Source organism: Cellulomonas taurus, assembly GCF_012931845.1.
GTDB classification, from domain to species: Bacteria; Actinomycetota; Actinomycetes; order Actinomycetales; family Cellulomonadaceae; genus Cellulomonas; species Cellulomonas taurus.
Genome location: NZ_CP051884.1, coordinates 1,422,560 through 1,653,245 on the forward strand (window position 1 = coordinate 1,422,560; position 230,686 = coordinate 1,653,245).

The 230,686-nt window shown below is 72.1% G+C and carries 212 protein-coding genes, 6 tRNA genes and 1 riboswitch (2 of these 219 cut by a window edge); of the genes, 153 read left to right on the forward strand and 65 right to left on the reverse strand.

Annotation, left to right across the window (positions count from 1 at the left end; all coding sequences use genetic code 11):
* Both HGK68_RS06595 and HGK68_RS06600 read right to left on the reverse strand, forming a co-directional pair.
* Positions 1–148, reverse strand: the 5' portion of a protein-coding gene (locus HGK68_RS06595) for a DEDD exonuclease domain-containing protein (protein WP_169165252.1). It extends 1,640 nt beyond the left edge of the window; the window shows 148 of its 1,788 coding nt (coding positions 1–148); it begins with the start codon at positions 146–148; its stop codon lies beyond the left edge, outside the window.
* Positions 149–379: 231 nt separating this feature from the next.
* A complete protein-coding gene (locus HGK68_RS06600) occupies positions 380–2,188 on the reverse strand; it encodes an AMP-dependent synthetase/ligase (protein WP_169165253.1) in 1,809 nt (602 codons plus the stop codon).
* Positions 2,189–2,427: 239 nt separating this feature from the next.
* Between HGK68_RS06600 and HGK68_RS06605 the strand changes: the two genes are divergently transcribed.
* On the forward strand, positions 2,428–3,372 hold the full coding sequence (locus tag HGK68_RS06605) for an ROK family glucokinase (protein ID WP_169165254.1): 945 nt from the start codon (positions 2,428–2,430) through the stop codon (positions 3,370–3,372).
* Between the two features lie 52 nt (positions 3,373–3,424).
* On the opposite strand, the gene HGK68_RS06610 is transcribed toward HGK68_RS06605, so the two are convergent.
* Together HGK68_RS06610 and HGK68_RS06615 are read right to left on the reverse strand one after the other, a co-directional pair.
* Entirely contained in the window at positions 3,425–4,234 is an 810-nt protein-coding gene (locus tag HGK68_RS06610) for a MerR family transcriptional regulator (RefSeq protein WP_169165255.1), read from the reverse strand.
* Positions 4,235–4,267: 33 nt separating this feature from the next.
* Positions 4,268–4,801, reverse strand: a complete 534-nt coding sequence (locus tag HGK68_RS06615) for a hypothetical protein (RefSeq protein WP_169165256.1) — start codon at positions 4,799–4,801, stop codon at positions 4,268–4,270.
* Positions 4,802–4,879: 78 nt separating this feature from the next.
* On the opposite strand from HGK68_RS06615, the gene HGK68_RS06620 reads away from it, so the two are divergent.
* The 3 genes from HGK68_RS06620 (at position 4,880) to HGK68_RS06630 (ending at position 8,327) form a co-directional block, all read left to right on the forward strand.
* Entirely contained in the window at positions 4,880–5,653 is a 774-nt protein-coding gene (locus HGK68_RS06620; protein ID WP_169165257.1) for a lysophospholipid acyltransferase family protein, read from the forward strand.
* 104 nt (positions 5,654–5,757) lie between these two features.
* Positions 5,758–6,978, forward strand: coding sequence for a pyrophosphate--fructose-6-phosphate 1-phosphotransferase (locus HGK68_RS06625; RefSeq protein WP_169165258.1), 1,221 nt, complete (start codon positions 5,758–5,760; stop codon positions 6,976–6,978).
* Entirely contained in the window at positions 6,975–8,327 is a 1,353-nt protein-coding gene (locus tag HGK68_RS06630; RefSeq protein ID WP_169165259.1) for a class II 3-deoxy-7-phosphoheptulonate synthase, read from the forward strand. The genes HGK68_RS06625 and HGK68_RS06630 overlap by 4 nt, the downstream gene beginning before the upstream one ends.
* A 437-nt stretch (positions 8,328–8,764) precedes the next feature.
* Here the strand turns inward: HGK68_RS06630 and HGK68_RS06635 are convergent, their stop codons facing one another.
* The 3 genes from HGK68_RS06635 to HGK68_RS06645 all read right to left on the reverse strand — a co-directional run bounded on the left by HGK68_RS06635 (position 8,765) and on the right by HGK68_RS06645 (position 11,991).
* On the reverse strand, positions 8,765–9,013 hold the full coding sequence (locus HGK68_RS06635; protein WP_169165260.1) for a PTS transporter subunit EIIB: 249 nt from the start codon (positions 9,011–9,013) through the stop codon (positions 8,765–8,767).
* Between the two features lie 19 nt (positions 9,014–9,032).
* Positions 9,033–9,872, reverse strand: coding sequence for a PRD domain-containing protein (locus HGK68_RS06640; RefSeq protein ID WP_169165261.1), 840 nt, complete (start codon positions 9,870–9,872; stop codon positions 9,033–9,035).
* 130 nt (positions 9,873–10,002) lie between these two features.
* On the reverse strand, positions 10,003–11,991 hold the full coding sequence (locus tag HGK68_RS06645) for a beta-glucoside-specific PTS transporter subunit IIABC (RefSeq protein ID WP_206155817.1): 1,989 nt from the start codon (positions 11,989–11,991) through the stop codon (positions 10,003–10,005).
* A 275-nt stretch (positions 11,992–12,266) separates the two neighbouring features.
* Here HGK68_RS06645 and HGK68_RS06650 point away from each other — a divergent pair, with 275 nt between their 5' ends.
* The 4 genes from HGK68_RS06650 to HGK68_RS06665 all read left to right on the forward strand — a co-directional run bounded on the left by HGK68_RS06650 (position 12,267) and on the right by HGK68_RS06665 (position 16,523).
* Positions 12,267–12,896, forward strand: a complete 630-nt coding sequence (locus HGK68_RS06650) for a histidine phosphatase family protein (protein WP_169165262.1) — start codon at positions 12,267–12,269, stop codon at positions 12,894–12,896.
* Positions 12,897–13,109: 213 nt separating this feature from the next.
* Entirely contained in the window at positions 13,110–13,385 is a 276-nt protein-coding gene (locus HGK68_RS06655; protein ID WP_169165263.1) for an HPr family phosphocarrier protein, read from the forward strand.
* A gap of 5 nt (positions 13,386–13,390) precedes the next feature.
* On the forward strand, positions 13,391–15,067 hold the full coding sequence (gene ptsP / locus HGK68_RS06660) for a phosphoenolpyruvate--protein phosphotransferase (protein ID WP_169165264.1): 1,677 nt from the start codon (positions 13,391–13,393) through the stop codon (positions 15,065–15,067).
* 34 nt (positions 15,068–15,101) lie between these two features.
* On the forward strand, positions 15,102–16,523 hold the full coding sequence (locus tag HGK68_RS06665) for a glycoside hydrolase family 1 protein (protein ID WP_206155818.1): 1,422 nt from the start codon (positions 15,102–15,104) through the stop codon (positions 16,521–16,523).
* Between the two features lie 98 nt (positions 16,524–16,621).
* Here HGK68_RS06665 and pknB read toward each other — a convergent pair whose 3' ends face one another.
* The gene (gene pknB, locus HGK68_RS06670; RefSeq protein WP_169165266.1) at positions 16,622–18,607 is read right to left on the reverse strand and encodes a Stk1 family PASTA domain-containing Ser/Thr kinase; all 1,986 of its coding nucleotides are present in this window, start codon (positions 18,605–18,607) and stop codon (positions 16,622–16,624) included.
* Positions 18,608–18,654: 47 nt separating this feature from the next.
* Positions 18,655–19,836, reverse strand: a complete 1,182-nt coding sequence (locus tag HGK68_RS06675) for a LysM peptidoglycan-binding domain-containing protein (protein ID WP_169165267.1) — start codon at positions 19,834–19,836, stop codon at positions 18,655–18,657.
* 145 nt (positions 19,837–19,981) lie between these two features.
* Here HGK68_RS06675 and HGK68_RS06680 point away from each other — a divergent pair, with 145 nt between their 5' ends.
* Positions 19,982–20,389, forward strand: coding sequence for an Rv2175c family DNA-binding protein (locus tag HGK68_RS06680; protein ID WP_246260639.1), 408 nt, complete (start codon positions 19,982–19,984; stop codon positions 20,387–20,389).
* Between the two features lie 56 nt (positions 20,390–20,445).
* Here HGK68_RS06680 and HGK68_RS06685 read toward each other — a convergent pair whose 3' ends face one another.
* Together HGK68_RS06685 and HGK68_RS06690 are read right to left on the reverse strand one after the other, a co-directional pair.
* Entirely contained in the window at positions 20,446–21,564 is a 1,119-nt protein-coding gene (locus tag HGK68_RS06685; RefSeq protein WP_246260641.1) for a polyprenyl synthetase family protein, read from the reverse strand.
* Positions 21,565–21,593: 29 nt separating this feature from the next.
* Entirely contained in the window at positions 21,594–22,085 is a 492-nt protein-coding gene (locus tag HGK68_RS06690) for a hypothetical protein (protein WP_169165268.1), read from the reverse strand.
* Positions 22,086–22,213: 128 nt separating this feature from the next.
* On the opposite strand from HGK68_RS06690, the gene HGK68_RS15940 reads away from it, so the two are divergent.
* From HGK68_RS15940 to HGK68_RS06705, 3 genes are all read left to right on the forward strand, one after another.
* Entirely contained in the window at positions 22,214–23,746 is a 1,533-nt protein-coding gene (locus HGK68_RS15940; RefSeq protein WP_206155819.1) for a DUF4192 family protein, read from the forward strand.
* A 132-nt stretch (positions 23,747–23,878) separates the two neighbouring features.
* Positions 23,879–24,277: a universal stress protein gene (locus HGK68_RS06700; protein WP_169165269.1), complete on the forward strand. Its 399-nt coding sequence runs from the start codon at positions 23,879–23,881 to the stop codon at positions 24,275–24,277.
* A 428-nt stretch (positions 24,278–24,705) separates the two neighbouring features.
* Positions 24,706–26,292, forward strand: coding sequence for an RNA polymerase sigma factor (locus HGK68_RS06705; RefSeq protein WP_169165270.1), 1,587 nt, complete (start codon positions 24,706–24,708; stop codon positions 26,290–26,292).
* A 159-nt stretch (positions 26,293–26,451) separates the two neighbouring features.
* Here HGK68_RS06705 and HGK68_RS06710 read toward each other — a convergent pair whose 3' ends face one another.
* Positions 26,452–26,679, reverse strand: coding sequence for a DUF7455 domain-containing protein (locus tag HGK68_RS06710; RefSeq protein ID WP_246260708.1), 228 nt, complete (start codon positions 26,677–26,679; stop codon positions 26,452–26,454).
* 138 nt (positions 26,680–26,817) lie between these two features.
* Between HGK68_RS06710 and HGK68_RS06715 the strand changes: the two genes are divergently transcribed.
* Genes HGK68_RS06715 through HGK68_RS06725 form a run of 3 tightly spaced genes read left to right on the forward strand, consistent with a single transcriptional unit; the run spans position 26,818 to position 30,503 of the window.
* Positions 26,818–28,956 carry a DNA gyrase/topoisomerase IV subunit B gene (locus HGK68_RS06715; protein WP_169165271.1) on the forward strand — a complete coding sequence of 713 codons (2,139 nt, stop codon included), beginning with the start codon at positions 26,818–26,820 and terminating at the stop codon, positions 28,954–28,956.
* Between the two features lie 45 nt (positions 28,957–29,001).
* The gene (locus tag HGK68_RS06720; protein ID WP_169165272.1) at positions 29,002–30,015 is read left to right on the forward strand and encodes a GNAT family N-acetyltransferase; all 1,014 of its coding nucleotides are present in this window, start codon (positions 29,002–29,004) and stop codon (positions 30,013–30,015) included.
* Positions 30,016–30,035: 20 nt separating this feature from the next.
* Complete coding sequence (locus HGK68_RS06725; protein WP_169165273.1) at positions 30,036–30,503, forward strand: MarR family winged helix-turn-helix transcriptional regulator; 468 nt, start codon at positions 30,036–30,038, stop codon at positions 30,501–30,503.
* 86 nt (positions 30,504–30,589) lie between these two features.
* Here the strand turns inward: HGK68_RS06725 and HGK68_RS06730 are convergent, their stop codons facing one another.
* Together HGK68_RS06730 and HGK68_RS06735 are read right to left on the reverse strand one after the other, a co-directional pair.
* Positions 30,590–30,979 (reverse strand): hypothetical protein, encoded by a 390-nt coding sequence (locus HGK68_RS06730; protein WP_169165274.1) that lies wholly within the window; start codon positions 30,977–30,979, stop codon positions 30,590–30,592.
* A 39-nt stretch (positions 30,980–31,018) separates the two neighbouring features.
* Positions 31,019–33,502, reverse strand: a complete 2,484-nt coding sequence (locus HGK68_RS06735; protein WP_169165275.1) for a DNA gyrase/topoisomerase IV subunit A — start codon at positions 33,500–33,502, stop codon at positions 31,019–31,021.
* 103 nt (positions 33,503–33,605) lie between these two features.
* Between HGK68_RS06735 and HGK68_RS06740 the strand changes: the two genes are divergently transcribed.
* From HGK68_RS06740 to HGK68_RS06755, 4 genes are all read left to right on the forward strand, one after another.
* The gene (locus HGK68_RS06740) at positions 33,606–36,353 is read left to right on the forward strand and encodes a bifunctional acetate--CoA ligase family protein/GNAT family N-acetyltransferase (RefSeq protein ID WP_169165276.1); all 2,748 of its coding nucleotides are present in this window, start codon (positions 33,606–33,608) and stop codon (positions 36,351–36,353) included.
* A gap of 66 nt (positions 36,354–36,419) precedes the next feature.
* Positions 36,420–36,992: a DUF5998 family protein gene (locus HGK68_RS06745; protein WP_169165277.1), complete on the forward strand. Its 573-nt coding sequence runs from the start codon at positions 36,420–36,422 to the stop codon at positions 36,990–36,992.
* Entirely contained in the window at positions 36,989–38,164 is a 1,176-nt protein-coding gene (locus tag HGK68_RS06750; RefSeq protein WP_169165278.1) for an alkaline phosphatase family protein, read from the forward strand. The genes HGK68_RS06745 and HGK68_RS06750 overlap by 4 nt, the downstream gene beginning before the upstream one ends.
* Positions 38,165–38,167: 3 nt before the next feature.
* A complete protein-coding gene (locus HGK68_RS06755) occupies positions 38,168–38,833 on the forward strand; it encodes a thymidine kinase (RefSeq protein ID WP_169165279.1) in 666 nt (221 codons plus the stop codon).
* 30 nt (positions 38,834–38,863) lie between these two features.
* Here HGK68_RS06755 and sepH read toward each other — a convergent pair whose 3' ends face one another.
* Positions 38,864–39,964, reverse strand: a complete 1,101-nt coding sequence (sepH, locus tag HGK68_RS06760) for a septation protein SepH (RefSeq protein WP_169165280.1) — start codon at positions 39,962–39,964, stop codon at positions 38,864–38,866.
* Between the two features lie 74 nt (positions 39,965–40,038).
* Here sepH and HGK68_RS06765 point away from each other — a divergent pair, with 74 nt between their 5' ends.
* The 3 genes from HGK68_RS06765 to HGK68_RS06775 all read left to right on the forward strand — a co-directional run bounded on the left by HGK68_RS06765 (position 40,039) and on the right by HGK68_RS06775 (position 42,172).
* Entirely contained in the window at positions 40,039–40,896 is an 858-nt protein-coding gene (locus tag HGK68_RS06765) for a trimeric intracellular cation channel family protein (RefSeq protein WP_169165281.1), read from the forward strand.
* Positions 40,893–41,723, forward strand: coding sequence for an inositol monophosphatase family protein (locus tag HGK68_RS06770; RefSeq protein ID WP_169165282.1), 831 nt, complete (start codon positions 40,893–40,895; stop codon positions 41,721–41,723). Before HGK68_RS06765 ends, HGK68_RS06770 begins: the two co-directional genes overlap by 4 nt.
* A gap of 149 nt (positions 41,724–41,872) precedes the next feature.
* A complete protein-coding gene (locus HGK68_RS06775; protein ID WP_168630442.1) occupies positions 41,873–42,172 on the forward strand; it encodes a DUF4193 domain-containing protein in 300 nt (99 codons plus the stop codon).
* A gap of 3 nt (positions 42,173–42,175) precedes the next feature.
* Here the strand turns inward: HGK68_RS06775 and HGK68_RS16065 are convergent, their stop codons facing one another.
* Entirely contained in the window at positions 42,176–42,652 is a 477-nt protein-coding gene (locus tag HGK68_RS16065) for a DUF3093 domain-containing protein (protein WP_246260643.1), read from the reverse strand.
* Between the two features lie 24 nt (positions 42,653–42,676).
* On the opposite strand from HGK68_RS16065, the gene dut reads away from it, so the two are divergent.
* From dut to HGK68_RS06795, 4 genes are all read left to right on the forward strand, one after another.
* Positions 42,677–43,207, forward strand: coding sequence for a dUTP diphosphatase (gene dut, locus HGK68_RS16070; protein ID WP_246260644.1), 531 nt, complete (start codon positions 42,677–42,679; stop codon positions 43,205–43,207).
* A gap of 111 nt (positions 43,208–43,318) precedes the next feature.
* On the forward strand, positions 43,319–44,110 hold the full coding sequence (locus tag HGK68_RS06785) for a DUF3710 domain-containing protein (protein ID WP_169165284.1): 792 nt from the start codon (positions 43,319–43,321) through the stop codon (positions 44,108–44,110).
* Between the two features lies 1 nt (position 44,111).
* Positions 44,112–44,480, forward strand: coding sequence for an OB-fold nucleic acid binding domain-containing protein (locus tag HGK68_RS06790; RefSeq protein ID WP_169165285.1), 369 nt, complete (start codon positions 44,112–44,114; stop codon positions 44,478–44,480).
* Entirely contained in the window at positions 44,477–45,169 is a 693-nt protein-coding gene (locus HGK68_RS06795; protein ID WP_246260646.1) for a DUF3159 domain-containing protein, read from the forward strand. Before HGK68_RS06790 ends, HGK68_RS06795 begins: the two co-directional genes overlap by 4 nt.
* Here HGK68_RS06795 and HGK68_RS06800 read toward each other — a convergent pair.
* Together HGK68_RS06800 and HGK68_RS06805 are read right to left on the reverse strand one after the other, a co-directional pair.
* On the reverse strand, positions 45,099–45,776 hold the full coding sequence (locus HGK68_RS06800; protein WP_169165286.1) for a potassium channel family protein: 678 nt from the start codon (positions 45,774–45,776) through the stop codon (positions 45,099–45,101). The two genes, HGK68_RS06795 and HGK68_RS06800, sit on opposite strands and share 71 nt — an antisense overlap.
* The gene (locus HGK68_RS06805; protein ID WP_169166984.1) at positions 45,773–46,423 is read right to left on the reverse strand and encodes a potassium channel family protein; all 651 of its coding nucleotides are present in this window, start codon (positions 46,421–46,423) and stop codon (positions 45,773–45,775) included. Before HGK68_RS06805 ends, HGK68_RS06800 begins: the two co-directional genes overlap by 4 nt.
* Before the next feature lie 86 nt (positions 46,424–46,509).
* Here HGK68_RS06805 and HGK68_RS06810 point away from each other — a divergent pair, with 86 nt between their 5' ends.
* From HGK68_RS06810 to HGK68_RS06825, 4 genes are all read left to right on the forward strand, one after another.
* Positions 46,510–48,513 carry an APC family permease gene (locus tag HGK68_RS06810; RefSeq protein ID WP_169165287.1) on the forward strand — a complete coding sequence of 668 codons (2,004 nt, stop codon included), beginning with the start codon at positions 46,510–46,512 and terminating at the stop codon, positions 48,511–48,513.
* The gene (locus HGK68_RS06815) at positions 48,482–49,753 is read left to right on the forward strand and encodes a class I SAM-dependent RNA methyltransferase (RefSeq protein WP_169165288.1); all 1,272 of its coding nucleotides are present in this window, start codon (positions 48,482–48,484) and stop codon (positions 49,751–49,753) included. The genes HGK68_RS06810 and HGK68_RS06815 overlap by 32 nt, the downstream gene beginning before the upstream one ends.
* Before the next feature lie 71 nt (positions 49,754–49,824).
* Positions 49,825–50,010: a translation initiation factor 2 gene (locus tag HGK68_RS06820; protein WP_169165289.1), complete on the forward strand. Its 186-nt coding sequence runs from the start codon at positions 49,825–49,827 to the stop codon at positions 50,008–50,010.
* A gap of 222 nt (positions 50,011–50,232) precedes the next feature.
* Entirely contained in the window at positions 50,233–53,049 is a 2,817-nt protein-coding gene (locus HGK68_RS06825; RefSeq protein WP_169165290.1) for an aconitate hydratase, read from the forward strand.
* Between the two features lie 50 nt (positions 53,050–53,099).
* Here HGK68_RS06825 and HGK68_RS06830 read toward each other — a convergent pair whose 3' ends face one another.
* The gene (locus HGK68_RS06830) at positions 53,100–54,023 is read right to left on the reverse strand and encodes an NAD-dependent epimerase/dehydratase family protein (protein WP_169165291.1); all 924 of its coding nucleotides are present in this window, start codon (positions 54,021–54,023) and stop codon (positions 53,100–53,102) included.
* A 72-nt stretch (positions 54,024–54,095) separates the two neighbouring features.
* Between HGK68_RS06830 and HGK68_RS06835 the strand changes: the two genes are divergently transcribed.
* Positions 54,096–54,659, forward strand: coding sequence for a TetR/AcrR family transcriptional regulator (locus tag HGK68_RS06835; protein WP_169165292.1), 564 nt, complete (start codon positions 54,096–54,098; stop codon positions 54,657–54,659).
* A 30-nt stretch (positions 54,660–54,689) separates the two neighbouring features.
* Here the strand turns inward: HGK68_RS06835 and HGK68_RS06840 are convergent, their stop codons facing one another.
* From HGK68_RS06840 to HGK68_RS06855, 4 genes are all read right to left on the reverse strand, one after another.
* The gene (locus HGK68_RS06840) at positions 54,690–55,562 is read right to left on the reverse strand and encodes an aminoglycoside phosphotransferase family protein (protein WP_169165293.1); all 873 of its coding nucleotides are present in this window, start codon (positions 55,560–55,562) and stop codon (positions 54,690–54,692) included.
* Positions 55,563–55,647: 85 nt separating this feature from the next.
* Positions 55,648–56,325 (reverse strand): NUDIX hydrolase, encoded by a 678-nt coding sequence (locus HGK68_RS06845; protein WP_343037057.1) that lies wholly within the window; start codon positions 56,323–56,325, stop codon positions 55,648–55,650.
* Positions 56,322–57,053 carry a type 1 glutamine amidotransferase gene (locus HGK68_RS16245; protein WP_169165294.1) on the reverse strand — a complete coding sequence of 244 codons (732 nt, stop codon included), beginning with the start codon at positions 57,051–57,053 and terminating at the stop codon, positions 56,322–56,324. Before HGK68_RS16245 ends, HGK68_RS06845 begins: the two co-directional genes overlap by 4 nt.
* Positions 57,054–57,075: 22 nt before the next feature.
* Complete coding sequence (locus HGK68_RS06855) at positions 57,076–58,521, reverse strand: GuaB1 family IMP dehydrogenase-related protein (RefSeq protein WP_169165295.1); 1,446 nt, start codon at positions 58,519–58,521, stop codon at positions 57,076–57,078.
* A gap of 85 nt (positions 58,522–58,606) precedes the next feature.
* On the opposite strand from HGK68_RS06855, the gene HGK68_RS06860 reads away from it, so the two are divergent.
* From HGK68_RS06860 to pflA, 3 genes are all read left to right on the forward strand, one after another.
* Positions 58,607–60,304 (forward strand): 1-deoxy-D-xylulose-5-phosphate synthase, encoded by a 1,698-nt coding sequence (locus HGK68_RS06860; protein WP_169165296.1) that lies wholly within the window; start codon positions 58,607–58,609, stop codon positions 60,302–60,304.
* 450 nt (positions 60,305–60,754) lie between these two features.
* Positions 60,755–63,022 carry a formate C-acetyltransferase gene (gene pflB / locus HGK68_RS06865; RefSeq protein ID WP_169165297.1) on the forward strand — a complete coding sequence of 756 codons (2,268 nt, stop codon included), beginning with the start codon at positions 60,755–60,757 and terminating at the stop codon, positions 63,020–63,022.
* 81 nt (positions 63,023–63,103) lie between these two features.
* Positions 63,104–63,976, forward strand: a complete 873-nt coding sequence (pflA, locus tag HGK68_RS06870; RefSeq protein WP_169165298.1) for a pyruvate formate-lyase-activating protein — start codon at positions 63,104–63,106, stop codon at positions 63,974–63,976.
* Between the two features lie 115 nt (positions 63,977–64,091).
* Here the strand turns inward: pflA and HGK68_RS06875 are convergent, their stop codons facing one another.
* The 5 genes from HGK68_RS06875 to HGK68_RS06895 all read right to left on the reverse strand — a co-directional run bounded on the left by HGK68_RS06875 (position 64,092) and on the right by HGK68_RS06895 (position 69,433).
* The gene (locus HGK68_RS06875) at positions 64,092–66,215 is read right to left on the reverse strand and encodes a 3-hydroxyacyl-CoA dehydrogenase NAD-binding domain-containing protein (protein ID WP_169165299.1); all 2,124 of its coding nucleotides are present in this window, start codon (positions 66,213–66,215) and stop codon (positions 64,092–64,094) included.
* A gap of 61 nt (positions 66,216–66,276) precedes the next feature.
* Positions 66,277–67,554 carry an HRDC domain-containing protein gene (locus tag HGK68_RS06880; RefSeq protein WP_169165300.1) on the reverse strand — a complete coding sequence of 426 codons (1,278 nt, stop codon included), beginning with the start codon at positions 67,552–67,554 and terminating at the stop codon, positions 66,277–66,279.
* A 33-nt stretch (positions 67,555–67,587) separates the two neighbouring features.
* Positions 67,588–68,208 (reverse strand): DUF998 domain-containing protein, encoded by a 621-nt coding sequence (locus HGK68_RS06885; RefSeq protein WP_169165301.1) that lies wholly within the window; start codon positions 68,206–68,208, stop codon positions 67,588–67,590.
* A gap of 10 nt (positions 68,209–68,218) precedes the next feature.
* Positions 68,219–68,662 (reverse strand): helix-turn-helix transcriptional regulator, encoded by a 444-nt coding sequence (locus HGK68_RS16345; RefSeq protein WP_206155821.1) that lies wholly within the window; start codon positions 68,660–68,662, stop codon positions 68,219–68,221.
* A 189-nt stretch (positions 68,663–68,851) separates the two neighbouring features.
* The gene (locus HGK68_RS06895; RefSeq protein ID WP_169165302.1) at positions 68,852–69,433 is read right to left on the reverse strand and encodes a DUF3000 domain-containing protein; all 582 of its coding nucleotides are present in this window, start codon (positions 69,431–69,433) and stop codon (positions 68,852–68,854) included.
* A gap of 145 nt (positions 69,434–69,578) precedes the next feature.
* Here HGK68_RS06895 and gndA point away from each other — a divergent pair, with 145 nt between their 5' ends.
* Together gndA and HGK68_RS06905 are read left to right on the forward strand one after the other, a co-directional pair.
* Positions 69,579–71,012 (forward strand): NADP-dependent phosphogluconate dehydrogenase, encoded by a 1,434-nt coding sequence (gene gndA, locus HGK68_RS06900; protein WP_169165303.1) that lies wholly within the window; start codon positions 69,579–69,581, stop codon positions 71,010–71,012.
* A complete protein-coding gene (locus HGK68_RS06905) occupies positions 71,009–72,262 on the forward strand; it encodes a carboxylate--amine ligase (RefSeq protein ID WP_246260648.1) in 1,254 nt (417 codons plus the stop codon). The genes gndA and HGK68_RS06905 overlap by 4 nt, the downstream gene beginning before the upstream one ends.
* Before the next feature lie 358 nt (positions 72,263–72,620).
* Here the strand turns inward: HGK68_RS06905 and HGK68_RS06910 are convergent, their stop codons facing one another.
* The gene (locus HGK68_RS06910) at positions 72,621–73,106 is read right to left on the reverse strand and encodes a hypothetical protein (protein ID WP_169165305.1); all 486 of its coding nucleotides are present in this window, start codon (positions 73,104–73,106) and stop codon (positions 72,621–72,623) included.
* A gap of 10 nt (positions 73,107–73,116) precedes the next feature.
* The gene (locus tag HGK68_RS06915) at positions 73,117–73,905 is read right to left on the reverse strand and encodes a dihydrofolate reductase family protein (protein WP_169165306.1); all 789 of its coding nucleotides are present in this window, start codon (positions 73,903–73,905) and stop codon (positions 73,117–73,119) included.
* 98 nt (positions 73,906–74,003) lie between these two features.
* Between HGK68_RS06915 and zapE the strand changes: the two genes are divergently transcribed.
* On the forward strand, positions 74,004–75,026 hold the full coding sequence (gene zapE / locus HGK68_RS06920) for a cell division protein ZapE (protein ID WP_169165307.1): 1,023 nt from the start codon (positions 74,004–74,006) through the stop codon (positions 75,024–75,026).
* 84 nt (positions 75,027–75,110) lie between these two features.
* Here zapE and treZ read toward each other — a convergent pair whose 3' ends face one another.
* From treZ to glgX, 3 genes are read right to left on the reverse strand one after another with little or no spacing between them, the layout of a single operon-like run.
* Positions 75,111–76,973, reverse strand: coding sequence for a malto-oligosyltrehalose trehalohydrolase (treZ, locus tag HGK68_RS06925; protein WP_169165308.1), 1,863 nt, complete (start codon positions 76,971–76,973; stop codon positions 75,111–75,113).
* A gap of 2 nt (positions 76,974–76,975) precedes the next feature.
* A complete protein-coding gene (gene treY / locus HGK68_RS06930; RefSeq protein WP_169165309.1) occupies positions 76,976–79,468 on the reverse strand; it encodes a malto-oligosyltrehalose synthase in 2,493 nt (830 codons plus the stop codon).
* On the reverse strand, positions 79,465–81,594 hold the full coding sequence (gene glgX, locus HGK68_RS06935; protein ID WP_169165310.1) for a glycogen debranching protein GlgX: 2,130 nt from the start codon (positions 81,592–81,594) through the stop codon (positions 79,465–79,467). Before glgX ends, treY begins: the two co-directional genes overlap by 4 nt.
* Before the next feature lie 121 nt (positions 81,595–81,715).
* On the opposite strand from glgX, the gene HGK68_RS06940 reads away from it, so the two are divergent.
* Positions 81,716–81,919, forward strand: a complete 204-nt coding sequence (locus HGK68_RS06940; RefSeq protein ID WP_169165311.1) for a hypothetical protein — start codon at positions 81,716–81,718, stop codon at positions 81,917–81,919.
* 47 nt (positions 81,920–81,966) lie between these two features.
* On the opposite strand, the gene HGK68_RS06945 is transcribed toward HGK68_RS06940, so the two are convergent.
* Together HGK68_RS06945 and HGK68_RS06950 are read right to left on the reverse strand one after the other, a co-directional pair.
* Entirely contained in the window at positions 81,967–82,554 is a 588-nt protein-coding gene (locus tag HGK68_RS06945) for an isochorismatase family protein (protein WP_169165312.1), read from the reverse strand.
* 131 nt (positions 82,555–82,685) lie between these two features.
* Complete coding sequence (locus tag HGK68_RS06950; RefSeq protein WP_246260651.1) at positions 82,686–83,498, reverse strand: putative protein N(5)-glutamine methyltransferase; 813 nt, start codon at positions 83,496–83,498, stop codon at positions 82,686–82,688.
* A 40-nt stretch (positions 83,499–83,538) separates the two neighbouring features.
* Between HGK68_RS06950 and HGK68_RS06955 the strand changes: the two genes are divergently transcribed.
* The 5 genes from HGK68_RS06955 to HGK68_RS06975 all read left to right on the forward strand — a co-directional run bounded on the left by HGK68_RS06955 (position 83,539) and on the right by HGK68_RS06975 (position 88,551).
* Positions 83,539–83,612, forward strand: a tRNA-Leu gene (locus HGK68_RS06955).
* Positions 83,613–83,901: 289 nt separating this feature from the next.
* On the forward strand, positions 83,902–84,969 hold the full coding sequence (locus tag HGK68_RS06960; protein ID WP_169165313.1) for a hypothetical protein: 1,068 nt from the start codon (positions 83,902–83,904) through the stop codon (positions 84,967–84,969).
* The gene (locus HGK68_RS06965; RefSeq protein WP_246260653.1) at positions 84,966–86,609 is read left to right on the forward strand and encodes a permuted SH3 domain-containing protein; all 1,644 of its coding nucleotides are present in this window, start codon (positions 84,966–84,968) and stop codon (positions 86,607–86,609) included. Before HGK68_RS06960 ends, HGK68_RS06965 begins: the two co-directional genes overlap by 4 nt.
* A complete protein-coding gene (locus tag HGK68_RS06970; protein WP_246260654.1) occupies positions 86,606–87,331 on the forward strand; it encodes an ABC transporter ATP-binding protein in 726 nt (241 codons plus the stop codon). The genes HGK68_RS06965 and HGK68_RS06970 overlap by 4 nt, the downstream gene beginning before the upstream one ends.
* Complete coding sequence (locus HGK68_RS06975) at positions 87,331–88,551, forward strand: ABC transporter permease (RefSeq protein WP_169165314.1); 1,221 nt, start codon at positions 87,331–87,333, stop codon at positions 88,549–88,551. The genes HGK68_RS06970 and HGK68_RS06975 overlap by 1 nt, the downstream gene beginning before the upstream one ends.
* 32 nt (positions 88,552–88,583) lie before the next feature.
* Here HGK68_RS06975 and HGK68_RS06980 read toward each other — a convergent pair whose 3' ends face one another.
* From HGK68_RS06980 to HGK68_RS07015, 8 genes are read right to left on the reverse strand one after another with little or no spacing between them, the layout of a single operon-like run.
* Positions 88,584–89,828, reverse strand: a complete 1,245-nt coding sequence (locus tag HGK68_RS06980; protein ID WP_169165315.1) for an MFS transporter — start codon at positions 89,826–89,828, stop codon at positions 88,584–88,586.
* Between the two features lie 36 nt (positions 89,829–89,864).
* The gene (locus HGK68_RS06985) at positions 89,865–90,473 is read right to left on the reverse strand and encodes an urea amidolyase associated protein UAAP2 (RefSeq protein WP_169165316.1); all 609 of its coding nucleotides are present in this window, start codon (positions 90,471–90,473) and stop codon (positions 89,865–89,867) included.
* 2 nt (positions 90,474–90,475) lie between these two features.
* Positions 90,476–91,300 (reverse strand): urea amidolyase associated protein UAAP1, encoded by an 825-nt coding sequence (locus HGK68_RS06990; protein WP_246260655.1) that lies wholly within the window; start codon positions 91,298–91,300, stop codon positions 90,476–90,478.
* A complete protein-coding gene (locus tag HGK68_RS06995; protein ID WP_169165317.1) occupies positions 91,297–91,950 on the reverse strand; it encodes a cysteine hydrolase family protein in 654 nt (217 codons plus the stop codon). Before HGK68_RS06995 ends, HGK68_RS06990 begins: the two co-directional genes overlap by 4 nt.
* A gap of 21 nt (positions 91,951–91,971) precedes the next feature.
* The gene (locus HGK68_RS07000) at positions 91,972–92,970 is read right to left on the reverse strand and encodes an ABC transporter permease (RefSeq protein WP_169165318.1); all 999 of its coding nucleotides are present in this window, start codon (positions 92,968–92,970) and stop codon (positions 91,972–91,974) included.
* A gap of 28 nt (positions 92,971–92,998) precedes the next feature.
* Complete coding sequence (locus HGK68_RS07005; protein WP_169165319.1) at positions 92,999–93,868, reverse strand: ABC transporter permease; 870 nt, start codon at positions 93,866–93,868, stop codon at positions 92,999–93,001.
* Positions 93,865–95,544, reverse strand: a complete 1,680-nt coding sequence (locus tag HGK68_RS07010) for an ATP-binding cassette domain-containing protein (RefSeq protein WP_169165320.1) — start codon at positions 95,542–95,544, stop codon at positions 93,865–93,867. Before HGK68_RS07010 ends, HGK68_RS07005 begins: the two co-directional genes overlap by 4 nt.
* Positions 95,545–95,548: 4 nt before the next feature.
* Positions 95,549–97,135 (reverse strand): ABC transporter substrate-binding protein, encoded by a 1,587-nt coding sequence (locus HGK68_RS07015; protein WP_169165321.1) that lies wholly within the window; start codon positions 97,133–97,135, stop codon positions 95,549–95,551.
* 169 nt (positions 97,136–97,304) lie between these two features.
* Between HGK68_RS07015 and HGK68_RS07020 the strand changes: the two genes are divergently transcribed.
* The 6 genes from HGK68_RS07020 to HGK68_RS07045 all read left to right on the forward strand — a co-directional run bounded on the left by HGK68_RS07020 (position 97,305) and on the right by HGK68_RS07045 (position 102,531).
* Positions 97,305–98,522, forward strand: a complete 1,218-nt coding sequence (locus HGK68_RS07020) for a metal-dependent hydrolase family protein (RefSeq protein WP_169165322.1) — start codon at positions 97,305–97,307, stop codon at positions 98,520–98,522.
* Positions 98,519–99,226: a TetR/AcrR family transcriptional regulator gene (locus HGK68_RS07025; RefSeq protein ID WP_169165323.1), complete on the forward strand. Its 708-nt coding sequence runs from the start codon at positions 98,519–98,521 to the stop codon at positions 99,224–99,226. Before HGK68_RS07020 ends, HGK68_RS07025 begins: the two co-directional genes overlap by 4 nt.
* 33 nt (positions 99,227–99,259) lie before the next feature.
* On the forward strand, positions 99,260–99,817 hold the full coding sequence (locus tag HGK68_RS07030; protein WP_169165324.1) for a YdeI/OmpD-associated family protein: 558 nt from the start codon (positions 99,260–99,262) through the stop codon (positions 99,815–99,817).
* A 69-nt stretch (positions 99,818–99,886) separates the two neighbouring features.
* On the forward strand, positions 99,887–100,579 hold the full coding sequence (locus HGK68_RS07035) for an ANTAR domain-containing response regulator (RefSeq protein WP_425483668.1): 693 nt from the start codon (positions 99,887–99,889) through the stop codon (positions 100,577–100,579).
* 190 nt (positions 100,580–100,769) lie between these two features.
* Positions 100,770–102,041: an ABC transporter substrate-binding protein gene (locus HGK68_RS07040; RefSeq protein ID WP_169165325.1), complete on the forward strand. Its 1,272-nt coding sequence runs from the start codon at positions 100,770–100,772 to the stop codon at positions 102,039–102,041.
* A gap of 118 nt (positions 102,042–102,159) precedes the next feature.
* Complete coding sequence (locus HGK68_RS07045) at positions 102,160–102,531, forward strand: DUF2277 domain-containing protein (protein WP_169165326.1); 372 nt, start codon at positions 102,160–102,162, stop codon at positions 102,529–102,531.
* A gap of 98 nt (positions 102,532–102,629) precedes the next feature.
* Here HGK68_RS07045 and HGK68_RS07050 read toward each other — a convergent pair whose 3' ends face one another.
* From HGK68_RS07050 to HGK68_RS07065, 4 genes are read right to left on the reverse strand one after another with little or no spacing between them, the layout of a single operon-like run.
* On the reverse strand, positions 102,630–103,418 hold the full coding sequence (locus HGK68_RS07050) for an ABC transporter ATP-binding protein (RefSeq protein WP_169165327.1): 789 nt from the start codon (positions 103,416–103,418) through the stop codon (positions 102,630–102,632).
* The gene (locus HGK68_RS07055) at positions 103,418–104,287 is read right to left on the reverse strand and encodes an ABC transporter ATP-binding protein (protein WP_169165328.1); all 870 of its coding nucleotides are present in this window, start codon (positions 104,285–104,287) and stop codon (positions 103,418–103,420) included. The genes HGK68_RS07050 and HGK68_RS07055 overlap by 1 nt, the downstream gene beginning before the upstream one ends.
* Entirely contained in the window at positions 104,277–105,263 is a 987-nt protein-coding gene (locus HGK68_RS07060; protein ID WP_169165329.1) for a branched-chain amino acid ABC transporter permease, read from the reverse strand. The genes HGK68_RS07055 and HGK68_RS07060 overlap by 11 nt, the downstream gene beginning before the upstream one ends.
* A gap of 7 nt (positions 105,264–105,270) precedes the next feature.
* Positions 105,271–106,605 (reverse strand): branched-chain amino acid ABC transporter permease, encoded by a 1,335-nt coding sequence (locus HGK68_RS07065; protein ID WP_169165330.1) that lies wholly within the window; start codon positions 106,603–106,605, stop codon positions 105,271–105,273.
* Positions 106,606–106,799: 194 nt separating this feature from the next.
* Here HGK68_RS07065 and HGK68_RS07070 point away from each other — a divergent pair, with 194 nt between their 5' ends.
* Positions 106,800–107,456, forward strand: coding sequence for a GNAT family N-acetyltransferase (locus HGK68_RS07070; protein WP_169165331.1), 657 nt, complete (start codon positions 106,800–106,802; stop codon positions 107,454–107,456).
* Here the strand turns inward: HGK68_RS07070 and HGK68_RS07075 are convergent.
* Positions 107,366–107,767, reverse strand: a complete 402-nt coding sequence (locus HGK68_RS07075; RefSeq protein ID WP_169165332.1) for a PaaI family thioesterase — start codon at positions 107,765–107,767, stop codon at positions 107,366–107,368. The two genes, HGK68_RS07070 and HGK68_RS07075, sit on opposite strands and share 91 nt — an antisense overlap.
* Between HGK68_RS07075 and polA the strand changes: the two genes are divergently transcribed.
* Complete coding sequence (gene polA, locus HGK68_RS07080; protein ID WP_169165333.1) at positions 107,766–110,486, forward strand: DNA polymerase I; 2,721 nt, start codon at positions 107,766–107,768, stop codon at positions 110,484–110,486. The two genes, HGK68_RS07075 and polA, sit on opposite strands and share 2 nt — an antisense overlap.
* A gap of 79 nt (positions 110,487–110,565) precedes the next feature.
* On the opposite strand, the gene HGK68_RS07085 is transcribed toward polA, so the two are convergent.
* The gene (locus HGK68_RS07085; RefSeq protein WP_169165334.1) at positions 110,566–111,369 is read right to left on the reverse strand and encodes a class I SAM-dependent methyltransferase; all 804 of its coding nucleotides are present in this window, start codon (positions 111,367–111,369) and stop codon (positions 110,566–110,568) included.
* 199 nt (positions 111,370–111,568) lie between these two features.
* On the opposite strand from HGK68_RS07085, the gene HGK68_RS07090 reads away from it, so the two are divergent.
* The 20 genes from HGK68_RS07090 to HGK68_RS07185 all read left to right on the forward strand — a co-directional run bounded on the left by HGK68_RS07090 (position 111,569) and on the right by HGK68_RS07185 (position 136,097).
* Positions 111,569–112,594, forward strand: a complete 1,026-nt coding sequence (locus HGK68_RS07090) for a 6-phosphofructokinase (protein ID WP_169165335.1) — start codon at positions 111,569–111,571, stop codon at positions 112,592–112,594.
* A gap of 188 nt (positions 112,595–112,782) precedes the next feature.
* Positions 112,783–114,285: a 30S ribosomal protein S1 gene (rpsA, locus tag HGK68_RS07095; RefSeq protein WP_169165336.1), complete on the forward strand. Its 1,503-nt coding sequence runs from the start codon at positions 112,783–112,785 to the stop codon at positions 114,283–114,285.
* 117 nt (positions 114,286–114,402) lie between these two features.
* Complete coding sequence (locus HGK68_RS07100; protein ID WP_169165337.1) at positions 114,403–116,286, forward strand: ABC transporter ATP-binding protein; 1,884 nt, start codon at positions 114,403–114,405, stop codon at positions 116,284–116,286.
* A complete protein-coding gene (locus HGK68_RS07105) occupies positions 116,283–118,085 on the forward strand; it encodes an ABC transporter ATP-binding protein (protein WP_169165338.1) in 1,803 nt (600 codons plus the stop codon). Before HGK68_RS07100 ends, HGK68_RS07105 begins: the two co-directional genes overlap by 4 nt.
* Before the next feature lie 23 nt (positions 118,086–118,108).
* Positions 118,109–118,474 (forward strand): phosphoribosyl-AMP cyclohydrolase, encoded by a 366-nt coding sequence (gene hisI, locus HGK68_RS07110; RefSeq protein WP_169165339.1) that lies wholly within the window; start codon positions 118,109–118,111, stop codon positions 118,472–118,474.
* The gene (locus HGK68_RS07115; RefSeq protein WP_169165340.1) at positions 118,471–120,030 is read left to right on the forward strand and encodes an anthranilate synthase component I; all 1,560 of its coding nucleotides are present in this window, start codon (positions 118,471–118,473) and stop codon (positions 120,028–120,030) included. The genes hisI and HGK68_RS07115 overlap by 4 nt, the downstream gene beginning before the upstream one ends.
* Positions 120,027–120,605 (forward strand): Trp biosynthesis-associated membrane protein, encoded by a 579-nt coding sequence (locus tag HGK68_RS07120; protein ID WP_169165341.1) that lies wholly within the window; start codon positions 120,027–120,029, stop codon positions 120,603–120,605. The genes HGK68_RS07115 and HGK68_RS07120 overlap by 4 nt, the downstream gene beginning before the upstream one ends.
* A gap of 93 nt (positions 120,606–120,698) precedes the next feature.
* Positions 120,699–121,133: a DUF4190 domain-containing protein gene (locus HGK68_RS07125; RefSeq protein ID WP_169165342.1), complete on the forward strand. Its 435-nt coding sequence runs from the start codon at positions 120,699–120,701 to the stop codon at positions 121,131–121,133.
* A gap of 119 nt (positions 121,134–121,252) precedes the next feature.
* Positions 121,253–121,588 carry a DUF2752 domain-containing protein gene (locus HGK68_RS07130; RefSeq protein ID WP_246260657.1) on the forward strand — a complete coding sequence of 112 codons (336 nt, stop codon included), beginning with the start codon at positions 121,253–121,255 and terminating at the stop codon, positions 121,586–121,588.
* A 69-nt stretch (positions 121,589–121,657) separates the two neighbouring features.
* Complete coding sequence (locus HGK68_RS07135; protein WP_169165343.1) at positions 121,658–122,380, forward strand: DUF4190 domain-containing protein; 723 nt, start codon at positions 121,658–121,660, stop codon at positions 122,378–122,380.
* Between the two features lie 74 nt (positions 122,381–122,454).
* Complete coding sequence (locus tag HGK68_RS07140; RefSeq protein ID WP_246260660.1) at positions 122,455–122,769, forward strand: HGxxPAAW family protein; 315 nt, start codon at positions 122,455–122,457, stop codon at positions 122,767–122,769.
* An 83-nt stretch (positions 122,770–122,852) separates the two neighbouring features.
* Positions 122,853–123,668: an indole-3-glycerol phosphate synthase TrpC gene (gene trpC, locus HGK68_RS07145; protein WP_169165345.1), complete on the forward strand. Its 816-nt coding sequence runs from the start codon at positions 122,853–122,855 to the stop codon at positions 123,666–123,668.
* A gap of 2 nt (positions 123,669–123,670) precedes the next feature.
* The gene (gene trpB / locus HGK68_RS07150; RefSeq protein WP_169165346.1) at positions 123,671–125,002 is read left to right on the forward strand and encodes a tryptophan synthase subunit beta; all 1,332 of its coding nucleotides are present in this window, start codon (positions 123,671–123,673) and stop codon (positions 125,000–125,002) included.
* A complete protein-coding gene (trpA, locus tag HGK68_RS07155; protein ID WP_425483669.1) occupies positions 124,999–125,811 on the forward strand; it encodes a tryptophan synthase subunit alpha in 813 nt (270 codons plus the stop codon). The genes trpB and trpA overlap by 4 nt, the downstream gene beginning before the upstream one ends.
* A 57-nt stretch (positions 125,812–125,868) precedes the next feature.
* Positions 125,869–126,765: a prolipoprotein diacylglyceryl transferase gene (gene lgt / locus HGK68_RS07160; protein WP_169165347.1), complete on the forward strand. Its 897-nt coding sequence runs from the start codon at positions 125,869–125,871 to the stop codon at positions 126,763–126,765.
* Positions 126,766–126,894: 129 nt separating this feature from the next.
* A complete protein-coding gene (gltB, locus tag HGK68_RS07165) occupies positions 126,895–131,460 on the forward strand; it encodes a glutamate synthase large subunit (protein WP_169165348.1) in 4,566 nt (1,521 codons plus the stop codon).
* Complete coding sequence (locus HGK68_RS07170; protein WP_169165349.1) at positions 131,453–132,931, forward strand: glutamate synthase subunit beta; 1,479 nt, start codon at positions 131,453–131,455, stop codon at positions 132,929–132,931. The genes gltB and HGK68_RS07170 overlap by 8 nt, the downstream gene beginning before the upstream one ends.
* 383 nt (positions 132,932–133,314) lie before the next feature.
* A complete protein-coding gene (pyk, locus tag HGK68_RS07175; protein WP_169165350.1) occupies positions 133,315–134,745 on the forward strand; it encodes a pyruvate kinase in 1,431 nt (476 codons plus the stop codon).
* Between the two features lie 116 nt (positions 134,746–134,861).
* Positions 134,862–135,494: an SRPBCC family protein gene (locus HGK68_RS07180; protein ID WP_169165351.1), complete on the forward strand. Its 633-nt coding sequence runs from the start codon at positions 134,862–134,864 to the stop codon at positions 135,492–135,494.
* 96 nt (positions 135,495–135,590) lie between these two features.
* Positions 135,591–136,097 carry a mycothiol transferase gene (locus HGK68_RS07185; RefSeq protein ID WP_169165352.1) on the forward strand — a complete coding sequence of 169 codons (507 nt, stop codon included), beginning with the start codon at positions 135,591–135,593 and terminating at the stop codon, positions 136,095–136,097.
* Here the strand turns inward: HGK68_RS07185 and HGK68_RS07190 are convergent.
* The 4 genes from HGK68_RS07190 to fepB are packed head-to-tail and all read right to left on the reverse strand — an operon-like array spanning position 136,087 to position 139,982.
* Positions 136,087–136,929, reverse strand: coding sequence for an ABC transporter ATP-binding protein (locus HGK68_RS07190; protein WP_169165353.1), 843 nt, complete (start codon positions 136,927–136,929; stop codon positions 136,087–136,089). The two genes, HGK68_RS07185 and HGK68_RS07190, sit on opposite strands and share 11 nt — an antisense overlap.
* A complete protein-coding gene (locus HGK68_RS07195) occupies positions 136,926–137,951 on the reverse strand; it encodes a FecCD family ABC transporter permease (protein WP_206155822.1) in 1,026 nt (341 codons plus the stop codon). Before HGK68_RS07195 ends, HGK68_RS07190 begins: the two co-directional genes overlap by 4 nt.
* The gene (locus HGK68_RS07200; RefSeq protein ID WP_246260662.1) at positions 137,948–138,964 is read right to left on the reverse strand and encodes a FecCD family ABC transporter permease; all 1,017 of its coding nucleotides are present in this window, start codon (positions 138,962–138,964) and stop codon (positions 137,948–137,950) included. Before HGK68_RS07200 ends, HGK68_RS07195 begins: the two co-directional genes overlap by 4 nt.
* Positions 138,965–138,971: 7 nt before the next feature.
* On the reverse strand, positions 138,972–139,982 hold the full coding sequence (gene fepB / locus HGK68_RS07205) for a Fe2+-enterobactin ABC transporter substrate-binding protein (RefSeq protein ID WP_169165354.1): 1,011 nt from the start codon (positions 139,980–139,982) through the stop codon (positions 138,972–138,974).
* 63 nt (positions 139,983–140,045) lie between these two features.
* On the opposite strand from fepB, the gene fes reads away from it, so the two are divergent.
* Complete coding sequence (gene fes, locus HGK68_RS07210) at positions 140,046–141,290, forward strand: enterochelin esterase (protein ID WP_169165355.1); 1,245 nt, start codon at positions 140,046–140,048, stop codon at positions 141,288–141,290.
* A gap of 21 nt (positions 141,291–141,311) precedes the next feature.
* A complete protein-coding gene (locus HGK68_RS07215) occupies positions 141,312–141,929 on the forward strand; it encodes a nucleoside/nucleotide kinase family protein (protein ID WP_169165356.1) in 618 nt (205 codons plus the stop codon).
* A gap of 58 nt (positions 141,930–141,987) precedes the next feature.
* On the opposite strand, the gene HGK68_RS07220 is transcribed toward HGK68_RS07215, so the two are convergent.
* The 5 genes from HGK68_RS07220 to HGK68_RS07240 form a co-directional block, all read right to left on the reverse strand.
* On the reverse strand, positions 141,988–142,548 hold the full coding sequence (locus HGK68_RS07220; protein WP_169165357.1) for an SMI1/KNR4 family protein: 561 nt from the start codon (positions 142,546–142,548) through the stop codon (positions 141,988–141,990).
* A gap of 104 nt (positions 142,549–142,652) precedes the next feature.
* Positions 142,653–142,727: transfer RNA gene (locus HGK68_RS07225), tRNA-Gly, on the reverse strand.
* A gap of 46 nt (positions 142,728–142,773) precedes the next feature.
* Positions 142,774–142,848 (reverse strand) — tRNA-Val (locus tag HGK68_RS07230).
* Between the two features lie 22 nt (positions 142,849–142,870).
* Positions 142,871–142,941: transfer RNA gene (locus HGK68_RS07235), tRNA-Cys, on the reverse strand.
* A 55-nt stretch (positions 142,942–142,996) separates the two neighbouring features.
* Positions 142,997–143,068, reverse strand: a tRNA-Gly gene (locus HGK68_RS07240).
* Between the two features lie 178 nt (positions 143,069–143,246).
* On the opposite strand from HGK68_RS07240, the gene HGK68_RS07245 reads away from it, so the two are divergent.
* Positions 143,247–144,221 carry a chorismate-binding protein gene (locus HGK68_RS07245; RefSeq protein WP_169166996.1) on the forward strand — a complete coding sequence of 325 codons (975 nt, stop codon included), beginning with the start codon at positions 143,247–143,249 and terminating at the stop codon, positions 144,219–144,221.
* Positions 144,218–144,982, forward strand: coding sequence for an aminotransferase class IV (locus tag HGK68_RS07250; protein WP_169165358.1), 765 nt, complete (start codon positions 144,218–144,220; stop codon positions 144,980–144,982). Before HGK68_RS07245 ends, HGK68_RS07250 begins: the two co-directional genes overlap by 4 nt.
* Here HGK68_RS07250 and HGK68_RS07255 read toward each other — a convergent pair.
* A complete protein-coding gene (locus tag HGK68_RS07255; RefSeq protein ID WP_169165359.1) occupies positions 144,972–145,400 on the reverse strand; it encodes an SsgA family sporulation/cell division regulator in 429 nt (142 codons plus the stop codon). The two genes, HGK68_RS07250 and HGK68_RS07255, sit on opposite strands and share 11 nt — an antisense overlap.
* Before the next feature lie 167 nt (positions 145,401–145,567).
* Between HGK68_RS07255 and HGK68_RS07260 the strand changes: the two genes are divergently transcribed.
* The 20 genes from HGK68_RS07260 to HGK68_RS07355 all read left to right on the forward strand — a co-directional run bounded on the left by HGK68_RS07260 (position 145,568) and on the right by HGK68_RS07355 (position 165,267).
* Positions 145,568–145,639 (forward strand) — tRNA-Val (locus HGK68_RS07260).
* A 140-nt stretch (positions 145,640–145,779) separates the two neighbouring features.
* Positions 145,780–147,795 carry a threonine--tRNA ligase gene (thrS, locus tag HGK68_RS07265; RefSeq protein ID WP_169165360.1) on the forward strand — a complete coding sequence of 672 codons (2,016 nt, stop codon included), beginning with the start codon at positions 145,780–145,782 and terminating at the stop codon, positions 147,793–147,795.
* Between the two features lie 3 nt (positions 147,796–147,798).
* Positions 147,799–148,326: an HIT family protein gene (locus HGK68_RS07270; protein WP_169165361.1), complete on the forward strand. Its 528-nt coding sequence runs from the start codon at positions 147,799–147,801 to the stop codon at positions 148,324–148,326.
* Positions 148,323–148,934 carry a phosphatidylinositol phosphate synthase gene (pgsA, locus tag HGK68_RS07275; RefSeq protein WP_169166997.1) on the forward strand — a complete coding sequence of 204 codons (612 nt, stop codon included), beginning with the start codon at positions 148,323–148,325 and terminating at the stop codon, positions 148,932–148,934. The genes HGK68_RS07270 and pgsA overlap by 4 nt, the downstream gene beginning before the upstream one ends.
* A complete protein-coding gene (locus HGK68_RS07280; protein ID WP_169165362.1) occupies positions 148,931–149,893 on the forward strand; it encodes a phosphatidylinositol mannoside acyltransferase in 963 nt (320 codons plus the stop codon). Before pgsA ends, HGK68_RS07280 begins: the two co-directional genes overlap by 4 nt.
* Positions 149,894–149,931: 38 nt before the next feature.
* Positions 149,932–151,116, forward strand: a complete 1,185-nt coding sequence (locus HGK68_RS07285) for a glycosyltransferase family 4 protein (protein ID WP_169166998.1) — start codon at positions 149,932–149,934, stop codon at positions 151,114–151,116.
* Positions 151,113–151,739, forward strand: a complete 627-nt coding sequence (locus HGK68_RS07290; protein WP_169165363.1) for a hypothetical protein — start codon at positions 151,113–151,115, stop codon at positions 151,737–151,739. Before HGK68_RS07285 ends, HGK68_RS07290 begins: the two co-directional genes overlap by 4 nt.
* Positions 151,740–151,867: 128 nt before the next feature.
* On the forward strand, positions 151,868–152,716 hold the full coding sequence (pdxS, locus tag HGK68_RS07295; protein ID WP_246260711.1) for a pyridoxal 5'-phosphate synthase lyase subunit PdxS: 849 nt from the start codon (positions 151,868–151,870) through the stop codon (positions 152,714–152,716).
* A complete protein-coding gene (locus HGK68_RS07300) occupies positions 152,710–153,318 on the forward strand; it encodes an NUDIX hydrolase (RefSeq protein ID WP_343037064.1) in 609 nt (202 codons plus the stop codon). Before pdxS ends, HGK68_RS07300 begins: the two co-directional genes overlap by 7 nt.
* A gap of 40 nt (positions 153,319–153,358) precedes the next feature.
* A complete protein-coding gene (locus tag HGK68_RS07305; RefSeq protein ID WP_246260664.1) occupies positions 153,359–154,549 on the forward strand; it encodes a pyridoxal phosphate-dependent aminotransferase in 1,191 nt (396 codons plus the stop codon).
* A gap of 204 nt (positions 154,550–154,753) precedes the next feature.
* Positions 154,754–155,380, forward strand: a complete 627-nt coding sequence (gene pdxT / locus HGK68_RS07310) for a pyridoxal 5'-phosphate synthase glutaminase subunit PdxT (RefSeq protein ID WP_169165365.1) — start codon at positions 154,754–154,756, stop codon at positions 155,378–155,380.
* A 7-nt stretch (positions 155,381–155,387) separates the two neighbouring features.
* Positions 155,388–156,143 (forward strand): YebC/PmpR family DNA-binding transcriptional regulator, encoded by a 756-nt coding sequence (locus HGK68_RS07315; RefSeq protein ID WP_169165366.1) that lies wholly within the window; start codon positions 155,388–155,390, stop codon positions 156,141–156,143.
* Positions 156,144–156,235: 92 nt separating this feature from the next.
* Positions 156,236–156,805, forward strand: a complete 570-nt coding sequence (gene ruvC / locus HGK68_RS07320; RefSeq protein ID WP_169165367.1) for a crossover junction endodeoxyribonuclease RuvC — start codon at positions 156,236–156,238, stop codon at positions 156,803–156,805.
* A 97-nt stretch (positions 156,806–156,902) separates the two neighbouring features.
* Positions 156,903–157,520, forward strand: a complete 618-nt coding sequence (gene ruvA, locus HGK68_RS07325; protein WP_169165368.1) for a Holliday junction branch migration protein RuvA — start codon at positions 156,903–156,905, stop codon at positions 157,518–157,520.
* Positions 157,513–158,565 (forward strand): Holliday junction branch migration DNA helicase RuvB, encoded by a 1,053-nt coding sequence (gene ruvB, locus HGK68_RS07330; protein ID WP_169165369.1) that lies wholly within the window; start codon positions 157,513–157,515, stop codon positions 158,563–158,565. Before ruvA ends, ruvB begins: the two co-directional genes overlap by 8 nt.
* Before the next feature lie 113 nt (positions 158,566–158,678).
* Positions 158,679–159,101 carry a preprotein translocase subunit YajC gene (yajC, locus tag HGK68_RS07335; protein WP_169165370.1) on the forward strand — a complete coding sequence of 141 codons (423 nt, stop codon included), beginning with the start codon at positions 158,679–158,681 and terminating at the stop codon, positions 159,099–159,101.
* A 126-nt stretch (positions 159,102–159,227) separates the two neighbouring features.
* Positions 159,228–161,222, forward strand: coding sequence for a protein translocase subunit SecD (gene secD / locus HGK68_RS07340; RefSeq protein ID WP_246260665.1), 1,995 nt, complete (start codon positions 159,228–159,230; stop codon positions 161,220–161,222).
* Positions 161,222–162,310 carry a protein translocase subunit SecF gene (secF, locus tag HGK68_RS07345; protein WP_169165372.1) on the forward strand — a complete coding sequence of 363 codons (1,089 nt, stop codon included), beginning with the start codon at positions 161,222–161,224 and terminating at the stop codon, positions 162,308–162,310. The genes secD and secF overlap by 1 nt, the downstream gene beginning before the upstream one ends.
* Positions 162,311–162,312: 2 nt before the next feature.
* Positions 162,313–162,864, forward strand: a complete 552-nt coding sequence (locus tag HGK68_RS07350) for an adenine phosphoribosyltransferase (RefSeq protein WP_169165373.1) — start codon at positions 162,313–162,315, stop codon at positions 162,862–162,864.
* Positions 162,865–162,948: 84 nt separating this feature from the next.
* On the forward strand, positions 162,949–165,267 hold the full coding sequence (locus HGK68_RS07355) for a RelA/SpoT family protein (protein WP_169165374.1): 2,319 nt from the start codon (positions 162,949–162,951) through the stop codon (positions 165,265–165,267).
* A 56-nt stretch (positions 165,268–165,323) separates the two neighbouring features.
* On the opposite strand, the gene HGK68_RS07360 is transcribed toward HGK68_RS07355, so the two are convergent.
* From HGK68_RS07360 to HGK68_RS07370, 3 genes are all read right to left on the reverse strand, one after another.
* The gene (locus HGK68_RS07360) at positions 165,324–165,932 is read right to left on the reverse strand and encodes a hypothetical protein (RefSeq protein ID WP_169165375.1); all 609 of its coding nucleotides are present in this window, start codon (positions 165,930–165,932) and stop codon (positions 165,324–165,326) included.
* Between the two features lie 140 nt (positions 165,933–166,072).
* Complete coding sequence (locus tag HGK68_RS07365; protein WP_169165376.1) at positions 166,073–167,758, reverse strand: DUF349 domain-containing protein; 1,686 nt, start codon at positions 167,756–167,758, stop codon at positions 166,073–166,075.
* The gene (locus tag HGK68_RS07370) at positions 167,755–168,540 is read right to left on the reverse strand and encodes a peptidylprolyl isomerase (RefSeq protein ID WP_169165377.1); all 786 of its coding nucleotides are present in this window, start codon (positions 168,538–168,540) and stop codon (positions 167,755–167,757) included. The genes HGK68_RS07365 and HGK68_RS07370 overlap by 4 nt, the downstream gene beginning before the upstream one ends.
* Before the next feature lie 106 nt (positions 168,541–168,646).
* Here HGK68_RS07370 and HGK68_RS07375 point away from each other — a divergent pair, with 106 nt between their 5' ends.
* Together HGK68_RS07375 and hisS are read left to right on the forward strand one after the other, a co-directional pair.
* Positions 168,647–169,318 (forward strand): MBL fold metallo-hydrolase, encoded by a 672-nt coding sequence (locus tag HGK68_RS07375; protein ID WP_169165378.1) that lies wholly within the window; start codon positions 168,647–168,649, stop codon positions 169,316–169,318.
* Positions 169,319–169,323: 5 nt separating this feature from the next.
* Positions 169,324–170,676: a histidine--tRNA ligase gene (gene hisS / locus HGK68_RS07380; protein ID WP_169165379.1), complete on the forward strand. Its 1,353-nt coding sequence runs from the start codon at positions 169,324–169,326 to the stop codon at positions 170,674–170,676.
* Between the two features lie 52 nt (positions 170,677–170,728).
* Here hisS and HGK68_RS07385 read toward each other — a convergent pair whose 3' ends face one another.
* A complete protein-coding gene (locus HGK68_RS07385; protein ID WP_169165380.1) occupies positions 170,729–171,241 on the reverse strand; it encodes a TspO/MBR family protein in 513 nt (170 codons plus the stop codon).
* Positions 171,242–171,353: 112 nt separating this feature from the next.
* Here HGK68_RS07385 and HGK68_RS07390 point away from each other — a divergent pair, with 112 nt between their 5' ends.
* The 3 genes from HGK68_RS07390 (at position 171,354) to HGK68_RS07400 (ending at position 175,306) form a co-directional block, all read left to right on the forward strand.
* A complete protein-coding gene (locus HGK68_RS07390; RefSeq protein ID WP_169165381.1) occupies positions 171,354–172,421 on the forward strand; it encodes an Rv2578c family radical SAM protein in 1,068 nt (355 codons plus the stop codon).
* An 81-nt stretch (positions 172,422–172,502) separates the two neighbouring features.
* Positions 172,503–174,344, forward strand: coding sequence for an aspartate--tRNA ligase (gene aspS, locus HGK68_RS07395; RefSeq protein WP_206155823.1), 1,842 nt, complete (start codon positions 172,503–172,505; stop codon positions 174,342–174,344).
* An 80-nt stretch (positions 174,345–174,424) separates the two neighbouring features.
* Positions 174,425–175,306: a GNAT family N-acetyltransferase gene (locus tag HGK68_RS07400; RefSeq protein WP_169165383.1), complete on the forward strand. Its 882-nt coding sequence runs from the start codon at positions 174,425–174,427 to the stop codon at positions 175,304–175,306.
* A gap of 30 nt (positions 175,307–175,336) precedes the next feature.
* Here the strand turns inward: HGK68_RS07400 and HGK68_RS07405 are convergent, their stop codons facing one another.
* A complete protein-coding gene (locus tag HGK68_RS07405; protein WP_343037066.1) occupies positions 175,337–177,565 on the reverse strand; it encodes an MMPL family transporter in 2,229 nt (742 codons plus the stop codon).
* Positions 177,566–177,636: 71 nt separating this feature from the next.
* Here HGK68_RS07405 and HGK68_RS07410 point away from each other — a divergent pair, with 71 nt between their 5' ends.
* The 53 genes from HGK68_RS07410 to HGK68_RS07670 all read left to right on the forward strand — a co-directional run bounded on the left by HGK68_RS07410 (position 177,637) and on the right by HGK68_RS07670 (position 229,919).
* Positions 177,637–179,019 (forward strand): replication-associated recombination protein A, encoded by a 1,383-nt coding sequence (locus tag HGK68_RS07410; protein WP_169165385.1) that lies wholly within the window; start codon positions 177,637–177,639, stop codon positions 179,017–179,019.
* A gap of 149 nt (positions 179,020–179,168) precedes the next feature.
* On the forward strand, positions 179,169–179,795 hold the full coding sequence (rpsD, locus tag HGK68_RS07415) for a 30S ribosomal protein S4 (protein WP_169165386.1): 627 nt from the start codon (positions 179,169–179,171) through the stop codon (positions 179,793–179,795).
* Between the two features lie 117 nt (positions 179,796–179,912).
* A complete protein-coding gene (locus HGK68_RS07420; protein ID WP_169165387.1) occupies positions 179,913–180,281 on the forward strand; it encodes a DUF948 domain-containing protein in 369 nt (122 codons plus the stop codon).
* Positions 180,278–180,733 (forward strand): hypothetical protein, encoded by a 456-nt coding sequence (locus tag HGK68_RS07425; protein WP_169165388.1) that lies wholly within the window; start codon positions 180,278–180,280, stop codon positions 180,731–180,733. The genes HGK68_RS07420 and HGK68_RS07425 overlap by 4 nt, the downstream gene beginning before the upstream one ends.
* A 40-nt stretch (positions 180,734–180,773) precedes the next feature.
* Positions 180,774–183,464, forward strand: a complete 2,691-nt coding sequence (alaS, locus tag HGK68_RS07430) for an alanine--tRNA ligase (protein WP_169165389.1) — start codon at positions 180,774–180,776, stop codon at positions 183,462–183,464.
* A 62-nt stretch (positions 183,465–183,526) separates the two neighbouring features.
* Entirely contained in the window at positions 183,527–184,054 is a 528-nt protein-coding gene (gene ruvX / locus HGK68_RS07435; protein ID WP_246260667.1) for a Holliday junction resolvase RuvX, read from the forward strand.
* Entirely contained in the window at positions 184,051–185,220 is a 1,170-nt protein-coding gene (gene mltG / locus HGK68_RS07440) for an endolytic transglycosylase MltG (RefSeq protein WP_169165391.1), read from the forward strand. The genes ruvX and mltG (HGK68_RS07440) overlap by 4 nt, the downstream gene beginning before the upstream one ends.
* Positions 185,221–185,371: 151 nt before the next feature.
* Entirely contained in the window at positions 185,372–185,758 is a 387-nt protein-coding gene (locus HGK68_RS07445; protein ID WP_169165392.1) for a peptidoglycan-binding domain-containing protein, read from the forward strand.
* A 73-nt stretch (positions 185,759–185,831) separates the two neighbouring features.
* Positions 185,832–186,695, forward strand: coding sequence for a shikimate dehydrogenase (locus tag HGK68_RS07450; RefSeq protein WP_169165393.1), 864 nt, complete (start codon positions 185,832–185,834; stop codon positions 186,693–186,695).
* 87 nt (positions 186,696–186,782) lie between these two features.
* On the forward strand, positions 186,783–187,922 hold the full coding sequence (gene mltG / locus HGK68_RS07455; RefSeq protein WP_169165394.1) for an endolytic transglycosylase MltG: 1,140 nt from the start codon (positions 186,783–186,785) through the stop codon (positions 187,920–187,922).
* A gap of 109 nt (positions 187,923–188,031) precedes the next feature.
* Positions 188,032–189,705, forward strand: a complete 1,674-nt coding sequence (locus HGK68_RS07460) for a GspE/PulE family protein (RefSeq protein ID WP_169165395.1) — start codon at positions 188,032–188,034, stop codon at positions 189,703–189,705.
* A 418-nt stretch (positions 189,706–190,123) separates the two neighbouring features.
* Positions 190,124–191,512: a PilT/PilU family type 4a pilus ATPase gene (locus tag HGK68_RS07465; RefSeq protein ID WP_246260669.1), complete on the forward strand. Its 1,389-nt coding sequence runs from the start codon at positions 190,124–190,126 to the stop codon at positions 191,510–191,512.
* The gene (locus HGK68_RS07470) at positions 191,512–192,738 is read left to right on the forward strand and encodes a type II secretion system F family protein (protein ID WP_169165396.1); all 1,227 of its coding nucleotides are present in this window, start codon (positions 191,512–191,514) and stop codon (positions 192,736–192,738) included. Before HGK68_RS07465 ends, HGK68_RS07470 begins: the two co-directional genes overlap by 1 nt.
* Before the next feature lie 141 nt (positions 192,739–192,879).
* On the forward strand, positions 192,880–193,323 hold the full coding sequence (locus tag HGK68_RS15945) for a type IV pilin protein (protein WP_206155824.1): 444 nt from the start codon (positions 192,880–192,882) through the stop codon (positions 193,321–193,323).
* 88 nt (positions 193,324–193,411) lie between these two features.
* A complete protein-coding gene (locus HGK68_RS07480) occupies positions 193,412–193,834 on the forward strand; it encodes a type II secretion system protein (protein ID WP_169165397.1) in 423 nt (140 codons plus the stop codon).
* Positions 193,831–194,448 (forward strand): PulJ/GspJ family protein, encoded by a 618-nt coding sequence (locus HGK68_RS07485; protein ID WP_169165398.1) that lies wholly within the window; start codon positions 193,831–193,833, stop codon positions 194,446–194,448. The genes HGK68_RS07480 and HGK68_RS07485 overlap by 4 nt, the downstream gene beginning before the upstream one ends.
* On the forward strand, positions 194,445–196,061 hold the full coding sequence (locus HGK68_RS07490) for a hypothetical protein (RefSeq protein WP_169165399.1): 1,617 nt from the start codon (positions 194,445–194,447) through the stop codon (positions 196,059–196,061). Before HGK68_RS07485 ends, HGK68_RS07490 begins: the two co-directional genes overlap by 4 nt.
* 6 nt (positions 196,062–196,067) lie before the next feature.
* The gene (locus HGK68_RS07495; protein ID WP_169165400.1) at positions 196,068–196,856 is read left to right on the forward strand and encodes a prepilin peptidase; all 789 of its coding nucleotides are present in this window, start codon (positions 196,068–196,070) and stop codon (positions 196,854–196,856) included.
* 88 nt (positions 196,857–196,944) lie between these two features.
* Positions 196,945–197,994: a type IV pilus assembly protein PilM gene (pilM, locus tag HGK68_RS07500; RefSeq protein ID WP_169165401.1), complete on the forward strand. Its 1,050-nt coding sequence runs from the start codon at positions 196,945–196,947 to the stop codon at positions 197,992–197,994.
* Positions 197,991–198,686 carry a hypothetical protein gene (locus tag HGK68_RS07505; protein ID WP_169165402.1) on the forward strand — a complete coding sequence of 232 codons (696 nt, stop codon included), beginning with the start codon at positions 197,991–197,993 and terminating at the stop codon, positions 198,684–198,686. Before pilM ends, HGK68_RS07505 begins: the two co-directional genes overlap by 4 nt.
* Complete coding sequence (locus HGK68_RS07510) at positions 198,686–199,519, forward strand: hypothetical protein (RefSeq protein ID WP_169165403.1); 834 nt, start codon at positions 198,686–198,688, stop codon at positions 199,517–199,519. The genes HGK68_RS07505 and HGK68_RS07510 overlap by 1 nt, the downstream gene beginning before the upstream one ends.
* Before the next feature lie 85 nt (positions 199,520–199,604).
* Positions 199,605–200,801, forward strand: coding sequence for a chorismate synthase (gene aroC / locus HGK68_RS07515; RefSeq protein ID WP_169165404.1), 1,197 nt, complete (start codon positions 199,605–199,607; stop codon positions 200,799–200,801).
* Positions 200,798–201,325, forward strand: coding sequence for a shikimate kinase (locus HGK68_RS07520; RefSeq protein ID WP_169165405.1), 528 nt, complete (start codon positions 200,798–200,800; stop codon positions 201,323–201,325). The genes aroC and HGK68_RS07520 overlap by 4 nt, the downstream gene beginning before the upstream one ends.
* Positions 201,316–202,440 carry a 3-dehydroquinate synthase gene (gene aroB / locus HGK68_RS07525; RefSeq protein WP_169167002.1) on the forward strand — a complete coding sequence of 375 codons (1,125 nt, stop codon included), beginning with the start codon at positions 201,316–201,318 and terminating at the stop codon, positions 202,438–202,440. Before HGK68_RS07520 ends, aroB begins: the two co-directional genes overlap by 10 nt.
* 79 nt (positions 202,441–202,519) lie before the next feature.
* Positions 202,520–203,185, forward strand: a complete 666-nt coding sequence (locus tag HGK68_RS07530) for a hypothetical protein (RefSeq protein WP_169165406.1) — start codon at positions 202,520–202,522, stop codon at positions 203,183–203,185.
* Positions 203,182–203,556 (forward strand): hypothetical protein, encoded by a 375-nt coding sequence (locus tag HGK68_RS07535; protein ID WP_169165407.1) that lies wholly within the window; start codon positions 203,182–203,184, stop codon positions 203,554–203,556. The genes HGK68_RS07530 and HGK68_RS07535 overlap by 4 nt, the downstream gene beginning before the upstream one ends.
* 90 nt (positions 203,557–203,646) lie before the next feature.
* On the forward strand, positions 203,647–204,210 hold the full coding sequence (gene efp, locus HGK68_RS07540; protein ID WP_169165408.1) for an elongation factor P: 564 nt from the start codon (positions 203,647–203,649) through the stop codon (positions 204,208–204,210).
* 1 nt (position 204,211) lies between these two features.
* The gene (nusB, locus tag HGK68_RS07545) at positions 204,212–204,628 is read left to right on the forward strand and encodes a transcription antitermination factor NusB (protein ID WP_169165409.1); all 417 of its coding nucleotides are present in this window, start codon (positions 204,212–204,214) and stop codon (positions 204,626–204,628) included.
* A gap of 295 nt (positions 204,629–204,923) precedes the next feature.
* On the forward strand, positions 204,924–205,502 hold the full coding sequence (gene pyrR / locus HGK68_RS07550; RefSeq protein ID WP_169165410.1) for a bifunctional pyr operon transcriptional regulator/uracil phosphoribosyltransferase PyrR: 579 nt from the start codon (positions 204,924–204,926) through the stop codon (positions 205,500–205,502).
* The gene (locus HGK68_RS07555) at positions 205,502–206,530 is read left to right on the forward strand and encodes an aspartate carbamoyltransferase catalytic subunit (protein WP_169165411.1); all 1,029 of its coding nucleotides are present in this window, start codon (positions 205,502–205,504) and stop codon (positions 206,528–206,530) included. The genes pyrR and HGK68_RS07555 overlap by 1 nt, the downstream gene beginning before the upstream one ends.
* Positions 206,527–207,861: a dihydroorotase gene (locus tag HGK68_RS07560; protein WP_169165412.1), complete on the forward strand. Its 1,335-nt coding sequence runs from the start codon at positions 206,527–206,529 to the stop codon at positions 207,859–207,861. The genes HGK68_RS07555 and HGK68_RS07560 overlap by 4 nt, the downstream gene beginning before the upstream one ends.
* Entirely contained in the window at positions 207,861–208,367 is a 507-nt protein-coding gene (locus tag HGK68_RS07565) for a PH-like domain-containing protein (RefSeq protein WP_169165413.1), read from the forward strand. The genes HGK68_RS07560 and HGK68_RS07565 overlap by 1 nt, the downstream gene beginning before the upstream one ends.
* Positions 208,364–209,533 (forward strand): glutamine-hydrolyzing carbamoyl-phosphate synthase small subunit, encoded by a 1,170-nt coding sequence (carA, locus tag HGK68_RS07570; protein ID WP_169165414.1) that lies wholly within the window; start codon positions 208,364–208,366, stop codon positions 209,531–209,533. Before HGK68_RS07565 ends, carA begins: the two co-directional genes overlap by 4 nt.
* Positions 209,533–212,838: a carbamoyl-phosphate synthase large subunit gene (carB, locus tag HGK68_RS07575; protein ID WP_169165415.1), complete on the forward strand. Its 3,306-nt coding sequence runs from the start codon at positions 209,533–209,535 to the stop codon at positions 212,836–212,838. Before carA ends, carB begins: the two co-directional genes overlap by 1 nt.
* Before the next feature lie 29 nt (positions 212,839–212,867).
* Entirely contained in the window at positions 212,868–213,692 is an 825-nt protein-coding gene (pyrF, locus tag HGK68_RS07580) for an orotidine-5'-phosphate decarboxylase (RefSeq protein ID WP_246260713.1), read from the forward strand.
* A gap of 210 nt (positions 213,693–213,902) precedes the next feature.
* The gene (mihF, locus tag HGK68_RS07585) at positions 213,903–214,214 is read left to right on the forward strand and encodes an integration host factor, actinobacterial type (protein ID WP_169165417.1); all 312 of its coding nucleotides are present in this window, start codon (positions 213,903–213,905) and stop codon (positions 214,212–214,214) included.
* Positions 214,215–214,266: 52 nt separating this feature from the next.
* Positions 214,267–214,845 (forward strand): guanylate kinase, encoded by a 579-nt coding sequence (gene gmk / locus HGK68_RS07590; RefSeq protein WP_206155826.1) that lies wholly within the window; start codon positions 214,267–214,269, stop codon positions 214,843–214,845.
* Between the two features lie 38 nt (positions 214,846–214,883).
* Positions 214,884–215,147 carry a DNA-directed RNA polymerase subunit omega gene (rpoZ, locus tag HGK68_RS07595; RefSeq protein WP_168629020.1) on the forward strand — a complete coding sequence of 88 codons (264 nt, stop codon included), beginning with the start codon at positions 214,884–214,886 and terminating at the stop codon, positions 215,145–215,147.
* A gap of 11 nt (positions 215,148–215,158) precedes the next feature.
* On the forward strand, positions 215,159–216,364 hold the full coding sequence (gene coaBC, locus HGK68_RS07600; protein WP_169165419.1) for a bifunctional phosphopantothenoylcysteine decarboxylase/phosphopantothenate--cysteine ligase CoaBC: 1,206 nt from the start codon (positions 215,159–215,161) through the stop codon (positions 216,362–216,364).
* Between the two features lie 38 nt (positions 216,365–216,402).
* Positions 216,403–217,611, forward strand: coding sequence for a methionine adenosyltransferase (metK, locus tag HGK68_RS07605; RefSeq protein ID WP_169165420.1), 1,209 nt, complete (start codon positions 216,403–216,405; stop codon positions 217,609–217,611).
* Between the two features lie 22 nt (positions 217,612–217,633).
* A complete protein-coding gene (locus HGK68_RS07610) occupies positions 217,634–219,784 on the forward strand; it encodes a primosomal protein N' (RefSeq protein ID WP_169165421.1) in 2,151 nt (716 codons plus the stop codon).
* Positions 219,781–220,380 carry an HAD family hydrolase gene (locus tag HGK68_RS07615; protein ID WP_169165422.1) on the forward strand — a complete coding sequence of 200 codons (600 nt, stop codon included), beginning with the start codon at positions 219,781–219,783 and terminating at the stop codon, positions 220,378–220,380. Before HGK68_RS07610 ends, HGK68_RS07615 begins: the two co-directional genes overlap by 4 nt.
* Before the next feature lie 157 nt (positions 220,381–220,537).
* Entirely contained in the window at positions 220,538–221,521 is a 984-nt protein-coding gene (gene fmt / locus HGK68_RS07620) for a methionyl-tRNA formyltransferase (RefSeq protein WP_169165423.1), read from the forward strand.
* Positions 221,518–223,020, forward strand: a complete 1,503-nt coding sequence (locus HGK68_RS07625; RefSeq protein ID WP_169165424.1) for an RsmB/NOP family class I SAM-dependent RNA methyltransferase — start codon at positions 221,518–221,520, stop codon at positions 223,018–223,020. Before fmt ends, HGK68_RS07625 begins: the two co-directional genes overlap by 4 nt.
* Positions 223,021–223,080: 60 nt before the next feature.
* Positions 223,081–223,749, forward strand: a complete 669-nt coding sequence (gene rpe, locus HGK68_RS07630) for a ribulose-phosphate 3-epimerase (protein ID WP_169165425.1) — start codon at positions 223,081–223,083, stop codon at positions 223,747–223,749.
* Positions 223,750–223,801: 52 nt separating this feature from the next.
* A riboswitch (FMN riboswitch) is annotated at positions 223,802–223,943 on the forward strand.
* Positions 223,944–224,060: 117 nt separating this feature from the next.
* The gene (gene ribD / locus HGK68_RS07635) at positions 224,061–225,089 is read left to right on the forward strand and encodes a bifunctional diaminohydroxyphosphoribosylaminopyrimidine deaminase/5-amino-6-(5-phosphoribosylamino)uracil reductase RibD (RefSeq protein ID WP_169167004.1); all 1,029 of its coding nucleotides are present in this window, start codon (positions 224,061–224,063) and stop codon (positions 225,087–225,089) included.
* The gene (locus HGK68_RS07640) at positions 225,089–225,715 is read left to right on the forward strand and encodes a riboflavin synthase (RefSeq protein WP_169165426.1); all 627 of its coding nucleotides are present in this window, start codon (positions 225,089–225,091) and stop codon (positions 225,713–225,715) included. The genes ribD and HGK68_RS07640 overlap by 1 nt, the downstream gene beginning before the upstream one ends.
* Positions 225,715–226,983: a 3,4-dihydroxy-2-butanone-4-phosphate synthase gene (gene ribB / locus HGK68_RS07645; RefSeq protein ID WP_169165427.1), complete on the forward strand. Its 1,269-nt coding sequence runs from the start codon at positions 225,715–225,717 to the stop codon at positions 226,981–226,983. Before HGK68_RS07640 ends, ribB begins: the two co-directional genes overlap by 1 nt.
* Positions 226,983–227,450, forward strand: coding sequence for a 6,7-dimethyl-8-ribityllumazine synthase (gene ribH / locus HGK68_RS07650; protein ID WP_169165428.1), 468 nt, complete (start codon positions 226,983–226,985; stop codon positions 227,448–227,450). Before ribB ends, ribH begins: the two co-directional genes overlap by 1 nt.
* Positions 227,447–228,136 carry a nicotinamide riboside transporter PnuC gene (gene pnuC / locus HGK68_RS07655; RefSeq protein WP_206155827.1) on the forward strand — a complete coding sequence of 230 codons (690 nt, stop codon included), beginning with the start codon at positions 227,447–227,449 and terminating at the stop codon, positions 228,134–228,136. The genes ribH and pnuC overlap by 4 nt, the downstream gene beginning before the upstream one ends.
* 26 nt (positions 228,137–228,162) lie before the next feature.
* A complete protein-coding gene (locus HGK68_RS07660; protein ID WP_169165429.1) occupies positions 228,163–228,426 on the forward strand; it encodes a phosphoribosyl-ATP diphosphatase in 264 nt (87 codons plus the stop codon).
* Positions 228,427–228,463: 37 nt separating this feature from the next.
* Positions 228,464–229,312 (forward strand): ATP phosphoribosyltransferase, encoded by an 849-nt coding sequence (gene hisG, locus HGK68_RS07665; protein WP_169165430.1) that lies wholly within the window; start codon positions 228,464–228,466, stop codon positions 229,310–229,312.
* 10 nt (positions 229,313–229,322) lie between these two features.
* Entirely contained in the window at positions 229,323–229,919 is a 597-nt protein-coding gene (locus tag HGK68_RS07670) for a PH domain-containing protein (RefSeq protein ID WP_343037077.1), read from the forward strand.
* A gap of 583 nt (positions 229,920–230,502) precedes the next feature.
* Here HGK68_RS07670 and HGK68_RS07675 read toward each other — a convergent pair.
* A protein-coding gene (locus HGK68_RS07675; RefSeq protein ID WP_169165431.1) for a DUF3866 family protein crosses the window boundary here: on the reverse strand, positions 230,503–230,686 show its end. Its footprint extends 959 nt past the window's final position; only the last 184 of its 1,143 coding nucleotides appear in the window; its start codon lies beyond the right edge, outside the window; its stop codon occupies positions 230,503–230,505.

Here is a 230,686-nt window from a genome sequence, read left to right on the forward strand (position 1 = left end):
CGCCGCGGACCTTGACGGCGCCGAACTCGGTGATCGCCGCGCCCGCCGACAACCCGCCGGTGGTCTCCAGGTCGACCACCACGAAGGTCACCTGCTGCAGCGGTGTGCCGATGTCCTCCAGGGTCACCTGCACCGGCTTCTCGTCCATGCCGCGGACGCTAACCGCGCCCTCTGACACGCCCGGACGCGCCCGCACGCGCTCGCACGCGCCTGGACCCGCCCGCACGCGCCTGGACCTGCCCGGACGCGCCGAGACTGCACAAACCGACGCTGCGAGGCCCGATCAGCGTCGATTCGTGCAGTCTCGGCGGGGCAAGGGACGGAAAAGGGCGGGCGGGTGAAGGGGCGGGTTGCGGCGGGGGGAAGGGACGCGGGGAAGTCAGTGGTCGGGGAGGGGGCCGGCGTAGATGGCTTCGATGTCGGTGGCGAAGTCCTTCAGGACGTGGGTGCGGCGGACGCTCAGCTTCGGGGTGAGGTAGCCGTCCTGGATCGTGAGGTCGCGGTCCAGGATCCGGTACGAGCGGATGGACTCCGCCCGGGAGACCGCCCGGTTCGCCCGTTCCACCGCCTGGTCCAGGGACTCGATCACCTGGGGATCGGTGCGGGCCTGCTCCACGGTGAGCGGCGGGCGGCCCTGGGCCGTGCACCAGCCGGGCAGCCCCTCCGCGTCCAGGGTGACCAGGGCGCCGATGAACGGCCGTCCGTCGCCGACGACCACCACCTGCGACACCAGTGGGTGCGCCCGCAGCCGGTCCTCCAGCACCGCGGGGGCGACGTTCTTGCCCCCGGCGGTCACGATGATCTCCTTCTTGCGCCCGGTGATCCGCAGGTACCCGTCCTGATCCAGCGAGCCCAGGTCGCCGGTGCGGAACCAGCCGTCGGTGAGGGACTCGTCGGTGGCGGTCGGGTTGTGGTGGTAGCGCCGGAACACCTGGGGACCGCGGATCTCGACCTCGCCGTCGGCGGCGATCCTGATCGAGGTGCCGGGCAGCGGGGGGCCGACGGTGCCGATCCGGGTGGCGTCGGGCAGGTTCACCACGGCGGGGGCGGTGGTCTCGGTCAGGCCGTAGCCCTCCAGGATCCGCACACCGATGCCGCGGAAGAAGTGGCCCAGGCGTTCGCCGAGCGGTGCGCCGCCGGAAATCGCCCATTCGATCCGGCCGCCCATCGCCTCGCGCAACTTGTGGAACACCAGCTTGTCCGCGACGGCGTGCTGGACCCGCAGTCCGAGCGACGGGCCACCCTCGTCCAGCGCCCGGGAGTAGGCGATGGCCGTCCTGGCCGCCCACTGGAAGATCTTCAGCTTGCCGCCGGCGGCTGCCTTCTGCTCGGCGGAGTTGTAGACCTTCTCGAACACGCGGGGCACCGACAGGATGAAGGTCGGCTTGAAGGTCGCCAGGTCGGCGAGCAGCGTCTTGGTGTCCGGGGTGTGGCCCAGCACGGCCCCGGCCGGCATGCACAGCACCTCGACGAACCGGGCGAAGACGTGCGCCAGCGGCATGAACAGCAGGGTGCGGGCGCCGGGCGTGGAGACCACGACCCGCAGGCCCTCGACCGCGTTCCGGGTCAGGATCGAGAAGTTGCCGTGGGTCAGCTCCACGCCCTTCGGGCGGCCGGTGGTGCCGGAGGTGTAGATGATCGTGGCCAGGTCGTCGCGTCCGGCGGACCGGCGTCGGGCCGCGAGGTCGTCGACCGGCACCTGCTGCCCCGCCGATACCAGGGTGTCCAGCGCCCCCTCGTCCAGGACCAGGACCTCGCGCAGGTGCGGCGTCTCCGGCCGGACCTCTGCCACCAGGTCGGCGTGTTCGCGGGTCTCGACCACGAGCAGCGTCACATCGGCGTCGGTGAGGATCCAGTGCACCTGTTCGGCCGAGGACGTCTCGTACACCGGCACCGGGATCGCGCCGACCGTCCAGAGCGCCCAGTCCAGCAGGGTCCATTCGTAGCGGGTGCGGGACATGATCCCGACCCGGTCGCCGGCCGCGACACCGTGGGCCAGGAAGCCGCGGGCGGTGTCGTTGACCTGGGCGGCGAACTGGCGTGCGGTGATCGTCGACCAGCTGCCGTCGTCGCCACGCCGTTCGATCAGGGGGCCGTCACCGGTGGCGGCCACGCGCGCGTCGAGCAGGTCGAGCAGATTCTCCTCCGGTGCCGCGTCGAGCAGCAGGGGTGTGCTGAATTCCGCCATGGGTTCTCACTCCGTTGTCAGAAGCCGAGGGGTTCGGCGCAGCATATGGGACTTTGGTCCCGCTCGCTGACATGTCGTGGATCGGCGATTTCGGCACCGGGCGTGGGAGCGTGTGCAAGGTCCCGGTCCAGGCACGCTAGCGTGGTCCCCGCGTATGCGCGTGGAACCGGTGTCACCGGCCACGAGGTCCATCGGAGGGCCCGGCATGCGAACGATCTCAGGCGCGGAAGCGGGGAAGTATGCACGCCATCGGTGTGGACATCGGCGGAACCAAGATCGCAGCCGGTGTGGTGGACGAGGACGGCCGGATCATCGCGAAGGTCCGTCGCGACACCGACCCCCGCGACTCCGACAGCGTGGACCGCGGTGTCATCGACGCCTGCCGTGAGCTGATCGACAGCCACCAGGTCGGCGCCATCGGTCTGGCGGCACCCGGCTTCATCGGCTCGGACCAGGCCACCGTGCGCTTCACCCCGAACCTGCCCTGGCGCGACCACGCCCTGCGGGACATCGTCGCCGCCGAGCTCGGCTCGGACATCTCGATCGTGGTCGAGAACGACGCGAACGCCGCCGGCTGGGCCGAGTTCCGGTTCGGTGCCGGGCGCGAGGTCGACGACATGCTGATGCTGACCATCGGCACCGGGCTGGGCGGCGCGGTCGTGGTCGGCGGCAACCTGGTCCGCGGTGCCTTCGGTGGCGCCGCCGAGGTCGGGCACATGCGGGTCGTCCCCGGTGGGCACTACTGCGGCTGCGGGCACGAGGGGTGCTGGGAGCAGTACGCCTCCGGCTCCGCGCTGGTCCGCGACGCCCAGTCGGCGCTGATCACCGAGCCCGCCCGCGGCACCCGACTGCTGGAGCTGGCCGGTGGTGACGTGGAGGACCTCACCGGTCCGCAGGTCACGCAGGCCGCTCAGGACGGCGACCCGCTGGCGGTGGAGCTGCTGGCCGAGCTGGGCCGCTGGATCGGTGAGGGCTCGGCCTCGGTCGGGGCCCTGCTGGACCCGGCGATCGTGGTGATCGGTGGCGGCGTGAGCGCGGCCGGCGACCTGCTGCTGGACCCGGCCCGTCGCGGCTACATGGAGCAGCTCTTCGCCCGCGGCCACCGCCCGGAGGCGCAGTTCGCGCTGGCGGCCATGGGCAACGACGCGGGCATCGTCGGCGCGGCCGACCTCGCGCGACTCTGATCCGACGACGAGGCCCGGTCCCCGCTCACGGGGGCCGGGCCTCGTCGTGTGCTCAGTCGACGATCGGGAAGCACACCTCGGTCACCCAGTGCTCGGGATCGGGGTCCTGGGTCGGGCCGACCCGGTAGATGTTGAACATCGGTCCGGCATGCAGGTCGTGCTCGGCCAGATAGCCCCCGATCACGGCGGTCGCCTCGGACATCCGCTCGTAGGAGCCGCGCAGGGTGGTGGTGACGATCCGGCGCTCCGGCACGGCGACCGCTCCGGGGGTGTCGGCGGGCACCTGCACCCACACCTCCACGTCGGCGTTCTCCGGCTGGTAGTCGGGATCGTGGAAAGTGGCACCGAACCGCGCGTCCGGGCGCAGGTATGGGCCCGCCTGCGCCATCAACCGCTGCCACAGCGACCCCTCGTCGGAGTAATGCGGGATGGTGTCGCGCAGGGACAGCACGGTGATCGCGGGCAGGGTCGTCTCGGTGACCGTCAGGGTGGGCTGGGTGGGCTGGCTGGGCATAACTTCCTCGATCCTCAGTCGGTCGAGTGCCGCGAGCCGGTGGTCCAGCTCGCTCCGCTCCGTCAGCAGCCGTCTGCGCTGCTCGGACACCAGGGCGGCGACACTCGCCGGATCACGCCGCACCGCCAGCACCCGGGCGATGTCCGCCACGCCGAAGCCCGCGTCGCGCAGCCCGGTCACCAGGCGCGCGTCGGCGAGCTGCTCGGGCCGGTAGAACCGGTACCCCGTCCACTCGTCGACCTCGGCCGGCACCAGGACGTCGTGCTCCGCGTAGTGCCGGAGCATCCGCACGCTGATGAAGCTCAGACGGGAGAACAACCCGATCCGCAGCAGTCCGTCGTGATCCATGCCCGCAGGTCACACCCTCACATCGTGGCAGGGTCAAACGACCGCGCCGTCACCCTCGTCCCGGTCGGGGTCGCGCCGGTGCGGCATCCGCCAGAACAGGATCGCCAGCCCGGCCAGGAACACCAGCCCGGACGCCTGCATCAGCGCCGCCGGTGCGCTCTTCCAGCCGATCACGACCACCAGCCAGAAGATCGGCATCCCGCCGACCGCCAGCCAGGCCACGGTCAGCAGCGGGTCGCCGCCGAACACCGGGGGAGCGGGCGGCGGGACGAAGTGCTCGGCCTCGTCCACCTCGCGCTCGGCCGCGTCGAACTGCTCGGTCGCGTCCCACGCCCGGCCATCGCTCTGCGCAGGTCGCACGACGCGTCGGTCGGAGACCCAGGGCGCGACGGGGTAGGTTACGGCGGGACCGGGTGCGGCATCGCCGTCGTCGGTCGTGGTTCCGGACGGCTCGGTGGTGTCCTGCAGATCGGCGACGATCGCGGCCCACTGCTCGTCCGTGACCGGTGCGTCGGAACGGCCCTCGTCGTCGCGGGGGGCGTCGTCGGCGGAGCGGTCGGGTGCCATGTGTCCCACTCTAGGTGGGGGCTGGTCGCCACTGTCCCGCAGTCCAGGTCGAGAGGTGTCAGGTTGTTCTACTGGTTGATGAAGCGGGTGCTCATCGGCCCGCTGCTGCACCTGCTGTTCCGCCCCTGGGTGCGCGGAGCGGAGCACGTCCCGAGCAGCGGTGGCGCGATCCTGGCCAGCAATCACCTCGCGGTGGTCGACTCCTTCTTCCTGCCGCTGGTGCTGGACCGGGAGATCGTGTTCATCGGCAAGAACGAGTACTTCACCGGTCGGGGACTCAAGGGCCGCCTGACCGCGGGCTTCATGCGCGGCGTGGGCACCATCCCCGTCGACCGTTCCGGCGGCAAGGCATCCGAGGCGGCGCTGCGCACCGGTCTGAAGCGACTGGAGCACGGCGACCTGTTCGGGATCTACCCCGAGGGCACCCGCAGCCCCGACGGCCGGCTCTACCGCGGCAAGACCGGGGTGGCCCGCCTCGCCCTGGAGTCCGGCGCGCCGGTGATCCCGGTGGCGATGATCGACACCGACAAGGCGCAGCCGCTGGGCCAGCGCCTGCCCCGCCCGCGCCGGATCGGTGTGGTGATCGGCGAGCCGCTCGACTTCAGCCGCTACAAGGGCATGGAGAACGACCGCTTCATCCTGCGCTCGGTCACCGACGAGATCATGTACGCGCTGATGAGCATCTCCGGCCAGGAGTACGTGGACATCTACGCCGCGACCCAGAAGGCCCGGATCGCCACCGGTCACCCGCAGGCGGAGGCCCCCACCGGTGCCACGCTCGCCCCGGGTGGTCGCGAGGTGCCCGATGTCCAGGTACCGGTCCCGCCGGAAGAGGACCAGCCCGCTCAGTAGGATGAGCGCCGGGGACCTCGGTCCCGGATTCGATCCCGCCCGATGCCCTTCAGTGGCCCCGGGCAGAACGCCCAGCTGTGCAGTTCCAACGAGAGGTGTGTCTCATGTCGGTTCGTCGCGTCGCGCTCCTGACCGCGGGTGGCTTCGCTCCGTGCCTGTCCTCGGCGGTCGGTGGCTTGATCGAGCGGTACACCGAGATCGCTCCCGAGATCGAGATCATCGCCTACGAGCACGGCTACTACGGGCTGCTCAAGGGTCAGAAGATCGTGGTGACCGACGCCGTCCGGGAGAAGGCCGGCCTGCTGCACCGCTTCGGTGGCTCGCCGATCGGCAACTCGCGCGTGAAGCTCACCAACCAGGCCGACTGCGTCAAGCGCGGTCTGGTCGCCGAGGGTGAGGACCCGCTGCAGGTGGCCGCCGAGCAGCTGAAGGCGGACGGCGTGGACGTCCTGCACACCATCGGTGGCGACGACACCAACACCACCGCCGCCGACCTGGCCGCCTACCTGGCCGAGAACGACTACGACCTGACCGTCGTCGGTCTGCCGAAGACCATCGACAACGACGTCATCCCGATCAAGCAGTCGCTGGGTGCCTGGACCGCCGCCGAGGAGGCCGCCGGTTTCGCGGCGAACATCATCGGCGAGCACCGCTCCGGCCCGCGCATGCTGATCGTGCACGAGGTCATGGGCCGGCACTGCGGGTGGCTCACCGCCGCCGCCGCGGTCGAGTACCGCAAGTGGCTGGACCAGCAGGAGTGGCTGCCGGAGATCGGCCTGTCCCGTGAGCGCTGGGACATCCACGCCGTGTTCGTGCCCGAGGCGAAGATCGACATCGATGCCGAGGCCGCGCGCCTGCGCACCATCATGGACGAGCAGGGCAACGTCAACATCTTCCTCTCCGAGGGTGCCGGCATGCACGAGATCGTCGAGCAGCTCGAGGCCTCCGGCCAGGAGGTCGGCCGTGACGCCTTCGGTCACGTCAAGCTGGACACGATCAACCCGGGTCAGTGGTTCGCGAAGCAGTTCGCGGAGAAGCTGGGTGCCGAGAAGGTCATGGTCCAGAAGTCGGGCTACTACTCCCGAGCGGCCGCGGCCAACGCCGAGGACCTGCGCCTGATCAAGTCGATGACCGACCTCGCCGTCGAGTGCGCCCTCAAGGGTGAGCCCGGCGTGATCGGCCACGACGAGGAGGACGGCGACCGGCTCAAGGCGATCGCCTTCCCGCGGATCGCCGGTGGCAAGCCCTTCGACATCAGCCAGCCGTGGTTCGGCGCGATGCTGTCGGAGATCGGCCAGCCGCTGGTGCCCGCGAGCCACTCGTGAGCGTGGAGCCGGACCCGCAGGTGCTCTCGGGTCTGGACGCCTGGCGTTCGCTGGACGCCGCGCAGCAGCCCGCCTGGCCGGACGCGCAGGCCCTGAACCGGGTCACCGACCGGCTGGCGGCGCTGCCGCCCCTGGTGTTCGCGGGCGAGGCCGACGCGCTGCGTGCCCAGCTCGCGGCCGCCGGTCGGGGCGAGGCGTTCCTGCTCCAGGGCGGGGACTGCGCGGAGACCTTCGCGGAGGCCACCGCCGACAACATCCGCGGCAAGATCATGACCATCCTCCAGATGGCCGTGATCCTGACCTACGGCGCCAGCCTGCCGGTGATCAAGATGGGCCGGATGGCGGGCCAGTACGCCAAGCCGCGCTCGTCCAACGAGCAGACCCGCGACGGTGTCACGCTCCCGGCGTTCCGGGGCGACATCATCAACGGCTTCGAGTTCACCGAGGAGTCCCGCACCCCGGACCCGCAGCGGCTGCTCGAGGCGTACCACACGTCCTCGGCGACGTTGAACCTGATCCGCGCGTTCACCACCGGCGGCTTCGCGTCGCTGCTGCGGGTACACGAGTGGAACCGGGGCTTCATGGCGAACCCGGCCTACTCCCGGTACGAGGAGATCGCGGGGGAGATCGACCGCGCGATCCGGTTCATGGCCGCGTGCGGCGCCGACTTCGACGCCCTGCGCACCGTGGACTTCTACTCCTCGCACGAGGGGCTGCTGCTGGACTATGAGCGGCCGCTGACCCGGATCGACTCCCGGACCGGGCTGCCCTACGACTGCTCGGCCCACTTCCTGTGGATCGGGGAGCGCACCCGGCAGCTGTCCGGTGCGCACGTGGACTACTTCGCCCGGGTGCAGAACCCGCTCGGCGTGAAGCTGGGCCCGACCACGACGGCGGATGACGCGCTGGCGCTGATCGACCGGCTGAACCCGAGCGGCGAACCCGGCCGGATCACCTTCATCACCCGGATGGGGGCCGCGCGGATCCGCGACGTGCTGCCCGGCCTGGTGGAGAAGGTCACCGCCGACGGCCGCCCGGTCACCTGGGTGTGCGACCCGATGCACGGCAACACCATCACGGCGTCCAGCGGATACAAGACCCGCCGGTTCTCCGACGTGATGGACGAGGTGACCGGCTTCTTCGACGTGCACCACGGCCTGGGCACCGTCCCGGGCGGACTGCACATGGAGCTGACCGGCGACGACGTCACCGAGGTGCTGGGTGGCGCGGAGGAGATCGACGACGAGGGTCTGGCGCGACGCTACGAGACCCTGGTCGACCCGCGGCTGAACCACCAGCAGTCGCTGGAGCTGGCGTTCCAGGTCGCGGAGCTGCTGCGGCGGCACTGAGCCCGGACACGAAGGGGCCGGATCCGCTTGGATCCGGCCCCTTCGTGCGCGTCGCGGCCCGAACGTCGGCCCCCGAGTCGGCCGTTGGCGTCCCCGTGCCCGGCCGGCGCACCCTGCGGTCGGCATCGTGCGCTCCAGGGCGGGCGCTCCGGCTCGCGATCGGCTCTTCATTCCCCGGGCGGTCGGTCCTCGCCGAGGTCGGCGCTTCGCGCCCGAGGTCGGCACTTCGCGCCCGAGGTCGGCACTTCGCGCCCCAGGTCGGCACTTCGCGCCCCAGGTCGGCACTTCGCGCCCCAGGTCGACACTTCGCGCCCCAGGTCGACACTTCGCCGCGCCTGCGGCGGCGTCAACTGCCGACCTCGGCTCCGGCAGGCGGGGCGGCACAGAGGCGGCACGGGGGCGGCACGGGGCGTGGCCGCGGGGCCGCGGGGCGGGGGTCAGGCGTCGAGCAACTCTCGGACCGCGCGGCTGACCGGCATCGCGCGAGCACCCAGCGCCACCTGGAACTGTCCGCCCTGCACGAGCACCACGGCGACCTCGTCCAGCGCCGTCAGCGCCTCGTCGTCGCGGGCGTCCCAGTCGCGCAGCACCAGCCGCAGTCGGCTCCAGCACGCCGTCACGTCGGTGACGTTCTCCGGGCCGCCGACCAGGGCCAGCACCGTCGCTGCCAGGGCGTGATCGTCCATCAGGGGACTCCGTGGGGGATCAGGACATCGCGCCGGTGAGCCGGGCGATGTGCAGGGTGAGGTAGAGCATCTCATCCCCGCTGATCTGCCAGCCGAACCGCTCGGTCAGCAGGTCGCGGACCGCCTCGGCGCTGGCGTAGGCCTTCGGGTGCTGGCGGCGGACGGTGTCGGTCAGCACGCCCTGCTGGTCCTCCAGCATGACGCCGCGCTGCTGGCGCACCACCAGGTAGCGCAGGTGGGTGATGAACCGGGCGACGTCCAGCGACTCCTCGTCCAGCGCCAGGCCCAGCTGTTCGCGCAGGATGCCGAGCACGGCGCCGAAGACCTCGGTCATCTCCACCGTGCGACTCAGGTCGTTCGCGCCGAACTGTGCGTTTACGAAGTGCAGCGCGAGCGGGACCGCCTCCAGCGCCGGCAGCTCGACCCCGGTGCGGTCCTTGATCAGCGCCAGCGCCTCCCGGGCGAAGGCGACCTCGCGCGGGTAGAGGTGGGTCACCTCCCACTGCAGGGGGTAGCTGATCGTCAGCCCCTCCTCGGCGCGCTGCAGGGCGAAGACGATGTGGTCGGCCAGCGGGATGATGACGTGGGAGTCGATCTGGGTGCCGAGCTGTCGGCGGGCCAGGTCGACGATCTCCTGGGTGAGGTCGATCCGCTCGGCGGGGATCTCCTCCACCAGGGCGGCGATCCGTTCCGGTGTGGTCGAACCACCGGGCACGAAGGTGCGCTCCACCGCGTCCGGACGCACGTCGTCGCCCGGTTTGGCCTGGAAGCCGAGGCCCTTGCCCATCAGCACGAACTCCTGGCCGTGATCGTCCGCGGCCAGCAGCACGTTGTTGTTGAAGACCTTGGTGACCTGCACCTGCGCTCCGATTCATGGTGAGACGCCGGTGCCCCGCGCACATGGCGCGGGACACCGGCGTTCGGTGTGCGGAGTCCGGATCGTATCCGGCCCTGCTGTCGGTCCTATCAGACCGCGGGTCGGAAGGGAATCAGGCGACCACTGTCAGCAGCGGGGTGCCGGTGGTGGTCTCACCCGCGGGGGCGGCGACCACGTCGGCGTAGGTGTCGGTGTTGGTCACCAGCACGATGGTGGTGGTGTCCAGCCCGGCGGCCCGGATCGCGTCCAGGTCCACGGTCACCAGCGGGGTGCCGGGCAGCACCTGGGCGCCCTGCTGCACGGCGGGGGCGAAGCCCTTGCCGTCCAGCTCGACGGTGTTGATCCCGACGTGCACCAGGACCTCGACGCCGTTGTCAGCGAGCAGGCCGTAGGCGTGCGGCAGGACGCTGACCACGGTGCCGGAGACCGGGGAGACGATCGTGCCGTCCGCCGGGACCACACCGGCACCCTTGCCCAGGGCACCCGAGGCGAAGACCTTGTCGCTCACCTCGGCCAGCGGCACCACGGTGCCGTTCACCGGGGAGGCGACCTCGATCACCTGGGTCTCGGTCAGCGTCGCGGTGCTGCCGGAACCGGCGGCGGGGGCGACGGACTCGGGGGCCTTGGTCTCCGGCGCTGCCGGGGCGGCGGCGTCCTTCACCGGGAGGTCCTTGAAGCCCAGCACCAGGGTGAGCACGAAGGCCAGCACCACGGCGACCGCGGTGCCGATCACCACGGAGGTGAAGCCGTGGTTCAGCGTGGCCGTGATCGTGATCAGACCCGGCAGGGCGAAGACGTCGGTCGCACCGCCACCGACGGCGACGATCGCGCCACCGACGGCACCGGAGATCGCGGCGTAGATGAACGGCTTCTTCAGGCGCAGGGTGACACCGTAGATCGCGGGCTCGGTGATACCGGCCAGGAAGCCGGAGACGGCGGCCGGACCGGCCACGGCGCGCAGGTCCTTGTTCTTGGTGCGGATCATCACGGCGACCACGGCTCCGGCCTGGGCCAGCACGGCCGGGAACAGCGCGGCGGTGAGGTAGGAGAAGCCCTGGTCGGTGAGCTCGTTGGTCATGATCGGCACGAAGCCCCAGTGCACGCCGAAGATCACGAACACCTGCCACAGACCGGCCATCAGGGCGCCACCGAGCCACGGCACGGTGTCCCAGATCGCGTTGATGCCGCTGGAGATCCCGGAGGAGACGACGTTGGCCAGCGGGGCGATCAGGATGTAGGTCAGCGGGACCAGCACGGCCAGCACGATCATCGGGGTGACGAAGTTGCGCAGGAAGTCCGGCAGTACCTTGGCGACCAGCGGCTCGAACTTGGACTGGGCGTAGACCGCGATGATGACCGGGATCACCGCGGAGAGCGCGCTCGGCAGGGCGACGGTCAGACCGAAGGCCTGCGGGATGCCGAGCAGCAGCGGGATGCCGAGGAAGGTCACGTCCCCGCCACCGGCGGAGAACGTCTGCAGGTTCACGACCGAACCGTCGGCCAGCGCCATCTGCGCGAACAGGTCGCCGTAGAGCAGACCGGCGGCGATCGCCACAGCGGTGTAGACGTTCGCCTTGAACTTCCGCGCCGCGGTGATCGCGATGAAGATCGGCAGCAGCTGGAACGCGGCGTCACCGGCGGCGTACCACATGGCGTAGGTGGTGGTGCCGGCGAACTCGGGGGAGATCTTCGCGACCAGCGCCAGCAGGGCCTTGATCAGACCGGTGGCGGCCAGGATCCACAGGAACGGCGTGAAGATGCTGGTGATCATGTCGATGAACCGGGCCATCAGGTTGCCCTTGTCGCCGACCTCGGCCTCGTCGGTCGGGGCGTCCCCGCCGATGTTGACCCCGATCTGACCCAGCGCCTCGTAGACCTTGGGGACGGTGTTGCCGATCACGACCTGGAACTGGCCGCCGGACTCCATCACGGTGATGACACCGGCGGTGCCCTCGACGGCGGCCTTGTCGGCCTGCTCGCGGTCCTTCAGGCGGAACCGCAGCCGGGTCGCACAGTGCACCACCGATGCGACGTTGTCCTTGCCGCCGACGCCGCGAAGGACGTCCTCGGCGATCGTCTGATACTTGCTGGCGGAAGCCACGATTCCTCCTCGAATCCGTGTCGCGCCGCCCCCGGGAGCCTGAGGGCAACAAAAAAACCCGAGCCGTCACGAACGACACTCCACAACGGAGTCCGCTCGCTCAGCTCGGGTTTTGCCTGCTGTCAGCAGTAACAATCCCAGTTCTGCGCGGTCGCCAGGGGGGGCGACGGACGCACAGCGTGCCGCACCCGTTCCTGCCTTGTCAACGAGCCAGGTCAGAGCGGGTGCCCGTACGGTGGTCGGCGTCCCGATCCCGACGTTCAGGAGGTCAGCCCGTGGCGGCGACGCTTCATCTGGTCCGGCACGGCCGCACCGTCTACAACACCGACAACCTGGTGCAGGGCTGGTCGGATTCGCCGCTCACCGACGAGGGCGTCATCGGGGTCCGGCGCACGGCGCAGGCGCTGGCCGAGGTCCCGTTCGTCGCGGCCTACGCCAGCCCGTTCGGTCGCACGATGGCGACAGCCCGCGAGATCCTCGTCCACCACCCGGACGTCCCACTGACCCAGGACGACGGGTTGCGCGAGTTCCACTTCGGGGAGTGGGAGACCCTCCCGGAGGCGGAGCTGTGGGCCGAGTACGACCCGATCGCGATGTTCGCCGGGGTGTTCGACGGCAGCTTCCCCGGGCTGCCCGGCGGCGAGTCCTCGGCTGCCTACCGTCGTCGGGTGGCCGACAGCTTCGCCCGGATCGAGCGCGCTCACACCGGCGACGTTCTGGTGGTCAGCCACGGGGTCACGCTGTTCGCCTACCTGGCAGCCCTGGGCGAGGTGTCACTGGCGCCGCTGCCCAACGCCAGCGTCAGCACGGTGCGGGTCAACGACGACGGCAGCCGCGAGGTGATGGATGTCGGCCGGGACCTGGGCGGGCACGGACTCACGCCCGAGCTGGCCCCGAACTCCTGACCGAGGAGCCACGGGAGGCCGGGCCCCGGGTTGACCGGGGCTCGGCCCGACGGGTATAACGATCAGGCCATCGCGAGGATTGTTACTGACTCGATCAGGCAAGACCTGTCGCGGACCGCACCAGCGGTCCGTACAGGTCTTTTTTTGTTTGCCCGGCCGGCGGAGAAGCCGGCGGGTGTATCGCACGTTTGACTGCAATGGGGAGTCCGACCAGTGCCGCAGCGCAATGTCACCATCGCCTCGTCCGTGGGCCTGCACGCCCGTCCCGCCGGGATCTTCACCAAGGCGGCCGCCGCCTCCGGTGCCCAGGTCACGATCGGCCGGCCCGGTGCGCCCGCCGTGAACGCCGCCAGCCTGCTCATGGTCATGGGCCTGGGCCTCAAGCACGGCGAGACCGCCGAGCTGACCGTCGAGGGTGACGGCGCCGACGCCGCCCTGGACCAGCTCGCCGAGCTCCTGTCGACCGACCTCGACGCCGCCGGGGAGTGAGTCCGATGGCCGGGAACACCCTCACCGGGGTCGGGGTCGGCCGGGGCATCGTCCTCGGACCGATCGCCGTCGCCCGCCCCGCGATCACCCTGCCCGCTGACGAGGCACCCGCCGTCGACGGCGATCTGGCACGGGTGAAGGCGGCATTCTCCGCCGTCGCCGCCGATCTGCAGGCGCGCGCCGACTCCGCCGAGGGGACCCTGGCCGAGGTGCTGGGCGCCACCGCCCAGATGGCCGAGGACCCGGCGCTGATCGGCGACGTCGAGCAGCGCCTCGCCTCCGGCACCGGCCCGGCCCACGCCGTGAGCGAGGCGGTGGAGCAGGTCTGCGAGATGTTCGCCGCCGTGGGCGGCTACATGGCCGAGCGGGTCACCGACCTGCGCAGCGTCAAGGACCGGGTGATCGCCCGGGTGCTCGACGCCCCGGAGCCGGGTCTCGGTGAGCTGACCGAGCCCTCCGTCGTGGTCGCCGAGGACCTGTCCCCGGCCGACACCTCCGCGCTCGACCTGAGCAAGGTGCTCGGCATCGTGACCGAGCAGGGTGGCCCCACCGGCCACACCGCGATCATCGCCGGGCAGCTCGGTCTGCCCTGCATCGTCCGGGTGCCCGGTGTCACCGAGCTGGCCGCCGGCACCGTGGTGGTGGTGGACGCCGCCGCGAGCACCGTGACGGTCGACCCGGACCAGGCGCTGATCCAGGAGGTCGCCGACCGTCGTGCGGCCGCCGAGCGCCTGACCGAGGACACCGAGCCGGGTGCGACCTCCGACGGCCACCGGGTGCAGCTGCTCGCCAACATCGGCACCGCCGCGGACGCCGAGCGCGCGGCCGCGACCGCGGTCGAGGGCGTCGGGCTGTTCCGTACCGAGGTGCTCTTCCTCGAGCAGCAGACAGCGCCCACCGTCGAGGAGCAGGTCGCGACCTACACCGCCGTGCTGCGGTCCTTCGCCGGGCGCAAGGTGGTCGTGCGCACCATCGACGCCGGTGCCGACAAGCCCCTGGCCTTCGCCCAGCAGTCGGTGGAGGAGAACCCGGCGCTGGGTGTGCGCGGCTACCGCCTGGTCCGCACCCTGCCGCAGCTGCTGGCCGACCAGCTGACCGCCCTCGGGCGCGCCCAGCAGGAGACCGGTGCCGAGCTGTGGGTGATGGCGCCGATGATCGCGACGCCGACCGAGGCGGCCGACTTCGCCGCCGCCGCCCGGGAGGCCGGTCTCAGCACCGTCGGGGTGATGGTCGAGGTGCCCGCCGTGGCCCTGCGCTGCGCCGACGTGCTGGCCGACGTCGACTTCGTCTCCCTGGGGACGAACGACCTCGCCCAGTACACGATGGCCACCGACCGGCTGCGCGGCGAGCTGTCCGACCTGCTCGACCCGTGGCAGCCCGCGGTGCTCGACCTGGTCGCCGCGACCGCCGAGGGCGGCAAGGCCACCGGCAAGCCGGTCGGGGTGTGCGGCGAGTCCGCCTCCGACCCGCTGATGGCGCTGGTGCTGACCGGTCTGGGCGTGACCAGCCTGTCGATGTCGCCCTCCGCCGTGCCCGCCGTCCGCGCCGCCGTGCGCGGCCACTCCCTGGCCCGGTGCCAGGAGATCGCCGCGGCCGCCCGTGCCGCGCGCACAGCTCCCGAGGCCCGAGCAGCCGCACTCGAGCTCACGGACCCGCAGGTCAAGCAGCTGCTCGGCCTGTGATCAACGCAGTCGACGACGACAAGAGGTGCATGTAGTGACTTCCACGACCCCGTTCCCCGACGGCTTCCTGTGGGGCGGCGCCACCGCCGCCAACCAGCTCGAGGGTGCGTACAACGAGGGCGGCAAGGGGCTGTCCATCCAGGACATCATGCCCCGCGGTATCTCCGGCGCTCCGAGCGAGCAGCCCACCGACGACAACCTGAAGCTGGTCGGCATCGACCACTACCACCGCTACGCCGAGGACATCGCGCTGTTCGCGGAGATGGGCTTCAGGACCTACCGGTTCTCCATCGCCTGGTCCCGGATCTTCCCGAACGGTGACGACGCGGAGCCGAACGAGGAGGGCCTGGCCTTCTACGACCGGCTGCTGGACGAGCTGGAGAAGCACGGCATCGAGCCGCTGGTCACCATCTCCCACTACGAGACGCCGCTGAACCTGGCCAAGCAGTACGACGGCTGGGTCTCCCGCGACCTGATCGGCTTCTTCGAGAACTACGTGCGGACCATCTTCACCCGCTACGGCTCCCGGGTGAAGTACTGGCTGACCTTCAACGAGATCAACTCGGTGCTGCACGCCCCGCTGATGAGCGGCGGCATCCTCACACCCAAGGAGCAGCTCACCAAGCAGGACCTCTACCAGGCCGTGCACCACGAGCTGGTCGCCTCCGCGCTGGCCACCAAGATCGCCCGCGAACTCATGCCGCAGGCCCAGATCGGCTGCATGGTCATCGCGGTGCCGTTCTACCCGCTGACCCCGGACCCGCAGGACGTGCTCAAGGCCCAGCACTCCGACCACGAGAACCTGGCCTTCGGTGACGTGCACGTGCGCGGCGAGTACCCGGGCTACCTGCTGCGGCAGCTCCGGGAGCTGGGTGTCGAGCTGAACATCACCGACGAGGACCGGGCGCTGCTCAAGGAGCACACGGTCGACTTCGTGTCGTTCAGCTACTACATGAGCTCGGCGCAGACCGCCGACCCGAGCAAGCAGCCGGCGGTCGGGAACCTGATCGGTGGGGTCCCGAACCCGACGCTCGCGTCCTCCGAGTGGGGCTGGCAGATCGACCCGGTCGGTCTGCGCGTGGTGATGAACCAGTTCTGGGATCGGTGGCAGAAGCCGCTGTTCATCGTGGAGAACGGTCTGGGCGCCAAGGACCAGCTGGTCGAGGTCGACGGGGTCAAGACCGTGATCGACGACTACCGGATCGCCTACCTGAACGACCACCTGTACCAGGTCGGCGAGGCGATCCAGGACGGCGTGCAGGTGCTCGGGTACACCACCTGGGGCTGCATCGACCTGGTTTCGGCCTCCACCGCGCAGCTGAGCAAGCGGTACGGCTTCATCTACGTCGACCGCAACGACGACGGCTCCGGCACCCTGGACCGCTACAAGAAGAAGTCCTTCGACTGGTACGCGGACGTCATCCGCACCAACGGGGGCAGCCTCACCGCACCGTGATGCGGTGACACCGGGCAACGGCCCGGCCGGGATTCGTGGTGGGTCCCGGCCGGGCCGTTCTCATGTCCGCGGTCGCGCCACGGTGTACCGCTGTCGACTCAGACGACGGTGAGGGTGATCTTGCTGCCCTTGGCGACCTGGGTGTCGGCGGCCACGCTCTGGTCGCGCACGGTGCCGAAGATGCCGCCGAGCACGTTCTGTCGTTCGGCGACCAGTCCGAGCTGATCCAGGATCTGCTTGGCCTCGTCGTACTGCTTGCCCCGCAGGTTCGGCACGGTCACCAGCTCCGGCCCCTTCGACACCTCGACGTTCACGGTGTCGGTGCGGTGCCCGGCGGTGCCCGGCGCCGGGTCCTGGCTGACGATGCTGCCGGCCGGGACGGTGTCCGAGAACACCTCGGTGGCGGCGATCTTCAGCCCGGCGTCCTCCAGCTGCGAGGTGGCGTTGTCCAGGGTCGCACCGACCACGGAGAACACGGTGACCGGTTCCGGTCCCTGCGAGACGGTGAGGATCACCGTGGTGCCGCGCTTGAGGCTGGTGGCGGCGGCGAGATCCGCGCCGTCCTGGCCCGCGACCTTCAGCACCAGACCGTTCGCCACGTCGTCGGAGTAGGCGGGGTCGTCGTAGTCGACGGTCAGTCCCGCGCCGGTAAGCGCGGCTTCGGCATCCGCCTGCAACGCGCCGAGCAGTCCGTCCGGCACGGTGACGACGTCCGGGCCCTTGGACAGGGTGAGCGCGACGGTGCCGTCCTTGCGCACCCGGTCCCCGGACGCCGGATCGGATTCGATCACCGTGCCGACTGCGGCGGTGTCGTCGAATGCCTCGGCCACGGTGACGTCGAGTCCGGCGTCGCCCAGGGTCTCCCGGGCCTGCTGCTCGGTCAGGGTGTCGACGGTCGGCACCGTGGTGTAGGCACCCGGCCCGATGTTCTGGAACCACCAGGTGCCGCCACCTGCCAGTGCGGCGACCAGCAGCACCACGCCACCGATCACCAGCCAGCGACGACGACGGTTCGCAGCGGCGACCGGCGAGGCGGGGGCGGGGGAGTCGGCCGGGTCGGCCGCGCCCAGCCCGATCGGCAGCGCGACCGTGCCGCCGCGGGACAGCGCCTCGATCTTGGAGGTGGCGGCGTCGCCGGCTGCGGCTGCCTCCTGCTCGGCGGTGTCCTGCGGTTCGGGCTCGGGCAGCGCCGTCGGCTCGACCTCGACCCGGCGGTCCAGGGTGGCCTGGTCCAGTTCACCCCGGGTGCGGCGCAGCAGGGCCAGTGCGGCCGCGGCGTCGGCGGGGCGGTCGTCCGGGTCACGGGCGGTCAGGGCGGCGACCAGCACGTCGACCTCGGTCGGCAGCCAGTCGGCGACCTCGGAAGGTGCCGGCACGTCGTCGTTCACGTGCTGGAAGGCGATCTGGATCGGCGTCTCGCCGGTGAAGGGCTGCCGGCCGGTGATCGCCTCGTAGAGCAGGACTCCGGTGGCGTAGACGTCGGTGCGGGCGTCGCTGGCGCCACGGGTGACGAGCTCCGGGGCGAGGTAGGCGACGGTGCCCAGCACGGTGCCGGTGGTGGCGGAGGTGACCTCGGTGACGGCCCGGGCCAGCCCGAAGTCGCCGACCTTGATCCTGCCCTCGGCGGTGAGCAGCACGTTCTCCGGCTTGATGTCCCGGTGGACCAGGCCCGCACGGTGCGCGGTCGAGAGGGCGTCGAGCACCTGCTCGGCCATCGACAGCGCGTCGCCGACGCTCAGCGATCCGCGGCGGGCCAACTGGTGGCGCAGGTTGCCGCCCGGGACGTACTCCATCGTCAGATAGGAGGTCTCACCGTCCAGGCCCTGATCGAAGACCGACACCAGGCCCGGGTGGGTCAGCCGCGCGGCCGACCGGGCCTCCCGCCGGAACCGGGCGACGAAGTCCGCGCCGCCGGAGGACTCGGCCAGGTGCGGGTGCATCACCTTGAGCGCGACCTCGCGGTCGAGCCGACGGTCCACCGCGAGGTAGACGGTCGCCATGCCGCCGCGCGCGATGCGCGAGACGACGTGGTACCGGCCGTCGACCAGATGGCCGACGAGCGGATCGGTGAGAGTGGTTGCCACGGCCGAAGTCTACGGGCGACCCCCGGTGAACCCCGGGAGGCCGTGCGTCAGAAGCGTGCCGTCAGGGTGTGGACGTTGGCGACATAGCGGCGGGTGTCCGCGAACATCCCGTTGCTGCGCACCGAGCCGAGGCCCTGGTAGTAGCTCGCGATCGCGGTGGAGGTGTCGCCGCCGGTCGACTTGAGCAGCTGGCGCAGGATCGCGACACCGGCCACGACGTTGTCGTCCGGGTCCAGCAGGTTGAGCTCGCGCCCGACCAGCTCGCTGGCCCAGTCGCCGGAGGTCGGGATGACCTGCATGGTGCCGATCGCGTTCGCGGGGGAGACCGAGGTGTGGTCGAAGCCGGACTCCTGGAAGGCGATCGCCTGCGCCAGGGACGGGTCGACGCCCATCTGCCGGGCCGTGCTGGCGACCTTGGCCTGCATCTCGGAGGTGGACGGGACGCCGATGGAGAGCAGGGTGGCCTTGTTCTCGTTCGCGGAGGCGACCGTGGCGGCCGGGTAGGTGCGGCCGAGGAAGGTGCTGCCGACCAGCTGCTGGGAGGTGCTCACCGTCGTGCTCGCAGCGGTGGTCGTGGCACCCGGGATGGTGAGGGTCTGACCGGCGCGGATGAACGCCCGGGCGTCCAGGCCATTGGCGGACACCACGGCGTTCACGGTGGTGCCGTAGCGCGCGGCGATCGCCGAGACCGTCTCGCCCTGGGCGACGGTGTGGGTGCCGGTGGCCGCCGAGGTCGTCGCGGTCGTCACGGTCGTGGCCGTGGTCGAGCCGGGGATGGTCAGCGTCTGACCGGCGCGGATGAAGGCGCGTGCGTCCAGGCCGTTCGCGCCGACGATGGCGTCGACGGTGCTGCCGTAGCGCGCGGCGATGGCCGAGACCGTCTCGCCCTGGGCCACGGTGTGGGTCCCGGCGGTCGCAACCGGGGCCGCCGCGGGGGCTGACTGCCCGGTCGGGATGGTGAGCGTCTGGCCCTCGCGGATGAAGCCGGCGGCGTTCAGGCCGTTGGCGTCGCGCACGGCGCTGACCGTGGTGCCGAACTGCTTGGCGATGTGGCTGACGGTGTCGCCCGATCGGACGGTGTAGTGCTCGTCGGCGTGGGCGGCAGCACTGGAGGTGCCGACGGCCAGCGCCGCCAGGGCCAGCGTCGCGCCGGTGTTGGTCGCGAGGCGACGGGCGCGGGGTCGGGAGCTACGGGCGTCGTCGGCGAGTGCGAGTGCGGACTGCGTCATGAGAAATCCCTGAGGCTGGACTGCGGCGGCTGGTGTCACGCTGATGCTGTTGGGGCACCTGTGACTCATGTGACTGGTGTGACGGTAGTGCACCAGTGGGGAGCTGGGAAGTCGAGCCACCGACACGGGACTAGGCTTGAGCGCCGTGACCGCCTTGAACCAGCCGGACGACCTCGTCGACTCCTGGCTCACCATTCCCGACGTCGCCGATGCACTCGGAGTCGACGCCGGACGGGTGCGCCGCCTGCTCAAGGAGGGGCGGATCGCCGGTGTGCGCCGCGGTGATCCGCCGGTGCTGAGCATCCCCGCGGACTTCCTGGTCCCGGTGGACGCGGCGAACCCGACCGCCGACGAGCGGGACGAGGGCGGCGACCACACCGTGCTCGCGTCCCTGCAGGGCACACTCACCGTGCTGGGCGATGCGGGCTTCGACTACGGGGAGATGATCGCCTGGCTGTTCACCGCCAACGAGGCGCTGCCGGGTCGCCCGATCGATGTGCTGCGCTCGGGGAGCAAGACCGCCGTTCGACGGCTGGCCCAGGCAGAGCTCTGAGCCCCGCCGGGCTGATCGACTGAGCGGGCGGTGCCGGGGCGCCGGACCGCGGAGCGTCAGGCCTGGCGCTGCACGGCCGCCCGGCCGAGGCGCAGCAGCATGTCGCGGCCCGGATCGACCAGTGCTGCCGCCGACCAGGCGCGTTCGGCCTCGTCGAGCAGCAGGTCGATCAGCTGCTCGACCTCGTCCACGGCACCGGTCGACCGGATCACCTCGGCGAGTGCCAGGCAGGCGTCCTCGTCCAGCTGGGGGTCGCCGAGCTCGGTACGCAGCCGCTCCATCACCGGCAGCTCGCCGGCCCGGCCCGCTGCCGCCATCGCGCGGGCGACCAGCACCGTCCGCTTGCCCTCGCGCAGATCGTCGCCGGCCGGCTTCCCGGTGGTCGCCGGGTCGCCGAAGACGCCCAGCAGGTCGTCCCGGAGCTGGAATGCCTCGCCCAGCGGCAGCCCGAACGCGCTGGCCGCCAGCAGTGCGGCGTCGTCGGCTCCGGCCAGCGCGGCGCCCATCAGGATCGGGTGCTCCACGCTGTACCGCGCGGTCTTGGCCCGGATCACCTCGCGGGCGCGCTGCTCGTCGCCGACCGGGTCCGTGCCCCAGGGCAGCACCTGGGCCTGCAGGTCGAGGTACTGGCCGACAGTGACCTCGGTGCGCATCCGGTCGAAGACGGCGCGTGCGCGGAGCGCCAGCACGGGGTCGATCCCGGTCATGGCGGCCGCGAACTCCCGCTCCGACGCGATCAGCGCCAGGTCGCCGAGCAGGATCGCCGCCGACTCGCCGTACCGCCGGTCGTCGCCGGACCACCGCGCGGTGCGGTGGGTGTGCGCGAAGCTGCGGTGCGCCGCGGGCAGGCCGCGCCGGGTGTCGGAGTCGTCCATCACATCGTCGTGGAACAGGGCCGCGGCCTGGAACAGCTCCAGCGCCGCGCCGACTCGTAGCGCTGCCGTCGCGCCGTCGCCCGACCGGTCCCCACCATGCGCCCGCCACGACCAGTAGCAGAACGCCGCCCGCAGCCGCTTGCCGCCGGAGAGCATCAGCCGCAGTGCCTCGATCAGCGGCCCGGTGCCCGAGCCCATCCGGGCCAGTTCCGGCTCCAGGGCATCCAGGTGGGCGGTGAGCAGTGCGTCCACCTGGGCGCGCACGCCCTCCAGGTCGACCAGGGGGGTGGCGTCGTTCACCCTGCGAGCGTACGGCCTGGTCGCGATGCCTACAGCTTGACCGTGCCGCCGATGGTCACCGTGCGCAGCCCGTCTCGATCCAGTACGCCGAGGGTGATGACCTCGCTGCCGTCCCCGCGCACGAAGGTCGAACTCGCGGCCAGGCCCGCACCGGGATCGGTCGCGGTCTCCGTGAAGCCCGCGGCGACCAGCGGGGCCCGGAACGCCGCCAGCAACTGGTCGGTGCTCAGGGGGTTGCGCAGGTTCAGGCTGACCGTGGTCAGCCCGGTCGCTTCGTCCAGTTCGCTCGCCGACATCAGGATCTCGCTGCCCTCCGGCACCGGGAGCAGGTCAGCCGGGAAGCCCTCCGCCAGCCCGCCGACCGTGGACACGGTCGCCGTCGGTGACGGCAGGAGGGTCTCGGTCGGCGTGGGGGCCTCGACGCCGCCGGTGACCGAGGGGGTCGGCAGCGGTGTGCTGCCGGTGCAGGCGGTCAACCCGCCGAGCAGCAGCAGACAGAGCAGAGCAGTTCCGGCGCGCACCGGCTCAGGGTAGCCAGCTCCGGCTGTCCACAGGACAGGTGCGTCCCGGTCGTCCCCAGGTCCTCGCGGCGGTGCTCGCGGTGCGTGGCCGGTCCGCGGTGAGCTGGCGGCGACGACAGGAGGACGTGATGACGGGTGCGACAGGGTCCGGGACCGACGCCGGCGAGGAGGACCGGCGTCAGGAAGATCCGCTGGCCGACGACGCGGCGGCACCGTCGGGTGTCGAGGACGGGGACGACGGATCGTGGTTCGCCGCACGCTGCCGGATGCTCGCCCTGGTCCCGTTCCGACTCGGACACCATCCCGGCGACGGGAGCGTGGTGGTGGTCGGGCTCGCCGGACCCGATGACGCCCCGCCGCGGCTGGTCGCGCGGACCGACCGCGAGGTGCTGGACTCGGCGGCCGGTCGCGTTGTGGCCCGGTCGATCGCGGCGCACCTGGTGGCGATGCGCTGCGAACGCCTGCTGGTCGTGCACTACCGCGGGCAGGCGGACCCCGTGCCACGACCGCCCGCCGCGTCCAGCCGCGACCATCCGTGGCCGGGTCCCGCCATCGCCCGGGTCAGAGCTGCGTGCACGCGGGTCGGGGTCGGGTGGGACAGCGCGTGGACGGTCGATGCCAGCGAGGTGCGCCAGACTCCCGACGCAGCACTCACAGCGAGCACCGTGCCCAGAGCGAGCACCGAGCCCAGAGCGAGCACCGTGCCCACAGCGACCGCGGTCCCGGATTCGGCCCCACGGGAAAGGCTGGACGCCCTGGTGGCCGCCATCGCCCGCACCGCTGGCTGGACGCCCGCCGCCCGCCGCGCGGACCTCGGGCGGATCGCGCCGGCAGCCCCAGGTGACCGCCGAGCCGCGGCCGAAGCGCGCTCGCGGTGGCTGCACCGGCGCCCGGCGACCGCCACCGGCGCGCAGGCCTGGGGCGATTGGCAGCGCCGCACGCTGGCCAGATGGCAGGACGTGCGCACCCGACCCGACAGCGTCGCCCGCACCACGGTCGGCCGGGTGGAGGCGGGGTTGACCGATCCCCTGGTCGTGGAGGCGTCTGCGCTCGCGATGATCGGTCACCACGCCGACCCGGATCGGGCGGAGCGGCTCTGGCTGGCGGGACTGGCGGCTCCGGACATTCCGGTGCCTGTGGTGGTGCCCGTGGCGGCGGCGTGCCGGGAGCCGGATGCGGGCTCCAACGGCGACCCGGACGCGGGCCCGGACCTCGACCGTGACCCGGACGTGGACCCGGACTTGGACCCGGCCCCGGACCCGGACCGCGGATCTGTCGCAGACGCGGAGCCGCTGCCCGAGTCGCGCTCCGGGAGCTGGCCCGTGTCCGCCATCGGACCGGACCGGCCCTGGGGGATCCGCCCGTGGCTCGCCCACCAGCTGGCAGCCGGGGTCCGACCACCGCCCGTCGGGCAGATCGACGCCGCGCGTCTGCTCCTGGAGCGCGTGGTCGCACACGGCCGGGACGGTCGGCAGTCGGGGGCGCTCACCCTGCTCGCGCTGTTCGCCTGGTGGGTCGGCGACGGCGTCCGGGGCTCGGTGCTGGTCGAACGCGCTCTGGCACAGCAGCCGGTGGATCCGCTGGCGGTGCAGTTGAACTGGGTGCTGGCCTCCGGTGCGCTGCCGGGCTGGGCGCGGGAGGGCGAGCTGGAACCGGGGTGATCGATGCCGGTGGTGTGCGTTCGTGCTGGCCCGGCGTGTCCGGTACGGTCGGGGCACGGTTCGGCGGTGTGGCGCGAAGGCGTTCTGCCGCGGTCCCGGACGGACGCAGCGGCACTCGTGCGAGGAGCACCGATGAGCATCGTGGTCGGCTATCTGGCGACGGTCGAGGGGCGCGCAGCCCTGGAGACCGCCGGCCTCGAGGCGGAGCGGCGGGGGGAGTCCCTCGTCGTCGTCGTCAACGAGCGCCTGGACGAGACGCCGGAGCAGCGCCAGGACACCGAGCAGGCGCTGGAGCAGGTGCGCGCCGGACTGTCCGACCGCGGGATCGAGCACGAGGTCAGGGTGATCGCCGCAGGCCGCGATGTCGCCGAGGAGCTGATCGGCGCTGCCGAGGACACCGGCGCGTCCATGATCGTGATCGGGCTGCGGCGGCGCAGTCCGGTGGGCAAGCTCATCCTCGGTGCGAACGCGCAGCGCATCCTGCTCGACGCCCCCTGCCCGGTGCTCGCGGTCAAGCCCGACCCGAGCTGACATCCGGCCGGAGGAACCCTGGCGGCGGTAGCCCGAGGCCGCGCCGAGAAGCTCCGTCGCGCGCTCGCGACGGATGGGACGTCGGTGAGCGGTGCCGGTCCGGTGGGTGCTGACCTGACCGAGGCGCATCGTCCTGCCCCGATGGATCGTGCGGCTGCGCGTTCCGGCGGCGTGGAGTGCCGGCCCGGTGTCGTCACCGCCCGGCACAACGCCTGATCGCGGGCGGCGACGGCGCTGCTCAGTCGCCGAGTGTGGCGCTCCCGGGAATCCTCCGGGCCGCTCGCTCGTTGAGACCGTCGACAGAATCGCCGCACCCGCCCGGACTGGTCGGCGTCCCCCGAGTGGACGCGCCCGGGCCTGGATGTGGCCGGTACAATATACGTGTCCCGTCTCGCCGAACCGGGTCCCTCGCTGCCGAAAGGTCATTCGTGACGTCCCAGAATTCCCCCACGCTGCCGCGCGAGTTCGAGCACCCGGCCCTGCAGGACCTGGTCCGCCGCGGTGCCACCACCGGGAGCGTCGACGCTGCCGCCCTGCGGGCCGCCTGCGAGGCCGCCCAGGTGGAGGACGCGCGTCGCCTGAAGGCCGTCGTGCGCGGCCTGGCGAACGCCGGCATCGTCGTCGCCGAGCCGACGCCGGCTGCCGCCGCGCCGAAGAAGCGTGCCGCTGCGCCCCGCAAGGTGGCCGCGGCGACCACCACCAAGACCCGGACGTCCGCCAAGGCCGTCGTCGCCGACGAGGACAGCGAGACCTCCGAGACGACCCCCGCCGCGAAGACGACCGCCAAGAAGTCCACCGCCACCGCCGCGAAGAAGGCCACCGCGAGCAAGGCGGCCGCCAAGCCGACCAAGGCGAAGGCCACCAAGGCCAAGGCGAAGTCGGACGACGACGAGCCGACCGACGACGAGGACATCGAACTCGACGAGGCAGAGCTGCAGGACACCGACCTGGAGACCGCGGACGACGCCGAGACCCCCGAGGGTGACGAGGCGAAGGCTGCGGCCCCGGCCGCTGGCAAGTCCGACGAGACCGAGGACACCGGGTTCGTGGTGTCCGACGCCGATGACGACGACGCCCCCGCGCAGCAGGTCGTGACCGCCGGCGCCACCGCCGACCCGGTCAAGGACTACCTGAAGCAGATCGGTAAGGTCGCCCTGCTGAACGCCGAGCAGGAGGTCGAGCTCGCGAAGCGGATCGAGGCCGGTCTGTTCGCGGAGGAGCGCCTGAGCCAGCTCGGCGACGACGTGGAGCCCAAGGCCCGTCGCGAGCTGCAGTGGATCGCCCAGGACGGCCGCCGGGCCAAGAACCACCTGCTGGAGGCCAACCTCCGCCTGGTCGTCTCGCTGGCCAAGCGCTACACCGGGCGCGGCATGCTGTTCCTGGACCTGATCCAGGAGGGCAACCTCGGTCTGATCCGTGCGGTCGAGAAGTTCGACTACACCAAGGGCTACAAGTTCTCGACCTACGCGACCTGGTGGATCCGCCAGGCGATCACCCGCGCGATGGCCGACCAGGCGCGCACCATCCGTATCCCGGTGCACATGGTCGAGGTCATCAACAAGCTGGCCCGTGTCCAGCGTCAGATGCTCCAGGACCTCGGCCGCGAGCCGACCCCGGAGGAGCTGGCCAAGGAACTGGACATGACGCCGGAGAAGGTCGTCGAGGTCCAGAAGTACGGTCGCGAGCCGATCTCGCTGCACACCCCCCTGGGTGAGGACGGCGACTCGGAGTTCGGTGACCTGATCGAGGACTCCGAGGCGGTCGTCCCGGCCGACGCGGTGAGCTTCACCCTGCTCCAGGAGCAGCTGCACCAGGTCCTCGACACCCTGTCGGAGCGCGAGGCGGGTGTGGTCTCGATGCGGTTCGGCCTCACCGATGGCCAGCCGAAGACCCTGGACGAGATCGGCAAGGTCTACGGCGTGACCCGCGAGCGGATCCGCCAGATCGAGTCGAAGACGATGTCCAAGCTGCGGCACCCCTCGCGTTCGCAGGTGTTGCGCGACTACCTGGACTGACAGCGATCGCACGAAGGGCCCCGTTCTCCCGGCAGGGAGTGCGGGGCCCTTCGGCGTCCGCGGAGCCGCGTGCGTGCGAGCGTGCACGACCCCGGGTACGCGAACGGCCCACCCGGGCGGTGGTGCCGGGTGGGCCGTTCGGTCGTCTGTCGGGGTCGGTCAGCGGGCTGCGCCGGCTCCCGCGCCGTGTTCGGCGAGCAACTTGTCCGTCTCGTCCTGGACGTGGGTTGCGACCGCCTGGTACTTCGGCGCGTGCTCACGGGCGTGGTGCGCACAGAACAGCAGTTCGCCGACCGGGAGCAGCACGCGGACGTAGGCCTGGGCGCCGCAGCGGTCGCAACGGTCTGCCGCTGTCAGCGGGGCCGGTGCGTTCTCGGTTTCCATCATCTCCGTCACGCTGACATACAACCATCCGCAGCCGTGGATCTTCCCGTCGAGAGGGGGTGGTTCGCTGTCCGCGTACCCCGGTTTCACCCTCCGGCGGGGCTGCACGGGATTGTCGGCGGTGGCGACTACCCTCATGCCGTGTCCACCGACTCCGCCTACAACGCCCGCCATCTCTCGGTCCTCGAGGGCCTGGAAGCCGTGCGCAAGCGCCCCGGCATGTACATCGGCACCACCGACAGCCGCGGACTGATGCACTGCCTGTGGGAGATCATCGACAACTCCGTCGACGAGGCGCTGGGCGGACACGGGGACCGGATCGAGGTCGTGCTGCACGCCGACTCCTCGGTGGAGGTGCGCGACCAGGGCCGCGGCATCCCGGTCGATGTCGAGCCGCGGACCGGGCTGACCGGTGTCGAGGTCGTGCTGACCAAGCTGCACGCGGGCGGCAAGTTCGGTGGCGGGTCCTACGCGGCGTCCGGTGGTCTGCACGGTGTCGGCGCGTCGGTGGTGAACGCCCTGTCGTCGCGGCTGGACGTCGAGGTCGACCGCGGGGGCAAGACGCACCGGATGACCTTCCGTCGTGGTGAGCCCGGCGTGTTCGACGACCGCGGTGGCGTGTCGCCCGAGTCGCCGTTCGAGCCGTTCACCTCCGGCTCGGAGCTGGCAGTCGTCGGCAAGGTCGCCAAGGCCCGCACCGGCACCCGGACCCGCTACTGGGCCGATCGCAGCATCTTCCCCAGCACGGCGGTGTTCAGCTACGACGAGCTGGTCACCCGTGCCCGGCAGACCAGCTTCCTGGTGCCGGGTCTGACCATCGTGGTGCGGGACGAGCGCGGACTGCCCGGCACCCCCGGCGCCGACGGCCCGCACGAGGAGGTCTTCCGGCACGACGGCGGGACGGTGGACTTCGCGGACTTCCTGGCGCCCGACGCGCCGGTCACCGACACCTGGCAGCTCACCGGCTCCGGGACCTTCACCGAGACGGTTCCGGTGCTGGACAACCGTGGGCACATGACCTCGCAGGAGGTGCAGCGCGAGTGCGAGGTGGACGTGGCGCTGCGCTGGGGCACCGGCTACGACACCGAGCTGCGCAGCTTCGTGAACATCATCGCCACTCCCAAGGGCGGCACCCATCTGGCGGGATTCGAGGCGTCGTTGCTCAAGACGCTGCGCAAGCAGATCGAGCTGAACGCCCGCAAGCTGAAGATCTCGGCCAAGGACGGCAGCGACAAGATCGAGAAGGACGACGCGCTGGCCGGGCTGACGGCCGTGGTCACCGTCCGTCTGGCCGAGCCGCAGTTCGAGGGCCAGACCAAGGAGGTGCTCGGCACCGGACCGGTGCGCGGCATCGTGGCCAAGGTGGTCGAGCAGCGCCTGACCGAGCTGCTCACCTCCGCCAAGCGCGAGCACAAGGCACAGGCGGCGGCGCTGCTGGAGAAGGTGGTCGGGGAGATGCGCGCGCGGGTCTCGGCGCGCAAGCAGAAGGAGATCTCCCGGCGCAAGACGGCGCTGGAGAGCTCCTCGCTGCCGGCCAAGCTCGCCGACTGCCGCAGCAACGAGGTCGGCCGCACCGAGCTGTTCATCGTCGAGGGCGACTCCGCGCTCGGCACCGCCAAGCTGGCCCGGTCCAGCGACTTCCAGGCGCTGCTGCCGATCCGGGGGAAGATCCTCAACGTGCAGAAGGCGTCGGTGGCGGACATGCTGCGCAACGCCGAGTGCGCGGCGATCATCCAGGTGCTCGGCGCCGGATCCGGGCGGACCTTCGACCTGGACGCCGCCCGGTACGGGAAGATCGTGCTGATGACCGACGCCGACGTGGACGGCGCGCACATCCGCACCCTGCTGCTGACCCTGTTCTTCCGGTACATGCGGCCGATGGTCGAGGCGGGCCGGGTGTTCGCCGCGGTGCCGCCGCTGCACCGGATCGAGGTGATCGGTGCCGGGTCCAAGAAGAACGAGTACCTGTACACCTACTCCGAGGCCGAGCTCGCCGCCACGCTGAAGAAGCTGGACAGGGCGGGCAAGCGCTACAAGGAGGACATCCAGCGCTACAAGGGGCTGGGGGAGATGGACGCCGACCAGCTGTCCGAGACCACGATGGACCCCCGGCACCGCACCCTGCGCCGGGTGACCCTGCCGGCCGCTGCCGCCGCCGACGAGCAGATGCGCCGGGTCGAGGAGGTCTTCGAGCTGCTGATGGGCTCGGAGGTCGCCCCGCGCAAGGACTTCATCATCGACAACGCCTCGACCCTGGACGCCTCCAAGATCGACGCGTGAGATTGCAGGTGACAACCGCGGTGTCGGCCCGGCACGGTGGTCGGCATGAGCACCCTCGCCGAGCGCGCCGCCGCACCCGCTGACCTGCCCCCGCTGCCCGACATCGGGCTGACCTGGCGACCGGTCGACCCGGCGGATGCCGCGGCACTGGTCGGCGTGGCCGCCCGGATCGAGGAGGCGGACGGCTCCCCGGTGCGCACCGTGGAGTCGGAGATCGTCGAGCGCTTCGAGGGCAGCTGGTGGGATCTGGCGCGGGACACCCGGGTGGGCTGGGACGCCGACGGGGTGCCGCGCGCCTGGGTGGAGTCGCAGTGCAATCCCGCCGACGCCCGGGTGCTGCGCGCGCACGTGCACGGCGGGGTCGATCCGCAGTGGCGCGGACGGGGGATCGGCACCGCACTGGCGGCGTGGGGCACCGCCCGTGGCCGCCAGCAGTTGGCCGCCGATCCGCGGGAGATCCCGGGGCGGCTCGGGGTGTGGTTGCTGGAGAACCAGAACGGCGCGGCCGATCTGTTCACCCGGATCGGTTACCGCCCGCTGCGCTACTTCCGTGACATGCGGCGACCGCTGGACCAGCCGCTGCCCACCCCGCCGACGATCCCGGGGGTGCGGATCGAGCAGTGGTCGCCGCAGCGGGACGAGCAGGTGCGTCTGGCCCACAACGAGGCATTCCTCGATCACTGGGGGAGCGAGCCGCGCAGCGCCGAGCAGTGGCAGGGCAGCCGGTCGATGTTCGCCCCGGAGTGGAGCTTCGTCGCGGTGGAGGAGACCACCGGCGAGGTCGCCGGCTACGCGATGTCCGGTCGCTACGAGCAGGACTGGCCGGTGAAGGGTTACCGCTCGGGTTACACCGATGTGCTCGGTGTGCGGCGGGCCTGGCGTGGCCGCGGTGTGGCGGTGGCGTTGCTGACCGCCGCGATGACCGCGTACCGGGCCGACGGGATGGACTACGCGGAGCTCGATGTGGACAGCGCGAACCCCTCGGGGGCGCACGGCCTGTACTCCTCGCTCGGGTACGAAGTGACCCACGGATCGGTGATCGTGGGCATCGAGCTCTGAGCGGTCGTACCCTGTGCCCCATGACGGCGGTGCAGGGGCGGACGGTCGCGGACGAGGACGCCGCGTGGCGGGTGTTCCTCGGCATGTCGCGGGACTGGTTCATCGTGATGGAACGAGCTCTGGGTCAGGACGCCGATGCGTCGGTGGCCGACCTGGAGCTGCTCGAACCGTTGTTGGACGCCGGTGACTTCGGGCTGCGGGCCAAGGACCTGGCCGCGGCGGCCGAGTGGCAGGACTCTCGGGTCTCGCACCAGCTGCGCCGGATGGAGCAGCGCGGCCTGGTCGCCCGGGCGCGGGACCGGGAGGACGCGCGCGGCACGGTGGTCCGCCTCACCGAGGCCGGGATCCGCAGCGCCGAGCTGGCCCGCGCCACCCGTCGTCGGGTGGTGCGACAGATCATCCTGGACGTGCTGGCACCCGAGCAGCTCGACGCCCTGATCGGCTCTGCCGCGCTGATCCGCACCGCGGTCGCCGACGCCCAGCACTGAGCAGGTCACGCGCGCGTCGACGGGTCACGGCGGGTGAGCTGCCAGGCGGGTGCGGCAGGCGGGCGGCGCATCGGCGCCGCGGGGCCTCAGGGCACGAGCGCGGCGGGGTCGGTGGTCGGGATCCGGACGGCCTCGGCGGCCGCGAGCACGGCAGGATCGGCGGTGACCAGCACGTCCGCCTGTAGCCGGGCGACCGCGAGATATTCGGCGGGGCGGGGATCAGACCAGCCGAGTTCCCGGGCCAGGCGCCACGCGGTCGCCCGGGATACCCGGTCACCCAGCAGCCGGATCCGCAACGCCGCGAGGGGGTCCAGCAGGGCGCGGCCCTGGTCCTCGGGCAGCGCGTACAGCGCCGCGAGGACGTCGGAGCGCAGCACCGCCGGGCCGACGAGGGTGTCGTCCGCGGACGACGGCGCGCGGAGTCCGGCGCGGATCAGCCGCACGGCTACCTGCGCGTCGATGGCGTAACGGGTCACCGCCCCAGTGTGCGCCCGACTGGGCCGCCCGCGACCGATTCAGCCGATGGCGACCGGCGGCGCGCTGAGCGGTGCCCCCGACCCGTCCCGGCGCTCGTCGATCTCCGGCAGCTCCACCGGCTGCCCGGCGGAGCCGGTGGCCCGTGCCGGCGCGCGGCCCACCCAGGCGAGGAACAGGCCGTCCTCGCCCTTGAGGAACCGGTGCGACCGGACGCCACCGGTGGCGCGGCCCTTGCCCGGGTACTGGGCGAACGGGGTCACCTTGGCGGAGCCGTTCTGGGTGCCGGGCAGGGCGTCGGAGGAGCCGGAGACGGTCACCACCAGCGCGTCGTCGGTGTCGGCGGGCAGCGCACCGAAGAAGACCACGCTCGCCCCGGTACCGAGCTTGATCCCGGCCATGCCACCGGCGGGACGACCCTGGGGCCGCACCGCGCTGGCGGGGTAGTGCAGCAGGTTCGAGTCGGAGGACACGAACACCAGCTCGTCGTCGTCGGTGACCGGGGCGACGCCGACCACCCGGTCGCCGTCGCGCAGGCCGATGATCTCCCAGGAGTCCCGGTTGGCGGGCGGCTCACCGGAGACGACCCGCTTGACCACGCCCTGGGCGGTGCCGATCGCCAGGGTGGGGGCGTCGGGCGTGATCGCACACAGGCCGACCACCTGCTCGCCCTTGTCCAGCTCGATCAGCTCACCCAGCGGCAGGCCACCGCCGAGCGAGGGCACGCCGTCCGTGGGCGGCAGGCCGGGCAGGTCCAGCACCGAGATCTTGCGGACCAGACCGCTGCTGGTGACCACGCCGATGTCGCCGCGTGCGGTGGTGGCCACGGCTCCGGCCAGCACGTCGTGCTTGGCCCGGGGGGTGTCGTCGGTGGGGTGCAGCTGGACGTCGATCCCGGCGGTGCGGGCGACCAGGCCGGTGGCGGAGAGCAGCGCCACGCAGGGGGTGTCCTCGATCTCGAGCGAGAGGGTCTGCACGGTGCGCTTGGCCACCGGCGCGCCGGGGGCGGCGGTCGCGACCCCGCCCGCGGACTCCAGCAGGATCGTGCGGCGGGGGGTGCCGTAGGTGGCGGCGACCTCGGCCATCTCGTCCGAGACGGCGCCGCGGAGCAACAGCTCGTCGCCGAGCAACGCCTCCAGTTCGGCGATGTCCTCGCGCAGCTCGTCGCGCTCCTTCTCCAGCTCGATCCGGCTGAACTTGGTCAGGCGGCGCAGGCGGAGTTCCAGGATGTACTCGGCCTGCGGCTCGGACAGGTCGAAGACGGTGCGCAGTCTGGCGCGGGCCGCCTCGGAGTCGTCGGAGCTGCGGATGACCTGGATGACCTCGTCGATGTCCAGGATCGCGATCAGCAGCCCCTCGACCAGGTGCAGGCGCTCACGCTTGCGGTCCAGCCGGAACTGGCTGCGGCGGCGGACCACGCTGAGCCGGTGGTCGACCCAGACCTGCAGCAGCTCCCGCAGGCCGAGGGTGCGTGGCTGACCGTCGACCAGCGCGACGTTGTTGATCGAGAACGAGTCCTCGAGCGGGGTGTAGCGGAACAGCTGTTCCAGCACCGCATCCGGGTTGAAGCCGGTCTTGACCTCGATGATGAGACGCAGGCCGTGCTCGCGGTCGGTGAGGTCGAGGACGTCGGCGATGCCGGAGAGCTTCTTGTTCTGCACGCCCTCCTTGATCTTCTCGATCACCTTCTCCGGGCCGACGCCGTAGGGCAGCTCGGTGACGACGATGCCCTTGCGGCGCGGGGTGACGTTCTCGATCCGGGTGGTGGCACGGGTCCTGAACGCGCCCCGGCCGGTGCGGTAGGCGTCGCGGACGCCGTCCAGGCCGACGATCTTGCCGCCGGAGGGCAGGTCGGGGCCGGGCACGAACCGCATCAGCTCGTCCAGGTCGGCCGTCGGGTGGGCGACCAGGTGCCGGGCGGCGGCGATCACCTCGACCAGGTTGTGCGGGGCCATGTTGGTCGCCATGCCGACCGCGATGCCGGCCGCGCCGTTGACCAGCAGGTTCGGGATCGCGGCTGGCAGCACCGAGGGCTGGGTGAGCTTGTTGTCGTAGTTCGGGACGAAGTCGACGGTGTCCTCGTCCAGCCCGGCGTTCATCGCCATCGCCGCCGGCGCCATCCGGGCCTCGGTGTACCGCGAGGCGGCCGGGCCGTCGTCCAGCGAGCCGAAGTTGCCGTGCCCGTCGACCAGCGGCAGCCGCAGGGAGAAGGGCTGCGCGAGGCGGACCATCGCGTCGTAGATGGCGCTGTCGCCGTGCGGGTGCAGCTTGCCCATCACGTCGCCGACCACGCGGGCCGACTTCACGTACGGCCGGTCGGGCCGCAGGCCCATCTGGGACATCTGGAACACGATCCGGCGCTGCACCGGCTTGAGCCCGTCCCGGGCGTCGGGGAGTGCCCGCGAGTAGATGACCGAGTACGCGTACTCGAGGAAGGAGCCCTCCATCTCGGAGGCGACGTCGATGTCGACGATCCGCTCGACGAAGTCCTCGGGCGGCGTGCTGGGGGCGGTGCGGCGCGCCATGTGCGGTGCTGGCTCCTGAACTCGGGGCGGACGAACGACAGGTCATTGTCCTCCCTGGCGCTGACACGACCTACCGCGACGCGCCACCAGTACCCTGCTGGGTATGGCGGGGACGGAGTATCCGGAGGCGTGGGAGGCGGATGTCGTCCTGCGGGACGGCAGCACCACGCACATCCGGCCGATCCGACCCGAGGACGCCGACGCGCTGCAGGCCTTCCACGTCGCGCAGTCCGAGCGCTCGATCTTCCTGCGGTTCTTCGCCGCGCTGGAGCGGCTGCCGGACCGTGATCTGGCCCGGTTCACGCAGGTGGACCACCGCGACCGGGTGGCGTTGGTGGCGGTCACCCAGGACGACGCGATCATCGGCGTGGCCCGCTACGACAAGGTCGGCCCGGACGAGGCCGAGGTGGCCTTCAACATCGCCGACGCCCACCACGGTCGCGGCCTCGGCTCGGTGCTGCTGGAACATCTGGCCGCCGCTGCCCGGGAGCGCGGGATCCGCCGGTTCGTCGCCGAGGTGCTGCCGCAGAATGGCCGGATGATCGCGGTGTTCCGGGAGGCCGGGTTCACCCTGCGGCAACAGCTCGAGGACGGCGTCGTCCAGGTCGGCTTCGACATCGACCCCACCGAGCGCTCCCAGGCGGTGATGCTCGGCCGGGAGCGGTCGGCGGAGGCGCGCAGCGTGCAGGGTCTGCTGACCGCGCGCCGGGTGCTGCTGGTCGCCGCCGCGGATGCCGACCCGGAGTCGCTGGACGCGCGCCGGGTGGGCCGGGTGCTGCGTTCGCTGCTGGACGGCGAGCGCCGACCGCCGATCGGGGCGCTGACCGGTGCCGTCCAGGCGCCGATCCTGGGCGAGTCGGTGGAGTTGCACGTCGTGGGTGCCGTGCCGGGGGCCGACGACCCGGCGGTGCGCCGCTGGGACCGGTTGGAGGACGTGCCGAACGAGGTCGACCTCGCGGTGGTGGCGCTGCCCGCCGAGTACACCGTGCTCGGGGTGCGGGCGCTGGGCCGGATCGGGGTGCGCGCGGTGGTGGTGCTCTCCGGCGGCTACGCCGAGGAGGGCGAGGCCGGACTGGCCCTGCACCGGGCTTTGCTGCGCACCGCGCACGCGGCCGGGATGCGGGTGATCGGCCCGGTGTCCTACGGGCTGATCAGCCACACCCCGGCGGGTCTGGTGAATGCCTCCCTGGCCGAGGAGCCGCCGCCGCCCGGTCGGATCGGGCTGTTCTGCCAGTCGGCCGCCACCGCGGTGTCCATCCTGGCGTCGGTGCGGCGTCGCGGGCTGGGTCTGGCGCACCTGGTGTCCGCGGGCAATCGGGCGGATGTCTCCGGCAACGACCTGATGCAGTTCTGGCAGGAGGACGAGTCCACCGACGTGGTGGCGCTGTACCTGGAGTCGATCGGCAACCCGCGCAAGTTCGCCCGGGTGGCGCGCCGGCTCGCCCGTCGCAAGCCGGTGGTGGTGGTCACCGCCGGCAGCACCGGTCACGTGGTCCCGCCCGGCCACGCGGTGCGGACCACGGTCGCCTCCCGGCGCACGTTGGAGGAGGTCGTCCAGCGCTCCGGGGTGGTGCTGGTCGAGAACACCCATCAGATGCTGGAGGCCGCGCAGCTGTTCGCCATGCAGCCGCTGCCGCCGGGTGACCGGGCCGCCGTGATCGCGTCCTCGGGGTCGATGGCCGCCCTGGTCGCCGAGGCCGCCACCTCGCAGGGGCTGCGGGTGGAGACCGCGCCGGTGATCGTGCCGGAGGAGGCGCCGCAGGAGGCCATCGACGCCGCGTTCGCCCGGGTCTACGCCGACCCGCAGGTCGACGTGGTGGTGACGGTGCACGTCCCGACGGTCGGCCCGCGCGACGACCGGGTGGCGACGGCGATGGCCCGGGCGGCGGCGGGCAGCGGCCGCACCTCGGTCGCCTGCCTGCCCGGCCTGCACGGGGCTGCCGAGGTGCTCACCGCGCCGGATGCGGAGGGCGTGCTGCGCACCGTCCCGGCGTACACCACCCCGGAGGACGCGGTGCTGGCGCTGGGGCAGGCCACCCGGTATGCCGACTGGCGGTCGGGGGAGCGCGGCACCGTGGTGCACCCCGAACCGATGCGCACACGCCAGGCTCGACGGCTGGTGCAGCAGTGGATCGTCGAGGCGGGCCGACCCGAACGGCTGGAGTTGGACCGGGAGCAGATCGGCGAGCTGCTGTCCTGCGCCGGGATCGCGCTGATCCCGGCGATGCCGGTGCGCACCGCGGAGGAGGCGGTGGCGGCCGCCGAGCGGATGGGCTTCCCGGTGGCGCTGAAGACCACGGTGCCCTCGCTGCGCCACCGTGCCGAGCTGGGCGGCGTGCGGCTGGACATCCACGACGCCGCCGAACTGCGGGCCGACGTCCAGCAGGTGCTCGAGCTCGCCGCCGGGCACCCCTCGGTCGGTGACCGCGCCCCGCTGGAGGTGCAGCCGATGGCACCGCACGGAGTGGCCTGCGTCATCCGCACCGCCGAGGACCCGCTGTACGGCCCGGTGGTCGGCTTCGGCCTGGCCGGGGACACCACCGACCTGCTGGGCGACTACTCCTTCGCAGTGCCGCCGCTGACCGATGTGGACGTGGCGGCCGTGGTCCGGGCACCCCGGTCGGCGCCCCGGCTGTTCGGCTACCGCGGCCTGCCGCTGCTGGACGTGGCGGCGGTGGAGGACGTGCTGGCCCGGATCGGCGTGCTTGCCGACGACCTGCCCGAACTGCTGTCGGTGGAGCTGAACCCGGTGGTGGTGGCCGAACGCGGGGCGTACGTCCTGGGCGCGGCGGTGACCGTCGGACCGGCGGCCGCCCGCACCGACGGGGTGCGCCGTGCCCTCACGAGCTGACCAGCCGACCACCTGACCGGCCGAGCCGGTGTGACGCCGGGCGGCTCGCAGTGGGAGGATGCGCGGGTGCCTGCCCTCTCCACCGATCTCCGCCGGGACCTGGACCGAGCGGGGTACTACCCGGAACTGGTCGCCGACGTCCTGGACGTGGCGCTCGCCGATGAGCCCGCCGTCGCCCACCTGGTGCACCCCGAGACCACGTTCGACGCCGCCGAGGTCCGTCGGCACGTCACCGTGCTGGTGCTCACCGCTACCCGGTTGATCGTGGCCCATGTCGACGACCACCCGGCCGACTCCGAGCACCCCTCGGCCAGCGCCGCCGCGACCACCGAGTCGGTGCCACTGGCCGAGCTGCGCTCGGTGGCCCTCACCCACGTGATCGGCACCCCGGAGCAGCACAAGGGGGGCGACGGCCCGGCTGAGCTGACCCTGGCCATCGGCTGGGGTGCGGTCTCCCGGGTGGACCTGGAACCCGCGCACTGCGCCGACCCGAACTGCGAGGCCGATCACGGCATGACCGGCTCGATCACCCCGGACGACGTGGTGGTCCGGGTCAGCGCGGTCGCCGAGGGCGCCGACGCGGTCCGGGAGGCGGTCGCCTTCGCCCGTGCGCTGTCGGCCGCCTCCGCCCACCGATGAGCGACCTGCGCGCGGAGGTCAGGTCCCGCCTGGAACGCTCCGGCCTGATGCTGCCGGACTACCGGGGGCGCTCGCTGTCCGGGGTGCTGCCCGCCGCCGCGGCGGCGCTCGGGGTGGACGTGCCGGATGGTGCGCGACGTCGGGACCAGCTGGGTCTGCCCCGCGCCGAGCGGGTGTGCGTGGTGCTGGTGGACGGGCTGGGGCAGGAGAACCTGGCCGAGCGTTCCGGGCACGCGCCCTTCCTGCGCTCGCTGCTCGCCGGGAGCAAGGCACTGCACGCCGGTTACCCCTCCACCACGGCCGCGTCGATGGGGTCCTTCGGCACCGGCACCTCACCCGGCCGCACCGGGATGCTCGGCTACACCGTGCGCAACCCGGAGACCGGCGCGCTGGGGAACCTGGTCTCCTGGACCGGTCTGCCCGCCTCCGAGCGGTGGCAGCGCGAGCCCACCGTGTTGCAGGCGCTGGTCGATGCCGGGGTGACGGTGACCTCCGTCGGGCCGCAGAAGTTCCACGGCTCGGGACTGACCGAGGCGGCGCTGCGCGGTGGCGACCACCACACCGCCGAGCTGCTCCCGGAGCGGGTGGACGCGGCCGTGCGGCTGCTGCGCCGCCCGGGGTTGGTCTACCTGTACTGGGGCGATGTGGACAAGACCGGTCACCACCACGGCTGGGGGTCGTGGCAGTGGGGTGACGCGCTGTCCGCCGTGGACGGTGAGCTGGCGCGGCTGAGCCGTCTGCTGCCGCCGGGCACCACCCTGGTCGTCACGGCCGATCACGGCATGGTGGATGTGGACCGGGACCTGCGCTGGGACGTGGCCGCCGACCCGGCGCTGTGCACCGACGTCCCGCTCACCTCCGGCGAGCCCCGCGCGCTGCACCTGCACCTGGCCGAGGGCGCCGACCCCACCGCGGTCCGCGATCGCTGGCAGGAGACCCTGGGCCGACACGCGGTGGTGCTCACCCGGGACGAGGCGGTCGGTGCGGGGCTGTTCGGCCCGGTGGCCGAGCACGTCCTGCCGGTGATCGGCGACCTGGTGGTGGCGACCGCCGGTCGGGCCACCGTGGTCGACTCGCGCAGTCAGACCCCGGCGTCGCTGGACCTGGTCGGCGTGCACGGCTCGTTGACCCCGACCGAGCTGCGGGTGCCGCTGCTGGTCTGGCAGGGCTGAGCGATGGCCGAACTCGTCTTCTTCTGCGGCACGATGGACTGCGGCAAGTCCACCCTGGCCCTGCAGATGCACCACAACCACGAGGCCCGCGGTCGGGACGGCGTGCTCTGGGTGCGCAACGACCGCGCGGGGGAAGCACGTCTGTCCTCCCGGCTCGGTCTGTCGGTCCCGGCGAACGAGGTCCGGGACGACACCGACTTCTGGGCCGAGGTGATCGACCGCCGGACCCGGGGTCGGCAGGTCGACTTCCTGATCTGCGACGAGGCCCAGTTCTACTCCGCGGCCCAGGTCGACCAGCTCGCCGAGGTGGTGGACGAACTGCACGTGGACGTCTACGCCTTCGGGATCACCACCGACTTCCGAGCGCAGCTGTTCCCCGGGTCCGCCCGGATGCTGGAGCTGGCCGACCGGGTGGAGTCGTTGCAGGTCCAGGCGCTGTGCTGGTGCGGTGCCCGGGCCACGCACAACGCGCGGACCGTGCACGGGGTGATGGTGGTCGAGGGGGAGCAGGTGGTGATCGGTGACATCACCGACGCACAGGCCCCCGACCCGGACGCTGTCAGCTACGAGGTGCTGTGCCGTCGCCACCACCGTTCGCGGACCACCGCCGCCGTCTCCGGTGCCGGGTCGGTCTCACCCCAGACGCTGGGCGTGCTGAACGAGGACTGAGGACTGCTCGGGCGCGGTGCCGGAGGCGCGTTACTCGGGCTTCGCGCCGAAGACGATCTCGTCCCAGCTCGGCACCTTGGCCCGACCCCGACGGGGCTTGGCCTTCGCCTCCTCCTTCGCCGACGGCTCCGGGGTCGACTTCTCCGGCGCGGTGTCATCGGCGGGGACCACGGTCGGCCGGTACGACGGCACCGGGTACACCCGGGCCTGAGCCAGCGGGTCGGCGTCCACCGGGTGCGCACCGGGGGCGTCGTCGTCGCTGTCGGCCGGTTCCGGGGCGGGGGTGTCCAGCAGGCCGAAGTCGAAGGCGCTCTGCGGGCCGAAGCCGTCGAAGCCCTCGAAGTCGTCCTCGTCCTCCTGCTCCACGTCCAGGGTCTGGCGCTGGCCCCGGCGGGCGCGCAGGTCGTCCAGCAGGTCCTGGGTCGGGTCGGTGGGCTCCGGCTCCGGCTCGGGCTGCGGGGTCTCGCGGTCCACCGATGCCAGCACCGGGCGCAGCGACTCGTCCACCGCGAACTCGACGTCGCGCACCGCCGACAGGTGGCGGCGACGGCTCAGCGGCCCGTCGGCGATCTCGGTCTCGGACAGCCAGCGGGCCTCGTCCTCCTCGGCGTGCACCGAGCGGGCCGACGGGTCGAAGCTCCACCGGGCCTCGCGCTGCTCCTCCTCGACGGTGAACCGGACCAGCACCGTCCAGTCCTGCCCCGGCAGCCGGTAGGCGTCCCAGACGATGCTCTCCGCGTCGACCCCCCGGGATGCCAGGCGGTCCACGACCAGGTCACCGAGTTCGGGGGCGCCGACGTCGCGGCCGACCCGGGTGGCCCGGGCCTGCTGCGCCAGGTACTCGCGCTCGGCGACCACCGGCCCCTCGAACCGCCGCACGTGCTCCACCGACAGGCCCGCGTCCTCGGCGATCTGCTCCGCCGACTGTCCGGCCCGCACCCGGGCCTGGATCTCCCGGGGGCTGGGCGCCCCCGACCGCTCGGCCCGCAGCTGCTCCAACTGCGGACGATCCCGGCGCACCGCGGCGCGCAGCGGGTCGTCGATGGGCAGGAGGTAGCGCTGTCCGTCGGCGGCCGCCAGGACCAGGTGCTCCCCGTCCTCGTGCAGCCCGACCAGCTCCAGCTCAGCCATCACATCTCCCATCCTCGCCGACGAGGGTGCCACCGTCGCGGGGCAAACCGGCGCAGACACGCCCGGGTGGAAGGATGGGTGTCGTGGACCTCGAACTGCCCGGCCAGTTGCCGTTGGAACTGCTGGGCGTGTTCCTGTGTGGCCTGTCCGGGGGCCTGGCGGCGGTGCGCAAGGGATTCGACATCTTCGGGATCATCGTGCTGGCCTGGGTCGCCGGGCTCGGCGGCGGGCTGATCCGTGACGTGCTGATCGGTGCGATCCCGCCGGTGGGCATCTCCTCCTGGCCGTTCGTCGCGACGGCGTGCGGGGCCGGGGTGGTGACCTGGGCGCTGCACTTCGGCCTGGGCCGGGTGCGTCGACTGATCCTGGTGCTGGACGCCGCCGCGCTGGGCCTGTTCACCGCCGTCGGTGCCGTCAAGGCGCTGGAGTACGGCGTGGGGCCGATGGCGTCGGTCTTCGCCGGGGTGATCACCGGGGTGGGCGGCGGGATCCTGCGCGACCTGTTCTCCGGCGAGGTGCCGATCGTGTTCAGTCACCGCGAGCTGTACGCCGTCCCCTCGGTGGCGGGTGCGGTGGCGCTGACCCTGGCGTCGGTGAACGGGGTGCTGAGCGTGCCGGTGGAGATCGCCGTCGCGGTGGCGATCGCCGTGCTGCGGCTGGTGTCGCTGCGGCTGCGGTTGGAGGCGCCGACGGCGCTGGCGGGTCCGGCCCGGGACAACACGCCGGGGTCGAGCCGGCAGCCCTCGCTGTTCCGGTCCCGGTCGTTGCGGCAGCAGCGGGGGGAGGGGACGCCGCGGCGGCGGATCGCCGGTCAGCGCCGTCCTGAGTCCCCCTCGGCGGAGTCGGCGGAGTCGACAGAGGACAGCGTTTCCGGTCCGTTCCGTCGCTGGCTGCTCGCCGTGCGGGGCCGCTCGGGCAGGATGAACCCATGACCGAGCCGAGCCCCGACCAGATCCGTGAGCTGCGCGCCCTCGCCGAGCACCTGGCCCGCTCCGCCGGGTCACTGGTGCGCGAAGGCCGACCGGACCGGGTGGACGTCGCGGCGACCAAGACCAGCGACGTGGACCCGGTCACCGCGATGGACCTGGCGGCGGAGGCCCACCTGCGCGCCCTGCTGGCCGAGCACCGCCCGCAGGACGGCGTGCTGGGCGAGGAGGAGGGCCTCGTGCCGGGCAGCACCGGGATCACCTGGGTGCTCGACCCGATCGACGGCACGGTGAACTACCTCTACGGCCTGCCCGCCTACGCGATCTCGGTGGGTGTGGTGGTCGGCGATCCCGACCCGGCGACCTGGACGCCGGTGGCCGGTGCGGTGCACGCGGTGCCGCTGGACATCACCTACACGGCGGGCCGGGGTCAGGGTGCGACCAAGGACGGGCTGCCGCTGCGGGTGAACGACCCCCGGCCGTTGGCGACCAGTCTGGTCGGCACCGGCTTCGGCTACACCGTCGAGCGCCGGGTCGTGCAGGCCCGGGTGCTGGCCGAGCTGCTGCCCCGGGTGCGGGACATCCGACGGATCGGATCCGCGGCGCTGGACCTGTGCCGGATCGCCGAGGGGTCGTTGGACGTGTACTTCGAGCGCGGGCTGAACCCGTGGGACATCGCGGCAGGTCAGCTGATCGTGCGGGAGGCCGGTGGTGTGGTCACCGGGCTGCGCGGCGCCCCGGCCGGGGTGGAGATGACCGTCGCCGGCCCGGCGGACTCGGTGAGCGCGCTGGCCGAGTTGCTGCGACAGTGGGGCGCCGACCGGGACGCGTGACTCCGCTGAGAGCGGACACCCGATCGGGTGGCGTGCACCGCTTCGCCAAATGAGGCACAATCCGGGGCCGTCGGGAACAAACGGAACCCTCGGTTGCTTGATCCCGCATCACCCCAGACACCTCGACCACACGGAGCGTGACTCACCCCATGGCAACCGACTACGACGCCCCGCGCAAGACCGAGGAGGACCTCAGCGAGGACTCGCTGCAGGAGCTCCAGGCCCGGCGCACCGACAAGAACTCGGGCGTGGTGGACGAGGACGAGACCGAAGCGGCGGAGGGATTCGAACTTCCCGGCGCCGACCTGTCCGGCGAGGAGCTCTCGGTGCGGGTGCTCCCGCGTCAGGCCGACGAGTTCACCTGCTCGAAGTGCTTCCTGGTCCACCACCGCAGCCAGCTGGCCTACGAGAAGGACGGTCAGCCGGTCTGCACCGAGTGCGCCGCCTGATCCTCAGCTCGCGCGATGCCGGTCGTTCCCCTCGGGGGCGGCCGGCATCGTCGTGTCCAGGGCCGTAACCAGTGCCGCCGGCCGCCGGGTGCTGACCACCCAGTACGGCGTCGGGTCCGCGGGGTCGTCGACCCGCACCCGGATCGCGGTCTTCACCCAGCCGCGCTGACACAGGTGGGCGCGGGCGTCCAGCTCCGGGCCGAGCGCCCGCCGGGTGGCGTCGGCGTCCAGCGCCTCCGCGTCGCGCAACAGGGTCAGCGGGATGTGCGCCGATCCCGCGTGCAGCTCACCGTTGACCACCGCGACGCGGCTCGCCGAGGCGGCCAGCATCGCCAGCGCCGCGACCAGCACCACGCCGAAGGCGATCAGTCCCACCAGCGGGGACACCGGCCAGAACGCGACCGCGAACATCGCGGCGATCCCGACGGTGACCAGCCAGCCGACGGGGCCGGGCCAGAGTCGTTCGGTGAAGGTCGTCATGCCCCCAGGGTAGGGTCGCTCGCCGTGACTGAAGCCACCGTGGACATCCTGCTGCGTCGACTGGACGAGGACGTGCCGCTGCCGTCCTACGCGAAGCCGGGTGACGCCGGCGCCGATCTGGTCACCCGGGTGGACCTGATCCTGGAGCCGGGGGAGCGGGCGACGGTGCCGACCGGTATCGCGATCGCCCTGCCCGAGGGGTACGCCGCCTTCGTGCACCCCCGGTCCGGGATGGCCGCCAAGCACGGGCTGACCATCGTGAACGCGCCGGGCACCGTGGACGCCGGGTACCGGGGCGAGATCCAGGTGACCCTGCTCAACACCGACAGCCGCACCTCGATCGTGCTGCACCGCGGCGATCGGATCGCCCAGCTGGTGATCCAGCGGGTGGAGCTGGCGGCGTTCCACGAGGTGGACGAGCTGCCGGAGTCGGTGCGCGGCACCGGGGGCTTCGGTTCCTCCGGCGGGCACCGGGCGAGCGAGATCGCCGGAGCCGAGGCACCCGCGGACGCGGCCGCCGGAACGATCGGTTCCGACGACCCGGTGACGGACTAGGCCCCGAGGTCCGACCGGACTACTGTGGGTCGTGACCGTGCCGTGATCGACGGCGTGGTCGACGGACATGGCGGACAGCCCCCAGGGCGCCGCCGGGAAAGGTACGCACAGGTGGCGCTATTCCGGCGCGGTGCGAAGGATCGCACCGCCGAGCAGGAGACCGAGTCGACCGAGGTCGAGGACGTGGTGGAGGAACTGCCCTCCGCCGACGTGGCCGAGAACCCCGAGGTGCCCGAGAACCCTGCGGCATCCGACGACGGGGCCAGCGTCCCGGTGGACCGTTCGGCAGGGCCCTGGGACTCGACCGAGGACATCCCGGCCGGACCGCGGATCGACCTGGGCGCGCTGAAGCTGCCCGGCATCCCCGGGATGCAGCTGCGGATGGAGATCGACAAGAAGTCGGGCACCGTCACCGGTGTCGCCGTCACCCTGGGCGAGTCCACCCTGCAGATGCAGGCGTTCGCCGCACCGCGCACCGAGGGCATCTGGGACGAGATCCGGGAGGAGATCGGCGCGTCGGTCACCAAGCAGGGCGGCGCCGTCGACGACCTGCCCGGCCCGTTCGGCCGTGAGCTGCTGGCCCGGCTGCCCGTGCGCACCCCGGAGGGCCGTACCGGCCACCGTCCGGCCCGGTTCGTCGGGGTGGACGGCCCGCGCTGGTTCCTGCGTGGTGTCATCACCGGCCGCGCCGCGGTGGACCCCGAGGCCGCGACCGCGATCGAGGACCTGTACCGGCACACCGTGGTGGTCCGGGACGGCCAGGCGCGCCCGCCGCGCGACCTGCTCGCCCTCACCCTGCCGAACGCCGACGCCAACGTGAAGAAGGCCGAGGCCGCACCCGAGGACAACACCCCGTCGTTCGACCCGCTCACCCGGGGTCCGGAGATCACGGAGATCCGCTGACATGACGCTGCGGGACACCCTGCGCAAGGCCGTCGCCTCGCAGGAGGAGATCGAAGCCGACGAGGAACGCGCCGACGCGGTCCGCGCCGCCGGGTGCACCCCGGTCGGTGCCGCCCCCGAGCGCACCCGGGTCAAGATGGCCGGTGTGCTGCGCTCGGTGGTGCTGCGGCCCCGGGAGGGCGTCCCGGCGCTGGAGGCCGAGCTCTACGACGGCTCCGGCACCGTCCAGCTGGTCTGGCTGGGCCGCCGGGAGATCGCCGGCGTCGAGCCGGGTCGTCGGCTCAAGGTCGAGGGCCTGGTCTGCACCCGCGAGGGGCGCCGGTCGATGTTCAACCCCCGGTACGAGCTGCGACCCCGGCCGGGCGAGTGAGCGGCGGCGCAGGGATCCGCTCGATCTCCGGCGAGACCTTCTCCTGGCAGGAGGCGGTCGGCGGGTGGCGCGGGGCGGTCGAATCGGTGCTGCCCGGGCTGCTGTTCGTGGTGGTGTTCGTCGCCACCGGCCAGCAGCTGCAGCCCGCGCTGATCGCCGCCGCTGCCTGCGCCCTGGTCGCGGTGCTGCTCCGGCTGATCCAGCGCAGCCCGCTCACCCAGGCGTTCTCCGGGGTGCTGGGCGTCGGGATCGGCGTGTTCTGGGCCTGGCGGACCGGCGACGCGGGCGACTACTTCGCCTGGGGTCTGCTGGTGAACGCCGGGTACCTGCTGGCCTTCGTGGTGTCCGCGCTGATCGGCTGGCCGCTGGTCGGGCTGGTGTTGGGCATGTTCCGCCCCGAGGGCCCGCTCAGCGAGGGCGGGTCGTGGGCCGGGGCGATGGCCTGGCGGCGGGACCGGATGCTTCGGCGTCGGTTCGCCGCGGTCACGTGGCTGTGGGCCGGGATGTTCGGGCTGCGCCTGGCGGTGCAGGGTCCGCTCTACCTCGCCGATCAGGTCGGCTGGCTCGGCACGGCGAAGCTGGTGATGGGCCTGCCGCTGACCGCCCTGGTGCTCTGGCTCAGTTGGATCCTGGTGCGCGGGACGACAGCAGCGACGCCAGCTCCTGTTCCGAGCCGTCAGGACCCGTGACGAACAGCAGCTCGTCCCGTCCCTCCAGGGTGTCGTCGGCGGTCGGCGTGAACGGCCGCGCGTCCCGGACGATGCAGGACAGCACGGTGTCGGTCGGCCAGTCGATCTGACCGACCAGCGACCCGACCAGCGGGGAGTCCTCCGGCAGGGTCAGCTCCAGGATGTCGGCACCCGACTGGTGGAAGGTGAAGATCCGCACCAGATCGCCGACCGAGACGGCCTCCTCGATCATCGCCGTCATGATCCGCGGGGTGGAGACGGCCACGTCCACACCCCAGGCCTCGTCGAACATCCACTCGTTCTTCGGGTTGTTCACCCGGGCGACGGTGCGCGGCACGCCGTACTCGGTCTTGGCCAGCAGCGAGATCACCAGGTTGGCCTTGTCGTCACCGGTGGCGGCCACCACCACGTCGCACTCGTCCAGCCGCGCCTCGGTCAGCGTCGGCAGCTCGCAGGCGTCGGCCAGGATCCAGTCGGCGTCCGCGACCTGGGCCACCCGCATCGCGGCGGGCTGCCGGTCGATCAGGGTGACCTCGTTGCCGTTGGCGAGCAGTTCCTTGGCGATCGACCGGCCCACCGAGCCGGCACCCGCGATCACGACCCTCACGCCGACACCTCCGGCGCCGCGGTGATGGTCCGCTCCACGGCGGCCTGGTCGTCGGTCCGCATCAGCAGATGCACGATGTCGTTCTCCTGGAGCACGGTCTGGGCGTCCGGCAGCAGGCCGTCGCCGTAGCGGGTCAGATAGGCCACCCGGGCGCCGGTGGCGTCCTCCAGCGACCGCAGCGGCTTGCCCTGCCAGTCGGGGTGCACGTCGACCTCGGCCAGCACGATCCGGCCGGAGGCGTCGGCGAACTGATTGGTCGCGCCCATCGGCAGCAGGCGGCGCAGCACCTGGTCGGCGGTCCAGCGCACGGTGGCCACGGTCGGGATGCCGAGCCGCTGGTAGATCTCCGCGCGATGCGGGTCGTAGATCCGCGCCACCACGTTGTCGACCCCGAAGGTCTCCCGGGCGACCCGGGCCGCCAGGATGTTCGAGTTGTCCCCGTCGGCGACGGCCGCGAAGCCGAAGGCGTCGTCGATCCCCGCCTGCCGGAGCACGTCCCGGTCGAAGCCCAGCCCGGTCACCTTCGACCCGGCGAAGTCGGCGTCCAGACGGCGGAACGAATCCGGGTTCTGGTCGATCACCGCGACGGAGTGCCCCTGGCTCTCCAACGACTGCGCGAGGGTGGCGCCGGCGCGGCCACAGCCCATGATGACGAAGTGCACGAGGCAGGACGCTATACCGTCCGGAACCGTCCTGTATCGCACCCCTCGGCGCGGGCCTATCATCGACCCTCGTGCCGGACCTCGCGGATGCCGCCAAACGTTTGTTGCTGGGCCGACCGGTCCGCAGCGAGCAATTGGGGCACACCCTTTTGCCCAAGCGGATCGCGCTGCCGATCTTCGCCTCGGACGCGCTCTCCTCGGTGGCCTACGCCCCGGACGAGGTGCTGCTGACCCTGGCGCTGGCCGGGCTGACCGCCACGGTGATCTCGCCGTGGGTCGGTCTGGCGGTGGTCGTGGTCATGGTGACCGTGATCGCGTCCTACCGACAGAACGTGCACGCCTACCCCAGCGGCGGCGGCGACTACGAGGTCGCCACGGTGAACCTCGGGCCGAAGGCGGGGGTCACGGTGGCCAGCGCGCTGCTGGTGGACTACGTGCTGACGGTCGCGGTGTCGGTGTCCTCCGGCACGCAGTACGCGGCGGCGGCGATCCCGGCGCTGCGCGGACACGAGGCGATGTTCGCGGTCGGGCTCGTGGTGCTGCTGACCATCGCGAACCTGCGCGGCGTGCGCGAGTCGGGCCGGGCGTTCGCGATCCCGGTGTATCTCTACATGGTCGCGGTCGGCGGCACGGCGATCTTCGGCTTCGTCCAGTACCTGACCGGCAACCTGCAGCAGGCGGTGAGCTCCGAGCTGAGCATCGTGCCGGCGCACGGGATGGAGCAGGGGCTGGTCGGGGTGGCCGGGGCGTTCCTGGTGCTGCGCGCCTTCGCGTCCGGGTCGGCGGCGTTGACCGGTGTCGAGGCGATCAGCAACGGCGTGCCCTCGTTCCGCAAGCCGAAGTCGAAGAACGCGGCGACCACGCTGCTACTGCTCGGTGGCTTGTCGGTCTTCCTGATCATGTCGATCCTGACCCTGGCCCGGGTGACCGGCGTGCACTACGTCGAGGACCCGGCGACCCAGCTGATGCGCCCGGACGGCCAGCTGGTGGGCGAGGGCTACGTGCAGGACCCGGTGATCGGGCAGCTCGCGCAGACGATCTTCCACAGCTTCCCGCCGGCGTTCTACCTGGTCGCCATCGTCACCGGCCTGATCCTGGTGCTGGCCGCGAACACCGCCTTCAACGGCTTCCCGGTGCTCGGCTCGATCCTGGCCAAGGACGGCTTCCTGCCCCGCCAGCTGCACACCCGTGGCGACCGGCTGGCGTTCAGCAACGGCATCATCACGCTGGCTGCGGGCGCGATCGCGCTGATCATCGCCTTCGACGCGCAGGTGACCCGGCTGATCCAGCTGTACATCGTCGGGGTGTTCGTCTCCTTCACGCTGTCCCAGCTCGGCATGGTCAAGCACTGGACCCGCGAGCTGCGCACCGAGCCGGACCCGAAGAAGCGTTCCCAGATGACCCGCTCGCGGGTGATCAACGCGATCGGCTTCGGGATGACCGCGACCGTGCTGCTGATCGTGCTGCTGACCAAGTTCACCCACGGCGCGTGGATCGCCATCCTGGCGATGATCATCGTGTTCATCGTGATGCGGGCGATCCGCAAGCACTACGACACGGTGCGCGACGAGCTGGCCCTGGACGACGAGGCGGCGGCCAAGGCGCTGCCCAGCCGGGTGCACGCGATCGTCCTGGTCTCGCACCTGCACCGCCCGACGATGCGCGCCATCGCCTACGCCCGGGCTTCGCGGCCGCAGGTGCTGGAGGCGGTCACCGTGGCGGTCGACGGCGACGACGCGAACGACCTGCGCGCGGCGTGGGAGAAGATGGACCTGCCGGTGCCGCTTCGGGTGCTGGACTCGCCGTTCCGGGAGATCACCCGGCCGGTGATCACCTATGTGCGATCGGTGCGCCGGGAGAGCCCGCGCGACCTGGTCGTCGTGTACATCCCCGAGTACGTGGTCGGGCACTGGTGGGAGCAGATCCTGCACAACCAGAGCGCGCTGCGGCTGAAGGGTCGCCTGCTGTTCACCCCCGGTGTGGTGGTGGCGTCGGTGCCCTGGCAGCTGTCGTCCACGCAGGGGCAGACCGGGATGGAGGAGCATGTCCGCAGGACGACGAGCCGAGGGCTCTGATCGACGACGCAAGGTGGCCACCGAGCCGGTGCCCCGCGAGCTGATCGAGCTGGAGGTCGGCCCGGTCGCGCACGGCGGGCACTGCGTCGCGCGGATGGCGGACGGCCGGGTGGTCTTCGTCCGGCACGCGCTGCCCGGCGAGCGGGTCATGGTCCGGGTGACCGAGACCGGCCCGAAGTTCTGGCGCGCCGACGCCGTCGAGGTGCTGGACGCCTCCGCCGACCGGGTGGAGTCGGTCTGGCCCGAGGCGGGTCCCGGCGGCGTGGGCGGCGGCGAGCTGGCGCACGTGCGACTGGACGCGCAGCGCGCCTGGAAGTCGTCGGTGCTGACCGAGCAGCTGTCCCGGCTGGCCAGGATCGACCGCGAGGTGCCGGTGGCGGGGGTGCCCGAAGACAACGGTCTGGGCTGGCGCACCCGGGTGTCCTTCGTCGCCGATGCCGAGGGTCGACTGGGGATGCGGAAGTTCCGCTCACACGACCTGGTGCCGCTGACCTCGATGCCGCTGATGAGCGACGCCCTCGCCGACCTGGGCCTGCTGGACCGGCGCTGGACCGCGGGGGTGACCGTGGACGCGGTGGCCCCGGCCGGTGGCGATCAGCCGATCGTGCTGGTGGACGGTCAGCCCTTCGACCTGCGGCGGGGCAAGGTCGATCCGCGTCCGCACGCCCGGTCGACCGTCCGCGAGGTGGTGGGGGACTGGCAGTACCGGGTCGCCGCCGCCGGGTTCTGGCAGGTGCACCGGCAGGCGCCGAGCACGCTGGTGGACGCGGTGCTGGCCGGGATCGGGGACACGGGCGCGGGTGCCGTGGTGCTGGACCTGTTCGCGGGCGCCGGGCTGTTCACCCTGCCGTTGGCGGACCGGGTCGGGGACAGCGGCCGGGTGGTCGCCGTCGAGGGGGATGCCCGCGCGGTGAAGGACGCCCGCCGCAACGCCCACGACCGGCCGCAGATCGAGCTGCACCAGGGCGACGTGTCGGCGGTGCTCGGGACGCTGGGTGAGTGGGACGCGGTGGACGCCATCGTGCTGGACCCGCCGCGGGTGGGCGCCGGACGCGAGGTGGTGCGGTCGATGGCCGCCCTGGACCCGGCGCGGATCGTCTACGTCGCCTGCGACCCGGCCGCGCTGGCCCGGGATGTGGCCTACCTGGTCGAGGAGGGCTACGAGCTGCGCGACGTGCAGGGCTTCGATCTGTTCCCGATGACCCATCACGTGGAGGCGGTGGCGGTTCTCGAGCGGTGAGTCGGACCGCGGGCTAGCGTGGGCGGACCGGGTCAGGGTCGATCCTGGCCGTTCGTGAGAGGAGTGTCGCCATGACGTCGTCGCAGGAATCCCACGAGTCGCGCGAGTCCGCTGCCGAGGCCGCCCGCCGCGTCGCGGAGGCCAGTCGCCGCGCCACCGAGGAACTCCACAAGCAGGGCACCCCGGAGTACGACCCCCGCCAGCACGCCAAGTCCGTCGAACGCGCCCACCGCGCCGCCGACGCGCGCGACGCGTAGCCCCCGTCGAGAGCCCCCGTCGAGGTGACAGGAACTGACGCTCTGAGCCGGCGGATGCGTCGGTTTCTGTCACCTCGGCGCGGTGTGCCGGCAGTCGGGTGGGGTGTCCCGGGGACTCGGGGCGGTGTCCCGGGGTAGGATGTATCTTGACGTCAAGATACTTTGCTGCAATGTGCAGCACGGGTCGCCCCCAACGGCCCACTCGCCATGTGAGGAGTCACAGTGACCAGCGTTGACAGTTTCGGGTCGAAGGCGCAGCTTCGGGTCGCCGACACCGAGTACGAGATCTTCCGGCTCGACGCCGTCGAGGGGGTCGAGCGGCTGCCGTACAGCCTGAAGATCCTTGCCGAGAACCTGCTGCGCACCGAGGACGGTGCGAACATCACCGCGGACCACATCCGCGCGATCGCCGCCTGGGACCCGCAGGCCGACCCGGACACCGAGATCCAGTTCACCCCGGCGCGGGTGATCATGCAGGACTTCACCGGCGTGCCGTGTGTCGTCGACCTGGCCACCATGCGTGAGGCGATGGCCGACCTCGGCGGCGACCCGACCCGGATCAACCCGCTGGCCCCCGCCGAGCTGGTGATCGACCACTCGGTGCAGATCGACGTCTTCGGTCGGCAGGACGCCTTCCAGCGCAACGTCGAGATCGAGTACCAGCGCAACCACGAGCGCTACCAGTTCCTCCGCTGGGGCCAGACCGCCTTCGACGACTTCAAGGTCGTCCCGCCCGGCACCGGCATCGTGCACCAGGTCAACATCGAGTACCTCGCGCGCGGCATCATGACCCGCGAGTTCGATGGTGTGCTCCGCGCCTACCCGGACACCTGCGTCGGCACCGACTCGCACACCACGATGGTCAACGGCCTGGGCGTGCTCGGCTGGGGCGTCGGCGGCATCGAGGCCGAGGCGGCGATGCTCGGCCAGCCGGTGTCGATGCTGATCCCGCGGGTGGTCGGCTTCAAGCTGACCGGCCAGATCCCCTCCGGCGTGACCGCCACCGACGTGGTGCTCACCATCACCGAGCAGCTGCGGGCGCACGGGGTGGTCGGCAAGTTCGTCGAGTTCTACGGCGACGGGGTGGCGGCGGTGCCGCTGGCCAACCGCGCCACCATCGGCAACATGTCCCCGGAGTTCGGCTCCACTTGCGCGATCTTCCCGATCGACGACGTCACGATCGACTACCTGCGCCTGACCGGCCGCTCCGAGCAGCAGCTCGCCCTGGTCGAGTCCTACGCCAAGGAGCAGGGCCTGTGGCACGACCCCTCCCGTGAGCCGGTGTACTCCGAGTACCTGGAGCTGGACCTGTCCACCGTCGTCCCGTCCATCGCCGGGCCGAAGCGCCCGCAGGACCGGATCGAGCTGTCGGAGGCCAAGGAGTCCTTCGCCGGGACGATCCTGGACTACGTGTCGGACTCGGAGGCGGCGCCGTTCAAGCAGCTGACCGGGCTGGACGAGTCGGTGGACGAGACCTTCCCGGCCTCCGACCCGATCGCCGCCGGTGAGCACCACGACGCGTCGGACGCCCCGGTGCACGTGCACGGCGACTCCGCCAGCCGCCCGCACAAGCGCGTCCCGGTCACCCTGGAGTCGGGGACCCAGACCGAGCTGGATCACGGTGCCGTCGTGATCGCCTCGATCACCTCCTGCACCAACACCTCGAACCCGTCGGTGATGCTGGCCGCCGCGCTGCTGGCCAAGAAGGCCGTCGAGCGGGGGCTGTCGTCCCAGCCGTGGGTCAAGACCTCGATGGCCCCCGGGTCGCAGGTCGTCACCAACTACTACGAGAAGGCCGGGCTCTGGCCGTACCTGGAGAAGCTCGGCTTCCACCTGGTCGGCTACGGCTGCGCCACCTGCATCGGCAACTCCGGTCCGCTGCCGCAGGAGGTCTCCGACGTCGTCAACGAGCACGACCTGTCGGTGGTCTCGGTGCTGTCCGGCAACCGGAACTTCGAGGGCCGGATCAACCCGGACGTGAAGATGAACTACCTCGCCTCGCCGCCGCTGGTGATCGCCTACGCGCTGGCCGGGACGATGGACTTCGACTTCGAGAACCAGCCGCTGGGCACCGACGACGCCGGCACCGAGGTCTACCTGCGCGACATCTGGCCGACGCCGGAGGAGGTGCAGGCCACCATCGACGCCAGCATCGACCGCTCGATGTTCGAGGCCGACTACGCCGACGTCTTCGCCGGTGACGACCGCTGGCGTGCCCTGGACACCCCGGAGGGCGACACCTTCGCGTGGGACGGCGAGTCGACCTACGTCCGCAAGCCGCCGTACTTCGACGGCATGTCCGCCGAGCCGGCACCGGTGTCCGACGTGACCGGTGCCCGGGTGCTGGCCAAGCTCGGCGACTCGGTCACCACCGACCACATCAGCCCCGCCGGGTCGATCAAGGCCGACAGCCCCGCCGGTGTCTACCTGGCCGAGCACGGGGTCGAGCGCCGGGACTTCAACTCCTACGGTTCCCGTCGTGGCAACCACGAGGTGATGATCCGCGGCACCTTCGCCAACATCCGGCTGCGCAACCAGCTGGTGCCGGGCGTCGAGGGCGGCTACACCGTCAACCACCTGACCGGCGAGCAGACGTCGATCTACGACGCCGCGCAGTCCTACGCCGAGGCCGGGGTCCCGCTGGTGATCCTCGGTGGCAAGGAGTACGGCTCCGGCTCGTCCCGCGACTGGGCGGCCAAGGGCACCGCGCTGCTGGGCGTGAAGGCGGTGATCACCGAGTCCTTCGAGCGGATCCACCGGTCCAACCTGATCGGCATGGGGGTGCTCCCGCTGCAGTTCCCGGCCGGGGAGTCCGCCGACTCGCTCGGCCTGGACGGCACCGAGACCTTCGACATCACCGGCATCGAGGCGCTGAACGGCGGGGACACCCCGCGCACGGTGCGCGTCACGGCCGTGAAGGCGGACGGCTCGGCGGTCGAGTTCGACGCGGTGGTCCGGATCGACACCCCGGGTGAGGCCGACTACTACCGCAACGGCGGCATCCTGCAGTACGTGCTGCGGTCGCTGGTCGCTGCCTGACCTCACCGACGCCCCGGTCCCCGCAGGTGGGGGCCGGGGCGTCGTGCCGTCTAGTGCCAGACGGTGCGGTGCGGCACGTCGAGGGCGGTCAGGGTGGTCACCTCGGGCAGGTGGTGCACGCCCGGGTCCAGGTCGGTGACCAGCTCGACCGCGCGGGCCGCGACATCCGCCGTCGCCGCCGACTGTCCGTTGCCGGTCATCGTCACCCGGGGTCCGGTCTGGTCCCGGACCTGGAGCAGCCAGCCGTCACCGCCGGGGAACCGCGGATTGCCGGGCATCAGCCGGGTGAGTCCCGGGGCCCGCGCGAGCAGTGCCAGCGCGGTCGTGGCCCAGGCGGTGTCCATCCCGAACCAGCTGCGCACCGGGCGCCCGAGCAGCCGGGTCGTGGTGTGCTGGTCGGAGAAGTCGGCGCGATAGAGCGTCCGTCGGTCGCCGTCCAGGTCGAACCGGTCGCCGACCGTCAGATTGCGCACGGTGCTGCCGTCCGGGTCGGTGAACTCGCGGCCGAGCAGACCGTAGGTCCACGCCGACGCCGCGGCGCCGTGTGCCTCGCCGGTGCCGAGCACGATCGCGATGTCGAGCGGGCCGTCGCCGGGGTGCCGGGCGTCGATCGCATGGGCCAGGAGGTTGGTCAGTCCCGGTGCGATGCCGACGCTGAGCAGCACCGGGGCGGCGGGGGAGAGGTGTTCGAGGGCGGCGAGATACCCGGTGTCGGCGCTGACATCGAGCACCGGGGTCCCGGTCGCGGCGATGGTGGCGATCAGGTCGGGATCCTCCCGCCCGGTGCCGTTGACCACCACGTCGACCTGGTCGGCCGCGGCGCGCAGTGCCGTGCTGTCGTTGATGTCCAGCGGGACATCCGCCCGGTTGCTGTCGCGCCCGGCTGTGAGGGCGCGGTGGCCTCGGGTGCGCAGGGCCGCGGTCAGATGCGCGCCGACCGCGCCGTATCCGCCGAGAACCAGGACGGTGCTCATGATTGCCTCCGATAAGTCGAACATGAGTGTTCAAGATAACCTGAACACTGTTGTTCGAGATAGCATCGGCGGGTGACGACCACCACGCCTCGGGCCGACGCTCGCCGCAACCGTCAAGCAGTGCTCGACGCGGCACTGCGGCTGTTCCGCAGCGACCCCGCGGCCACGGTCACCCAGATCGCCGCCGCCGCCGGGGTCGGCCGGGTCACTTTGCACGGACACTTCCCGACCCGGACCGATCTGGTGCTGGCAGTGGTCGACGACGCCCTGGCTCGGGCCGACCTGGCGGTGCAGGCGGTGGACCTGGACGCGGCACCAGCGCAGGCCCTGGATCGGCTGGTCGCGGCGACCTGGGCGGTGCTCGCCGACGGCCACGCGGCCGTCGAGGCGGCGTGCCGGGTCCTCCCGGCCGAACGGGTCGAGGCCTTGCATCAGCCGGTCACCGAACGGTTGGCGGCGGCGGTGCACCGCTGTGTGGCCGGGCAGGTCGGCGGCGGCGACGAGGCGTGGCTGGTGGTCGCGGTGTCGGCGCTGATGCACGCGGCGGCGGCGGAGGTCGCGGCGGGACGGGCCGACTCGGCGGCGGCGGAGGAGCGGTTGCGAGCGAGTGTGGCGGCGGTGGTCGGCGGGCGCTGACCGGACCGCTCTCGGCCGTGCCCGCCCTGCTCAGCGGATGAGCTCCTCGAGCGCGTGCCGTCCGATCCCGCCGATCACCGGGTCGTCGGCGGAGTGCACCAGCATCGCGGTGGTCATCACCAGCGCCCACCCCGCGGCCCGGGTCCAGAGCGCCGGGTCGCCGTGGTCACCGACCCGTTCCTGGAACGCACCCCGCCCCGCCGCGTCGAAGGTCAGCCAGGCGGTCGCGAGGTCGCAGGCCGGGTCACCGGCGGACATGTCGCCGAAGTCCAGCAGGGCGGACAGTCGCCCGTCGGTGACCAGGAGGTTCGCCGGGTGCGGGTCCCCGTGCAGCCAGCGGGGAGCGTGCGGCCAGGGCGACGCGGTGACAGCCCGCTGCCAGAGCGCGTGCGCCACGTCACCCAGGTCCAGGACGGCGAGCCGCTCGACCAGCACCGACTCCCGGGTGCTCAACGGTCCGCCCCGCACCGGATTGCGGGGTGCGTCGGCCGGGGCGTCGGTGCTGTGCAGCCCGGTCAGGGCGTCGGCCAGGACGGTGGCCCACACGGCGCGGTCGGCCACCGGTTGTGCGGCGGCGGTCGATCCGTCGAACCAGGGCACGACGCTCCACGCCCAGGGGTAGTCGACGGTGGGGATCCCGGTGCGCACGGGGACGGGTACCGGGAGGGGGCAGTGCGCCGCCAGGATGGGCAGCCAGCGCTGTTCGTTGCGCACCAGGTCGGCGCCCATCGCCCGGCGGGGGAGTCGGACGGCGAGGGTGTCGCCCAGGCGGATGCTCACGTTGTCCCAGCCCTCGACCGTTGCCCCGAGGGGCAGGTCCGCCAGGTCGGGGTGCTGGGCGGACAGCAGGTCGTGGACCAGTGCGGGGGTGATCGGCACCTCGGCCTCGGGCCTGACAGCCACTACGGGTCTCCTCGTCGTCTTCACGGGTCGGGTCGTCGGGTCGTCGGGGCACCGATCGGTCCCGGGGCGCTGAGCGCTCGGCGTCTCAGCGCGGCGCCGGGATCGTCCGGTCGTGGTCCCACGGGACCGCCCAGCCCGCCGCGTCCAGGATCCGGTCGAGCACGAATGCGGTGAAACCCCAGACCACGATCCCGCGTTCCACCTGGAACGCCGGACCACGGTACTCGTGCCCGCCGTGGTGCAGGACAGCGGTGACCCGGTGCGCCGGGTCGATCAGGTCGGCGACCGGTGCGCGGAACACCTCGACGGTCTCGGCCGGATCGCTGGCCGCGACCCGGTGCGGACGGTCCCACCAGCCGAGCACCGGGGTGACCAGGTTGTGCGAGGCGGTGACGGGCAGATCGGGCAGCGTGCCGAGCACCCGAACCCCGGTCGGGTCGACGCCGGCCTCCTCGCAGCTCTCCCGCAGAGCGGCTGCCTCGGGCCCGGCGTCCTCCGGGTCGATGCCGCCGCCGGGGAACGCGACCTGACCGGGATGGTGGCTGACGGTGCGCGATCGTCGGGTGAGCAGCACGTCCAGGTCGGCGGCGACTGCGGGGGCGGCGGTGTCGGCGAGGCGGGCATCGAGGACGCCGAACAGCACCAGCACGGCGGAGCGCCGGATCGAGGTCCCAGCGGCGAAGGCACCGGTCGGATCGGCGGACCAGATCGGTCGGCGGGAGCAGAGCGCGAGCAGATCGTCCAGCGCGGCGCTGCCCGTCACGCCCGCTCCCGTGCCCGGTCGGCGAACGCGCCCAGAGCGACATCCCTCGCGAACGCGGCGAAGCCCAGGTCGGCGGCCGGACGCAGCGCTGCCAGGTGCTGGCGCGACCCGAGCCGGACCGCCGCCACCTCCTCCGGCTCCAGGTCGGCGACCATCACCGGAGTCTCCAACCACAGGTCCAGCAGCGTGGGCTCGACCTCCAGGTGGAACTGCAGGCCCACCGCCGACCCGGCCCGGAACGCCTGCACCGGCGTCACCTCGTCCCGGGCCAGCAGGGTGGCGCCCTCCGGCAGGTCGACGGCATCGGTGTGCCAGTGCAGCACCGTGGGTCGCGGCCCGGCGGCGGCCAGCACCGGGTCGGCGCCGACCACCTCGATCTCCCCGAAGCCGATCTGGGTGCCGTGCCGCCGGTGCAGCGGCGCACCCAGCGCCATCGCGAGCAGCTGCATGCCCAGGCACACCCCGAGCACCGGGACATCCGCGTCCACCGCCTCGGCCAGCAGGCGTCGTTCAGTGGCGAGCCCGGGATGGCCGAGGTCGTCGTCGGCGTCCTGTGGACCGCCCATCACGACCAGTCCGGCCAGGTCGGCGACCCGGGGCAGACTGGGCGACGGGTCGTCCACCACGGTGCGGGTGGTCAACACCAGACCGTCGAGGGCCCGGGCGATCAGACCCGGACCCTCGTGCGCGGCGTGCGTGAGGACGAGGACAGGGCGCGGCTGAGACACACCGTGACCCTAGCCCGGTCCCTCACCACCCGTCGGGCAGCGGCCGTCCCTCGTCGTACCCGGCGGCGGACTGGATGCCGACCACCGCGCGGTCGTGGAATTCCTCCAGGGAGGTCGCCCCGACGTAGGTGCAGGAGGACCGCACCCCGGAGGTGATCCGGTCCAGCAGGTCCTCCACACCGGGCAGCTTCGGGTCCAGGTACATCCGGGAGGAGCTGATGCCCTCCTCGTACAGGGACTTGCGCGCCCGGTCGAAGGCGGAACCACCGCGGGTGCGGGCGGCGACCGCGCGGGCCGACGCCATGCCGAACGACTCCTTGTAGAGCCGCCCCGACCCGTCCTCGTGCAGGTCGCCCGGCGATTCGTGGGTCCCGGCGAACCAGGAGCCGACCATCACCTGCGAGGCACCGGCCGCCAGTGCCAGCGCCACGTCGCGGGGGTGTCGCACCCCGCCGTCGGCCCAGACGTGCTTGCCCAGGCGACGGGCCTCGGCGGCGCACTCCAGCACGGCGGAGAACTGCGGTCGGCCCACGGCGGTCATCATCCGGGTGGTGCACATCGCGCCCGGTCCGACACCGACCTTGACGATGTCGGCACCGGCCTCGATCAGGTCCCGGGTGCCCTCGGCGGTGACCACGTTCCCGGCGACGATCGGCACCTGCGGGTCCAGCGACTTCACCGCGGCCAGGGCGTCCAGCATCTTGCGCTGGTGACCGTGGGCGGTGTCGACCACCAGCACGTCCACCCCGGCGTCCAGCAGCGCGGCGGCCTTGGCCCGCACGTCACCGTTGATCCCGACCGCGGCAGCCACCCGCAGGCGGCCCTGGTCGTCGAGGGCGGGGCGGTAGATCGACGACCGCAGGGCACCGACCTGGGTGAGCACGCCGACCAGCTCGCCGTCGCTCACCACCGGGGAGAACTTGCGGCGGGCGGCGTGCAGCCGCTCGAAAGCGCCCTGCAGGTCACCGGACTCGATCACCGACAGCTCGACGGTGGTCGGGTCCGGGGTCATCACCTCGGCGACCTGGGTGAACTGGTCCACGTTCTGGCAGTCGGCGGGGGTGACCACACCGACCGGGCGGTTGCCGTCCACGACGACCGCCGCCCCGTGCGACCGCTTGCCGATCAGCGTCAGCGCGGTGTGCACGGTGTCCTGCGGGGAGACCGTCACCGGCGACTCGATCACCGTGTGCTTGGCCTTCACCGAGGCGATCACATCCGCGACCACCTCCACCGGGACGTCCTGCGGGATGACGGCGATGCCACCCCGCCGGGCCACGGTCTCGGCCATCCGGCGTCCGGCGACGGCGGTCATGTTCGCGACCACGATCGGGATGGTGGTGCCGGTGCCGTCGGCGGCCGACAGGTCCACGTCGAAGCGGGAGGCGACCTCGGACCGGGACGGGACCATGAAGACGTCGCCGTAGGTGAGGTCGGAGCTGGGCTGGTGCCCGGGCAGGAAGCGCATAGGTGTGTTCCCCTTTCCGCCGAAGTCTACCCGGGGTGCTGCGCGTCGGCAGGCGATGCCGGGGTCGGACGCCTACCGTGCAGCCATGACTCTGCTGGACGGGATCGACGGCCCCGCCGACCTGCGCGCGCTGCGCGGGGCGGAGCTCGACGTCCTGGCCGGTGAGATCCGGGAGTTCCTGGTCGACCGGGTCTCCCGCACCGGCGGCCACCTGGGGCCGAACCTCGGGGTGGTCGAGCTGACCCTCGCCCTGCACCGGGTGTTCGACTCGCCCCGGGACACCCTGGTCTTCGACACCGGGCATCAGGCCTACGTGCACAAGCTGCTCACCGGACGGCGGGACTTCGACCGGCTGCGCCAGCGCGACGGACTGTCCGGCTACCCGTCCCGTGCCGAGTCCCCGCACGACGTGGTGGAGAACTCGCACGCCTCGACCGCACTGTCCTGGGCGGACGGGATCGCGCACGCCCGTGCGCTTGCGGGGGAGGGCGACCGCACGGTGGTCGCGGTGATCGGCGACGGCGCGCTGACCGGCGGGATGGCCTGGGAGGCGCTGAACAACATCGCCGACGGCACCCCGCGACGCCTGGTCGTGGTGGTCAACGACAACGGCCGCTCGTACGCACCCACGGTCGGCGGGATGATGCGCCGCGGCGTCGAGGGGATCATCAAGGAACTCGGTCTGAGCTACATCGGACCGGTGGACGGACACGACCTCGCCGAGCTGGAGGTCGCGTTCCGCGGCGCCCGGGCGGCCGGGGGCCCGGTGGTGGTGCACGCCCTGACGGAGAAGGGTCGCGGCTACGCGCCCGCCGAACAGGACGCGGCCGACCGATTCCACGCCGTCGGCCGGATCCACCCGGAGACCGGACTGCCGGTGGTGCCGTCCCGATTCGGCTGGACCGGGGTGTTCGCCGAGGAGATCGTCGCCCTGGGTCACCGGCGACCGGACCTGGTCGCCATCACCGCCGCGATGCGGCAACCCGTCGGCCTGGCGCCGTTCGGCGACGCGTTCCCCGACCGGATCGTCGACGTCGGGATCGCCGAGCAGCACGCACTCACCACCGCGGCCGGGATGGCCTTCGCCGGACTCCACCCGGTGGTCGCCCTCTACGCCACCTTCCTCAACCGGGCCTTCGACCAACTGTTGATGGACGCCGCCCTGCACCGGGCGGGGGTCACGATCGTGCTGGACCGCGCGGGCGTCACCGGCGACGACGGAGCCACTCACCACGGCATGTGGGACCTGGCGATGCTGAGCCTGGTCCCCGGACTGCGACTGGCAGCGCCCCGGGACGGGGACACCCTGCGCCGCGCCCTGCGCGAAGCGGTCGAGGTCGCCGACGCGCCCACGGTGCTGCGCTACCCCAAGGGCGCGCTGCCCGAGCCGCTGCCCGCCGTGACGGTCCGTGACGGTCTGGACATCCTGCTGCACCGCGACGGCCCGGACCCGGTGCTGATCGTCGCGGTCGGGGCGATGGCACCGATGGCCCTGGAGGTCGCGGCGTCGCTGGACCGGGGCGTCACGGTGGTGGACCCCCGCTGGGTGCTGCCGGTCCCGGACGCCCTGGCGCGGCTGGCGGGGGAGTACGCCGAGGTCGCGGTGATCGAGGACGGGCTGCGTGCGGGTGGGATCGGCGCGGGCGTGGCGCTCGCGGTCGACGGGGTGCCGGTGCGCAGCTTCGGGCTGCCCCGCGAGTTCCTGGCCCACGGCACCCGGGCCCAGGTGCTCGACGCCGCCGGCCTGACCGCATCACGGATCGCGGCGACCCTGCGCCGCTGACCCGGACGCGACCGCCCGGTCGCGCCCCCGCGCCCCCAGCCACCCCGGCCCCCGCGCCATCCGCCTCCCGGCCCCACGCGCCATCCGCCTCCCTCTGCCCCCGGCCCTGCCCCTGCTCCTGCTCCCGCCCCTGGTTCGAGGTCGTGCGTTTCGACCATGACGGACCCGGCGAACTGCCGACCTCGGCGCGGACTGCCGACCTCGGGCGCGGACTGCCGACCTCGTGGCGGTGGCCGACCGCGGGCGCGAACTGCCGACCTCGTGGCGGCGGCCGACCGGGGAGGTGGAGGTCCGAGCGGGGTGTGGGGCGGCCTCGGGGAGGGGGCGCGACGGGTGCGCCGTGAGCGCCCTCACAGTCCGATCCAGGCGGTTCGGGACAGAGGTCCCAAGACATCCCATGACCTCGTGAATAGCGTCACTAATACCCAGAACCAAGCGAGGGAGCTCCTCATGGCCACCACCGCAGTACCCCAGACCGGCGCCGACGCCACCGCGGGCGCCTGGGACGGGTTCGTCACCGGCCCCTGGTGCGACGGCATCGACGTCCGTGACTTCATCCAGCGCAACTACACCCCGTACAACGGTGACTCCTCGTTCCTCGCCGGACCGACCGAGCGCACCACCGAGGTGTGGCAGACGCTGACCGCGATGTTCCCCGAGGAGCGCGCGAAGGGTGTCTACGACATCGACAACCACGTCCCCGGCACGATCACGTCGCACGGCCCCGGCTACATCGCCGAGGGCAAGGACCTGATCGTCGGCCTGCAGACCGATGCCCCGCTCAAGCGCGCCATGATCCCCAACGGCGGCTGGCGGATGGTCGTCAAGTCGCTGCAGACCTACGGCTACGACGTGGACCCGCAGGTCGACAAGATCTTCAGCGAGTACCGCAAGACGCACAACGACGGCGTCTTCGACGTGTACCCCCCGAACGTCCGCGCCGCCCGCTCGTCGCACATCATCACCGGCCTGCCGGACGCCTACGGCCGTGGCCGGATCATCGGTGACTACCGCCGGGTCGCCCTGTACGGGGTGGACGCCCTGATCGAGGGCAAGCGGATGGAGCGCCACGAGCTGGACATGGAGCGCTCGGTCGAGGACGTCATCCGCGACCGCGAGGAGAACTCCGAGCAGATCAAGGCGCTCAACGAGCTGAAGCAGATGGCGGCCTCCTACGGCTACGACATCTCCGGCCCGGCGACCACCGCCCGCGAGGCGATCCAGTGGCTGTACTTCGGTTACCTGGCAGCGGTGAAGGAGCAGAACGGCGCGGCGATGTCGCTGGGCCGGACCTCGACCTTCCTGGACATCTACCTGCAGCGCGACCTCGACAACGGCACCATCACCGAGGAGTTCGCCCAGGAGCTGATCGACGACTTCGTCATCAAGCTGCGCATCGTGCGCTTCCTGCGGACCCCGGAGTACGACGAGCTGTTCTCCGGCGACCCGACCTGGGTCACCGAGTCGATCGCCGGTATCGGTGAGGACGGTCGGCCGCTGGTCACCAAGTCCTCGTTCCGCTTCCTGCAGACCCTCTACAACATCGGCCCGGCCCCGGAGCCGAACCTGACCGTGCTGTGGAGCAACCGGCTGCCGGACGGCTTCAAGCGGTTCTGCGCCCAGGTGTCGATCGACACCTCGGCGATCCAGTACGAGTCCGACGAGCTGATCCGCACCTCCTGGGGCGACGACGCGGCGATCGCCTGCTGCGTGTCCCCGATGCGGGTGGGCAAGCAGATGCAGTTCTTCGGTGCCCGGGTGAACATCGCCAAGGCCCTGCTCTACGCGATCAACGGCGGCCGCGACGAGGTCTCCGGCAAGCAGGTCGCCCCGGTCTCCGCACCGGTCACCGGTGACGTGCTGGACTTCGACGACGTGTCGGCCAAGTACGACAAGCTGCTCGACTGGCTGGCCGAGACCTACGTCGACGCGCTGAACTGCGTGCACTACATGCACGACAAGTACGCCTACGAGCGCATCGAGATGGCCCTGCACGACAAGGAGATCCTGCGGACCATGGCCTGCGGCATCGCCGGTCTGTCGGTCGTGGCGGACTCGCTGTCGGCGATCAAGTACGCGAAGGTCACCCCGGTCCGGGACGAGGACGGTCTGGTCACCGACTACGTGATCGAGGGCGACTTCCCGAAGTACGGCAACGACGACGACCGCGCGGACGAGATCGCGGTGGCCATCGTGCGGTCCTTCATGGAGAAGATCCGGGCACAGAAGACCTACCGGAACGCGCTGCACACCCAGTCGGTGCTGACGATCACCTCGAACGTGGTCTACGGCAAGGCCACCGGGAACACCCCGGACGGTCGCCGCGGCGGTGAGCCCTTCGCCCCGGGTGCCAACCCGATGAACGGGCGCGACACGCACGGCATGCTCGCCTCCGCGATGTCGGTGGCCAAGCTGCCCTACTCCGAGGCGATGGACGGCATCTCGCTGACCAGCACCGTGGTGCCCTCGGGTCTGGGCCGGGAGCGCGAGGAGCAGATCACGAACCTGGTCGGCCTGATGGACGCCTACAACGTCCAGTCCGGGTACCACCTGAACGTGAACGTGCTGAACCGGGACACCCTCGAGGACGCCATGGAGCACCCCGAGAAGTACCCGCAGCTCACCATCCGGGTCTCCGGTTACGCGGTGAACTTCGTCCGGCTGACCCGCGAGCAGCAGCTCGACGTGCTCTCCCGGACGTTCCACGGCGGTCTGTGATCCACCAGGCATGACGGCCGGGCCCGCCGCAGGACCGATCCGGTCCTCGGCGGGCCCGGCCCACATCAGGGAGTTGGAGCAATGAGCAGCCAGACGACAGGCGCCCCGGTGATCGACCTGGGCGTGCCGGTGATCGGCGGATCGCACACCCGGTCCAGCGCCGGCACCGCGGGGATGACCACCACCGACGCCGACCGGTCGGAGAAGCTGTCGGCGATGCGAGCCGGTGAGCTCGGCTCGCTGCACAGCTGGGAGCTGGTGACCGCGGTCGACGGTCCCGGCACCCGGATGACCACCTTCCTGTCCGGCTGCCCGCTGCGCTGCCTCTACTGCCACAACCCCGACACGATGGAGATGCGCCGGGGTGAGCCGATCAGCGCCACCGAGCTGCTGAACCGGATCGGTCGGTACACCAAGGTCTTCGAGGTGACCGGCGGCGGACTCACCATCTCCGGCGGCGAGCCGCTGATGCAGCCCGCCTTCGTCGCCAACATCCTGCGCGGGGCCAAGGAACTGGGCATCCACACCGCCATCGACACCTCGGGCTACCTGGGGGCGCACTGCACGGACGCGATGCTGGCGGACATCGACCTGGTGCTGCTGGACGTGAAGTCTGGCATCCCGGAGACCTACAAGAAGACCACCGGCCGCGAGCTGCAGCCCACCCTCGACTTCGGCCGCCGGGTCGCCGACAGCGGCACCGAGATCTGGATCCGGTTCGTGCTGGTGCCCGGGCTGACCGACGCGGAGGAGAACGTCGAGGCGGTCGCCGACTACGTGTCCACCCTGTCGACGGTGAGCCGGGTGGAGGTGCTGCCGTTCCACCAGATGGGCCAGGACAAGTGGGCCACCCTCGGCATGACCTACGAGCTCGCCGACACCCGTGCCCCGTCCCCGGAGCTGGTGGAGCGGGTCCGCGGCCAGTTCCGTGCCCGCGGGCTGACCGTGTTCTGAGATCCCTACCGACAACGAGGACGGCCCCGGCGGACAGTGATCGCCGGGGCCGTCCTCGTGCGGCTGAACGCGTCGCGCGGGCGGAGCCGCCGCCGGACTCAGTGGTGCCGGAGCCTCACAGCGCGAGGTGCCCGGTGCGGATCAGGTACGGGGTGATCCCGCCGAGGTGGGCCGGCCAGCCCGCACCGAGGATCATCGCCAGGTCGACCTGCTCGGGCCCGGCTACGACCCGGTCGGCCAGCAGCAGGCGGATCTCCTCACCCAACCCCGCCAGCACCCGCTCCCGCACCGCTGCCTCGTCCAGGTCGCCCGGAGTGCCGAAGACCTCCTGGATCGCCGGGTCGACCACCCGGGTGCCGACCGGTCCGGGCATGGACACCGCGCGACCCTGCTCGGTGAGCGTGTCCAGGCCGGGGGAGAGTCGGTAGCGGTCGCCCAGATCGCGGTGCAGGCTGGCGAGCACGTGGCCGCCGACTCCGAGTCCGACCAGGTCCAGCAGCGCGAAGGGGCTCATCGGCAGGCCCAGCGGGTCCAGCGCACGGTCGGCGACCTCCACGCTCGCCCCGTCCTGCACCGACGCCAGCACGTCGGACAGCATCCGCAGCAGGACCCGGTTCACCACGAAGCCCGGCGCGTCCGCGGTGCGCACCACGGTCTTGCCGCACCGGCGGGCCAGATCCGCGGCGGTGGTCACCGCCACCGGGTCGGCGGTCGCGGTCGCCACCACCTCCACCAGCGGCATCCGGTCCACCGGATTGAAGAAGTGCAGCCCGACCACCCGGCGCGGATGGTCCAGGCCGCTGGCCATCGCCGTGACCGACAGGGCGGAGGTGTTCGTGGCCAGGATCGTGGTCGGCGGCACCACCCGCTCCAGCTCGGCGAAGACCTGGCGCTTGACCTCCAGGACCTCGGTGACCGCCTCGATCACCAGGTCGGCCTCCGCCAGCGCCGCCAGGTCGGTGCCCACGGTGAGCAGGTCGGCCACCGCCGGGTCGATCCGGCCCTTGTCCGCGAGCTGGGACACCAGACCGGTGATCCGCTCCCGACCCGCCGCCGCCCGCTCCTCGTCCACCTCGCGCAGGGCCACCGGCACACCGAGTCGACCACCGATCAGCACCGCGAGCTGGGCGGCCATCAGTCCGGCGCCCACGATCCCCACCCGGCGGATCTCCCGGGGCAGCGCGTCGGTCGGTCCACCGGCCCGGGTGGCCCGGCCGATCAGGTCGGAGGCGTACATCGACGCCCGTGCCTGGTCGGAGACCAGCAGCTCGGCCAGCGCCTCGTCCTCGGCGACGAAGTGGGCGTCCCGGTCGTCGGTGGCGGTGAGCAGGTCCAGCACGCGCGGGTAGGCGGGTGCCGCATCGTGCAGCCGGGCCGCCAACGATCCGCGCACCGCCTGTGCCGTCGCCTCGTCGTCGGCCTCCGGGGTGCGGGGGGAGTGGTCGCGGTCCGGCGCACCGGTGTGGCTCAGCGTCCACTCGATCGCACGCATCGCGAAGTCGTCGGCGGGCAGCAAGGCATCCACCAGCCCGATCGCGGCGGCGGTTCCCGCGTCGGTGAGCCGGCTCTGCGCCGGGCGCTGGATGGTGAGGTCGATCGCGGCGGGCAGCCCGACCAGGCGGGGCAGCAACCAGGTGCCGCCCCAGCCCGGCACGATGCCCAGCGACGCCTCCGGCAGCCCGAGCGACCGGACGCCCTCGACGACCACCCGGTGGTCGCAGTGCAGTGCCAGTTCCAGGCCGCCGCCGATGGCGTGCCCGGTGATCCAGGCCACGGTCGGCACCGGCAGCTCGCCGAACGGACGCAGGGCGGCATGTCCCAGCTCGGCCAGCGCCCGGGCATCCGCGGTGTCCCGCAGCCGACGCGCCACGGTCAGGTCGGCGCCCGCCACGAAGCAGCCGGGCCGCCCGGTCACCGCCACCGCGACCAGCTGCTCCGCCCGGGCCGCGACCTGCTGGACCGCGTCGTACAGCGCCAGCAGGCCGCGCGGGCCGAGGGTGGTCGGACGCTTGCCGTCCGGGGAGTCCAGCGTGATCACCGCGACCCGTCCGGCCGGGGTGGCCGCCTCCTCCACCGACACCTGTGCGACCTGGTGGTCGGGCTCGGCGGGCAGGTCGGCCGGGCAACCACTGGGCAGCAGTTCGGCCAGTCGGGCGGTGTCGGCCGATCCCAGCACCTCGGGCGGCTGCGGGGCCGCATCGTGGGTCACGGGGTCGGCTGAGGTACGGAGGTGGCGCATGCGGTCTCCCTGGACGACGGTGTCCGGTCGTCGGTGACCCTAACCCGCTGGTGGCGGGCTGTCAGGCGGTGGCGGCGAACGCGGCCGCCAGTGGCTCGGCGATCAACCCGACCTGCCACTCCCGCGCCCCACCCTCTCGCAGCCGCTCGGCGAGCGACTCCGCGTCGGCGGGGGCCGGCGGGGACCAGCAGACCCGGCGCAGCAGGTCGGGCTGCAGCAGGTTCTCCACCGGCACGTGGTGCTGCTCCGAGAGACCGGCCACCAGCTCTCGGGCGGCGGCCAGCCGGGCGGCGGCGGCCGGGTCGCGGTCCGGCCAGCTGCGCGGCGGCGGGGGACCGTCCGAGCGCGGGCCGCGGGCTGGGGGCAGCTGGTCCTCGGGCAGGGCGAGGGCGGCGTCGATCGCGCGCTGCCACAGCGTCGCGCGGCGGCGGGTGCCCTTCCCGGCGAACTGCGGCAGTGAGGTCAGCTGCGGCAGCGTGCGCGGCAGCGCCTGAGCGGCGGCGAGGATCGCGGCGTCCGGCAGCACCCGGCCGGGGGAGATGTCCCGCTGCCGGGCGTTGTCGTCGCGCGCCTGCCAGAGCGAGCGCACCACGGCCAGTCGGCGCGGGTCGCGGATCGCGTGCACCCCGGACACCCGGCGCCACGGATCGATGCGGGGTTCCGGCGGCGGGGTGAGCCGGACCGCCTCGAACTCCTCGGCCGCCCACTGTGCCTTCCCGGCGACGGCCAGACGTTCGGCCATCACCTCCCGCAGCTCGACCAGCACCTCGACGTCCAGGGCGGCGTAGCGCAGCCACTGCTCGGGCAGCGGCCGGGTGGACCAGTCGACGGCCGAGTGCTCCTTGGCCAGTCCGAGGCCCAGCAGTTCGGCGACCACCGCGGCCAGACCGACCCGCTCCAGGCCGAGCAGCCGGGCACCGAGCTCGGTGTCGAAGATCCGGCTCGGCTTCATGCCCTGCTCCGCCAGCGGGTGCAGGTCCTGGGAAGCGGCGTGGAACACCCACTCGACGCCGATCAGCGCGTCGGAGAGCGCCGACAGGTCCGGCAGCGCCGCCGGGTCGATCAGCGCGGTGCCCGCGCCCTCCCGGCGCAGCTGCACCAGGTAGTTGTGCTGGCCGTAGCGGTACCCGGAGGCACGCTCGGCGTCCACCGCGACCGGACCGGTCCCGGCACCGAAAGCCGCGACCACCTCGGCCAGCGCCTCCGGCGTCGCGATCACCGGGGGGATGCCGTCGGCCGGCTCGGTGAGAGGAACGACCGGGACGGACTCGTCGGTCGTGTCGCCGTCCCCGGCGACCGGTGTCTCGTCGGCCGGGGTACCGGCCGGAATCGTCTGCATCGTCCCACCGTAGGGCGTGCTGGACCTCGGGTCCTATTCGCCGCGCGTGCGGCGCAGCAGCAGGATCCCGCACGCCAGGCACCAGAGCAGGATCGGGTACGCCGCGAACCGTTCGACCAGTCCGAAGGGGGCCGCGGGCACCGCGATCATCACCACCACCGCCAGCAGCCCGAGCACGCCGAGTCCGACCCCGACGCCGCCGATCACGCGCCACCCCGGGTCTCGGCGCACCGACCACCCGAGCAGCAGGATGCCGGGCAGCCCGCAGCCGATCGCGACCACCGCGGAGGGGACGTGCCAGGGCCCGGCGTCCTCCGGGTGCAGACCGACCGACAGCTCGCCCAGGCCGGAGGCGACCAGCAGCAGCGTGCCCACCAGGGCGGTGCGTGTCCGGGGGAAGACCGGGCGCAGCAGCAGGGCGCCGGCGGCCATCGTGACGCCGGTGAGCACCCAGGAGATGTTCGCCGCGGCATGCCAGGGCGAGCACACCTGACGGCCGGAGAACGCGCCGCAGCCGACCGCGCCGAGGTCGCTGATCGCGTTCCTCACCGGGTCGTAGGGCAGGGTCCAGGCCGACCGGACGACCAGCAGGAGCACGAAGTACTGCACGATCGACGCCCAGGCCCATGCGCCGAGCCGGGTGCGACCACTCATGCGGTGGACGTTAGCTGAACAGCCCGGTCCGGATCGAGATCGCCACCAGTGCCGCCCGGTCGCCGGTGCCCAGCTTCCGGGAGATCCGCGCCAGGTGGCTCTTGACGGTCAGGGCCGACAGGCCCAGCTCCTCGCCGATCGACCGGTTGGAGTAGCCGTCGGCGACCAGCCGCAGCACGCTCAGCTCGCGGGAGGTCAGCTCCGGACGGGTGGGCGCGGTCCGGTTGCCCGATGCGCCCGCGGCGGCGGTGAACGGGGCGGCGGCCTCGGCCGGGTCCGGCGCGTTGGGGTCGGTGGCGACCGCGCCGCGCAGTCCACCGGTGAGCAGTGTGACCAGCTCCTGGCGACCGGCACGCCGGGCCAGCAGGATCACCCGACCGGAGCCGCGGCGACGCAGGTTGCGCACCAGGATCTGGGAGTCGCCCGGCTTGAGCTCGGTGACCACGACGCACATCTGGCCGAGACCGCGGCGTTGCGGTGCGCTGGCTGGGCGGCGGGTCTGCACCGCTGCGGCGGATCGACCGCCTGGGTGCATCGGGTCGTAGCTCACTGCACTGTCCCCCTGATGTTCGGTTACCCACCTATCGGCGGATTTCACCCGGAACTTAAGGCGTTCAGCGCAATGTCTCGGCGGATTTCCGGCTCAGTGACGGGGGCCGAGCGCCACGACGCCCTCCGGCAACGGGGGCAGACCGGCGACCGTGCAGAGCAGTTCGCCCCAGGCTCGCAGGTGGGGGGCGAGATCCTCGTCGGCGGCGGTCCAGGACGCCCGCATCTCCAGCTCGCACAGTTCCGGGCGCTCGTCCAGCGCGCCGAAGCTCTGGGACAGCACGCGGGTGACGGTGCCGCCGGCCGCGCGCATGTCGACGTCGGCGCTCGCCAGGGCCTCGGACAGCCAGCTCCACGCCACCTCGGCCAGCAGCGGGTCGGCGCCGACCTCCGGCTCGAGCACCGCACGGACCAGCGTCACCAGACGGAAGGAGCCATCCCACGCCTCCTGGCCGGCGGGGTCGTGCAGGATCACGAACCGGCCGGACGCCAGCTCGTCCGCCTCCGGGTCGTGCCGGGCGGTGCGCACCTCGGCGTTCAGCGCGGCGGTGTACGGCGCGATCCGGGCCGGGCCCGGCACCTCGTCCAGGCTGACCTCGGGCCGCAGGGTCACCGCGCGCAGGGAGCGCAGCGCACGGATGAACTCCTGCGGCGCGGTGCGGGGGCCGGTGGACATGGCATGGAGGTTAGGGGTGGGTCCGGTGATGGCAGGTCAGGCGCGCCGGGATGGACAGCGCCGACCGGCGCCGAGGCCGGGCGACTAGGCTGAACGCCGCACGACAGCCGCCTCGTTTTCAGGTTTCCCCCGAAGGAGCAACTCGATGTCCGCTGCACAGATCGGCGTCACCGGCCTGGCCGTGATGGGCCGCAACCTGGCGCGCAACCTCGCCCGGCACGGCTACACCGTCGCGGTGCACAACCGCACGAACGCCAAGACCGCCTCGCTGATCGCGGACCACGGCGACGAGGGCACCTTCGTGCCGTCCGAGTCGGTGGAGGAGTTCGTCGCCAGCCTGGAGCGGCCGCGCAAGATCATCGTGATGGTCAAGGCGGGTGCGCCGACGGACGCGGTGATCGACGAGCTGGTCCCGCTGCTGGACTCCGGTGACATCGTGATCGACGCCGGGAACGCGCACTTCCCGGACACCATCCGGCGCGAGGCGGCGCTGAAGGCCAAGGGCCTGCACTTCGTCGGCTCCGGGGTGTCCGGCGGCGAGGAGGGCGCGCTGAACGGGCCGTCGATCATGCCGGGTGGCTCGCGCGAGTCCTACCAGGTGCTGGGCCCGATCCTGGAGGACATCTCCGCCAAGGTCGACGGCGTGCCCTGCTGCACCTACGTCGGGCCGGACGGCGCGGGGCACTTCGTCAAGATGGTGCACAACGGCATCGAGTACGCCGACATGCAGCTGATCGCCGAGGCCTACGACCTGCTCAAGCAGGGACTCGGTGCCTCCGCCGCCGAGATCGCCGAGATCTTCAAGTCCTGGAACGAGGGTGACCTGGAGTCGTTCCTGATCGAGATCACCGCCGACGTGCTGGCCCACGTCGACGCCGAGACCGGTCAGGCGTTCGTGGACATCGTGCTGGACCGGGCCGAGCAGAAGGGCACCGGCCGCTGGACCGTGCAGAACGGTCTGGACCTGGGGGTGCCGATCACCGGCATCGCCGAGGCCACCTTCGCCCGGGCGCTGTCCGGCTCGGTGCCGCAGCGCGCCGCCGCCGTGACCACGCTCCCGGCGCTGGCCGAGGACTTCCGGATCACCGACCGGGACGCCTTCATCGAGGACGTGCGCCTGGCGCTGTACGCCTCCAAGGTGGTCGCGTACTCGCAGGGCTTCGACCAGATCGCCGCCGCCTCCGCGGAGAACGGCTGGGACATCGACCGGGGCGCGATGGCCCGGATCTGGCGCGGCGGCTGCATCATCCGCGCCCGGTTCCTGAACCGGATCACCGAGGCCTACGAGCGCGCCGCCGACCTGCCGCTGCTGCTGTCCGACGAGTACTTCACCGGTGCCGTCGCCAACGGTGTCCCGGCCTGGCGTCGGGTGGTGTCGCAGGCGGCGCTGGCCGGTGTGCCCACCCCGGCGTTCAGCTCCTCGCTGGCCTATTACGACGGCGTGCGCGCCGAGCGGCTGCCCGCGGCGCTGATCCAGGCGCAGCGCGACTTCTTCGGGGCGCACACCTACCACCGCACCGACAAGGACGGCGTCTTCCACACCGAGTGGTCCGGCGACCGGAGCGAGCAGTCCGCGTGAGCAGCAGCATCGTCCGCCCGGTCATCCTGGGCGCCGACATCGGCGTCTACGCATTGGCCCGGGCGTTCCACGAGGAGTACGCGGTCCGCAGCACGGTGGTCGCCGGGGCGGCCCTCGGCCCGATCGCCGACTCGGCCATCCTGGACGTCCGGCTGGTCCCCGACGGGCACGACCCGCGGCAGCTGGTGGACGAGCTGCTGGTCGTCGCCCGGGAGCACACGGCGGCGCAACGCCCGGAGCGGCTGGTCCTGCTGGCGAACTCCGACTGGCTGGTCCGGGTCGTCGTGCAGCACCGCGCCGAGCTGGAACCGTTCTACGTGGTGCCGTTCCTGTCCGAGGACCTGCTGGAGCGGCTGTCGGACAAGGCGTCCTTCGCCGATGCCGCGGTGGCCGCCGGTCTGGCGGTGCCGCGGACCATCGTCCAGGACTTCGCCCGCGCCGCCGACGCCGACTGGGCGCCCGCACCGGTGGACATCGCCTACCCGCTGATCGCCAAGGCCGCCAGCAGCGCCGACTACCAGGAGGTCGAGTTCCCGGGGAAGGCGAAGGTCTTCGAGATCGCCGACGCCGACGAGCTCGCCGCCCTGTGGGTGTCGCTGCGCGACGCCGGGTTCCGGGGCCGGTTCGTGGTCCAGGAGCTGATCGGCGGCGACGACACCCAGATGCGGTCGATCACCGCCTACGTCGACTCCCGGGGTGCGATCACCCTGCTGTGCTCGGCGCACGTCCTGCTGGAGGAGCACACGCCGTCCGGCCTGGGGAACCCGGCCGCCATGGTGGTGACCCGCGAGCAGGAGATGCTGGACCAGGCGGCCCGGTTCCTGCGCGAGGTCGGCTATGTGGGCTTCGCCAACTTCGACGTGAAGGTCGACCCGCGCGACGGCAGCTTCCGGTTCTTCGAGGTCAACCCGCGGATCGGCCGGAACAACTACTACGTCACGGCGGCCGGGGCGAATGTGGCCCGGTTCCTGGTCGAGGACCGGGTGCTCGACCACGCGCTGGAGCCGGTGGTGGTCGACAGCGAGGTCCTGTACTCGATCCTGCCGCACCGGCTGCTGCTGCGGTACGTGCTCGACCCGGCGCTGGCCGGTCGGGTACGTGGCCTGATCCGCGCCGGGCGGGTCGCCCACCCGCTGCGCTACCGGGGTGATGCGGGGATCAAGCGGCGCTGGTATGCCCTTCTCGCCGGGATCAACCAGGTGCGCAAGTTCCGCCGGTACTACCCGAAGGTCACCGGCACCGGGTTCTGACCCCCGCGCCCGCGCCGACGCCCGCCCGACGCCCGCCTCACGCCCCGTCCGCCTCTCACGCCCGCGTCCGCCTCGCCTCCGCGCCGAGGTCGGCACTTCGCGCCGGATCAGACCCGGCGAAGTGCCGACCTCGGGCGCTGAGTGCCGATTCCGGGCGCTGAATGCCGACCTCGGGCGGTCAATGCCGACCTCGGGCGGTGAATGCCGACCTCGCCGCGCGTGAGTGCCGAGGTCGGCAGTTCGGGCCCGATCAGGGTCGGCGAAGTGCCGACCTGGGGCGCGGAGTGCCGCCCTGGGGCGCGGAGTGCCGACCTGGGGCGCGGTCGGGCTGGGGCTGGGGACGGCAGCGGGCGTGGCGTCAGCCGAGTTCGGAGGTGCCGAGGTAGAGGTGCAGGACCGGGACGTGCAGGTCGTCGCGGGCCTTGGACGCCCAGTCCTGGTGGAAGGTGTCCTCCAGCGCGTGCGGGTAGGTCGCCACCACCACCTCGCGGGCACCGGTCTCGGTCAGGGCGGCGTGCAGCGCGGGCAGCGGGTCGTCGTCGACCACGGTGCCGGTGGCGTGTGCCCCGGCGTCGGTCAGCGCCTCCAGCGACCGCGCCAGCTGCTCGGCGGCGTCGGCGGTGGCCCGGTCGGCGGCGGGCTCGCGGCCCAGCACGGTGTCCAGCGCCTCGCGCAGCTCGCCCAGGCTCAGCTGGTCGACCAGCGAGACCAGCACGTTGCGCTCGGTGTCCGCCGGGATCAGCACCCGGTAGTCCAGCCGCTCGCCGTCGTGCAGGGAGAGGATGTGCGCGACATCCGCCGAGGTCAGGGTGTCCTCCGTGAGGACCAGGATCGTGTCGGTCACGGTGCCGAGCCTAGCCCGCCGACCGCAGCAGCCACCTGCCGAGCAGCATCCCCTCGCAGTGGAAGAGGTGCGCCGGGGCGGCGGTGACCGCGGGGGACAGCCATTCCTGGGTGTGCACCGGCCGGACCCCGGGGCCACCGGTCAGCAGCGGGCTGGTGCTCAGGCACAGTTCGTCGACCAGGCCGGCCGCCGTCAGATCGCCGAGCAGGCGCGGACCGCCCTCGGCCAGCACCCGGGTCAGACCCCGGTCGGCCAGTGCGTCCAGCGCCGCCGCCAGATCCACCGTGGTGTCACCGGCGATGATCACCCGGTCGGGGTCCAGCTCGTCCAACCGCGGATTGGTCGCCACCGTCACCACGAACGGCCGGTCCGCCGCCGGGACGTCCCGCAGCTTCTCCGGCAGCACACCGGTCCGGGTCACCAGGGCCAGCGGCAGCCGCTCGTCCTGACCGCGCTGGGCCCGCGCGGCGCGCAGGTCGGCCGGCACCCGCAGCGGGCCGTAGCCCTCGTCCCGGGCGGTCCCGCCACCGACCAGCACCACGTCGGCCACCGCGCGCTGCACCCGGAACGCCCGCCAGTCCGCGGGCCCGTTGATGCTGCGGGACCGCCCGTCGGCTCCCTGCGCCGACCCGTCCAGGGTGGCGATCATGTTCGCCCGCACGGCGGTCCGTCGGCCCGGCCGGGGGGCCGGGTGGGCGTAGAACGCGTGCAGCACCGGTTCCCCGGGGGCGGGGTCCAGGCGCTCTCCGGCGCGCTCGGTGGGCAGCAGGATGTCCAGGGTCGGCAGCTCCGGGGGCATGGCACCAGGCTAGGGCCGACGTTCGTGGGTCCGCAGGTCGGCGGCGGTGCCGGGGACCGGTGTGCGGGGATGCGGGGCGGCACCTAGGCTGTCCGCCCGTGACCAGCACCACGCCGACGACGGCCTCGCTGACCGACCGGAACCCCCAGGTGGCACCGGAGCGGCTGCTGGCCGAGCGGGTCCCGCCGCCGCACTTCGCCGGGGAGTCCTTCGACACCTACCGGCCCGACCCCGGCCACCCGTCGCAGGCCGCCGCGCTGGCCCGCCTGCGCGAGGTCGCCGAGACGCTGGCCGCCAAGCGCGGCGGCCTGTTCCGCCGCAAGCCGGTGGTGCCCGCCGTGTACCTCGACGGCGGCTTCGGCGTCGGCAAGACCCACCTGCTGACCTCCCTGGCGTCGGCGGTGGACGGTGCCGCCTACGGCACGTTCGTGGAGTGGACGAACCTGGTCGGCGCGCTCGGCTTCCGGCCCACGGTCGACGCCCTGGCCGACCGGCGGCTGGTCTGCATCGACGAGTTCGAGCTGGACGACCCGGGCGACACCGTGCTGATGTCGCGGCTGCTGCGCGAGCTGACCGACCGGGGAGTGGCGCTGGCCGCCACCTCCAACACCCTGCCGGAGTCGCTGGGCGAGGGCCGGTTCGCCGCCGACGACTTCCTGCGCGAGATCCAGGACCTGTCCGGGCGGTTCGAGGTGCTGCGGATCGACGGACCCGACTACCGCGCCCGGGCCACCGTCACCGACACCGTGCCGCTCACCGACGACCAGGTGCGCGCGGCGGTGTCCGGGGTCTCCGGCTCCACCTGTGACGACTGGGCGACCCTGCTGCGGCACCTGTCCCGGGTGCACCCGTCCCGGTACGGCGCGCTGGTCGAGGGGATCAGCCTCGTCGGCCTCACCGCAGCGGGTCCGGTGCCGGACCAGGACGTGGCGCTGCGGCTGGTGGTGCTGGTCGACCGGCTGTACGACCGGGACGTGCCGGTGCTGCTCGGCTCGGCGGGTGCGGGCGAGCTGTTCAGCGCGGAGATGCTGGCCGGTGGCTACCGGAAGAAGTACTTCCGCGCGCTGTCCCGCCTGGGCGCCCTCGTCGACCGCGGGCGCACGGAGTTCGTCCAGCCCTGACGGTGCGCACTCGGCGGCGCGGGCGGCGTGCCCGGCCGGGAGAACACCCGGCCGGGCGACATGTCGCCCCGGAGGGGCGGCGGGTCAGCGCAGGACGACCACGGTGCGCGCCGGGACCGTCACGCGGGTCCCGGGCACCGCCGAGGCGGCGTCGCGTGGGGCGGCGTCGGCCCTCGCGTCGTCGGCGGTCAGCACGCGGACCGTGCCCGCCGCCCAGCTCGCCAGCACCTCCGGCTCGCCGGCGCGGCCCAGCGGTACGGTCTGCTCGGTGTCGGACAGGTTGATCACCACCCGGGCGTCGCCGCGGTGCAGCACCAGCCAGCTGCGCCACGACCGGGCACGGGCACCCTCGGGGGAGTGGTCGTCGGACTCCGGCACCGTGAAGGACTCGTCCCAGGTCACCCGGGTCGCCGACCGGTCGCCGTCACCGAGCACACCGACCTCCCGGCGCAGGGCGATCAGGCGTCGGTACCAGTCCAGCAGTCGCCCGTGGCCGGGCAGCGTGGGCTCGTCCCAGTCGAGACGGCTGCGGTCCAGCGACTCGGTGGCCTGCGGGTCCGGCACGGTGAAGTCGTCGTCGCTGCGGCCGTACATGGTCGCCCACCCGTGGGACCCGAACTCGGCGGCCCGGCCCTGGCGCACCGCCTCGGCGAGCTCCGGCTCCGGGTGGTCGGTGAGGAACAGCCACGGGGTGCGGGCGCCCCACTCCTCGCCCATGAACAGCATCGGGGTGAAGGGCGACAGCAGGATCAGCGCCGCCTCGGCCGCCAGCGCCGCGTCGTCCAGTCGTTCGGCGGGACGGTCACCGAGGGCGCGGTTGCCCACCTGGTCGTGATCGGAGCCGAAGACGACGAACCGGTGACCGTCCACGTCGTCGGGCACCGGGACGCCCCAGTCCTGGTCGCGGAAGGTCGAATGCCCGCCGTCGTGCACGAAGACCCGGGTCATCGCGTGCGCCAGGGTGCGCGGTGACCCGAAGTCGACGTAGTAGCCCTGCCGTTCGCCGGTGAGCAGCGCGTGCACCGCGTGGTGCACGTCATCCGCCCACTGCGCGGTCATGCCCCAGCCGCCCGCGTCAGTCGGGGTGATCGACACCGGGTCGTTGAGGTCGGTCTCCGCGATCAGGGACAGCGGTCGGCCCAGGTCCAGGGCGGCGACCGCGTCGGACAGTTCGCTCAGGATGTGCCGGGGGGTGTCGTCGATCAGCGCGTGCACCGCGTCCAGCCGCAGGGCGTCGATGTGGAAGTCGGTGAACCAGCGCAGCGCCGAGTCCAGGATCCAGCGCCGCACCTCGACCTCGGACAGGTCGATCGCCGCGCCCCAGGGCGTCTGGTGGGCGTCGGTGAAGTACGGCCCGAACTCGCCGAGGTAGTTGCCGGACGGCCCGAGGTGGTTGTGCACCACGTCCAGGCACACCGCCAGCCCGGCCCGGTGCGCGGCGTCCACGAAGCGTTGCAGTGCCGCCGGTCCGCCGTAGGGCTGGTGCACCCCGTACAGCGAGACGCCGTCGTAACCCCAGCCGTGCCGACCGTTGAACGGTGCGACCGGCAGCAGCTCGACCACCTCGACACCCAGGTCGACCAGGTGGCCGAGCCGGGGGATCGCGGCGTCCAGGGTGCCCTCGGGGGTGAACGTGCCGGTGTGCAGCTCGTAGATCACCGCACCGCGCATGTCTCGCCCCGCCCACGCGCCGTCCGCCCACTCGAACCGGTGGGCGTCGAACACCCGGGACGGCCCGTGCACACCCTCGGGCTGCCAGGGTGAGCGCGGATCGGGTCGGGGGTCGCCGCCGTCCAGGCTGATCGCGTAGTCGGTGCCGTGCGGCAGGTCGTCGCCGGTCCACCAGCCGCCCTCGGCACGGACCATCGCCACCCGCTCCGGCCCGCCGTCGTCGGCGACCGGCAGCACCAGATCCACCGACGACGCCTTGGGTGCCCATACCCGCATGTTCAGTCCTCCCGCACGAGCAGCGCGACCGGCATCCGGTCCAGCAGCTCGGCCAGTCGTCGCACCCCACCGGCCACTGCACGACCGGTCAGCACGTCCTGCCAGTCACCCTCGGGCAGCGCGACGGTGTGCTCCGCCCAGCCGCCCATCCGCTCCACCGACGCCGCGAGCCGAGTGGCGACCACCGCGATCCGCGGGTCACCGGCCACCGTGCGGGCGTAGGTGATCGCGTGACCGGAGGAGTGTGCCAGCGGTACGAAGCCGGCCTCCGGCCCGATGATCGCCTCGCGCAGCTCCCGGCGGACCCGGAGCGTGGCGGAGGTGAGCAGCAGCTTCTCGTCCGCCAGGTCGCGGGCACCCGCCCCCTCGTCCAACCGGGCCAGTCGGGCAGCGATCGCCGCATGGTCCACCGGTCGCCGGTTGTCCGGGTCGACCAGCGCGATCGACGGCACCTCGGTGCCCTGGTAGACATCCGCGACCCCGGGCAGGGTCAGGTGCAGCAGGGCGGTGCCCAGGGTGGCAGCCCGGACCGCCTCCCGGGTGCGCTGCTCCCATCGGCCGAACAGCTCGTCGATGGCCGGGTCGGTCACCGCCTGCCGGGCAGCGCCGAGCACCGCCGCCTCGTAGGCCTCGTCCGGTGCTGTCCAGGTGGTGTGCTGCTTGGCCTCCCGGATCGCCTTGGTCAGGTACTCGGTCAGCCGCTCGGCCGACAGCGGGCCGTCGGCCGTCCAGGTGCCGGCCAGGGTCTGCCACAACAGGTTCTCGGTCCGACCGTCCAGCAGGGCCGGACGCCAGGACGCGGAGGCCGCGCGCAGTTCGCCGACCAGCTCGGCCCACTCCACCGGCAGCTCGGACAGCACCCCGATCCGCGCCCGGACGTCCGCCGACCGCTTGGTGTCGTGGGTGGACATCGTGGTCATGCCGAGCGGGGAGGTCACCTGCATCCGACCGGCCCAGGTGAGCAGCTCGGTGGGGGACAGCGCGAAGCGGTCCGGCTCGCCGCCCACCTCGCACAGCGACACCAACTGGGTCCAGCGGTAGAAGGCGGTGTCCTCCACGCCCTTGGCCATCACCGCGCCGCAGGTCTGCTGGAAGCGCACGATCAGCTCGTCGCGCCGCGGGTCCCGGGTGCGACCGGCGGAGCCGACCTCGCGGCCGAGCAGCAGGTCGACCAGGACATCCATCGTCGCCGCCCGTTCCGGCGACAGGCGGGTGCGGGCCAGCGCGGCGGCGGTGGACAGCACCTCGATGTCCTCGGGCTGCGGCGTCTCGCCCGGCACCACGTAGGCGCGGTACCGGTCCATCGCGACCAGCAGTTCGACCAGGCAGTCCTGCAACGACCGCCAGGTGTGGTCGCGCAGCCGCAGGTCGTCCCGGCACACCTCGGCGGCCAGCTCGGTGAGCCGGTGCACCTCGGCGTACAGCGCCCGGTCGACGATCTCCCGCTTGGCCTGGTCGACCAGCTCCGGCAGCGCGTCGCTGGTGTCGCCGGTCAGCCGGTGCATCAGGGCGCCGAGCCGTCCGGAACCACCCGGGTCGACGAATGCCTGCTGGATCCGCCACGCGGTGTCGTAGCCGGTGCTGCCGGCGGTGTCCCAGTCGGTGGGCAGCTGCTCGTCGTTCTGCAGGATCTTCTCCACCACGACCCATGCGCCGCCGGTCGCCTCGCGCAGCCGCGCCAGATAACCGCCGGGGTCGGCCAGACCGTCCGGGTGATCGATCCGCAGCCCGTCCAGCACACCCTCGTCGATCAGTCGCAGCACCAGGGCGTGGGTGGCGTCGAAGACCTCCGGGTCCTCGACCCGGATCGCCGCCAGGGTGCCGACGTCGAAGAACCGCCGGTAGTTCAGCTCCTCGTCGGCCACCCGCCAGTAGGCGAGCCGGTAGTGCTGGCGCTCCACCAGCTCGGCCAGCGGCAGCGCCTCGGTGCCGGGGCGGACCGGGAACACGTGGTCGTAGTAGCGCAGCACGGGGCCGCGCTCAGGGTCGGTGTCCAGGGTGAGTTCGCCACTGGCGAGCACCTCGCCGATCCGGGCGCCCAGCACCGGCATCAGCACCGCACCGTCACCGGCGGACCAGTCCACGTCGAACCAGCTGGCGTACGGCGACTCGGGTCCTTCGGTCAGCACCGACCACAGGGCGCGGTTGTGCCAGGCAGGGGTGGGCACGGCCATGTGGTTCGGCACGATGTCCAGCACCAGGCCGAGCCCGGCGGCGTGCGCGACCTCGGCCAGCCGGCGCAGTGCCGCCTCGCCGCCCAGCTCCGGCGCGATCTCGTCGTGGTCGACCACGTCGTACCCGTGGGTCGACCCGGGCGCGGCACGCAGGATCGGCGACAGGTAGAGGTGGGTGACGCCGAGCGAGTCCAGGTAGGGCACTAGGTCGGCGGCGTCGTCCAGGGACAGGTCGGGGCCCAGCTGCAGCCGGTAGGTGGACACCGGCACCGGCCGACCCGGCGCGGGCAGGCGCCGGGTCGGGGTGGTCGGGTCGCTCACTCGGCGTCCTCGGTGGACATCGGCGGACGGGTGAGCACGACCAGCGAACGCGGGGCGAGACCCAGCTCGGCTCGGGCGTCCTTGACCTCACCGGCCTCGAACTGGCTGTCGGTGTCCAGCACCACCGTCCACTGCGTGCCGTAGTCCTCGGTCGGCAGGGTGAAGGTGACCGACTCTGGTGCCCCGTTGAACAGCACCAGGAACGAGTCGTCGACCACGTCCTCACCGCGCAGGTCCGGCTCGGCGATGGCGTCGCCGTTCAGGAACACCGCCACCGACCGGGCGAAGGCCTCCTGCCACTGCTCGTCGGACATGTGGCTGCCGGAAGGGTCGAGCCAGGCGATGTCCCGCAGGTCGGACTCACCGCCGCGCTCGGGTGCCCCGGCGAAGAACCGGCGGCGACGGAACACCGGGTGGTCGCGGCGCAGCGCCACCACCGTCCGGGTGTACTTCAGCAGCGCCTCCCGGGTCTCATCCAGGTCCCAGTCGACCCAGGACAGCTCGTTGTCCTGGCAGTACACGTTGTTGTTGCCCTGCTGGGTCCTGCCCAGCTCGTCGCCGTGCGCCAGCATCGGCACGCCCTGGGACAGCAGCAGTGTGGCGAGGAAGTTCCGGGACTGGCGGGCCCGGATCGCGATGATCTCCGGGTCGTCCGTGGGGCCCTCCACGCCGCAGTTCCAGGACCGGTTGAACGACTCGCCGTCGTTGTTGTCCTCGCCGTTCGCCTCGTTGTGCTTCTCGTTGTAGGACACCAGGTCCCGCAGGGTGAAGCCGTCGTGGGCGGTGATGAAGTTGACGCTGGCGATCGGGCGGCGGCCGGAGTGCTCGTACAGGTCCGAGGACCCGGACAGGCGGCTGGCGAACTCGGCCAGCGTCGACGGCTCACCGCGCCAGAAGTCGCGCACGGTGTCCCGGTAGCGGCCGTTCCACTCCGACCACAGCGGCGGGAAGCCGCCCACCTGGTAGCCGCCGTCGCCCAGGTCCCAGGGCTCGGCGATCAGCTTGACCTGGGAGATGATCGGGTCCTGCTGCACGATGTCGAAGAACGCGCTCAGCCGGTCGACCTCGTGGAACTGCCGGGCCAGGGTGGCCGCCAGGTCGAAGCGGAAGCCGTCGACGTGCATGTCCCGCACCCAGTAGCGCAGCGAGTCCATGATCAGCTGCAGCACGTGCGGCGAGCGCATCAGCAGCGAGTTGCCGGTGCCGGTGGTGTCGAAGTAGTGCGCGCGGTCGTCGTCCACCAGCCGGTAGTACGAGGCGTTGTCGATGCCCCGGAAGCTGAGCGTCGGGCCCATGTGGTTGCCCTCGGCGGTGTGGTTGTACACCACGTCCAGGATGACCTCGATGTCGGCGGCGTGCAGCGCCTTCACCATGGTCTTGAACTCCTGCACCTGCTGGCCGGTGGTCCCGTAGGCTGCGTAGCCGTTGTGCGGGGCGAAGAACCCGATGGTGTTGTAGCCCCAGTAGTTGGTCAGGCCCTTGTCCGCGAGCGAGTGGTCGTGCACGAACTGGTGCACCGGCATCAGCTCGACTGCGGTGACGCCCAGCTCGACCAGGTGCTCGATGATCGCCGGGTGCGCCATCGCCGAGTAGGTGCCGCGGATCTCCTCCGGGACCGCCGGGTGCAGCTTGGTCAGGCCCCGCACGTGCGCCTCGTAGATCACCGACTCGTGGTACTCGCGCTGCGGCGGCCGGTCGTGGCCCCAGTCGAAGTACGGGTTGACCACGACGGAGGTCATGGTGTGCCCGGCGGAGTCGTCGGTGTTCCGCTTCTCCGGCTCGCCGAAGGTGTAGCTGTACAGCGAGGGGTCGCCGTCGGTCTGCCCGTCGATCGCCTTGGCGTACGGGTCGAGCAGCAGCTTGCTCGGGTCGCAGCGGTGACCGGCCTCCGGGTCGTAGGGGCCGTGCACCCGGTAGCCGTAGCGCTGACCCGGCTGGACGGCCGGCAGGTACCCGTGCCAGACGTACGCGTCGACCTCGGGGAGGTCGACCCGGCGTTCGGTGCCGTCCTCCTCCACCAGGCACAGCTCGACCCGCTCCGCGACGGCGGAGAACAGAGCGAAGTTGGTTCCACTACCGTCGTAGGTGGCGCCCAGGGGGTAGGGGCGGCCCGGCCAGATGTTCATGCGTTCGTCCTCACTGGGTCAGAGTGCCAGGGGTAGTGGTGTTTCCGCAGCGCGAGCGGGCCTGCGGTTTCACCCCGCCGGACTCTCGCAAAACGGACAAAGTGGACGCATCCTGCTGCGCATGGAGGAGGACGAGCGGGTCGTGATCACCAACGCCGACATCGCCGCTGCCAAGCGGGACTGGCAACTGGCGCGTCATCGCGGTGATCTTCCCGACCGGATCGACGGCGCCTACGACACCTATCGACGACTGATCTCGGCCCAGGCGCAGCAGATCGCCGACGAGTTCCGGGCGACCGGGAGGCTGCGCGCCGACCAGGGCTGACCTGCCCGCACGGGCGACTGCCGCGCGCTGCCTCGCGCGAATCCGCGCTACCCCGCGAGGGCCAGCTCGACTCCTGCGCGGCTGAGCCGGGTGAGGGCCGCGATGCTCGTCGCGGTGGACACCCCGGCGGTCAGGTCGGTCAGCACCCGCACGGCGAAGCCCGCGTCCTGCGCGTCCAGGGCGGTCGCGGTGACGCAGTGGTCGGTGGCCAGACCGACCACGTCCACCGCCGTGACACCCGCGCTGCGCAGCGCATCGGCGAGATCGCCGTCCCGGCCGACAAGTTCACCCGCGAAACCGGAGTAGTCCTGACGGCCCTGGCCCTTGTGCACCAGCACCACGTCGGCGGGCAGCCGCAGCTCGGGGTGGAAGGCGGCGCCCGTGGTGTCCCGGACGCAGTGCTCCGGCCAGGTCGTCACGTAGTCCGGCGCCCCATCGATCGCGAAGTGCCCGTCGTTGCTGTCCGGCAGCGGCTCGTGCCAGTCGCCCGTCGCGGCCACCAGCGCGTAGTCGGCCGGGTGGGCTGCCAGGTACGCGGTCACCGCCCGGGCGACCTCGGCACCGCCGGTCACGGCGAGTGCGCCGCCCTCACAGAAGTCGTTCTGCACGTCCACCACGACCAGTGCCCGGGTCATCTCGTCCTCCACCGTTGCCGAATCGCGCCGTGGGCCGGCCGCGATGCCTCCATCGTGCCTGGTGTCGCCCCCGGTGCGCTCCGTCAGCCGCGCTCCGCCACGAAGCCCCAGCCGCGCTCCGCCACGATGTCTCAGTCGCGCTCCGCCACCACGGCCGTCGCGCCCAGGTCGTCCGCCGTCACCACCCGGGGTCGCAACCCCGCCGTCGCGCATGCCGCCGCCGTTCGCTCCGCCTGCCGCGCCGAGGTCTCGATCAGCAGCACACCGCCCGGCCGCAACCAACGCGGTGCCAGCTCGGCCACCCGTCGGTGCAGGGCGAGTCCGTCGACGCCGCCATCCAGCGCCAGCGTCGGTTCGTGCGCCCGGGCCTCGCTCGGCAGCAGCGCGATCTCGTCGGTGGGGACGTACGGGGTGTTGGCGGTCAGCAGATCCACCCGGCCGCTCAGCTCCGGCGGGAGCGGGGCGTCCAGGTCACCGACCAGCGCGGTCCCGGACACCCCGGCCTCGGCGATGTTCCGCTCCGCACAGGCCACCGCGGCCGGGTCGAGGTCGCAGCACCACAACCGACTGCCCGGCAGTGCCAGGGCCACCGACACCCCGATCGCGCCGACCCCGCAGCACAGGTCCACCACGGTGAGCGGACGGGCGCTCGCGGGCGACTCGGCGACCGCCGCCACCGCCGCACGCACCAGCAGCTCACTGCGCCGGCGTGGCACGAACACGCCGGGTGCCACCCGCACCCTGCGCCCGGCGAACGCCACCCAGCCGAGCAAGGGCTCCAGCGGCTCACCCGCCACCCGTCGCGCGGTCAGGGTCTCCAGCGCCGACCCGTCCCGCGCCGCCTCGACCAGCAGCGCCGCCTCGTCCTCGGCGAAGACGCACCCGGCGGCGCGCAGGCGTGCGATCAGCGCGGCGAGGTCGGGCGGGGAGAGCGTCACGGGCACGGGGGCACGCTACGCGCCGCTAGGATGGGTGGCGCACACGGCCCCGATAGCCCAACCGGCAGAGGCGTTCGGCTCAAACCCGATCCAGTGTGGGTTCGAATCCCACTCGGGGCACCCGTGCACGAGGCCCTGATCGCCACCTCGGCGGTCGGGGCCTCTGTCGTACCCACGGGCGGGCGCGCCTCGCCGGGCGTTTACCACCTACCGCGGCGCTGGTTCCACTCAAATCGCCGGGCGGCACCACGCATTCACCGGCAATGCTCTGGCATCCACCGGAAGTCTCCCGGCAATCTCCACCTCAGGTCGGACTCGCGCGGGCGTCCGCGTCGCTAGGGTCACAGTCAGCCCATAGCCCGACTTGTCGTCCTGCGCCAGTCGTACGTCCCCACGAACGGAGTCCTCCATGTCGACACCCCGCCCGCGCCGGGTCCTCGTCCTCGCCGCAGCAACGACAGGCCTGGTCGTCGCGCTGACCGGCTGCTCCGGCGGCGGCAACGGTGGTGGCGGTGGCAGCACCGAATGGACCCCCGGGGCGCTGGACGAGTTCACCGCGAAGATCTACGGCTACAGCCTGGAGGAGGACGAGCGCTCCCAGGAGGAGATGCAGGCGGAATCCGACCGGCAGAACGCCAAGGTGGAGGAACTGGTCGCCACCTGCATGCAGGAACAGGGATTCGACTACACCCCGCAGGAGAACAGCGGCGGTTCCGTCATCCTCGGGGACGACCTCGACGTCGAATGGGGAACCCTGGAATTCGCGCAGAAGTACGGCTACGGAATCAGCACCGATCCGTGGAACTCCGCGGGGCAGCCGGTCGAGACGGAGGAGTACGTCGACGCCAACCAGGAGTACCGGGACTCGATGTCCGAGTCCGAGCAGGCGGCCTACGACGAGGCGCTGTACGGCCCGCCGGTGGAGTACGTCGAGGGTGAGGACACGACCGAGTACGACTGGACCACCGCCGGTTGCTACGGCTCCGCCCAGCACGAGGTCTACAACAGCGGCGACGGCGGTGCCGACTACGCCGACCTCGAGGACGAGATCAACCGCTTCTACGAGACCGTCGAGGCCGATTCCCGGGTCACCGCACTGAACAACGCCTGGGCCTCCTGCATGGCGGACGAGGGCTTCGACGGCCTGACCAACGTCAACGAGGGGAACAACGCCCTCTACGACGAGTACAACGCACTGCAGGGCTGGGACGACCCGGAGTACACCGCGCAGGCCGAGAGCTGGGACTGGGACGCCAACCCGGACGGCCCGCCGGCGCCGGAGGTCGACGAGGCGAAGCTGAAGGCGTTCACCGACAAGGAGATCGCCCAGGCGGTCGCCGACTTCACCTGCCAGAAGAACGTCGACTACATCGCCAAGCGCCAGGAGGTGGACCACGAGCTGCAGCAGGAGTTCGTGGACCAGCACCGCACCGAGCTGCAGGCCTGGGCCGACGCCGCGGAGGCGAAGCGCAAGTGAGCGGGCACAACACCGGCGACGAGCCGACCGAGATCATCGCGTTGGACGCCGCACCGGCCGAGCCGCGACCGACCGAGCCGCGGCCGTCGTGGCGCACCGGCAACCGCACCCTGCTGGTCCTGGCCGGGGTCGCGGTGGTGAGTCTGATCGCCGGACTGGGACTGTCCCGTCTGATCGTGAACCCGGCCGAGGCCGCCGCGCGCACCGCGGCGCCGGAGGCGGGTCCGATCACGGTGCCGGTGGAGAACCGGGAACTGAGCAACGACGTGACGATCCGCGGTGACGTGGTCTTCGACGACGCGGTGGACCTGCGGGTGGAGACCGCCGAGCTCGGGGAGCGTGCCGTCATCACGGGACAGGTGCCGGAGGTCGGCGCGACGCTCGACGCCGGTTCGGTGGCGCTGGAGATCGCGGGCCGTCCGGTGCTGGTCCTGCCGGGCACCCTGCCCACCTACCGCACGCTGCGGATCGGGGTCTCCGGCCCGGACGTGCTGCAGCTCAAGGCGGCGCTGGGGGCGCTGGGGATCGGCGCGGGCGACGCGACCGCTGACACCTACGACCAGGCGACCGCCGACGGGGTCGCCGAGCTCTACCGCCGCGCGGGCTACCCGGTGCCGTCGGCCTCCGACGAGGAGCAGCAGGCGGTGACCGACGCCGAGCGGATGGTGCGCTCGGCGCAGGCCGACCTCACCTCCGCCGAGGGCGCGCTGGCATCGGCCCGCACCGGGTCGACCACCACCGCCGAGGTCGCCGCCGCGGATGCCGCGGTGCGGTCCGCCCAGCGAGCGGTGACGGTGGCGGAGGCCGAGCTGGCCGCCTGCCCGGCCAACGGCTGCACGGCCGGGGAACAGGCGGCGGCGTCGAAGGCGGTGGACGACGCCCGGGATGCCGTCGGCGTGGCCCAGGCCGAGCGCGCCCAACTGGACGCGGCGCCGAACACCAGCGCCGAGTCGGCCAGCGTGCAGGCGGCCAAGGACAACCTGGCCGATGCCAAAACCGCCCTGGCCGAGGCGCGGGAGGCCACCGTCGTCGCCCTGCCCGCCAGCGAGATCGTGTACCTGGAGACCCTGCCGCGCCGGGTCGACGAGGTGACCGTCAAGCGTGGCGGCACCGTCGACGGCTCGGTGATGAAGGTGTCCGGGGCGACCCTGCAGGTGGTGGGCACCGCGGCCAACGCCGATGCCGCCCTGTTGGCGGTCGGCACCACCGGCAGCATCGATGTGGACGGCACCGCGGTCCCGGTCACCGTGACCGAGATCGCCGAGCCGGAGTCCGGCGGCAAGGAGGACAAGTCCACCGCCGGTCGCAAGAAGGTCACCATGCAACCCGGTGAGCTGACCCCGGAGCAGACCGCCGCGTTGCAGGGGTCGAACGTCCGGGTGTCGATCCCGGTCTCGTCCACCGGGGGTGCGGTGCTCGCCGTGCCGTTGGCGGCGTTGACCGCCGGACCCGGTGGTGAGTCGCGGGTGGAGCTGATGGCCGACGACGGCACTACCTCCCTGGTCGAGGTGGAGACCGGCCTGGCGGCGGGCGGGTACGTCCAGGTCACCGGTGACGGGCTGGCCGAGGGCGACCTGGTGGTCGTGGGCCAGAACGGCTCCGAGGCATCGGACGACGCGACCGCGAACGAGGACGCGTGACCGCCCTCGACCCGGTGTTCGCCGAGCTGGAGGGCTCGGCGGCGCCGGTCCCGCCGGTGGTGGAGCTGCGGGAGGTGGCCCGGGTGTTCCCCGGTGACCCGCCGGTCCACGCGCTGCATCCGAGCGATCTGGTGGTGGCGGCGGGAGACTACCTGTCCATCGTCGGCCCGTCCGGCTCCGGCAAGTCGACCCTGTTGCACCTGCTCGGACTGCTGGACCGTCCGTCGTCGGGGGAGTACCTGCTGGACGGGGAGCCGACGAAGGACATCTCCGAGGCGCGGCGCAGCGCGCTGCGCGGTGGCCGGATCGGCTTCGTGTTCCAGCAGTTCCACCTGTTGCCGCACCGCACGGTGCTGGACAACGTCCTGCTGGCCACGCTCTACAGCGGGGTACCGCGCGCCGAACGCCGGGAACGGGCCCTGGCGGCGCTGGACCGGGTGCATCTGAGCCACCGGCTGAACTTCCTGCCGACCACCCTGTCCGGCGGTGAACGTCAGCGGGTCGCCGTCGCCCGGGCCGTGGTCGCCTCGCCCCGGGTCCTGCTGGCCGACGAGCCGACCGGCAACCTGGACACGAAGAACTCGGCCGGGGTGCTGGAACTCTTCGACGAGCTGCACGACGACGGCCTGACCCTGGTGGTCATCACGCACGACGACGTGGTCTCCGCCCGTGCCGACCGCCGGGTGCGGATCGCCGACGGCCGACTGACCGAGGTGGCGTGATGAGCGATCGCTTCGGCGCCCGGGACCTGTTCCGGGAGGCGTCGGCCGGGATCGACGCGCGCCCCGGTCGCCTGTTCCTGACCATCCTCGGCACGGTGCTGGGCATCGCGTCGGTGGTGGTGACGGTCGGACTGGCGCAGACCGCCGCCGGTCAGATCGCCCGACGCTTCGACGCGGTGGCCGCCACGCAGGCGCTGGCCAGCCCGGCGACCACCCGGACCGCCGACGGCAGCCAGCGAGCGACCCAGTCCCTGCCCTGGGACGCCGACTCGCGTGCCGCCCGGCTGAACGGGATCGAGGCCGCCGGTCTGATCGCCACCGTCGACATCGGCGAGGCGACGGTGACGGCGGTGCCGGTGAACGACCCGTCGGCGCCGGAGACCTCCGCCCCCGTGGTGCTGGCCGGATCGGCCGGGCTGCTGGACGCGGTCCGTGGTCACCTGGTCACCGGCAGGTTCTTCGACACCGGGCACGACCAGCGTGGCGACCGGGTGGTGGTGCTCGGTGCCCGCGCCGCCGAACGTCTGGGGGTGAGCCGGGTCGATCGCCAGCCGTCGGTGTTCATCGGCGACCGGGCGTACACCGTGATCGGGATCATCGACGGGATGCAGCGCCGCACCGACCTGCTGGACGCCCTCCTGCTGCCGGACGGCACCGCGCGACAGGACTTCGCCCTGGCGGCGCCGGAGGAACTGCACCTGCGGATCGCGGTGGGTGCCGGACCGCTGGTCGCCGATCAGGTGCCGATCGCCCTGGCGCCCAACAACCCGGAGGTGGTCAGCATGCAGGTGCCGGCCGGTGGCTCCGCGGTGGGCAGCGAGGTGCAGGCCGACATCAGCACGATCTTCCTGGCGCTCGGCGGGGTGGCCCTGCTGATCGGTGGCCTCGGGATCGCGAACGTCACCCTGCTCTCGGTGATGGAGCGGGTGGGGGAGATCGGTCTGCGGCGAGCGCTCGGCGCCCGGCGCCGGGACATCGCCAGCCAGTTCATGATCGAGTCGGCGACGGTGGGGCTGCTCGGCGGCATGGTCGGTGCCGCCCTCGGGGTGGCCTCGGTGGTCGCGGTGTCGGCCGCCCAGTCCTGGACGCCGATCCTGGACATCTGGGTGGTGCTCGGCGCGGCGGCCGGTGGCGGTGTGATCGGCCTCCTGGCCGGGATCTACCCGGCGCTCAAGGCGGCCTCGGTGGAGCCGATCGCGGCCCTGCGCGGCGGGGTGTGACGGGTCGGCCGTCCGGCGCGGCGGGACCGGTCTCAGACCGCCCGCACCGTCGGCCGTCGGCCCAGCACCGCCACCAGCAGCACCGCCAGCACCATCAGCCCCGCCGCCGCACCGCCCAGCCACCGGTAGCCCGCCCCGGCGATCACCCAGCCCCCGGCCAGCGCCCCGACCGCGGTGCCGAGGGAGATCAGCGAGGAGTTGAGCGCCACCACCAGCTGTCCGTGCCGTCCGGACAGCGCGAGCAGGACGTTCTGCAGCGGGGAGTTCATCGCCCAGGCGGCGAAGCCCCAGAGCGCGAACACGGCGGACGCGGCGATCGGTGAGCCGGTGGCCGGTGTGAGCAGGGCCAGTGCCACCGCCGAGGTCCCGAGCGCGAGCACGATGCTCCGGGCGGCGCCGAACCGGTCGGCGAGTCGTCCGCCCACCACGTTGCCCGCGACCCCGGCCAGCCCGTAGGCCAGCAGCACCGCGGACAGCACGACGCCGGTGATGCCGGCCAGGTCCGTCAGCATCGGTGCGGCGTAGGTCTGCACCATCAGCGCCGAGGCGGTCTCCAGCATCGAGACCAGCAGCATCGCGGCGATCAGCACCGGCAGCGCGGGTCCGATCCCCGGTGTCGCACCGCCCGGTACCGGCTCGCTCCCCGCGACGTCCCCGGCGGGAGCGCCGAACCGCCCGGCCGGGGGCCCGGCAGCCGGCGCCGACCCGGGTGGGCGGACCAGCCACAGCACCGAGCCGAGCGCGATCAGGGCCAGCGCCGCGACCAGTGCGTACACCCCGCGGTACCCGAGCACCGGTCCGAGCAGGTTGCCCGCCGGAGCGCCGAGCACGGTGGCGGTGGTCAGGCCGCCGAACACCGTCGCCACCGCGCGGCCACGACCACCCGGTGGGGCCAGGCGGGCGGCGAGCACGGTGGCGGTCGGGGTGAACCCGCCGGCGGCGACCGCCGACAGCCCGCGCAGCACCGCCACCGCCGTGTAGGTCGTGACCAGCGCGGTCGCGACGGCGGTCAGGGCGAACCCGGCCAGCGCCAGGCACATCAGCAGCCGTCTGGGGAGTCGATGCAGCGCGAGAGCGAGCAGCGGCGTCGAGATCGCGTAGGTGAAGCCGTACACGCTGACCAGACCGCCGACCTGGGTGACCGGCACCCCCAGGTCGGCGGAGACGGTCGGCACCAGTCCGGCCATCACGTAGGAGCCGAAGCCGATGGAGAAGGTGCCGGTGGCCAGCGGCCAGAGCCGGGCGCGGGCCACCAGCGGGGGAGCCTGGACGGTCACCTGGTCACCGACCGGGCCGGTGGATGCCGCCGCCGGTCACCGCGGGTCCTCGATGATCATCCGCACCGGGGTCGGGTCGAAGCCGTTGCACGGGTTGTTGATCTGCGGGCAGTTGGACACCAGCACCAGCACATCCCGTTCCGCCAGCAGGGTGAGGGTCAGCCCGGGGGAGGACAACCCGTCCACGATGCCCAGCGCGCCGTCCGCCTCCACCGGCACGTTCATGTACCAGTTGATGTTGCTCACCAGATCGCGCTTGTCCAAGCCCCAGCGGGCCCCCTCGGCCAGGAAGTTCTCCACGCACGCGTGCTGGTGCACGGTGTGGTGGCCGTAGCGCAGGGAGTTCGACTCCTTGGAACAGGCGCCGCCGATGGTGTCGTGCCGCCCGACGTCGTCCCGGACCAGGGTCATCAACGGCTGGTCGTCCGACGCCCGCAGCACCGACCCGGTGGTCAGGTAGACGTTGCGGGCAGCGGCGATGGTGGCCGCCGCCGAGTACCGGATGGTGGTGTCGTGGGCGTCGTACAGCAGGCAGTCCACCGCCTGATTGCCCTCCAGGTCCACGATGGTGAGCTGGTGCCCGGCCGGGACCACCGCCGACCACGGGGCACGACGAGGCACTGTTTGGTCCAGAATCACGGTCATCGTCACAACCCCTTCGCGCGCAGGTAGTCGGTGGTGTTGGCATAGGCCCGGGCCGCCTCCGGGGTGGCGGTGGCCAGCGGGTCGGTCAGGGTGGTCGGCGTCCCCCGCCACGCCCGCAGCCGGAGCGGGGTGGACACGTACTCGGGCCGGGGATCGACCGGGTGCGGGACATTGGCCAGCAGCACCAGGCAGGGCAGCTCCAACCGCAGCCGGATCCGAGCGCCCGGCCCGGCGGACCCGATGAACTCCGTGCTGCCGTCGTCGGCGATCCGCACGCCCTGGAACAGGCTGATGCTCGGCGGCACGTCCCGGGGGCCCAGCCCCTGCTTCAGCGCCGCCAGGGTCAGGAGCTCGCGACCGGCCGGCGTCCCGCCCTGCGGCGAGCCGTCCCCGTACCGGCGTTCGTTCGCCGCCCGGGTGGAGGTGCCGCAGAAGGTGTCGTGCCGACCGGAGGTGTCGGAGAGCACCGTCGCCAGCACCCGGCCCCGGTCGGAGAGCAGCATCGACCCGGCCCCCAGGTACGCCTGCCACTGGATCTTGACCGTGTCCGCGACGTTCAGGCGCTCGTCCACCTGGGCCGCATTGGTCAGCACCAGATGGGCGCAGGCGTCACCGGCCAGGTCGGTCAGCTCCAGCACCGTCCCCGCAGTGAAGGCCAGGCTGGTGTAGTTGCCACCCGCGACCGTCTCGGCGTGCAGCCGTTCACCGGCGTCCTGCGGCCAGTCGCCGGCGCTCGCGGCCGGGACGGTGGGCATGGTCTCCACGACGGTGCCGCCCTGGGCGCGGGCGTGGTCCCGGGCGCCCGACGGATTCGCGGTGCCGCTCACAGCCCCACCACCGCACCGACCCGGTCCAGCGCCACGGCCCGAGCGACCTCGGGGTTCTCCGGTGCGGTGGTCAGCCAGTCCTGCACCTGCTCGGCGGTCACCAGGGCGTCGCGCTGCAGGTAGTGGATCGCGCGCAGTGCCGCGTCGTGCGCCTCCTGGGTGGAGCCGCCCACCCCGTCGGTCACCACCCGGACCCGATAGTCGTGCTGGTGCGCGTCGACGGCGGTGTAGTGGATGCAGACATCGGTCAGCCCGCCGACCAGGATCACCGTCTCCGCCCGGTACGCCTTGAGCACGATCTCCAGCTCGGTGCCGAAGAACGCCGAGTACCGGCGCTTGCGGATCAGGAACTCCTCCGGCCGCGGCTCCAGGCCCTGCGCCAGCTCGGTCTCCGGCCAGCCCTCCACGCAGTGCGGTCCCTCGGAGCCGTCCAGCTCCCGACCGATGTCGATCAGCGAGGGCTTGTGCACCTCCTGGATCCAGACCACCGGGATACCCCGCTCCCGGCACTCCGCGATCAGCGCGCGGACCCGGGGTGCCCGTTCGGTGCGGCCGGGCATGTACGGGATCTCGGTACGGGACTCGGCCCGCTCCACGTCTCCGCCCTGGATGTCGACGACGATCAGGACGGCGTTACCGGTGACGTTCATGGGGATTCCTTTCAGTCGCGCTCAGGCGAGCGCGATCCGACGGTCGGCGGCTGCCTGCAGGCAGTCGACGACGGTGTTGAGCAGGACGTAGACGATGCCGAGCACCAGGGCGACCCCGGCGATGGCCGGGAAGTCGGAGGCGGCGACGGATTTGTCGAGGTAGGAGCCGACCCCGGGCCAGTCGAAGATCTTCTCCACGACCACCAGCCCGGCCAGCAGCATCCCGGCCTGGATCCCGACCATCGACAGGGTCGGACCCAGGGAGTTGCGCACCGCGTGCCGGACGAGGATCTGCCGCTCGCTCATCCCGGCCGACCGGGCGGTGCGGGCGTGGTCGGCGGACATGTTGGCCTTCAACCCGTCCACCAGGACCCGACCGATGGCGACCGCGGGGGAGATCGCCGCGCACAGTGCGGGCAGCGCCAGATGCGCCACCGCGTCACCGAGGACGTCGATCCGCCCGGCCAGCAGCCCGTCCAGCACCAGGAACCCGGTCGGCCCGGCAGGGGCGTCGCGGATCCCGGACCGCCCACCCGAGGGCAACCAGCCGAGCTGGGCGTAGAACACCAGCAGCCCCACCATGCCGAGCAGGAAGGTCGGTGCCGCGGCCCCGGACAGCAGCACCACCCGCACGATCCCCGCGCCCCGCCAGGCCAGCGTGGTCAGCGCGGCGAACGCCACCCCGAGCACCAGCGCGATCCCCAGTACCCAGGCCGCCAGCTCCAGACTCGCGGGGAGCACCTGCGCCAGGTTCTCCGCCACCGGGGTCCGGCTGCGCAACGAGTTCTGCAGATCGCCGTGCAGCAATCCGTTCAGGTAGGTCAGGTACCGCGACACCAGGGGCTCGTCCAGCCCGAGGCGCTCGCGGGCGGCGGCCACGGCATCGGCGGAGGCATTCGCACCCACGTAGGCCTTGGCCGGGTCCACCCCGGACACCTCTTGCAGGCCGAACAGCGCCATGGTGAGCGCCAGCAGCACCCCCAGGGTGGCCCCGACCCGCTTGACCAGGAACATCACCATCTCGGCATCTCCTTCATCGGGGCGGCCATCAGCGGCCGCGCATCAGGTCGCGGACGCCGTCGCCGGCGAGGTTGGCGGCCAGGGCGATCACCAGCACCGCCAGGCCGGGGAAGATCGGCACCCACCACGCCTGGAGCAGGTAGGCCATGCCCTGCGCCGCCATCGCCCCGAGTTCGGGTGCCGGTGCCGGGGACGACAGGCCGATGAACGACAGCCCGGACAGGGCGACCACCAGCCCGCCGACGTCCAGGCTGGCGGCGACGACGATGGTCGACCGGACCCCGGGCAGCAGATGCCGGGTGACCCGGATGCCCCACGGGGTTCCGGCGAGCCGTGCCGCCTCCAGGTGGGGACGCGCCGCCCAGGCCCGCACCTCTCCGCGCACCAGCCGGGCGTACAACGGCCACCAGACCACGGCGACCCCGATCAGCGCGCTGGTGAAGCTGGCACCCAGGGCCGCCGCCACCGCCATCGCGATCACCAGACCGGGGAGTGCCAGGAACAGGTCGGTGCCGCGCATCAGCACGGTGTCCACCCAGCCGGGGAGGGCACCGGCCAGCAGGCCGACCAGACCGCCGATCAGCACACCGGAGACAATCACGATCACCGCCGCGATCAGGCTGGACCGCATGCCGTACAACAGCCGGGACAGGATGTCGTAGCCCAGGGCGTCGGTGCCGAACAGGTGACCCGGGCTCAACGGCGGCAGGAAGGCGTCCCCGCTGCGCAGGATCGGCGAGTGCGGGGCCAGCACCGGGGCCGCCACCGCGACCAGGACGATCAGCACCAGCGCGCCGATCGCGATCAGGTCCACCCCGACCGCCCGGTGCCGGACGGCGGTCAGCTTCGCCCAGCGGCGGGCTGCTCGCCCGGGGGCGACGGCGGTCATCGTGGTCATCGGCTGGCTCCGATCCGGTGCTGCGGGCCGGGGATCGCGGCCAGCAGGGTGCGGGTGTACTCGTGTGCGGGTGCCGCGCAAACCTGGTCGGTGGGCCCGACCTCGACGATCCGGCCCGCCCGCATCACCGCGATCCGGTCGGCGACGATCCGGGCCGCCGCCAGGTCGTGGGTCACGAACAGCACCGACATGCCCAGGTCGCGGCGCAGCCGACCGATCAGGTTCAGCACGGTGGCGGCCAGCGACACATCCAGTGCGCTGGTCGGCTCGTCGCAGAGCAGCACGGTCGGCGGCACGATCACCGCCCGGGCCAGCGCGACCCGCTGGCGCTGCCCGCCGGAGAGCTGGTCGCCGCGGGCCCGGGCGGTCTCCTCCGGCAGTCCGACGGTGCGCAGCGCGTCCAGCACCGCGGTCCGGCGCTGCTCACGGGACATCCCGGTGACGTGCGAGCGCAGCCGCTCGTCCAGCATCGTCCCGACCCGCAGCCACGGGGTGAGCGAGGCACCGGCGTCCTGGAACACCATCTGCGGGCGGGCGCCGTCGGCGACGGTCACCGACCCGGAGGTCAGGGTCTCCAATCCGGCGACCACCCGGAGCAGGGTGGACTTGCCACAGCCGCTCTCGCCGACCAGGGCCACCGACTCCCCGGCCCGCACCTTCAGGTCCACCCCGCGCAACGCCGCCAACGTCCGGCGCTGCCAGGGCGGTCCGGAGCGGAACTCGCGGTGCGCGTCGCTGACCGTGACGGCCGCCGTGGGCTTGATCGGCGGCGCGGGCCAGCGTGCGGGCAGGGTCGGGGTCGGTGCGCCGGGGGCCAGGTCCAGCACCCCGTCGGCGCCGATGGCCAGGTCGTCGTCCCCGGCAGGCGGGGCGGCGGTGACCGGCATCGCCGCCAGCGGCCGGTCACGTGGCGTGTCCAGGTCGATGCGGGACCGCAACAGGTTCTTGGTGTAGCCGTGCTGCGGATCGCCGAACACCTGGTCCACGGCCGCCGACTCGACGATCCGTCCGGTCTGCATCACCGCGATCCGGTCGCAGACCTGGGCCGCCACCCCGAGGTCGTGGGTGACGAAGACGATGGAGCAGTCGATCTCCGCGCGCAGCGCGAGCAGCAGGTCCAGGATCTGCGCCTGCACCGTGACGTCAAGGGCGGTGGTCGGCTCGTCGGCCAGGATCAGCGACGGTCGTCGGGCCACCGCCAGCGCGATCATCACGCGCTGGCGCAGACCGCCGGACAGCTGGTGCGGGTACGCCTTCAACCGGTCGGCCGGCTGCGGGATGCCCACGTCCGCCAGCAGCGACAGTGCCTGCGCCCGGTCCCGGGTCACCTCGGCCAGCTGGCGGCCGATGGTCATCGTCGGATCCAGCGAGGTCATCGGATCCTGGAACACCGCGCCGACGTGCCGGCGGCGGGTGGCCCGCCGCACCGGGTCCGGGGCGTGGATCATGTCGGTCCCGGCCAGGTCGATCGCACCGGAGACCTCCGGCCGGGCGGCGGCGGGCAGCAGCCCCATCACCGCCAGGCCGAGGATGCTCTTGCCCGATCCCGACCCGCCGACCAGGCCGAGCACCTCACCGGGGGCCACGCTCAGGTCCACGCCGCGCACCGCGTGCACGCTCTCCCCGTCGCGGCGGAGCCGGACCTCCAGCCCGGTCACGCTCAGGACGTCGGTCATCGGGTCAGCCCCGGCCCAGGGCGGCGAAGTGCAGCACGTTGTACTCCAGGACGTTCTGCGCCTCGGCGGCACCGGTGACATCCGGCGTGGTCAGCAGGGTGCTGTTCAGCGACCCGATGGAGAACCAGTAGCGGGTGGCGTTCACCGCGTCGGCGACCGGTGCGTAGGCGGTGACGTCCGCGCTGGCCCGGGCGGTGTCCAGCAGGTCGGTCAGTCCGGGCACCTCGGCGCCGAACAGGTCGAGGCCACCGGCCGGGGTGTAGATGATCGAGGCCCAGGCGTCGGGGTGTCCGGCGTCCGGGAACACGGAGAACACCGCCAGGTCCGGTCCGTCGGTACCCTCGTCGGCGATGCCGTAGATGGTGCCGGCCGAGTAGGCGACCGCCTCCGCCGGGATGCCCGCCGTGCTCAGCCGGGATCCGAGTTCCTCGGCGACCGCCTTGCCGTCGGCGCTAGACCCGGCGTACGCGATCCGCACCGTGCCGGAGGGCGGCGCACCGAGTGCCGACCAGGCGGCGCTGTCGTAGCTGATGCCCTGCTCGTCGATCCCGGCGTCCACCATGCCCTGCGGGAACAGCTGGTCGGTCGGCACCTCCAACGACCCCATCGCCTCGTCGATGATCGACTCCTTGTCGATCCCGGCGAACAGGGACTGGCGGGCCTCCACGCTGGACAGCCAGGCCGACGCCGGGTTCACGTAGATCATCTGCGTGGTGAAGTTGGCGAAGGTGCTGGTGCTGACCTCCTCGCTGTCGGCGAAGGACTCGAAGGAGGTCTTGTTCAGGTTGCCCAGGATCGCGTCGATCTCCCCGCGCTCGAGCTGCAACTGTGCGGCGGAGGCGTTCTCGGCCACCTGCAGTTCGATGTCGGTCAGCTCGGGTGCGTCACCCCAGTAGCCGTCGTAGGCGGTCAGCTCGTACCGCTCGCCGGTCTGGACCCCGGTCAGTTCGTACGGGCCGGTGCCAGCGTCGTGGCTGGTCAGGTAGGTCTGGGCGAAGTCGTCGCCCGCCTGCTCGTCCAGAACGGTGGGGCTGATCATCTTCACGCCGAACGGCGATGCCAGGTAGTCCAGGAACGCCTGGTTCGGTGCGCTGAGCGTGATCACCGCGGTCAGGTCGTCGGGGGTCTCGACGCTGACCACGTCCCCGACCATGTAGGCCGGACCGGCGTCCACCTGGGTGCGCCGCTCGAAGGACTTCTGCACCGCGGCGGAGGTGAAGGCGGTGCCGTCGTGGAAGGTGACGCCGTCGCGCAGGGTGAAGGTGTAGGTCAGTCCGTCGTCCGAGACGGTCCAGTCCTCGGCCAGCTCCGGCACGATCTCCGGGCTCTCGGTGCCGTCCTGGTAGGCGACCAGGCCCTCGTAGGTGTTCTCGATGATGTTCAGCCCCGGGCCGTCGTAGTTCACGTCCGGGTCCGGCGGGGTGGTGTATCCGGTGAGCATGACGGCGGTGAAGACGTCGTCGCCGCTGCCCGCGCCGGTCGATCCGAGGGTGCCGCTCTGGCCGCATGCGGTCAGGGCCAGCAGTCCGGTCAGGGCGGGCAGGGCGAGCAGGAGGGTGCGGGGGCGGCGGCGTGCGGGGCTGGGGGACATGGCATGCCTCTCGGTCGGGCGTCGCGGTGGGAAGGGGAGGGGAGGAGGGGACCCGGGACGCTTTCCTGTCAGTGACCGGAAAAGTAGGCGGCGGTCGTTGCGGGGGAGTGTCCGCGTGTTGCCCGGAGGTAAAATCTGTCGGCGACAGGTAATGCGCTAGCCTGCTCGCGTGACCGACCTCCTGCTGCGGGACACCCGCCTGATCGACGGCACCGGCTCCGCGCCGCGCGAGCACGTCGACGTGCTGATCGCCGACGGACTCATCGCCACCGTCGCCCCCACCGGGCAGCTGCCCACCGGCGAGCGGCTGCGGGTGATCGAGGGCAGGGGGCGCACCCTGCTGCCGGGCTTCCTCGACTGCCACGTGCACGTCAGCACGCTGCCCGGCAAGGACGCGATGGCCGAGGTCATGGCCCCGGAGTCGCTGCTCGTGCTCCGCTCGGTGCCGCACCTGTCCGCGACCCTGGACGCCGGGGTGACCACGGTGCGCGACCTGGCCGGCGCCGACTCCGGGTACCGATCGGCGGTCGATCAGCACCTGGTCCGCGGACCCCGCCTGCTGATCGCCATCCGGATCCTCTCCATCACCGGCGGGCACGGCGACTGGCGCACCGTCGAGGGGCTGGCGCTGGACACCGGACCCGGCGCCGGGGCGATCGCGGATTCACCCGCGGAGTTCGTCCGTGCGGTGCGCGAGGTGCTCCGTCAGGGGGCCGACTGGGTCAAGGTCGCCGCCACCGGAGGGATGGGCAGCCCCGGCAGCCACCCGGAGTCCGGCGGACTGAGCGAACCCGAACTGCGGGCGGTGGTCGCCGAGGCCGAGCGGCACGGCGGTGTCGGGGTGGCCGCGCACGCCCAGGGTGCCGCCGGGATCGCCGCCGCCGTCCGATCCGGGGTCCGCAGCATCGAGCACGGCTACCAGATCGACGACCCGACGATCGATCTGATGGGGGAGCGGGGCACCTGGCTGGTGCCCACCCTGTCCACCCTGACCCGCCCGCTGTCCGACGGTCTCGCCCCGTGGGTCGCGGTCAAGCGCCGCACCATGAAGGAGCAGGCGAGCGAGCGCCTGCACGCCGCGCTGAGCGCCGGGGTCCCGGTGGCGCTCGGCACCGACGCCGGGATCGCCCCGCACGGCACCAACCTCACGGAACTGGGGCTGCTCGTCGACCACGGGCTGTCCCCGATGGCAGCCCTGGTCGCCGGGACGTCCGGTGCCGCTCGGATGCTGGGGCTGGACGATCAGGTCGGCAGCATCGTCCCCGGCATGCGTGCGGATCTGGTGCTGACCGACGTCGACCCCGTGACCGAGATCACCGCCCTCGCCGACCCGGACCGGATCACCCTGGTCGTCCAGGACGGCCGCGTCGTCAAGGAGCTGCGATGACCACCACCCCCACGCCCCGTCGCCGGGGCCGCCCGCGTTCGGCCCCGCGACCCGACTCCGGTCTGTCTACCCGGGAGGAGATCCTCGCCGCCGCCGCCCGCCTGTTCGGCGAGCAGGGCTACACCGAGACCACCACCCGGCAGATCGCCGACGCGGTCGGGATCAAGCAGGCGTCGCTGTACTACCACTTCCCGGACAAGAGCCAGATCCTGCGCTCCCTGCTCAAGGGCACCGTCGCCCCGTCGGTGCAGTGCGCGCTCTGGCTGCAAGGGCGCACCGACGACCCGGCCGTCGCCCTGGCCGCGCTCACCCGCTACGACCTGGACGGCCTGCTGCGCGACCGGTGGAACCTGCACGTGGTCTACCGGCTGCTGGACATCGCCGAGACCGAGTTCGCTGAGACCCGGGAGAGCCAAGTCGCCCTGCGCGGGCACTACCGCGACCTGTCCGCCGCGACCCTGGCCCGGCACGGCACCGACCCCGCGGCGCTGTCGGACGCCGACCTCGAACTGCCCTTCGGCCTGGTGGAGGGGATCATCTCGCAGCGCCAGTGGGGGGACGACGGTACTCGGGGTGCCTACGCCGAGGCCGTGGTGCGCGGCTGCCTGCGCCTGGTGCACGTCCCCGAGGCCGCCATCGCCGCCACCGTCGCCGCGGGGGTCGCGCTGGCCGAGGAGTTCCGGGCCGAGACCGGCGAGGACTGACGCCGTGTCGGTGTCGGGCGGCACGATGGGGGCATGGCCGCCGACGACCCGTTGATCCTGCCCGACGTCGCCGCCTGGCGTGCCTGGCTGGACGTCCACGAGTCGGCGTCGGACGGCGTGTGGTTGCTGCTCGCCAAGAAGGGCACCACGGACCCGACCAGCATCTCCGCCGCGCAGGCCCTGGACGAGGCGCTGTGCTCGGGCTGGATCGACGGTCAGCGACTCGGCCGGGACGAGACCACCTTCCTGCAGCGCTATACCCCACGCCGGGCCCGCAGCCTGTGGTCGGCGCGGAACGTGCAGTACATCGCGCGGCTGACCGCGGCGGGCCGGATGCGCCCGCGCGGGCTGGCCGAGGTCGCCGCCGCCCAGGCCGACGGTCGCTGGGACCGTGCCTACGCCGGGCAGTCGACCATCGAGGTGCCGCCGGATCTGGTCGACGCACTCGCCGCGGCACCCGGTGCCGCCGAGGCGTTCGCCGCGCTGGCGAAGTCCGAGCGCTACTCCGTCCTGCACCAGGTGGTGACCGCGGCGACCCCGCGGACCCGGGCGGCTCGGATCGCCCGCTGGGTCGCCCGGCTCACGCCATGACCTGCCGTGCGCGTTCTCACAGCGGCAGAATCCGGCACCCGGGCGGCCCGAGGACCTAGAATCCTCAGCGTGAGCACCCAGGACGCAACCCCGAACGAGGTCGCGGAGTCGGCAGACGCCGCTCCGCTCGACCTCGACATCCCCACCAAGACCGAGCAGAAGGCCGCCGAGCCGGAGGCCCGCCCGGCCCGTCGTGCCGTCGTCGCCGAGGACGAGGCCCTGATCCGGATGGACGTCGTCGAGACGCTCCGCGAAGCCGGGTTCGACGTGGTCGGCGAGGCCGGCGACGGCGAGCAGGCGGTCGCCCTGGCCACCGAGCTGAAGCCGGACGTCGTCGTGATGGACGTCAAGATGCCGGTCCTGGACGGGATCTCCGCCGCCGAGCGGATCGCCAAGGCCCACCTGGCGCCGGTGGTCCTGCTGACCGCCTTCTCCCAGACCGAGCTGGTCGAGCGCGCCCGCGACGCCGGTGCGATGGCCTACGTCGTCAAGCCGTTCAGCCCGGCCGACCTGCTGCCCGCGGTGGAGATCGCCATCTCCCGCTACGCGCAGATCACCGCGCTGGAGTCCGAGGTGGCCGACCTGGCCGAGCGCTTCGAGACCCGCAAGCGCGTGGACCGGGCCAAGGGCCTGCTGATGACCAAGATGGGTCTGTCCGAGCCGGAGTCCTTCCGGTGGATCCAGAAGACCTCGATGGACCGTCGGCTCACCATGCGCGAGGTCGCCGACGCCGTGATCGACCAGGTAGGCGGCGCTTCCTGACCCTGACCTGACCCTCGGAGCTCACCGCGGAGCCCGGCCCGTCCACACCGGACGGGTCGGGCTTCGTGCGTTCCGGGCCGCGAACATCACGAATCCGCAACAACTCTGGTTGAGACACAGCCGACACACGGGTGACACACGTCACCCCTAGCGTCGCCGCCATCGTCACTCTCCCAGAGGGGTTCTCCGCATGATCCGTACGACACATGCCCTGCAGGTGGCCGGGCTGGCCGGTGCCGTGGCCCTCGTGCTCACCGCGTGCAGCAGCAGCTCCGACGACGCCGGGTCCGGCTCCACCAGCACCGGCGGCGGCTCCGGTGACGGCAGCCCGCTGATCGTCGGCACCCTGCTGCCGCAGACCGGCACCCTGGCCTACCTCGGCCCGCCCGAGGTGGCCGGCGTCAACCTCGCCGTGCAGGAGATCAACGAGGCCGGCGGTGTGCTCGGCTCCGACGTCGAGGTGGTGCACGCCGACTCCTCGGACGCCGACCACGGCGAGGTCGCCACCCAGTCGGTGACCGACCTGCTGTCCCAGGACGTCCAGGTGATCATCGGCGCCGCGTCCTCCTCGGTGACCTTTAATGTCGTGGACGACATCACCGGCTCCGAGGTCGTCCAGATCTCCCCGGCGAACACGGCCACCGGGCTGTCCGGCTACTCGGACTACTACTTCCGCACCGCCCCGCCGGACACCGTCCAGGGCGCGGCGCTGGGCAACCTGATTACCGGCGACGGCAAGGCGAACGTCGGCATCCTGGTGTTCAACGACGACTACGGCACCTCGCTGCGCGACGTGGTGAAGACCACCGTCGAGGACGCCGGCGCCACGGTGGTCTACGGCAACCCGGGCGAGGAGTTCGACCCGGCCGCCTCGTCCTTCGCCACCGACGTCACCGCGCTGATGGCCACCAACCCGGACGCGATCGTGATCCTGGCCTTCGAGCAGACCAAGCAGATCATCCCCGAGCTGGTCGCCGCCGGGGTGGACCCGTCCACCATCTACATGGTCGACGGCAACACCGCCGACTACTCGGCGGACTTCGAGCCGGGCACGCTCGAGGGCGCCCAGGGCACCATCCCGGGTGCGTTCCCCAGCGACGACTTCCAGGCCCGGTTGAAGGAGGTCGACCCCAACCTGACCGACTACGCCTACGGCCCCGAGTCCTACGACGCCACGATCCTGGCGGCGCTGGCAGCGGTGAAGGGTGGCGGCACCGACGGTCCGACCATCCAGGCGAACCTGGCGGCGGTGTCCGGAGCGGACGGCGGCGAGGAGTGCACGACGTTCGCCGATTGCGTCACGATGATCGACGACGGTGACGACATCCACTACGTCGGCCAGGCGGGCATCGGCCCGTTCAACGAGGACAACGACCCGTCCAGCGCCTTCATCGGGGTCTACCAGTACGGCGCCGACAACAAGAACGTCTGGGTCAAGGCGGTCGAAGGCTCCGTCGACTGACCCGATCCCCACCCGCCGAGTGCGGACGAAAGCACCCTTCCCAGCCCGGGAACCGTGCATTCGTCCGCACTCGGCGCTTGTGTGGCCGGAGGCATCGGGCGGGCCTAGCGTGTGCCGCATGTGCCGGAACATCACCACGCTGCGCGGGTTGGAACCGGCCGCGACCGACGAGGAGATCGAGGCCGCGGCGCGTCAGTTCGTCCGGAAGGTCAGCGGCGTGCAGTCGGTGAGCGCGAGCACCGCCGAGCCGATCGAGCGGGCGGTCGAGGAGATCGCCGCGATCGTGACCCGGCTGCTGGACGAGTTGCCGGACCGGCGCCGACCACCGGCGACCGTGCCGCCGCTGCGTCGGCCGCAGGTGCGGGCGCGGCTGGGCCTGGGGGAGTTCCCGGACCCGCAGCACGACCACGTGCACGACCACGACCACGACCATGCGCACGACCGCGACCACCAGCACGAGCCGCACGATCGCGCCCACGCGCGCAGGTGACCCCCGGACACGCGACGACGCCGAGTGCGCGGCACCACGGGTGTCTCGGGCGAGACCTCCCCGCGTCCTGCGCACTCGGCGTCGGTGACGCCCGGCACTCAGTCCTCCGTGCGCGCCTTCCGGGCCGCGTCCACATCGGTGGCCAGCGTGCCGAGGTACAGCTCGATCACCTTCGGGTCGTGCATCAGCTCGCGCCCCGGCCCGGAGTAGGCGTTCGACCCCTGGTCCAGCACGTACGCGCGGTCGCAGATCTGCAGGCAGCGGCGCGCGTTCTGCTCGACGATCACCACCGACACCCCGGCCCGGTTGATCCGCCGGGTGCGCAGGAAGGTCTCGTCCTGCCGCACCGGTGACAGCCCGGCGCTCGGCTCGTCCAGCAGCAGCACCTTCGGGTCCATCATCAGCGCCCGGGCCATCGCGACCATCTGCCGCTCACCACCGGACAGCGACCCGGCGCGCTGTCGCCGTCGTTCCCCGAGCACCGGGAACAGGTCCACGATGAACTCGAAGCGTTCGGCGAACCGCTTCGGCGACTGGAACAGCCCCATCTCCAGGTTCTCCTGGATGGACAGCGACGGGAACACGTTGTTGGTCTGCGGGACGAACCCGACCCCGCGCCGGACCAGTGAGTCGGCCCGGTGGTTGGTGATGTCCTCCCCACCCAGCGTCACCGTCCCGGACCGGATGTTCACCAGTCCGAACAGCGCCTTGAGCAGGGTGGACTTCCCGGCACCGTTCGGCCCGATGATCCCGACCAGCTCGCCGGGGTGCACGACCAGATTGCAGTCGTTGAGGATGTTCACCCCGGGCAGGTAGCCGGCGATCAGATCGGTGGCGGCCAGCAGCGGCTCACCCTCCGGCGCGCCCCGGTGCACGAGTGTGGTCATCACAGTCCCTCCAGCAACGCGTCGTCGCCCAGATCGGTGTCGTGGTGGGCACCCAGGTAGGCGTCGATCACCGCCTGGTCCGCCATCACCACGTCCGGTGGTCCCTCGGCGACGATCCGGCCCTCGGCCATCACCACCACCCAGTCGGAGATGTGCCGGACCATGTGCATGTCGTGCTCGACGAACAGCACCGTGGTGCCCTCGTCCCGCAGTGCCTGGATGTGGCCGAGCAGCGACTGGGTCAGCGCGGGGTTCACCCCGGCCATCGGCTCGTCCAGCATCACCATGGTGGGCCGGCTCATCAGGGCGCGGGCCATCTCCAGCAGCTTGCGCTGGCCGCCGGACAGCGAACCGGCGTAGTCGTCGCGCTTGGTGTCCAGCTTGAACCGGGCCAGCAGTTCCTCGGCCTGGGCGGTGATCTCCCGTTCCCGGGCGCGCCACAGCGGGGGGACCAGCGCGGTGAACAGGTTCTCGCCGGGCTGGTGCCGGGCACCGAGCCGCATGTTCTCGATCACGGTCATCCGGCTCAGCGCCTTGGTCAGCTGGAAGGTGCGGACCATGCCGGAGCGGGCCACCTTCGCGGCGGACACCCCGGACAGCGAGCGGCCGTCGAAGGACCAGGTGCCGGTGGACGGCCGGTCGAATCCGGTCAGCAGGTTGAACAGCGTGGTCTTCCCGGCGCCGTTCGGACCGATCAGCGCGGTGATCCCGCCGCGCTGCACCTCCAGGTGGTCCACGTCGACGGCCGTCATGCCACCGAACTGGCGGCGCACCCCGTCGGCGACCACGATCGCGTCCGGCTTCGGCACCCCCGGCACCGGATCGACGAAGGTCAGGTCGGCGGTCACCAGATCGCGGTCAGCGCACATTGATCGCCAGCTCCTTCTTGTCGCCCAGGATGCCCTGTGGTCGGAAGATCACCAGCAGCATCAGCGTCACGCCGACGATCACCCAGCCGAACTGCTCGATCTGCTCCGTGCGCATCACCGACTCCGGTACCCCGGCCCGCATCACCGATTTGATGAGCATCAGCGACACCCAGAAGATGATCGACCCGAGCACCGGCCCGAACACGGTCGCGGCGCCGCCCAGCAGCAGGATCGTCCAGACGAAGAACGTCATCGGGCGGCCCATCGAATCCGGCTGCACCGCGCGGGGGAGCACATAGATGATCCCGGCCAGCGCCCCGATCACCCCGCCGAGCACCAGCGCCTGCATCTTGTACGCGTAGACGTTCTTGCCCAGGGATCGCACCGCGTCCTCGTCCTCGCGGATGCCCTTGAGCACCCGGCCCCAGGGCGAGCGGATCAATGCCCAGATCAGTAGGCAGGCCAGGGCGACCAGCGCCCAGCCGACGATCCGCACCCACCAGGAGTTCGACGCGTTCATGGAGTACTCGAACGGCCCGATGGCGACATTCCCGTCGGCGAACGGCGATGCGTCCTGGAACGTGTGCTTGTAACTGTTGCCGCGCAGCCCCGAGGAGGCGCCGGTCAGCTCGGTCAGCGCGGTGGAGCGGCCGATCAGCCGGACGATCTCCGCGGCGGCGATGGTCACGATCGCGAGGTAGTCCCCGCGCAGCTTCAGGGTCGGAATGCCCAGCAGCAATCCGAACAGCGCCGCCGCCACCAACGCGATCAGCACCGCCGCCCACAGCGGCCAGCCGGCGATGGTCGAGATCGCGAAGCCGTAGGCACCGATCAGCATGAATCCGGCCTGGCCCATGTTCAGCAGCCCGGTGAGGCCGAAGTGCACATTCAGCCCGATCGCTGCCAGCGCATAGGCGGCGGTGGTCGGGGCGAAGATCTCGCCAGCGGTGTTGACGAGGATGCGTGTCCAGTCCATGTCGCTCCTAACCGATCCGCTCGGCGCGGCCGAGGATTCCCTGCGGCCGCAGCAGCAGGACGAGGATGAGAATGAGCAGCGCGCCGGCGTAGCGCATGTCGCTCGGAATCACGAGGTTGGACATCTCGACCACCAGGCCGATGACGATGGACCCGACCAGGGCACCGAATGCCTGGCCGAGACCGCCGAGGGTCACCGCCGCGAACATCAGCAGCAGCAGCGCCCCGCCCATGTTCCAGTTGGTCGCGTTCAGGTACAGGCCCATCAGCACGCCGCCGAGGGCCGCCAGCGCGCCGCCGATCACCCAGACCAGCCGGATGATCCGTTCCACCGTGATCCCGGAGGCGGCGGCCAGTGCCGGGTTGTCCGACACCGCGCGGGTGGCGCGGCCGACCCGCGTGCCGAGCAGGAAGTACGCCACCGCGCCGAGCACCAGCACCGCCAGCACCAGCGACACCGCGGAGGTCACGCTCATCCGCACCGAGCCCAGCGTCAGCATGGTCGGGTTGGTCGTGACGATGCGGAGCTGCCCCCCGCCGAAGAAGAACTGGTAGGTGTACTGCAACGCCATCGACAGACCGATGGTCACGATCATCTGCTGGGTGGTGCCGACCCGGCGCTTGCGCAGCTGGTGCCACAGCCCGGTGTCCTGCACCCAGCCGGAGACCCCGCCCAGCAGCACCGCGAGCAGCCCGGAGACCAGCAGCGGCAGGCCGAGGATCTGACAGCCGACGTAGGCCAGGATCGCCCCCAGGGTCACCTGCTCGCCGTGCGCGAAGTTGCTCAGCCCGGTGGTGCCGTAGATCAGCGACAACCCGACCGCGGCCAGCGCCAGCAGCACGCCGAACACCAGGCCGTTCACCGCCTGCTGCAGCACCCGGTTCGAGCCGCCCCCGCCGGAGGTGGACTCGGCCTGCGGGGCAGTCGTGGCGCTGGCACTGGGCTCCGGTTCCGCGGCGGTCGGGGCGCCCAGTGCGAACAGTGCCCCGGACGAGGACCCGAGCTGCACGGTGACCGTGCGCGGGTTGGCGGCGGGATCACGGAGCTGTTCCCCGGCCGGGAGGGTCGCCGGGTCGAGGGTGACGGTGTACTCACCCGCCTCGGTCACCGGCGCCGACCACTTCCCGTCCGGCCCGGTGGTCACCTCCACCGTGCCGCCGGGGCCGGACACCTCCAGCGTGACGCCGGCCGCCGGTTCCCGGGCCGAGGTGCTGAGCGTGCCGTTGATGCAGCCGGTGGCGGGATCGGTGACGCACGGGGCGGTCGCCGCCTGCGCGGCGACGGGGGACAACCAGAGAAACGCGAAGACGAGCAAGAACAACGAGGTCGCGGCTGAGCGCACCTGGTCCTCCGTCCGGTCGGGTCACCAGTGACTGGCCTGTGAACCCGGCAGACGCTAGGGACAGCGTGTGTCCACGGCGTTTCCGTCGTGTTGAGGGCGATGAGTTTCTGCGGCGACTAGGCAGGAGGACCCCGGGTTTGCCATGATGCCGGGGCCACAGCAGCGGGGGATGACACGAGGAGGTCGCGGACACCATGCGCTCAGCAGCGGTCGTACGCCCGGCCCGTCCGCAGGACGTCGACCCGATCATCGACCTCTGTCTGGCCGCCCGCGCCGAGTCGCTGCTCGGCTCCCAGCTGTGCACCGACGACCCCGAGCGGCTGCGCCACCAGGTCGGCGCCCTCGCCGTCGAGCCCGGTGCCGTCGCGCTGGTCGGGGAGCTGGACGGCCAGGTCCAGGGCCTCGTCCTGGCCCGGGTGGTGGGCCCCAGCCTGTTCACCGACGAGGTGTCGGTCGCCATCGAGGCGGTGTACGTCGGTGAGTCCGCCCGGCGCCGCGGCATCGGTCACGCCCTGTTGGCCGGGGTCGCCGAGGCCGCCGAACAGGTCGGTGCGACCGAGGTCTACGCGGTGCCGTTGCCCGGCGCACGCGGGGTGCTGCGGTTCCTGTCCCGGCTCGGCTTCGCCCCGGCGGCGGCGCACCGGGTGGTCAGCACGGAGGCGTTGCAGCGCCGGCTGTCCGGCGAGGCGGGTCCGCGTGCCCGGGGGATCGACGACCTGGTCGCCCGGCGGCGCGCCGCCCGCGCCGGTCGGGCGGAGAGTCAGTCCCGCGGCCTGGCGTCGATCAGCATGCAGGTCAGCCGCGCGGTGGCGACCCGTCGACCGCGCGGGTCCTCGACCACCACCTCGTAGGTCGCCAGGCTGCGGCCGCGATGCAGGGCGGTGGCCGTGCCGATCACCTCACCGTCCGTCGCCGACCGGTGGTGGGTGACGTTCAGTTCGACGCCCACCGCTCGCCGGCCGACCTCCTCGGCGTGCACGTTGGCCGCGTAGGAGCCCAGCGTCTCGGCCAGCGCCGCGCTCGCCCCGCCGTGCAGCAGCCCGAACGGCTGGGTGTTCCCGGCCACGGGCATCCGGCCCACCGTGCGATCGGCGCCGACCTCGTCCAGGGTCATGCCCATCCGGGTCATCAGGGTGTGGTCCGGGAAGGTGCTGTCGGTCATGGCGGATAGGTTGTCATCCGTGACTGCTGCGACGCGACCGCGACTCCTGCTGGTGGACGGCCACTCGATGGCCTACCGCGCCTACTTCGCCCTCCCGGTGGACAACTTCGCCACCGTGACCGGGCAGCCCACCAACGCGGTGTTCGGCTTCGCGTCCATGCTGGCCAACCTGCTCCGGGACGAGGAGCCCACCCACGTCGCAGTGGCCTTCGACCTCGGCCGGGTCACCTTCCGCACCGAGCGCTACCCCGAGTACAAGGCGACCCGGGACGCCTCGCCGGAGCCGTTCCGCGGCCAGGTCGACGTGATCCGGCAGCTGCTCGGCACGATGAACGTCCCGGTGCTGACCAAGGCCGACTACGAGGCCGACGACATCCTCGCGACGCTCGCCCGTCAGGGGTCGGCGGCCGGGATGGACGTGCTGGTCTGCACCGGCGACCGGGACGCCCTGCAGATGGTCAACGACCAGGTCACGGTCCTGTACCCGGTCCGGGGGGTCTCCGAGCTGGCCCGGATGACCCCGGCGGCGGTGCAGGAGAAGTACGGCGTCCCGCCGCACCGGTACCCGGACATCGCGGCGCTGGTGGGGGAGTCGTCGGACAACCTGCCCGGCGTCCCCGGCGTCGGCCCGAAGACCGCCGCGAAGTGGATCACCGCCTACGACGGCCTGGACGGCGTGGTCGCGCACGCCGGTGACATCACGGGCAAGGCGGGCGAGTCGTTGCGCACCCACCTGGATCAGGTGGTGCTGAACCGCGAGCTGAACCGGTTGGTCGACGACCTCGAGCTCCCGCTCGGCCCGGACGACCTGATCCGCCGCCCGTGGGACCGCCCCGCCGTGCTGGAGCTGCTGGAGGAGCTGGAGTTCCGCGGCCAGCTCCGGGAACGGCTGCTGGCGGTGGCACCCGGCGACGACGGCGGCCCGGACGGCCCGGTGGACGAGCCGCTGACCGCCGTCGGACCCGAGCTGGTCACCCCCGCCGCCGGTGGACTCGGGTCGTGGCTGTCGGCACACGCGGGCCAGCGCTTCGGCGTCGACGTCCAGGGCTCGCACGCCCCCTCCGGCGGTGACGCCTGGGGGATCGCCCTCGCCGCCGGTGGTCAGGCCGTCGCCTATGACCTGCTCCGGATCGACCCGGCGGACGAGCAGGCCCTGGCCGCGTGGCTGGCCGACGCCGACGCCGCCAAGGTGGTGCACGCGGCCAAGGAGGCCTGGCACGCGCTGACCGGCCGCGGGCTGTCACTGGCCGGGGTGGTCTTCGACACCGAGCTGGGCGCCTACCTGTGTCAGCCGGAGCGGCGCGGCTACGACCTCGCCGACCTGGCGCTGGCCTACCTGCACCGGGAGCTGACCCCGCCGGAGTCGGACCAGCCGCAGGGTGCGCTCGACCTCGGGCTGGACGGCGACGACGAGCAGCTGCGCGCGGCGATCCGTGCCGCGGCGGTGCTGGACCTGGCCGACGTGCTGGCCCAGCAGCTCGACGACCGGGGCGCGAGCCACCTGCTCACCGATGTCGAGCTGCCGCTGGAGGGCGTGCTCGCCGGGATGGAGCACATCGGCATCGCGGTCGACACCGACTACCTGGCCGAGCTGGAGCAGCAGTACGACGCCACCGTCCAGCGCGCGGCGGCGGAGGCGTACGCCGCGATCGGTCGGGAGGTGAACCTCGGCTCGCCGAAGCAGCTGCAGGAGGTGCTCTTCGACCAGCTGGACATGCCGAAGACCAAGAAGACCAAGACCGGGTACACCACGGACGCGTCGGCGCTGGCGGACCTGTTCACCAAGACCCAGCACTCGTTCCTGGCCGCGCTGCTCGCCCACCGGGACGCGATCAAGCTCCGGCAGACCGTCGAGGGCCTGCTCCGGTCGGTCGCCCCGGACGGCCGGATCCACACCACCTTCCAGCAGACCATCGCCGCCACCGGCCGGCTGTCCTCCACCGACCCGAACCTGCAGAACATCCCGATCCGCACCGAGGCCGGACGGCAGATCCGCCGGGCGTTCGTCGTCGGCGACGGCTACGAGACGCTGCTGACCGCCGACTACTCGCAGATCGAGATGCGGATCATGGCCCACCTGTCCCGGGACGAGGGCCTGATCGAGGCGTTCCGTGGCGGCGAGGACCTGCACAGCTACGTCGGCTCCCGGGTGTTCAACGTGCCGACCGACCAGGTGTCCAGTGCGCAGCGGTCGAAGATCAAGGCGATGAGCTACGGCCTGGCCTACGGGCTGTCGTCCTTCGGGCTGTCCCAGCAGCTGACGATCCCGGTCGGCGAGGCGGCCGCGCTGATGGAGGACTACTTCCACCGGTTCGGCGGGGTCCGCGACTACCTCGGCACCGTGGCCCAGGAGGCGCGCGGGGTGGGCTACACCGCGACGATCCTCGGCCGGCGCCGCTACCTGCCCGACCTGACCAGCGACAACCGGATCCGACGCGAGTCCGCGGAGCGGATGGCCCTGAACGCCCCGATCCAGGGCTCGGCGGCCGACATCATCAAGCTGGCGATGCTCGGCGTGCAGCGGGAACTCGTCGCCCAGCAGCTGAAGAGCCGGATGCTGCTCCAGGTGCACGACGAGCTGGTCCTGGAGGTGGCCCCCGGCGAGCGTGACGCCGTCGAGGCGCTGCTCCGCGAGCAGATGGCCTCCGCCTACCCGCTGGACGTCCCGCTCGACGTCTCGGTCGGACAGGGGCACTCCTGGCACGAAGCGGGCCACTGACCGCCAGGCCCCCCGCTCCGCCGACTGCCGGCGCGTTTCCCGAGGGAGTGACTCGACCAGCACTGGGCGAGCGCCGGGGTCAGGGCTTGTGCGCCACCAGGATCGCGGTGCCGGGGATGTGCTCGCCGCGGAGCCGGCTCCAGCCGCCCCACGTGCGGTCGTGCCCGTCGGGCCACTCCGGCTCCACCAGGCGGTCCAGCACGAAGCCCGCGCCGACCAGCTCCGCGATGTGGTCGCCGAGCGTCCGGTGGTACTCGGCGTACAGCACCCGCCCGGCCGCGTCGGTCTCCACGTACGGTCGCCGGTCGAAGTAGGACCGGTCGGCGGTCAGCCCGCGCTCGGAGGGGTCGTCCGGGAACGCCCACCGGATCGGGTGCGTCACCGAGCACACCCACCGACCCCCGGACCGCAGCACCCGGAACGCCTCGGCGTGCACCCGCTCCGCGTCCGGCACGAACGGGATCGCGCCGTAGGCGGTGAACACCGTGTCGAAGCTGGCGTCCGGGAACGGCAGTGCTCGGGCATCGGCCTGCACCAGCGGGAACCCGCCGCCGATCCGCGCGGCGGCCGCCATCATCGACCCGGACACGTCGGTGGCCACCACCTCGGCGCCCTGACCGGCCAGCCAGCGTGCGCACTGCGCCGCCCCCGACCCGACCTCCAGCACCCGTCGACCGCGGACGTCGCCGAGCAGCCGGGCGTCCACCTCGCGCAGTCCCTCCGGGCACCAGCAGAAGTCGTCGTCGCCCAGGAACTCGCCGTGCTCGTCCAGGTACTCGGCGGCGTTCGCGTCCCACCACAGCCGCCCGGCCCCGGTCGCCGCGGCATCGGCCACCTCGCGGTACCCGGCGTCGGCCATCGGACCCGGCTGGTCTGCAGTCATGCCCCGACGGTAGACGACCTCGCTGCGTCGCCCCGGGGCCGTGAGACCCCGGCGCGCCCTCGACGCACTGGCCTTGACCACGCCGAACACGCCGCGGGACCTCCGACTCATCGTGGCGGCCCCGGACCCGGATAGCCTGGTCACACCCGCGCGCCGCAGCCCGGGCCATCCCCCCACCGACCATGAAGGAGCTTTCAGCGTGCGAGTCGGACTGCTCACCGGAGGCGGCGACGTCCCGGGCCTCAACGCCGCGATCCGAGCCGTGGTGAAGCGTGGGGAGGGGGAGTACGGCCACTCGATCATCGGGTTCCGCAACGGATGGCGCGGTGTGGTCGACGGCGACATCATCCCGCTCACCCGCAGCCACATCCGCAACGTGCTGCCGGTCGGCGGCACCCTGCTCGGCACCGCGCGGTTCCACCCGCACTCGGCGGACGGCGGCATCGACGCCGTGATGTCCACCCTGGAGGCCGAGCGGATCGAGGCGCTGATCTGCATCGGCGGCGACGGCACCCTGCACGCGGCCTCCAAGGTCGCCGAGGCCGGGGTCAAGATCGTCGCGATCCCCAAGACCATCGACAACGACGTCTGGGGCACCGACCGCTCGATCGGCTTCGACACCGCGGTGGAGATCGCCACCGAGGCGCTGGACCGGGTGCACACCACCGCCGAGTCGCACAACCGCGTGATGATCGTCGAGGTGATGGGCCGTTCCGCGGGGTGGATCGCCGTCACCGCGGGCATCGCCGGTGGCGCCGAGCTGGTGCTGGCACCGGAGGAGCCCTTCGACATCGAGAAGGTCGTCAAGTTCCTCAAGCACCGGCACCGTGCGCACGCGAACTTCTCCATCGTGGTGGTCGCGGAGGGCGCGATCCCGGCCGAGGGCACCGCGATGAGCTACGACGCGCCGGTGGGCAAGTTCGGGGAGATCGTCGCCGGCGCCATCGGCGACCGGGTCAAGCAGGAGATCGAGCAGCGCACCGGCTTCGACACCCGGGTGACCGTGCTGGGCCACGTGCAGCGCGGCGGTTCGCCGGTGCCGGCCGACCGGATCCTGGGCAGCCGGTTCGGTGTCGCCGCGATCGACGCGATCAGCCGGGGCGAGACCAACGTGATGACCGCGCTGCACGGCGAGGACATCGCGCTGGTGCCGTTGTCGGAGATCGCGGGCAAGGTCAAGCACGTCCCGCGGGATCTGCTGGACGTGGCGCGCGCGCTGGCCTGAGTGTCGGCTTTGACCCACTGTCACAACCGTCGGTAGGATGGTCGGCGGTGTCGCGTGCCCGCGCGGGTCAATCCGTGCGACGGCGATCACCAGCACCATCCAGTACGAACCCGGACCACCGCCACCCGGCGGAGCGGCCCGATCCCTGTCCGCACAACGTCTCTGTCCGCATCGGAGCCCACCCCTACATGAGCATCTCCACCCCCGCCAAGTCCGGCACCCCCCAGGTCGCGATCAACGACATCGGTTCCGCCGAGGACTTCCTCGCCGCTGTCGACGCGACCATCAAGTACTTCAACGATGGCGACATCGTCGAGGGCACCATCGTCAAGGTCGACCGCGACGAGGTCCTGCTGGACATCGGCTACAAGACCGAGGGCGTCATCCCGTCCCGGGAACTCTCGATCAAGCACGACGTGGACCCCGGTGAGGTCGTCCAGGTCGGCGACGCGGTCGAGGCCCTGGTCCTCCAGAAGGAGGACAAGGAAGGTCGTCTGATCCTGTCCAAGAAGCGCGCACAGTACGAGCGCGCCTGGGGCACGATCGAGAAGATCAAGGAGGAGGACGGCGTCGTCACCGGCACCGTCATCGAGGTCGTCAAGGGTGGCCTCATCCTCGACATCGGCCTGCGCGGCTTCCTGCCCGCCTCGCTGGTGGAGATGCGTCGTGTCCGCGACCTCGCGCCGTACGTCGGCAAGGAGATCGAGGCCAAGATCATCGAGCTGGACAAGAACCGCAACAACGTGGTCCTGTCCCGCCGTGCCTGGCTTGAGCAGACCCAGTCCGAGGTCCGCTCCACCTTCCTGCAGACCCTGCAGAAGGGCCAGGTCCGTCCCGGTGTCGTGTCCTCCATCGTCAACTTCGGTGCCTTCGTGGACCTGGGTGGCGTCGACGGTCTGGTGCACGTCTCCGAGCTGTCCTGGAAGCACATCGACCACCCGTCCGAGGTCGTCGAGGTCGGCCAGGAGGTCACGGTCGAGGTCCTGGACGTCGACTTCGACCGCGAGCGGGTCTCGCTGTCGCTGAAGGCGACCCAGGAGGACCCGTGGCAGGCCTTCGCCCGGACCCACGCCATCGGCCAGGTCGTCCCGGGTAAGGTCACCAAGCTCGTTCCGTTCGGTGCGTTCGTGCGCGTCGAGGACGGCATCGAGGGTCTGGTGCACATCTCCGAGCTGGCCGTCCGCCACGTGGAGGTCCCGGAGCAGGTCGTGCAGGTCGGCGACGACGTCTTCGTCAAGGTCATCGACATCGACCTGGACCGCCGTCGGATCTCGCTGTCGCTGAAGCAGGCGAACGAGGGCTTCGACCCGACCTCCGAGGACTTCGACCCGGCCCTGTACGGCATGGCGGCGGAGTACGACGAGGAGGGGAACTACAAGTACCCCGAGGGCTTCGACCCGACCACCAACGAGTGGCTCGAGGGCTTCGACGCTCAGCGTGAGGCCTGGGAGGGCCAGTACGCCGAGGCGCACGCCCGGTGGGAGGCGCACCGCAAGCAGGTGCTGGACGCGACCAAGGCTGACGCCGAGGCCGCCGCGGGTGAGGTGGCAGGCTCCTCGTCGAGCTCGTCCTCCTCGACCCCGTCCTCCAGCAGCAGCTCCTACTCCTCGGCTCCGGCCCAGGAGGCCACCGGCACCCTCGCCTCGGACGAGGCGCTGGCTGCTCTGCGGGAGAAGCTGACCGGTAACTGATTCCGGTACGCATCACGGTCCGAGGGGCCGGTCACCTGCGGGTGGCCGGCCCCTCGGCCTGTCTGTACCCCATGAGAAGATCCTGAGCAGCTCGTTCGCCGACCAGGAAGGCCTGTCGTGCCACCCCGCTCCACCCCGCGTCGTCCCGCCACCCTGACCGGATCGGTGACCCGACGTTCCGCCCTACTGCTCGGTCGCGGCATCGCCTCCCAGCCGGGCACCTACGTGCTGGCGATCGGCACTTCGGCCGCCTTCGGCGCCTTCACCGTGGCGGTCAGCCGGGTGCTGGGCTGGGCGACGGACACCGTCGTGGTCCCCGCACTGGCCGGAGACGCCGAGGCGCGCGGCCGGATCTGGCTCGCCGGGGGTGCTCTGGCGCTGGTCGCCCTGTCGTTGGCACTGTCGGTGGCCGGGCGCCGGGTGTTCGCCGGGATCGGCGTCTCGGACCAGCAGGCGATGTGGCGGCGCGGTGTGACCCGGCAGTACCTCGCCCTGCCGATGTCCTGGCACCGGCGGCACCCGACCGGGCAGCTGCTGTCCAACGCCTCCTCCGATGTGGAGGCCGCGACGAACGTGTTCAACCCGCTGCCCTTCGCCCTCGGTGTCGTGGTGATGATCGGCGTCGCCGCGGTGGCGCTGTTCACCACCGACCCGTACCTGGCGTTGGCGGCGCTGATCGTGCTGCCGCTGGCCGTGCTGGCGAACGTGTTCTTCCAGCGCAAGATGTCGCCGGCGGTGACCCGGGCGCAGGAGCTGCGCGCCGAGGTCGCCGACAACGCGCACGAGTCCTTCGAGGCGGCGCTGCTGGTCAAGGCGCTGGGCACCGAGGACCGCGAGGAGCGGCAGTTCGCCGGCCGCGCCGACCAGCTGCGCGCGGCGAACGTCCGGGTGGGCGTGGTCCGGGCGTACTTCGACCCGGTGATCGACATGCTGCCCAGCCTGGGTTCGCTGCTCGTCCTGGTGGTCGGCGTGTGGCGGGCGACCACCGGTGCGGTGAACACCGGTGACATCGTCTCCGCCGCCTACCTGCTGACCCTGATGGCGGTGCCGGTGCGGGCCTTCGGCTGGGTGCTCGGTGACATCCCGCGCGCCCTGGTCGGGCAGGAGCGGCTGGCCCGGGTGGTCGACGCCGAGGGCCAGATGCGGCCCGGCTCCACGCCGCTGACCCGGACCGGGGAGGGCGCCGCGCTGCGGATGTCCGGCGTCGGGGTCGAGGTGCCCGGACCCGCCGGTCCGGTGGCGATCCTGCGGGACGTGCACGTCGACGTGGCCCCCGGCCGGGTGGTCGCGGTGGTCGGCTCCACCGGCGCGGGGAAGACGACGTTGGTGTCGTTGGTGCCCCGGCTCTCCGACCCGACCACCGGCCGGATCGAGGTCGACGGCATCGACGTGCGCGACCTGGCGGCGGACGACCTGACCGCCCAGGTGGTGCTGGTCGGGCAGCAGACCTTCGTCTTCGAGGACACCGTGCGCGGCAACGTCACGCTGGCCGATCCGGGCGACGCCGGGGCGCCGACCGACGACGAGGTGTGGGACGCGCTCCGGCTGGCCCGGGTGGACGGCGTGGTGCGCGACCTGCCCGGCGGGCTCGACGCGCCGCTGGGCGAGCGCGGGTCCAACCTGTCCGGCGGGCAGCGTCAGCGCCTGGCGATCGCCCGCGCACTGGTGCGACGACCCCGGCTGTTGATCCTGGACGACGCGACCAGCGCGGTCGATCCGCGGGTGGAGCGGGACATCCTCACCGGCCTGCGGTCGCACACCGGCGGTGCCGGGCCGACGGTGCTGCTGGTCGCGTACCGGATGAGCTCGGTGGCCCTCGCCGACGAGGTGCTGCACCTGGAGAACGGCCGGGTGGTCGATCACGGCACCCACGGTGAACTGCTGGAGCGCGACCCCGGGTACCGGGCGCTCGCGACCGCCTATGAACAGGAGTCGGAGCGACGGGCCGAGGCCCGGGCGGACGCGCTGGACGACGAGGCGATGGCGGGGGACGAGCGATGAGCGCGACCGAGGGGCAGCGCGCCCTGGGCGACACCGAGCAGCTGGGGGTGCTCGGCACCCTGCGGCGCGGGGTGCAGGTGTCGCCACAGCTGGTGCAGGGGATCGGGATCACCTTCCTGCTCGCGGTGATCGCGGCGGGCGGCAAGGTCGTCGTGCCGATCGCGGTGCAGCAGACCATCGACTCCGGTGTGCTCGCCGACGGCGGACCGGACGTCCAGCGGGTGCTGGTGCTGGTCGCCGGTGCGGCGGTGGCGCTGGTGATCGGCGGGGTGTGCTCCGCCGCGGTGAACATCCGGCTGTTCAAGGCATCCGAGGCCGGACTCGCCGCCCTGCGGGTGCGGGCGTTCCGCCATGTGCACGACCTGTCGGTGCTGACCCAGAACACCGAGCGCCGTGGCTCGTTGGTGTCCCGGGTGACCAGCGACGTCGACACCATCTCCCTGTTCGTGCAGTGGGGCGGGATCATGCTGGTGGTCTCGGTCCTGCAGGTCTTCGTGGCCACCGTGCTGATGGCGATCTACTCCTGGCAGCTGGCGCTACTGGTCTGGCTCTGCTTCCTGCCGCTGGCCGTCGCCCTGCACCCGCTGCAGAAGAAGGTGAACGCCGCGTACACCCGGGTGCGTGAGCGGGTCGGCGCCATGCTCGGCGCCGTCTCCGAGTCCGTGGTGGGCGCCGAGACGATCCGCGCCTACGGCGTGCAGCGCCGGACCCAGCGCACGATCGACTCCCGGGTCGACGACACCCGGAACGCCCAGGTGCGGGCGCAGAACACCGTGTCGCTGGTGTTCTCCTCCGGCGTGCTGGTCGCGAACCTGGTGCTGGCGATCGTGGTCGTGGTCGGCAGCTACCTCGGGATCGGCGGATCGCTGACCGTGGGCAAGCTGCTCGCCTTCCTGTTCCTGGTGCAGCTGTTCACCGGCCCGGTGCAGCAGGCCACCGAGGTGCTGAACGAGCTGCAGAACGCGGTCGCCGGGTGGCGCCGGGTGCTCGGCATCATCGACACCCCGGTGCAGGTCCCCGACCCGGGTCCGGCCGGGGTCCCCTCGCCGCGTGGTCCGGCCGAGGTGCGCCTGGACGGGGTGCGGTTCGCCTACCCGGGTGGTCCGACCGTGCTGCACGAGGTCGATCTCGCGCTGCCCGCCGGTCGCTCGGTCGCGGTGGTGGGTGCCACCGGGTCCGGCAAGACCACCATCGCCAAGCTGGTCACCCGGCTGATGGACCCGGTGGACGGCGCGGTGCGGCTGGACGGGGTGGACCTGCGCGAGATCCGGGCCACCGACCTGCGTCGCCGGGTGGTGATGGTGCCGCAGGAGGGCTTCCTCTTCGACGCCACGCTGGCCGAGAACCTCGCCTACGGGCTGCGGGACGGCGCGGCGCCGGACGACGCCACCCTGCTCGCCGCCCTGGACGAGCTCGGCCTGCGCGACTGGGTGCGCGAGCTGCCCGCCGGGCTGCACACCTCGGTGGGGCAGCGCGGCGAGTCGTTGTCGGCGGGGGAGCGGCAGTTGGTCGCCCTGGCCCGCGCCTACCTCGCCGACGCCGACCTGCTGGTGCTGGACGAGGCCACCTCGGCGGTCGACCCGGCCACCGAGGTGCGGATCGCCCGCGCCCTGGACTCGCTCACCTCCGGTCGCTCCACCATCACGATCGCGCACCGGCTGTCCACCGCCGAGGCCGCCGACCTGGTGGTGGTGGTCGACGCCGGCCGGGTCGTCGAGTTCGGACCGCACGACACCCTGGTCGCCGCCGACGGCGTCTACGCCTCGATGCATGCCGCCTGGGTCGCCCAGACCCGCTGACCGCCCATGACAGGATCACTGCTGTGACTGAGACGTTGGACCCCACCATCGCTGCCCGACTCAAGCGCGACGACGCCGGACTGGTCGCCGCCGTCATCCAGCAGCACGACACCGGCGAGGTGCTCATGCTCGGCTGGATGGACGACGAGGCGCTGCGCCGCACCCTCACCGGGGGCCGCGTGGTGTTCTGGAGCCGGTCGCGGCGGGAGTACTGGCGCAAGGGGGACACCTCGGGTCACGCGCAGTACGTGCGGTCGGTCGCGCTGGACTGCGACGGTGACGCGCTGCTGGTCCGGGTCGACCAGGTCGGCGCCGCCTGCCACACCGGGACGCGCACCTGCTTCGAGGCGGGCGGCGACCTGGGCGCTGTCGTGGGGGAGCGGGCATGAGCGGCGTCGACGCCGCCGGTCCGGTCCAGGTGCCCTGGGGTCAGACCTGGCCCGCACTGGACGAGTTCCGCGAGCTGGCCACCGAGCGGCGGGTGATCCCGGTCGTGCGCCGCCTGCTGGCCGACGACACCACGCCGGTCGGCCTGTACCGCACCCTCGCCCAGGGACGACCCGGCACCTTCATCCTGGAATCCGCCGAGCAGGACGGCACCTGGTCGCACTGGTCGTTCGTCGGTGTGCGCTCCCGGGCCACCCTCACCGTCCGTGACGGCCGGGCGGCCTGGCTCGGCGACGTCCCGGCCGGGGTGCCCACCGAGGGTGACGTGCTCGACGTGCTCGGTGGCACCCTGGAGGTGCTGCGCACCCCGGAGATCGCCGGCCTGCCACCGCTGACCGGCGGCCTGGTCGGCGCGCTGGGCTGGGACATCGTCCGGCACTGGGAGCCGACCCTGCCCGCGGCCGCACCCGAGGAGCTGGACGTCCCGGAGCTGTCGCTCTGCCTGGCCAGTGATCTGGCGGTCACCGATCACCGGGACGGCTCGGTGTGGCTGGTCGCCAACGCGATCAACTTCGACGGCACCGACGAGCGGGTGGACGAGGCGCACGCGGACGCGGTGACCCGGCTGGACGCGATGCAGCAGCAGCTGCTGACCGGTGCCGCTCCGGCGGTGTCGGCGCTGGTGCCGGATGCCCCGGCCCCGGAGCTGGAGTTCCGTTCGGAGCGGGCGGAGTACCAGGACGCGGTGCGTGCCGGTCAGGTGGCGATCCGGGACGGCGAGGTGTTCCAGGTCGTGCTCTCCCAGCGCCTCGACCTCGACTGCCCGGCCGACCCGCTGGACGTCTACCGGGTGCTGCGCACGATCAACCCGAGCGCGTACATGTACTACCTCCAGTTGCAGGACGCGCACGGCGGTGACTTCGCGGTGGTCGGCTCCAGCCCGGAGACCCTGGTGAAGGTGGCCGAGCGGAAGGCCACCACCTTCCCGATCGCCGGATCGCGCCCGCGCGGGGCGACCCCGGAGGAGGACCGCCGCCTGCACGACGACCTGATGGTCGACCCCAAGGAACGCGCCGAGCACCTGATGCTGGTCGACCTGGCCCGCAACGACCTGGTCAAGGTCTGCGTCCCGGCGACCGTCGAGGTCAGCGAGTTCATGCAGGTGCACCGCTACAGCCACATCATGCACATCTGCTCCACGGTCACCGGCGAGCTGCGTCCGCAGGCGACCGCGCTGCAAGCGCTCACGGCCACCTTCCCGGCCGGGACCCTGTCCGGTGCACCGAAGCCGCGCGCGATCGCCCTGATCGACGAGATCGAACCCGCACGTCGCGGCATCTACGGCGGCACCGTCGGGTACTTCGACTTCGCCGGGAACATGGACATGGCGATCGCGATCCGCACCGCGCTGATCCGCAACGGCCGGGCCAGCGTGCAGGCGGGGGCCGGGGTGGTCGCGGACTCGGTGCCGGAGCTGGAGTACGAGGAGTCGCGGAACAAGGCGGCCGCCGCCGTCCGGGCGGTGCAGATCGCCGCGCAGCTGCGGCCGGTGCGATGAACCCCACCCGCCGCGGCCCCTGGGTCCTGCTGCTCCTGGTGCTCGCCGGGCTGTGCGGCGCCGTGACGCTGCCCGCCTGGGTCACCGCCACCGCCACCGGGCCCGTGATCGGCACGGTCGACGTCCGGGTGACCGGTGCGGCCGCCGCCCCCGGCGTGATCGGCGCGTCGCTGGTGCTGGCCGCCGCGGCGATCGCGCTCGGCCTGGTCGGCCGGATCGGACGCTGGGTGGTCTGCGTGGTGGTCGCGGCCGCCGGCGCGCTGGTGGTGGTCGGGGCCCTGGGTGCGCGCGCGGGGGCGGTGGACCGGGCGCAGCAGCGGGCAGCCGACCTCACCGGGGTCGGGGTGCTCGACGGCGACGTGACCCTCGCGCCGTGGCCCTGGGCCGCGGTCGGACTCGGCGTGCTGGTCGTGATCGCCGCGATCCTGCTGCTGCGGGCGTCGGCGCACTGGGCAGCGCCGTCGTCGCGGCACGAGCGGGCCGATCAGCAGCCGGTCACCCGCCGGAGCGAGCCGCCCGAGGACGACGAGCGGGCCACCTGGGACGCACTGGGCCGGGGCGACGACCCGACCTGACCTGAGACGCCACTGTGCGGCGAGCAGCCTGGCTGGATAGCCTGTGCCGCGATTGCGGTGCAGTGACCGCAACCTTCCCCGCGAGGAGACGTGATGTCCACCCCGAACCAGCCGCAGGACCCGTACCAGCCCGGTGACGGCAGCACCGGCGACTCCACCCCGCAGTACGGCCAGACCCCGTCGTACGGCCAGTACGGTGCGCCCCAGGACCCGGCCGGCGGCTACCCGTCCTACCCGGGTGGCCAGGGCGGCCCGCAGACCCCGATGTACGGCTTCCCGAAGAACAACCTGGCCGTCTGGTCGCTGGTCCTCGGCATCGTCGGCCTGCTGGTCTGCGGTATCGCCGGTATCCCGGCGATCATCCTCGGCAACAACAGCAAGAAGGCCGTCGCCCGCGGTGAGGCGAACAACGGTGGCATGGCGACCGCCGGCATCGTGCTCGGCTGGATCTCCGTGGCCTGGCTGATCATCGTCGTCATCCTCGGCATCACCGGTGGCCTGGCCGGCATCCTGGGGACGAACAACTGACCCCCACGGTCGACGCGCGGTCCCGGGCGACGGCTCCCACCGGAGCCGTCGCCCGGCTGCGTGCCGCCCGTGCCCCGCTGATCACGGGTGCCGTCATCGGTGCCGCCGGTCTCGCGCTGGTGCTGCGCGACCCGCACGCCTCCGGCTCCTGGGGCGTCTGCCCGCTCTACGGCCTCACCGGCTGGTACTGCCCGGCCTGCGGTGGTCTGCGCGCCACGCACGACCTGCTGGTCGGCGATCTGGCCGGGGCCTGGGCGATGAACCCGCTCTGGGTGCTGCTGGTGCCGGTGCTGGTCGGACTGTGGGGCTGGTGGGCGCTCCGACGTTGGCAGGGCCGGCCGCTCGGGTTCCGGGTGCCGGACCGCTGGCTGGTGGTCGCCCTGGTGCTGTTGCTCGGCTACGGGCTGGCGCGGAACGTGCCCGCCTGGGCGGGGTGGTTGGCGCCGCCCGGGTGACAGGTGACCTGCTGGGCCGGTTCAGCCGCTACGGTGTCCTGCGACCCACGGCCGAGCGCGAGGAGCAGCATGTCCACCCCTGACCCGCAGGACCCGCACCGTCCCAGCGACGAGCCGGGCCAGGCCGCACCCTCGCCCTACGACCAGTGGGCCCGTGGTGAGCAGGTTCCCGGCTCCGAGAACGCACCGGCGTCCGGTGGCACGACTCCGTACCCGGCGGCCCCGCTCGGCAGCCCGGCGTACGGCCAGTCCCAGGACCCGTACGGCCAGGCCCAGACCCCGTACGGCCAGGCCCAGACCCCGTACGGCCAGCCCCAGGACCCGTACGCGCAGGCCCAGACCCCGTACGGCCAGCCCCCGGACCCGTACGCGCAGGCGCCCTACGGCCAGAGCCAGGCCTCGTACTCGCAGCAGCCCGCGACTCCGCAGCCGGGCGCGTTCCCGTCGCCCGGCGCGTACGCCCCGCCCGGTGGGTACCCCCAGTCCGGCTTCCCCGCCGGCGGGTACTACCCGCCGGTGGCGACCTACCCCAAGAACTCCCTGGCCATCTGGTCCCTGGTGCTCGGCATCATCAGCGTGGTCGGCTTCTGGGCGCTGTGCCCGTTCCTGGCCGCGATCGGGGCGGTCGTCACCGGTCATCAGGCCCGGGGCGCGGTCGGCCGTGGTCAGGCGAACAACGGCACGATGGCGACCTGGGGTCTGGTGCTCGGGTACATCGGGCTCGGTCTGGCGGCGGTGTACTTCATCTTCACCTTCACGCAGGGTTTCATCGACGGGTGGAACGGCGTCTGACCACCTCGGGCGCGCCCTCGCCCGTCACCGTCGGCTAGGGTGGCGACATTCCGTCAGAAAGGTGCTGGGAGACGATGGCCGGTCAGCCGCTGCGTACTGAGAACCCCCGGGGTGGCGTCGCCGCCACCGCACAGGGTCCGCGGATGGAGGCCCTGCGCCTCCCGCCGGTGGCTCCGCCCACCAACCACGGCCGCACCGTCGCGGCCTGGACGGTCACCTACGTGGTCGTCGCCGGTTTCCTGGTGGCGGCCCTGGCGATGATCTTCTCCCTGGTCTGGTTGTTCTGGGTCGGGATGGGTGCGGCGATCGCGGGTGTGGTCGCCGGGATCGTGCTGCGGGCCGCGGGCTTCGGCCAGGGTGGCAAGCACACCCCCTCGCACCACCACTGAGCAGCTCATCTGGTGGGCGGGTGGTCCGACCACCCGCCGGGCGGCTCTACGATGACCGAGCCGCCGAAGTGGGGAGACGTCCGATGGCAACTGTTCTCGACGACATCGTGGCCGGGGTCCGCGAGGATCTGGCCGTGCGCCAGGCCGCGACCTCGCTGGACGAGCTGAAGGAGCGGGCCTCGCACGTCCGCGGCGCGGTCGACTGCGTGTCCCGCCTCCGGCTGGCCGACGCGGTGACCGTGATCGCGGAGGTGAAGCGGTCCAGCCCCAGCAAGGGCGCGCTGGCTACCATCACCGACCCGGCGGCACTGGCGGCCGAGTACGAGAAGGGCGGCGCGTCCGTCATCTCCGTGCTCACCGAGCAGCGCCGGTTCAACGGCAGCCTGGCCGACCTGGACAGCGTGCGTGCAGCGGTGGACATCCCGGTGCTGCGCAAGGACTTCGTGGTCACGCCGTACCAGGTCTGGGAGGCGCGGGCGCACGGCGCCGACCTGGTGCTGCTGATCGTGGCAGCGCTGGAGCAGACGGTGCTGACCTCCCTGGTGGAGCGGGTGCACTCCCTGGGCATGACCGCCCTGGTCGAGGTGCACGACTCCGAGGAGGCGATGCGCGCGATCGACGCCGGGGCCCGTGTGGTCGGCGTCAACGCCCGTGACCTCAAGACCCTGGAGGTGGACCGCGGCACCTTCGCCAAGGTCGCCCCGTCCATCCCGAGCGATGTGGTCCGGGTCGCCGAATCCGGTGTCCGTGGCCCGCACGACGTCATGGACTACGCCCGGGCCGGTGCCGACGCGGTGCTGGTCGGCGAGGCGCTGGTCACCGACGACGCGCCCCGCCAGTCGGTGGCGGACCTGGTCGCGGCGGGTGCGCACCCGTCGCTCCGCGCCGTCCGGCAGTAGGAATGGTCGAGAGAAACCCGAGGAATACCGTGTCCGACGCAGCATCCGGCCGCCCCGGCACCACCCGCACCCCGGCCACCGGCCCGCTGGCGCAGCACGAGGGTCCGTACTTCGGCGAGTTCGGCGGGCGGTTCGTGCCGGAGGCGCTGGTCGCGGCGCTGGACGAGCTCGCGGACGCCTTCGCCAAGGCCAAGGCCGACCCGGCCTTCGGTGACGAGCTGAACCGCCTGCACCGCACCTACACCGGTCGGCCCAGCCCGCTGACCGAGGTGCCGCGCTTCGCCGCCCACGTCGGCGCGGGTGTCCGGGTGTTCCTCAAGCGCGAGGACCTGAACCACACCGGCTCGCACAAGATCAACAACGTGCTCGGCCAGGCCCTGCTGGTGAAGCGGATGGGCAAGACCCGGGTGATCGCGGAGACCGGTGCCGGTCAGCACGGCGTCGCCACGGCCACCGCCGCCGCCCTGCTCGGCCTGGAGTGCACCGTCTACATGGGCGCCGTCGACGCCGAGCGCCAGTCACTGAACGTGGCCCGGATGCGGCTGCTCGGCGCCGAGGTGATCCCGGTCGAGATCGGCACCCGGACCCTCAAGGACGCGATCAACGAGGCGCTGCGCGACTGGGTCGCCAACGTCGCCACCACGCACTACCTGCTGGGCACCGCCACCGGCCCGCACCCGTTCCCGAGCATGGTCCGCGACCTGCACTCGATCATCGGCGAGGAGGCGCGCGCGCAGCTGTCGGCGGAGATCGGTCGACTGCCGGACGCCGCCGTGGCCTGCGTCGGCGGTGGGTCGAACGCGATCGGCCTGTTCAACGCGTTCCTGGACGAGCCCTCGGTGCGGCTGTTCGGCTTCGAGGCCGGCGGTGCGGGCATCTCCTCCGGCCGGCACGCGGCGCGGTTCAGCGGCGGCGCCCCGGGCGTGCTGCAGGGCACCCGCTCGTACCTGTTGCAGGACGAGGACGGACAGACCCTGCCCAGCCACTCGGTCTCGGCCGGGCTGGACTACCCGAGTGTCGGGCCCGAGCACGCCTGGCTGCACGACACCGGTCGCGCCACCTACCTGCCGGTCACCGACGACGAGGCGATGGAGGCGTTCCGGATCCTCTGCCACACCGAGGGGATCATCCCGGCGATCGAGTCCTCGCACGCCCTGGCCGGGGCGATCAAGCTCGGCGCCGAGGTCGCCTCGTGGCGCGAGGACGGGCAGGAGCCGGTGATCCTGGTGAACCTGTCCGGCCGTGGTGACAAGGACGTGGCGACCGCCGCCGCCTGGTTCGGTCTGGTCGAGGACAAGCACGTGGTCGACGCCGACGAGGGAGAGCAGCTGTGACGACGCCCCAGGACGTGACCACCCGGAACCGGACCGGCGCCACCCTGGACCGGCTCACGCAGGAGGGCCGTGCCGCACTGGTCGGCTACCTGCCGCTGGGCTACCCGGACCTGGCCGGATCGGTCGCCGCCGCCCGGACCCTGGTCGACAACGGCGTGGACATCATCGAGCTCGGCCTGCCCTACTCGGACCCGGTGATGGACGGCCCGACCATCCAGCACGCCGTGGACCAGGCACTGGCCCAGGGCACCCGGGTGCGGGACGTCTTCGGCGCGGTGGAGCAGATCGCCGCGACCGGTGCGCCCACCCTGGTGATGACCTACTGGAACCCGGTGCTGCGCTACGGCGTCGACGCCTTCGCGCGCGACCTGGCGCAGGCGGGTGGTGCGGGGCTGATCACCCCGGACCTGATCCCGGACGAGGGCGCCGACTGGATCGCCGCCTCCACCGCACACGAGCTGGACCGGGTGTTCCTGGTCGCGCCGTCCTCCACCCCGGAGCGGCTGGCGATGACGGTCGCCGCCTCGGAGGGCTTCGTCTATGCCGCCTCGACCATGGGCGTGACGGGAGAGCGGACCAGCGTGGGCGCACAGGCGGGCCGGTTGGTCGACGCCACCCGTGCCGCCGGCGCCGCGCGGGTCTGCGTCGGACTGGGTGTGTCCCGACCGGAGCAGGCGGCCGACATCGCCCGCTACGCGGACGGTGTGATCGTGGGCAGCGCCTTCGTGCGCGCACTGGACAGCGGACTGGACGAGCTGGGCCGGGTGGCGGCGGCGCTGGCCGCCGGGGTGGCCGACGCACGACTGTGACCTGATCGCCGTCGGACCGCCACCGAGGTCGGACCGCGCAGCGTTTACAGTCCTCGGGTGATCCTCTCCATCCCGAGTCCTTCCCAGGCGGTCTGGCACCTCGGACCGCTCCCGCTGCGCGCGTACGCGCTGTCGATCCTGGTCGGGATCGTGGTCGCGGTCCTGCTCACCCAGCGGCGCTGGAAGGAACGCGGCGGCGACCCGGACGAGGTGCTGGAGATCGTGTTCTGGGCGGTGCCCTTCGGCATCGTCGGCGGCCGGATCTACCACGTGATCACCAGCCCGGACCAGTACTTCGGCGCGGGGGGTGACCCCTGGAAGGCGTTCGCGATCTGGGAGGGCGGCCTCGGCATCTGGGGCGCGGTCGCCCTCGGCGCGGTCGGCGCGTACATCGGCTGCCGCCGGATGAAGGTCAGCTTCCCGGTGTTCGCCGACGCGCTCGCCCCCGGCCTGCTGATCGCGCAGGCCGTCGGCCGACTGGGCAACTGGTTCAACCAGGAGCTGTTCGGCGGCCCGACCACCCTGCCCTGGGGGCTGGAGATCGACGCCGCGCACCTGCCCGCCGGGTATGCCCCGGGCACGCTGTTCCACCCGACGTTCCTGTACGAGCTGCTGTGGAACCTGGCCGGTGCGGCGCTGCTGATCTGGCTCGACCGCCGCTTCCGGCTCGGCCACGGCCGGGTGTTCTGGCTGTACGTGGTCGTCTACACCACCGGTCGGCTCTGGATCGAACTGGTCCGGATCGACCCGGCGCACACCATCGCCGGACTGCGGGTCAACGTCTGGATGTCGATCATCGTCGGTATGGGGGCGCTGGTAGCGTTCGTCGTGGTCGGACGTCGTCATCCCGGACGCGAGACCGGAACCCGCTCCGCCGACTCGGCCGCACCTGATCCCGAGTCCCCGGCGCCCGACGCGACGGCCCCCGCCAGCACACCCGCGGCTGAGCAGTAGCCGCCGCATCTGAGACGGTGTGAAACACCCGCGTTTCGGGCGTGTATCGTCTCCCCACCCCGGGCCGACGACGTCCCACCCCCCACAGGTCTCGACGTGGCCCGCCCCCGGGCCGTGAGGACGGTGCAGATGCCCGCGTCATCGATCGACGCCCCGCAGTCGCAGGGTCTCTACGACCCCGCGGCCGAGCACGACGCCTGCGGTTTCGCCTTCGTGGCGACGCTGCGCGGCACCCCCGGGCGTGACATCGTCGACGCCGGTCTGACCGCGCTGCTCAACCTGGACCACCGCGGTGCGGTCGGTGCCGAGGAGAACAGCGGCGACGGTGCCGGCATCCTGACCCAGATCCCGGACGCGTTCCTGCGCGACGTGGTCGACGCCGACCTCCCACCGGCCGGTCACTACGCGATCGGGATGGCCTTCCTGCCGATGGACGAGGCCGAGCGGATCGCCACCGAGCGTGCCGTCGAGGCCCTCGCCGCCGAGGAGAAGCTGGACGTCCTGGCCTGGCGCGACGTACAGGTGACCGCCGACCTGGTCGGCCCCAGCGCGCGCGCCTCGATGCCGTTCTTCCGCCAGCTCGTGGTCGCCGATCCCTCGCGGGAGCTGGCCGGGGTCGACCTGGACCGGCGGGCGTTCCGGCTGCGCAAGCGTTCCGAGCGGGAGCTGGGGCTGTACTTCGCCTCGCTGTCGGCGCGGACCCTCGCGTACAAGGGGATGTTGACCACCGGGCAGCTGGAGCCGTTCTTCACGGACCTGTCCGACCCCCGGTACGCGAGCGAGATCGCGCTGGTGCACTCGCGCTTCTCCACCAACACCTTCCCGTCCTGGCCGCTCGCCCAGCCGCTGCGCCTGATCGCGCACAACGGCGAGATCAACACGGTCAAGGGCAACCGGAACTGGGTCGCCGCCCGCGAGGGCACCCTGCGCAGCGAGGAACTGGGCGACCTGTCGCCGCTGCTGCCGGTCTGTACCCCCGGCGGGTCGGACTCCGCGTCCTTCGACGAGGTGCTGGAGCTGCTGCACCTGTCCGGCCGCAGCCTGCCGCACGCGGTGATGATGATGATCCCGGAGGCGTGGGAGAACCACGCCCAGATGGATCCCGCCCGCCGCGCGTTCTACGAGTACCACGCCACCCTGATGGAGCCCTGGGACGGCCCGGCGGCGATCACGTTCACCGACGGCACCCTGATCGGTTCGGTGCAGGACCGCAACGGTCTGCGCCCGGGCCGGTTCTGGGTGACCGAGGACGGCCTGGTCGTGATGGCCTCCGAGGCGGGCGTGCTCGACCTGGACCCGGCCAGCGTGGTCCGCAAGGGCCGCCTGGAGCCGGGCAAGATGTTCCTGGTCGACACCCGCAAGGGCCGGATCGTCGAGGACGACGAGGTCAAGGCCCAGCTCGCCGCGCAGAAGCCCTACGCGCAGTGGGTGGCGGAGAACTCGGTCTACCTGGACCAGCTGCCGGAGCGGGAGCACATCGCGCACTCGACCGCCAGCGTGCGCCGTCGTCAGCGCGCCTTCGGCTACACCGAGGAAGAGCTCAAGATCATCCTGACCCCGCTGGGCGCCACCGGTGCCGAGCCGCTGGGTGCGATGGGGTCGGACACCCCGGTCGCGGTGCTGTCCAGCCGGCCGCGGCTGCTCTTCGACTACTTCACCCAGATGTTCGCCCAGGTCACCAACCCGCCGCTGGACGCGATCCGCGAGGAGCTGGTCACCAGCATCGGCGGTGCGATCGGCCCGGAGCCGAACCTGCTGGAGGACGGCCCGCAGCACGCCCGCAAGCTGGTGCTGCCGTTCCCGGTCCTGGACAACGACGGCCTGGCCAAGATCGTCAAGGTGCACAAGGACCCGGCGATGGCGGGCATCTTCCGCAGCACCATCGTCCGCGGCCTCTACCCGGTCTCCGGCGGCGGCGCCGCTCTGGAGCACCGGCTGGAGGAGATCTTCGCCGAGGTGGACCGTGCGGTCTCCGACGGCGTGAGCTTCATCGTGCTCTCCGACCGCGAGGGTGACGCCGACCGGGCGCCGATCCCGTCGCTGCTGCTGCTGTCGGCCGTGCACCACCACCTGCTGCGGCGGCACACCCGCACCCAGGTGTCGCTGGTGGTCGAGGCCGGCGATGTGCGCGAGGTGCACCACGTCGCGCTGCTGATCGGCTACGGCGCCGCCGCGGTGAACCCCTACCTGGCGATGGAGACCGTCGAGGACCTGGCACGGTCGGGCTTCCTCGGTGACGTCGAGCCGGAGAAGGCGGTCGCCAACCTGATCAAGGCCCTCGGCAAGGGCGTGCTCAAGGTGATGTCCAAGATGGGCATCTCCACCATCGCCTCCTACCGCGGCGCCCAGGTCTTCGAGGCCATCGGGCTGTCCCACGCGCTGGTCGACCGGTACTTCACCGGCACCACCAGCCGTCTGGGCGGCATCGGCCTGGACGTGATCGCCGCCGAGGTCGCCGCGCGGCACGCCGACGCCTACCCGGCCTCCGGCAACCGTCAGCCGCACCGCCGCCTGGCCACCGGTGGCGAGTACCAGTGGCGCCGGGACGGGGAGGACCACCTGTTCGACCCGGAGACCGTCTTCCGGTTGCAGCACTCCACCCGTACCCGGCAGATGGACGTCTTCCGGCAGTACACCCACCGGGTCAACGAGCAGTCCGAGCGGCTGATGACCCTGCGCGGCCTGCTGACTTTCCGCGAGGGTGCGCGCACCCCGATCCCGGTGGAGGAGGTCGAGCCGATCAGCGAGATCGTCAAGCGGTTCTCCACCGGCGCGATGTCCTACGGGTCGATCAGCCAGGAGGCGCACGAGACCCTGGCCATCGCGATGAACCGGCTCGGCGCCAAGTCGAACACCGGTGAGGGCGGCGAGGACCCGGAGCGGCTGCATGACCCGGAGCGCCGCTCCGCGATCAAGCAGATCGCCTCCGGTCGGTTCGGGGTGACCAGCGAGTACCTGACCTTCGCCGACGACATCCAGATCAAGCTCGCCCAGGGCGCCAAGCCCGGTGAGGGCGGTCAGCTGCCCGGCCCGAAGGTCTACCCCTGGGTCGCCAAGACCCGGCACTCGACCCCCGGCGTCGGCCTGATCTCCCCGCCGCCGCACCACGACATCTACTCGATCGAGGATCTGGCCCAGCTGATCCACGACGCGAAGAACGCCAACCCGTCGGCCCGGATCCACACCAAGCTGGTCTCGGAGTTCGGCGTCGGCACCATCGCCGCGGGTGTCGCCAAGGCGCACTCGGACGTCGTACTGATCTCCGGCCACGACGGCGGCACCGGTGCCAGCCCGCTGACCTCGCTCAAGCACGCCGGGACCCCCTGGGAGATCGGCCTGGCCGAGACCCAGCAGACCCTGGTGCTGAACGACCTGCGTGACCGGGTGGTCGTCCAGGTGGACGGTCAGCTCAAGACCGGTCGGGACGTGATCATCGGTGCGCTGCTCGGGGCCGAGGAGTTCGGCTTCGCCACCGCCCCGCTGGTGGTCTCCGGCTGCATCATGATGCGGGTCTGCCACCAGGACACCTGCCCGGTCGGCGTCGCCACCCAGAACCCGGAGCTGCGCGCCCGGTTCACCGGCAAGGCCGAGTTCGTGGTCACCTTCTTCGAGTTCATCGCCCAGGAGGTGCGCGAGATCCTGGCCGAGCTGGGCTTCCGCAGCCTCGAGGAGGCGGTCGGGCACGTCGAGCTGCTGGACACCCGCCAGGCCGTCGACCACTGGAAGGCACAGGGACTGGACCTGTCGCCGGTGCTCGCGGTGCCCGAGGTGCTGCCCGGCTCGGCCCTGCACCACGTGCAGGACCAGGACCACGGCCTCGACCGGGCGCTGGACAACCAGTTCATCGCCCTGGCCGGACCGGCCCTGGAGGACGCCCGGCCGGTGACCATCGAGCTCCCGGTGCGCAACGTGAACCGGACGGTCGGCACCATGCTCGGCCACGAGGTCACCAAGCGCTACGGCGGCGAGGGCCTGCCGGACGGCACCATCGACGTGCGGCTCACCGGCTCGGCCGGGCAGTCGTTCGGCGCGTTCCTGCCGAGCGGCATCACCCTGACCCTGGAGGGCGACGCCAACGACTACGTCGGCAAGGGCCTGTCCGGCGGCCGGATCGTGGTCCGCCCGCACCGGTCGGCCGCGCTGGCCGGGTCACACAACGTGATCGCCGGCAACGTGATCGGCTACGGCGCGACCTCCGGGGAGCTGTTCGCCAGCGGCCTGACCGGTGAGCGCTTCGGGGTGCGCAACTCCGGTGCGACCCTGGTCACCGAGGGCGTGGGCGACCACGGCTGCGAGTACATGACCGGCGGCACCGTGCTGGTGCTCGGCCGCACCGGGCGGAACTTCGCCGCGGGCATGTCCGGCGGGTCGGCCTACGTGCTGGACCTCAAGCCGGAGCGGGTGAACGTGCAGTCGATGGCTGCGGGGGAGTTGGCCCTCACCGCGCTCACCGACGAGGACGCCGCGCTGGTCACCGACCTGATCCGCCGTCACCGTGAGCTGACCGGCTCGCAGATCGCCGCCGAGCTGCTCGACGGCGACACCCTGTCCGACGAGGTCCGCGCCCGGTTCACCCGGGTGCAGCCGGTCGAGTACTCCCGGGTCCGGGAGGCGCTCGCCCAGGCACAGGCCGATGGACTCGACACCAGCGCCCCCGGCGTGTGGGAGAGCATTCTGGAGGTGGCACGTGGCTGACCCCCGTGGGTTCCTGAAGGTCCGGGAGCGCGAGCTGCCCCCGAACCGCCCGGTCGAACTGCGGCTGATGGACTGGCGCGAGGTGCACGAGCACCTGTCCGTCGCCGAGGACAAGCAGTCGGCGACCCTGATCCACCAGCAGGCCGGTCGCTGCATGGACTGCGGTGTGCCGTTCTGCCACAACGGCTGTCCGCTCGGGAACCTGATCCCGGAGTGGAACGACCTGGTCTGGCGCGGGCAGTGGGCGGAGGCCATCGAGCGGCTGCACGCCACCAACAACTTCCCGGAGTTCACCGGTCGGATCTGCCCGGCCCCCTGCGAGTCCGCCTGCGTGCTGGGCATCAACCAGCCCCCGGTGACGATCAAGAACGTCGAGGTCACGATCATCGACGAGGCCTTCGACCGTGGGCTGGTGACCCCGCAGGTGCCGCAGCGCCTGACCGGGCACACCGTCGCCGTGGTCGGTTCCGGCCCCGCCGGTCTGGCCGCCGCCCAGCAGCTGACCCGGGCCGGGCACACCGTCGCGGTCTACGAGCGCGACGACGAGATCGGCGGCCTGCTGCGCTACGGCGTGCCGGACTTCAAGCTGGAGAAGCGGCACATCGACCGCCGTCTGGCGCAGATGTCCGCCGAGGGCACCCGGTTCCGTCCCGGCGTGGCGATCGGAACCGACATCACCTGGGCGCAGCTGCGTGCCCGCTACGACGCCGTGGTGATCGCCACCGGCTCCACCGTGCCGCGCGAGCTCGCGCTGCCCGGCCGCGAGCTGTCCGGCATCCACCCGGCGATGGACTACCTGCACCAGTCGAACGCGCTGGTCGCGGGCAAGGTGGTCGCCGAGCCGATCGACGCCGCCGGCAAGCACGTGATCGTGATCGGTGGCGGTGACACCGGATCGGACTGCCTCGGGACCGCACTGCGCCAGGGAGCCGCCTCGGTCACCACACTCGCCATCGGCAAGCAGCCGCCGACCGAGCGCCCGGCGAACCAGCCCTGGCCGACCGACCCGGTGGTCTTCGAGGTCTCGTCCTCGCACGAGGAGGGCGGTGAGCGCACGTACCTCGCGTCCACGGTGGCCTTCGAGGGCACCGACGGGCAGGTGACGTCGCTGACGCTGGCCGACACCGAGTACCTGCCGGACGGTCGTCGGGTGCCCACCCCGGGCACCGAGCGCAGCATCCCGGCCGACCTGGTGCTGATCGCGATGGGCTTCACCGGTCCGGAGACCGAGCACCTGGTCGAGCAGACCGGGGTCGACCTGACCGGACGCGGCACGATCAAGCGGGCCGCCGACTTCGCGACCAGCGAGCCCGGCGTGTTCGTGGCCGGGGACGCCGGTCGCGGCCAGTCGCTGATCGTGTGGGCGATCGCCGAGGGGCGGGCCGCCGCCGCCGCGGTGGACAGCTACCTGACCGGCAGCACCGAGTTGCCCGCACCGGTCACCGCCGCCACCACCGCGCTGCGCGCCTGACCGCGCGCACCCCGCGCGCCCGACCCCGCGCACCGCGCGCACCCGACCCCGCGCACCGCGCGCACCCGACCCCGCGCACCCCACGCACCCCGCGCACCCAGGTGACAGAAACCGACGCTCGAGCCCCGCTTCCAGCGTCGGTTTCTGTCATCTCGGCTCCGCGCTGTGTCCTAGGTCCTGGTATGGGCTCGTAGGGATGGGTACGTGGGGGGGTATTCGGGTGGGATCGGTCTCGGTCGGCGGGCACGGGGGAGGGCAAACCGCGTGCGGGGACGTAGACTGAGCCACGGCCTGGTGCGTCCGGTCGTGGACGTCTGGACATCCGGCCTGAACGGCGAGGACACCCTCGAACCGCCCACCACGAAAGGCCAAGGCTGTTACCCATGCGTAGAGCGAAGATCGTCTGCACCATCGGCCCCGCGACGGAGTCCGCCGAGCAGATCCAGGCTCTGGTCGACGCCGGTATGGACGTCGCCCGAATCAACCGGAGCCACGGCGACGCCGAGGCGCACGCCAAGGTGTACGAGAACGTCCGCGCCGCCGCTCAGGCCTCGGGCCGCTCCGTCGCCGTCCTGGTCGACCTCCAGGGCCCGAAGATCCGCCTCGGCCGGTTCGCCGAGGGCAAGCACTACCTCGCCGAGGGTGACACCTTCACCATCACCACCGAGGACGTGCCGGGCACCAAGGAGCTCGTCTCCACCACGCACAAGGGCCTGCCGAACGACGCCCGGGTCGGTGACCCGCTGCTGATCGACGACGGCCGCGTGCTGGTCCGCGTCACCGCGGTCGAGGGCCCCCGGGTCGTCACCCGCGTCGAGGTCGCCGGTCCGGTCTCGAACAACAAGGGCATCAACCTGCCCGGCGTGGCCGTCTCCGTGCCGGCCATGTCCGAGAAGGACACCGAGGACCTGCGCTGGGCGCTGCGGATCGGCGCCGACATCATCGCGCTGTCCTTCGTCCGGAACGCCGCCGACTACGACGACGTGCGCCGGATCATGGAGGAGGAGGGCCGGGTCGTCCCGGTCATCGCCAAGGTCGAGAAGCCGCAGGCGGTCGAGAACCTGCCGGAGATCGTCGACGCCTTCGACGGCATCATGGTCGCCCGTGGCGACCTCGGTGTGGAGCTGCCGCTGGAGCAGGTCCCGCTGGTGCAGAAGCGCGCGATCGAGCTGGCCCGTCGCAGCGCGAAGCCGGTCATCGTCGCCACCCAGGTGCTCGAGTCCATGACCAACAACCCGCGCCCGACCCGCGCCGAGACCTCGGACTGCGCCAACGCGGTGCTCGACGGTGCCGACGCGGTCATGCTGTCCGGTGAGACCTCGGTCGGCGAGTACCCGATCGAGACCGTGCGCACCATGGCGCGGATCATCGAGGCCACCGAGGAGATGGGCCGCGAGCGGATCGCTCCGCTCGGTTCGACCCCGCACACCCGCGGTGGCGCGATCACCCGGGCCGCCGCCGAGGTCGGTGAGGCGCTGGACGTGAAGTACCTGGTGACCTTCACCCAGTCCGGTGACTCCGCCCGTCGGATGTCCCGCCTGCGCAGCTCCATCCCGCTGCTGGCCTTCACCCCGGACGAGGCGGTGCGCAACCGCCTGTCGCTGACCTGGGGCACCCAGACCTACCAGGTGCCGCCGGTCGAGCACACCGACGACATGGTCAAGCAGGTCGAGCAGACCCTGCGCGCCCAGGGCCTGGCCGAGTCCGGCGACTACGTGGTCGTCGTGGCCGGTACCCCGGTCGGCGTGGTCGGCTCCACCAACACCGTCGTGGTGCACAAGATCGGTGACGAGGCCTCCGGCCGCGTCGCCTGATCACCTCATCAGCACGGCACCGAACGGCCCCGCGGCATTGCGCCGTGGGGCCGTTCGGCGTTCGCGGGACCTGTGACCCCTGGCGGTGGCGGCCGGCGGATGATGAGGTGTCAGGCATGCCACGTCTCTTGCGCATCCTCACGGTCGGTGCCGCCCTGAGCACCGGGTACGTCCTGGCCCGACAGCAGGCCCTGCGCCTGGGGGCGACCCAGGTGGAACGGTCGATCGGGTTGCCCGGCGACGAGCTGCTGCCGGATGCCGACCTGGTCGCCACCCGGGCGATCACCGTCCCCGCGCCCGCGTCCGCGGTGTTCCCCTGGCTGCTGCAGCTGGGCCAGGGGCGCGGTGGCTTCTACAGCTATGACGCACTGGAGAACCTGCTCGGGCTGGACATCCACTCCGCCGACCGGATCGTGCCGGAGTGGCAGGACCTCGCGGTCGGCGACTCGGTGCGGCTGGGCGAGCGGGTCGAGCTGCGGGTGGCGCGACAGGAACCCGACCGGGCGCTCGTCCTGCAGGGTGACGCGCCCGCGCTGCCGGACGAGGAGACCGCGCCCTTCGACTTCGTGTGGTCGTTCGTGCTCCGGCCCGGTCAGCTGCCGGGCACCACGCGGCTGGTGGTGCGCGAACGCTACGGCTACCGCGAACCGTGGGCCCGGTACCCGGTGGCGGCGATGACCTGGGCCAGCACGCTGATGACCGCCGGGATGCTTCGCGGCATCCGCGACCGCGCGGCACGCGCGCGCTGACCTCGGCGCGCCCCGGGTGAGCTGTCCGAACGCGCTGGGTGCAGGCGTCTGCCATGGACCGTGCGCGCGCAGGTCGGCGGGCATAGCGTGGCAGGCATGAACGGAATCGATGTCCTGACCGAGGGATTCGGCCGACTCGACGACCTGGTGCGCACCGCCGTCTCCGGACTCGGCGAGGCGCAGCTGGCCGAGCGGATCGGACCGCAGGCGAACACCGTGGCGTGGCTGGTCTGGCACCTCGCCCGGGAGCAGGACGCCCAGATCGCCGAGCTCTCCGGCACCGACGAGGTGTGGGTCGCCGACGGGTGGGCCGACCGCTTCGCGCTGCCGCTCGACCGCGCGGACAACGGCTACGGGAACAGTCCCCAGCAGGTGGCGGTGGTGCGGGCCTCCGCCGAGCTGCTGGTCGGCTACGCGCAGGCGGCGACGGCCGCGTCGATCGGGTACGTCTCGGGGCTGACCGACGACCAGTTGGACGACGTGATCGACCCGGGCTGGGACCCGCCGGTCACCCGGGGCGTCCGCCTGGTCAGTGTCCTGGACGACGCGATCCAGCACGCGGGCCAGGCGGCGTTCGTGCGCGGGATCCTGCTCAGCGCCTAGGCCGACGGCCGCTCGGACCCGGAGCGGCGATCGACCTCGGGTCCGCCGAGCGACGGTCCAGCGGGACCACCATCGGGGTGCCGGTCACCGGGTCCGGCACCACCCGGCAGGGCAGGTCGAAGACCCGGTGCACGAGGTCCTCGGTGAGCACGTCCTGGGGCGGCCCCTGCGCCACCACCGTTCCGTCCCGCATCGCGATCAGGTGGGTGGCGTAGCGGGCCGCGTGGTGCAGGTCGTGCAGCACCGCCACCAGCGTCCGGCCCTGCTGCTCATGCAGATCGCGGCACAGGTCCAGCACCTCGATCTGGTGGGCGATGTCCAGGAACGTGGTCGGCTCGTCGAGCAGGAGCAGCGGGGTGTCCTGGGCGAGCACCATCGCCAGCCAGACCCGTTGCCGTTGCCCGCCGGACAGTTCCCCGGCCGGCCGGTCGGCGAGGTCGCCGACGCCGGTGGCCCGCATCGCCTGCTGCACCGCTGCCTCGTCCTGTGGGGACCACTGGCGCAGCAGGTGCTGGTGCGGGAACCGGCCACGGGCGACCAGATCGGCGACGGTGATCCCGTCCGGCGCGGTGGGCGACTGGGGGAGCAGGGCGAGTCGCCGGGAGGTCTCCTTGGCCGGGCGCGACCGGATCGGTGCGTCGTCCAGGTACACCTCGCCGGAGCGGGGTCGCAGCAGGCGGGCCAGGGCACGCAGCAGGGTGGATTTCCCGCAGGCGTTCGGCCCCACGATCACGGTGAACGAGTCGTTCGGGATGCTGACGTCCAGGGACCGGGCGATCACCCGGTCGTCGTAGCCGAGGCTGAGGTCCTCGGCGCGCAGGCGGTCGGTCACGAGGTGTGGTCCTTCCGGGTGAGCAGCCAGAGCAGGTAGATCCCACCGAGCAGTCCGGTGGCGATCCCGACCGGCACCGACCAGGCGAAGGGCAGATGCGCCGACAGCAGATCGGCGGCGACCAGCAGGGTGGCGCCGAGGAATGCCGACGGGATCAGCTGGGCACCCGTCGCGCGGGTGAGTCGCCGCACCAGCTGGGGTGCGGCGAGAGCGACGAAGGCGATCGGCCCCGCGGCGGCGGTGGCCACGGCGGTGAGGGCGACCCCGAGGGCGGTGGCGATCATCCGGGTCCGACCGGCCGACACGCCGAGCTGCCGGGCGGTGTCGTCGCCCATCTCCAGGACGTTCAGCCGACGGGACTGGGTGGCGACCAGCGGCAGCACGACGGCCAGCACCACGAGCACCGGCACCGCCTGCTCCCAGCGACGACCGTTCAGCGAACCCTGCAACCAGATCTCCGCCTCCAGCGCCTGATCGAGGTTCGCCCGGGTGAGCAGGAGCGAGTTGACCGCCTTCAGCAGCGCGCCGACCCCGATGCCGACCAGCACCAGGCGGTACCCGCCGCCGGAGCGCTTCGACGCCGACAGCCCGAAGACGACGGCGGCGGTGACCGCCCCGCCCCCGATCGCCCACCCGCCGACCTCCAGCGGTCCGCCGTCGAACCAGGCGATCTGCAGCACGGCGCCGGTGGCAGCCCCGGCGGTGAAGCCGATCAGGTCCGGGGAACCGAGCACATTGCGCGAGATCGACTGGAAGATCGCCCCGGCCGTGCCCAGCGCGGCGCCGACACCCAGCGCGGTGAGCAGCCGGGGGAGTCGGATGCCCAGGACCACCCGGCCGGTCCGGGGGTCCACCTCGCGGCCGAGCAGGGTGTCCAGGATCTCGGCGGCCGACAGCGGGATCGTGCCGCGCCCCATCGCGACCACGCCGAGCGCGACCGCCACCACCAGCAACGCCAGGCAGATCACCACCGTGCGCGGCGACCACCGCAGGGAGAACCCCCGCCAGCGCAGGACGCTCACAGCGCCACCATCCGGCGACGTCGCACCAGCCAGACGAACACCGGTGCGCCGACCACCGCGGCGACGATCCCGGCCTGCACCTCCGACGGCCGCGCGATCACCCGGCCGACGACGTCCGCCGCCAGCAGGAGGTCGGCGCCGAGCAGCGCGGACAGCGGCACCAGCCGGCGATGATCCGGTCCGGTGAGCAGCCGGGCGACATGCGGCGCCGCCAGCCCGATGAAGGCGACCGGCCCGGCCCCGGCGGTGGCACCACCGGCGAGCAGCACGATCGCCACCCCGGACAGCGACCACGTGCGCCCGATGGACGCGCCGAGGGCGGCCCCGGTGTCGGCGCCGAGCGCCAGCGCGTTCAACGACCCGGCGAGCGACCAGGCCAGCACCAGCCCGGCCACGATGATCGGGGTGACCGCCGCCAGCACCGCCATGCCCCGCCCCTGCAGGGCGCCGACCACCCAGAACCGGAACACGTCGAAGACCTCCGGGTAGTTGATCGTGATCGCGCTGGTCACCGAGCCGAGCACCACGGAGACCGCGGTCCCGGCGAGTACCAGCCGGACCGCCGACCCGCCGCGCACTCCACCGCGGATGCCGCCGCCCAGACCGAGGACGAGCCCGGCGGCCAGTGCGGAGCCGAGCAGCGCGAAACCCAGGTAGGAGCCGGGGGTGGTCAGGCCGAGCACCGCGATCGCCGTCACCACCGCCGCCGCGGCCCCGGCGTTGACACCGAGCACGCCGGGGTCGGCGAGCGGGTTGCGGGTGATGGCCTGCATCAGGCACCCGGCGACGCCGAGTGCCGCGCCGACCACCAGGCCGAGTCCGGTGCGGGGCAGGCGCAGGGTGTGCACCACCAGCTGGGCGTCGTCGGCCGGGTCGTAGGCGGTCAGGGCGTGCCAGGCGGTCGACAGCGGCAGCGTGCTGGACCCGACCATGAGGCTCAGCAGAGCCAGCACGACCAGGACCAGCGACGCCACCGCGAACGCCGGACCCCAGCGGGTGGCCGTCCGGGTCACGCGCGGCTCAGCCGAACAGCTGCGCGACGGTGTCGGCGATCTCGGCGCCGGAGTAGTAGTCGATCCGGAACGAGTTCTTCCCGAGCGCGTACACCTGCCCGCTGCGCACCGCGGGGGCGTTCGCCAGCACGGGCTCGGCGCGCAGTGCCGCCGCCGTGTCGTCGTCGCCGTTGATGACCAGCACCGTGTCACCGGTCAGCGCCTGCACGGTGTTCTCCAGCGAGACGAAGGCGAAGTCGTTGCGCGCCTGATCGCTGGTGTCCAGGGCGTCGTCGGCACCCACCACGTCGAAGCCGAGTGCCGTCAGCAGCGTGCCGTGCGATCCGCCCGGCTTGGCGAAGGCGGTGTCGCCGCTGGAGCCGTTGAACACCACGGCGTTGGTGCTGCCCGACGGGACGGTGATCGCCGCGGCGACCTCGGCGATGTGCGTGTCGAAGTCGTCGATGGTGTCCTGCGCCTGCTGTTCCATGCCGATCGCGGCGCCCAGCTCGGTGGCGACGTCCTGCCAGTCCGAGGTGGAGTAGTTGATCCCGATGGTCGGGGCGATGGCGCTGAGCGCGTCGTACTGGTCGGCCGTGGAGTCGGCACCGGTGGTGGACACTACGATCAGGTCCGGGTCGGCGGCGATCACCGCCTCCTCGTCGAACTCCAGGTTCTGGTACAGCACCTCGACGTCGCGGTCGACCGCCACCTCGGCCCACCAGTCGAAGAAGCCGGTGTCCTGGTTGCTCGCCGCCGGGGTGGTGGCGGCGGAGGCGACCACCGGGGCGTCCATCGACAGCAGGATGCCGGTCAGGGTCACCGAGGTGGACACGATCCGCAGCGGCTCGGACGCGATCTCGGTGCTGCCGAGCTCGTGGTCGACGGTCCGCGGCCAGGCGCTGTCGGTGGTGCCGGTGGCCGGGTCGGTCCGGCTGGTGTCGGTGGACCAGGTGTCGGTGGATCCGGCGGAGCAGGCGGCGGTCAGGGCGACCAGGGCGGCGGCGGCGACGGCGCCCAGTCGGCGGGTGTGGAGCATGACCATCCTTCGTGTCGTGGACCCCTTGACGGGTCAGGTGATAGGTAAGGCTAACCTATCCTCATGCTGCAGCCGATGACCCATGCCGCCGGCCGACGTCCCGCCACCGAGGAACTGCGGGTGCTCCCCGACCTGGCCCCGGGCGCGACACCCGGCACCGACATCTGGTGGGAGCAGGCCACCGCCACCGGCACCCCGCTGTCCTTCCCCGACGGACTGCCGACGGAGGACGGCAGGCGCACCGGCGTCCCCACGCTGCTGTTCCTGGCCCGCGAGTCGGCGCACCCGACGGTGTACCTCGACCTCAATGGCCTCACCGACCGCACGGATCCACGGGTCGGCACCATGACGCCGGTGCCGGGGACCGACATCCACCTGGCGGCGTTCGCCGTGCACTCGGACTACGTCGGGTCGTACACGCTGATCCCGGTCGACGGGCCGCTGGTGTCCCCGGCGGAGCGGAACACCCCCGAGGCCCGCGCCTGGTGGCTCGGAGTGCTCGCCCGCTCCCGTGAGGACCCCTTCGCCCGCGGGCGCCGGTTCACCGGATCCCTCGGTGGTCGCAGCGCCGTGGCGCGCCTCGGCGCCGAGCCGCCACCGCTGCCCGCCACCGAGCCGCCCACCGCCCTGACGTGGCACCGTCCGGACGGCCTCCAGCAGCGGCTGTGGCTCTGGCTGCCGGAGGAGTCCGAGGTGGGACTCGCGCTGTTCTTCGACGGCCAGATGTGGGCCGAGCGGCTGCCGGTGGCGCCGATCCTCGCCGACCTGCACCGACGGCACGCGATCCCGCCGACCGCTGCGGTGCTGATCGACCCCATCGACCGCGATCACCGCTCAGCCGACCTGGCCGGTGCCGACGACTACCTGGACCGGTTGGTCGACGATCTGCTGCCGCTGATCGACGCCGAGCTGCGCGCCCGCGGGCGGAGCCGGGTCACCATGCCCGCGCGCACCGTGGCCGTCGGCCAGTCCTTCGGTGGGCTGGCAGCCTTCCGGCTCGCCCTGCGGCACCCGGAGGTGGTCGGCGCCGTGCTGAGTCAGTCCGGCTCCTTCTGGTGGCCGACCATGGCCGAGGACGCGCCGCGGGCCGTGCTCGACCGACTGCGGACCCTGCCGCCCCGCACCACCCGGACGGTCCTGCAGGTGGGCCGGTACGAGGGCCTGCTCACCCGCACCAACCACGAGCTGGCAGCGCTGATCGCCGAGCGCGGCGAGCACTTGGAACTCCGGGAGGTGCCGGGCGGACACGACTGGGCCTGGTGGTCCGAGCGACTGGCCGACGGACTGGTCGCGGTGCTGGGGGAGTGAGCGGCGGGGCAGACTGTGCGGGTGCGTGTCGAACCGGTCAGCCCCGCCCAGATCCGGGACCGACTCGTGGACCGGGTCCTCGGCCTCGGGCAGCGCCCCCGGGTCCTGGTCGACGGTTGGGCCGTCACCCGTCCGGAGCTCCTGGCCGCCGACCTCGTCGAGCCGTTGCGCGCGGCCGGGCGCGAGGTGGCCGTGGTGCTGGCCGCCGATTTCCTGCGACCGGCCTCGGTGCGCTGGGAGTTCGGCCGGGACGACCCGGACGCCCTGCTCGACATCGCGCTGGACTCCGGTGCCCTGATCCGCGAGGTGCTCGACCCGTGGGAGGCGGGCACGGCCTATCTGCCGGCCCTCTGGGACGCCCACCAGGACCGTTCGGCCCGGCGCCGCACCGAGCCGGTGCCGGAGCGCGGCGTCCTGCTGCTCGCCGGTGAGCTGCTGCTCGGCCGCTGGCTGCCGGTCGACCTGAGTGTGCACCTGGCGCTGCGCCCGGACATGCTGGCCCGCCGACTGCCCGCGCAGGAGCGCTGGCGGTTGGCGACCGACGCCCGCTACCGGGAGGAGGTGGACCCGGAGGCGGTCGCCGACCTGGTGCTCCGGGTCGACCACGCCGACCGACCGGGCTGGGTCACCCAGCGCTGACCCGGCCCTGACCCGGCGCCGACATGGCCCGGCGCCGGGTGCCGGGCGGCGGTAGGGGTCAGTACAGCTCGACGATGGTCAGCACGTCGTCGTCCAGCTCGTACTCGCCGGACTCGATCAGCTCGTTCGCCCGGGCCAGGTAGCCGCCGAGGCTGGTCGCCAACGGCTCGTCCAGCTCCGGGTCCTCCGGTCGGACGAAGACCTGGCCGACCGTGCCCCGCTCGCCCGGGTCCAGGTCGATCAGCAGGGCGTCGCCGTCCACGGTCATCACCGGGATCCAGTCCGGCGACCAGTCGGACCACCGGTACCAGGACGGCTGGGCGGCGGGGGTCCGGGTGCTGGTGTCGGACAGCTCCCGGTGGAAGCGCACCAGCTCGTCCACCGAGCAGAAGCTGAGGTGGTTGATCATGCCGTGCACGCCGTCCGGGTCGTGCTGACCGTTGGCGATCGACAGCAGCTCGCGCAGCTCCGGCGGGGTGGAACCGTCCAGCACCTCGTCCAGCCGGTCGAGTTCCTCGGCGGTGGCGGGCGGGTTGAAGGTGGCGGCCGACTCGGGGGCCAGGCGCTCCAGGTGGGCGCGCAGGCGACGGAACTCGGTGCTGACATCCGGGGTGCTCACCCGAGGAGTATGCCCGGTGTGGCTGACCCGCGAGTGCGAGGCTCGGGTGTTGACCGGGACAACGACGAAGGCGTCCGACCCCGGGGGAGTCGGACGCCTTCGGCTGGAGCGGATGACGGGATTCGAACCCGCGACCCTCACCTTGGCAAGGTGATGCTCTACCACTGAGCCACATCCGCAAACGAACAGCGAGGCCGTTCCGGTCGGAACCGGAACGGCCCTTGCTGGTGGGCGATACTGGGATCGAACCAGTGACCTCTTCCGTGTCAGGGAAGCGCGCTACCGCTGCGCCAATCGCCCAGTGGAAACCACTGGAAATACGAGGTGGAGACGGGATTCGAACCCGTGTATACGGCTTTGCAGGCCGCTGCCTCGCCTCTCGGCCACTCCACCCTGAGACCTCAGTCCTCAGCGATCGTGACCGATCGACCAGGAGTGTCTGCCTCCGAGCGGATGACGGGATTCGAACCCGCGACCCTCACCTTGGCAAGGTGATGCTCTACCACTGAGCCACATCCGCATTGCACCTTCTGTCCGACCTGATCGGCCGGGCTGCCCGGTGCGTCCTGAACTGTACGCGAACTTCTGAGCGGGAGTCCAATCCGGGTGGTGTTCCGCGTGATCACCGCGATGTGGACGCTCCTGCGGGCATCTCGTCCGGCTACCGTGTGCGGGTGCTGACCGAGGGCTGGGCGCGGATGGGTGGTCACGAGCTGCGCGGTGTCCTGGAGTCGGTGCCGGATGTGGTGGCGGAGCCGGAGCGGCTGCGTACGCCGGGCGACTGGGTGATGGTCGGGGACTTCGACGGCCCGGTCCGCGCCTGGCGGTTCGCCGAGCGACAGCCGATCTCCCCCGCAGACCGGCCGTGGAACGCTCCTGGGGAGTGGACCAGCTCGCTCGACCGAGCCGCCTACACCGACGGTGTGCGCCGGGTGCGGGCGGCGATCCGCGACGGCGCGGTGTACCAGGCCAACCTCTGCCGGGTGCTCGCCGCCGAACTGCCGACTGAACCGTCCGCCGCCGCGCTGGCCGACCGGCTCGCCGTGGGCAACCCGGCACCCTTCGCCGCGGCGGTCCAGGTGCCCGGGCAGTGGGTGGTCAGCGCCTCGCCCGAGCTCTTCCTGCGGGTCGCCGACGGGCGAGTGACCTCGTCGCCGATCAAGGGCACCGCCCGCACCCCGGGCGGCCTGAGCGCGAAGGACCGGGCGGAGAACGTGATGATCACCGATCTGGTCCGCAACGACCTGCAACGGATCTGCCGCCCGGGCACGGTGCGGGTGGACGAGCTGCTGGCGGTCGAGGAACACCCCGGCCTGGCGCATCTGGTGTCCACCGTCAGCGGGGAGCTGCGCACGCAGGACTGGTCCGCGCTGCTCGCCGCCACCTTCCCGCCGGGTTCGGTGTCCGGTGCCCCGAAGTCGTCGGCGCTGCGGATCATCGCCGAGCTGGAGACCGCCCCCCGGGGGCCGTACTGCGGGCTGGTCGGCTGGTGCGAGGTGGCTGCGGACGGTGCGCTGCGGGCCGAGCTGGCGGTGGGGATCCGGACGTTCTGGTGGGCCGACGGGATGCTGCGCTTCGGCACCGGAGCCGGGATCACCTGGGGCAGCGACCCCGAACAGGAGTGGGCGGAGACCGAATTGAAGGCGGAACGACTGATCGGGCTGACGGCATGAGGGTCTGGGCGCGCGGCCGACTGCTCGACCCGGCGGACCCGGTGTATCCCGCGTCCGACCCGGTGCCGACCCACGGACTGGGCCTGTTCGAGACCTGCGCGGTGATCGACGGCCGGGTGTTCGCCCTGGACCGGCATCTGGCCCGCTTGCGGCGATCGGCGGCGGCCCTGGACCTGGCCGTCGACGAGGACGCGATCACCGCCGGGGTGGCGGCGGTCACGGGCCCGGACGTGGGGCGACTGCGGATCACCGTCGGTTCGCCGCACGGCCCGGTGCTGGTGGCGGAGTCGTCGCCGAGCCGCCCGTCGCCCGCGCTGCACCGCAGTTCCTGGGTGCGCAACGAGCGATCGCCGCTGGCCGGCCACAAGTCCACCGCCTACGCCGCCGACGCCCTGGCCCTGGCCGATGCGCGACGCCACGGGGCCGACGAGGCGGTGCTGGCCGACACCCGGGATCGACTGAGCGAGGGCAGTACCTCGAACGTCTGGGTGGAGCTGGACGGCGAGCTGCTCACCCCGACCCTGGCCAGCGGTTGCCTGCCCGGGGTGATGCGGGAGCTGGTCCTGGAGTGGTCGGCGCGGGCGGGTCTCCCGGTGCGCGAGGTCGACCTGCCGTGGACGGTGCTGGACCGTCGGGACATCGGTCTCGCGGTCAGCAACGCGCTGCGCGGCTTCGTCCCGGCGCGGGCGCTGGACGGCAGACCGCTCGGCACCACCCCGGTGATCGCGGCGGTGCGGGAACTGGTGGACCTCAGGCGGTGAGCAGGGCGGCGATCAGCGCCGTCAGCTCGCCCTCCATCCGCTCGCTCTCGCCGCCGATCCCGACCAGTTCCTCGGTGCGGGTCAGGAAGTGCTCCACCGCGTCGGCCGGGGCCGCCAGCAGGGCCGACCCCTCGATGCCGGTCAGGGAGAGCAGCACGAACAGCGGGTCCTCGTCCCGCCACACCTGCACGTCGCCGTTGCCGGCCGGATCGTCGGAGTCGGCGAGCATCCCCTGCACCAGCAGGTCACGGCCGATCAGCCAGACCGAGGTGGACTGGGGGCTGCTGAACACGGCGCGGACGGTGTACGGGTCGCTGGCACGGTAGGAGAGCTCGGCGGTCACCGGCAGCACGCTCGCGTCGGAGCTGATCAGCTGCATGGCGACCGACTCGACGACGTCGTCACTGTGCTGGGCCATGGCGTCACCCCCCTTTCGTGGTTGGTCCATGATGGCAGCCCGAGGGTGCCAGGCCGAGCACGGTTGCGCACTTTCACCCGGCCGAACTCCTCATGCCGGACCCATCCGGCCAGCGTGCGGCCGGTTTTTCGTTTCGGCCCTCGGGTCTGTATGGTGGTGTCAACACCGGGCGATTGGCGCAGTGGTAGCGCGCTTCGTTCACACCGAAGAGGTCACTGGTTCGAACCCAGTATCGCCCACCCGCGTGTCGAAGGCCCTGATCCCATGCGGATCGGGGCCTTCGTCGTGTCAGCGGCGGTCCCGTCGGTCCCGGTCGGTAGCATCGGGGGTGGCCAGGCGCGCGAGGCGCCCGGTGAACCGAAGCCGAGGAGACCCATCCGTGTCCGAGAACCTCACCCTCACCGTCGACGGCAGCCCGACCACCGCCGCGACCGGGACCACGGGGGCGGACCTGTTCTCCGACCGCAAGGACGTCGTGGTCGTCCGGGTCGACGGCGAGCTGTGGGACCTGTCCCGTGCGCTGCCCGAGGGCGCGACCGTCGAGTCGGTCACCATCGACTCCTCGGACGGCCTGAGCGTGCTGCGCCACTCCGCGGCCCACGTCCTCGCGCAGGCGGTGCAGGAGGTCAACCCGACCGCCAAGCTCGGCATCGGCCCCCCGGTCACCGACGGCTTCTACTACGACTTCGACGTCGAGACCCCGTTCACCCCGGAGGACCTGCGCAAGCTGGAGAAGGTGATGAGCCGGATCGTGCGCGAGGGCCAGACCTTCCGCCGGGTGGAGGTCACCGACGAGGAGGCGCGCGCTATGGCGGCCGACGAGCCGTACAAGCAGGAGCTGATCGGCCTGAAGTCCACCGCTACCGAAGCGGGTGAGGGCGCCTCGGTCGAGGTCGGCGACGGCGGACTGACCTACTACCAGAACGTGCGCGGCGCGGGCCGGGAGTCGGAGACCGTGGTCTGGCAGGACCTGTGCCGTGGCCCGCACCTCCCCAGCACCAAGCTGCTCGGCAACGGCTACCAGCTGACCCGCTCGGCCGCCGCCTACTGGCGCGGCTCGGAGAAGAACCCGCAGCTGCAGCGGATCTACGGCACCGCCTGGCCGACCAAGGACGAGCTCAAGGCGTACCTGGACCGGATCGCCGAGGCCGAGCGCCGCGACCACCGCCGGCTGGGCAACGAGCTGGACCTGTTCTCCTTCCCGGACGCGATCGGCTCCGGCCTGGCGGTGTTCCACCCCAAGGGCGGCATCATCCGGATGGAGATGGAGGAGTACTCCCGCCGCAAGCACGTCGAGGCCGGGTACTCCTTCGTGAACTCCCCGCACATCACCAAGCAGCAGCTGTTCGAGATCTCCGGGCACCTGGACTGGTACGCCGACGGCATGTACCCGCCGATGCAGCTGGACGAGGAGCGGGACGCCGACGGCAACGTCACCAAGCAGGGGCAGAACTACTACCTCAAGCCGATGAACTGCCCGATGCACAACCTGATCTTCGACTCCCGGGGTCGGTCCTACCGGGAGCTGCCGCTGCGGCTGTTCGAGTTCGGGACCGTCTACCGGTACGAGAAGTCCGGTGTGGTGCACGGCATGACCCGGGCCCGCGGCTTCACCCAGGACGACGCGCACATCTACTGCACCCGTGAGCAGATGAAGGACGAGCTGACCAGCCTGCTCACCTTCGTACTCGACCTGCTCAAGGACTACGGCCTCGACGACTTCTACCTGGAGCTGTCGACCCGCAACCCGGAGAAGTCGGTCGGTGAGGACTCCGCCTGGGAGGAGGCCACCGAGACCCTGCGGCAGGTGGCCACCGAGTCCGGCCTGGAGCTGGTCCCGGACCCGGGCGGCGCCGCCTTCTACGGCCCGAAGATCTCCGTGCAGGCCAAGGACGCGATCGGCCGCACCTGGCAGATGTCGACCATCCAGCTGGACTTCAACCTGCCGGAGCGGTTCGAGCTGGAGTACACCGCCCCCGACGGCACCCGGCAGCGGCCGGTGATGATCCACCGCGCGCTGTTCGGATCCATCGAGCGGTTCTTCGCGGTGCTGACCGAGCACTACGCCGGGGCGTTCCCGGCCTGGCTCGCGCCGGTGCAGGTGCTGGCGGTGCCGGTGGCGGAGGCCTTCGACGAGTACCTCGGCGAGGTGGTCGCTCAGCTGCGCGCCCAGGGCATCCGGGCCGAGGTCGACCGTTCGGACGACCGGTTCGGCAAGAAGATCCGCAACGCCGCCACCCAGAAGATCCCGTTCGTGCTGATCGCGGGCGGTGAGGACGCCGAGGCCGGTGCGGTGTCCTTCCGGTTCCGGGACGGCTCGCAGGAGAACGGCGTGCCGGTGGCTGACGCCGTGCAGCGGATCGTCACCGCGGTCCGCGAGCACGCGCAGGTCTGAGCCGTGGAGGAGAACGCCGCCGATCTGGCCGGCACCCCGGACGGCTTCGGTCGTCTGTGGGTGCCGCACCGGATGGCGTACATCGGCGGGGAGAACAAGCAGGGCTGCCCGTTCTGTCGCGCGCCCGGGCTCTCCGACGAGGAGGGGCTGATCGTCGCGCGGGGGTCGCATGCCTTCGTGCTGATGAACCTGTACCCGTACAACGGCGGTCACCTACTGGTCTGCCCCTACCGCCACGTCGCCGACTACACCGAGCTGGACGGTGACGAGGTGGCCGAGGTCGCGCACCTCACCCGCACCGCGATGACCGTGCTGCGCGCCGTGTCCGGCCCGGACGGCTTCAACCTGGGGATGAACCAGGGTGCGGTCGCCGGGGCCGGGATCGCGGCCCACCTGCACCAGCACGTGGTGCCGCGCTGGGCCGGTGACGCCAACTTCCTGCCGATCGTCGCGCAGACCCGGGCGCTGCCCGAGCTGTTGGCCGACACCCGGACCCGGCTCGCCGCGGCGTGGCCAGGGGAGGACGACTGATGGATCGCCTGCGGGGCTTCGCCACCTGGTTCTTCACCCCGGTGGCCGACCGGCTGCTGCGCTGGAGGGTGTCGCCGGACGCCGTCACCATCACCGGCACCGTGATCGTGGTGCTGGCCGCGATGACGCTGCTGCCCACCGGGCACCTGCTCGCGGGGAGCCTGATCATCACGGTCTTCGTGCTCACCGACTCCCTGGACGGAGTGATGGCGCGCCGGGCCGGTCGCTCGGGAGCCTGGGGTGCGTTCCTGGACTCGACGCTGGACCGGTTCGCCGACGCGGCGATCTTCACCGGGCTCACCCTGTGGTTCGTGGGCCGGGACGACGCGGTGGGCGACTGGGGGCTGGGCCTCGCGCTCGCCTGCCTGGTGCTCGGCTCGATCGTGCCCTATGCCCGCGCCCGCGCCGAGGGACTCGGAATGACCGCCAAGGTGGGCATCGCCGAGCGCGCCGACCGGCTGGTGGCGGTGCTGGTCGCGATCTTCCTGGTCGGTGTCGGCCTGCCCGCGGTCGTGCTGGTCGTCGTGCTCGGGCTGCTGGCCGTGGCGTCGCTGATCACCGTGGTGCAGCGGATGGCGACCGTGCGCAGGCAGGCGGTCCAGCAGTGAGGATCGACGTCGCGAAGGCGTACGCCACCGCCTGGCGGATCACCGGGAAGCTGCCGGACGGTGTGGTGCGCGGAGCGTTCCGTCTGGTCGCCGACGTGACCTGGCTGCGGCACGGCGAGGGCGTCCGCCGCCTGGAGGACAATCTGCGCCGGGTGCGCCCGGAGCTGGACGCGAAGGCGCTGTGCCGACTGTCGCTGGCCGGGATGCGCTCCTACATGCGCTACTTCGGTGAGGCCTTCGCCCTGGTCGGGGTGTCGCCGGAGCAGATCGACGCGCGGGTGCGGCTCGACGGTGACCTGTCGGCGGTCGAGCGGATGCAGAGCGGCGAGATGGTCGTGATGGCCCTCGGGCACCTGGGCAACTGGGACCTGGCCGGTGCCTGGGCCACCCGGAACCTCGGCCGCACGCTCACCGTCGCCGAGCGGTTGAAGCCGGAGGCGCTGTTCCAGGAGTTCCTGGCGTTCCGGGAGAGCCTGGGGCTGGAGATCATCGCGCTGTCCGGTGCCGGTGGCGGCGTGTTCCGCGAGCTGGTCCGTGGCATTCGGCGCGAGGGGGGCGGCCTGGTGCCGCTGCTGGCCGACCGCGACCTGACATCGCGCGGGGTGGAGGTGGACCTGTTCGGCGAACGGGCCCGGGTCGCCGCCGGTCCGGCCGCCCTCGCGCTGTCCACCGGGGCGCCACTGTGTGCCACCGTGATCCGCTACGAGCGCCTGCACGGGGCCCGACGCCGGGCGGCCGGCACCGGGTGGGGCATCGTGGTGGAGTTCTCCCCGATCCTTACCCCGGACCCCGAGCTGCCCAAGGCCGAGCGCATCCCGGCCCTGACCCAGCGCTGGGTGGACGAGCTGGCGGCGGGCATCCGCCGTTACCCGCAGGACTGGCATATGTTGCAGCGGGTGTTCGTCGCCGACCTGGACCCGGAGCGCTACGCCCGGACGAAGGCGGAGGCGGGGGAGTGAGCGCCGCCCTGGACGCGCTGCGCAGCCCCGAGCGCCCGTTGCGGGTCGGCATCGTCTGTCCCTACTCCTTCGACGCCCCCGGCGGGGTGCAGTTCCACATCCGCGACCTGGCCGAGGCGCTGATCGCCCGGGGCCACACCGTCGGCGTCCTGGCACCGGCGGACGACGACACCCCGATCCCGGACTACATGACCTCGGCCGGGCGCGCGGTGCCGGTGCGTTACAACGGGTCGGTGGCCCGGCTCGCCTTCGGACCGCTGACCGCCGCCCGGGTGCGACGTTGGCTGGAGGCCGGGCAGTTCGACGTGCTGCACCTGCACGAGCCGATGAGCCCGTCGCTGTCCATGCTCGCGCTGTGGATCGCCGACGGCCCGGTGGTCGCGACCTTCCACTCCTCGCAGCAGCGGTCCCGGTCGTTGCAGGTGGCCTACCCGCTGGTCCGGCAGTCGTTGGAGAAGATCAACGCCCGGATCGCCGTCTCCGAGGACGCCCGACGGACCCTGGTCGACCACCTCGGCGGCGACGCCGTGGTGATCCCGAACGGGGTGTACGTCCAGCACTTCGCCGACGCGCCCACCGATCCGCGGTGGACCGGGACCCCGGAGCGGCCCACCGTCGCCTTCCTCGGCCGGTTGGATGAGCCGCGCAAGGGCCTGCCGGTGCTCCTGGCAGCGGTGCCCGCCGTCCGGCGCGCCATCCCGGGTGTGCGGTTCCTGATCGCCGGCCGGGGCGACACCGGGCCGGAGGACGTGCGCGAGCTGATCGGGGACGACGCCGAGGCCGTCGAGTTCCTCGGCGGGGTCTCCGACGAGGAGAAGGCGGCGCTGTTCCGCTCGGTGGACGCCTACGTCGCGCCTCAGACCGGCGGTGAGTCCTTCGGCATCGTGCTGGTCGAGGCGATGAGCGCCCACACCCCGGTGGTGGCCAGCGACCTCGGTGCGTTCCGCCGGGTGCTGGCCGACGGCCAGGCGGGCGAGCTGTTCCGCACCGGCGACGGCGACGATCTCGCCCGGGTGCTGGCCGACCTGCTGGCCGACCCGGCGCGGCGCGCCGACCTGGCGGACCGTGGCTCCGCCGCGGTGCTGCGCTACGACTGGTCCACCGTCACCCACCAGATCCTCACCGTGTACGAGATGGCGGTGGAGAGCGGGCACGCGCCGGTGGGCGAGGACCCGTCGTCGGTGCGCGGCCGACTGCGGCGCTGGCGGGGTGACGACCAATGACCTGGAGCGAGATCACCGTCGTCGTGGTGACGGTGCTGGTGCTGATCGTCTGGTGGGTGTGGATCACCGCGAACCGGATCGACCGCCTGCATCGCAAGGTCGCCGCCTCCCGCGCGGTGGTGGACACCCAATTGCTGCGCCGAGCCTCCGCCGCGTCCACGCTGTCGGCCTCCGGCCTGCTGGACCCGGTCAGTTCGGTGCTGATCGGCGAGGCCGCCTGGGCGTCGATCAGCGCGGGTCGCACCGACACCGGCGGGATCGCACCGCTGCCCGCCGGGATCGCCGCGCCGACCCCCGAGGCCGATCGGGGCTGGCTGGAGAGCGAGCTGTCGGCCACCCTGCGCGAGGTGCTCGACGACCCGGCCGAGATCGCGGAACTGCGCGACGAGCCCGGCGGCGCCGACCTCCTCGACGCCCTGGCCGACGCCTGGTACCGGGTGCAGCTGGCCCGTCGCTTCCACAACGAGGCGGTCGCCCAGGCGCAGCGGATGCGTCGGGGGTGGGCGGTCCGCACCTTCCGGCTCGCGGGCCGCGCCCCCATGCCGCAGACCCTGGAACTCGACGACGCCTGGCCGACCGCGCTCGGCGCCGCCGGTGCACCGCCGGAATCGTCGTCCGCCTGACCCGCGGCCGGGCTTACGATGACCGGACGCTAGCCGCTGACATCAATTGCGAGGGAACTGTGACCGACAGCACCACCACCCCCACCAGCAGCGACGCCGCTTTCGGCACCGCCCGGGTGAAGCGCGGCATGGCCGAGATGCTCAAGGGCGGCGTGATCATGGATGTGGTCACCGCCGAGCAGGCGAAGATCGCCGAGGACGCCGGTGCGGTGGCCGTGATGGCGCTGGAGCGGGTGCCCGCCGACATCCGCGCCCAGGGTGGCGTGGCCCGGATGAGCGACCCGGACCTGATCGACGGCATCGTGAACGCGGTGTCCATCCCGGTGATGGCCAAGGCCCGGATCGGTCACTTCGTCGAGGCCCAGGTGCTGCAGGCGCTCGGGGTCGACTACATCGACGAGTCCGAGGTGCTCACCCCGGCCGACTACGCCCACCACATCGACAAGTGGCAGTTCACCGTGCCCTTCGTCTGCGGTGCGACCAACCTGGGCGAGGCGCTGCGCCGGATCACCGAGGGCGCGGCGATGATCCGCTCCAAGGGCGAGGCCGGCACCGGGGACGTCTCCAACGCCACCACCCACATGCGCACCCTCCGGGACGAGATCCGTCGGCTGTCCTCGCTGCCCGAGGACGAGCTGTTCCTCGCCGCCAAGGAGCTGCAGGCGCCCTACGAGCTGGTCGCCGAGGTCGCCAAGAACGGCAAGCTCCCGGTGGTGCTGTTCACCGCCGGTGGCATCGCCACCCCGTCCGACGCGGCGATGATGATGCAGCTCGGCGCCGAGGGTGTGTTCGTCGGCTCCGGCATCTTCAAGTCCGGCAACCCGGCCGAGCGCGCGGCGGCGATCGTGAAGGCGACCACCTTCTACGACGACCCGGACGTGATCGCCAACGCCTCCCGTGGCCTGGGTGAGGCGATGGTCGGCATCAACGTGGACGACGTCCCGGTGCCGCACCGCCTGGCCGAGCGCGGGTGGTGAATTCCACCGGCACCGGCCCGTCGCTCCCCGTGGGGAACGGCGGGCCGGTGCCGTCCCCGGGCTCCGACGCCCAGCCGGCGACCGTCCCGTCCCTGGGCCCCGATTGGCTGCCCGGCCCGGACGGACTGCCGTTCCGCACCGCGGCGCGGGTGCTGCTGCTGGACGAGCAGGACCGGGTGCTGCTGGTGCGCGGGCACGACGTGGACCAGCCGGAACGCAGCTGGTGGTTCACCGTCGGCGGCGGTCTGGAACCGGGGGAGTCGGCCCGGGAGGGCGCCGTGCGCGAGGTCTTCGAGGAGACCGGCCTGGTGCTGGACCCCGCGGGCCTGATCGGACCGGTCTGGTCCCGGTCGGCGGTCTTCGACTTCCTGCTGCAGCGCTGCCGCCAGGACGAGGAGTTCTTCCTGGCCCGGGTCGACGGCGCCGCGGAGCTGATGCGTGACGGCTGGACCGAGCTGGAGGCAGCGGTCCTGGACGAGATGCGCTGGTGGCCGGTGGCCGAGCTGGACGCGGTGCAGATCGAGGTCTTCCCGGCCGGGTTGGCCGCGCTGATCCGCCCGCTGCTCACCGGCTGGGACGGCGTGACCCGGCAGGTCGACTGAAACGTACTGGGCGGTAACGTCTCGGGGTATCGTTCGGCGCGTGCCGATCTCCACCTCACCCGCCACCCGCATCCACCGCTCCGGAATCCGGACCCTGATGGAACTCGCCATGCGCGATCCGGAGGCGATCCGGCTGGAGATCGGTGAACCCGACGCCACCACCCCCGCCCACGTGGTCGCGGCCGCCGCCCGGGACGCCGCCGCCGGTCACACCGCGTACACCTCCAGCACCGGTGAGCCGGAGCTGCGGGCGGCGCTGGCCGAGAAGGTCACGCGGGTGAACGCCATCCCGGTCACCGCCGACGACGTCGTGGTCTCGCACGGTGCCATGCACGGACTGGCGATGGCGATCAGCGCGCTGGCCGGACCGGGGGAGCAGATCCTGCTGCCGGACCCGGAGTTCCCGAACTGGCGGATGGCGGCCGTCGCCGCGAACGTCGAGGTCGGCACCTACCCGGCGCGGGCGGAGAACGGCTTCGTGCCGACGCTGGCCGACATCGAGGCCGCGATCACCCCCGCGACCCGGATCATCGTGGTCTGCTCGCCGAACAACCCGACCGGCGCGATGTATCCCGCCGACCTGCTGGCCGGTGTGGTGGAGCTGGCCCGCCAACACGATCTGTGGGTGTTCTCCGACGAGTGCTACGAGGCGATCACCTTCGGCGCCCCGCATGTCAGCCCGGCCACCTTCGACACCGACGACCGGGTGGTCACCTTCTTCAGCTTCTCCAAGACCTACGCGATGACCGGCTGGCGGATCGGCTACGCCGTCTCCCGGAACGCGCACGTGATCGACCTGCTCGGCCAGGTCGCCGAGGCCACCGTCGCCTGCCCGTCCTCGGTCGGTCAGCGGGCCGCCCTGGCGGCGGTCACCGGACCGCAGGACGAGGTCGCCACCGCCGTCGACTCCTACCGGGAGCGGCGGGACGCGGCGGTCGCCCTGTTGGAGCGGCGCGGGATCGGGTGCGTCCGGCCCGAGGGCGCGTTCTACCTGATGGTCGACATCTCGGCGGCGACCGCCGACTCCGAGGCCTTCGCGCTGCGGCTCCTGGACGAGCGGCACGTCTCGGTGTCGCCCGGCAGCGCCTTCGGCCCCGGTGGCGAGGGGATGGTCCGGGTGTCCCTGGCCGCCGAGCGCACCGGACTGCTGGAGGGCCTGGCGCGCCTCGCCGACCAGATCACCGCCTGGTCCGACCTCACCGTCCCGTCCCCCGAGTCCGCCACCGCCTGACCCACCCACCCCACCCATCGGCCCGCCCCCGCCCCCCCCGCCCCCCGGGGTCGAGGTCGTGGGTTCGCGCCACGATCGGGTCGGGGAAGTGCCGATCTCGGGGGCGAAGTGCCGACGTCGGCTGATGACCGTCCGAGCGGTGCGGACCGCTGCCACGGGTGGGCGCGGTCGGGGGCGGGTTGCGGGGATTCGTAGGATGTCCGGGTGACTGTGACGGTGGGCGTGCTGGCCCTGCAAGGCGATGTCCGCGAGCACCTGGCGGCACTGGAGGCGTCCGGGGCGCGAGCGGTGCCGGTGCGTCGGACCACCGAACTCGATGCCGTGGACGCGCTGGTGCTGCCCGGCGGCGAGTCGACCACCATCGACAAGCTGCTGCGCGCCTTCGACCTGGACGGGCCGATCCGGGACCGCCTGGCCGCCGGGATGCCCGCCTACGGTTCATGTGCCGGGATGATCCTGCTCGCCGACCGGATCGAGGGCGGCATCGACGGTCAGCGGACCCTCGGCGGGCTGGACGTCACCGTGCGCCGGAACGCCTTCGGGCGGCAGGTGGACTCCTTCGAGACCGACCTGCGGATCGACGGCATCCCGGAGTCCGAGCGCGATCCGGTGCACGCCGTCTTCATCCGCGCGCCGTGGGTCGAGGAGATCGGTCCGGCGGCCACCGCGCTGGCTCGCGTCGAATCCGGGCCGGTCGCCGGTAGGATCGTCGCGGTGCGCCAGGGCTCGCTGCTCGCCACGTCCTTCCATCCGGAGGTGACCGGCGACACGCGCGTGCACCGTTTGTTCGTGGAGATGGTCCGCGAAGCAGGACTGCGATCGAAGGGATAGGGCACCGATGTCGGGGCATTCCAAGTGGGCCACCACCAAGCACAAGAAGGCGGCGATCGACGCCAAGCGCGGCAAGCTGTTCGCCAAGCTGATCAAGAACATCGAGGTCGCCGCGCGCGTCGGTGGCGGTGACCCGGCGGGCAACCCGACCCTGGTCGACGCGATCCAGAAGGCCAAGAAGTCGTCGGTGCCGAACGACAACATCGACCGCGCGGTCAAGCGTGGGTCCGGTCTCGAGGCCGGCGGCGCCGACTACCAGACGATCATGTACGAGGGCTACGGCCCCGGCGGCATCGCGGTGCTGGTCGAGTGCCTGACCGACAACCGGAACCGGGCCGCCTCCGACGTGCGGGTGGCCTTCACCCGCAACGGCGGTCAGATGGCCGACCCGGGCTCGGTCGCCTACGTCTTCTCCCGCAAGGGCGTCGTGATGGTCCCCGCCGAGGGCACCGACGAGGACTCGGTCACCATGGCGGTGCTCGAGGCCGGCGCCGAGGACGTCACCCGGATGGGCGACTTCTACGAGGTGCTGAGCGAGGCCACCGACCTGGTCGCGGTGCGCACCGCCCTGCAGGAGGCCGGGATCGACTACGAGTCCGCCGACTCGGTGTTCTACCCGTCCACCCAGGTCGAGGTCGACGTCGAGGGCGCCCGCAAGATCCTGCGCCTGATCGACGCGCTGGAGGACTCGGACGACGTGCAGAACGTCTTCACCAACTTCGACGCCTCGGACGAGGTGATGGCCGCCCTCGACGAGGAGTGAGCCGTCCAGCAGTCCGGTACGACGCCCCGCCGCACGGTTCGATGCGGCGGGGCGTCGTCGTGTTCGGCCCCGGGGCTGAGAGACTGCGTGCCATGCGCGTGCTCGGCATCGACCCCGGTCTGACCCGTTGCGGCCTCGGGGTCGTCGACGGGCTGTCGGGTCGACGGGTGCGGATGGTCGCGGTCGGGGTCGCGCGGTCGGGCCCCACCGAGGACATCGACCAGCGGCTGCTGCGGATCGGCGACCAGCTGGAGGTCTGGCTGGAGGAGCACGCACCGGACACCGTGGCGATCGAGCGGATCTTCGCCCACGACAACCTGGACTCGGTGATCGGCGTCGCCCAGGTGACCGGCATCGCGATGTTGGCCGCCGCCCGGCGCAAGATCCCGGTGGCGCTGCACTCGCCGAGCGAGGTGAAGGCCGCCGTCACCGGCAACGGCCGCGCCGACAAGCCGCAGGTCCAGCACATGGTGACCCGCCTGCTGGATCTGACCGAGATCCCCAAGCCCGCCGACGCCGCCGATGCGCTGGCGATCGCGATCACCCACCTGTGGCGGCCGGCGGGTGCCGTCGGAGGGCCGCAGCGCGCGCCCGGTGCGATGACCGCCGCGCAGCGGGCCTGGGCCGAGGCCGAACAGAAGGCGCGCCGGGTCCGGGCCTGAGCGGCCTGCTGCGCTGCGTGTCGTTCGTACACCTGTTCGCACCCGTGGCAGACTGCCGCGCAGTTGATCGAGAGTCGTCGAACGGAAGGAACCCGGCGTGATCGCCTCGGTGCGCGGGACGGTGCTGACGGTGCGGCTGGACGCCGCGGTGGTCGAGGTCGGCGGGGTCGGGATGCTGGTGCATGCCACGCCGACGACCCTGGCCGGGCTGCGGGTGGGGCAGGAAGCACGGCTGGCCACCTCGATGGTGGTGCGGGAGGACTCGCTCACTCTGTTCGGCTTCGGCGACGACGACGAGCGCGACGTCTTCGAGGTGGTGCAGTCGGTCTCCGGTGTCGGGCCTCGGCTGGCGCTGGCGATGCTGGCGGTGCACACCCCGGACGGGCTGCGCCGGGCCGTGGCCACCGAGGACCTGGCGGCGCTCAAGCGGGTGCCCGGCATCGGCCAGAAGGGCGCGCAGCGGATCGTCCTGGAGCTCGGTGACCGGCTCGGTGCGCCGACCGGTGACGGTCCGGGGGCCGGTGCGGCCCCGGTGGCCGCCACCGATCACCGCGACGAGGTGGTCGAGGCACTGGTGGGTCTGGGCTGGAACCTCAAGGTCGCCCAGGAGGCGGTGGCGGCCGTCCTCGCCGACCGGGACGGCGCCGTGGGTCCCTCGGACATGGCGGGTGTGCTGCGGGCCGCGCTGCGGGGTCTGGGCGCCAACCGTGGCTGAGGACGTCGCGCCCGTGGAGGAGGACGCCACCGAGTCGTTGGTCCGGGCCGGTGCGGACGACCTGGAACGTGCCGCCGAGGCGGCGCTGCGCCCGCGGCACCTGGACGAGTTCGTGGGACAGCCGGTGGTGCGCGAGCAACTGTCCCTGGTGCTGCAGTCGGCGCTCGCCCGCGGCAGGACACCGGACCACGTGCTGCTCTCCGGTCCGCCCGGCTTGGGCAAGACCACCCTGGCGATGATCATCGCCGCCGAACTGGGTGCCTCGCTGCGGGTCTCCAGTGGTCCCGCGATCCAGCACGCCGGTGACCTGGCGGCGATCCTGTCGTCGCTGGAGGAGGGCGAGGTGCTGTTCCTGGACGAGATCCACCGGCTCGCCCGTCCGGCGGAGGAACTGCTCTACGTCGCGATGGAGGACTTCCGGGTCGACGTCGTGGTGGGCAAGGGGGCGGGTGCCAGCGCGATCCCGCTCAGCCTCCCGCCGTTCACGGTGGTGGGCGCGACCACCCGGGCCGGGCTGCTGCCGGCGCCGCTGCGGGACCGGTTCGGGTTCACCGGGCACCTGGACTTCTACGCCGACGGGGAGCTGGAGCGGGTGCTGATGCGGTCGGCCGGGCTGCTCGGGGTCCCGCTGGACCGGGATGCCGCGGCCGAGATCGCCTCCCGGTCCCGGGGAACGCCGCGGATCGCCAACCGGCTGCTGCGTCGGGTGCGGGACTGGGCGGAGGTGCGGGGGACCGGCGAGCTGACCCTGGAGGCGGCGCGGTCGGCGTTGGCGGTCTACGAGGTGGACGAACGCGGCCTGGACCGGTTGGACCGTGCGGTGCTGCGGGCGCTGTGCGTGCGCTTCGGCGGGGGACCGGTCGGGCTGACCACGCTGGCCGTCGCGGTCGGCGAGGAGCCGGAGACGGTGGAGACCGTGGCCGAGCCGTTCCTGGTGCGCGAAGGGCTGATCGGACGGACGCCCCGGGGTCGCGTCGCCACGGCCGAGGGCTGGGCACACCTGGGCCTGACCGCTCCGGCGGGTGGCGGAACGCTCTTCGGTTAGGGCGGTTCGGGCGATCTGAGGCGAAACGCCGGGAACCTCGCATCGAGGGCAGTCGTTAGGAGGCCCGGAGCCGTGGCGCCTAGACTGCGGCGGACGTCCTTCGAAGGAGCATTGTGGAACTGATCATCATCCTCGTCATCGGTGTCGCGGCGATGTGGTTCATGTCGACCCGTGCCCGCAAGCAGCAGCGCGAGGCGATGAGCTTCCGGGACAACCTCCAGCCCGGCCAGGAGGTGATGACCGGCTCCGGCCTGTTCGGCACCGTGGTCTCGGTCGAGGGCGATGTCGTCACCCTGGAGTCCACCCCCGGCAACGAGTCCCGCTGGCTGAAGGCGGCGATCGCCAAGCTGGTCGACCCGCCGGTCGAGGAGACCGAGGACGACGAGGACGAGGACCTCACCGCGGACGAGCTGGTCGACGCCGAGCACGACGAGTTCGAGCCCACCCAGCGCTCGGTCGCGGGCACCACCGGGACCACCGAGCCGGCCGCGACCATCGAGCCCTTCGGCGACGAGGACCGCAAGAACAAGAACTGATCACGTCGAGGTCCCCACACCGAGCCGCTCGGGGCCCTACCATCCGTACCGCCCGCAGACCGCGGGCGGTACGCGCACGAGAGAAGAAGATCGTTGGCCCCTCCCACACGCCGCCGGCATCGTCCGGTGCGCACGCTGATCACGCTCGTGGTCCTGATCGTCGCCCTCTTCGCCGCCCTGTTCGGTGGCACGAAGTGGTCTGACGCGACCTGGACCCCGAAGCTGGCACTCGACCTGGAGGGTGGCACCCAGCTCATCCTCGCGCCCAAGACCGAGGACAACGCCAGCGTCAGCCGCGAGACGATCCAGCAGGCGATCGAGGTCATCCGCCAGCGCGTGGACTCCTCCGGCGTCGCCGAGGCCGAGATCACCAGCCAGGGCGGGTCCAACATCGTCGTGGCGCTGCCGGGCAAGCCCAGCGAGGCCACGCTGGACCTGGTCCGCACCTCGGCCCAGATGGAGTTCCGGCCGGTGCTGACCTACGCCGACCCGACGCCGACCGCGACCGACGGTGCCACCGCCGACCCGTCCGACCCCTCGGCCACCGGGGCGCCCGACGCCGACGCCACGATCAGCCCGGACGGCCTCGCCACCTCGGAGCCGACCGACGGTGCCACCGCCGAGAACTCCTCGGCCTCCTCCGACGCCGTGTTCAGCAATGCCGTGTCCACCGGCGACGACGCTGTGATCCGGGACGCTGCGGCCACCGACGACCCGACCGCCGAGCCGAGCCCGTCCGCCTCCGCCGGAACCGACGGCAGCGCCACCGGCCCGGAGTCGCCGAGCGACATCAACTACTACGTCACCGAAGACGTGCTCCAGCGGTTCAACGAGCTGGACTGCACCGACCCGAAGAACCTCACCGGCGGCGACACAGCCGACCCGGACACCGCGCTGGTCACCTGTGACCCGACCGGGACGATCAAGTACATCCTCGGCCCGGTGGAGATCACCGGTGACCACATCTCCAACGCCACCTCCGGCATCGGCGTGAACTCGCAGGGTGTCTCCACCGGCCAGTGGGTGGTGAACCTGTCCTTCGACGGCACCGGCACCGACGAGTTCAAGACCGTCACCACCCGGTTGCAGGGGCTGCAGTCGCCGCAGAACCAGTTCGCGATCGTGCTGGACGGACTGGTCATCTCCGCCCCGTCGCTGTCCCCGGGCACGATCATCGCGGACGGCAAGGCGGAGATCTCCGGCTCGTTCAACCGGGAGTCCGCCACCACGCTGGCCAACCAGCTGAAGTTCGGTGCGCTGCCGATCTCCTTCGACGTGCAGTCGGAGGAGCAGATCTCCGCCACGCTCGGCTCCGAGCAGCTGGAGAAGGGCCTGATCGCGGGCCTGATCGGTCTTCTGCTGGTGGTGATCTACTCGCTGTTCCAGTACCGCGCGCTGGGCTTCGTCACCGTGCTGTCCCTGGTGATCGCCGCGGTGCTGACCTACGGCGTGATCACCCTGTTGTCCTGGACCCAGGGGTACCGCCTGTCGCTGCCCGGTGTGGCCGGTCTGATCGTCGCGATCGGTATCACCGCCGACTCGTTCATCGTCTACTTCGAACGCATCCGGGATGAGCTGCGCGAGGGCCGCACCCTGGTCGCCGCGGTGGACCGTGGCTGGGAGCGGGCACGCCGGACCATCCTGGCCTCCGACGCGGTGAACTTCCTGGCCGCGATCGTGCTCTACTTCCTGGCCGTCGGCTCGGTGCGGGGCTTCGCCTTCACCCTGGGTCTGACCACGCTGCTCGACCTGCTGATCGTCTTCGTCTTCACCCACCCGGTGATGTTGCTGATCGCCAAGACGAAGTTCTTCGGCAGCGGTCATCCGCTGTCCGGTCTGGACCCGCGTCGGCTCGGTGCCACCGGTGGCACCCGCTACGTCGGCCGTGGCCGGGTCGCCACCGGGCGCCGCGACGCGGACCCCGAGGACGGCGGACTCAGCACCGAGAACCCGCTGGTGGCGACCACGGTCGCCGGTGGCACGATCGCCGAGCGCCGGGCCGCCGCACGGGCCGCCGCGCAGGGGACAGCACCGCACGACGCCGCATCGCACGACACGGCACCGACTGACACGCCGACGGACGGCAGCACCCCGGCCGAGCGCACCGAGGGGAACGACTGATGGCCGTCAACTTCGCCCAGTGGGGCAATGACCTGTACACCGGTCGCCGGTCGTACGACATCGTGGGCCGTCGCAAGCTCTGGTTCCTGATCGGCGCGATTTTGGTCGTGCTCTCGGCGATCCTGCTGGTCAAGCCGGGCCTGCAGCCGGGCATCGAGTTCCGCGGTGGTTCGCAGTTCACCGTGTCGAACGTCAAGGACCTGGACCAGCAGCCCGCGATCGACGCGGTCGCCGAGGTGTCCTCGGAGGAGGTGCCGCGGGTCACCACGGTCGGTTCCTCGACCATTCGGGTGCAGACCGCCGAGCTGACCAACGAGCAGGTCGAGAAGGTGCGCACCGCGTTGCAGGACGCCTACGGCGTGACCGACGACGACGTGGCCTCCTCCTTCATCGGCCCGACCTGGGGCTCGGACGTCTCCAAGAAGGCCGCGCAGTCCCTGGTGGTCTTCCTGGTGCTGCTCGCGGTCGTGATGACCGTGTACTTCCGCAACTGGCGAATGGCTGCGGCGGCGATCATCGCGCTGTTCCACGACATCGCGGTCACGGTCGGCGTGTACGCGGCGGTCGGCTGGGAGGTCACCCCCGCCACGGTGATCGGTTTCCTCACCATCCTCGGGTACTCGGTCTACGACACCGTGGTGGTCTTCGACAAGGTGCGCGAGAACACGATCGCCATCACCGAGCAGAGCCGCGCCACCTACGAGGAGCGGGCGAACCTGGCGGTCAACCAGACCCTGGTCCGCTCGATCAACACCTCGGTGGTCGCGCTGCTGCCGGTCGCGGCGATCCTGTTCATCGGTGCCTTCGTGCTCGGTGCCGGAACGCTGCGCGACATCGCGCTGGCCCTGTTCGTCGGCATGTTCATCGGCGCGTTCTCGTCGGTGTTCCTCGCCACCCCGCTGGAGGTCGCCTTCCGACTGCGTGAGCGGCCGATCAAGGAGCACACCGCCAAGGTCCTGGCGGGACGCACCGCCGCTGTGACCGAGTTCGGGTCCGACGGCGCCGCCGAGCCGATCCGCATGACCGGTCAGATCCGTCCGGGCACCCACCAGGGCACCTCCGCCCAGCCGCGCCGGAAGGGCCGCTGAACATGACCACCTCGCAGAACATCACCGACGAGAAGCTGGCAGCCCGGATCGAGGACCTGATCCGGGACGTGCCCGACTACCCGAACCCGGGCGTGATCTTTAAGGACATCACCCCGCTGCTGGCCGACGCCGAGGCGTTCGCGGCCACGATCAAGGCGATGGCCCACGCGATCCCGGGTCCGATCGACCTGGTCGCCGGCATGGAGGCCCGTGGCTTCATCGTCGCGGCCCCGGTGGCGCAGGAGCTCGGCGCCGGGTTCATCCCGATCCGCAAGGCGGGCAAGCTGCCCGGCCCGGTCGCTCACCGCGACTATCAGCTGGAGTACGGCGAGGCCACCGTCGAGGTGCACCCCTTCACCGTCCCGGCCGGTTCCCGGGTGCTGGTGGTCGACGACGTGCTCGCCACCGGTGGCACCGCCCTGGCGACCATCGAGCTGCTGCAGGAATGCGGTGCCGAGGTGGTGGGGTTGAGCTTCCTGATGGACCTGACGTTCCTGCCCGGCCGTGAGCGCCTGACGGGATATCCGGTGAACGCCCTGCTGAACGTGGGCTGAGCCGGTCGTAGAATCGTGCGATCGTCCACTCGGGACGGTGGTGCACACACGCTGAGCGGCTCGGGCCGACGGGAGGAGGGTGTGATGGCGGATTCCCTGCGGACCCCTGACGCCCGCGAGACCCCGGCGGTCACCGGTGCCACCGCCCGGGTGCGACAGCGCCTGGCCCGCTTCGGGCAGGGCCGGGTCCCGGCGCAGACCGCGGCGATCGAGCCGTTGTTGCAGGCGGTGCGGACCAACCACCCGCGTGCCGACCTGAGCCTGATCGAACGCGCGTACGTCACCGCCGAGAAGGCGCACCGCGGGCAGCTGCGCAAGAGCGGCGACCCGTACATCACGCACCCGGTGGCGGTCGCCACGATCCTGGCCGAGCTGGGCATGACTCCGCCGACCCTGGCCGCCGCGCTGCTGCACGACACGGTCGAGGACACCGACTACTCGCTGGACCAGCTGCGCAGCGAGTACGGCCCCGAGATCGCGATGCTGGTCGACGGCGTGACCAAGCTCGACAAGGTCACCTTCGGCGACGCCGCGCAGGCCGAGACCGTCCGCAAGATGGTGATCGCCATGTCCCGGGACATCCGGGTGCTGGTGATCAAGCTCGCCGACCGGCTGCACAACGCCCGCACCTGGAAGTTCGTCCCCGCGCACAAGGCGGAGGGGAAGGCCCGCGAGACGCTGGAGATCTACGCTCCGCTGGCACACCGGCTGGGCATGAACACCATCAAGTGGGAGCTGGAGGACCTGTCCTTCGCCACCCTCTACCCGAAGGTCTACGACGAGATCGTGCACCTGGTGGCCGAGCGGGCTCCGGCGCGCGAGGAGTACCTGGCGATCGTGCGCGAGCAGGTCGGCGGCGACCTGCGCACCGCGAAGATCAAGGCCACCGTCACCGGGCGGCCGAAGCACTACTACTCGATCTACCAGAAGATGATCGTCCGTGGCCGCGACTTCGCGGACATCTACGACCTGGTCGGCGTGCGGGTCCTGGTGGACACCGTGCGGGACTGCTACGCGGCGCTCGGCACGCTGCACGCGCGATGGAACCCGGTGCCCGGCCGGTTCAAGGACTACATCGCGATGCCGAAGTTCAACCTGTACCAGTCGCTGCACACCACGGTGATCGGCCCCGGCGGAAAGCCGGTGGAGATCCAGATCCGTACCCACGACATGCACCGTCGTGCGGAGTACGGCGTGGCGGCGCACTGGAAGTACAAGGAGAACGCGAAGAACCAGGCCGGCGACGAGGAGCCGGGCGGCGCCGACATGACCTGGCTGCGCCAACTGGTCGACTGGCAGAAGGAGACCGCCGACCCCTCGGAGTTCCTGGACTCCCTGCGGTTCGAGATCGCCGACGGGGAGGTCTACGTCTTCACGCCCAAGGGCGACGTGATGGCGCTGCCCGCGGGTGCGACCCCGGTCGACTTCGCCTACTCGGTGCACACCGAGGTCGGTCACCGCACGATGGGTGCCCGCGTCAACGGTCGGCTGGTGCCGCTGGACACCAAGCTGGAGAACGGCGACGTGGTGGAGGTCTTCACCTCCAAGTCGGAGACCGCCGGGCCCTCGCGCGACTGGCTCGGCTTCGTCACCAGTCCGCGCGCCCGGAACAAGATCCGGCAGTGGTTCACCAAGGAACGCCGCGAAGAGGCGATCGAGCACGGCAAGGACGCGATCGCCAAGGCGATGCGCAAGCAGAACCTGCCGATCCAGCGCCTGCTCTCGCACGAGGCCCTGGTCGGTCTCGCGAACGAGATGCGCTACGCGGACGTGTCCGCGCTCTACGCGGCGGTCGGTGAGGGTCAGGCCTCGGCCGCCTCGGTGGTGCAGAAGCTCGTCCAGGCGATGGGTGGCGAGCCGGGCACCGAAGAGGACATCGCCGAGACCGCGCGCCCCGGGCAGACCTCCCGGCGGGTGCGGACCGGCGATCCCGGTGTCGTGGTCAAGGGCGTCGACGACATCTGGGTCAAGCTGGCCAAGTGCTGCACCCCGGTGCCGGGCGACGACATCATCGGCTTCATCACCCGGGGCGACGGCGTCAGCGTCCACCGCACCGACTGCATCAATGTCACCCAGCTGCGGCAGCAGCCGGAGCGGATCGTGGACGTCGAGTGGACGCAGGGCACCGGCAGCCTGTTCCTGGTGCAGATCCAGGTCGAGGCGCTGGACCGGTCGCGGTTGCTGTCGGACATCACCCGCGTGCTGTCCGACAGCCACGTCAACATCCTCTCCGCCTCGGTGTCCACCTCCCGCGACCGGGTGGCGATGTCGCGGTTCGTGTTCGAGATGGCCGAGCCCTCGCATCTGGCCTCCGTGCTCTCCGCGGTGCGCAAGGTCGAAGGGGTCTTCGACGTCTACCGGATCACCGGGGCCAAGGCCGACCACCAGCCGGTGGGGGGCTGACGGTCGGCCCTGGTGCCTGACCGCATCGCTCCCGGGCCCGTCGCCCGGTGCCGCGATCAGCAGCGTGCCCGGGCGGCCCGGAGCGATCGGTCGGCTCGCACCACGCCGCGCTGCCGACCGAGGCCGGCCAGCCGGTGCAGGGCGGCGTCCAGGTCGACGCCGTGGTGGGCGAGTGCGACCAGGCGCGGCACGGCGGAGCTCGGCGCGGTGAAGCACGCCACGTCGACCGCGGTCCGCAGCGGGGAGGTCACCGACACCCCGGCGACCGTCACCAGGTCCCGGTCCGGCATCTCCTGCTGGTGCAGGACCCGTCCGGGCAGCTCCGGCGGCTGATGGGTGTTCGGCGGTCCGGTCAGCGACAGCGCGCTCGGACCGGCGGCGCCCCCGACGTGCACCCAGGCGGCGGTGGCACCGCCGAGTGCCCAGCCGGCAGGCAGCACGCCGACGAAGGGTCGGGCCCGGTCGTCGGGCGTGGGTCGTCGGCGGACCGGGATCGCGACCGAGGGCGCGATCACCCGGAGGGCACCCTCATGCACGAGCAACTGCCAGGTGATCGGGTCCAGGTCGTCAGGTCGGAACAGGCCGTCGTCCCGTGCCGCAGGCGGCAGCATCGCGGACGTGAGGGTCGGGAGGGACGGGGATGGTGGCGAGGTCGTCAACGTCATGACCTCACCCTGCGTCGCCGACCACACCGCCGGCCAGCCACGATCCGGGGACCTGGGGACGACGCCGACACGCAGCGCCTGTGGACAGACGAAGGGCCCGGAACGACCAGCGTCCCGGGCCCCTCGTGGTCAGCGGCCGATCAGCGGCTGGACTCGTCAGCGGCGCGCTGCACCTGCTCCAGCCAGGACCGCCGGGCATCCAGCGCCGCCTGCGCCTCCTTGACCTTGCGGTCGTTGCCGGCCGCCTGCGCCGCCGCCAGGTCGTCCTCCAGCTGGGCAATGGCCTGCTCGAGCTGCGCGGCGGCACCCTCGGCCCGGGCACGGGTCTCCGGGTTGGTCCGGCTCCACTCGGCCTGCTCGGCGTCGCGGATCGCGTTCTCCACCGCACGCATCCGGCCCTCGACCCGCTGGACGTCGCCCCGGGGCACCTTGCCCGCCGCCTCCCATCGGTCCTGGATCGACCGGATCGCCTGCTTCGCGGCGCTCAGCCCGGCGGAGACGTCGATCGCCTCGGCCTCGACCAGCAGCGCCTCCTTGACCTCCAGGTTGGCGCGGTACTCCTCGTCGATCGCGGCGTTCAGCTCGTCGCGGGACTGGAAGAACCGGTCCTGCGCGGCACGGAACCGTGCCCACAGGGCGTCGTCGTCCTGCCGGGACGCGCGACCGGCGGCCTTCCACCGCGCCATCAGGTCACGGAACTTGCCCGCGGTCGGTCCCCACTCGGTGCTGTCGGCCAGCGCCTCGGCCTCGGCGACCAGCTGCTCCTTCACCGTCTTGGCGGAGGCGTTCCGGGTCTCCAGCTCGGCGAAGTAGTGCCGACGCTCACGGTCGAAGGTGGTGCGTGCGTGGCTGAACCGCTTCCACAGCGCCTCCTCGGTGGGGCGGTCGATGCGCGGGCCGGAGCGCTGCGCGTCCTTCCACTCGTCCAGCAGGGCACGCAGCTGCTCGCCCGCCGGACGCCACTGCATCCGGGAGGGCTCGGTCCCGGCGATCTTCTCCGCCTTCTCCACGATGGCGGTGCGTGCCTCGACCGCGACCTGCTTGGCGGCGGCGCGCTCGGCCTCCACCTGGGCCCGGCGCTCGGCTGCGACGATCCGCAGCGCGTCGAGCCGCTCGCGCAAGGCCGCCAGGTCACCGACGGCGGCCGGCTCGGCCAGCTCCTCGGTCAACCGGGCCAGGGTCTGGTCGATCTCCTTGACGGCCAGATCGGTGGCCTGCAGTCGGGCCTCGAAGACGGCCACCTTGGCCTGCAGATCCAGGAACCGGCGGACGTAGAGGCTCAGCGCCTCCTCGGGGCCGGCACCGGGGAACTGCCCCACGGGGCGCTCGGCGTCGCCCTCGCGGACGTAGACGGTGCCCTCGTCGTCGACCCGGCCGAACCCGGCCGCGGCCTTAGCCTCCGCCGAGTCGTCCGGCACCGGGGCCGGGACGACCGGGGTGGTGGGCGCGGCGGCGACCGGGCTGCCCGGACGGGGGGCGGCGGGACGCGGGCGCATCGCGCTGGGCTTGATCGCGCTCGGCTTGGGCGCGCTGGGCTTCACCGCGCCGGGGGCCGGAGCTGCGGGCTCGGCAGACTCGGCGGGGGAGCCATCGGCCGGGGCGTCGTCCGGGGCCTCCGCGGTCGGGGCGTCCGCCACCGGCGCTTCGGGGGTCGGGGCGTCTTCCACCGGGGCTTCCGCGGTCGGAGCGTCCTCAGTGGTCGGTGCGTCCTCCGGGGCGGGGGTCGCCGCGTCGGCGGTCTCGACCGTGGCCTGCTCGGCGGCGTCGGTGGTCTCAGCAGCCGGAGCGTTCTCGGTGCCGGGCTGGTCGGCAGGGGTCTCGGTCACTGGGTCTCCACTCCCTCGATGGTGACGCGGTTCGTGGGCTGGCCGTCGGCGGCCCCTCCCACGACACCCGCGTCAGCGATGGCCTGGATCACGTCGAGTCCCGACGTGACCTTGCCGAACACGGTGTACCCGCCGCCGTCCGTCGGCAGCTCGGTGTCTTCGTACACGATGAAGAACTGCGACCCCTGGCTGTCCTGTGCGGAGGACCGGGCCATCGCGATGGTGCCCGCGGGGTAGATCCCGTCGGCCGGTGCGTTCTCCACCGGGCCGAAGGTGTAACCGGGACCGCCGGTGCCGGTGGCGGTCGGGTCACCGCACTGCAGCACGAACAGCCCGTCGGTGGTCAGCCGGTGGCAGTCGGTGCCGTCGAAGTAGCCCTCCTGCGCCAGCGTCACGAAGTTCGCGACCGCCTGCGGAGCCGCCTTGCCGTCCAGCTCGATGCCGACGTCGCCGGTGTTCAGCGTGATCTCGCCGGTCCAGGTGCGGCCCTCGGCCAGCGAGGCGTCCGGCACCGTGCCGTCGTTGCCGGTGCGTGCCTCCCCGCCGATGGCCGGGGCGGTGGCGGTCGAGGTCGGGGCCGGGGAGTTCGCGGCGGTGGCGTCCGAGTCGTCGCGGTTCAGCAGCACCGCGGTGCTCACGCCGATCCCGAGCACCAGCACCGCGGCGACCGACCCGGCGATGATCCGCTGCCGACGGCGCGCGACCCGCTTCGCGGCCTGGCGCTCCTGCCACTTCTCGTACCGGCGGCGCTCGTACTCGCGCTCGCGCTTGCTGGACGGCACGCACACTCCTCGGGCTCGACACGGGGCGCGGGCGGTCCGGCGCCAGCGGACAGTCTAGGCAGGGGAGCGCCGAACACCGCCCCACCACACGGATTACGGTGGCCGGATGCGGATTCTGACCCTCACGGCGCCGGTGTACGGCGCGAGCTGCTACCTGATCGCCGCCGACGACGGCGACACCGTCGTGGTGGACGCGGGTGGCGGTGTCGCGGATGCCGTGGCCCGCGTGGTGGACGAGCAGGGACTCCGGATCACCGGCGTCCTGGCCACCCACGGCCACGCCGACCACGTCTGGGACGCGCCCCGGGTCGCCGCCCGGGCCGGGGTGCCGGTGACGGTGCACGCGGCCGACGCGTACCGGCTCGCGGACCCGCTGGCGCCGCTGGGTGGCACGTCCTCCGGGGTGTACGCCGCGCTGCTGGCCGAGGGGCTGTCCACCGACTGGGAGCCGCCGACGGAGCTCGACACCATCGACGCCGACGGTGAGCTGGCCTTCGGCTCGGTGCGCCTGACCGCCCGGCACGCACCCGGCCACACCGAGGGGTCGACGCTGTACCTGATCGACGACCGGGCGGTCTGCACCGGGGACGTGCTGTTCCGCGGCACCATCGGCCGCACCGATCTGCCCGGCGGGGACCACGCGACGATGGAGCAGACCCTGCGCACGGTGGTCGCCCGGCTGCCCCGGGCGGCGGCCGTGCTCCCCGGTCACGGACCGTCGAGCATGGTCGCCGACGAGCTGGCGGGCAATCCGTTCCTGATCCACCTGGCAGGATGACCCGCATGGCACGCCCCACCCCGCTCTCCGGCTTCCCCGAATGGCTCCCCGACGGTCGGATCGTCGAGCAGCACGTCCTCGACACCCTGCGGCGCACCTTCGAACTGCACGGCTTCGCCGGGATCGAGACCCGGGCGGTCGAGCCGCTGGACCAGCTGCTGCGCAAGGGGGAGACCTCCAAGGAGGTGTACGTGCTGCGCCGCCTCCAGGAGGAGGGTGAATCCGGGAAGGACGCCGGGCTCGGACTGCACTTCGACCTGACCGTGCCGTTCGCGCGGTATGTCCTGGAGAACGCCGGTCACCTGGCCTTCCCGTTCCAGCGCTACCAGATCCAGAAGGTGTGGCGCGGTGAGCGGCCTCAGGACGGCCGGTTCCGCGAGTTCGTCCAGGCCGACATCGACGTGGTGGGTGCGGGGGAGCTGCCGTATCACTACGAGGTCGACCTGCCGCTGGTGATGGCCGAGGCGCTGGGTGCGCTGCGGGCGATCGGCGTGCCCGAGGTGCGGATCCTGGTGAACAACCGCCGGGTGGCGGAGGGGTTCTACCGCGGCATCGGGCTGGACGACGTCGAGGCGGTGCTGCGCAGCATCGACAAGCTGGACAAGATCGGTGCCGAGAAGGTGGCGGCGCTGCTGGTCGCCGAGGCCGGTGCCACCGACACCCAGGCCCGGGCCTGCCTCGACCTGGCGGCGATCTCCGGATCGGACGCGACCGTGATCGACCGGGTGCGGGACCTCGCGTCGACGCACGGGGTGGACTCCGCGCTGATGGAGCAGGGCCTGGCCGAGCTGGGTCAGCTGATCGAGGCGGCGGCGGTGCGCGCACCGGGCGTCGTCGTGGCCGATCTCAAGATCGCCCGCGGTCTGGACTACTACACCGGGTCGGTCTACGAGACGGTGCTGGTCGGGCACGAGCAGCTCGGCTCGATCTGTTCCGGTGGGCGGTACGACACCCTCGCCTCCGACGGGTCGACCACTTACCCGGGTGTCGGCCTGTCGATCGGTGTCTCGCGGCTGGTCTCCCGGCTGATCTCCGGCGGTCTGGTGCGGGCGACCCGGGCCGTCCCGGCCGCCGTGCTGGTCGCGGTGATCAACGAGGAGACCCGCCCGGCGTCGGACGCGGTGGCGGCCCAGCTCCGGCTGCGCGGCATCCCGGTCGAGGTGGCGCCGACGGCGGCGAAGTTCGGCAAGCAGATCAAGCACGCCGACCGGCGCGGCATCCCGTTCGTCTGGTTCCCCGGCGAGGACGGCGACCAGGTCAAGGACATCCGGTCGGGTGAACAGGTCGAGGCGCAGGCCACCAGCTGGCAGCCGTCGGCGGACGACTGGTGGCCGCGGGTGGTGCCCGCGCAGGCATGACCACACGAAGGGCCGCCTCCGGATGCCGGCGGCCCTTCGTCGCTGGATGACCTCAGTTCAGTGCGGCGACGGCGGCGTTCAGCGTCGTGGCGTAGAGCGCCCAGGCGAGGTACGGCCCGAGCAGCCAGGCCGCGAGCCGGTGCACCCGGTGGAAGGCCACGATCGTGGCGACCAGGGCGACCTCCAGCAGGAGGATGATCACCAGCCCGCCGCCGAGGATCTCCGCGCCGAAGAACACCGGCGTCCAGGCGGCGTTCAGCGCGAGTTGGACCCCGTACAGGATCAGCGGCAGCCGGGCCGAGCGGGTGTCGACGTCGCGCCAGACCAGCCAGGCGGCGACGGCCATCATGATGTAGAGCACCGTCCACACCGGGCCGAACAGCGCGTTGGGCGGGATCCAGTCCGGCTTGGCGGCATCGGCGTACCAGCCGTCGACGCCGGAGGTGGAGGCGATCGACCCGCCCGCGGCGACCAGGGCGTTGATCACCAGCAGGGCGGCCAGCACCGGCCAGGTGCGACGGCGGCGTTCGACGGGGAGCGGTTGGTCAGCGGTGGCGGTGGTCATGTCCCCACGGTCGGTCCGGGGATGTGCTCCGGCAACTCGACCGGGCGCCTTGTCCCGACCTGCCAGGAATCGGCGCTTGTCAGGTCAGTCGAACGCGTGTTCGAATAGCTCCATGCGATGGGACGGACAGAAGGTCGAGGCGGCGCAGCCGGAGATGCTGCCGGGCCTCGCGCTGACCGGGCACCAGCGGTCGGTGCGCACCCCGGAGTTCACCGGCGTGACCTTCCACGAGGTGCACGCCAAGTCGGCCCTGAACAAGGTCCACGACACCAGTGCGGTGCCGTTCCGGTGGACGGTGAACCCGATGCGGGGCTGCCTGCACGCCTGCGCCTACTGCTTCGCCCGACCCACCCACGAGTACCTGGGCCTGGACGCGGGCCAGGACTTCGAGACCCAGATCGTGGTGAAGACCAACGTGGTCGAGGTGCTCACCGCCGAACTGCGCCGTCGGTCCTGGCGGCACGAGCTGGTCGCCCTCGGCACCAACACCGATCCCTACCAGCGGGCCGAGGGCCGCTACGCGCTGATGCCCGGGATCATCACCGCCCTGGCGGAGTCCGGTACACCGCTGTCGGTCCTGACGAAGGGCACGCTGCTGCGCCGGGACCTGCCCCTGCTCACCCGGGCGGCCGAGCAGGTGCCGGTGAGCCTGGCGGTGTCCCTGGCGATCGGGGACGAGGACCTGCAACAGGCGATGGAGCCCGGCACTCCGACCCCTCGGGCGCGGCTCGGGCTGATCCGCGCCGCACGGGACGCCGGACTGGAGTGCGGGGTGCTGATCGCGCCGATCATGCCCTGGCTCACCGACGGCACCGCCCATCTGGACGGGTTGTTCGGCGACCTGAAGGAGGCGGGCGCGAGTTGGGTGACCACGATCCCGCTGCACCTGCGTGGCCCGGTCCGTCCGCTGATGCTGCGCTGGCTCGCCGAACACCGGCCCGCGCTGGTCGCCAAGTACCGGCGCCTGTACGGCAACGGCGCCTACGTGCCGGAGGAGTACCGGCGCTGGTTGCACGACCGGGTGCGCCCGCTGCGGGAACGGCACGGGCTCGCGCACCCGCCGGAGGGGACCACCGCCTTCGGGCGCTGGCGACGAGGCGCGATCGCCCAGGCGTCACCCGCCCAGGCGTCGACACCGGAGGCCGCGCTGCCGGGGGTGATGCAGGCCGCGCTGTTCTGAGCAGGAACGCCGCGCGTCGGCGATAGACTCGCCCGGGTCGCCGTCATGGCGGCCATCACCCCCCACCCGAGAGGATCCCCCGTGCTGCGCACCCACACCGCCGGCTCGTTGCGGGCCGAGCACATCGGCTCCACCGTCACCCTGACCGGGTGGGTGGATCGCCGCCGGGATCACGGTGGGGTGGCCTTCGTGGATCTGCGGGATGCCTCCGGCATCGCCCAGGTGGTCATCCGGGACGAGGCGGTGGCCCACGGTCTGCGTGCCGAGTACGTGCTGCAGGTGACCGGTGAGGTCGGTCGCCGTCCGGAGGGCAACGCGAACAGCGCGCTGGCCACCGGCGAGGTCGAGCTCGTCGCCACCGAGGTCGTGGTGCTGAACGAGGCAGCGCCGCTGCCGTTCCAGGTGTCGACCGCCCTGGACGAGCCGGTGGGCGAGGAGGCGCGCCTGCGCTACCGCTACCTCGACCTGCGTCGGCCCGCCCCCGCCCACGCGATCCGGCTGCGCTCCAAGGCCAGCCAGGCGGCGCGCCGGGTGCTGGACGCCCACGACTTCGTGGAGATCGAGACCCCGACCCTGACCCGGTCCACTCCGGAGGGCGCCCGCGACTTCGTGGTGCCCGCCCGTCTGGCGCCGGGCAGCTGGTACGCCCTGCCCCAGTCGCCGCAGCTGTTCAAGCAGCTGCTCATGGTCGGTGGCATGGAGCGCTACTACCAGCTGGCCCGCTGCTACCGCGACGAGGACTTCCGCGCCGACCGTCAGCCGGAGTTCACCCAGCTCGACGTCGAGATGTCATTCGTCGACCAGGAGGACGTGATCGCGCTCGGCGAGCAGCTGCTGGTCGCGCTCTGGGACCTGATCGACTACCGCATCCCGACCCCGATCGCCCGGATGACCTACGCCGAGGCGATGGAGAAGTACGGCACCGACAAGCCCGACCTGCGCTTCGGCCTGGAGCTGGTCGAGCTGACCGACTTCTTCGCCGACACCCCGTTCCGCGTGTTCCAGGCGCCCTACGTCGGCGCGGTGGTCCAGCCCGGTGGCGCCGCCACCCCGCGCCGCGGGTTCGACGCCTGGCAGGAGTGGGCGAAGCAGCGCGGTGCCAAGGGCCTGGCCTACGTGACCGTCGGTGAGGACGGCACGCTCGGCGGCCCGGTCGCCAAGAACATCTCCGAGGCCGAGCGCGGGGGCCTGGTGGCCGCGGTCGGCGCGCAGCCCGGTGACGCGGTGTTCTTCGCCGCGGGCAAGGCCACCGAGGCGCGCGCGCTGCTCGGCGCCGCCCGGCTGGAGATCGGCAAGCGCGGCGGGCTGATCGACGAGTCCGCCTGGTCCTTCGTGTGGGTGGTCGACGCGCCGCTGTTCAAGCCCACCGGCGAGGACGACGACGTGGCGGTGGGCGAGGGCGCGTGGACCGCGGTGCACCACGCCTTCACCAGCCCGACCCCGGAGTGGATCGACCGCTTCGAGGAGGACCCGGGCAACGCCCTGGCCTACGCCTACGACATCGTCTGCAACGGCAACGAGATCGGTGGCGGGTCGATCCGTATCCACCGTCGGGACGTGCAGGAGCGGGTGTTCCAGGTGATGGGCATCAGCGAGCAGGAGGCGGACGAGAAGTTCGGCTGGCTGCTGAACGCCTTCCAGTTCGGCGCCCCGCCGCACGGCGGCATCGCGCTGGGCTGGGACCGGGTGGTCGCGCTGCTGACCGGTTCGGAGTCGATCCGGGACGTGATCGCCTTCCCGAAGTCCGGTGGCGGCTACGACCCGCTGACCGGCGCCCCGGCCCCGATCTCCGCGCTGCAGCGCAAGGAGGCCGGCGTGGACGCCAAGCCCGAGCCGAGCGGGTCCACGAACACCGGTGCCGCCAAGGCAGAGTCGACGATCGCCGAGGCGAAGGTCGCGGGCACCGCCGCGGACCAGCACTGAGCACACCATCGCCGGGAGTCGACCAGCACGGTCGGCTCCCGGCGTCATGCCCGGAGGACAACACCCAGGATGACCGAGGAATGAGCGACGCAGCGCAGGGCGCCGGGCAGGGTGACGCGCCGGCCGCCGAGTGGGATGCGGCCCGGTGGGCACGGGACGAGCTGGTGCTCGACATGGACAACTGGTGGGCGGCGGTCGAGACGACGGTGGGCCAGAACGCCGCATGCCTGCTCTACGCCGCCCGCTCGGCCAGCCCGGCACCCGCCGACGCCCCGGCGGTCGCCGAGCGCGGCTCCGCCGGTGAGGTGAGCACCGACCCGGCGGCGGAACCGCCGACCCGGGTGCTGCTCGCGGTGGGCGACCCCGTCGGCGTGACCGCGCTGGTCGACCAGCGCCTCGGCACCCTCGCGGGCCAGCTGTCGGCCGCGTGGATCGCCACCGACGCACTGCCCGCCCTCCGGGATCGCCTGACCGCCCTCGGCCTGCGCCCGAATCGCACCGGCTGGGAGTGGATGGTGATCCGGGACCAGCCCACTCCGGTGGCGGCCGAGTCCCGAGTGCGGCCGCTCACCTCGGCCGACCGCGACGCCGCGATCGCCTGCCTGGCAGTGGCCAATCCGACCACCGAGGCCGCTCCACTGGCCGCGGGTGAACGGTGGTGGGGCGCGGCGGCGGCGGACGGTGGGCTGCTCGGCGTGATCGGTGCCGAGTCCCGGCCGGGGGACCGGGAAGGCGCCGGCTCCTGGCACCTGCACGGGCTGGGGGTGCGCCCGGAGGCTCGCAGGCAGGGTCTGGGCGGCGCACTCACCGCGGGTGCCGCCCGAGCACTGCTGGACGACGGAGCCGACTGGGTCTCGCTCGGCATGTGGGACGACAACCACGGTGCGCGGCGGATCTATCACCGCCTGGGCTTCCGGACGACCCACCGGCTGATCACCCTGCGCGCCGATCCGCCGCGCTGACCTCTGCCTCGGCGGCCGGGGCGGTCGTGGTCAGTGCGTGATCGCGATCCGCTCGTAGACCCGGCGCAGCGGGCCCGGCGCCCACCAGTTCCACTCCCGCAGCACGGTCATGGTGGCCGGCACCAGGAGCAGCCGGACCAGGGTGGCGTCGATCAGCACCGCCACCGCGAGGGAGAAGCCGACCTCCTTGATCACCAGCAGCTCCCCGGCGACGAACCCGGCGAACACCGCCACGATGATCGCGGCGGCGCTGGTGATCACCCGGCCGGAGCGCTGCAGACCGCGTCGGACGGCCTCGTCGTTCGGCACCCCGTCGTCGTGCAGCTCCTTGATCCGGGACAGCAGGAAGACCTCGTAGTCCATCGCGAGACCGAAGGCGAAGGCGATCACCAGCGCGACCACGTAGGTCTCGATCCCGCCGGTGGACTCGAAGCCGAGCAGCCCGGACAGGTGGCCGTCCTGGAAGACCCAGACCAGCACCCCGAGCGAGGCGCACAGCGAGATCACGTTCGTCAGCAGCGCCTTGATCGGCACCAGCAGCGATCCGGTCATCAGGAACAGCAGGATCAGGGTGGCCAGCGCGACGATCCCGAGGGCCAGCGGCGCCCGGTCGACCAGCGCGTCCACGAAGTCGATCTGCACCGCGGCCTGCCCGCCGACGTGCGCGTCCAGATCCAGATCGCGGATCGCGTGCACGACGTCCTGGGTGGCGCGGCTGCCGGGATCGGTGTCCTCCGGGTGCACGCCGATCAGCACGCCGCGCCCGGCGGCCACCGGGGCGTCCACCGAGGCGACCCCGGGGAGCGCCTCGATCTCGGTCGCGATCGTGCTGGCCTGGTCCAGGCTGGACTCCGTCACCACCTGCACCGAGGGGCTGGCCGACGACGGGTACTCGGTGGACAGGATCTGCACGTACTCGCGCTGGCTGGAATCCAACGGCAGCAACTGAGTAGTCGAGTTCCGCAGCTCGATGTGCAGCAGGGGACTGGCCAGCACCAGCAGCACCACGAGCGAGCCGCCCATCACCCACCACGGGTGGCGCTGCACCCGGCCGGTCAGTCGGGAGAACGCGCCCTCGTCGCGCTGGACGTCGGCGGTCCGGGCCAGCACGCCGCGCAGGAACGGCACCCGGCTCAGCAGCGTGGGACCGGCGAGCCGACGGCCGGTGAACGCGAGCAGCGCGGGCACCAAGGTCAGCGCGGTGCCCACCGCGAAGACGATCACCGCGACGGCACCGGCCCCGAAGGCGCGCAGGATCTCCTGCTTGAAGACCAGGAGCCCGGCGATCGACACCCCGACGGTCAGGGCGGAGAACGCGACGGTGCGGCCTGCGGTCGCGATGGTCCGCACCAGCGCGGTGGTGACGGCGCCGTCACCGCGTCGACGCCGGTTGCTGGCCCCCTCGTCGTCGCCGAGCGCCCGGGTCAGTTCCTCCCGGAACCGGGAGACGATCAGCAGGCCGTAGTCGATCGAGAGGCCGAGCCCGAGCACGGTGACCACGTTCACCACCGACGACTCCATGTCGGTCAGCAGGTGCGACAGCGCCCAGAGCGCGCCGAGACCGCCGGCGATGGACGCGATCGCCCCGGCCAGCGGCATCGCGGCGGCCAGGAACCCGCCGAAGACCAGCACCATGATCAGCAGCGCCACCGGCAGGGCGATCGCCTCGCCGGTGGTCAGGTCGTCGCGCACCTGGTCGGTGATCGCGGTGACGATCAGGCTGCTGCCGCCGACCAGGCCGGTGGCCCGGGGTGCGACGTCGTGCAGGGCGTCCGGCACGGCGTCCAGGGCGGTCTCCACCCGGGCGAGGGCGGTGTCCCGCGCCGACTCGGACAGCTCCGGGTCGAGTTCGACGACCATCAGGAAGCCGTCACCGGAGGCGGCGAGCAGCGGTGCCGCGGCCGGGTTCGACACCCCCTGCGGCAGCAGGTACGGGTCGATCACCGACTCGACACCGGGGATGTTCAGCACCGTGGACCGGGCGGGCGCGATGGCGTCGGCGATCCCGTCCGCGCTCGGGTCGACGTCGGAGACCACCAGCGACAACGACGCACCGGCGTCGTCGGAGGCGAGCAGCTCGGAAGCCCGTGCGCTGTCGGAACCGGGGACCACCTGCTCGCCGGTGCTGAGCCGGTCGAAGAGGGTGCCTCCGCCCAGACCGGTCAGCGCGACCAGGCCGCAGAGGACCGTGATCGCCGCCCAGACGACGACGGTGAGACGGGGATGACGGGCGACCGCCCGGCCGAGACTCTCGAACACGCAGGTCAGCATCTCAGGCCGGGCGGCGTCCCGGCGACCTCGCTGTGGGTGGTGCTGCGTACGCTGGTGGGATGGACCTGTTCGACGCGCTGGGCTCGACCGCGCAGGGCACCCCGGCCCCGGCGCCCGGTGCCCCGCTGGCGGTTCGGATGCGCCCGGCGACGCTGGCGGAGGTCGCGGGCCAGGAACACCTGCTGGAACCGGGGTCGCCGCTGCGCCGGCTGGTGGAACCCGGGGATGCCGGTCAGCGACGGGCGGCTCCGTCGTCGGTGGTGCTGTGGGGTCCGCCCGGCACCGGCAAGACGACGCTCGCCTACCTGGTCGCCGCCACCTCGGGCCGCCGGTTCGTGGAGTTGTCAGCGGTGACCGCCGGCGTCAAGGACGTGCGTCAGGTGGTGGAGGACGCCCGGCGGCGGCTGACCGCGGACGGCTCGGAGACCGTGCTGTTCATCGACGAGGTGCACCGCTTCACCAAGGCCCAGCAGGACGCGCTGCTGCCCAGTGTGGAGAACCGTTGGGTCACCCTGGTCGCCGCCACCACGGAGAACCCGAGCTTCTCGGTCAACTCCCCGCTGCTGTCCCGGTCCCTGCTGCTCACCCTGCGCCCGTTGACCACCGAGGACGTGCGCGCCCTGGTCCACCGCGCGGTGGCGGACGAGCGCGGTCTGGCCGGGTCGGTGGAGCTGACCGATGACGCCGAGGAGCACCTGCTCCGACTGGCAGGCGGGGACGCCCGCAAGGCGCTGACCATCCTGGAGGCGGCCGCCGGAGCCGCGTTGGACGAGCCGGGTGCGCCTAGCCCCGCGCCGGTGGACCTGGCGACGATGGAACGGGCGATCGACGTCGCGGCGGTGCGCTACGACCGGGACGGCGACCAGCACTACGACGTGATCAGTGCCTTCATCAAGTCGATCCGTGGGTCGGACGTGGACGCCGCGCTGCACTACCTGGCGCGGATGATCGCCGCAGGGGAGGACCCCCGGTTCATCTCCCGCCGGATCATGATCTCCGCGGCGGAGGACGTCGGGATGGCCGATCCGTCCGCCTTGCAGACCGCGGTCGCCGCGGCGCAGGCGGTGCAGCTGATCGGGATGCCCGAGGCGCAGATCATCCTGGCCGAGGCGGTGGTCCACCTGGCGACCGCCCCGAAGTCCAACCGGTCCTACAACGGGATCAACGCGGCGCTGGCCGACGTCCGGGCCGGGAGGATCGGCACGGTGCCGCTGCACCTGCGCGACGCGCACTACGCCGGCGCGAAGGCCCTGGGCCACGGCAAGGGCTACCAGTACCCGCACGACGACCCGATCGGCATCAGCCCGCAGCGGTACCTGCCGGACGACCTGGCGGGCACCCGGTACTACGAGCCCAGCGACCGGGGCTACGAGCGGCAGGTCACCGAGCGGCTGGGCCGGATCCGTTCGGTGCTGGACCAGGCCACCGACTCGGGCGTGTAGACTCGACCAGTCCTCGCGGCACATTTGTGCCCGCGGACCGCCTGGGGTCTTAGCCGCAGCCCGTACCACTCGCTGCACCACGGTCGACCCCGCGCCCGGTGGAACTCTCCGCCGCGGTGTGCCGTGAACCAAACGACAGGAAGAACCACATGAGCAACGTGACGCGTTCGCGCCGCCAGGTGCGTCTGTCTCGTGCGCTGGGCCTGGCCCTGACGCCGAAGGCAGTCAAGCACTTCGAGAAGCGCCCCTACCCGCCCGGTGAGCACGGCCGTGCCCGTCGTCGGACCGAGTCCGACTACGCCGTCCGTCTGCGGGAGAAGCAGCGTCTGCGCGCCCAGTACGCGCTGCGCGAGAAGCAGATGGTCCGTGCCTACGAGGCCGCCCGCAAGGCCCCGGGCCTGACCGGTGAGGCCTTGGTCGAGGACCTGGAGACCCGCCTGGACGCCCTGGTGCTGCGCGCCGGGTTCGCCCGCACCATCCTGCAGGCCCGCCAGGTCGTGACCCACCGTCACATCCTGGTCGACGGCAAGATCGTGGACCGTCCGTCCTTCCGCGTGAAGGAGGGTCAGACCCTGCAGATCAAGCCGAAGAGCCAGACCACCGTGCCGTTCCAGGTGGCCGCCGCCGGTGCCCACCGTGACGTGCTGCCGGCCGTCCCGGGCTACCTGGACGTCCAGCTGGAGAAGCTCTCCGCGGTGCTGACCCGTCGGCCGAAGCGCGCCGAGGTCCCCGTGACCTGCGACGTGCAGCTGGTCGTCGAGTACTACGCTCGCTGATCGACTGATCCACGCAACGCCCCGTCACGGCCCCCGGTGGTCCGTGTCGGGGCGTTGCTGCATTCACCGGCGGGTAAGGTGCTCGGCGGACGTTCGTCACGAACAGAAGGGTCTTCGATGCTGGGAGACATCGCGGGGCTGATCGCCGCCATCGCCTTCGTGCTGCTGGTCGGCGCGCTGGCCCTGCCGCTGGTGAAGCTGGGTCGGGTGCTGGACGAGGCGCGCACCTCGGTGCGGGAGCTGACCGAGCACACCGTGCCGATCCTGGACGAGGCCGCCACCACGGTGAGCAGCGCCAACACCCAGCTGGAACGGGTCGACACCGTCACCACCGCGGCGGCGAGCGTGTCGCAGAACGTGTCGGCGCTCAGCTCGCTGTTCTCGGCGACGGTCGGCGGACCCATGATCAAGATCGCGGCGTTCTCCTACGGCGTGCGGTCGGCGCTGTCGGGGCTGGCGGGCCGAGGGAAGAAGTCGAGCCGATGAGGCGTCTGGTCTGGGTGGGCGTCGGCGTCGTGGCCACCGTGGCCGTCGCGCACCGACTCGGCCTGATCGACGTCCCGGGTGCCCCGCGCACCACCTCGCGCCCCGCCGATCCGGTGGTGGCCGCCGCACGCGGTCTGTTCGCCGCCGGTCGGACCGCCGGGGGAGTGCAGCAGGCGCTGCGCCAGGCGCGGACCGACTTCCGCACCGGGATGGCCGATCGCGAGGCCGAGCTGCGCGCCGGGTTGCTGGGCGACGCCGACATCGACGCGATCAAGGCCGAGCGCGCGACCGCGAAGCACGACTGGTCGCCGGACGGTGTGACCCCGCCTGCCTGGCACACCGACCCCGACGCCCGTCGTGAGGCGCGAGCAGCTCGTGCCCGCAAGGGCTGGGCCGACAGCCCGACCGACGACCCCGAAGACGACGGCGACGTACCGTACTCGTTCTTCTGAACCATCCCCTCCGCTGCTGTAGAACAACCCGAAGGACATCATGCGCACCGCCGAGATCCGCCAGCGTTGGCTCGACTTCTTCGAGAGCAAGGGCCATGCCGTCGTGCCCTCGGCCCCGCTGATCTCGCCCGACCCGTCCACCCTGTTCGTGATCGCGGGCATGGTGCCGTTCATCCCGTACATGCTCGGCGAGCAGACCGCCCCGTGGCCGCGGGCCACCTCGGTGCAGAAGTGCGTGCGCACGCTGGACATCGAGGAGGTCGGCAAGACCACCCGGCACGGCACGTTCTTCCAGATGAACGGCAACTTCTCCTTCGGCGACTACTTCAAGGCCGAGGCGATCGAGTTCGCCTGGGAGCTGATCACCGGCTCGCAGGCCGACGGCGGTTACGGCTTCGACCCGGACAAGGTCTGGGTCACCGTCTATCACGACGACGACGAGGCGGCCGCGCTCTGGCGTCGGATCGCCGGGCTGCCGGACGAGCGGATCCAGCGCCGCGGCATGCGGGACAACTTCTGGTCCACCGGTGCGCGGGGCCCGGCGGGTCCGTGCTCGGAGATCTACATCGACCGTGGCCCGGAGTACGGCGCCGAGGGCGGTCCGATCGTCGACGAGGACCGGTACCTGGAGATCTGGAACCTGGTCTTCATGCAATACGAGCGGGCCGACGGCGGCACCAAGGACGACTTCCCGCTGCTCGGTGAGCTGAAGCAGAAGAACATCGACACCGGCATGGGCCTGGAGCGGGTCGCGTACCTGATGCAGGGCGTGGACAACCTGTACGAGATCGACCAGGTGTTCCCGGTGATCGGCGCCGCCCAGGAGGTCTCCGGCCGCCGCTACGGCGCGAACCACGACGACGACGTCCGGATGCGGGTGGTCGCCGACCACGTGCGCTCGGGCCTGATGCTGATGAGCGACGGTGTGACCCCGTCCAACGAGGGCCGTGGCTACGTGCTGCGCCGCCTGCTGCGCCGCTCCGTGCGGGCCATGCGCCTGCTCGGCGTGGAGGAGGCGACCCTGCCGACCCTGCTGCCCACCAGCAAGGACGCGATGCGGGACGCCTACCCGGAGCTGGAGACCGACTTCGACCGGATCAGCCGGATCGCCTATGCCGAGGAGGAGTCGTTCCTGCGCACGCTGGCCTCCGGCACCACGATCCTCGACCTGGCGGTCAGCGAGGCCAAGGCGGCGCCCAGCACGCCGACCCCGGTGCTGTCCGGCGACAAGGCGTTCCAGCTGCACGACACCTACGGCTTCCCGATCGACCTGACCCTGGAGATGGCCGCCGAGCAGGGCGTGACCGTCGACGAGACCGCCTTCCGGTCCCTGATGCAGGCGCAGCGCGAGCGGGCCCGGGCCGATGCGCTGGCCAAGCGCTCCGGCCGCGCAGACCTGTCCGCCTACCAGGACCTGCACGCCACCCTGAACAGCTCGGGTGCGAAGCCGGTCGAGTTCGTCGGTTACACCCAGGCGCAGTCCCGGGCCCGGGTGGTCGGCCTGCTGGTCGACGGTCAGCCCGCACCCGCCGCGACCGCCCCGGCCGAGGTCGAGATCGTGCTGGACACCACCCCGTTCTACGCCGAGATGGGCGGTCAGCTCGCCGACCAGGGCACGATCGTGCTCGACGGCGGCGCCACCATCGAGGTGGACGACGTGCAGGCGCCGATCAAGGGCCTGCCGGTGCACCGCGGCCGCCTGATCGACGGCACGGTGACCCTGGACGAGCCGGGCGTGGCCACCATCGACACCACCCGCCGCCTGGCGATCAGCCGCGCGCACACCGCCACGCACCTGGTGCACAAGGCGGTCCGCGAGGCGCTCGGCGACACCGCCACCCAGGCCGGATCCGAGAACGCCCCCAGCCGGGTGCGCTTCGACTTCCGGTCCGGCCAGGCGGTGCCGACCGGGGTACTGGGTGAGATCGAGGCCCGGGTCAACTCCCGTCTGCAGGAGGACCTGGAGGTCACCGACCAGGTGATGCCGATCTCCGAGGCGCGTGCACTCGGTGCGATGGCGCTGTTCGGCGAGAAGTACGGCGACCAGGTGCGTGTGGTCTCGATCGGCGGGGACTGGTCGCGCGAGCTGTGCGGTGGCACCCACGTGCGCCGCTCCGGCGAGCTGGGCCTGGTCACGCTGCTGGGCGAGTCGTCCATCGGTTCCGGTGTCCGCCGGGTCGACGCGCTGGTCGGCGACGGTGCCTACGGTTTCCACGCCACCGAGCACGCACTGGTCGGACAGCTCTCCGGCCTGCTGGGCGCCCGTCCGGACGAACTGCACGACCGGGTGTCGTCGCTGATGTCCCGGCTCAAGGACACCGAGAAGCAGCTCGCCACCATGCGTGCCGCCCAGGTGCTCGCCGCGGCCGGTGCGCTGGCCACGGGCGCCGAGGAGGTCAACGGTGTGCGCGTGGTCACCCACGACGCCGGTGAGGCGTCCGCCGACGACCTGCGCACCCTGGTGCTGGACGTCCGGTCCCGGCTCGGCGAGTCCGCGCCGTCGGTGGTCGCCGTCGGCGGTGTGGCCAAGGGCCGCCCGGTGGTGGTCATCGCGACCAATGCCGCCGCTCGCGGGCAGGGTGTCCGTGCCGGTGCGCTGGTCAAGACCGCGACCGCCGTGCTCGGTGGTGGCGGTGGCGGCAAGGACGATCTGGCGCAGGGCGGTGGTCAGGACGCCGGGAAGCTCGTCGAGGCGCTCTCGGGCGTCCGCGATGCGATCGGTGCGGCCTGACGGTGACAGAGGCAGCGTCCGGTCCGGACGACGACCAGGTCATCCGGGGCGTCCGGCTGGCGGTGGACGTCGGCTCGGTCCGGGTCGGGCTCGCGAGCTCCGACCCGGACGGGCTGATCGCCACGCCGGTGGCGACTCTGGCGCGGGACAACCGCGGCGGCGATCAGATCCCCACGGATCTCTCACAGATCGTCGCTGAGGTGCACGAACGCGGCGCCGCGATCGTCTATGTCGGCCTGCCACGTCATCTTTCCGGCGCGGAAGGCTCGGCATCTGCCGCCGCGCGCGCGTACGCTGGTTCGCTGGCGCAGGCCATCGCACCGGTTCCGGTGCGCATGGTCGATGAGCGGATGAGCACCGTGACCGCACATCAGGCGCTGCACGCGTCCGGAAGATCCGGGCGACGCCATCGCTCCGTGGTCGACCAGGCCGCGGCGGTGGTGATCCTGCAGGCAGCGTTGGACGGTGAGCGCTCACGTGGTCGTCGACCGGGGGAACCGGTGGCGGCGGCGGAGCAGCCCGCCGAGCGGCGCACGGGGGACAGCCAGGATTCCGGACCAGCTGCACCGATCGAAGGGACCACCGAGTGAGCGACCTCTTCCTCGATGCTCCGCACCAGGAGGAGCACGACGAGGCGCCGCAGCCGAGCCGACGCTCGCGTCGCGACGACCGTGTGTCGCAGACCAAGCGGCGCAAGAGCCGGCGTCGCCGGACCGGCATCGTCCTCGTGCTGGTCATCGCCCTGCTCGGTGGCACCGGATTCGTCGTCTGGAGCGTCTTCGGTGACCTGTTCACCGGCACCGGCACCGAGTCCTCGGTGAAGGACTACCCGGGCCCCGGGTCCGGTGAGGCCCAGGTGACCGTGGCCGCCGGCGACTCCGGCCAGGCGATCGGCACCAAGCTGGTCGACCTCGGCGTCGTCGCCACCGTGGGCGCCTTCACCGACGCCTACTCCGCCAACGCGCAGGCCACCTCGATCCAGCCCGGCACCTACGCCGTCAAGCAGCAGATGAAGGCCTCCGACGCGGTCAACGCGCTCCTGGACCAGGCGAACCGAGTCTCCTCCCGGGTCACCATCCCCGAGGGTTACACCGCGGAACAGATCTACCAGCGCATCTACGAGGTCACCACCATCCCGGTGGACGAGCTGACAGCTGCCGCCGCCGACCCGAGCGCGCTGGGCGTGCCGGCCGCGGTCGACAACATCGAGGGCTGGCTGTACCCGGCGACCTACGAGTTCGAGCCGGGATCGTCCGCCACCCAGGTGCTGAGCGGGATGGTCGCCAAGACCGTGCAGGAGCTCACCGCCGCCGGTGTCGCCACCGATCAGATGGAGACCGTGCTGATCAAGGCGTCCATCGTCGAGCGCGAGGGCAAGCTGGACGAGGACCGGCCGAAGATCGCGCGAGTGATCGAGAATCGGCTCGCCATTGACATGCCGCTCCAGATCGATGCGGTGGTCGCCTACGGGCTGGGCATCTCCGGTACCGAGCTGACGAATGCCGACACGAGCGAGGCCCAGCCCCCTTACAACCCGTACAACGTGTACAAAGTGCCCGGGCTACCCCCGACGCCGATCGCTTCTCCGGGGGCGGCCTCGGTCAATGCGGTGCTGAACCCGGCTGCAGGCGACTGGATGTTCTGGGTGACGGTCAACCTCGACACCGGCGAGACCAAATTCGCCACCACTTATGACGAGCACAAGACCTACGTCGCTGAACTGCGGGCGTGGCAGGCAGCACACTCCGAGGGCTGACAACGTTCGATCCTCCCGTGCTTCCGATCAGCCCGTGTCAAGGGACCAAAAGGCATGGCATGAATGCATCTTGCTCCCGTAAGGTCTGCCCGCGACAGGTTTCGTCGGCAGGTTGGGGGCAATGATGACAAGCAGGATCGCAAATACGGTGATGTCGATCGCTGGCGCGGTGGCACTGACGATCGGCGCGGGCGGTGGTGGCGTGAGCGCGGCGGCTCCGACGAACACCGTCGATGGAGTGGCCACCTCCAGAGCGGCCATCATGCCGACCAGCGTCGGAATCATCGACAGCACCTGCACCGGTTCGGTGCTTCGCACAGGGTCCTCGGGCAGGTGTGTTCATATTCTCCAGCTCTCGATCAACAGCCTCTTCAAGACCTACCTCGTGCCGGACGCTCAGTTTGGCGCGGCAACCGAGGGTTGGGTGCGTGGAATCCAGGCGCGCTATGGCCTGACTGTCGACGGCATCGTCGGCGCCAAGACCTGGGCGACGCTGCAATACTGCGAGATGCGTTCGCTGAACGGCCTTCCCTACTGAGCTGCGGGCACGCTGCGGCTGCACAAAGCAGCCGCAGCGTGTGCCTGTCACCGGTGACTAGGCTGAGCTCGTGATGGACCAAGGATTGACGCTGCGGCGCGCAGCGGTGCTGGGTCACCCGATCGGCCACTCGCTGTCGCCGCTGCTGCACCGTGCCGCCTACGCGGCGCTCCGGTTGGACGACTGGCACTACGAGGCCATCGACGTGACCGAGGAGCAGCTGCCCCCGCTGGTGGAGTCGGTGGACGCGGCCTGGGCGGGGCTCAGTGTCACGATGCCGCTGAAGCAGGCGATCATGCCGCTGCTGGACCATGTCGAACCGCTGGCGACGGTGGTCGGTGCGGTGAACACCGTGCTGGTGCAGGGCGGCGGTCGGCGGCCGACGCTGGTCGGCGCGAACACCGATGTCTACGGGATCGTGGCGGCCTTGCGTGAGGGGATGTCCGCCGCGACGCCGGAGCGACCGACCGCGGCGGTGCTCGGTGCGGGGGCGACGGCGTCCTCGACCCTCGCGGCGCTGGCCGAGCTGGGCTGCCCACACCCGACGGTGTACGCGCGGTCGTTGGGTCGCACCGGTGGGCTCGCCCGCGCGGCGCACCGGATGGGGGTGGAGCCGACCTTCCGCCCGTTGACCGAGGCCGTGGCCGGGATGCACGACGCGGATCTGGTGGTGTCCACCCTGCCGCCGGGTGGTGCCGATCTGCTGGCGGCCCAGCTGTCCGGTGCGGGTCGACCGGTGTCCGGGGTGCTGCTGGACGTGGCGTACAGCCCGCGACGGTCTCCGCTGGGAACCGCGTGGGTGCGCGCCGGTGGTGTCACGGTGGACGGGGAACGGATGCTGTTGCACCAGGCGGTGGAGCAGGTCCGCCTGATGACGGGTCGGCCCGGTCCGGTGGCGGCGATGGAGTCGGCGTTGGAGAGCGCTCTCACGGACTGACGCGGTTCACCCCATCGGGGCGCTGGATGGCGCTACGGTAAGCGGCTGACGCATCAGCCAGCCGCGGGCCGACGAAGGGATGACCGCGTGAGCGACCTCTTCCTCGCCGACCCCGAGCAGCGCCAGACCAGCCGTCGGGCTCTCCGTCAGCAGCCGGCGCATGCCAGGTCGAGGTCGCACCGCCGCCGTCGTGGTGGGGTCGTGCTGGCTCTGGTGTTCGCGCTGCTCGCGGGGACCTGCTTCGTGCTGTGGAGCGTGTTCGGCGGGCTGTTCGACCCCGCCGAGCCGACGGCTGACGTGATCGTCGACTATCCCGGACCCGGTTCGGGTCAGGTGCAGGTGACGGTGGCGGCGGGTGACACCGGGGACGCGATCGGTGCCACGCTCACCGAGGCGGGGGTCGTCGCCACGGCACAGGCGTTCAGTGACGCGTACACCGCGAACCCGCAGGCCACCGCGATCCAGCCGGGCACCTATGCGCTGCATCAGCGGATGCGGGCGGCCGACGCGGTGAACGCCCTGCTGGACCAGGGCAACCGGGTGTCCTCTCGGGTGACCATCCCGGAGGGCTACACCGTCGAGCAGGTCTACCAGCGGCTGTACGAGGTGACCACGATCTCGATCGAGGACTACCGGGCGGCGGCCGCCGACCCGGCAGCGCTCGGCGTCCCGGTCCCGGTGGCCAGCGTCGAGGGCTGGCTGTCCCCGGCGACGTACGACGTGGAGCCCGGTGCCGATGCCGTCCAGGTGCTGTCGCAGATGGTGGCGCGCACGGTCTGGGAGCTGAACACCCGGGGGGTGCCGGCCGACCAGATGCAGGACGTACTGACCAAGGCCTCCATCGTCGAACGGGAAGCGCGGCGGGACGAGGACCGGCCGAAGACCGCCCGGGTGATCGAGAACCGGCTCCGCGAAGGGATGATGCTCCAGGTCGACGCCACCACGCTCTACGGGCTGGGCGTCACCGGGCGGGGTCCGACCCGCGCCGAGCTGGACGACGCGAGCAACCCGTACAACACCCACGAGCACCTCGGCCTGCCCCCCACCCCGATCGCCGCGCCCGGCGCCGCCTCGCTGGACGCGGTGCTGTCCCCGACGCCGGGCAACTGGCGCTACTGGGTCACGGTGAACTTCGACACCGGCGAGACCCTGTTCGCGGAGACCTACCCCGAGCAGCTGGAGAACGAGGCCCTGATGGACGAGTGGCTGGCAGCGAACGGCTACTGACCGGGCGGATCGCCGGGTGAGAGTGCCGCCGAGCACTCATCCTCGGCGGCCCGCGTGCCGATGGGTCATCCGGGACGGGTGTGCAGCCCGCTCGGAAGGGAATCGGTCGGTGAAGCAGCTCGGCGAGATCTTGCTGGACGAGGGTCTGGTCACGGAAGCGCAGCTGATGGCGGCGCTGGACGAACAGATGGCCCGCGGTCAGTCGCTGGGTCGCACCCTGGTCGAGATCGGCATCCTCACCGAGGGCCAGCTGGTCGCGGCGCTGGCGCGGCAGGTCGGCATGGCCTTCGTCGACCTGGACGAGTACCCGGTGGACCGGTCGGCGGTCACCATGGTGCCGGCCGCGCTGTGCCGCCGGTACACCGTGCTGCCGGTCGGCTTCCAGGACGGTGCGCTGGTGCTCGCCACCGCCGACCCCGGGAACGTGGTGGCCGTCGACGACGTGCGCACCGTCTCCGGGATGAGCGTGCTGCCGGTCGTCGCCACCTTCGAGAACGTCAACCGGGCGATCGACCGGTACTGCCGCGCCGACGGTGAGATGGAGGACCTGTCCAGCGCCTTCGAGGAGGAGCAGGCGCCGGTCGAGACCGACCTGTCGCGGATCGGCGACATGGTCGACGACGACGCGCCGATCGTCCGCTACGTGAACCTGCTGGTCACCCAGGCGATCTCCGACCGCGCCTCGGACATCCACATCGAGCCCACCGAGCACGACCTGCGGGTGCGCTACCGGATCGACGGCGTGCTGCACGAGATGCAGCGCTCGCCCAAGCAGATCCAGGGCGGGGTGATCTCCCGGGTCAAGATCATGTCGGACATCGACATCGCGGAGCGTCGCAAGCCCCAGGACGGCCGGATGTCGGTCACCCACAACGGTCGCAAGATCGACCTCCGGGTGGCGACGCTGCCCACGGTGTGGGGCGAGAAGATCGTCATGCGCATCCTGGACAACTCGACCGCGTCGCTGGACCTGCGCGACCTGGCGTTCCTGGACCAGAACTTCGAGACCTACCAAGAGGCGTACACCAAGCCCTACGGGATGATCCTGGTGACCGGTCCAACGGGATCGGGCAAGTCGACCACCCTGTACGCGACGCTGAACGCGGTCTCGAAGCCGGAGATCAACGTGATCACCGTGGAGGACCCGGTCGAGTACCGGTTGCCCGGGATCAACCAGGTGCAGGTGAACCCGAAGGCGGGTCTGACGTTCGCCGGGGCGCTGCGCTCGATCCTGCGCTCGGACCCCGATGTGGTGCTGCTCGGTGAGATCCGTGACCACGAGACAGCCCAGATCGCGATCGAAGCGGCGCTCACCGGCCACCTGGTGCTGTCCACCCTGCACACCAACGACGCACCGTCGGCGGTCACCCGGCTGACCGAGATGGGGATCGAGCCGTTCCTGGTCGGGTCGGCGCTGGACGCCATCGTGGCCCAGCGCCTCGCGCGACGGCTGTGCAGCAAGTGCGCCGAGCCCTACACCCCGTCCGAGGACGAGCTGATCGGTGCCCGGTTCCCGTGGATGCCGGGGGAGGAGCGACCCGAGCTGTTCCGTCCGGTCGGCTGTGTGGCCTGCTCGCGCACCGGTTACCGCGGTCGCGTCGCGCTGCACGAGGTGATGCGGGTGACCGAGGAGGTCGAACGGCTCGCCGTCGCCCGCGCCTCCGCCGCCGAGATCGGTGCGCTGGCCCGCCAGCAGGGCATGATCACGCTCCGCGACGACGGCTGGCAGAAGGTCGTCCTCGGTCAGACGTCGGTGGAGGAGATCCTCCGGGTGGTCGCCTGACGGGTGACGCTGCCGGTCATCGCTTCAGTTCGGTGGCTGAGCGTCCGATGGGGTGACGGTGGCCGCGCCCGCGGCCGGTTCGGAGGATGACGTGACCGAGGGCTACCCCGGCGACCAGCAGTGGTCACCGCTCGCACCCCGTGGGCCGCTGGACGCGACCCCGCCGGTGTCGGCACCCCCGGCGACGACACCGTCCGCGCCCGCCCAGTGGGATCCCGCGTCCCCGGGGACGGCTTCGGCGCCCGGCGGCACTCACGCCCCGCTCGGCACTCCCGGCATCGCTCCCGCGGCTCCGGCAGCCCCGGCACGGGCGTCGGCCTTCGCCACCGAACCAGCGCAGCCGCAGACCCGGCAGGTGCCCGCACAGTCCGCCGCGCCTCAGGCTGCCATGCCCGCGGCGCCGAGCGGGCAGCAGCAGATGCCCCACGCGCCGATGCCGCCGTACCCGGGCCAGCAGTACCCGGGTCAGCAGCCGTCGACCGCACCCCAGCAGCGGACCGCCCCCCGCCAGCCCCACGCCACCCAGCCGCCGACCGGTCCCCAGCAGCCGACCGCGCCGCAGTCCGGCGCGCAGCCCTCCACGGTCGCCCAGCCCCAGCGCGCCGGCACCCGTGCCGCGATGCGCTCCCAGGCCCGCGTCGGCATGGGCGAGCAGCGTCGCTCCGAGGACATCGTGCTCGACCAGATCCTGGTCGCCATGGTCGAGGCCGGTGCCTCCGACCTGCACCTGACCGTCGGCGCCCCGCCCACCGTGCGCCTGTCCGGCGAGCTGCGCCCGCTGCCCGGCTTCGACACCCCGCTGGACGGGGAGTCCCTGCGCCGGTCGCTGTTCTCCGTCCTCACCCAGCGGCACCGGGAGAAGTTCGAGCAGGACCTGGAGCTCGACCTGTCCTACTCGGTGCCCGGCCACGCCCGGTTCCGGGTCAACCTCTACCAGCAGCGCGAGTCCATCGGCGCCGCGTTCCGAGTCATCCCCTACGAGATCAAGCCACTGGAACAACTCGGCATGCCCCCGGTGGTGTCCAACTTCGCGGGCCTGCCGCGCGGCATGGTCCTGGTCACCGGCCCGACCGGTTCCGGCAAGTCGACCACCCTGGCCTCGATCATCGACCTGGCGAACCGCACCCGCGCCGAGCACATCATGACCGTCGAGGACCCGATCGAGTTCCTGCACCGGCACAAGAAGGCGCTGATCAACCAGCGCGAGGTCGGCGAGGACACCCACTCCTTCGCCGCCGCGCTCAAGCACGTGCTGCGCCAGGACCCGGACATCATCCTGGTCGGCGAGATGCGTGACCTGGAGACGATCCAGGTCGCACTGACCGCGGCCGAGACCGGGCACCTGGTGTTCGCGACCCTGCACACCCAGGACGCGGCGCAGACGATCGACCGGATCATCGACGTGTTCCCCTCCCACCAGCAGGCGCAGGTGCGGACCCAGCTGGCCGGTGCCCTGCAGGCAGTGGTCAGCCAGTCGCTGTGCAAGCGGGCCGACGCGCCCGGCCGGGTGGTCGCCACCGAGGTGATGGTCGCGACCCCGGCAATCCGCAACCTGATCCGTGAGGGCAAGACACACCAGGTCTACTCCGCGATGCAGGCCGGTGCGCAGCAGGGCATGCACACGATGGACCAGCACCTCGCCGAGCTGGTCAAGATCGGCAAGATCACCTACGAGGTCGGGCTGGAGAAGGCCCACCACGTCGAGGACTACAACCGACTCACCGGGCGGTTCTCCGGCGGCATGCAGGGTGCCGGCAACGCTGCCGCCGCCTTCCCCGGTGACACCTTCGGTCAGGGAGGCATCTGATGTCCGCGGTGAAGACCTTCGAGTACGCCGTCCGGGACAAGTCCGGCAAGGTCGTCAAGGGGCGGATCGACGCCAACGACCAGGCGGCGGTGGCGCGGCGGCTGCGCGCCATGGGTCTGGCACCGGTGTCGGTCTCCGAGGTGCAGACCACCGGCCTGCAGCGGGAGATCAAGATCCCGGGCCTGGGTGACCGGATCGGGCTGAAGGACCTCGCGGTGGCATCCCGTCAGATGGCCACGATGGTCTCCGCCGGTCTGTCGCTGATCCGCACCCTGTCGATCCTCGCCGAACAGACCGAGAACAAGGCACTGGCGAAGGTGCTCGGGCAGGTCCGGACCGACGTCGAGGTCGGGCAGTCGCTGTCGGGCTCGCTGGAGAAGCACCCGGACACCTTCCCGCCGCTGATGATCAACATGGTGCGCGCGGGGGAGACCGGCGGTTTCCTGGAGAAGTCACTGCTGTCGGTGGCGGACAACTTCGAGGCCGAGGTCAAGCTGCGCGGTCAGATCAAGTCCGCGCTGGCCTACCCGGTCGTCGTGCTCTGCGTCGCGATCCTGGCGATGATCGCGATGCTGCTGTTCATCGTGCCGATCTTCGAGGGCATGTTCGACGACCTCGGCGGTTCGTTGCCGGCGCCGACCCAGTTCCTGGTGTGGCTGTCCGGGGTGATGAAGTGGCTGGCGCCGGTGTTGGCGGTCGCGCTGGTGGTCTTCCTCGCCTGGTGGGGCAAGCACAAGAACGACGAGGGCATCCGGCGCCGGATCGACCCGCTCAAGCTCAAGGCGCCGGTGTTCGGGTCGCTGGCCCGGAAGATCGCCGTCTCCCGGTTCACCCGCAATTTCGGCACGATGATCGGAGCCGGTGTCCCGCTGTTGCAGGCACTGGACATCGTGGGGCAGACCAGTGGGAACTGGACAATCGAACTCGCGGTGCGCGACGTCCGCGAATCGGTGCGCCGCGGATCGTCATTGGCCGAGCCTTTGATGCAACACGACGTCTTTCCGTCGATGGTCACCCAGATGATCGCCGTCGGTGAGGACTCCGGCGCGATGGAAACCATGCTGGAGAAGATCTCCGAGTTCTACGACCAGGAGGTCCAGCAGACGACCGAGTCGCTGACCAGCCTCATCGAGCCGCTCATGATCGTGACCGTCGGTGGTCTGGTCGGCGGCATGATCGTGGCCCTCTACATGCCGATGTTCTCCATCTTCGAGCTGATCCAGTAACCCGTAGGGGTGAATCGGCGGTGGCGGCTCAAGTCCCCACCCGTGGCTTCCGATGAGTGAGTTGCGGGGATCGGCCGGACATTCTTCCGAACGCATTGCCTGCCTGTGTACGCATCCTTTTGACAACAGATCGGAATTGTCATGCTCGCCTATGTGCGCAAGGCCATCGAGAAGAAGGAGAACGGCGAGAAGGGCTTCACCCTCGTCGAGCTCCTGGTCGTCGTGATCATCATCGGCATCCTCGCCGCGATCTCGGTGCCGCTGTACCTGAACCAGCAGAACAAGGCGAAGGACTCGGCTGCCAAGGCCGACCTGTCGACCCTGCGGACCAACGTCGCCGTGGTGCTGTCGGAGAACCCGTCGGCCACCGCGGTCACCCTCGCGGGCACCACCACCGTCAAGATCACCCCGACCGTCGCCTCGGGCACCGCGACCCCGGTCGAGATCGCCCTCAGCGACGGCGTGACCTTCGACGCCGGCACCAGCTCGGTCGACATGGGCACTGGCAACTTCAGCCTCGCCGTGAAGTCCGCAACCGGCAAGACCTTCACCACCACGCAGGCGGGCACCATCACCGAGAAGTGATGCACCACCACGAGTAGTCCATCGGGGGCACGCCACACGGCGTGCCCCCGATGCCGGTGTTCAGCCACACACACGAGGGAGCGGGCGGATGACCCCCACCACGGACGAGGAGTCGGGCTTCAGCCTGGCCGAGGTCCTGGTCGCGATCACCCTGGCGGGCATCCTGCTCGCGGTGCTCGCGCCGCTCGTGATCGGCACCGTGGTCGCCACCGGCAAGATGACCACCATCGCCTCCGCGACCCAGCTGGCGGCGGCGGGCACCGACGTCACCCGCGCATCGCTGCGTTCCGGCACCGCGAACTGCGCGTCCCTGGTCAGCGCCGGTCCGGCGAAGCAGACCAGCACCGATCAGCGCGGGGTACAGATGCGGCGCACTGTGACGGTAACCGGAGCGTGCACCTCCCGCTCCACCGCGACCGTGGACGTCCAGGTGGTCGTGGTCGGCAGCGGCGGACTGTTCAAGGACGGTCAGCGGCTGGCCACCACCTCGACCAAGGTCTACGTCCCGTGAGGCGGGCGGTGCGGCAGCGGCTGCGGGCCGGAGACCAGGACGGCTTCACCCTGGTGGAACTGATCGTCGCCATGGCGGTGGGCCTGCTGGTGATCGCGATGATCACCGGCGGACTGATCCTCGTGCTCGGCCATCAGCGTCGGGTGGTGGACACCGGGCAGTCCAGCGCCGAGATCCAGGCGGCCTTCACCTCGATCCAGCGCGGAGTGCGGAACACCACGTCGGACGGCGCGAAGGTTGCGGGCAGCGGCAACGTGCTCGTGGTGTTCACCGGCGGTGGCGACACGACGAACAAGTGGCGGTGCCAGGCATGGCAGTACATGCCAGGGCCCACCGCCGGCGATGCCGGCACGCTCTACACCCGGTACGCGCCCCAGGGCACGAAGCTCGACGCCGTCACGAACCCGAAGAGCGCCGGGTGGACCGTCGCCGTCCAGCACGTGAGCCTCACCTCGGGCCTCCCGGCGTTCAGCCTGGCCGCCGATGGATCGGTGAAGCTGGCGATGGTGGCCTCCAGGACCGGGAATCCGGACGACATCGAGGCCGTGCGGATGGACACCCAGGTGGTGCGCTTGCCGCAGGGCCGGACAGGGAACGGCGGGTGCTTCTCGTGAGGGGACGGACCATGCGGGTGCTGGGTCGGCGGCTGCACGACGAGGACGAGGGCTTCGCCCTGGCGACCGTGTTGGCGATCATGCTGCTGTGCGCGATCACCGTCACCGTGATGCTGACCGCGACCATGCGCTCGATCGGCTCGACCACCGCCACCCGGGCGTCCGTGCAGGCCGAGGCGACCGCCCAGGCGGGGATCGACGTGGTCCGGTCGATGCTCGATGCGAACACCTGCACCTCCGGCACCGTGACCGGGACCGGCTGGACGGTGAAGATCCACTCGTCCACCACCGCGACCGCCACCGCCGCCGATGTGGTCGGCTGCCCCTCGTCCTCGGCGCGTTCGGTCTTCCTGCAGTCCACTGGCACGGCGTCCTCGGTCGGGGTCGGCAACGCGACCGGTGATCGGCGCACGGTCGAGGCGCTGCTGACCAAGCCGGGCAGTTCGCCGAAGTTCAACAAGGCGGCCTTCGGCAAGAACGGTGTCAGCCTGAACACGAACCTCAAGCTGATGGATTCGACCAACACCCAGTCGGCAGACGTCTTCACCGAGGGCACGTTCGCGTGCGCCACCAACATGGTGGTCCAGGGCTCGGTGTACGCCAAGGGCAACGTCACGTTCTCCAGCTCGCCCTGTCGGGTCGACGGCGATGTGCTCACCGAGGGCAACTTCGTGTGCGCGGCCGGCACCACCATCGGGGGCGATCTCTACGTCCGCGGGAATGCCGACTTCACCAGCTCAGCATGCGACGTCCGTGGGACCGTGCACGTCGGCGGCAGTGTTTACATGTCCACCGGCGGGACCAAGATGGGCACCGCCCTGATCGCCCGAGGGAACCTCAGCGTGGACGGGCTGCCTGCCAGCAGCGTCAGCACGATCACGGTGGGCGGTCGAGTGAACAACAGCACCGCCTACTGGTATAACCAGATGAAGGCGGCGTACGGGGCCCGGATGGTCGAGTTGGCGGCGGTCGCTCTGCCGCCTTCCTACCCCGTCGACGAGGCGAACCAGTTCCCGATCCTGCGCGCCGACGACCCGCAGATCACCACCGGCTTCGCCGCCAAGTCCTGGAGCAGCACCGTGCTGGGCGGCATCACGAACGGCAACAAGCCACCAGCATGCAACCTTGAATGGGGTGGCAACGCCTACGGCTCGCCGATCAAGATCACCACCAACACCCGTCTGGACGCGCGTTCGGAGTGCCCCTCGGGGGTGACCATCGGCATGGGGCTGTGGTTCGAGCTGTCCGCTGACCTGGTCGTCGTGGCGGACTCGATCAAGCAGAACGGGAACTTCCGGATCACGTCAGGCGACGGGAAGAAGCACAGCCTCTACCTGGTCAGCCCCTGGGCGGCTGGCGCATCGACCTGTTCCACCACCGGGACGGGGATCGAGCTCACCTCCGGTACCTGGACCCAGGACCCGGTCACCTCGGTGCTGCTCTACTCGGCCAAGCCCCTCGAGGTGAAGACCACCCCGACGCTGTACGGCCAGGCCTATGGCTGCACGCTGTCGCTCAGCACCTCGACGGTCCTGAACTACAACCCGGTGGGTGCCACCTCGGACTCCTCGACCGCCGCCTGGGCGCTCAGCTACATCCGTGATGCCGGCTGATCCGTGTTGACCACCCTCGTCGTCCTGTTCTGCGGGCTGTTCGGCCTCGCGATCGGTTCGTTCCTCAACGTGGTCGTGTGGCGGGTGCCGCGCGGCGAGTCCGTCGTCCACCCGCCGTCCGCCTGCCCGCGCTGTGGTCATGCGATCCGGTCCCGCGACAACGTCCCGGTGCTGTCCTGGTTGCTGCTGCGCGGCAGGTGCCGCGACTGTGGTGAGCCGATCTCCCGTCGCTACCCGACGGTGGAGCTGGTCACGGGGCTCTTGTTCGCGGCGGTCGGCCTGTGGTGCGGGCTGTCGTGGGCGCTGCCGGCGTTCCTGTACCTCGCCGGTGTGTCGGTGGCGTTGGCGCTGATCGACCTGGACACCCAGCGTCTGCCCGACGTCCTGGTGCTGCCGTCGTACCCGGTCGGGCTGGTGCTGCTGACGCTCGCGAGCTGGAACCCCGGTGGTGCCGCGGACTTCTGGGCACTGGTGCGGGCTGTGATCGGCTGCCTCGCGATGTTCGGGATCTACCTGCTGATCGTGCTGGTGTACCCGCGCGGGATGGGGCTCGGTGACGTGAAGCTCGCCGGGGTGCTCGGGCTGTACCTCGGCTGGATCGGCTGGGGTGCTCTCGTGGTCGGCTGGTTCGCCGCCTTCCTGCTCGGCGGCGTCTTCGGCATCGCCTTGATGTCCCGCGGCAAGGCGGGTCGGCGCACGCAGATCCCGTTCGGCCCCTGGATGTTGCTCGGTGCGGCCGTGGGGCTGGTGGCCGGGCAACCGGTCGCGACCTGGTATCTCGGTCTCCTGACCTGAGCGGGTGGCTTCGGCCGCACACCTTTAAGAAGCCCCTGACACGGGCCGATAGCACGACAAGACCATCCGACAGGGAGGAGCGGCGTCCGTGGCCAGCACGCGCGTCATCGGGCTCGACATCGGCACTTCAGCCGTGCGAGCAGCCGAGATGGAGTTCACCGGGCGGGGGCGGACCCGCGGGGCCGCGTCGCTCGTCCGTTACGCCGAGGTCGCTCTGCCGCCCGGCGCCGTCCGGGATGCCGAGGTCGCCGAGCCCGCCACCGTCTCCACCGCGCTGAAGCAGCTGTGGTCCCAGGCGAAGTTCAGCACCAAGGACGTCGTCATCGGCGTCGGCAATCAGCGCGTGCTCGTGCGGGAGATGGAGTTGCCTTGGATGCCCCCGGCTCAGCTCCGGGAGGCGCTGCCGTATCAGGTCCAGGAATCGCTGCCGATGTCCACCGACGAGGCGCTGCTCGACTTCCATGCGACGGACGACGTCGCCGGGGCGCAGGGCCGGATGCTGCGCGGCATGCTGGTCGCCGCCCAGCGGGACACCGTGAACGCGAACGTGATCGCCGTCGAGGGTGCCGGGCTGCGTCCGGTCATGGTCGACCTGAACGCCTTCGCCCTGCTGCGGGCGCTGGCCCGGGGTGATCTCTCCCAGCGGATCGTCGCGCTGGTGGACATCGGCGCCGCGGTGACGAATGTCGTGGTCGCCGCGCACGGCGTGCCCCGCCTGGTGCGCACCCTGCCCTCCGGCGGCCTGAACGTGACCCAGGCCGTTGCGAGCAGCCTGGGTGTGCCGCTGGGCGAGGCCGAGACGATCAAGCGCGAGCTCGGCGTCGGATCCACCCCCGGGCACGACCCGGCCGCGGGCGTGATCTCCGAGGTCACCCGGACGCTGGTCGAGTCGATCCGCAACACCTTCGTGTACTACCAGGGCAGCCACCCCGGCGCCGGGATCGAGGGCGTGATCGTCACCGGTGGTGGCGCGCACCTGCCCGGTCTCGGGCAGTTCCTGTCGTCAGCGAGCCGACTGCCGGTCGCGCTCGGCAACCCGCTGGTCGACATCGACCGCCGCAAGCTCCGCGCCGATCTCACCGGCCGGGAGTCGCGCGTCGCTCTGCCGATCGGTCTCGCGTACGGAGTGGCAGCATGACCGCCGTCGAGGCACGTCCCACGCAGTCCTCCGAATTGCTCACGGGATCGCCGCAGGTCAACCTGCTGCCGCCCGAGGTGCGTTCGGCCCGGACCCTGCGGAGCCTCAAGCGCTACCTGGCCTACGGGCTGGTCGTCGTCGCGCTCGGCTGCGTCGGTGCTGTCGGCCTAGCCACGATGAACCAGAGCAACGCGGAGGACGCGCTGGCCGCGGAGCAGCAGCGCACCGCCGACCTGCAGGTGAAGATCGCCAGCTACTCGGAGGTGCCGTTGGTGGAGGCGTCGCTCGAACGTGCGCACTCGGCACAGGAGCTCGGGATGGCGACCGACATGCTATTCGCCGACCGGGTGGGCGCGATCGCCGCAGTCCTGCCGAACGACATGAAGATCGAGATGTTCGACCTGTCGATGCCGAGTGTTCTGGACGCCGCGGTGGCCAGCGACAACCCGCTGCGACCCGATCCCACGGGCACGGTGTCACTGGTCCTGCGCAGCACCACGCTGCCCGACACCGCCCAGCTGATGAACAACCTGGACGCGATCCCCGGGTACGAGTCCGCGTGGGTGCAGTCCGTGGAGACGGCGGACGACGAGGGCACGGCGTTCTACCGCATCGAGATGTCGCTCCTGATCAACACGGACGCGTACTCGAATCGGTTCACCGCAGACGCCGCACAGGAGGGTGAGGGCTGATGGTCGCGAAGAACACCACCTGGATCGGCGGAGCAGCGCTCGGCGCCGTGGTCCTGATGGCAGGCACCTGGTTCCTCGGGGTGTCGCCGATTCTGGATGAGACCGCCTCGGTGCATGAGCGCCGTGAGTCGTCGATGGCGGAGAACGTCATGCTCGAGGCTCGGCTGAGCGAGCTGTCCGCCGCCTCGGCGCGTCTCCCGGAGCTGAAGGACGAGCTGGCCGCTCTGCAGGTCGGCATCCCGTCGACCGAGCAGGTGGACGAGTTCCTGCGTCGTCTGGATGCCCTGCAGACCACGTACCAGATCGCCGCCGTCTCGGTGACCGTCTCCGACCCGGTCCCCGTGGTGGACAACCAGGGCGTGACGACGTTGGGCGCGGTCCAGGACGAGGCCGCCGCGGCTGCGGCCGAGCCCGCTGACGGTGCGACGGCTGCCCCGTCGGCTGAGCCCACGGCATCGGCTGCCACCGCCGATCCCGCCGCCGATGCGGCGGCGGCCCCGGCCACCGCGGCCGGCCCGGCGGGATTCGTCGCGGTTCCGGTGGAGATCACCCTGCTCGGGGGTTTCCCGAACTCGCTGCTGTTCCTCGCTGACCTGCAGGCGGACGACCAGCGGCTGTTCCTGGTGACCGACACCCATGGTGAGGGCCAGGACGCCGCTGACGCGTCGGACGGCCGCCCGGCCACCCAGCCCGGTGACGTGGAGCTGAAGATCAGCGGGAACCTGTACGTGCTGTCCGACCCGACCGCAGTTCCGGGTGACACGACGGGTGAACAGCCGGCCGGAGAGCTCCCGTCCTTCGGTGGCCAGGCCGCGCTCGGCGCCAACGGCTGACCCACCCCCGCCCCACCCCCGCGCCCCGGCCCACCACGTGGACCGGGGCGCGGCGCTGTCCGCCCCCCGTGAAAGGATCACCCCCATGCTGCGTTGGTTGACGTCCGGTGAATCGCACGGTCCCGCCCTGGTGGGTGTCCTGGAGGGTCTGCCGGCCGGGGTGCAGGTCACCACGGCCGACGTGCAGGCGGCACTGGCCCGGCGTCGGCTCGGCTATGGGCGCGGCGCACGGATGTCCTTCGAGCAGGACGAGGTGCGGATCCTGGCCGGGCTGCGGCACGGGGTCAGCCAGGGCGGTCCGCTGGCGATCGAGATCGGCAATACGGAGTGGCCGAAGTGGGTCGACGTGATGGCGGCCGACCCGGTGGACGACCCGGAGCTGTTGAACCGGGCGCGCAATGCGCCGCTGACCCGGCCGCGTCCTGGTCACGCGGATCTGGTCGGGATGCGCAAGTACGGCTTCGACGACGCCCGGCCGGTGCTGGAGCGGGCCTCGGCGCGGGAGACCGCGACCCGGGTGGCGCTGGGGCAGGTGGCCGCGAAGTTCCTGGAGCAGGCGGCCGGGATCCGGTTGGTGTCGCACGTGGTGGCGATCGGGCCGGTGGCGGTGCCGGAGGAGCGGGCGGACACCGTGCTGCCGACTCCGGACGACGTGGCGGGCCTGGACGCCGATCCGGTGCGGTGCTTCGACCCGGAGACCTCGGCGGCGATGGTCGCGGAGATCGACGACTGCCACAAGGCCGGCGATACCTTGGGCGGTGTGGTCGAGGTGCTGGCCTACGGTCTGCCGAGCGGGCTGGGGTCGTACGTGCACGCCGACCGCCGCCTGGACTCCCGGTTGGCCGGGGTGCTGATGGGCATCCAGGCGATCAAGGGCGTGGAGGTCGGTGACGGTTTCCGCACCGCCACCCGGCGCGGGTCGCAGGCGCACGACGAGATGGAGCGGGACGCCGACGGTGTGATCCACCGGCGCTCGAACCGGGCCGGTGGCCTGGAGGGCGGTATGACCAACGGGGAGATCCTCAAGGTCCGGGCCGCGATGAAGCCGATCTCGACGGTGCCGCGCGCGCTGGACACGGTGGACACGACCGGTGGTCCGGCGAAGGCGCAGCATCAGCGCTCGGACGTCTGCGCGGTGCCGCCGGCGGCGGTGGTCGCCGAGGCGATGGTGGCCCTGGTGCTGGCGGACGCGCTGCTGGAGAAGACCGGTGGCGACTCGGTGCCGGAGGTGCGGCGCAATCTGGACGCCTACCTGGCGTCGATCCCCGAGCTGCTGCGGTGAGTGCGCCCCGTCTGGTCCTGATCGGCGCGCCGGGCGCCGGGAAGTCGACGGTCGGCGCGCTGCTCGCGCGGCGGTGGGGGACCGGTTTCCGGGAGACCGACGACGACGTGGCGCGCGTGGCCGAGAAGTCGGTGGCGGAGGTGTTCATCGAGGACGGCGAACAGCGTTTCCGCGAGCTGGAGCGCGCGGCGGCGCTGGCGGCGTTGACCGAGCACGACGGGGTGCTGGCGCTGGGGGGCGGCGCGGTGCTGGACCCGGCGGTGCGGGAGGCGGTGGCGTCCTACGCCGATCGCGGTGGCGCCGTCGTGCTGCTGGAGGTGACGCTGGCGTCCGCCGCCGGTCGGGTGGGCTTCAACCAGCCGCGGTCGATGGCGCTGGGCAATCCGCGGTCGCAGTGGCAGGCACTGGTGGAGCTGCGCCGGCCGGTGTACCAGGAGCTGGCCTCGCACACCGTGTCGACGGACCGGGTGTCGCCGGAGCAGGTGGTGGAGTGCATCACCGCACTGAGGGAGGAATCAGCGTGATCCGTCGGGTCGAGGTGTCGGGGGAGCAGCCGTATCAGGTCGTGATCGGGCGGCACCTGCTGGGCGAGCTGCCCGGCATGCTGGGCGAGGCGGTCCGCAAGGTGCTGGTGATCCATCCGGCGGCGTTGGCGACCACCGCCGAGGCGATGCGCGAGGACCTGGTGGCGCACGGGTACCAGGCGTTGCTGGCCGAGGTGCCGGACGCCGAACCCGCCAAGTCCGCACAGGTCGCCGCGTTCTGCTGGCAGGTGCTCGGCCAGGCGGACTTCACCCGCAGCGACGCGATCGTCGGGCTGGGCGGGGGAGCGACCACCGACCTGGCCGGATTCGTCGCGTCCACCTGGCTGCGCGGGGTGCAGGTCGTGCACGTGCCGACCACCCTGCTGGCGATGGTCGACGCCGCGGTGGGCGGCAAGACCGGGATCAACACGGTCGAGGGCAAGAACCTGGTCGGCACCTTCCACACCCCGGCCGGCGTGCTGTGCGACCTGGCGGCGCTGGAGAGCATGCCGAAGCACGACTACGTCGCTGGTCTGGGCGAGGTGGTCAAGTGCGGGTTCATCGCCGACCCGCGGATCCTCGAGCTGGTCGAGGAGCACGGGGCGGAGATCACCGACCCGGTGACGGCGGCCGGGTCGCCGGTGCTGGCGGAGCTGGTCGAGCGTTCGGTGGCGGTCAAGGCGCGGGTGGTCGGCGAGGACCTCCGGGAGGCCGGGCTGCGGGAGATCCTGAACTACGGGCACACCCTCGGTCACGCGATCGAGCACGTGGAGCGCTACTCCTGGCGGCACGGTGCGGCGGTGTCGGTCGGCATGGTCTTCGCCGCCGAGCTGGCCCGGTTGGCGGGGCGCCTGGACGACGACGTGGTGGCACGGCACCGGTCGATCTTGACCGGTCTGGGGCTGCCGGTCAGCTACCGCGGGGACCGCTGGGATCAGTTGCACGCGGCGATGCGGCGGGACAAGAAGACCCGTGGTGACCTGCTGCGGTTCGTGGTGTTGGACGACATCGCTCGCCCGTCGCGGCTGGAGGGTCCCGATCCGACGCTGCTGCTGGCCGCGTATGCGGAGATCTCCGAGGGCGTCGCGGCGCCGCGGGGCCTGTCGCTCGGCTGACAACAGGCCCTGGAGCTTGTAAGGCACCGAACATACCTGGATCATTGTTTTCCCGATCACAAGTCGTTAAGGTCGTTACATGTGGACGATGACGGTGGATCAGGAGGGCAGTCGCCGAGTCGGTGACCGGGTCGAGCACGTGCTCGACTCGCTCGCGCACGACTCGCCCCTGACCGTCGCCGGCCCTCGCGACGTCGTGCTGCCGTTCGAGCGGACCGTCGGCGACGAGGTCCAGGCGGTGATCGCCGACGCGGATCTGGTCGTCGCCCTGGCGCTGTTCCTGATCCGGATGGGCGGGTGGACGGTCGGGATCGGCACCGGGACCGTGGACCGACCGCTGCCCGCGTCATCGCGTGCCGGATCGGGGACCGCGTTCATCCACGCGCGTGAGGCGGTCGAGGCCGCGAAGTCCCGCCAGCGTGCGGTGCCGCTCGCCGTGCGCGGCCCGGATCCCGCCCTGGCCGCCGAGGCAGAGGGCGTGCTGGCCATCATCGGCTCGGTGGTCGCGCGCCGGAGCGCGGCCGGGTGGGCGGCGATCGACCTGATGTCCGGACCGGAGCAGAGGCGCCAGGCGGACATCGCCGGCCTGCTCGGGATCAGTCAGCAGGCAGTCAGCGCGCGGCTGCGGGCCGCGATGTGGGCCGAGGAGGTCGCGGCCAGGCCGGCCGCGGCGCGCCTGCTCCGACTGGCTGCCGGCCTGTCCGACGATGGTCGCTCGAACGACGACGAGGGAGCGACAGGGTGAGCGTCTGGTGGCAAGCCCTCCTCGTGCTCGGACTGCTGGTGGTCAGCGGTGGCCTCGGCTGGTGGGTCAGTGCCCTGGTGCTGCGGCTGGCCGACCGCGGCGACCCCGCCCGGGTGCGACGGGCCAAGGAGCGCCTGCGCGGCGGCACCTGGATCGGCATCCTGGAACGGCTCGCGGTCACCGGCTGCCTGCTGGCCGACCAGGCGGCGGGCATCGCGGTGGTGGTCGCGATCAAGGGCCTGGGTCGCTACCCGGAGCTGCGCGACGGCAAGGACGCCGGGGTCTCCGAGCGGTTCGTGATCGGCACCCTCGCGTCCTTCCTGTGGGCCGGTGCCGTCGGTGTGCTCGGCCGCTGGCTGCTCACCCGCTAAGATGGTCGGCGGCCCGGCCCCGTCCCGATGCGGACGCGCAGATCCTGCACGGTGGGGCACGACCCCGAATCTCTGACAGAAGGCAGTCACGTGGCGACGACGAACGACCTCAAGAACGGCACCGTGCTGAAGATCGACGGCCAGCTCTGGACGGTCATCGAGTTCCAGCACGTCAAGCCCGGCAAGGGCGGTGCCTTCGTCCGCACCAAGCTGAAGAACGTGCTCTCCGGCAAGGTGGTCGACCGGACGTTCAACGCGGGCCTGAAGGTGGAGACCGCGAACGTCGACAAGCGCGACATGCAGTACCTGTACCTCGAGGGCGACGACTTCGTCTTCATGGACACCGACACCTACGACCAGATCACCATCCCGGCGGCGGTCGTGGGCGACGCGAAGAACTTCATGCTCGAGGGCCAGATCGCCACCGTGGCCACCAACGAGGGCAACCCGCTGTACGTGGAGCTGCCGCCGTCGGTGACCCTGATGCTGACCTACACCGAGCCCGGCCTGCAGGGCGACCGCTCCACCGGTGGCACCAAGCCCGCCACCCTGGAGACCGGTTACCAGATCCAGGTCCCGCTGTTCATCGAGTCCGACACCAAGGTCAAGGTCGACACCCGCGACGGTTCCTACCTGGGCCGCGTGAACGACTGACGTGGGAGCACGCACCAAGGCGCGCAAGCGCGCGCTGGACGTCCTGTTCGAGGCGGAGCAGCGCCGCGTCGACCCGATGACCCTGCTCGCCGAGCGGATCGTCCAGCCGGGCACCGAGGCGGCGCTGCCGCAGTACTCGGTGGAACTGGTCGAGGGCGTGTGCGCCCAGCAGGACCGGATCGACGAGGTGCTTGCCACCCACTCGCACGGCTGGACGCTGGACCGGATGCCCGCGGTGGACCGGGTGCTGCTGCGCCTGGGCACCTGGGAGATCCTGTTCAACGAGGACGTGCCGGACGCGGTCGCCGTCGACGAGGCGGTGGAGCTCGCCCGCGGGCTGTCCACCGACGAGAGCCCGTCCTTCGTGAACGGTCTGCTCGGCCGCGTGGTGGACCTGAAGCCGACGCTGCTGGGCTGAGCGCTCCGGTCCGCCGGTCGGTGATGCCGACCCGTCGCGGTGGGTGTGGCCACGTGAACCCCGGGAGTTCCCGCCGGATGGCGGGGCCCCGGGGTTCGCGCCGTTCGGGACTCGGACGGGCCTCCGAGGTGCCCGGCCAGGGCGACGGAGGCCCGCAGCCGGTTGTCCACAGGCATGGTTCGTGGTCCACATCACCCCGAGCCCGGTGGCGGCCCCCGCCCGGACCCGGGGTAGGGTGCCGGAGACAGGCAGTTCCTTTAACACCGTCCAGTGAGGCGGGGAAGGAGTGGCCCGGATGAGCTCCGGCACAGGTGTGCCCGGCGGCGGTGGTGGATCCACCGTGGTGCTGGGTGAGCAGGATGTGGCACGCGCACTGACGCGCGTCGCGCACGAGATCCTGGAACGCAACAAGGGCGGCGCCGACGTCGTCGTCCTCGGCATCCCGACCCGGGGTGTCCCGCTGGCGCAGAGGTTGGCCGAGCGACTCGCGGCGGTCGAGCCGGGCGTGGTCGCCGAGCAGATCGTCGGTGCGCTGGACGTGACGATGTACCGCGACGACCTGGCGCAGCATCCCACCCGGGCGATCGGCCGCACGGTCGAGCCGCCGGCCGGGATCGACGGCCGCGTGGTGGTCCTGGTGGACGACGTGCTGTTCTCCGGCCGGACGATTCGTGCGGCGCTGGACGCGATCAACGACCTCGGCCGGCCAAAGGCGGTGCAGCTGGCGGTGCTGGTCGACCGCGGTCACCGCGAGCTGCCGATCCGTGCCGACTACGTGGGCAAGAACCTGCCGACCTCCACCGCCGAGCGGGTGCGGGTGCTGCTGGCCGAGTCCGACGGGTCGGACGCGGTGCTGATCGAGGGGGGCGAGTGATGCGTCACCTGCTGAGCACCACCGACCTGGACACCGCGGCCGCCGTGCACGTGCTGGACACCGCGAGCCAGATGGCGGCGACCCAGGGCCGGCAGATCAAGAAGCTGCCCACCCTGCGCGGTCGCACCGTGGTGAACCTGTTCTTCGAGGACAGCACGCGGACCCGGATCAGCTTCGAGACCGCCGCCAAGCGGCTGAGCGCCGACGTGATCAACTTCGCCGCCAAGGGGTCCAGCGTGTCGAAGGGGGAGTCCCTCAAGGACACCGCTCTGACCCTGGAGGCGATGGGCGCGGACGCGATCGTGATCCGGCACCAGGCATCCGGCGCCCCGCACACCCTGGCCCACGCGGGCTGGACCGAGGCGGCGGTGCTGAACGCCGGTGACGGGACCCACCAGCACCCGACCCAGGCGCTGCTGGACGCCTTCACCATCCGGCGGCACCTGAAGGGCACCGCGGCGAACCGGGACGGGGTGGGCAGCGACCTGTCGGGGCTGCACATCGCCGTGGTCGGGGACGTGCTGCACTCCCGGGTGGCCCGGTCCAATGTCGACCTGCTGCACACCCTGGGTGCCCGGGTCACGGTGGTGGCCCCGCCCACCCTGCTGCCGGTCGGGATCGAGCCGTGGCCGTGCGCGGTGTCCTACCACCTGGACGAGGTGCTGGCCGATCGGCCGGATGCGGTGATGATGCTGCGGGTGCAGCGCGAACGGATGTCGACGTCGGGCGGTGGGTTCTTCCCCGGTCCGCTGGAGTACACCCGGCTGTACGGCCTGGACGCCCGTCGACTGGCGATGCTGCCGGAGCACGCGATCGTGATGCACCCCGGCCCGATGAACCGCGGGCTGGAGATCAGCGCCGACGCCGCCGACTCGCCGCGCTCGGTGATCGTCGAGCAGGTGGCGAACGGCGTCGCGGTCCGGATGGCGGCGCTGTACCTGCTGCTGGCGGGTGACGGCGACGCCACCGGCCAGGCCCGGACCCCCGCCGAACTCCTCGTCCCGACCACCCAGGAGGCCACCCGATGACCGCGTACCTGATCACGGATGCCGCACCGCTGGGCGAGGCCCGCACGGATCTGCTGCTGGACGACGGCATGATCCTCGCGATGGGTGCCGATGCCCGTCGCCGTGCCCCCGAGGACGCGGTCGAGATCGACGCGACCGGCCTGGTGCTGCTGCCCGGGCTGGTCGACCTGCACACCCACCTGCGCGAGCCGGGCCGGGAGGACGCCGAGACCATCGCCTCCGGCACCCGCGCCGCCGCGGTCGGTGGCTTCACCGCCGTGCACGCGATGGCGAACACCACCCCGGTGCAGGACACCGCGGGTGTCGTCGAGCAGGTGTGGCGGCTCGGCCGCGAGGCGGGCTGGGTGGATGTGCACCCGGTCGGCGCCGTCAGTGTCGGGCTGGCGGGGGAGCAGCTGGCCGAACTGGGCGCGATGGCCGACTCGGCCGCCGAGGTCCGGGTGTTCTCCGACGACGGCAAGTGCGTGCACGACCCGGTGCTGATGCGGCGGGCGCTGGAATACGTGAAGGCCTTCGACGGCGTGATCGCCCAGCACGCCCAGGAGCCGCGGCTGACCGAGGGCGCCCAGATGCACGAGGGGATCGTGTCGGCGGAGATCGGGCTGCAGGGCTGGCCAGCGGTCGCCGAGGAGGCGATCATCGCCCGGGACGTCCTGCTGGCCGAGCACGTCGGTTCGCGGCTGCACGTGTGCCACCTGTCGACCGCCGGGTCGGTGGAGATCGTGCGCTGGGCCAAGTCCCGCGGCATCGACGTCACCGCCGAGGTCACCCCGCACCACCTGCTGCTCACCGACGACCTGGCCCGTGGCTACGACCCGGTGTTCAAGGTGAACCCGCCGCTGCGCACCCAGGCCGATGTGGACGCGGTCCGCGAGGGACTGGCCGACGGCACCATCGACATCGTCGGCACCGACCACGCCCCGCACACCCGCGAGGACAAGGACTGCGAGTGGGCCGCCGCCGCCTTCGGCATGACCGGCCTGGAGACCGCGCTGTCCGTGGTGCAGCTGACCATGGTGGACACCGGCAAGCTGACCTGGGCGGATGTCGCCCGGGTGCTGTCGAGCACCCCGGCCCGCATCGGTCGGGTCACGGACCAGGGGCGGCCGATCGCGGTCGGTGAGCCCGCCAACCTGGTGCTGGTCGATCCGGCCGCGCGCCGGACGGTGGTGGCCCAGGAGCAGGCGACGGCGGCGAGCAACACCCCGATGCACGGGCGCGAGCTGCCCGGCCGGGTGGTGGCGACCTTCCTGCGCGGGCGGGCCACCGTGCTCGACGGGCAGCCACAGGACTCCGCGGTGTCCCGGCATGCCGCCGTGGGTGCCCGCTGATGCCCCCGGCCGTCTCGGTCACGATCCTGTGCGTCCTGGGTGCCGCCCTGCTGGTGCTGATGGTGGTGGGGTGGCGTCGACGGGTGCGGGCCACCTCCGACGTCGCGGCACCACCGACGACGCCAGCCGATCCGGGCGCGCCGCTGACCGACGAGCTGGTCGGCACCTACGTGTCCAGCACTCGCTCCGGCGACTGGTTGGACCGGATCGCCGCCCACGGCTTCGGGGTCCGCTCGGTGGTGGCCGTCCGGGTCTGGGACACCGGGGTCGAGCTGCGACGACGAGCGGCGCCGGATGTGTTCATCGCCCGGGCTGATCTGCTCGCGGTGGGCACCTCCGGCGGCATGGCCGGGAAGGTGGTCGGCGGCGACGGCCTGACGATCCTCACCTGGCAGCACGGCGCGCACCGGTTGGACACCGGCCTGCGACTGCGCCATCCGGCTGACGCGCTGACGTTGCGCGAGGCCGTCACGAACCTGATTGCACACACCAAGGAGACACGATGACGGACGCACTGCTGGTCCTCGAGGACGGGCGGACGTTCGCCGGGGAGGCCTACGGGGCCACCGGCGAGACCCTGGGCGAGATCGTCTTCAACACCGGGATGACCGGGTACCAGGAGACCCTGACCGACCCCAGCTACCACCGTCAGATCGTCGTGATGACCGCGCCGCACATCGGCAACACCGGCGTCAACGACGAGGACCCCGAGTCCGGGCGGATCTGGGTCGCGGGTTACGTGGTCCGCGATCCCGCACGCCGGGCGTCGAACTGGCGCTCGGAGCGGTCGCTGGACGAGGAGCTGGCCGCCCAGGGCGTGGTCGGGATCAGCGGCATCGATACCCGCGCGCTGACCCGGCACCTGCGTGAGCGGGGGGTGATGCGGGCGGCCATCGTCTCCGGCGACGCGCTGCTCGACGACTCCGGGCGCACCCGCACCACCGAGGACCTGGTCGCCCGCGTCCAGTCGTCCCCGCAGATGTCCGGCGCGGACCTGGCCGGCGAGGTCTCCACCGACCGGGCCTACGTGGTCCCGGCCCAGGGCGAGACCGTCGCCCGGGTGGCCGCGATCGACCTGGGCATCAAGGCGATGACCCCGGCGCGGATGGCCGAGCGCGGCATCGAGGTGCACGTCCTGCCGGCACTGTCGACCATCGAGGACGTGCTCGCGGTCGCCCCGGACGGGGTGTTCTTCTCCAACGGCCCCGGCGACCCGGCGGCCGCCACCCACGAGATCGAGCTGCTGCGCGCGGTGCTGGACCGCCGGATCCCGTTCTTCGGCATCTGCTACGGCAACCAGCTGCTCGGCCGGGCGCTCGGCTACGGCACCTACAAGCTGGGCTACGGCCACCGCGGGGTGAACCAGCCGGTGCTGGACCGCCGCACCGGCAAGGTGGAGATCACCGCGCACAACCACGGCTTCGCGGTCGACGCCCCGGTCGACGCGGTGTCCACCGCCCCCTACGACGACGGCCGCTACGGCCGGGTCGAGGTCTCGCACATCGACCTGAACGACAACGTGGTCGAGGGGCTGAACGCGCTCGACCTGCCCGCGTTCAGCGTCCAGTACCACCCGGAGGCGGCGGCCGGTCCGCACGACGCCGGGTACCTGTTCGACCGCTTCCTGGACCTGATGACCACCGCACAGCAGAACGAAGGGACGGACGCCTGATGCCGCGCCGCACCGACATCCAGTCCGTCCTGGTGATCGGCTCCGGCCCGATCGTGATCGGCCAGGCCTGCGAGTTCGACTACTCCGGCACCCAGGCGTGCCGGGTGCTCAAGGAGGAGGGCCTGCGGGTCGTCCTGGTGAACTCGAACCCGGCGACGATCATGACCGACCCGGAGTTCGCCGACGCCACCTACGTCGAGCCGATCACCACCGAGGTGCTGACCAGCATCATCGCCAAGGAGCGCCCGGACGCGATCCTGCCGACGCTGGGTGGGCAGACCGCGCTGAACGCCGCCATCGCCCTGGACGAGGCGGGCGTGCTGGAGCAGTACGACGTCGAGCTGATCGGCGCGAACATCCCGGCGATCCAGAAGGGCGAGGACCGGGAGCAGTTCAAGCAGGTGGTCGAGGTCTGCGGCGGCGAGTCCGCCCGGTCGGCCATCATCCACACCATCGACGAGGCGCTGGTCGCGGTCGAGGACCTGGGCTACCCGGTCGTCGTCCGGCCGTCCTTCACCATGGGTGGTCTGGGCTCCGGCATCGCCTACGACGAGGCCGACCTGCGCCGGATCGTGGGCCAGGGCCTGCACTACTCGCCGACCACCGAGGTGCTCCTGGAGGAGTCGATCCTCGGCTGGAAGGAGTACGAGCTCGAGCTGATGCGGGACAAGCACGACAACGTCGTGGTGGTCTGCTCGATCGAGAACGTGGACCCGGTGGGCGTGCACACCGGCGACAGCGTGACCGTCGCCCCGGCGCTGACCCTGACCGACCGCGAGTACCAGAAGCTGCGCGACATCGGCATCGCGGTGATCCGCGAGGTCGGCGTGGACACCGGCGGCTGCAACATCCAGTTCGCCGTCGACCCGCGCACCGGCCGGATCATCGTGATCGAGATGAACCCCCGGGTGTCGCGGTCCTCCGCCCTCGCCTCCAAGGCCACCGGCTTCCCGATCGCCAAGATCGCCGCCCGGCTCGCGGTGGGCTACACCCTGGACGAGATCCCGAACGACATCACCGGCTCCACCCCGGCGTCCTTCGAGCCGACCCTGGACTACGTCGTGGTCAAGGTGCCGCGGTTCGCCTTCGAGAAGTTCCCGGCCGCCGACCCGACCCTGACCACCACCATGAAGTCGGTCGGCGAGGCGATGGCCCTGGGCCGCAACTTCACCGAGGCACTGGGCAAGGCGCTGCGCTCGATCGACAAGAAGGGCACCAACTTCCACTGGGACGGCGACGCGCTGACCGGTGCCGAGCTGGACGCCCTCAAGGGCACCCTCGCGCGGCCGACCGAGCACCGCCTGGTGGACGTCCAGCAGGTGCTGCGCGCCGGGGTGAGCGTGGACGAGGTCTACGACATCACCGGCATCGATCCGTGGTTCCTGGACCAGATCCAGCTGATGAACGAGGTCGCCGCCGAGACCGCCGCTGCCACCGAGCTGAACCGCTCGGTGCTGGCGAAGGCGAAGCGGCACGGCCTGTCCGACGCCCAGATCGCCTCGCTGCGGAACATGAGCGAGGACGTGGCCCGGGAGGTGCGGCACGCCCTGGGGCTGCGCCCGGTGTTCAAGACGGTGGACACCTGCGCCGCCGAGTTCGCCGCCAGCACGCCGTACCACTACTCCTCCTACGACGAGGAGACCGAGGTCGCGCCGCGCACCCGTCCGGCGGTGCTGATCCTGGGCTCGGGCCCGAACCGGATCGGTCAGGGCATCGAGTTCGACTACTCCTGCGTGCACGCCACCCTGGCGCTCAAGGGCGAGTACGAGACCGTGATGGTCAACTGCAACCCGGAGACGGTGTCCACCGACTACGACACCGCCGACCGGCTGTACTTCGAGCCGTTGACCTTCGAGGACGTGCTGGAGGTCTACGAGGCCGAGCGCGCCGCCGGACCGGTCGCCGGCATCATCGTCCAGCTCGGCGGCCAGACCCCGCTGTCGCTGGCCCAGCGGCTCGCCGACGCCGGACTGCCGATCCTGGGCACCAGCCCGGAGGCAATCGACGCCGCCGAGGACCGCGGGGTCTTCGGTGGGGTGCTCGCCGAGGCGGGTCTGCCCGCCCCGGCCTTCGGCACCGCGACCAGCCTGGCCGCCGCCAAGGCGACCGCCGAGCGGATCGGTTACCCGGTGCTGGTCCGGCCGTCCTACGTCCTCGGCGGGCGCGGCATGGAGATCGTCTACTCCGCCGAGCAGCTCACCGAGTACGTGGAGCGGGCACTGGCCGACGCCGCGCAGTCGGGTCGGGCACACATGCCCCCCCTGCTGATCGACCGGTTCCTGGACGACGCGATCGAGATCGACGTGGACGCGCTCTACGACGGCACCGAGCTCTTCCTCGGCGGCGTGATGGAGCACATCGAGGAGGCCGGTATCCACTCTGGCGACTCGGCCTGCGTGCTGCCCCCGATCACGTTGTCCGCGACCGAGCTGGAGCGGATCCGGGTCTCCACCGAGGCGATCGCCCAGGGGGTGGGCGTCCGTGGCCTGATCAACATCCAGTTCGCCCTGGCCTCCGACGTGCTCTACGTCCTGGAGGCCAACCCGCGGGCCTCGCGCACAGTGCCCTTCGTGTCCAAGGCGACCGGTGTGCCGCTGGCCAAGGCGGCCGCCCTGGTGATGACCGGCAAGTCGATCGCCGGCCTGCGCGCCGCCGGGGTCCTGCCCGCCACCGACGCCCGGGTGATCGACCTGGACGCACCGATCGCGGTGAAGGAGGCCGTCCTGCCCTTCAAGCGGTTCCGCACCGCCGACGGCACCGCGGTGGACACCGTCCTCGGCCCGGAGATGCGCTCCACCGGTGAGGTGATGGGCTTCGACTCGGACTTCCCGACCGCCTTCGCCAAGTCGCAGGCGGCCGCCTTCGGCGGGCTGCCCGAGTCCGGCACCGTCTTCATCTCGGTCGCCGACCGGGACAAGCGCTCCATCGTGTTCCCGGTGAAGCGGCTGTCGGAGCTGGGCTTCACCATCCTGGCCACCGAGGGCACGGCGTCGGTGCTCAAGCGCAGCGGGATCAGCTCGACCGTGGTCCGCAAGAACTCGGCGGGCCGCGGCCCGGCGGGGGAGCCGACCATCGTCGACCTGATCTCCTCCGGTGAGGTGGACATGGTGATCAACACCCCGTCCGGCCAGGGCTCCCGGGCCGACGGCTACGAGATCCGCGCCGCCACGACCGCCGCCGATAAGGCGATCGTCACGACGGTGCAGCAGTTCTCCGCCGCGGTCCAGGCGATCGAGGCTGCCCGCTCCGGTCCGTTCGCGGTCGCGTCGTTGCAGGAGCACGACCTGGCCCGGGCGGCCCGGTGAGCGCCTTCGGGGCGCGCCTGGCCGCGGCGATGGACCAGCACGGGCCGCTGTGCGTCGGCATCGACCCGCACGTGTCCCTGCTGCACGACTGGGGTCTGACCGACGACGCCGCCGGGCTGCGCGGCTTCGCGCTGACGGTGCTGGACGCGGTCGCTGGACGGGTCGCGGCGGTCAAACCCCAGGCGGCGTTCTTCGAGCGGCACGGTGCGGCTGGACTCGCGGTGCTCGAGGAGGTGATCGCCGCCGGCCGCCAGACCGGCACCCTGGTGATCGTCGACGCCAAACGCGGCGACATCGGCTCGACGATGGGGGCCTACGCCGACGCCTTCCTGCGGGACGGCTCGCCGCTGGCCGGTGACGCGCTCACCGTGTCGCCGTACCTCGGCTTCGGGTCGTTGTCCCCGGCGGTGCAGGCGGCCCAGGCCGCCGGTCGCGGACTGTTCGTGCTGGCGCTCACCTCCAACCCGGAGGGCCCGGCCGTGCAGCACGCCCGGGACGAGCAGGGCATCGCGGTGGCCGACCGGATCGCCCGGGAGGCGGCCGCCCTGAACGGCGCCGAGATCGCCGCCTCCGGCGCCCGGCTCGGCTCGGTCGGCCTGGTGGTCGGCGCGACTATCGGCGACGCCGCCCGGCGTCTGGGCGTCGACCTGCCCGCCGTGCGCGGCCCGCTGCTCGCGCCGGGCGTGGGTGCGCAGGGTGCCGGTGCGGCGGAGCTGGCGGCGGTGTTCGGCGAGGCGCGGGCCGACGTGCTGGCGTCGTCCTCCCGCGGGGTGCTGACGGCCGGGCCGGACATCGCGGACTTGCGTCGGGCGGCGGCCCTGGCGAGCGCCGAGGCGCAGCGCGCACTGCGCTGAACCCGGTCCGATCCGGGTGCGGGGCGTCGACTCGGCCCCCCGCACCCGGCTCACCTGCGGCTGCACGGATCCTTGGTCGGCGCTGTGACGTGCCACACCGCGGATTGCGTGCCACTATCGACCGATGAGGCCGTCCGGCGCCGCCCGGTCGGGGGTGAACGACCGGTCTCATGCGTTGTCCCGCAGACCAGCGACGAGAAGGTGACTGACGTGGCACTTCCGACTCTCACTCCCGAGCAGCGCGCCGCAGCCCTCGAGAAGGCAGCGGCGGCCCGCCAGGCCCGAGCCGAGGTCAAGAACAAGCTGAAGTACTCCCAGGGCAAGCTCTCCGAGGTCATCGCCCAGGGCCAGAAGGACGAGGTCATCGGCAAGCTCAAGGTGCTCGCCCTGCTCGAGTCGCTCCCCGGAGTCGGTAAGGTCAAGGCACGCCAGATCATCTCCGAGGTGGGCATCTCGGAGACCCGGCGGGTGCGCGGCCTCGGCCCGCACCAGGTGAAGGCGCTGGTCGACCGCTTCGGGTGAGTCGCGGTGGCGTCGGATCGACCATTCGCGCCGCACGAACCAGGAGCACCCCATGACCCGACCCCACGCCCGGCTGACAGTGCTGGCCGGACCGACTGCCGTGGGCAAGGGCACCGTCTCGGCCGACCTGCGGGCGCGTTACCCGCAGGTGTGGCTCTCGGTCTCCGCGACGACGCGCAGCCCGCGGCCCGGCGAGGTGGACGGGGTGCACTACCACTTCGTGTCGCCGGAGGAGTTCGACGCCATGGAGGCCAGTGGCGAGATGCTGGAGACGGCGCTCGTGCACGGCCGCAATCGCTACGGCACCCCCCGGCGGCCGGTCGAGGAACGACTGGCCGCCGGGGAGCCCGCGTTGCTGGAGATCGACCTGCAGGGGGCGCGCAAGGTGCGCGAGACCATGCCGGACGCCCAGTTCGTGTTCCTGGCACCGCCGTCCTTCGACGAGCTGGTGCGCCGGCTGGTCGGTCGCGGCACCGAGGACGCGGAGGAGCGTGAGCGTCGGCTCGCCACCGCCCGGGTCGAGCTGGCAGCCGAGTCCGAGTTCGATCACGTGATCGTCAATGACGACGTGCACCGGGCCACCGACGAGCTGGTGTCCCTGATGGGGCTGCCGGTTGCGCCGACCGAGTAGACTGCTCGGCGAATCCTGTCTCGATGTTGGGGAGAACCGTGTCCGGAACTGTCGCCGAGCCCATCGGCATCACCGACCCGCCGATCGACCGCCTGCTGGAGCGTTCCGACTCCAAGTACGCGCTGGTCATCTACTCGGCCAAGCGGGCGCGTCAGATCAACGCGTACTACGCCCAGCTGAACGAGGGTCTGCTCGAGTATGTCGGCCCGCTGGTGGAGACCCGCCCGCAGGAGAAGCCGCTGTCGATCGCCATGCGTGAGATCGACGCCGGTCTGCTGACCGCGCAGCACCCCGAGGACTGAAAGTCCCCAGCATGCGCATCGTCCTCGGTGTGGCCGGGGGGATCGCGGCCTACAAGGCTGCCCTGATCCTCCGTCTGCTCACCGAGTCCGGCCACGACGTCCGCGTCGTCCCGACCCGTGCCGCCCTCGAGTTCGTGGGCCGTGCCACCTGGGAAGCCCTCTCCGGGCACCCGGTGAGCACCGAGGTGTTCGAGGACGTCGCGGACGTTCCGCATGTCCGGCTCGGTCGGGAGGCCGAGCTGGTGATCGTGGCTCCGGCTACGGCCGACCTGCTGGCGCGCGCCACCCACGGCCGCGCCGACGACCTGCTCACCGCGACCCTCCTCACCGCCACCTGCCCGGTGGTGATGGCGCCGGCGATGCACACCGAGATGTGGCAGCACGCCGCGACCCGGGCGAACGTCGCCACCCTGCGCGAGCGGGGTGTCCTGGTCATCGAGCCGGATTCGGGTCGCCTGACCGGTGCTGACACCGGGCCCGGTCGCCTGCCCGAGCCGGAGGCGATCGTCGCGGCGGCCCTGGCGGCCGTGCACACCGGTGGGCGCCGCGATCTGACCGGCCTGCGGGTGACGATCTCCGCCGGCGGCACCCGTGAGCCGTTGGACCCGGTGCGGTTCCTCGGCAACCGGTCCTCCGGGAAGCAAGGGGTCGCCCTGGCCCGGACCGCCCTCGCCCGCGGTGCGGAGGTGACGCTGGTCGGCGCGAACCTCACGGTGCCCGCCCCGGCCGGTGTCGCGCTGGTGTCCGTCGAGTCGACCGCCGAACTGCGCGAGGCGATGCACACCGCGGCGCAGCGGGCCGACGTGGTGGTGATGGCGGCGGCGGTCGCCGACTTCCGGCCCGCGGCCCATGCGTCGCACAAGATCAAGAAGCAGCCCGACGGCACCGTCCCGCCGCTGGAGCTGGTGCAGAACCCGGACATCCTGGCCGAGCTGGCTGCCACCAGGTCCGTGCCCGGACAACTGGTGCTGGGCTTCGCCGCGGAGACCGGTGACGAACACGGCGACGTGCTCGACCACGGCCGTGCGAAGGCGCTGCGCAAGGGTGCCGACCTGCTGGCGGTGAACCAGGTGGGCGTCGGTGTCGGCTTCGGGACGGCGGAGAACACGGTGACCCTGCTGGACGGCTCCGGCATCGAGGTCGGGGGCGCCTCGGGCAGCAAGGACACCGTCGCGCACGCGATCTGGGATGTCGTCGCGGACCGAATGGCGCAGTAGGCACCGAGCAGTGCGCCGCATTCGTTAGCCTGTCGCCCATGACCGATGCCGCGATGCGCCTGTTCACCTCCGAATCCGTCACCGAGGGACACCCGGACAAGATCTGCGACCAGATCTCCGACGCGATCCTGGACGCGATGCTGGAGCAGGACCCGTCCGCCCGGGTCGCCGTCGAGACGATGGTGACCACCGGCCTGGTGCACGTCGCCGGTGAGGTCACCACCAGCGCCTACGTGGAGATCCCGCAGATCATCCGTGACGTGGTGCGCGGCATCGGCTACACCTCCTCGGACATCGGCTTCGACGGCGACTCCTGCGGTGTGTCGGTGTCCATCGGCCAGCAGTCGCCGGACATCGCCCAGGGTGTCGACAAGGCGCTGGAGGCCCGCCAGGACGCGAGCGACCACGACCCGCTGGACCTGCAGGGCGCCGGCGACCAGGGTCTGATGTTCGGCTACGCCAGTGACGACACCCCGAGCCTGCTGCCGCTGCCGATCTGGCTGTCGCACCGGCTGGCCGAGCGCCTGACCCTGGTGCGCAAGGAGGGGATCGTCCCCGGCCTGCGCCCCGACGGCAAGACCCAGGTCACGGTGGCCTACGACGGCGACCGTGCGGTGAAGATCGACACCATCGTGCTCTCCACCCAGCACGACCCGGACGTGCGCCTGGAGGACCAGCTGGTCCCGGCGATCGCCGAGCACGTGGTCAAGCCGGTGCTCGAGGCGGCGAACCTCGACATCGACACCTCCGACTACCGCCTGCTGGTGAACCCCACCGGCACCTTCGTGGTCGGTGGGCCGCAGGGCGACGCCGGTCTGACCGGCCGCAAGATCATCGTCGACACCTACGGCGGCATGGCCCGGCACGGTGGCGGCGCGTTCTCCGGCAAGGACCCGTCGAAGGTCGACCGCAGCGCCGCCTACGCGATGCGCTGGGTGGCCAAGAACGTGGTGGCCGCCGGTCTCGCCAAGCGCTGCGAGGTCCAGGTCGCCTACGCGATCGGCAAGGCCCAGCCGGTCGGGCTGTACGTGGAGACCTTCGGCACCGGCACCGTCTCCGACGAGCAGCTGACCGCCGCCATCCGCGAGGTCTTCGACCTGCGTCCCGCGGCGATCATCCGGGACCTGGACCTGCTGCGTCCGGTGTACCGCAAGACCGCCGCCTACGGGCACTTCGGCCGTGACCTGGCCGACTTCACCTGGGAGCAGACCGACCGGGTGGACGCGCTGCGCGCCGCCATCGGCTGATCGAGGAACGGAGCGCGGCTGCGTGAGCGACGGCCCCCGGGTGGAGCAACCCACCCTCGATGGGCTGTCGGCTCCGCGGCCGCGTCGCCGGGTCCGGGCCCGGGACATCGAGGTCGAGCCCGCCGCCGACCTGCCGGTCGCCCGGGTCGCGGTGGAGCTGTCCCCGGCGCACCTGGACCGCAGCTTCGAGTACCTGGTACCCGCCAAACTGGCCGACACCGCACTGCCCGGCGTCCGGGTGAAGGTCCGGTTCGCCGGTCAGGACGTGGACGGCTTCGTGCTGGACCGCGTGGCGGAGCCCGAGCACGACGGTGCCCTGATGCCGCTGCGCCGGGTGGTCGCCGCCGAACCGGTGCTGACCCCGGCGGTGGCCCGGCTCGCCCGGGCGGTGGCCGACCACTACGCCGGGACGCTGCCGGACGTGCTGCGGCTGGCGGTGCCGCCCCGGCACGCGCGGACCGAGGCCGAGGTGCCGGGATCGACTCCGGAACCGGAGCCGGCCGGCGCGCAGGACCGGATCGAACCGTCTGCCGTGACCGACCGCGCCTGGCAGCCCTACCGGGGTGGCCCGGCGTTCCTGCGTCATCTGCGTGAGGGTGGGGCACCCCGGGCCGCCTGGGTCGCTCTTCCCGGCCCGGCGGGGGAGACCTGGACCGACGCGGTGGCCGAGGCCGTGCTGGCCACGCTGGCGGGTGGCCGGGGCGCCCTGGTCGTGGTGCCGGATGCCCGGGACGTCGACCGGGTGTGCGCGGCGCTGGAGTCCGTGGGCGTTCCGGCCTGGGATCCCACGCAGCCGGACACCAGCCATGTGCGCCTGATGGCCGACGAAGGTCCGGCCCGTCGCTACCGGGCGTTCCTCGCGGTGCTGCGGGGTCGGGCGCGGGTGGTCGTCGGGACCCGGGCGGCGGCGTTCGCGCCGGTGCGCGAGCTGGGGCTGGCGGTCTGCTGGGACGACGGCGACGATCTGCACGCCGAGCCGCGCGCGCCGTATCCCCATGTCCGGGAGGTGCTGGCGCTGCGTGCCGAGCTGGAGGGCGCCGGGCTGTTGCTCGCCGCCCACGGTCGCTCGGTGGAGACGCAGGCGCTGGTCGCCTCGGGATGGGTGCGGGAGGTGGCGGCGGACCGGGCGGAGGTGCGTCGCCGCACACCCCGGGTACGCGCCCTCACCAGCGTCGAGCTGGCCCGGGAGGGTCCGGCCGCCGCCGCACGGCTGCCCGGGCCCGCCTGGCGCACGATCCGCGAGCGCCTCGCCGACGGTCCGGTGCTGGTGCAGGTGCCGCGCGCCGGGTACCTGCCGGTGGTGGCCTGCGCCCGGTGCCGGTCGGTGGCCCGGTGCACCGTCTGCCACGGGCCGTTGCAGCTCGGGTCGGCGCAGGCGACCCCGCAGTGCGGGTGGTGCGGTCGGCTGGCGACCGACTGGCGCTGCGACCACTGCGGGCACACCGCGTTCAGGTCGGTGTCGGTCGGGTCGGACCGCACGGCGGAGGAGCTGGGACGCGCGTTCCCGGGGGTCACGGTGCGCACCTCGGGCGCCCGGTCGGCGACCGGGGTACTGGCCGGGGTGCCCGACCGTCCGGCCCTGGTGGTGTGCACGATCGGCGCTGAGCCGGTGGCCGAGCGAGGTTACGCGGCGGCGGTGCTGCTGGACGCGGCGGTGAGCACCGGGTCGACGTCGCTGCGCGCCACCGAGGAGGCCCTGCGCCGCTGGCTGGCGGCCGCAGCGCTGGTGCGCGCGGAGGGTCAGGTGCTGCTGGTCGGTGATGGCGCCGAGCGGCCGACCCAGGGACTGGTGCGCTGGGACCCGGCGGGGTTGGCGGAACGCGAGCTGGCCGAGCGGGTCGAGGTCGGCTTGCCCCCGGCGGTGCGGGTGGCCGAGCTGGTCGGCGAGCGCGGTGCCGTGCGCCAGGTGCTCGACCGGGTGGCGCTGCCCCCGGGCGGTGACGTGCTCGGACCGGTGCCGGTGCAGGACGCCGAACAGCCGGTCGGCGACGGGCCGGTGCAGCTCACCCTGGCGGGCTCGGAGGACGAGCTCGTGGTGCGTGCCCTGGTGCGGGTGCCGGTGACGGCCGGCCGCGAGCTGGCCCGTGCGCTCGGCGCGTCCATGGCAGTGCGCAGCGCTCGTCGGGAACTCGGTGCAGTCCGGGTGCGGCTCGATCCACGGGAGATGCTGTGACGGCGGTGCTGTTCGACCTCGGGAACGTGCTGGTGCGCTGGGACGCGCGGTCCGCCTTCGCCGGGTCCTACTCCGCGGCGGAGGTCGACGCGTTCCTCACCGCTGTCGACTTCCCGGCCCTGAACCTGGCGCAGGACGCCGGTCGGCCGTGGGCGGAGGCCCGGGCGACGATCGCCGACCCGGCGCACCGGGTGATGCTCGACCACTACGTGACCCACTTCGACCGTGCCCTGCCGGGTCCGGTCCCGGGCAGCGCCGAGCTGGTGGACGCGCTGATCGCCGCCGGGGTGCCGGTGTTCGGTCTGACCAACTGGTCGGCGGAGACCTTCCACCACGCGGTGCCCGCCGCCCCGGCGATCGGTCGCCTCGCCGACGTGCTGGTGTCCGGCCGGGAGGGCCTGGTCAAACCGGACCCCCGGATCTACCGGCTGGCGGGCGAGCGGTTCGGGCTGGTGCCCGGGGAGACCGTCTTCGTGGACGACAGCGCGCGCAATGTCGAGGCGGCCGTGGCCGAGGGCTTCGACGGGGTGCTGTTCACCGACGCGCGGGCGCTCCGGGTGGAGCTGGTCGCGCGCGGGGTGCTCCCCGGCCGGTGAGGGCGCGGGCCGCCGCGGATCGCTGTCGGTCCGGTGCGGTGCGGTGCTGGGTTGATACGGGTCGGTACGGGTTGGTACGGGTCGGCGCGGGCGCCGGCGGGTGGTCGCGGCGACCCCGCTGGCGACCGGAGCGCCGCATCCGCCCTAGGATCGTCGGGTGCGCCTGATCTTCGCCGGAACGCCCGCGGTGGCGCTCCCGTCCCTGGAAGCCCTGCTCGCCTCGCGGCACGAGGTGGTGGCGGTCATCACCCGACCCGCCGCCCCCGCCGGACGGGGCAAGAAGTTGCGGCCCAGCCCGGTCGCCGAGCGGGCCGAGGCCGAGGGCATCGAGGTGCTGACCCCGACCACGCCCCGGGACCTGGAGTTCCAGGCCCGGCTGCGTGACCTGGCGCCGGACGCGATCCCGGTGGTCGCCTACGGCGCGCTGGTGCCCGCCGACCTGCTCGCGCTGCCCGTCCACGGTTGGATCAACCTGCACTTCTCCGTGCTGCCCGCCTGGCGCGGGGCCGCGCCGGTGCAGTACGCCGTGATGGCCGGGGACGAGGTCACCGGTGCCAGCACGTTCCTGCTGGAGAAGGGCCTGGACACCGGGCCGGTGTTCGGCACCCTGACCGAGACGATCCGGCCCCGGGACACCGCGGGTGACTTGCTGGAGCGGCTGTCGGTGGCCGGTGCGGAGCTGCTGGTGCGCACCCTGGACGCGATCGAGGACGGCATCGTCTCGCCGGTGCCGCAGCCGGGCGAGGGGATCAGCTTGGCACCGACCCTGAGCGTGGCCGACGCCCGGGTCCGCTGGACGCATCCGGCGCTGGCGGTCGACCGGCGGATCCGTGGCTGCACCCCGGCGCCCGGCGCATGGACCAGCCTGCCGGACGGTTCCCGCCTCGGCCTCGGCCCGGTCACGCCCGCGCCGGAGGTAACGGACCTCGCGGCCGGTGAGCTGCGCGTGGGGCGCCAGGACGTGTGGGTCGGCACCGCGTCCCACGCCGTCCGGCTGGGCGAGGTGCGCCCGGCGGGGAAGAAGGCGATGAACGCGGCGGACTGGGCGCGGGGTGCCCGGCTGGGTGAGGGCGTGCTGCTCGGCATGCGGGAGAACGACGACGCGGCCGGACCCGGTGCGGGTGCGGAGGCGCAGGCGTGACCGGCCGCTCGGGTGGCGCCGGCGGGCAGCGCCGTTCCGGCGGTCAGGACGGACAGCGCCGGGGACCCCGGCAGTACACCGCCGCCGCCCCCTCCCAGCGACGTCGCAGCACTGACCCGGCCCGCGCCGTCGCCTACGACGTGCTGCGCACCGTGGCCGAGTCGGACGCGTACGCGAACCTCGTGCTGCCGCCGCTGTTGCGGGAGCGGAACATCACCGGCCGGGACGCGGGCTTCGCCACCGAACTCGCCTACGGCACCCTGCGACTGCGCGGACGCTACGACGCGGTGATCGAGCAGGCCGCCGGACGCGAGCCGTCGGCGATCGACGAGCCGGTGCTGGACGCGCTGCGGTTGGGTGCGCACCAGGTGCTCGGCATGCGGGTCCCGGCGCACGCGGCGGCCTCGGAGACCGTGGGTCTGGTGCGGGAGCGCTCGGGTGCCGGGGCTGCCCAGTTCGCCAACGCCGTGATGCGCCGGATCACCGAACGCGATCTGGACACGTGGCTGGAGCTGATCGGCGACGCGGCGGGGGAGGACGCCGTCGCCCGGTTGTCGGTGGTGGAGTCGCACCCGGCCTGGGTGACCCGGGCGCTGCGGGAGGCGCTGCTCGGTCACGGCCGGTCGGCGGACGAGCTGGCCGCGCTGCTGCACGCGGACAACGCCGCGCCCCGGGTGACCCTGGTGGCCCGCCCCGGTCTGGTGGAACGGGACGAGCTGCTGGCGCAGGCGGGCACGGCCGAGGCAGGTCGGTACGCCCCGACGGCGGTGACCCTGGCTGGGGGCGACCCGGCCGCGCTGCGTCTGATCCGATCCGGGCGCGCCGGAGTGCAGGACGAGGGCAGCCAGCTGGTGGCCCTCGCCCTGGCCGAGACGCCGATCGACGGGCCGGACGAGCGGTGGCTGGACCTGTGCGCCGGACCCGGGGGCAAGGCGGCCCTGCTGGCGGCGCTGGCGGCCACCCGGGGTGCCCGCCTGGTCGCCAACGAGGTGCAGCCGCACCGTGCCCGGCTGGTCACCCAGGCGCTGACCGCCGTGCCGGCCGAGGCGGTCGATCAGGTGCGCACCGGTGACGGGCGTCAGGTCGGTGACGACGAGCCGGGTGGCTATGACCGGGTGCTGTTGGATGCGCCCTGCACCGGCCTGGGCGCGCTGCGTCGGCGCCCGGAGTCGCGGTGGCGGCGCACCCCGGCCGACCTGGCAGCGCTGACCGCCTTACAGCGGGAACTGCTGGTCAGCGCGCTGCGGGCGGTCAGGGTCGGCGGCGTGGTCGGCTACGTCACCTGCTCGCCGGTGCTGGCCGAGACCCGGCTCGCGGCGCTGGACGGTGTTCGGGCGGCGACCAAGGCCGGTCTGGAGGTCGAACGCCTGGACGCCCGGGCGGCCCTGCACCGGATCGCGCCGGAGCTGGACCTGCCGGAGCGGGACGACGCGCAGTTGTGGCCGCACGTGCACGGGACGGATGCGATGCACCTGACCCTGCTGCGCCGGGTGGGCTGAGCCGGTCCGCTGCAACCGGTGCGCTGAGCCAGGGCCCGCGAGGGTGGCTACCCTGGCCGCATGCGCGCCCTGATCAGTCCCAGCATCCTGTCCGCCGACTTCACCAACCTCGAGCGCGACCTGCACCGGATCGCCCGTGCCGACTACGCGCACGTGGACGTGATGGACAACCACTTCGTGCCGAACCTGACCATCGGGTTGCCGGTGGTGAAGCGGATCGCGGAGGTGTCGCCGGTGCCGATCGACGTGCACCTGATGATCGAGGACGCCGACCGCTGGGCGATCGAGTACGCCACGGCCGGTGCCGCGTCGGTGACCTTCCACGCCGAGGCGACCCAGGCGCCGGTGAAGCTGGCCCGTGAGCTGCGGGCCGCCGGTGTGCGCGCGTCGGTCGCGCTGCGTCCGGCCACCCCGGTGGAGCCGTTCATCGACCTGCTCGGCGAATTCGACATGGTGCTGGTGATGACGGTCGAGCCGGGCTTCGGCGGCCAGTCGTTCATCGACGGCACGCTGCCCAAGGTGCGCCGGCTGCGGGCGGCGATCGAGGAGCAGGGGCTGGACACCTGGATCCAGGTCGACGGCGGGGTGTCCCGGTCCACGGTGGCGACGGTGGCGCAGGCCGGGGCGAACATGCTGGTCGCCGGATCGGCCGTCTACGGAGCCGAGGACATCCCGGCGGAGATCGACACCCTGCGCGCGATGGCGGACGAGGCACTGGCCGCCCGCTGAGCCGGACCGCCGCGGGAACAGAACCGTGTGGCATCCTGTTCCGCAGTAACGAGCACGTGCTCCGGGGTCGGTGAAATTCCGAGCCGGCGGTGAAAGTCCGCGACCCGGGTCTGATCGAGGCAACTCGTGAGGATCCGGTTGATCCGGTGGAATTCCGGGACCGACGGTCAAAGTCCGGATGGGAGGAGTCGTGCCGGTGTACGCCCAGTGGGGCGTGCGCCGGGGCTGCGCACCCCTGTGCGCCCGCCCGCCGACCCCGGAGCCAGACGGACCGGGAGGCACGGGTGGCCACGATCAGCGACCAGGCGGCGATGACGCGCGCCGTGGAGCTCGCGTTGCGCGGACCCGCCGCCGGGCCGAACCCGCGGGTGGGCTGCGTGCTGCTGCGCGACGGCGTGGTGATCGGCGAGGGCTGGCACCGAGGGGCCGGGACCGCGCATGCCGAGGTCGATGCGCTGTCCGGGCGGCAGCCGGTCCCAGGCGGCCGACCGGCGAACTCCGTCGACGCCCGCGGTGCCACCGCCGTCGTCACCCTCGAACCGTGCGCCCACACCGGACGCACCGGACCCTGCACCCAGGCGCTGATCGACGCCGGGGTCGCCCGGGTCGTGATCGCCGTCCCGGACCCGAACCCGGTCGCGGGCGGTGGCGCCGCCCTGCTGCGGGCCGCCGGCATCGAGGTGGTCGTCGGGGTGGGCGCCGAGCAGGTCGAGGCGATGCTGGAGCCGTGGCTGGTCGCCGTGCGGCGGGGCCAGCCGTTCGTCACCCTGAAGCTGGCCACCACCCTGGACGGTCGGGTCGCTGCCGCCGACGGCAGCAGTCGGTGGATCACCTCGCCGGAGTCCCGGGCCCACGCTCACGCGCTGCGAGCCGAGGTGGACGCGATCCTGGTCGGCACCGGCACCGCCCTGGCGGACCGCCCTGCACTGACCGCCCGCACCCCGGACGGTTCCCCGGCCGCGCACCAGCCGCTCCGCGTGGTGCTCGGCGACCGGGCCGCACCGGGGGACTGGCTGCGGATCACCGGCCACGACCCGGCGGCCGCCCTGGCGGTGCTGGCCGAGCGCGAGGTCAGGCACGTCCTGGTCGAGGGCGGCCCCACCGTCTCGGCGGCGTTCCTGCGCGCGGGTCTGGTGGATCGGGTGCTGACCTACGTCGCGCCGGTGCTGCTCGGGGCCGGGCGGTCGGCGGTCGAGGACCTCGGGATCGGCACCCTGGCCGACGGACTGCGGCTGGCGACCGAGGACGTCCGTCGCCTGGGCCCGGACGTGCTGGTCAGCGCCCGGGTACGCCGCGAGGACGACGTGCGGGGACGACACGACAGCGAGGAGACGCACTGATGTTCACCGGGATCGTGGAGGAGGTCGGCGCGGTGCTGGCCTCGGCCGACGGACGGCTGCTGATCCGTGGCCCGCTGGCCGCCTCGGACGCGGCGCACGGCGACTCGATCGCCGTCGACGGGGTCTGTCTGACCGTGACCGACCTGCCCGGCGACGGCAGCTTCGCCGTCGACGTGATGCCGGAGACCCTGCGGCGCACCGCCCTGGGTGCCCTGAGCGCCGGTGCCCCGGTGAACCTGGAGCGGTCCGTGCGGGCCGACACCCGGCTGGGCGGCCACGTGGTGCAGGGCCATGTCGACGGGGTCGGCGTGGTGCTGTCCCGCGATCCGGCCGATCGCTGGGACACGGTGCGGGTCGGTCTGGATCGGGCGCTGGCGCGGTTCGTGGCGGAGAAGGGCGCGATCACCGTGTCCGGGGTGTCGCTGACGGTGACCGCTGTCGGCGACGACTGGTTCGAGGTCGGGTTGATCCCCACCACCCTGGCCGCGACCACGCTGGGCACCCTCGCGGTCGGTGCGCCGGTGAATCTGGAGGTGGACGTGCTCGCCAAGTACGTGGCCCGGCTGCTGGAGACCCGCCCGTCGGACGCCGGGTCGACGGACACCGGACGAACGGGGGAGCGGTGATGAGCCGGGGGACGGTGGAGCAGGCACTCGAGGCGCTGCGGGCCGGTCGACCGGTGCTGGTCGCCGACAACCCGGACCGGGAGAACGAGGCCGATGTCGTCCTGGCGGCCGAGTCGGCGACCGCCGAGTGGGTGGCCTGGACGATCCGGCACTCCTCGGGCTACCTGTGCGCCCCGATGACCGCCGAGCGTGCCGACGCGCTGAACCTGCCGCTGATGGTCCCGTCCAGCCAGGACCCGCGACGGACCGCCTACACCGTGACCGTGGACGCGGCGGTCGGCGTGACCACCGGCATCTCCGCCGCCGACCGCACCCGGACCCTGCGGGTGCTCGCTGATCCGCGCAGCGGCGCCGACGACCTGATCCGCCCGGGGCACGTGCTGCCGTTGCGCGCCGTTCCCGGCGGGGTGCTGCATCGGGCCGGGCACACCGAGGCGGCGGTCGACCTCTGCCGACTGGCCGGGTTGACCCCGGTGGCCGCGATCGCCGAGCTGGTGCACGACGACGGGACGATGATGCGCCTGTCGGACACCCTCGCCCTGGCCGCCCGCGAAGACCTGGTGGTGCTGACCATCAGCGACCTGATCGCCTGGCGCACCGAGCACGGCGACCTGCCCGCGGCGGAGTCGCCGGTCGAGCAGCCCCGGGTGCACCGCAGCGCCGAGGCCGTGCTGCCGACCCGGCACGGTGACTTCCGGGTGATCGGCTACCGCGACCTGCGCACCGGCGCCGAGCACGTGGCCCTGGTCGCGGCCGGGGGATTGGCCGCGGCACCGGTGGTCCGGGTGCACTCGGAATGCCTGACCGGCGACGCCTTCGGCTCCACCCGGTGCGACTGCGGCCCGCAGCTGGACGAGTCGCTGGCGATCGCCGCCGCCGAAGGGGGCGTGGTGGTCTACCTGCGGGGGCACGAGGGCCGCGGGATCGGGCTGCTCGGCAAGATCGCCGCCTACGCGTTGCAGGACGCCGGACGGGACACCGTGCAGGCGAACCTGGACCTGGGCTGGCCCGCCGACCGGCGCGAGTACGGCGCCGCCGCCGCGATCCTGGCCGACCTGGGCGCCGATGACATCACGCTGCTGACCAACAACCCGGCCAAGGTCGCCGGGCTGACCGCGCACGGGCTCCGGGTCGCCGGGGTGCGCGGCATCGAGGTCGGCCGTACCCCGCAGAACGAGGCCTACCTGCGGACCAAGGCGCGGGCGATGGGGCACCTGCTGCCCGGCCTGGACCGAGCGCAGGACGAACTGATCGAGGAGAGGGACTGATGAGTGGTGCGGGTGCGCCGTCGCTGACGGTGAACGGCAAGGGTCTGCGCGTGGTGGTGGTCGCCGCGAGCTGGCACACCCAGGTGATGGACGGTCTGCTCGCCGGGGCACGCCGGGCGTTGGACGAGGCCGGGGTGACCCGGGTGACCGAGATCCGGGTCCCGGGCAGCTTCGAGCTGCCGGTCGCCGCCGCGCGGGCCGCTCGCTCCGGAGCCGACGCCGTGATCGCGCTCGGCGTGGTGATCCGCGGTGGCACGCCGCACTTCGACTACGTCTGCCAGGCGGCCACCAACGGGCTGACCGACGTGGCGGTGAGCACCGGGGTGCCGGTCGGCTTCGGGTTGCTCACCTGCGACGACGAGGCGCAGGCGCTGGACCGGGCCGGACTGCCGGGCTCGCACGAGGACAAGGGCGCCGAAGCGGCGGAGGCGGCGATCGCCACCGTGGTCGCCCTGCGCGCGCTGTGACCGGGGTGTTCGGCTGGCTGTTCGACGCCCAGCTGGTGATCGCCGGGCACGCGGTGCTCTGGCGCGAGGTGATCGGCAACCTGTTCGGCCTGGCCTCGGCACTCGGCGGGATGCGCCGCAAGGTGTGGGCCTGGCCGGTCGGGATCGTCGGCAACGTGCTGCTGTTCACCGTCTTCCTCGGTGGGGTGTTCCACACGCCGCAGGATCGCGACCTGTACGGCCAGGCAGGTCGGCAGGTGTTCTTCGTGGCGGTGGCGATCTACGGCTGGATCCGGTGGCGGCAGACCCAGCGGTCGGGCGCCGAGGGTGCCCCGGCGGTCGTCCCGCGCTGGGCGGGGGTGCGCGGCTGGGTGCATATCGTGCTGATCGGGGTGATCGGCACCGTCGTCTTCGCGCTGATCTTCCGTGCGCTCGGGTCGTGGGGGCCGTGGGCTGATGCCTGGATCTTCGTCGGGAGCTTCCTGGCGACCTACGGCATGGCCCGCGGCTGGATCGAGTTCTGGCTGATCTGGATCGCGGTGGACGCGGTCGGGGTGCCGTTGCTGCTCTCAGCCGGGTACTACCCGTCGGCGGTCCTGTACCTGGTGTACGCCGGAGTGGTGATCACCGGCTTCGTGGTCTGGTGGCGAGCCCGGGGCGAGGGACAGCCGCAACAGGTCACGGCCGCGGGCGGTGTCGAGGGGTGAGCGACGAACCGTCTACTCTGACTCGCGTGAAGACCTTCGACTCGCTGTTCGCAGAGCTGTCCGACAAGGCGATCACCCGGCCGGAGGGCTCGGGGACCGTGCGGGAGCTGGACGCCGGGGTCCATGCGATCGGCAAGAAGATCGTCGAGGAGGCCGCCGAGGTCTGGATGGCCGCCGAGCACGAGGGCGACGAGCGCACCGCGGAGGAGATCTCCCAGCTGCTCTACCACCTGCAGGTGCTGATGGTCGCCCAGGGGCTGACCCTCGACGACGTCTACGCCCACCTCTGATCACCCCCGCCTGACCGCACAGACAGGACACCCACCCGTGCTGAGGATCGCCGTCCCCAACAAGGGCTCGCTCTCCGAGCCCGCCGCCGCCATGCTGACCGAGGCGGGCTACCGCCAGCGCCGCGACTCCCGCGAACTGGTCCTGCCCGACCCGGACAACGGCGTCGAGTTCTTCTTCCTGCGTCCCCGTGACATCGCGGTGTACGTCGGCACCGGCACCGTCGACGTCGGGATCACCGGCCGCGACCTGCTTCTGGACTCCGCCTCGCCGGCCACCGAGCACCTGCAGCTCGGCTTCGCCCGGTCCACCTTCCGGTTCGCCACCCAGGCGGGCACCATGACCGACGTCCAGCAGGTCGCCGGTCGCCGGGTCGCCACCTCCTACCCGGTGCTGGTCGCCGACTACTTGCGCGGTCAGGGCGTCGAGCCCGCCGAGGTGGTCCGCCTCGACGGTGCCGTGGAGACCGCGATCCGGCTCGGCGTCGCCGACGTGATCGCCGATGTGGTCGAGACCGGCACCACCCTGCGCGCCGCCGGGCTGGAGGTGTTCGGCGAGCCGATCCTGAAGTCCGAGGCGGTGCTGATCCGCCGCACCGAGGGCACCGAGCCGGTCGGGCTGGATGTGCTGACCCGCCGGTTGCAGGGCGTGCTGACCGCCCGTGAGTACGTGCTGATGGACTACGACGTGCCGGTCTCCCTGGTCGACCAGGCGGTGGCCGTCACCCCGGGCCTGGAGTCGCCGACCGTGTCCCCGCTGCACAACGGCGAGTGGGCTGCCGTGCGGGCGATGGTGCGGCGCTCGGAGACCAACCGGGTGATGGACACCCTCTACGACCTGGGCGCCCGGGCGATCCTGGTCACCTCCATCCACGCCTGCCGGCTCTGAGGCCCGCGGTATGACGGGCGACGTGGGTGGGCCGGGAGCTCCCGGCACCGGGGGCGTGCGGTCCGGCCCGGGTGCCGGCGGCTCGGGCATGGCCGGGTCCGGTGCCGGGGGCTCAGGTGCTGGCGGCCCGGGCACCGGTGGCGCGGCCGGGTCCGGTGCGGCTGGGCTGTCCGCGGTGTTCCGCCCTCGGGCCGCTCGCTGGGTCTCCGGCACCCTGGCCGCCCTGGTCGCGCTCGGCACCGCCCTGCTGCTGATCCTGCTGCCCGGCACCGGGCTGTCCGGCTACGGCGTGCTCGACCGGCTCGGGTTCGTGCTGCTCGGCATCGGGATCGTCTGGTTCTGCTGGCGGCAGGCCACGGTGCGCGCCGTGCCGTCGGACAGCGGCCTGCGGGTGCGCAACCTGGCCACCACCCGGACCGTCGACTGGGCGAGCATCGTCTCGATCCGATTCGGTCAGGGGCGCCCCTGGGTGCAGCTCGACCTCGCCGACGGGGACACCCTCGCGGTGATGGGCATCCAGCGCGCCGACGGTGACTACGCGGACGCCGAGGCCCGCCGCCTGGCGACCCTCGTCGCCACCCGCACCCGCACCCCCCGCGACGACTGACCCGTCGCCTCAGCCCCCCCGGCGCGAAGCGGGGCGCGGACAGTGGCGCGGACGGACTGCGCGTGAGATCGCGACTACGCGCGAGATCGCGACTACGCGCCGGCTAGAGCCCGGCGAAGTGCCGACCTCGGGTGCAGAGTGCCGACCTCGGGCGCGGACTGCCGACCTCGGGCGCGGACTGCCGACCTCGGGGTGGGCGGGCAGCGAGGTCGTGTGTTCGCGCCGTTCGAGACCGGGCGAAGTGCCGACTTCGGGCGTGGACTGCCGACCTCGGGCGCGAACTGCCGACTTCGGGCGTCGACTGCCGACCTCGGGGTGGGCGGGCGGCGAGGTCGTGTGTTCGCGCCGTTCGAGACCGGGCGAAGTGCCGACTTCGGGCGTGGACTGCCGACTTCGGGCGTGGACTGCCGACCTCGGGGGCGGAGTGCCGACTTCGGGCGTGGACTGCCGACCTCGGGTGCGGAGTGCCGACTTCGGGCGTGGACTGCCGACCTCGGGTGCGGAGTGCCGACCTCGGGTGCGGAGTGCCGACTTCGGGGCGCGCGGTCCTGACCCGGGCGGCGGGGCGGGAGGGTGAGCGGGGTCAGTGGGCGAGGGCGGTGGCCGCGTGGACGCCGGCGGCGGCGGCGGTGAGGAAGGCGGCGGGGTCGGCGTCCAGGCCGCGACCCATGGTGGACAGCCGGACCGGACTGGATCCAAGGGCGGTGTAGAGGTCGGCACCGGCCGACACCTCGACCAGCCGGTGCCGCTCCCCGAGCGCCTGGACC

Coding starts and splice junctions, on each gene's coding strand:
- HGK68_RS06895 (WP_169165302.1), bottom strand. CDS start 69,433: ATGTCCACCGGCCCCCGCACCGCGCCGCAGGAGTTCATCCGTGCGCTG.
- rpe (WP_169165425.1), top strand. CDS start 223,081: ATGCGCGCCCTGATCAGTCCCAGCATCCTGTCCGCCGACTTCACCAAC.
- HGK68_RS06700 (WP_169165269.1), top strand. CDS start 23,879: ATGAGCATCGTGGTCGGCTATCTGGCGACGGTCGAGGGGCGCGCAGCC.
- HGK68_RS06885 (WP_169165301.1), bottom strand. CDS start 68,208: ATGAGTGGTCGCACCCGGCTCGGCGCATGGGCCTGGGCGTCGATCGTG.
- HGK68_RS07185 (WP_169165352.1), top strand. CDS start 135,591: ATGAACGGAATCGATGTCCTGACCGAGGGATTCGGCCGACTCGACGAC.
- HGK68_RS07390 (WP_169165381.1), top strand. CDS start 171,354: ATGCGATGGGACGGACAGAAGGTCGAGGCGGCGCAGCCGGAGATGCTG.
- HGK68_RS06610 (WP_169165255.1), bottom strand. CDS start 4,234: ATGGATCACGACGGACTGCTGCGGATCGGGTTGTTCTCCCGTCTGAGC.
- HGK68_RS07445 (WP_169165392.1), top strand. CDS start 185,372: ATGTCGATCGCTGGCGCGGTGGCACTGACGATCGGCGCGGGCGGTGGT.
- hisS (WP_169165379.1), top strand. CDS start 169,324: ATGGCACGCCCCACCCCGCTCTCCGGCTTCCCCGAATGGCTCCCCGAC.
- HGK68_RS06775 (WP_168630442.1), top strand. CDS start 41,873: ATGGCAACCGACTACGACGCCCCGCGCAAGACCGAGGAGGACCTCAGC.
- gltB (WP_169165348.1), top strand. CDS start 126,895: ATGCCCGCGTCATCGATCGACGCCCCGCAGTCGCAGGGTCTCTACGAC.
- HGK68_RS06860 (WP_169165296.1), top strand. CDS start 58,607: ATGACTCTGCTGGACGGGATCGACGGCCCCGCCGACCTGCGCGCGCTG.
- HGK68_RS07005 (WP_169165319.1), bottom strand. CDS start 93,868: ATGACCACGATGACCGCCGTCGCCCCCGGGCGAGCAGCCCGCCGCTGG.
- HGK68_RS07450 (WP_169165393.1), top strand. CDS start 185,832: ATGGACCAAGGATTGACGCTGCGGCGCGCAGCGGTGCTGGGTCACCCG.
- HGK68_RS07385 (WP_169165380.1), bottom strand. CDS start 171,241: ATGACCACCGCCACCGCTGACCAACCGCTCCCCGTCGAACGCCGCCGT.
- HGK68_RS06875 (WP_169165299.1), bottom strand. CDS start 66,215: ATGCGCCACCTCCGTACCTCAGCCGACCCCGTGACCCACGATGCGGCC.
- ribB (WP_169165427.1), top strand. CDS start 225,715: ATGAGCCGGGGGACGGTGGAGCAGGCACTCGAGGCGCTGCGGGCCGGT.
- trpC (WP_169165345.1), top strand. CDS start 122,853: ATGGCAACTGTTCTCGACGACATCGTGGCCGGGGTCCGCGAGGATCTG.
- fes (WP_169165355.1), top strand. CDS start 140,046: ATGCTGCAGCCGATGACCCATGCCGCCGGCCGACGTCCCGCCACCGAG.
- fepB (WP_169165354.1), bottom strand. CDS start 139,982: ATGCTCCACACCCGCCGACTGGGCGCCGTCGCCGCCGCCGCCCTGGTC.
- HGK68_RS07255 (WP_169165359.1), bottom strand. CDS start 145,400: ATGGCCCAGCACAGTGACGACGTCGTCGAGTCGGTCGCCATGCAGCTG.
- treZ (WP_169165308.1), bottom strand. CDS start 76,973: ATGCGGGTATGGGCACCCAAGGCGTCGTCGGTGGATCTGGTGCTGCCG.
- HGK68_RS07180 (WP_169165351.1), top strand. CDS start 134,862: ATGCCACGTCTCTTGCGCATCCTCACGGTCGGTGCCGCCCTGAGCACC.
- HGK68_RS07140 (WP_246260660.1), top strand. CDS start 122,455: ATGGCCGGTCAGCCGCTGCGTACTGAGAACCCCCGGGGTGGCGTCGCC.
- HGK68_RS07085 (WP_169165334.1), bottom strand. CDS start 111,369: ATGACTGCAGACCAGCCGGGTCCGATGGCCGACGCCGGGTACCGCGAG.
- HGK68_RS07360 (WP_169165375.1), bottom strand. CDS start 165,932: ATGACGTTGACGACCTCGCCACCATCCCCGTCCCTCCCGACCCTCACG.
- HGK68_RS06720 (WP_169165272.1), top strand. CDS start 29,002: ATGAGCACCCTCGCCGAGCGCGCCGCCGCACCCGCTGACCTGCCCCCG.
- coaBC (WP_169165419.1), top strand. CDS start 215,159: ATGCGCATCGTCCTCGGTGTGGCCGGGGGGATCGCGGCCTACAAGGCT.
- HGK68_RS07125 (WP_169165342.1), top strand. CDS start 120,699: ATGTCCACCCCGAACCAGCCGCAGGACCCGTACCAGCCCGGTGACGGC.
- HGK68_RS16065 (WP_246260643.1), bottom strand. CDS start 42,652: ATGACGACCTTCACCGAACGACTCTGGCCCGGCCCCGTCGGCTGGCTG.
- HGK68_RS07070 (WP_169165331.1), top strand. CDS start 106,800: ATGCGCTCAGCAGCGGTCGTACGCCCGGCCCGTCCGCAGGACGTCGAC.
- gndA (WP_169165303.1), top strand. CDS start 69,579: ATGTCCGCTGCACAGATCGGCGTCACCGGCCTGGCCGTGATGGGCCGC.
- rpsD (WP_169165386.1), top strand. CDS start 179,169: ATGAGCAACGTGACGCGTTCGCGCCGCCAGGTGCGTCTGTCTCGTGCG.
- aroC (WP_169165404.1), top strand. CDS start 199,605: ATGCTGCGTTGGTTGACGTCCGGTGAATCGCACGGTCCCGCCCTGGTG.
- pyk (WP_169165350.1), top strand. CDS start 133,315: ATGCGTAGAGCGAAGATCGTCTGCACCATCGGCCCCGCGACGGAGTCC.
- HGK68_RS06765 (WP_169165281.1), top strand. CDS start 40,039: ATGGGTGTCGTGGACCTCGAACTGCCCGGCCAGTTGCCGTTGGAACTG.
- gmk (WP_206155826.1), top strand. CDS start 214,267: ATGACCCGACCCCACGCCCGGCTGACAGTGCTGGCCGGACCGACTGCC.
- HGK68_RS06815 (WP_169165288.1), top strand. CDS start 48,482: ATGTCCGCAGGACGACGAGCCGAGGGCTCTGATCGACGACGCAAGGTG.
- HGK68_RS06830 (WP_169165291.1), bottom strand. CDS start 54,023: ATGAGCACCGTCCTGGTTCTCGGCGGATACGGCGCGGTCGGCGCGCAT.
- HGK68_RS06790 (WP_169165285.1), top strand. CDS start 44,112: ATGACGCTGCGGGACACCCTGCGCAAGGCCGTCGCCTCGCAGGAGGAG.
- HGK68_RS07560 (WP_169165412.1), top strand. CDS start 206,527: ATGACCGCGTACCTGATCACGGATGCCGCACCGCTGGGCGAGGCCCGC.
- HGK68_RS06635 (WP_169165260.1), bottom strand. CDS start 9,013: ATGGACGATCACGCCCTGGCAGCGACGGTGCTGGCCCTGGTCGGCGGC.
- HGK68_RS07015 (WP_169165321.1), bottom strand. CDS start 97,135: ATGTCCCCCAGCCCCGCACGCCGCCGCCCCCGCACCCTCCTGCTCGCC.
- HGK68_RS06855 (WP_169165295.1), bottom strand. CDS start 58,521: ATGCGCTTCCTGCCCGGGCACCAGCCCAGCTCCGACCTCACCTACGGC.
- HGK68_RS06880 (WP_169165300.1), bottom strand. CDS start 67,554: ATGCAGACGATTCCGGCCGGTACCCCGGCCGACGAGACACCGGTCGCC.
- HGK68_RS07050 (WP_169165327.1), bottom strand. CDS start 103,418: ATGACCACACTCGTGCACCGGGGCGCGCCGGAGGGTGAGCCGCTGCTG.
- HGK68_RS07025 (WP_169165323.1), top strand. CDS start 98,519: ATGACCACCACCCCCACGCCCCGTCGCCGGGGCCGCCCGCGTTCGGCC.
- rpsA (WP_169165336.1), top strand. CDS start 112,783: ATGAGCATCTCCACCCCCGCCAAGTCCGGCACCCCCCAGGTCGCGATC.
- HGK68_RS07135 (WP_169165343.1), top strand. CDS start 121,658: ATGTCCACCCCTGACCCGCAGGACCCGCACCGTCCCAGCGACGAGCCG.
- HGK68_RS07465 (WP_246260669.1), top strand. CDS start 190,124: ATGCCCCACGCGCCGATGCCGCCGTACCCGGGCCAGCAGTACCCGGGT.
- HGK68_RS07055 (WP_169165328.1), bottom strand. CDS start 104,287: ATGTGCGCTGACCGCGATCTGGTGACCGCCGACCTGACCTTCGTCGAT.
- HGK68_RS07410 (WP_169165385.1), top strand. CDS start 177,637: ATGGACCTGTTCGACGCGCTGGGCTCGACCGCGCAGGGCACCCCGGCC.
- HGK68_RS06940 (WP_169165311.1), top strand. CDS start 81,716: ATGGAGGAGGACGAGCGGGTCGTGATCACCAACGCCGACATCGCCGCT.
- HGK68_RS07060 (WP_169165329.1), bottom strand. CDS start 105,263: ATGGACTGGACACGCATCCTCGTCAACACCGCTGGCGAGATCTTCGCC.
- HGK68_RS06725 (WP_169165273.1), top strand. CDS start 30,036: ATGACGGCGGTGCAGGGGCGGACGGTCGCGGACGAGGACGCCGCGTGG.
- trpB (WP_169165346.1), top strand. CDS start 123,671: ATGGTCGAGAGAAACCCGAGGAATACCGTGTCCGACGCAGCATCCGGC.
- pyrR (WP_169165410.1), top strand. CDS start 204,924: ATGAGCTCCGGCACAGGTGTGCCCGGCGGCGGTGGTGGATCCACCGTG.
- HGK68_RS07640 (WP_169165426.1), top strand. CDS start 225,089: ATGTTCACCGGGATCGTGGAGGAGGTCGGCGCGGTGCTGGCCTCGGCC.
- HGK68_RS07105 (WP_169165338.1), top strand. CDS start 116,283: ATGAGCGCGACCGAGGGGCAGCGCGCCCTGGGCGACACCGAGCAGCTG.
- pflB (WP_169165297.1), top strand. CDS start 60,755: ATGGCCACCACCGCAGTACCCCAGACCGGCGCCGACGCCACCGCGGGC.
- HGK68_RS06985 (WP_169165316.1), bottom strand. CDS start 90,473: ATGACCGTGATTCTGGACCAAACAGTGCCTCGTCGTGCCCCGTGGTCG.
- HGK68_RS07505 (WP_169165402.1), top strand. CDS start 197,991: ATGACCGCCGTCGAGGCACGTCCCACGCAGTCCTCCGAATTGCTCACG.
- glgX (WP_169165310.1), bottom strand. CDS start 81,594: ATGAACATCTGGCCGGGCCGCCCCTACCCCCTGGGCGCCACCTACGAC.
- HGK68_RS07010 (WP_169165320.1), bottom strand. CDS start 95,544: ATGACCGACGTCCTGAGCGTGACCGGGCTGGAGGTCCGGCTCCGCCGC.
- HGK68_RS15945 (WP_206155824.1), top strand. CDS start 192,880: ATGCTCGCCTATGTGCGCAAGGCCATCGAGAAGAAGGAGAACGGCGAG.
- HGK68_RS07510 (WP_169165403.1), top strand. CDS start 198,686: ATGGTCGCGAAGAACACCACCTGGATCGGCGGAGCAGCGCTCGGCGCC.
- HGK68_RS06915 (WP_169165306.1), bottom strand. CDS start 73,905: ATGCCCCCGGAGCTGCCGACCCTGGACATCCTGCTGCCCACCGAGCGC.
- HGK68_RS07040 (WP_169165325.1), top strand. CDS start 100,770: ATGATCCGTACGACACATGCCCTGCAGGTGGCCGGGCTGGCCGGTGCC.
- HGK68_RS07555 (WP_169165411.1), top strand. CDS start 205,502: ATGCGTCACCTGCTGAGCACCACCGACCTGGACACCGCGGCCGCCGTG.
- HGK68_RS07030 (WP_169165324.1), top strand. CDS start 99,260: ATGGCCGCCGACGACCCGTTGATCCTGCCCGACGTCGCCGCCTGGCGT.
- HGK68_RS06615 (WP_169165256.1), bottom strand. CDS start 4,801: ATGGCACCCGACCGCTCCGCCGACGACGCCCCCCGCGACGACGAGGGC.
- HGK68_RS06740 (WP_169165276.1), top strand. CDS start 33,606: ATGGCGGGGACGGAGTATCCGGAGGCGTGGGAGGCGGATGTCGTCCTG.
- polA (WP_169165333.1), top strand. CDS start 107,766: ATGGCGGATAGGTTGTCATCCGTGACTGCTGCGACGCGACCGCGACTC.
- HGK68_RS06605 (WP_169165254.1), top strand. CDS start 2,428: ATGCACGCCATCGGTGTGGACATCGGCGGAACCAAGATCGCAGCCGGT.
- HGK68_RS07000 (WP_169165318.1), bottom strand. CDS start 92,970: ATGGTGATGTTCCTGGTCAAGCGGGTCGGGGCCACCCTGGGGGTGCTG.
- HGK68_RS06945 (WP_169165312.1), bottom strand. CDS start 82,554: ATGACCCGGGCACTGGTCGTGGTGGACGTGCAGAACGACTTCTGTGAG.
- ruvC (WP_169165367.1), top strand. CDS start 156,236: ATGCGCGTGCTCGGCATCGACCCCGGTCTGACCCGTTGCGGCCTCGGG.
- HGK68_RS07075 (WP_169165332.1), bottom strand. CDS start 107,767: ATGACCGACAGCACCTTCCCGGACCACACCCTGATGACCCGGATGGGC.
- HGK68_RS06625 (WP_169165258.1), top strand. CDS start 5,758: ATGTCGGTTCGTCGCGTCGCGCTCCTGACCGCGGGTGGCTTCGCTCCG.
- HGK68_RS07470 (WP_169165396.1), top strand. CDS start 191,512: ATGTCCGCGGTGAAGACCTTCGAGTACGCCGTCCGGGACAAGTCCGGC.
- HGK68_RS07350 (WP_169165373.1), top strand. CDS start 162,313: ATGACCACCTCGCAGAACATCACCGACGAGAAGCTGGCAGCCCGGATC.
- HGK68_RS07425 (WP_169165388.1), top strand. CDS start 180,278: ATGAGGCGTCTGGTCTGGGTGGGCGTCGGCGTCGTGGCCACCGTGGCC.
- HGK68_RS07290 (WP_169165363.1), top strand. CDS start 151,113: ATGACCTGGAGCGAGATCACCGTCGTCGTGGTGACGGTGCTGGTGCTG.
- HGK68_RS06710 (WP_246260708.1), bottom strand. CDS start 26,679: ATGATGGAAACCGAGAACGCACCGGCCCCGCTGACAGCGGCAGACCGT.
- HGK68_RS06735 (WP_169165275.1), bottom strand. CDS start 33,502: ATGGCGCGCCGCACCGCCCCCAGCACGCCGCCCGAGGACTTCGTCGAG.
- HGK68_RS16345 (WP_206155821.1), bottom strand. CDS start 68,662: ATGTGCGTCGTGGTCACCGAGCTCAAGCCGGGCGACTCCCAGATCCTG.
- metK (WP_169165420.1), top strand. CDS start 216,403: ATGACCGATGCCGCGATGCGCCTGTTCACCTCCGAATCCGTCACCGAG.
- HGK68_RS07400 (WP_169165383.1), top strand. CDS start 174,425: ATGAGCGACGCAGCGCAGGGCGCCGGGCAGGGTGACGCGCCGGCCGCC.
- HGK68_RS06770 (WP_169165282.1), top strand. CDS start 40,893: ATGACCGAGCCGAGCCCCGACCAGATCCGTGAGCTGCGCGCCCTCGCC.
- HGK68_RS07420 (WP_169165387.1), top strand. CDS start 179,913: ATGCTGGGAGACATCGCGGGGCTGATCGCCGCCATCGCCTTCGTGCTG.
- alaS (WP_169165389.1), top strand. CDS start 180,774: ATGCGCACCGCCGAGATCCGCCAGCGTTGGCTCGACTTCTTCGAGAGC.
- carB (WP_169165415.1), top strand. CDS start 209,533: ATGCCGCGCCGCACCGACATCCAGTCCGTCCTGGTGATCGGCTCCGGC.
- carA (WP_169165414.1), top strand. CDS start 208,364: ATGACGGACGCACTGCTGGTCCTCGAGGACGGGCGGACGTTCGCCGGG.
- HGK68_RS07115 (WP_169165340.1), top strand. CDS start 118,471: ATGAGCGGCGTCGACGCCGCCGGTCCGGTCCAGGTGCCCTGGGGTCAG.
- HGK68_RS06995 (WP_169165317.1), bottom strand. CDS start 91,950: ATGAACGTCACCGGTAACGCCGTCCTGATCGTCGTCGACATCCAGGGC.
- HGK68_RS06820 (WP_169165289.1), top strand. CDS start 49,825: ATGACGTCGTCGCAGGAATCCCACGAGTCGCGCGAGTCCGCTGCCGAG.
- HGK68_RS07565 (WP_169165413.1), top strand. CDS start 207,861: ATGCCCCCGGCCGTCTCGGTCACGATCCTGTGCGTCCTGGGTGCCGCC.
- HGK68_RS06600 (WP_169165253.1), bottom strand. CDS start 2,188: ATGGCGGAATTCAGCACACCCCTGCTGCTCGACGCGGCACCGGAGGAG.
- HGK68_RS06675 (WP_169165267.1), bottom strand. CDS start 19,836: ATGACGCAGTCCGCACTCGCACTCGCCGACGACGCCCGTAGCTCCCGA.
- HGK68_RS07245 (WP_169166996.1), top strand. CDS start 143,247: ATGGGTGGTCACGAGCTGCGCGGTGTCCTGGAGTCGGTGCCGGATGTG.
- HGK68_RS07480 (WP_169165397.1), top strand. CDS start 193,412: ATGACCCCCACCACGGACGAGGAGTCGGGCTTCAGCCTGGCCGAGGTC.
- ribH (WP_169165428.1), top strand. CDS start 226,983: ATGAGTGGTGCGGGTGCGCCGTCGCTGACGGTGAACGGCAAGGGTCTG.
- secF (WP_169165372.1), top strand. CDS start 161,222: ATGGCCGTCAACTTCGCCCAGTGGGGCAATGACCTGTACACCGGTCGC.
- HGK68_RS07120 (WP_169165341.1), top strand. CDS start 120,027: ATGAACCCCACCCGCCGCGGCCCCTGGGTCCTGCTGCTCCTGGTGCTC.
- sepH (WP_169165280.1), bottom strand. CDS start 39,964: ATGGCTGAGCTGGAGCTGGTCGGGCTGCACGAGGACGGGGAGCACCTG.
- HGK68_RS07530 (WP_169165406.1), top strand. CDS start 202,520: ATGTGGACGATGACGGTGGATCAGGAGGGCAGTCGCCGAGTCGGTGAC.
- HGK68_RS06755 (WP_169165279.1), top strand. CDS start 38,168: ATGGCCGAACTCGTCTTCTTCTGCGGCACGATGGACTGCGGCAAGTCC.
- HGK68_RS06960 (WP_169165313.1), top strand. CDS start 83,902: ATGTCGACACCCCGCCCGCGCCGGGTCCTCGTCCTCGCCGCAGCAACG.
- ptsP (WP_169165264.1), top strand. CDS start 13,391: ATGGCCGGGAACACCCTCACCGGGGTCGGGGTCGGCCGGGGCATCGTC.
- ribD (WP_169167004.1), top strand. CDS start 224,061: ATGACGCGCGCCGTGGAGCTCGCGTTGCGCGGACCCGCCGCCGGGCCG.
- HGK68_RS06620 (WP_169165257.1), top strand. CDS start 4,880: ATGAAGCGGGTGCTCATCGGCCCGCTGCTGCACCTGCTGTTCCGCCCC.
- HGK68_RS07355 (WP_169165374.1), top strand. CDS start 162,949: ATGGCGGATTCCCTGCGGACCCCTGACGCCCGCGAGACCCCGGCGGTC.
- HGK68_RS07315 (WP_169165366.1), top strand. CDS start 155,388: ATGTCGGGGCATTCCAAGTGGGCCACCACCAAGCACAAGAAGGCGGCG.
- pflA (WP_169165298.1), top strand. CDS start 63,104: ATGAGCAGCCAGACGACAGGCGCCCCGGTGATCGACCTGGGCGTGCCG.
- pyrF (WP_246260713.1), top strand. CDS start 212,868: ATGGACCAGCACGGGCCGCTGTGCGTCGGCATCGACCCGCACGTGTCC.
- HGK68_RS06975 (WP_169165314.1), top strand. CDS start 87,331: ATGAGCGATCGCTTCGGCGCCCGGGACCTGTTCCGGGAGGCGTCGGCC.
- HGK68_RS07670 (WP_343037077.1), top strand. CDS start 229,323: ATGACGGGCGACGTGGGTGGGCCGGGAGCTCCCGGCACCGGGGGCGTG.
- HGK68_RS15940 (WP_206155819.1), top strand. CDS start 22,214: ATGACGGGTGCGACAGGGTCCGGGACCGACGCCGGCGAGGAGGACCGG.
- HGK68_RS06750 (WP_169165278.1), top strand. CDS start 36,989: ATGAGCGACCTGCGCGCGGAGGTCAGGTCCCGCCTGGAACGCTCCGGC.
- HGK68_RS06805 (WP_169166984.1), bottom strand. CDS start 46,423: ATGGGCTGTGGCCGCGCCGGCGCCACCCTCGCGCAGTCGTTGGAGAGC.
- pdxS (WP_246260711.1), top strand. CDS start 151,868: ATGGCCGAGATGCTCAAGGGCGGCGTGATCATGGATGTGGTCACCGCC.
- HGK68_RS07250 (WP_169165358.1), top strand. CDS start 144,218: ATGAGGGTCTGGGCGCGCGGCCGACTGCTCGACCCGGCGGACCCGGTG.
- HGK68_RS07045 (WP_169165326.1), top strand. CDS start 102,160: ATGTGCCGGAACATCACCACGCTGCGCGGGTTGGAACCGGCCGCGACC.
- HGK68_RS07375 (WP_169165378.1), top strand. CDS start 168,647: ATGCGGATTCTGACCCTCACGGCGCCGGTGTACGGCGCGAGCTGCTAC.